The organism is Sphingobacterium sp. WOUb80, assembly GCF_050058145.1.
Taxonomy (GTDB): domain Bacteria; phylum Bacteroidota; class Bacteroidia; order Sphingobacteriales; family Sphingobacteriaceae; genus Sphingobacterium.
In genome coordinates this window covers 4,729,063-4,959,748 of record NZ_CP165617.1, presented here as the reverse complement: position 1 = coordinate 4,959,748, position 230,686 = coordinate 4,729,063, and the positions used below count along the sequence as shown (strand labels likewise).

Annotated in this window: 189 protein-coding genes, 7 tRNA genes and 3 rRNA genes (2 of these 199 running past the window's edge); 121 read left to right on the top strand and 78 right to left on the bottom strand. The window is 39.8% G+C overall.

The window, feature by feature from the left end:
* Positions 1–408: the 5' portion of an ABC-F family ATP-binding cassette domain-containing protein gene (locus tag AB1Z56_RS20595; RefSeq protein WP_309367227.1), read on the bottom strand. 1,458 nt of this gene lie to the left of the window's left edge; the window shows 408 of its 1,866 coding nt (coding positions 1–408); the start codon lies at positions 406–408; the stop codon falls past the left edge of the window.
* Positions 409–762: 354 nt separating this feature from the next.
* A complete protein-coding gene (apaG, locus tag AB1Z56_RS20590) occupies positions 763–1,149 on the bottom strand; it encodes a Co2+/Mg2+ efflux protein ApaG (RefSeq protein ID WP_293899512.1) in 387 nt (128 codons plus the stop codon).
* Between the two features lie 149 nt (positions 1,150–1,298).
* Between apaG and AB1Z56_RS20585 the strand changes: the two genes are divergently transcribed.
* From AB1Z56_RS20585 to AB1Z56_RS20540, 10 genes are all read left to right on the top strand, one after another.
* A complete protein-coding gene (locus AB1Z56_RS20585) occupies positions 1,299–2,009 on the top strand; it encodes an SAM-dependent methyltransferase (protein ID WP_426789991.1) in 711 nt (236 codons plus the stop codon).
* A 214-nt stretch (positions 2,010–2,223) separates the two neighbouring features.
* Positions 2,224–2,985, top strand: a complete 762-nt coding sequence (locus AB1Z56_RS20580; protein ID WP_426789990.1) for an alpha/beta fold hydrolase — start codon at positions 2,224–2,226, stop codon at positions 2,983–2,985.
* Between the two features lie 15 nt (positions 2,986–3,000).
* Positions 3,001–3,486 carry a hypothetical protein gene (locus AB1Z56_RS20575; RefSeq protein WP_309367224.1) on the top strand — a complete coding sequence of 162 codons (486 nt, stop codon included), beginning with the start codon at positions 3,001–3,003 and terminating at the stop codon, positions 3,484–3,486.
* Positions 3,476–4,576: a Nif3-like dinuclear metal center hexameric protein gene (locus AB1Z56_RS20570; protein ID WP_426789989.1), complete on the top strand. Its 1,101-nt coding sequence runs from the start codon at positions 3,476–3,478 to the stop codon at positions 4,574–4,576. The genes AB1Z56_RS20575 and AB1Z56_RS20570 overlap by 11 nt, the downstream gene beginning before the upstream one ends.
* Positions 4,576–5,328: a zinc ribbon domain-containing protein gene (locus AB1Z56_RS20565; RefSeq protein WP_309367222.1), complete on the top strand. Its 753-nt coding sequence runs from the start codon at positions 4,576–4,578 to the stop codon at positions 5,326–5,328. Before AB1Z56_RS20570 ends, AB1Z56_RS20565 begins: the two co-directional genes overlap by 1 nt.
* Before the next feature lie 142 nt (positions 5,329–5,470).
* Complete coding sequence (locus tag AB1Z56_RS20560) at positions 5,471–8,788, top strand: S41 family peptidase (RefSeq protein ID WP_426789988.1); 3,318 nt, start codon at positions 5,471–5,473, stop codon at positions 8,786–8,788.
* A gap of 238 nt (positions 8,789–9,026) precedes the next feature.
* Positions 9,027–9,950 carry a CPBP family intramembrane glutamic endopeptidase gene (locus tag AB1Z56_RS20555; RefSeq protein WP_426789987.1) on the top strand — a complete coding sequence of 308 codons (924 nt, stop codon included), beginning with the start codon at positions 9,027–9,029 and terminating at the stop codon, positions 9,948–9,950.
* Positions 9,925–10,134 (top strand): DUF2007 domain-containing protein, encoded by a 210-nt coding sequence (locus tag AB1Z56_RS20550; RefSeq protein WP_426789986.1) that lies wholly within the window; start codon positions 9,925–9,927, stop codon positions 10,132–10,134. The genes AB1Z56_RS20555 and AB1Z56_RS20550 overlap by 26 nt, the downstream gene beginning before the upstream one ends.
* A 3-nt stretch (positions 10,135–10,137) precedes the next feature.
* Positions 10,138–10,938, top strand: coding sequence for a phosphatidate cytidylyltransferase (locus AB1Z56_RS20545; protein ID WP_426789985.1), 801 nt, complete (start codon positions 10,138–10,140; stop codon positions 10,936–10,938).
* Between the two features lie 7 nt (positions 10,939–10,945).
* Positions 10,946–11,617 carry a DUF2461 domain-containing protein gene (locus AB1Z56_RS20540; RefSeq protein ID WP_426789984.1) on the top strand — a complete coding sequence of 224 codons (672 nt, stop codon included), beginning with the start codon at positions 10,946–10,948 and terminating at the stop codon, positions 11,615–11,617.
* Here the strand turns inward: AB1Z56_RS20540 and AB1Z56_RS20535 are convergent, their stop codons facing one another.
* Positions 11,618–12,814, bottom strand: coding sequence for an anhydro-N-acetylmuramic acid kinase (locus AB1Z56_RS20535; protein WP_426789983.1), 1,197 nt, complete (start codon positions 12,812–12,814; stop codon positions 11,618–11,620).
* A gap of 100 nt (positions 12,815–12,914) precedes the next feature.
* Here AB1Z56_RS20535 and gcvH point away from each other — a divergent pair, with 100 nt between their 5' ends.
* Complete coding sequence (gene gcvH / locus AB1Z56_RS20530) at positions 12,915–13,295, top strand: glycine cleavage system protein GcvH (RefSeq protein WP_046673188.1); 381 nt, start codon at positions 12,915–12,917, stop codon at positions 13,293–13,295.
* Between the two features lie 65 nt (positions 13,296–13,360).
* On the opposite strand, the gene AB1Z56_RS20525 is transcribed toward gcvH, so the two are convergent.
* The 3 genes from AB1Z56_RS20525 to mqnB all read right to left on the bottom strand — a co-directional run bounded on the left by AB1Z56_RS20525 (position 13,361) and on the right by mqnB (position 15,977).
* Positions 13,361–14,116, bottom strand: coding sequence for a DUF6263 family protein (locus AB1Z56_RS20525; protein ID WP_313264923.1), 756 nt, complete (start codon positions 14,114–14,116; stop codon positions 13,361–13,363).
* 109 nt (positions 14,117–14,225) lie between these two features.
* The gene (locus AB1Z56_RS20520; protein WP_046673190.1) at positions 14,226–15,212 is read right to left on the bottom strand and encodes a pyruvate dehydrogenase complex E1 component subunit beta; all 987 of its coding nucleotides are present in this window, start codon (positions 15,210–15,212) and stop codon (positions 14,226–14,228) included.
* Positions 15,213–15,335: 123 nt separating this feature from the next.
* The gene (mqnB, locus tag AB1Z56_RS20515; RefSeq protein ID WP_426789982.1) at positions 15,336–15,977 is read right to left on the bottom strand and encodes a futalosine hydrolase; all 642 of its coding nucleotides are present in this window, start codon (positions 15,975–15,977) and stop codon (positions 15,336–15,338) included.
* A gap of 585 nt (positions 15,978–16,562) precedes the next feature.
* On the opposite strand from mqnB, the gene AB1Z56_RS20510 reads away from it, so the two are divergent.
* The 8 genes from AB1Z56_RS20510 (at position 16,563) to AB1Z56_RS20475 (ending at position 22,681) form a co-directional block, all read left to right on the top strand.
* Complete coding sequence (locus AB1Z56_RS20510; protein ID WP_313264928.1) at positions 16,563–16,976, top strand: 6-pyruvoyl trahydropterin synthase family protein; 414 nt, start codon at positions 16,563–16,565, stop codon at positions 16,974–16,976.
* A 28-nt stretch (positions 16,977–17,004) separates the two neighbouring features.
* Positions 17,005–17,634 carry a GTP cyclohydrolase I FolE gene (gene folE / locus AB1Z56_RS20505; protein ID WP_312340055.1) on the top strand — a complete coding sequence of 210 codons (630 nt, stop codon included), beginning with the start codon at positions 17,005–17,007 and terminating at the stop codon, positions 17,632–17,634.
* 241 nt (positions 17,635–17,875) lie between these two features.
* Entirely contained in the window at positions 17,876–18,511 is a 636-nt protein-coding gene (locus AB1Z56_RS20500; RefSeq protein ID WP_201668886.1) for an O-methyltransferase, read from the top strand.
* Positions 18,512–18,533: 22 nt separating this feature from the next.
* A complete protein-coding gene (locus AB1Z56_RS20495) occupies positions 18,534–19,058 on the top strand; it encodes a glucosaminidase domain-containing protein (RefSeq protein ID WP_046673195.1) in 525 nt (174 codons plus the stop codon).
* Between the two features lie 15 nt (positions 19,059–19,073).
* On the top strand, positions 19,074–19,907 hold the full coding sequence (locus AB1Z56_RS20490; RefSeq protein ID WP_309367211.1) for a glucosaminidase domain-containing protein: 834 nt from the start codon (positions 19,074–19,076) through the stop codon (positions 19,905–19,907).
* A gap of 100 nt (positions 19,908–20,007) precedes the next feature.
* Positions 20,008–20,730 carry a hypothetical protein gene (locus AB1Z56_RS20485; protein WP_309367210.1) on the top strand — a complete coding sequence of 241 codons (723 nt, stop codon included), beginning with the start codon at positions 20,008–20,010 and terminating at the stop codon, positions 20,728–20,730.
* Positions 20,731–20,753: 23 nt separating this feature from the next.
* Positions 20,754–21,815 (top strand): DUF3078 domain-containing protein, encoded by a 1,062-nt coding sequence (locus tag AB1Z56_RS20480; RefSeq protein ID WP_313264934.1) that lies wholly within the window; start codon positions 20,754–20,756, stop codon positions 21,813–21,815.
* Complete coding sequence (locus tag AB1Z56_RS20475) at positions 21,815–22,681, top strand: N-acetylmuramoyl-L-alanine amidase (RefSeq protein WP_426789981.1); 867 nt, start codon at positions 21,815–21,817, stop codon at positions 22,679–22,681. The genes AB1Z56_RS20480 and AB1Z56_RS20475 overlap by 1 nt, the downstream gene beginning before the upstream one ends.
* 35 nt (positions 22,682–22,716) lie before the next feature.
* Here AB1Z56_RS20475 and AB1Z56_RS20470 read toward each other — a convergent pair whose 3' ends face one another.
* The 6 genes from AB1Z56_RS20470 to AB1Z56_RS20445 all read right to left on the bottom strand — a co-directional run bounded on the left by AB1Z56_RS20470 (position 22,717) and on the right by AB1Z56_RS20445 (position 29,148).
* Complete coding sequence (locus AB1Z56_RS20470) at positions 22,717–24,423, bottom strand: sodium:solute symporter (protein WP_426789980.1); 1,707 nt, start codon at positions 24,421–24,423, stop codon at positions 22,717–22,719.
* 94 nt (positions 24,424–24,517) lie between these two features.
* Positions 24,518–24,727: a hypothetical protein gene (locus AB1Z56_RS20465; RefSeq protein WP_293899581.1), complete on the bottom strand. Its 210-nt coding sequence runs from the start codon at positions 24,725–24,727 to the stop codon at positions 24,518–24,520.
* Positions 24,728–24,734: 7 nt separating this feature from the next.
* Positions 24,735–27,188 carry a PIG-L family deacetylase gene (locus AB1Z56_RS20460; protein WP_426789979.1) on the bottom strand — a complete coding sequence of 818 codons (2,454 nt, stop codon included), beginning with the start codon at positions 27,186–27,188 and terminating at the stop codon, positions 24,735–24,737.
* Between the two features lie 645 nt (positions 27,189–27,833).
* Positions 27,834–28,088, bottom strand: a complete 255-nt coding sequence (locus AB1Z56_RS20455) for a DUF6952 family protein (RefSeq protein WP_046673203.1) — start codon at positions 28,086–28,088, stop codon at positions 27,834–27,836.
* A complete protein-coding gene (locus AB1Z56_RS20450; RefSeq protein WP_309367205.1) occupies positions 28,069–28,383 on the bottom strand; it encodes a thioredoxin family protein in 315 nt (104 codons plus the stop codon). Before AB1Z56_RS20450 ends, AB1Z56_RS20455 begins: the two co-directional genes overlap by 20 nt.
* Positions 28,384–28,464: 81 nt before the next feature.
* A complete protein-coding gene (locus AB1Z56_RS20445) occupies positions 28,465–29,148 on the bottom strand; it encodes a peroxiredoxin (protein ID WP_309367204.1) in 684 nt (227 codons plus the stop codon).
* Positions 29,149–29,384: 236 nt separating this feature from the next.
* Between AB1Z56_RS20445 and AB1Z56_RS20440 the strand changes: the two genes are divergently transcribed.
* From AB1Z56_RS20440 to AB1Z56_RS20430, 3 genes are all read left to right on the top strand, one after another.
* A tRNA-Tyr gene (locus AB1Z56_RS20440) sits at positions 29,385–29,465 on the top strand.
* Between the two features lie 215 nt (positions 29,466–29,680).
* Positions 29,681–29,752, top strand: a tRNA-Arg gene (locus AB1Z56_RS20435).
* A 176-nt stretch (positions 29,753–29,928) separates the two neighbouring features.
* Positions 29,929–30,603: a phosphatase PAP2 family protein gene (locus AB1Z56_RS20430; protein WP_426789978.1), complete on the top strand. Its 675-nt coding sequence runs from the start codon at positions 29,929–29,931 to the stop codon at positions 30,601–30,603.
* 31 nt (positions 30,604–30,634) lie between these two features.
* On the opposite strand, the gene AB1Z56_RS20425 is transcribed toward AB1Z56_RS20430, so the two are convergent.
* Positions 30,635–31,822 (bottom strand): MFS transporter, encoded by a 1,188-nt coding sequence (locus AB1Z56_RS20425; RefSeq protein WP_426789977.1) that lies wholly within the window; start codon positions 31,820–31,822, stop codon positions 30,635–30,637.
* A gap of 556 nt (positions 31,823–32,378) precedes the next feature.
* Between AB1Z56_RS20425 and AB1Z56_RS20420 the strand changes: the two genes are divergently transcribed.
* The 4 genes from AB1Z56_RS20420 to AB1Z56_RS20405 all read left to right on the top strand — a co-directional run bounded on the left by AB1Z56_RS20420 (position 32,379) and on the right by AB1Z56_RS20405 (position 37,753).
* On the top strand, positions 32,379–35,582 hold the full coding sequence (locus tag AB1Z56_RS20420) for a S41 family peptidase (protein ID WP_426789976.1): 3,204 nt from the start codon (positions 32,379–32,381) through the stop codon (positions 35,580–35,582).
* A 295-nt stretch (positions 35,583–35,877) separates the two neighbouring features.
* On the top strand, positions 35,878–36,633 hold the full coding sequence (locus AB1Z56_RS20415) for a hypothetical protein (protein WP_426789975.1): 756 nt from the start codon (positions 35,878–35,880) through the stop codon (positions 36,631–36,633).
* A 139-nt stretch (positions 36,634–36,772) separates the two neighbouring features.
* Positions 36,773–36,845: transfer RNA gene (locus tag AB1Z56_RS20410), tRNA-Lys, on the top strand.
* Positions 36,846–37,288: 443 nt separating this feature from the next.
* Positions 37,289–37,753 carry a response regulator gene (locus AB1Z56_RS20405; protein ID WP_046673283.1) on the top strand — a complete coding sequence of 155 codons (465 nt, stop codon included), beginning with the start codon at positions 37,289–37,291 and terminating at the stop codon, positions 37,751–37,753.
* Between the two features lie 101 nt (positions 37,754–37,854).
* Here AB1Z56_RS20405 and AB1Z56_RS20400 read toward each other — a convergent pair whose 3' ends face one another.
* The 5 genes from AB1Z56_RS20400 to AB1Z56_RS20380 form a co-directional block, all read right to left on the bottom strand.
* On the bottom strand, positions 37,855–38,940 hold the full coding sequence (locus AB1Z56_RS20400; protein WP_309367199.1) for a hybrid sensor histidine kinase/response regulator: 1,086 nt from the start codon (positions 38,938–38,940) through the stop codon (positions 37,855–37,857).
* A gap of 82 nt (positions 38,941–39,022) precedes the next feature.
* On the bottom strand, positions 39,023–41,173 hold the full coding sequence (locus AB1Z56_RS20395) for a sensor histidine kinase (protein WP_309367198.1): 2,151 nt from the start codon (positions 41,171–41,173) through the stop codon (positions 39,023–39,025).
* Positions 41,174–41,182: 9 nt separating this feature from the next.
* Entirely contained in the window at positions 41,183–41,947 is a 765-nt protein-coding gene (locus tag AB1Z56_RS20390; RefSeq protein WP_309367197.1) for a methyltransferase domain-containing protein, read from the bottom strand.
* Positions 41,947–42,756, bottom strand: coding sequence for a hypothetical protein (locus tag AB1Z56_RS20385; protein WP_070562848.1), 810 nt, complete (start codon positions 42,754–42,756; stop codon positions 41,947–41,949). Before AB1Z56_RS20385 ends, AB1Z56_RS20390 begins: the two co-directional genes overlap by 1 nt.
* 239 nt (positions 42,757–42,995) lie before the next feature.
* Positions 42,996–44,330: an amidohydrolase family protein gene (locus AB1Z56_RS20380; protein WP_426789974.1), complete on the bottom strand. Its 1,335-nt coding sequence runs from the start codon at positions 44,328–44,330 to the stop codon at positions 42,996–42,998.
* A 486-nt stretch (positions 44,331–44,816) separates the two neighbouring features.
* Between AB1Z56_RS20380 and AB1Z56_RS20375 the strand changes: the two genes are divergently transcribed.
* The 3 genes from AB1Z56_RS20375 to AB1Z56_RS20365 all read left to right on the top strand — a co-directional run bounded on the left by AB1Z56_RS20375 (position 44,817) and on the right by AB1Z56_RS20365 (position 47,145).
* Entirely contained in the window at positions 44,817–46,061 is a 1,245-nt protein-coding gene (locus tag AB1Z56_RS20375; RefSeq protein ID WP_313264956.1) for an SH3 domain-containing protein, read from the top strand.
* Between the two features lie 140 nt (positions 46,062–46,201).
* Entirely contained in the window at positions 46,202–46,678 is a 477-nt protein-coding gene (locus AB1Z56_RS20370; protein WP_309367192.1) for a hypothetical protein, read from the top strand.
* Positions 46,679–46,683: 5 nt separating this feature from the next.
* A complete protein-coding gene (locus AB1Z56_RS20365) occupies positions 46,684–47,145 on the top strand; it encodes a hypothetical protein (protein ID WP_309367191.1) in 462 nt (153 codons plus the stop codon).
* Between the two features lie 128 nt (positions 47,146–47,273).
* Here the strand turns inward: AB1Z56_RS20365 and AB1Z56_RS20360 are convergent, their stop codons facing one another.
* From AB1Z56_RS20360 to AB1Z56_RS20345, 4 genes are all read right to left on the bottom strand, one after another.
* Positions 47,274–48,023 carry a LytR/AlgR family response regulator transcription factor gene (locus tag AB1Z56_RS20360; protein WP_309367190.1) on the bottom strand — a complete coding sequence of 250 codons (750 nt, stop codon included), beginning with the start codon at positions 48,021–48,023 and terminating at the stop codon, positions 47,274–47,276.
* Positions 48,024–48,135: 112 nt separating this feature from the next.
* Positions 48,136–49,203 (bottom strand): sensor histidine kinase, encoded by a 1,068-nt coding sequence (locus AB1Z56_RS20355; protein WP_426789973.1) that lies wholly within the window; start codon positions 49,201–49,203, stop codon positions 48,136–48,138.
* A gap of 6 nt (positions 49,204–49,209) precedes the next feature.
* Positions 49,210–49,824: a tetratricopeptide repeat protein gene (locus AB1Z56_RS20350; RefSeq protein WP_309367188.1), complete on the bottom strand. Its 615-nt coding sequence runs from the start codon at positions 49,822–49,824 to the stop codon at positions 49,210–49,212.
* A gap of 145 nt (positions 49,825–49,969) precedes the next feature.
* Positions 49,970–52,117 carry a TonB-dependent receptor gene (locus AB1Z56_RS20345; protein ID WP_313264961.1) on the bottom strand — a complete coding sequence of 716 codons (2,148 nt, stop codon included), beginning with the start codon at positions 52,115–52,117 and terminating at the stop codon, positions 49,970–49,972.
* Positions 52,118–52,383: 266 nt separating this feature from the next.
* Between AB1Z56_RS20345 and AB1Z56_RS20340 the strand changes: the two genes are divergently transcribed.
* From AB1Z56_RS20340 to AB1Z56_RS20320, 5 genes are all read left to right on the top strand, one after another.
* Entirely contained in the window at positions 52,384–53,352 is a 969-nt protein-coding gene (locus AB1Z56_RS20340; protein ID WP_309367186.1) for a D-2-hydroxyacid dehydrogenase family protein, read from the top strand.
* Positions 53,353–53,375: 23 nt separating this feature from the next.
* Complete coding sequence (locus AB1Z56_RS20335) at positions 53,376–54,422, top strand: aminotransferase class I/II-fold pyridoxal phosphate-dependent enzyme (RefSeq protein WP_426789972.1); 1,047 nt, start codon at positions 53,376–53,378, stop codon at positions 54,420–54,422.
* 247 nt (positions 54,423–54,669) lie between these two features.
* Positions 54,670–54,954: an HU family DNA-binding protein gene (locus AB1Z56_RS20330; RefSeq protein WP_046673299.1), complete on the top strand. Its 285-nt coding sequence runs from the start codon at positions 54,670–54,672 to the stop codon at positions 54,952–54,954.
* Positions 54,955–54,972: 18 nt separating this feature from the next.
* Positions 54,973–55,809 carry a tetratricopeptide repeat protein gene (locus tag AB1Z56_RS20325; RefSeq protein WP_293899654.1) on the top strand — a complete coding sequence of 279 codons (837 nt, stop codon included), beginning with the start codon at positions 54,973–54,975 and terminating at the stop codon, positions 55,807–55,809.
* Between the two features lie 304 nt (positions 55,810–56,113).
* A complete protein-coding gene (locus AB1Z56_RS20320) occupies positions 56,114–57,667 on the top strand; it encodes an Rne/Rng family ribonuclease (RefSeq protein ID WP_077436961.1) in 1,554 nt (517 codons plus the stop codon).
* A 76-nt stretch (positions 57,668–57,743) separates the two neighbouring features.
* Here the strand turns inward: AB1Z56_RS20320 and miaA are convergent, their stop codons facing one another.
* The 3 genes from miaA to AB1Z56_RS20305 form a co-directional block, all read right to left on the bottom strand.
* A complete protein-coding gene (miaA, locus tag AB1Z56_RS20315) occupies positions 57,744–58,643 on the bottom strand; it encodes a tRNA (adenosine(37)-N6)-dimethylallyltransferase MiaA (RefSeq protein ID WP_426789971.1) in 900 nt (299 codons plus the stop codon).
* Positions 58,640–59,812 (bottom strand): Gfo/Idh/MocA family protein, encoded by a 1,173-nt coding sequence (locus AB1Z56_RS20310; protein ID WP_309367183.1) that lies wholly within the window; start codon positions 59,810–59,812, stop codon positions 58,640–58,642. Before AB1Z56_RS20310 ends, miaA begins: the two co-directional genes overlap by 4 nt.
* 64 nt (positions 59,813–59,876) lie before the next feature.
* Complete coding sequence (locus tag AB1Z56_RS20305) at positions 59,877–60,656, bottom strand: hypothetical protein (protein WP_426789970.1); 780 nt, start codon at positions 60,654–60,656, stop codon at positions 59,877–59,879.
* 263 nt (positions 60,657–60,919) lie between these two features.
* On the opposite strand from AB1Z56_RS20305, the gene def reads away from it, so the two are divergent.
* On the top strand, positions 60,920–61,501 hold the full coding sequence (gene def, locus AB1Z56_RS20300) for a peptide deformylase (RefSeq protein ID WP_426789969.1): 582 nt from the start codon (positions 60,920–60,922) through the stop codon (positions 61,499–61,501).
* 124 nt (positions 61,502–61,625) lie between these two features.
* Here def and AB1Z56_RS20295 read toward each other — a convergent pair whose 3' ends face one another.
* From AB1Z56_RS20295 to AB1Z56_RS20270, 6 genes are all read right to left on the bottom strand, one after another.
* The gene (locus AB1Z56_RS20295; RefSeq protein ID WP_070562817.1) at positions 61,626–62,237 is read right to left on the bottom strand and encodes a trimeric intracellular cation channel family protein; all 612 of its coding nucleotides are present in this window, start codon (positions 62,235–62,237) and stop codon (positions 61,626–61,628) included.
* A gap of 96 nt (positions 62,238–62,333) precedes the next feature.
* Positions 62,334–64,697: a GAF domain-containing protein gene (locus AB1Z56_RS20290; protein ID WP_426789968.1), complete on the bottom strand. Its 2,364-nt coding sequence runs from the start codon at positions 64,695–64,697 to the stop codon at positions 62,334–62,336.
* Between the two features lie 11 nt (positions 64,698–64,708).
* Positions 64,709–67,309, bottom strand: a complete 2,601-nt coding sequence (locus AB1Z56_RS20285) for a BamA/TamA family outer membrane protein (protein ID WP_426789967.1) — start codon at positions 67,307–67,309, stop codon at positions 64,709–64,711.
* Between the two features lie 2 nt (positions 67,310–67,311).
* On the bottom strand, positions 67,312–68,208 hold the full coding sequence (locus AB1Z56_RS20280; RefSeq protein WP_426789966.1) for an SdiA-regulated domain-containing protein: 897 nt from the start codon (positions 68,206–68,208) through the stop codon (positions 67,312–67,314).
* 117 nt (positions 68,209–68,325) lie between these two features.
* Positions 68,326–70,347 carry a polyphosphate kinase 1 gene (ppk1, locus tag AB1Z56_RS20275; protein WP_426789965.1) on the bottom strand — a complete coding sequence of 674 codons (2,022 nt, stop codon included), beginning with the start codon at positions 70,345–70,347 and terminating at the stop codon, positions 68,326–68,328.
* Between the two features lie 161 nt (positions 70,348–70,508).
* On the bottom strand, positions 70,509–71,693 hold the full coding sequence (locus tag AB1Z56_RS20270; RefSeq protein WP_309367176.1) for a Pycsar system effector family protein: 1,185 nt from the start codon (positions 71,691–71,693) through the stop codon (positions 70,509–70,511).
* A 1,478-nt stretch (positions 71,694–73,171) separates the two neighbouring features.
* Here AB1Z56_RS20270 and AB1Z56_RS20265 point away from each other — a divergent pair.
* The 5 genes from AB1Z56_RS20265 (at position 73,172) to rrf (ending at position 78,304) form a co-directional block, all read left to right on the top strand.
* Positions 73,172–74,701, top strand: a 16S ribosomal RNA gene (locus tag AB1Z56_RS20265).
* Positions 74,702–74,822: 121 nt separating this feature from the next.
* Positions 74,823–74,896, top strand: a tRNA-Ile gene (locus AB1Z56_RS20260).
* Positions 74,897–74,907: 11 nt separating this feature from the next.
* Positions 74,908–74,981 (top strand) — tRNA-Ala (locus AB1Z56_RS20255).
* 228 nt (positions 74,982–75,209) lie between these two features.
* A 23S ribosomal RNA gene (locus AB1Z56_RS20250) occupies positions 75,210–78,089 on the top strand.
* Between the two features lie 103 nt (positions 78,090–78,192).
* Positions 78,193–78,304: ribosomal RNA gene (rrf, locus tag AB1Z56_RS20245) — 5S ribosomal RNA — on the top strand.
* The 16S, 23S and 5S rRNA genes sit together here with 2 tRNA genes alongside, the layout of an rRNA operon.
* 787 nt (positions 78,305–79,091) lie before the next feature.
* Here rrf and AB1Z56_RS20240 read toward each other — a convergent pair.
* Positions 79,092–79,478, bottom strand: coding sequence for an SRPBCC family protein (locus AB1Z56_RS20240; protein WP_309365141.1), 387 nt, complete (start codon positions 79,476–79,478; stop codon positions 79,092–79,094).
* Between the two features lie 88 nt (positions 79,479–79,566).
* Between AB1Z56_RS20240 and AB1Z56_RS20235 the strand changes: the two genes are divergently transcribed.
* Entirely contained in the window at positions 79,567–80,934 is a 1,368-nt protein-coding gene (locus tag AB1Z56_RS20235) for a methyltransferase RsmF C-terminal domain-like protein (RefSeq protein WP_309365143.1), read from the top strand.
* 40 nt (positions 80,935–80,974) lie between these two features.
* Here the strand turns inward: AB1Z56_RS20235 and coaBC are convergent, their stop codons facing one another.
* The 3 genes from coaBC to AB1Z56_RS20220 are packed head-to-tail and all read right to left on the bottom strand — an operon-like array spanning position 80,975 to position 83,424.
* A complete protein-coding gene (gene coaBC / locus AB1Z56_RS20230) occupies positions 80,975–82,171 on the bottom strand; it encodes a bifunctional phosphopantothenoylcysteine decarboxylase/phosphopantothenate--cysteine ligase CoaBC (RefSeq protein WP_426789964.1) in 1,197 nt (398 codons plus the stop codon).
* Positions 82,172–82,181: 10 nt separating this feature from the next.
* Positions 82,182–82,511: a DNA-directed RNA polymerase subunit omega gene (locus tag AB1Z56_RS20225; protein WP_075990346.1), complete on the bottom strand. Its 330-nt coding sequence runs from the start codon at positions 82,509–82,511 to the stop codon at positions 82,182–82,184.
* A complete protein-coding gene (locus AB1Z56_RS20220) occupies positions 82,495–83,424 on the bottom strand; it encodes an outer membrane protein assembly factor BamD (RefSeq protein ID WP_309365149.1) in 930 nt (309 codons plus the stop codon). The genes AB1Z56_RS20225 and AB1Z56_RS20220 overlap by 17 nt, the downstream gene beginning before the upstream one ends.
* 242 nt (positions 83,425–83,666) lie before the next feature.
* On the opposite strand from AB1Z56_RS20220, the gene AB1Z56_RS20215 reads away from it, so the two are divergent.
* Together AB1Z56_RS20215 and AB1Z56_RS20210 are read left to right on the top strand one after the other, a co-directional pair.
* Positions 83,667–83,942, top strand: a complete 276-nt coding sequence (locus AB1Z56_RS20215) for a NifU family protein (protein ID WP_293901582.1) — start codon at positions 83,667–83,669, stop codon at positions 83,940–83,942.
* Positions 83,943–83,999: 57 nt separating this feature from the next.
* Positions 84,000–84,647, top strand: coding sequence for a hypothetical protein (locus AB1Z56_RS20210; protein WP_426789963.1), 648 nt, complete (start codon positions 84,000–84,002; stop codon positions 84,645–84,647).
* Here the strand turns inward: AB1Z56_RS20210 and AB1Z56_RS20205 are convergent.
* From AB1Z56_RS20205 to polA, 11 genes are all read right to left on the bottom strand, one after another.
* Positions 84,644–85,873, bottom strand: coding sequence for an FtsX-like permease family protein (locus AB1Z56_RS20205; RefSeq protein WP_309365154.1), 1,230 nt, complete (start codon positions 85,871–85,873; stop codon positions 84,644–84,646). The genes AB1Z56_RS20210 and AB1Z56_RS20205 overlap by 4 nt on opposite strands.
* A gap of 5 nt (positions 85,874–85,878) precedes the next feature.
* Positions 85,879–86,520, bottom strand: a complete 642-nt coding sequence (locus AB1Z56_RS20200) for an MBL fold metallo-hydrolase (RefSeq protein WP_309365156.1) — start codon at positions 86,518–86,520, stop codon at positions 85,879–85,881.
* Between the two features lie 44 nt (positions 86,521–86,564).
* Positions 86,565–87,311 carry a shikimate dehydrogenase family protein gene (locus tag AB1Z56_RS20195; RefSeq protein WP_309365158.1) on the bottom strand — a complete coding sequence of 249 codons (747 nt, stop codon included), beginning with the start codon at positions 87,309–87,311 and terminating at the stop codon, positions 86,565–86,567.
* 97 nt (positions 87,312–87,408) lie between these two features.
* Entirely contained in the window at positions 87,409–88,821 is a 1,413-nt protein-coding gene (locus tag AB1Z56_RS20190; RefSeq protein WP_309365160.1) for a tetratricopeptide repeat protein, read from the bottom strand.
* 179 nt (positions 88,822–89,000) lie between these two features.
* On the bottom strand, positions 89,001–90,374 hold the full coding sequence (locus AB1Z56_RS20185; RefSeq protein ID WP_309365161.1) for an OmpA family protein: 1,374 nt from the start codon (positions 90,372–90,374) through the stop codon (positions 89,001–89,003).
* 240 nt (positions 90,375–90,614) lie between these two features.
* Positions 90,615–91,625 carry an inorganic phosphate transporter gene (locus tag AB1Z56_RS20180; RefSeq protein WP_309365163.1) on the bottom strand — a complete coding sequence of 337 codons (1,011 nt, stop codon included), beginning with the start codon at positions 91,623–91,625 and terminating at the stop codon, positions 90,615–90,617.
* A gap of 36 nt (positions 91,626–91,661) precedes the next feature.
* Positions 91,662–92,309 (bottom strand): DUF47 domain-containing protein, encoded by a 648-nt coding sequence (locus AB1Z56_RS20175; protein WP_309365165.1) that lies wholly within the window; start codon positions 92,307–92,309, stop codon positions 91,662–91,664.
* A 90-nt stretch (positions 92,310–92,399) separates the two neighbouring features.
* Positions 92,400–93,437 (bottom strand): sensor histidine kinase, encoded by a 1,038-nt coding sequence (locus AB1Z56_RS20170; RefSeq protein ID WP_120335232.1) that lies wholly within the window; start codon positions 93,435–93,437, stop codon positions 92,400–92,402.
* Between the two features lie 63 nt (positions 93,438–93,500).
* Positions 93,501–94,154, bottom strand: coding sequence for a phosphatidylserine decarboxylase family protein (locus AB1Z56_RS20165; protein WP_309365168.1), 654 nt, complete (start codon positions 94,152–94,154; stop codon positions 93,501–93,503).
* 24 nt (positions 94,155–94,178) lie between these two features.
* Complete coding sequence (locus tag AB1Z56_RS20160; protein WP_313269896.1) at positions 94,179–95,309, bottom strand: toxin-antitoxin system YwqK family antitoxin; 1,131 nt, start codon at positions 95,307–95,309, stop codon at positions 94,179–94,181.
* 4 nt (positions 95,310–95,313) lie between these two features.
* Positions 95,314–98,118 carry a DNA polymerase I gene (polA, locus tag AB1Z56_RS20155; RefSeq protein ID WP_309365172.1) on the bottom strand — a complete coding sequence of 935 codons (2,805 nt, stop codon included), beginning with the start codon at positions 98,116–98,118 and terminating at the stop codon, positions 95,314–95,316.
* 106 nt (positions 98,119–98,224) lie between these two features.
* On the opposite strand from polA, the gene rsgA reads away from it, so the two are divergent.
* Positions 98,225–99,145, top strand: a complete 921-nt coding sequence (rsgA, locus tag AB1Z56_RS20150) for a ribosome small subunit-dependent GTPase A (protein ID WP_153844524.1) — start codon at positions 98,225–98,227, stop codon at positions 99,143–99,145.
* An 89-nt stretch (positions 99,146–99,234) separates the two neighbouring features.
* Here the strand turns inward: rsgA and AB1Z56_RS20145 are convergent, their stop codons facing one another.
* Together AB1Z56_RS20145 and AB1Z56_RS20140 are read right to left on the bottom strand one after the other, a co-directional pair.
* Positions 99,235–101,688, bottom strand: coding sequence for a hypothetical protein (locus AB1Z56_RS20145; RefSeq protein ID WP_426789962.1), 2,454 nt, complete (start codon positions 101,686–101,688; stop codon positions 99,235–99,237).
* Positions 101,648–102,685, bottom strand: a complete 1,038-nt coding sequence (locus tag AB1Z56_RS20140) for a hypothetical protein (protein ID WP_426789961.1) — start codon at positions 102,683–102,685, stop codon at positions 101,648–101,650. Before AB1Z56_RS20140 ends, AB1Z56_RS20145 begins: the two co-directional genes overlap by 41 nt.
* Before the next feature lie 95 nt (positions 102,686–102,780).
* Between AB1Z56_RS20140 and AB1Z56_RS20135 the strand changes: the two genes are divergently transcribed.
* The 5 genes from AB1Z56_RS20135 to AB1Z56_RS20115 all read left to right on the top strand — a co-directional run bounded on the left by AB1Z56_RS20135 (position 102,781) and on the right by AB1Z56_RS20115 (position 110,561).
* Positions 102,781–104,676 carry a hypothetical protein gene (locus tag AB1Z56_RS20135; RefSeq protein WP_426789960.1) on the top strand — a complete coding sequence of 632 codons (1,896 nt, stop codon included), beginning with the start codon at positions 102,781–102,783 and terminating at the stop codon, positions 104,674–104,676.
* 170 nt (positions 104,677–104,846) lie between these two features.
* Positions 104,847–106,637: a TrkH family potassium uptake protein gene (locus AB1Z56_RS20130; protein WP_426789959.1), complete on the top strand. Its 1,791-nt coding sequence runs from the start codon at positions 104,847–104,849 to the stop codon at positions 106,635–106,637.
* Positions 106,638–106,746: 109 nt separating this feature from the next.
* Positions 106,747–107,433: a potassium channel family protein gene (locus tag AB1Z56_RS20125; protein ID WP_309365183.1), complete on the top strand. Its 687-nt coding sequence runs from the start codon at positions 106,747–106,749 to the stop codon at positions 107,431–107,433.
* A 3-nt stretch (positions 107,434–107,436) separates the two neighbouring features.
* On the top strand, positions 107,437–107,757 hold the full coding sequence (locus tag AB1Z56_RS20120; protein WP_046673052.1) for a YbjQ family protein: 321 nt from the start codon (positions 107,437–107,439) through the stop codon (positions 107,755–107,757).
* A gap of 323 nt (positions 107,758–108,080) precedes the next feature.
* On the top strand, positions 108,081–110,561 hold the full coding sequence (locus AB1Z56_RS20115) for a YfhO family protein (protein ID WP_426789958.1): 2,481 nt from the start codon (positions 108,081–108,083) through the stop codon (positions 110,559–110,561).
* Between the two features lie 30 nt (positions 110,562–110,591).
* On the opposite strand, the gene AB1Z56_RS20110 is transcribed toward AB1Z56_RS20115, so the two are convergent.
* Positions 110,592–111,188: a ribonuclease HII gene (locus tag AB1Z56_RS20110; RefSeq protein ID WP_309365189.1), complete on the bottom strand. Its 597-nt coding sequence runs from the start codon at positions 111,186–111,188 to the stop codon at positions 110,592–110,594.
* Positions 111,189–111,457: 269 nt separating this feature from the next.
* Between AB1Z56_RS20110 and AB1Z56_RS20105 the strand changes: the two genes are divergently transcribed.
* The 3 genes from AB1Z56_RS20105 to fabD all read left to right on the top strand — a co-directional run bounded on the left by AB1Z56_RS20105 (position 111,458) and on the right by fabD (position 116,810).
* Positions 111,458–114,295: an outer membrane beta-barrel protein gene (locus AB1Z56_RS20105; RefSeq protein WP_426789957.1), complete on the top strand. Its 2,838-nt coding sequence runs from the start codon at positions 111,458–111,460 to the stop codon at positions 114,293–114,295.
* 177 nt (positions 114,296–114,472) lie between these two features.
* On the top strand, positions 114,473–115,702 hold the full coding sequence (locus AB1Z56_RS20100; protein ID WP_309365193.1) for a M16 family metallopeptidase: 1,230 nt from the start codon (positions 114,473–114,475) through the stop codon (positions 115,700–115,702).
* A gap of 217 nt (positions 115,703–115,919) precedes the next feature.
* Positions 115,920–116,810, top strand: a complete 891-nt coding sequence (gene fabD / locus AB1Z56_RS20095; protein WP_309365195.1) for an ACP S-malonyltransferase — start codon at positions 115,920–115,922, stop codon at positions 116,808–116,810.
* Positions 116,811–117,099: 289 nt separating this feature from the next.
* Here the strand turns inward: fabD and AB1Z56_RS20090 are convergent, their stop codons facing one another.
* The gene (locus tag AB1Z56_RS20090; protein WP_309365197.1) at positions 117,100–117,831 is read right to left on the bottom strand and encodes an RDD family protein; all 732 of its coding nucleotides are present in this window, start codon (positions 117,829–117,831) and stop codon (positions 117,100–117,102) included.
* A gap of 115 nt (positions 117,832–117,946) precedes the next feature.
* Between AB1Z56_RS20090 and AB1Z56_RS20085 the strand changes: the two genes are divergently transcribed.
* The 6 genes from AB1Z56_RS20085 to AB1Z56_RS20060 are packed head-to-tail and all read left to right on the top strand — an operon-like array spanning position 117,947 to position 124,186.
* Positions 117,947–118,909 carry a stage II sporulation protein M gene (locus tag AB1Z56_RS20085; protein ID WP_309365199.1) on the top strand — a complete coding sequence of 321 codons (963 nt, stop codon included), beginning with the start codon at positions 117,947–117,949 and terminating at the stop codon, positions 118,907–118,909.
* Positions 118,900–119,811, top strand: coding sequence for an ABC transporter permease (locus AB1Z56_RS20080; RefSeq protein WP_309365201.1), 912 nt, complete (start codon positions 118,900–118,902; stop codon positions 119,809–119,811). The genes AB1Z56_RS20085 and AB1Z56_RS20080 overlap by 10 nt, the downstream gene beginning before the upstream one ends.
* Positions 119,804–120,682: a DUF4129 domain-containing protein gene (locus AB1Z56_RS20075; protein WP_309365203.1), complete on the top strand. Its 879-nt coding sequence runs from the start codon at positions 119,804–119,806 to the stop codon at positions 120,680–120,682. Before AB1Z56_RS20080 ends, AB1Z56_RS20075 begins: the two co-directional genes overlap by 8 nt.
* A complete protein-coding gene (locus AB1Z56_RS20070; protein WP_426789956.1) occupies positions 120,679–121,872 on the top strand; it encodes a DUF4350 domain-containing protein in 1,194 nt (397 codons plus the stop codon). Before AB1Z56_RS20075 ends, AB1Z56_RS20070 begins: the two co-directional genes overlap by 4 nt.
* The gene (locus AB1Z56_RS20065; RefSeq protein ID WP_309365206.1) at positions 121,869–122,858 is read left to right on the top strand and encodes an AAA family ATPase; all 990 of its coding nucleotides are present in this window, start codon (positions 121,869–121,871) and stop codon (positions 122,856–122,858) included. The genes AB1Z56_RS20070 and AB1Z56_RS20065 overlap by 4 nt, the downstream gene beginning before the upstream one ends.
* Positions 122,858–124,186 carry a DUF58 domain-containing protein gene (locus tag AB1Z56_RS20060; RefSeq protein ID WP_426789955.1) on the top strand — a complete coding sequence of 443 codons (1,329 nt, stop codon included), beginning with the start codon at positions 122,858–122,860 and terminating at the stop codon, positions 124,184–124,186. The genes AB1Z56_RS20065 and AB1Z56_RS20060 overlap by 1 nt, the downstream gene beginning before the upstream one ends.
* On the opposite strand, the gene AB1Z56_RS20055 is transcribed toward AB1Z56_RS20060, so the two are convergent.
* Both AB1Z56_RS20055 and metK read right to left on the bottom strand, forming a co-directional pair.
* Positions 124,179–124,583 carry a Dabb family protein gene (locus tag AB1Z56_RS20055; protein WP_309365210.1) on the bottom strand — a complete coding sequence of 135 codons (405 nt, stop codon included), beginning with the start codon at positions 124,581–124,583 and terminating at the stop codon, positions 124,179–124,181. The genes AB1Z56_RS20060 and AB1Z56_RS20055 overlap by 8 nt on opposite strands.
* Positions 124,584–124,724: 141 nt before the next feature.
* Entirely contained in the window at positions 124,725–125,978 is a 1,254-nt protein-coding gene (metK, locus tag AB1Z56_RS20050) for a methionine adenosyltransferase (RefSeq protein ID WP_309365212.1), read from the bottom strand.
* Positions 125,979–126,282: 304 nt separating this feature from the next.
* Here metK and AB1Z56_RS20045 point away from each other — a divergent pair, with 304 nt between their 5' ends.
* The 24 genes from AB1Z56_RS20045 to AB1Z56_RS19930 all read left to right on the top strand — a co-directional run bounded on the left by AB1Z56_RS20045 (position 126,283) and on the right by AB1Z56_RS19930 (position 150,655).
* Positions 126,283–127,161, top strand: a complete 879-nt coding sequence (locus AB1Z56_RS20045; protein ID WP_309365214.1) for a diacylglycerol/lipid kinase family protein — start codon at positions 126,283–126,285, stop codon at positions 127,159–127,161.
* A 4-nt stretch (positions 127,162–127,165) separates the two neighbouring features.
* A complete protein-coding gene (locus AB1Z56_RS20040) occupies positions 127,166–127,516 on the top strand; it encodes a translation initiation factor (protein ID WP_426789954.1) in 351 nt (116 codons plus the stop codon).
* A 433-nt stretch (positions 127,517–127,949) separates the two neighbouring features.
* Positions 127,950–128,774 carry a MotA/TolQ/ExbB proton channel family protein gene (locus AB1Z56_RS20035; protein WP_309365218.1) on the top strand — a complete coding sequence of 275 codons (825 nt, stop codon included), beginning with the start codon at positions 127,950–127,952 and terminating at the stop codon, positions 128,772–128,774.
* 101 nt (positions 128,775–128,875) lie between these two features.
* Complete coding sequence (locus AB1Z56_RS20030) at positions 128,876–129,538, top strand: ExbD/TolR family protein (RefSeq protein ID WP_309365220.1); 663 nt, start codon at positions 128,876–128,878, stop codon at positions 129,536–129,538.
* Positions 129,539–129,562: 24 nt separating this feature from the next.
* Positions 129,563–130,120 carry an ExbD/TolR family protein gene (locus AB1Z56_RS20025; RefSeq protein ID WP_309365222.1) on the top strand — a complete coding sequence of 186 codons (558 nt, stop codon included), beginning with the start codon at positions 129,563–129,565 and terminating at the stop codon, positions 130,118–130,120.
* Positions 130,121–130,151: 31 nt separating this feature from the next.
* A complete protein-coding gene (locus AB1Z56_RS20020; protein ID WP_313269482.1) occupies positions 130,152–131,039 on the top strand; it encodes an energy transducer TonB in 888 nt (295 codons plus the stop codon).
* A 327-nt stretch (positions 131,040–131,366) separates the two neighbouring features.
* The gene (locus AB1Z56_RS20015; protein ID WP_426789953.1) at positions 131,367–132,293 is read left to right on the top strand and encodes a PstS family phosphate ABC transporter substrate-binding protein; all 927 of its coding nucleotides are present in this window, start codon (positions 131,367–131,369) and stop codon (positions 132,291–132,293) included.
* Between the two features lie 25 nt (positions 132,294–132,318).
* Positions 132,319–134,118 (top strand): tetratricopeptide repeat protein, encoded by a 1,800-nt coding sequence (locus tag AB1Z56_RS20010; protein ID WP_313269486.1) that lies wholly within the window; start codon positions 132,319–132,321, stop codon positions 134,116–134,118.
* Between the two features lie 119 nt (positions 134,119–134,237).
* Positions 134,238–134,612 carry an NADH-quinone oxidoreductase subunit A gene (locus AB1Z56_RS20005; RefSeq protein ID WP_046673074.1) on the top strand — a complete coding sequence of 125 codons (375 nt, stop codon included), beginning with the start codon at positions 134,238–134,240 and terminating at the stop codon, positions 134,610–134,612.
* Positions 134,613–134,675: 63 nt separating this feature from the next.
* Complete coding sequence (locus AB1Z56_RS20000; protein WP_309365229.1) at positions 134,676–135,227, top strand: NADH-quinone oxidoreductase subunit B; 552 nt, start codon at positions 134,676–134,678, stop codon at positions 135,225–135,227.
* Positions 135,228–135,725 carry an NADH-quinone oxidoreductase subunit C gene (locus tag AB1Z56_RS19995; RefSeq protein WP_309365231.1) on the top strand — a complete coding sequence of 166 codons (498 nt, stop codon included), beginning with the start codon at positions 135,228–135,230 and terminating at the stop codon, positions 135,723–135,725.
* 11 nt (positions 135,726–135,736) lie between these two features.
* The gene (locus AB1Z56_RS19990) at positions 135,737–136,972 is read left to right on the top strand and encodes an NADH-quinone oxidoreductase subunit D (RefSeq protein WP_309365233.1); all 1,236 of its coding nucleotides are present in this window, start codon (positions 135,737–135,739) and stop codon (positions 136,970–136,972) included.
* Positions 136,965–137,486, top strand: a complete 522-nt coding sequence (locus AB1Z56_RS19985; RefSeq protein ID WP_309365234.1) for an NAD(P)H-dependent oxidoreductase subunit E — start codon at positions 136,965–136,967, stop codon at positions 137,484–137,486. The genes AB1Z56_RS19990 and AB1Z56_RS19985 overlap by 8 nt, the downstream gene beginning before the upstream one ends.
* A 2-nt stretch (positions 137,487–137,488) precedes the next feature.
* A complete protein-coding gene (gene nuoF, locus AB1Z56_RS19980; protein ID WP_075990304.1) occupies positions 137,489–138,844 on the top strand; it encodes an NADH-quinone oxidoreductase subunit NuoF in 1,356 nt (451 codons plus the stop codon).
* A 30-nt stretch (positions 138,845–138,874) separates the two neighbouring features.
* Positions 138,875–139,894, top strand: a complete 1,020-nt coding sequence (locus tag AB1Z56_RS19975) for a 2Fe-2S iron-sulfur cluster-binding protein (protein ID WP_309365238.1) — start codon at positions 138,875–138,877, stop codon at positions 139,892–139,894.
* A gap of 8 nt (positions 139,895–139,902) precedes the next feature.
* The gene (gene nuoH / locus AB1Z56_RS19970; RefSeq protein ID WP_309365240.1) at positions 139,903–140,946 is read left to right on the top strand and encodes an NADH-quinone oxidoreductase subunit NuoH; all 1,044 of its coding nucleotides are present in this window, start codon (positions 139,903–139,905) and stop codon (positions 140,944–140,946) included.
* Positions 140,947–141,068: 122 nt separating this feature from the next.
* On the top strand, positions 141,069–141,578 hold the full coding sequence (locus AB1Z56_RS19965; RefSeq protein ID WP_046673082.1) for a NuoI/complex I 23 kDa subunit family protein: 510 nt from the start codon (positions 141,069–141,071) through the stop codon (positions 141,576–141,578).
* 11 nt (positions 141,579–141,589) lie between these two features.
* Positions 141,590–142,087, top strand: coding sequence for an NADH-quinone oxidoreductase subunit J family protein (locus tag AB1Z56_RS19960; RefSeq protein ID WP_309365243.1), 498 nt, complete (start codon positions 141,590–141,592; stop codon positions 142,085–142,087).
* The gene (gene nuoK, locus AB1Z56_RS19955; protein ID WP_077437306.1) at positions 142,087–142,416 is read left to right on the top strand and encodes an NADH-quinone oxidoreductase subunit NuoK; all 330 of its coding nucleotides are present in this window, start codon (positions 142,087–142,089) and stop codon (positions 142,414–142,416) included. Before AB1Z56_RS19960 ends, nuoK begins: the two co-directional genes overlap by 1 nt.
* A gap of 19 nt (positions 142,417–142,435) precedes the next feature.
* Positions 142,436–144,352: an NADH-quinone oxidoreductase subunit L gene (gene nuoL, locus AB1Z56_RS19950; RefSeq protein WP_426789952.1), complete on the top strand. Its 1,917-nt coding sequence runs from the start codon at positions 142,436–142,438 to the stop codon at positions 144,350–144,352.
* Between the two features lie 14 nt (positions 144,353–144,366).
* A complete protein-coding gene (locus tag AB1Z56_RS19945) occupies positions 144,367–145,809 on the top strand; it encodes a complex I subunit 4 family protein (RefSeq protein ID WP_309365249.1) in 1,443 nt (480 codons plus the stop codon).
* Between the two features lie 17 nt (positions 145,810–145,826).
* Positions 145,827–147,203: an NADH-quinone oxidoreductase subunit N gene (locus AB1Z56_RS19940; RefSeq protein WP_309365251.1), complete on the top strand. Its 1,377-nt coding sequence runs from the start codon at positions 145,827–145,829 to the stop codon at positions 147,201–147,203.
* Positions 147,204–147,329: 126 nt separating this feature from the next.
* Complete coding sequence (locus AB1Z56_RS19935) at positions 147,330–149,870, top strand: DUF5686 family protein (RefSeq protein WP_309365253.1); 2,541 nt, start codon at positions 147,330–147,332, stop codon at positions 149,868–149,870.
* A 5-nt stretch (positions 149,871–149,875) separates the two neighbouring features.
* The gene (locus AB1Z56_RS19930; protein WP_309365255.1) at positions 149,876–150,655 is read left to right on the top strand and encodes an enoyl-CoA hydratase/isomerase family protein; all 780 of its coding nucleotides are present in this window, start codon (positions 149,876–149,878) and stop codon (positions 150,653–150,655) included.
* A gap of 164 nt (positions 150,656–150,819) precedes the next feature.
* Here the strand turns inward: AB1Z56_RS19930 and AB1Z56_RS19925 are convergent, their stop codons facing one another.
* Complete coding sequence (locus AB1Z56_RS19925; protein WP_309365257.1) at positions 150,820–151,713, bottom strand: AraC family transcriptional regulator; 894 nt, start codon at positions 151,711–151,713, stop codon at positions 150,820–150,822.
* Positions 151,714–151,842: 129 nt separating this feature from the next.
* Between AB1Z56_RS19925 and AB1Z56_RS19920 the strand changes: the two genes are divergently transcribed.
* The 9 genes from AB1Z56_RS19920 (at position 151,843) to AB1Z56_RS19880 (ending at position 169,120) form a co-directional block, all read left to right on the top strand.
* A complete protein-coding gene (locus AB1Z56_RS19920) occupies positions 151,843–153,219 on the top strand; it encodes a sugar porter family MFS transporter (RefSeq protein WP_309365259.1) in 1,377 nt (458 codons plus the stop codon).
* Between the two features lie 69 nt (positions 153,220–153,288).
* On the top strand, positions 153,289–156,657 hold the full coding sequence (locus tag AB1Z56_RS19915; protein ID WP_426789951.1) for a DUF5107 domain-containing protein: 3,369 nt from the start codon (positions 153,289–153,291) through the stop codon (positions 156,655–156,657).
* Between the two features lie 7 nt (positions 156,658–156,664).
* A complete protein-coding gene (locus AB1Z56_RS19910; protein ID WP_426789950.1) occupies positions 156,665–159,448 on the top strand; it encodes a sugar-binding domain-containing protein in 2,784 nt (927 codons plus the stop codon).
* Between the two features lie 142 nt (positions 159,449–159,590).
* Positions 159,591–160,169 (top strand): RNA polymerase sigma factor, encoded by a 579-nt coding sequence (locus tag AB1Z56_RS19905; protein WP_309365265.1) that lies wholly within the window; start codon positions 159,591–159,593, stop codon positions 160,167–160,169.
* Positions 160,170–160,380: 211 nt separating this feature from the next.
* Complete coding sequence (locus AB1Z56_RS19900) at positions 160,381–161,553, top strand: FecR family protein (RefSeq protein ID WP_426789949.1); 1,173 nt, start codon at positions 160,381–160,383, stop codon at positions 161,551–161,553.
* A gap of 180 nt (positions 161,554–161,733) precedes the next feature.
* On the top strand, positions 161,734–165,036 hold the full coding sequence (locus AB1Z56_RS19895; protein ID WP_426789948.1) for a TonB-dependent receptor: 3,303 nt from the start codon (positions 161,734–161,736) through the stop codon (positions 165,034–165,036).
* An 11-nt stretch (positions 165,037–165,047) separates the two neighbouring features.
* Positions 165,048–166,886 carry a RagB/SusD family nutrient uptake outer membrane protein gene (locus AB1Z56_RS19890; protein ID WP_426789947.1) on the top strand — a complete coding sequence of 613 codons (1,839 nt, stop codon included), beginning with the start codon at positions 165,048–165,050 and terminating at the stop codon, positions 166,884–166,886.
* 22 nt (positions 166,887–166,908) lie between these two features.
* On the top strand, positions 166,909–168,255 hold the full coding sequence (locus AB1Z56_RS19885; protein WP_426789946.1) for a BT_3987 domain-containing protein: 1,347 nt from the start codon (positions 166,909–166,911) through the stop codon (positions 168,253–168,255).
* Between the two features lie 241 nt (positions 168,256–168,496).
* Positions 168,497–169,120 (top strand): hypothetical protein, encoded by a 624-nt coding sequence (locus AB1Z56_RS19880; RefSeq protein WP_426789945.1) that lies wholly within the window; start codon positions 168,497–168,499, stop codon positions 169,118–169,120.
* Between the two features lie 138 nt (positions 169,121–169,258).
* Here the strand turns inward: AB1Z56_RS19880 and AB1Z56_RS19875 are convergent.
* Positions 169,259–169,330, bottom strand: a tRNA-Glu gene (locus AB1Z56_RS19875).
* Between the two features lie 110 nt (positions 169,331–169,440).
* Positions 169,441–170,082 carry a 4'-phosphopantetheinyl transferase family protein gene (locus tag AB1Z56_RS19870; protein WP_309365277.1) on the bottom strand — a complete coding sequence of 214 codons (642 nt, stop codon included), beginning with the start codon at positions 170,080–170,082 and terminating at the stop codon, positions 169,441–169,443.
* A gap of 119 nt (positions 170,083–170,201) precedes the next feature.
* On the opposite strand from AB1Z56_RS19870, the gene dcd reads away from it, so the two are divergent.
* Positions 170,202–170,738 (top strand): dCTP deaminase, encoded by a 537-nt coding sequence (dcd, locus tag AB1Z56_RS19865; RefSeq protein ID WP_046673098.1) that lies wholly within the window; start codon positions 170,202–170,204, stop codon positions 170,736–170,738.
* Positions 170,738–171,847, top strand: a complete 1,110-nt coding sequence (locus AB1Z56_RS19860) for an MBL fold metallo-hydrolase (protein WP_426789944.1) — start codon at positions 170,738–170,740, stop codon at positions 171,845–171,847. Before dcd ends, AB1Z56_RS19860 begins: the two co-directional genes overlap by 1 nt.
* Positions 171,848–171,850: 3 nt before the next feature.
* Here the strand turns inward: AB1Z56_RS19860 and AB1Z56_RS19855 are convergent, their stop codons facing one another.
* Positions 171,851–173,086: a glycosyltransferase gene (locus AB1Z56_RS19855; protein ID WP_309365283.1), complete on the bottom strand. Its 1,236-nt coding sequence runs from the start codon at positions 173,084–173,086 to the stop codon at positions 171,851–171,853.
* Between the two features lie 125 nt (positions 173,087–173,211).
* Between AB1Z56_RS19855 and AB1Z56_RS19850 the strand changes: the two genes are divergently transcribed.
* The 6 genes from AB1Z56_RS19850 to AB1Z56_RS19825 all read left to right on the top strand — a co-directional run bounded on the left by AB1Z56_RS19850 (position 173,212) and on the right by AB1Z56_RS19825 (position 180,279).
* Entirely contained in the window at positions 173,212–175,806 is a 2,595-nt protein-coding gene (locus AB1Z56_RS19850; protein WP_426789943.1) for a phosphatidylglycerol lysyltransferase domain-containing protein, read from the top strand.
* 21 nt (positions 175,807–175,827) lie between these two features.
* Positions 175,828–176,496, top strand: coding sequence for an AcvB/VirJ family lysyl-phosphatidylglycerol hydrolase (locus AB1Z56_RS19845; protein ID WP_426789942.1), 669 nt, complete (start codon positions 175,828–175,830; stop codon positions 176,494–176,496).
* 174 nt (positions 176,497–176,670) lie between these two features.
* Positions 176,671–177,711: an Atu2307/SP_0267 family LLM class monooxygenase gene (locus AB1Z56_RS19840; protein WP_201639991.1), complete on the top strand. Its 1,041-nt coding sequence runs from the start codon at positions 176,671–176,673 to the stop codon at positions 177,709–177,711.
* A gap of 71 nt (positions 177,712–177,782) precedes the next feature.
* Positions 177,783–178,364: a tRNA-(ms[2]io[6]A)-hydroxylase gene (locus tag AB1Z56_RS19835; RefSeq protein WP_070561487.1), complete on the top strand. Its 582-nt coding sequence runs from the start codon at positions 177,783–177,785 to the stop codon at positions 178,362–178,364.
* Positions 178,365–178,468: 104 nt separating this feature from the next.
* A complete protein-coding gene (gene rlmN, locus AB1Z56_RS19830; protein WP_408733551.1) occupies positions 178,469–179,539 on the top strand; it encodes a 23S rRNA (adenine(2503)-C(2))-methyltransferase RlmN in 1,071 nt (356 codons plus the stop codon).
* A 41-nt stretch (positions 179,540–179,580) separates the two neighbouring features.
* A complete protein-coding gene (locus AB1Z56_RS19825) occupies positions 179,581–180,279 on the top strand; it encodes a ComF family protein (RefSeq protein WP_309365292.1) in 699 nt (232 codons plus the stop codon).
* A gap of 165 nt (positions 180,280–180,444) precedes the next feature.
* Here AB1Z56_RS19825 and AB1Z56_RS19820 read toward each other — a convergent pair whose 3' ends face one another.
* On the bottom strand, positions 180,445–180,828 hold the full coding sequence (locus tag AB1Z56_RS19820; protein WP_309365293.1) for a VanZ family protein: 384 nt from the start codon (positions 180,826–180,828) through the stop codon (positions 180,445–180,447).
* Between the two features lie 154 nt (positions 180,829–180,982).
* Here AB1Z56_RS19820 and AB1Z56_RS19815 point away from each other — a divergent pair, with 154 nt between their 5' ends.
* Together AB1Z56_RS19815 and AB1Z56_RS19810 are read left to right on the top strand one after the other, a co-directional pair.
* Entirely contained in the window at positions 180,983–181,354 is a 372-nt protein-coding gene (locus tag AB1Z56_RS19815; protein WP_046673104.1) for a PadR family transcriptional regulator, read from the top strand.
* Positions 181,347–183,011: a PspC domain-containing protein gene (locus AB1Z56_RS19810; RefSeq protein WP_426789941.1), complete on the top strand. Its 1,665-nt coding sequence runs from the start codon at positions 181,347–181,349 to the stop codon at positions 183,009–183,011. Before AB1Z56_RS19815 ends, AB1Z56_RS19810 begins: the two co-directional genes overlap by 8 nt.
* A 118-nt stretch (positions 183,012–183,129) precedes the next feature.
* Here AB1Z56_RS19810 and AB1Z56_RS19805 read toward each other — a convergent pair whose 3' ends face one another.
* Positions 183,130–184,140 carry a LacI family DNA-binding transcriptional regulator gene (locus tag AB1Z56_RS19805; protein WP_309365300.1) on the bottom strand — a complete coding sequence of 337 codons (1,011 nt, stop codon included), beginning with the start codon at positions 184,138–184,140 and terminating at the stop codon, positions 183,130–183,132.
* A 218-nt stretch (positions 184,141–184,358) separates the two neighbouring features.
* Between AB1Z56_RS19805 and AB1Z56_RS19800 the strand changes: the two genes are divergently transcribed.
* The 4 genes from AB1Z56_RS19800 to AB1Z56_RS19785 all read left to right on the top strand — a co-directional run bounded on the left by AB1Z56_RS19800 (position 184,359) and on the right by AB1Z56_RS19785 (position 191,746).
* Positions 184,359–187,553, top strand: coding sequence for a SusC/RagA family TonB-linked outer membrane protein (locus tag AB1Z56_RS19800; protein ID WP_426789940.1), 3,195 nt, complete (start codon positions 184,359–184,361; stop codon positions 187,551–187,553).
* Between the two features lie 4 nt (positions 187,554–187,557).
* Positions 187,558–189,339: a RagB/SusD family nutrient uptake outer membrane protein gene (locus AB1Z56_RS19795; RefSeq protein WP_426789939.1), complete on the top strand. Its 1,782-nt coding sequence runs from the start codon at positions 187,558–187,560 to the stop codon at positions 189,337–189,339.
* Between the two features lie 15 nt (positions 189,340–189,354).
* Positions 189,355–190,911 (top strand): DUF4957 domain-containing protein, encoded by a 1,557-nt coding sequence (locus AB1Z56_RS19790; protein WP_426789938.1) that lies wholly within the window; start codon positions 189,355–189,357, stop codon positions 190,909–190,911.
* Between the two features lie 67 nt (positions 190,912–190,978).
* Entirely contained in the window at positions 190,979–191,746 is a 768-nt protein-coding gene (locus AB1Z56_RS19785; RefSeq protein WP_426789937.1) for a rhamnogalacturonan acetylesterase, read from the top strand.
* Positions 191,747–191,937: 191 nt separating this feature from the next.
* Here AB1Z56_RS19785 and AB1Z56_RS19780 read toward each other — a convergent pair whose 3' ends face one another.
* The 11 genes from AB1Z56_RS19780 to AB1Z56_RS19730 all read right to left on the bottom strand — a co-directional run bounded on the left by AB1Z56_RS19780 (position 191,938) and on the right by AB1Z56_RS19730 (position 206,482).
* Positions 191,938–193,557, bottom strand: a complete 1,620-nt coding sequence (locus AB1Z56_RS19780; RefSeq protein WP_426789936.1) for an NADP-dependent glyceraldehyde-3-phosphate dehydrogenase — start codon at positions 193,555–193,557, stop codon at positions 191,938–191,940.
* A gap of 71 nt (positions 193,558–193,628) precedes the next feature.
* Positions 193,629–195,065 (bottom strand): MFS transporter, encoded by a 1,437-nt coding sequence (locus AB1Z56_RS19775; protein ID WP_408733552.1) that lies wholly within the window; start codon positions 195,063–195,065, stop codon positions 193,629–193,631.
* A 99-nt stretch (positions 195,066–195,164) separates the two neighbouring features.
* Complete coding sequence (locus tag AB1Z56_RS19770; RefSeq protein ID WP_309365312.1) at positions 195,165–195,809, bottom strand: bifunctional 4-hydroxy-2-oxoglutarate aldolase/2-dehydro-3-deoxy-phosphogluconate aldolase; 645 nt, start codon at positions 195,807–195,809, stop codon at positions 195,165–195,167.
* Positions 195,806–196,831 carry a sugar kinase gene (locus AB1Z56_RS19765; RefSeq protein ID WP_293900478.1) on the bottom strand — a complete coding sequence of 342 codons (1,026 nt, stop codon included), beginning with the start codon at positions 196,829–196,831 and terminating at the stop codon, positions 195,806–195,808. The genes AB1Z56_RS19770 and AB1Z56_RS19765 overlap by 4 nt, the downstream gene beginning before the upstream one ends.
* 5 nt (positions 196,832–196,836) lie before the next feature.
* Positions 196,837–198,237, bottom strand: coding sequence for a glucuronate isomerase (uxaC, locus tag AB1Z56_RS19760; protein ID WP_309365316.1), 1,401 nt, complete (start codon positions 198,235–198,237; stop codon positions 196,837–196,839).
* A gap of 14 nt (positions 198,238–198,251) precedes the next feature.
* Complete coding sequence (locus AB1Z56_RS19755) at positions 198,252–199,898, bottom strand: UxaA family hydrolase (RefSeq protein ID WP_426789935.1); 1,647 nt, start codon at positions 199,896–199,898, stop codon at positions 198,252–198,254.
* 12 nt (positions 199,899–199,910) lie between these two features.
* A complete protein-coding gene (locus tag AB1Z56_RS19750; protein ID WP_309365320.1) occupies positions 199,911–201,428 on the bottom strand; it encodes a tagaturonate reductase in 1,518 nt (505 codons plus the stop codon).
* 12 nt (positions 201,429–201,440) lie between these two features.
* Positions 201,441–202,478, bottom strand: coding sequence for a pectate lyase (gene pelA, locus AB1Z56_RS19745; protein ID WP_426789934.1), 1,038 nt, complete (start codon positions 202,476–202,478; stop codon positions 201,441–201,443).
* 5 nt (positions 202,479–202,483) lie between these two features.
* Positions 202,484–204,400 (bottom strand): glycoside hydrolase family 88 protein, encoded by a 1,917-nt coding sequence (locus AB1Z56_RS19740; protein ID WP_426789933.1) that lies wholly within the window; start codon positions 204,398–204,400, stop codon positions 202,484–202,486.
* 7 nt (positions 204,401–204,407) lie between these two features.
* Positions 204,408–206,078: a glycoside hydrolase family 28 protein gene (locus AB1Z56_RS19735; protein WP_309365325.1), complete on the bottom strand. Its 1,671-nt coding sequence runs from the start codon at positions 206,076–206,078 to the stop codon at positions 204,408–204,410.
* A 101-nt stretch (positions 206,079–206,179) separates the two neighbouring features.
* Entirely contained in the window at positions 206,180–206,482 is a 303-nt protein-coding gene (locus AB1Z56_RS19730; protein ID WP_426789932.1) for a pectinesterase family protein, read from the bottom strand.
* A gap of 446 nt (positions 206,483–206,928) precedes the next feature.
* Between AB1Z56_RS19730 and AB1Z56_RS19725 the strand changes: the two genes are divergently transcribed.
* The 4 genes from AB1Z56_RS19725 to AB1Z56_RS19710 all read left to right on the top strand — a co-directional run bounded on the left by AB1Z56_RS19725 (position 206,929) and on the right by AB1Z56_RS19710 (position 211,089).
* A complete protein-coding gene (locus tag AB1Z56_RS19725; RefSeq protein ID WP_426789931.1) occupies positions 206,929–208,230 on the top strand; it encodes a UDP-N-acetylmuramoyl-tripeptide--D-alanyl-D-alanine ligase in 1,302 nt (433 codons plus the stop codon).
* A gap of 136 nt (positions 208,231–208,366) precedes the next feature.
* Complete coding sequence (locus AB1Z56_RS19720) at positions 208,367–208,489, top strand: hypothetical protein (protein ID WP_293957265.1); 123 nt, start codon at positions 208,367–208,369, stop codon at positions 208,487–208,489.
* Between the two features lie 72 nt (positions 208,490–208,561).
* A complete protein-coding gene (truA, locus tag AB1Z56_RS19715; protein ID WP_309365333.1) occupies positions 208,562–209,317 on the top strand; it encodes a tRNA pseudouridine(38-40) synthase TruA in 756 nt (251 codons plus the stop codon).
* An 8-nt stretch (positions 209,318–209,325) separates the two neighbouring features.
* Positions 209,326–211,089: an ABC transporter ATP-binding protein gene (locus tag AB1Z56_RS19710; RefSeq protein WP_309365335.1), complete on the top strand. Its 1,764-nt coding sequence runs from the start codon at positions 209,326–209,328 to the stop codon at positions 211,087–211,089.
* Here AB1Z56_RS19710 and AB1Z56_RS19705 read toward each other — a convergent pair whose 3' ends face one another.
* Entirely contained in the window at positions 211,090–211,746 is a 657-nt protein-coding gene (locus tag AB1Z56_RS19705; protein ID WP_309365336.1) for a hypothetical protein, read from the bottom strand.
* Positions 211,747–211,803: 57 nt separating this feature from the next.
* On the opposite strand from AB1Z56_RS19705, the gene AB1Z56_RS19700 reads away from it, so the two are divergent.
* Together AB1Z56_RS19700 and AB1Z56_RS19695 are read left to right on the top strand one after the other, a co-directional pair.
* Positions 211,804–212,286, top strand: coding sequence for a DUF4293 domain-containing protein (locus AB1Z56_RS19700; protein ID WP_309365338.1), 483 nt, complete (start codon positions 211,804–211,806; stop codon positions 212,284–212,286).
* Between the two features lie 67 nt (positions 212,287–212,353).
* Positions 212,354–212,818, top strand: a complete 465-nt coding sequence (locus AB1Z56_RS19695) for a hypothetical protein (RefSeq protein ID WP_309365340.1) — start codon at positions 212,354–212,356, stop codon at positions 212,816–212,818.
* 70 nt (positions 212,819–212,888) lie between these two features.
* Here the strand turns inward: AB1Z56_RS19695 and AB1Z56_RS19690 are convergent, their stop codons facing one another.
* On the bottom strand, positions 212,889–213,428 hold the full coding sequence (locus AB1Z56_RS19690) for a DUF2892 domain-containing protein (protein WP_293900520.1): 540 nt from the start codon (positions 213,426–213,428) through the stop codon (positions 212,889–212,891).
* Between the two features lie 198 nt (positions 213,429–213,626).
* On the opposite strand from AB1Z56_RS19690, the gene ung reads away from it, so the two are divergent.
* Positions 213,627–214,301: a uracil-DNA glycosylase gene (gene ung / locus AB1Z56_RS19685; RefSeq protein WP_309365341.1), complete on the top strand. Its 675-nt coding sequence runs from the start codon at positions 213,627–213,629 to the stop codon at positions 214,299–214,301.
* A 117-nt stretch (positions 214,302–214,418) separates the two neighbouring features.
* Here ung and AB1Z56_RS19680 read toward each other — a convergent pair whose 3' ends face one another.
* A complete protein-coding gene (locus AB1Z56_RS19680) occupies positions 214,419–214,889 on the bottom strand; it encodes an Lrp/AsnC family transcriptional regulator (protein ID WP_028071042.1) in 471 nt (156 codons plus the stop codon).
* Positions 214,890–215,221: 332 nt separating this feature from the next.
* Here AB1Z56_RS19680 and sufB point away from each other — a divergent pair, with 332 nt between their 5' ends.
* From sufB to AB1Z56_RS19660, 4 genes are all read left to right on the top strand, one after another.
* Complete coding sequence (sufB, locus tag AB1Z56_RS19675) at positions 215,222–216,673, top strand: Fe-S cluster assembly protein SufB (RefSeq protein WP_309365344.1); 1,452 nt, start codon at positions 215,222–215,224, stop codon at positions 216,671–216,673.
* 62 nt (positions 216,674–216,735) lie between these two features.
* Positions 216,736–217,494, top strand: coding sequence for a Fe-S cluster assembly ATPase SufC (sufC, locus tag AB1Z56_RS19670; RefSeq protein ID WP_104383566.1), 759 nt, complete (start codon positions 216,736–216,738; stop codon positions 217,492–217,494).
* Between the two features lie 59 nt (positions 217,495–217,553).
* Complete coding sequence (sufD, locus tag AB1Z56_RS19665) at positions 217,554–218,861, top strand: Fe-S cluster assembly protein SufD (protein ID WP_313269346.1); 1,308 nt, start codon at positions 217,554–217,556, stop codon at positions 218,859–218,861.
* Positions 218,862–219,219: 358 nt separating this feature from the next.
* Positions 219,220–220,443 carry an MFS transporter gene (locus tag AB1Z56_RS19660; protein ID WP_426789930.1) on the top strand — a complete coding sequence of 408 codons (1,224 nt, stop codon included), beginning with the start codon at positions 219,220–219,222 and terminating at the stop codon, positions 220,441–220,443.
* Positions 220,444–220,490: 47 nt separating this feature from the next.
* Here the strand turns inward: AB1Z56_RS19660 and AB1Z56_RS19655 are convergent.
* Together AB1Z56_RS19655 and AB1Z56_RS19650 are read right to left on the bottom strand one after the other, a co-directional pair.
* A tRNA-Gly gene (locus AB1Z56_RS19655) sits at positions 220,491–220,563 on the bottom strand.
* A 59-nt stretch (positions 220,564–220,622) separates the two neighbouring features.
* Positions 220,623–222,167, bottom strand: coding sequence for an FAD-dependent protein (locus tag AB1Z56_RS19650; protein WP_426789929.1), 1,545 nt, complete (start codon positions 222,165–222,167; stop codon positions 220,623–220,625).
* 165 nt (positions 222,168–222,332) lie between these two features.
* On the opposite strand from AB1Z56_RS19650, the gene AB1Z56_RS19645 reads away from it, so the two are divergent.
* From AB1Z56_RS19645 to AB1Z56_RS19625, 5 genes are all read left to right on the top strand, one after another.
* Entirely contained in the window at positions 222,333–222,911 is a 579-nt protein-coding gene (locus AB1Z56_RS19645) for a LemA family protein (RefSeq protein ID WP_046673163.1), read from the top strand.
* Between the two features lie 152 nt (positions 222,912–223,063).
* Positions 223,064–223,492 (top strand): TPM domain-containing protein, encoded by a 429-nt coding sequence (locus AB1Z56_RS19640; RefSeq protein ID WP_313269353.1) that lies wholly within the window; start codon positions 223,064–223,066, stop codon positions 223,490–223,492.
* A gap of 212 nt (positions 223,493–223,704) precedes the next feature.
* Entirely contained in the window at positions 223,705–224,457 is a 753-nt protein-coding gene (locus tag AB1Z56_RS19635) for a TPM domain-containing protein (RefSeq protein WP_408733553.1), read from the top strand.
* Between the two features lie 74 nt (positions 224,458–224,531).
* Complete coding sequence (locus AB1Z56_RS19630; protein WP_309365355.1) at positions 224,532–225,671, top strand: TlpA disulfide reductase family protein; 1,140 nt, start codon at positions 224,532–224,534, stop codon at positions 225,669–225,671.
* A 308-nt stretch (positions 225,672–225,979) separates the two neighbouring features.
* Positions 225,980–226,426 carry a hypothetical protein gene (locus AB1Z56_RS19625; RefSeq protein WP_309365357.1) on the top strand — a complete coding sequence of 149 codons (447 nt, stop codon included), beginning with the start codon at positions 225,980–225,982 and terminating at the stop codon, positions 226,424–226,426.
* Positions 226,427–226,594: 168 nt separating this feature from the next.
* Here AB1Z56_RS19625 and pfkA read toward each other — a convergent pair whose 3' ends face one another.
* The 4 genes from pfkA to AB1Z56_RS19605 form a co-directional block, all read right to left on the bottom strand.
* Entirely contained in the window at positions 226,595–227,569 is a 975-nt protein-coding gene (pfkA, locus tag AB1Z56_RS19620) for a 6-phosphofructokinase (protein WP_075990255.1), read from the bottom strand.
* A 198-nt stretch (positions 227,570–227,767) separates the two neighbouring features.
* Positions 227,768–229,474, bottom strand: coding sequence for a protein-disulfide reductase DsbD family protein (locus AB1Z56_RS19615; RefSeq protein WP_313269360.1), 1,707 nt, complete (start codon positions 229,472–229,474; stop codon positions 227,768–227,770).
* 86 nt (positions 229,475–229,560) lie between these two features.
* Positions 229,561–230,010 carry a protein-disulfide reductase DsbD domain-containing protein gene (locus AB1Z56_RS19610; RefSeq protein WP_075990253.1) on the bottom strand — a complete coding sequence of 150 codons (450 nt, stop codon included), beginning with the start codon at positions 230,008–230,010 and terminating at the stop codon, positions 229,561–229,563.
* A gap of 156 nt (positions 230,011–230,166) precedes the next feature.
* Positions 230,167–230,686, bottom strand: partial view of a biotin--[acetyl-CoA-carboxylase] ligase gene (locus tag AB1Z56_RS19605; protein ID WP_426789928.1) — the 3' portion only. It continues 251 nt past the right edge of the window; 520 of the gene's 771 nt are visible here — the last part of the coding sequence; its start codon lies beyond the right edge, outside the window; the stop codon is at positions 230,167–230,169.

Genomic DNA, 230,686 nt, shown 5'->3' with positions numbered 1-230,686 from the left:
CGTCTTTATATTATGTTCATATTCCCAGGCATTCAAAGAGCTTATTCTCTCCGTCAGATCTTCCAGTTTATTTTGATCGATGTCACTTTCCGAAAGAAGTTCTTCGTATTCGCGGATAAGACGCTGCTGGTCGTTGTCTGCACTGTAGATAAAATCATTGATAGATTTTAATCCCGTGAAATCAGGATCCTGTTCTAAGAAACCAATTTTAATGCCTTTTTCTTTTACAACTTTTCCTGAAGTCGGTAGGATCCGTTCTGCTAAAATGGCCAGTAAGGTTGATTTACCTGTGCCGTTGATACCGACTAAGGCTATTCGATCTCCTTTTTGGAGGCCGAAATGTAAATCTTTAAAAAGCCATCTATCGTGGAAAGAATGGCTTACTTGTTCTGTAGCTAAAATACTCACGTTATATCACCCTAAATTATATCTAGTCAATTTACACAACAAGATACTTCCAGGAGATTTCTGCTCTTGGTAGTATGTATTGTGTTGATAATCAGTTTTTTTGTTATATTGCTGATTGTCAGTTATTTATATATTGAATCAATAATCTTTTTTGATTGCTGACTAATTTAATCTGTTGGGTGGCGTTCTGTACGATATTTAGCTCCTACCATTAAATGAATGACTAATTCAAATGGCCTGGGTATAACCCGTTAATTTGGAACGCTCGCAAAAATAAAGAAATAGTTTCTTATTCGATGCGAAAAAAGCTTCGTTGTATGATTAATTGGCAATAATGATACTGCCTTGATAAAATTAATTCAACGCGTAATCTGCGATCAGATTGAAACGAGGTATTTCAACTTGAAAGCTGCTGTTGTCTAGTGTTCGGATCATATTATAATATCCTTCCATGAATCCGAATTCGCTATTAAGATTGCAACCTGAAGTATATTGATGGGTCTGTCCAGGTTCAATAATGGGTTGTTCGCCCACTACGCCATCTCCTGATACTTCTCTATAGTCTCCTTTTGCATCAAAAATTTTCCAATAGCGGCTTATGAGTTGAACCGTGTAATCGCTGAGATTTTCTATGCTGATATGATAAGCAAACATAAAATGTTCACGGTCCGGATTCGAATACTCAGATTGATAGATGGTTTCAACCGAGATTTTTACGCCTTCTGTAATTTGTGTGATCATTTGAATGATGTTTATTGTTGCAATAAATATTTATGCTAAAATACTAATAATGAGTTTAAAATTCGAAATTATAATCATTTTAAAAAGTTAAATAATGCTAAGTTTAAAATTAGTATAGCCAAATGGAGCTTAATTAGTACGTTTGTATTATGGCAAATGGTATATTATATTTAATTCCTGTTCCATTGAGTGATGATGCAGCCTTTCAGTCGTTTACTCCTTATTTGGTGGAAACGATAAATTCATTGGACGAGTATATTGTGGAAAATGAAAAGACAGCACGTAAATTTCTAAAACTTGCGGGTTTAAAGATTCCGCAGAGCGAACTCAAAATTCATGATTATGGAAAACATGCGCGGGATAAAGGAGATATTAATGTTTTTTTTGATGGCCTGACGCATGGTAAGAATGTTGGTTTGATGTCGGAAGCAGGATGCCCTGGTGTCGCTGATCCTGGAGCTTCAATTGTTGCGCGTGCACATCAGCTCGGAATTAAAGTTGTTCCGCTTGTTGGCCCTAGTTCTATTCTACTGGCTCTGATGGCTTCGGGTTTCAGTGGTCAGAAATTTGCTTTTCATGGTTATCTGCCGATTGATAAAATAGAACGAGCCAGAGAAATTAAGAATCTCGAGCTGCAGTCCGGGCGTGAAAAACAAACTCAGATTTTTATTGAAACTCCCTTTAGGAATAATCAGCTTTTGGCAGATCTGCTGAAAACCTGTAAACCTTCGACTTTACTTTGCGTAGCATCCAATGTAACAGCTCCAGATGAATCCATCCAAAGTTTCACTATTGCTGAATGGCGAAAACGAAAGGATGATTTTCATAAAAGGCCTACTATATTTCTTTTATTTGTTTGATTTTTTTGAAGGTTCTCCCCTACCCTATTTAATTTATAATGAGCAATAACTTCTGAAAAGTGGCTACAAGTTGATTTTAATCCATGTAAACAAAGTGAGTAAGTGGTTACATTTTGTTTTTTTTACTTCAATTGGATGTGAGATGACGAATGATAAAAAAAATAGCTGTGCTGCAAAGATAAATTGTAATAAATTTAATCAGAAATATAACTATATGAATTACTGTAGATTATTGTATTTAATGTTTTGTTTTTCATTATCTATTTTAGGTAAAAGTGTTTATGCACAGTCTTCTACTTATGTAATAGTTCATGGAGCATGGGGCGGTGCCTGGCAATTTAAAAATACGGCTAGCGAATTAGAGAAGAAAGGAAACAAAATTTACCGTCCCACACTAACTGGTTTGGGGGAGCGTTATCATTTAGCAGATACTTCTATTGGATTGCAGACTCATGTAAATGATGTTGTGAATACAATTTTGTTTGAGGATCTTCATGATATTATATTGGTTGGACATAGTTATGGCGGTATGGTTATAACGGCTGTCGCAGACAGTCTTCCAGATCGCATCAGAAAATTGGTTTATTTGGATGCCATTCTTCCTGAAGATCAGCAATCAGTAATGAATTTGATGCGGAAACCGGATACGGATAATGGACTCTTGAAATTTGAAAAGGATGGCTACATTCTTCCATTTTGGGTAAAGGATGGTACGAAGTTTCCTAGAGATGTCCCCCACCCTTTAAAAACAATGACGGACAAGATCCATTTGATAAATCCGAAGCGAAATAAAATTCCAACTACCTACATCTTGACTTATGAAGATGGTACCGCGTTGGAGAAGGATGATTTTTATCCTTTTTATAAAAAGGCAAAAAATCTTGGTTTTAAAACAATCGAATTTACTGGAGATCATAATCCGCAAATAAAAAAGCTGAAAGAATTAGTAGATTTGTTAGAACGGGAAAATAAATAAGCAATAGATATTTCAATGACGCAAGAGGAACTAGTAAAAGAATTGAGTAAGCCTGAGGTAATTTATACAGCCTTGGCTATTGTAGCTATCCGTATTATCGTATGGCTTTTGTTTGCAAATACGATCCGGAAAACTTTAAAATTGGTTGCCAGTGAAAATAGATTAATGACTCCTAACCAGTCCTGGTTGGTCGCGATCCCTTTGGTGAATATTTATTGGAATTTTCAGGTCGCTACACGTTTGCGGGATTCTTTGATCAACGAATTCTTTGACCGAAAAATTGCTGTTGAGGAGAATCCTACCTTTAGAAAGGGATCATTATATGCTTGGATTTATTTAGCAACAAATATTCCATTACCATTATCTATTTCAGGCGTGTTAATCGTTATGCATTTTGTGACATTAGCTAATTATTGGTTTGAAATTAATGCGAACAAAAGAATTTTAGAAGAACATAATAAATTTAGAGAAAAGGAGGTAATTGTAGACCATGAGAATTAAGGATGTCATTGACTATTTGGAGCTGCTTGCTCCTTTAGATTTACAAGAATCTTATGATAATGCTGGACTTATTGTGGGAGATGCAAATAAGGAGGTTACAAAGGTGCTCATTTCATTGGATTGTACGGAGGCTGTCGTACAAGAAGCCATTGATAAAGGCTGTAATTTAATTATTTCACATCATCCTATTGTATTTAAAGGATTGAAGAAATTCAATGGAAAGAATTATGTGGAGCGTACGGTTATTAAGGCAATTGAACATAAAATAGCATTGTATGCGATTCATACGAACTTGGATAATGTCACAGGTGGCGTGAATACAAAGATTGCGGATAAGTTAGGTCTGGAGAATCAGGCAATATTGGAGTCGAAAACAAATATTTTACGGAAAATGGTTGTTTTCGTTCCGAGAAGCCACGTTGAAGATGTTCGACAGGCCCTATTCGATGCCGGAGCCGGAAAAGTTGGAAATCATTATGATCAATGTAGCTTTAATACGGCGGGTTATGGTAGTTTTAGACCGTTGGTTGGTGCTGATCCTGCAATTGGAGAGATTGGCATTCAAGAACGTGTTGAAGAAACTCGAATAGAAGTGATTTATCCGAAAACCATCGAACGGAAGTTGCTTTTAGCACTCTATGAAGCTCACCCGTATGAGGAAGTAGCTTATGATTTGTTTGATATCGCGAATACAGCGAGCGAAATTGGAGCTGGAATGATCGGAAATTTAGTGGAACCTATGGATGAACTGGATTTTTTAGCTTATCTTAAAGAAAAACTTGGACTGAATGTCATCCGTCACACAGCACTATTAGGTAAAAAAGTTGGTCGAGTAGCTGTTTGTGGTGGCTCTGGTGGATTTTTACTGGGGGCAGCCAAACGTTCAGGTGCTGATTTTTTTGTGACAGCTGATTACAAATACCATGAATTTTTTGACGCAGAAGGAGAAATCGTTATCGCTGATACGGGACATTTTGAGAGCGAACAATTTACGCAAGAATTATTGTACGACATTATTACGAAAAAATTTCCTAACTTTGCAACCTTAACAACAGAAATAGATACAAATCCTATAAAATACTACAGTTGATGGAACAAACCGTAGAACAAAAATTGAAAGCATTATGGCTTTTGCAAGCCATACATACTAAAATAGACAAGATTCGCCAGGTTCGTGGTGAATTGCCTATGGAAGTTGCAGATCTTGAAGATGAGATTGCGGGTTTAGAAACTCGTATTGAGAAGATCAGAATAGACTTAGACGATTTAGAAGATTCGATCGTTAAGCGTAAAAACATGATTAAGGATGCCCAAGCTGCTATCAAGAAATATGAGTCGCAGTTAAATGAGGTAAAAAATAATCGTGAATACGACGCTATTTCGAAAGAAATCGAAATCCAAGGTCTTGAAATTCAGGTTTGTGAAAAAAGAATCAAAGAAGCAGAATTCGAGATTCGCAACAAAACCGAAAACTACGAAGCTACTGTAGGAAATCTTGATTATAGCAAAAGCGAACTGGAGGGTAAAAAGAAGGAATTAGAAACAATTACTTCTGAAACACAAAAGGAAGAAGATGCGTTATTGGCAAAGGCTGCTGAAGCTGAAGCGAATATCGAAGAACGTTTGGTAAAGGTATATTACCGTCTGCGTAACTCGTTCAAAAATGGTCTTGCTGTTGTTTCGATTGATCGCGATAGTTGTTCAGGATGTCACAATAAAATTCCTGCGCAAATGCAATCGGAGATCCGTCAGCGTAAGAAAATCATTATTTGTGAACATTGTGGACGTGTTTTAGTCGACGAAGGCATTGTATTGGAAATCGAACAAGAATACGGTTTCTAATAATCAATAGATAAATGAAAGCCCCGCTCGAAAGCGGGGCTTTTTTTTGTGATTTTTTTTATGCAACTTTGTTGATATACTAACTAGGTCCAGTTCACAAATCTGTAGTTTTGTGAGTGGTAATTTTAACCTTTAAACGTTTATGAATAAAATTCATTTCAAGTTAATTGCAGCCTTTTTGCTCGGAACAACCTTTCTGCAGACAAAAGCGCAAGAAACCCTATTACTTCGAAATCCAAGTATAAGCGCTGCTAATATCGCTTTTGTTTATGGTGGAGATATCTGGATTGCCGACAAAAACGGAGCGAATCCAAGACGTCTTACGACAAATCCAGGAGTAGAGCAAAACCCGATGTTTTCTCCGGATGGTAAGAACGTTGCATTTACGGGAAATTATGACGGAAATACGGATGTCTATGTAATTCCTGTAGCAGGAGGTGAACCAAAACGTATAACTTATCATCCATCTTCGGATGTGTTACGTGGATGGCTTAACAATGATGAAGTATATTATACGACATCCCGTGATTTTACCTATGCTTTAAGTCCGCGATTATATAGTTCCAATATACAAATGTCGGGAATGGACAAGGCACTGATGATGCCTGAAGCCACGCAGGGCAGTCCTTCTGCAGATGGTCGTTATTGGGCCTATATCAAGAATACTGACCCTACCGAAAGAGACCGTGTAGCCTTTAAACGTTATCGTGGTGGCGGTATGCCGACTATTTGGATCTTCGATACGAAAACAAAAGAAATCGAGACTATTCCGAATGTTAAAAGTAATGATGTTAAGCCATTATGGTTGGGAACGAAGGTTTATTTCCTATCTGACCGCGATAAAATTGTCAATATTTTTAGCTACGATACCAAAACTAAAAAGGTTGAAAAACTAACAGATTTCAAAGATTATGATGTGCGTTCGCTGAATGGGAATGGGACTGATTTGATTTTTGAATATGCTGGAGTATTGAATACACTGAATCTAAACGGAAATAAAATTACTCCTTTGCACATCACTGTGCATACAGATGTCATGTATAAAAGACCTTATTATAAAGATATCAAGGACGATATACGTTATGCTACATTGTCTCCTACAGGTCAGCGAGCGTTATTTGAAGCACGTGGGGAGATCTTTACCGTACCAAAGGAAAAAGGAGAAGCCCGAAATCTGTCAAATTCACCAGGCTCTCATGAGCGTTTTCCAGATTGGTCTCCTAATGGTAAATGGGTTTCATATATCTCAGATAAAAATGGATCCTATCAGTTGGTACTGATGGATCAATTCGGAAAAGATCAGCCCTTATACTTTAATTTGGGGGAAACTAATTTCTATTTTGAACCGACTTGGTCGCCAGATTCAAAGAAGCTTTTTTACAATGATGCGCATCTTAATCTGTACTATATTGATATTGCTTCCAAGACTGTTGTTAAAGTCGCCGATGACAAATTAAGTGGTCAGACCGGCCGTGTATCCAATCATTTCCAACCAAGTTGGTCTCCAGATTCAAAATGGATATCCTTTATACGTACATTGGAAAACGGTGCACCTGCTGTGTTCATGTATAACTTAGATACAAAGAAAACTCAGCAAATTACGGATGGTATGAGCTCTGCCCGCAGTACTGCATTTTCGCAAGATGGTAAATATTTATTTTTCACGGCGAGTACAAATACAGGGCTGACAAATTCTGGTTTACATATGTCTGCTGTACAGCGGAACGTAGATTATGCCGTTTATGCTTTTATTCTGTCGAGCAAAACACCATCATTCTTTAAAAACGATAGTGATGATGAGCAAATCCGCGAAGATAAAGTTGATAAAAAAGAAGAGGGAGAAAATAGTAAAAAGGAACGTGTAAAAGAGAATGATAAAAAGGCTCCTAAAAAGGATAAGAAGGAAGAGTCAGTTGCAAGCAAGCCGGTTGATAAATCTATTCAGGTAGACTTTGATCGTATAGAGAATCGAATTGTTGCTCTCCCTTTGCCAGCCGGTCCTTACTGGAATTTAAATGGTTTGGTCCCGAATCAATTGACTTATCAACGTGGTGGAACAATCGGTGCATATGATTTTAAGGATCTTGAAAATAAGACCTTAGTGGAGAATGCACGTAGTTTTGTTATTAGTGCCGATGGTAAAAAAATGTTATATCAAACGGGAAATGGGTTCAATATTGTAACAGCTGGGCAAAAAGTAGCCTCTCCTACTGCTGGCGAAGTTAAGCTAGGTGGAATTCAGCAATTGGTGGATCCCGCAGCCGAATGGAAACAGGTATTCAACGAAGTTTGGTCAATGCAAAAAGACTATTTCTATGTAGAAAATATGCATGGTGCAGACTGGAAAGCAATGAAAACCAAATATGAAAAATTCTTACCTTTTGTAAACCATCGTTCTGATCTTGGTTATTTATTGAACGAAATGATGGGCGAAATGGTCGTGGGACACAATTATATCTATCCAGGAGATCAACCTTCTACGCCATCAGTTTCAGTTGGTGTGTTGGGAGCAGATTATACGCTAAAGAATGGTTATTATCAGATCGCGAAATTGTTTACGCGTCTTGAATGGAATCCATCGTTCAAAGCCCCATTGGCTGAACCGGGATTAAACATAAAAGAAGGAGACTATATTGTTGCAGTTAATGGTACAGAATTGACAGAGGCTAAAGATATTTATAGCTTATTTGACAATACAGTTGGCAAACAAGTGACTTTAAAGATCAATTCAAAACCTTCGTTGGTCGGAGCGCGTGAAGTGATCGTTAAACCTATTTCATTTAGTGATGAAATGAGTTTGCGGAGCATGGAGTGGGTCGAACGTAACCGTAAAAAAGTAAACGAATTGAGTAATGGTCAAATAGCCTACGTGTACATGCCGAATACAGGTCCTGAAGGATACACCTATTTCAATCGTTATTATTTCGCTCAGATGGATAAAAAGGCCCTTCTAATGGATGAAAGAAATAATGGTGGTGGTTGGGTTGCTGATTATGTAATTGATCTCCTATCCCGCGAATTGATTTCTGGTTGGGGAATTCGTGATGGTAAAGGATTTACGACACCTGGCAATGGCATTTATGGGCCGAAAGCTATGATTATTAATGAAAATGCTGGATCCGGTGGAGATATGATGCCTTATATGTTCCGTTTTAAAGGACTAGGCAAATTGGTAGGTCGTACAACAATGGGAATCTTAGTTGGTATCAGTGGCTATCCTCCATTGTTGGATGGAGGTCGTATTACTTCACCAAACTTCGGTGTCTATGACCTAAAAGGAAATTGGATTATCGAAAATGAAGGGGTCGCTCCTGATGTATTTATCGAACAATTGCCTAAAGATCTTTTGGAAGGCCGAGATCCACAGCTTGAAAGAACGGTGAAAATATTGTTAGAAGAAATGAAAACATATCCGTATAAAAATCTACAAAAACCGGCCGATCCTATTCGGGTGAATTAGGAAAGCCTACATATAAAAGGGCTTTGGATTTTTCCCAAGCCCTTTTTTTGATCATATTCTGTAGTAAACGTATCCATATCCGAGATGATCGAGCACATCCAGTGGAGTTTTTACGGTAATTGGATCATATCGCTAGTTGTCACTATGCTGGTAAAAACGAAGCGATAAAATTTGATTGCGTGCTACGACTCCAATAAATCTTGCTTTTATTGTTATCTTTAACTGATATTTAATAACTATGCTTCCCGAACAGACTACTTCCCCCTTTCAATCTTTGTTACGTTTGATCTTAATGATCATTGGTTTTACGTTTGTATCACAAGTTTTCTATATTATCCTGCTGTTCTTTTATTATAAGATGACTGGACAGGTGTTTTCTATAGGGGTCATTATGAATGGTTCTGCCAATGAGATGCGGTTATTGTTGTTAATGAGTAGTTTAGGTTCTTTTGTAATTCCAGCCTATTTGATGAATATGTATGAAGGCTATGGAATTAAATATTTCCAATGCAGCTATAGACCTAACATGGCGCAGTTTGCCTATGTTTTTTTTGCTATGCTCGCTTTTATGCCTTTGATGAGTCTGATCGGCCACTGGAATGAATCATTACAGTTACCCGATAATATGCAATCTGTACAACGTTGGATGGAGCAAAGTGAGAAAGATTCGGGGGATCTGGTTCGCGGTATTATCATGGAATCAAATATTGTTGGTTTTCTGTTCAACATAATTGTACTGGCATTGATTCCTGCTATAGGAGAAGAGTTACTGTTTCGTGGTGTTTTGCAGAATATCGTTGGGAGATGGCTGGGAAACCCACATCTTATTATATGGATTGTCGCGATAATTTTTAGCGCAATACATTTGCAATTTTTTGGATTTATCCCCCGTATGCTGTTAGGGGCATTTTTTGGCTACCTTTATTTATGGAGTAAAAATATCCTGCTACCCATCTTTGGGCATTTTGTGAATAATGCTGGAGCTACAGTGATGTCATTCTATTATGCAAGACAAGGAAAAAATTACGATGAACTCAATTCGTTTGAGTTACAATCTTGGTGGATATATCTTGTAGGCTTCATTTTTACTGTTATTTTTGTATTCTTATTTTATCGATCAACGCAAAAAGAAAACAATGGAGAACGATTGGAAAAAAATTAAAACATATACGAATGCTATTCAGGCCGAGATAGTCAAACAAATGCTGGAGGAGAATGGTGTTCCGGCTGTCGCGTTAAATAAACAAGATTCTTCCTATTTATTTGGGAAAATTGAACTCTACGTCAGTGAAGGATCTACTGACCTAGCCGAAAGATTGATTGAGGAAGCGGAAAGGGGACTTTAAGACATGAAAACTAGAGCAATAACCGGAGTTATCTTTGTCGCTGTTATGATCGCTTCCACTCTTTTGGGCGCTTATGTATATTCCGTATTTTTTACATTACTAAGTACCTGGTGTCTTTATGAATTCTATGGAATAGTTTCATCCGAAGAACGCGCTCCAAATAAAGTGATTGGTATCGCCCTGGCCTTGGTACTGTTTGTTTTGGGATCCTTAATTTCGATGGATCTGCTTGCGGTAAAATTTTTAGCACTGATTATTCCGTTTATAAGTGCGACTTATATTATTTCACTTTTTCAGAAGAGAGCTTTTCCTTTTAATGATATTGCCTATACTTTTTTGGGAATAGCCTATGTTACCCTACCTTTTTTCCTATTTTCCAAATTAGGTTTTATCCAAGGAAATTTTAATTATGTCCTGCCTTTGGGCTTCTTGATTTTATTGTGGACAAATGATACTGGGGCATATCTGGCTGGACGAAGCTTCGGAAAGCGTAAACTATTCGAACGAATATCGCCAAAGAAAACATGGGAAGGTTTTTTTGGTGGCTTGATTTTGGCTATTGTTGCAGCTATAAATCTGGAAAAATATTTCGGTTATCTTCCGCTTTGGCAATGGATCAGTATTGCAGCAATTATCAGTATTGTAGGAACATTGGGGGATTTGGTAGAGTCTATGTTGAAACGGAGCTTACATGTCAAGGATTCCGGAAATATATTGCCTGGACATGGTGGTTTTTTAGATAGATTTGATGGGTTGTTATTAGCGGCACCAATGGTCTATGTTTTCTTAATTTTAATCAATTGATTGTATTATGAGTCACATTCAAAAATCTACATTTGATTTTTTAACGGAATTGAAAGCTAATAATTCTAGGGAATGGTTTGCCGATAACAGAGGGAAATATGAAGCTGCATTGGCTGATGTGAGAAGTTTTTTAACGGATTTAATTGCGGCATTGAGTGAGTTTGACCCTAAAATTAATACCTCCATACAGGCTAGTAAATGTTTGTTTCGTATTTATCGTGATACACGCTTTTCAAATGATAAAACACCTTATAAAAGTTGGTTTGGGGCAGGAATTTCAGTTGATGGAAGAAAGTTGCAGGGACCAGAGTACTATATTCATATTGGAGCAGAAAATTCATTTATTGCCTGTGGATATTGGCGTCCAGAAAAGCAACATTTAGAGGCAATAAGACAAGAAATTGATTACAGTGGTAATAAATTGGATGAAATTTTAAAAACGGTATTGACAGGCAGTAATATTGCACTTTTCAAAGAAGATTTACTGAAGCGTGCGCCTGCAGGTTATAGTGAGGATAATCCGTTTATTGACTTGATCAAATTGAAGAGTTTTGTGTTGGATAGGGCTTTAACAATAAAGGAGTTATCGGCGAAAAATGCACTGGATAATATCGTGACTTCCTATAAAACTATGCTTCCTTTTAAGGAATTTTTACAAGAAGCCATCGATACAGAATAATTATTCGGGTAAGCTGATTTTGCCCATACAGATAGCGGGCGAATCTTTAATTTGCGCTACATTGGATTTGTTGCCTACCAAAGTTTCATTTGCTAACAAAGCAAAGAGGACGGCCTCTTTGGCGTCTGGATCTATACCTAATGTTGCAAAACTTTGTACCTTAATTGTCGGTAAACTTGTTTTGATGTAATCAAACAGCAAAGGGTTGTGTAGACCTCCGCCGCTGATATATACGGCGACATCGGTTAGACCTTCAGTCTGTCTGCGAATTCCATTAACCATTGCTTGAGCAGCAAAGCGATTCAGGGTTGCCATGACATCTTTATGGGATAGATCGGTTGTATTCGTATTATCTTGCGCCTTTTCAAGATAGGTCAAATTAAATAGTTCTGGCCCGGTGGTTTTTGGAAAGGGCAGTGTTAGAAATTCTTCTGTTAATAATTGATTCAATAGCGCATCATTTACTTGTCCCTTTTTGGCCATATAGGCATCTCTATCCATCTCCTGATTAAAATTAGCCTTCATGTATTGGTTCATCATTGTATTGCCTGGACCGAGATCTGTTGCATATGCCTTTAATTTTGTTTGATGGCTTGGGATAAATGTGAAATTGGAAATACCACCAATATTCAGCAAGAAGCGATTTTCTGTGGGGTGTGAGAAAAGCAGGAAGTCTCCGTAAGCAGCCAAAGGTGCCCCTTCTCCTCCTGCGGCAATATGTTTCTGCCTAAAGTCAGATAGGGTTATGATACCTGTATCTACCGCGGTATGATCTCCATCTCCAATTTGTAAAGTGCTGTTGGGCCAGTTGAGATCTTTGGTCAACGATTGAGGAGCATGGTAGACGGTTTGTCCATGGCTGGCTATACAATCAATCTCGTTGCTTGATATATTCCATTGTTGTAATGCTTTATTGATTAATTTGGCATGCGTGACTCCAATATAAGCATTCAGTCCCGAAAATAATTGTTGGTCGATATTTCGTTTTGCAAAAACTTCACGGACTCGTGCTCTGAAATCATCCTCATAATCCATTGTAGTGAAATGCTCTAACTGTATTTTTGTTGTCTTACCTGCATTTTCTATGCGGCATATTGCGATATCGAGACCATCTAGAGAAGTTCCGGACATAAGGCCAATGATGCGACGTTCTTTCTTTTGTGAAATTTGGTAAAGTCTTTCGATTTGAGGATTCATAGCTTAAAAATAAACACAAAAATGTTATGATGAATATCATTTTTGACAATTAAAGATATTTTGTAACTTCACGGCATTAAAAATCAAAAAATTAAATACAATGAATTTTCCAGCAGAATTGAAATACACCAAAGATCACGAATGGATTCGTGTTGAAGGTGATGAAGCAGTTGTAGGGATTACCGATTTCGCTCAACGTGAATTGGGTGACATCGTTTTTGTTGACATAAACACTGTAGGTGAGGAAGTAGCCGCTAATGAAGTTTTCGGTACAATTGAAGCCGTAAAAACAGTTTCTGATTTGTTTTTACCTGTATCAGCTACAATTTTATCGGTTAATGAAGCGATTGATGCATCTCCTGAATTGGTCAATTCTGATCCTTACGGTGAAGGTTGGATTGTTCGTATTAAATTGAACAATGCTGCTGATGTAGATGCTCTGTTATCTGCTGATCAATACAAAGAAGAGATCAACGCATAATTTAATGCATATAAAAAACAAAATAGGGGCTAAAAAGCCCCTATTTTGTTTTTATTTCTATTGGTTTATTGGCTTTTTAATGTAGTTTTTATTTTTGCTTCAGGCATATCTACATCACTGGTCATTTCTGTCATTTTGGTAAGACAGGTCTTTTTATCCAAAATATAGAAACCTTGCACGTTGCCTACCTGATTTGTATCTGGGCCGAACATTTTTCCTTCAACATTTACTTTATAGCCGAGCTCATTTGCTTCTACTAAAGTCATTTTGCTTTCCACCGAAATGCCTGAGTCATCTGATTCAGTTTTGGATGTCCAAGAATCACCTATTTTAATTGGCTGTTCAGGTAATACGGTACTTATATTTTCGAACATACTTTTATCAAACGGCATGTTAATACCCTCAGGTAACTTGATATCCGAAGATTTGCCAAGTTGATCAACATTAAAGCTAATGCTATTTTCGAGTAGCTTGCCTAAAGTAGCGTGCATCTGTTTGGAAAATTCATTAGCCTCGGGGTTTTTAGAGTCGTATGTCATATCCATTCCTGCCATATTCATTTTCATGTTGATTCCGGTATATTTAAGGTCAAACGCGAAAATGTTGTCTTTTTTCGTTGTATTGGTGATATCAAATCCCATATTAAGGTCTGTAACCATTTTTTGGCCAGCAGCGTCAATATCCATGGTCATCACAAGGTTTTGCGATATTTTTTTCCCTGAATCAGGATTTACACGTAGTGTGTATTTCTTTTGTGCGGAAGCAGATATCACTAGAAATGCAAATACAGCCATCAAAGAGGCAATTCTTAATTTTTTCATATATGGAATTTTAATTTTTTTAATAAGCAACAATCGGCCAGCTTAAATATAAAAAAAATCCCTTTTACTCAGTAAAAGGGATTTTAATTTTTTAAGAATGTAATTTATATTACTTCTTGATATAAGATACTTCTTTCACGGCTTTAACAACTTTCTCAACGCTAGGTAAAGCGGCTTCGATTAATGTTGGAGCATAAGGAAGTGGTACATCTGCACAATTTACGCGGATTACAGGGGCATCTAAATAATCAAATGCGTTACGTTGTACATTGAATGCTAAATCCGTAGAAATAGACGCCAATGGCCATGCCTCTTCCACGATTACCAAACGGTTTGTTTTCTTAACAGACGCGATGATTGTAGGGTAATCGATAGGACGTACCGAACGCAAGTCAATTAATTCAACGCTGATACCTTCTTTTTTCAATTCTTCAACTGCAGGAATGACAACGCGAGGAAGCATTTTACCAAAAGATACAACAGTTACATCTGTACCTTCTTGGATAATATTAGCTTTTCCGATTTCCAAGTAATATTCTTCTTCAGGAACTTGCCCTTTATCACCATACATTACCTCAGATTCCATGAAGATAACAGGATCTGGATCGATAATAGCTGATTTCAATAAACCTTTAGCTTCATATGGGTTTGAAGGAACCACAACTTTTAAACCTGGTGTATTTGCAAACCAGTTCTCAAAGTTTTGAGAGTGTTGTGCTGCAAGCTGACCCGCATTTCCTGTAGGACCACGGAAGACCATTGGAATTGAGAACTGTCCACCACTCATGGAGTGAATTTTAGCTGCCGCATTGATTACTTGGTCAATTGCAACAAGTGAGAAGTTGAATGTCATGAATTCAACAATTGGCTTCAAACCATTCATTGCAGCACCAACAGCAATACCAGCAAAACCAAGTTCAGCAATAGGTGTATCAATGATACGCTTTGCACCGAATTCATCAAGCATACCCTGGCTTACTTTGTAAGCTCCGTTATACTCCGCAACTTCTTCTCCTAATAAAAATATTTTGTCGTCTTTACGCATTTCTTCGTTCATTGCTTCACGAAGTGCTTCTCTGAATTGTATTTCTCTCATCAGTTGTAAAATAGTGTCAATTTTTAGATTACAAATCTACTATTTAAAATTGATATTTTGAAGATTTGAACTCGCTAATTCTATAGTTTTATGTCATTTTTTAATAAGTAAATGACTTTTGTATTAAATTTTTGAATATAAGTTGTTCAGATATTCCAATGTTTTTATAAGTGCCTTATTACTATTCATTATCGCTAATGGAATGTTCCACGTGGCACGGTTCCTTTTCTCCACGTAATTCGAAATACCACGAATCTCGATCACTGGAACTGTCATTTTGTCGGCAGCATAGAAAACAGCAGCTCCCTCCATACTTTCAACAAGGCTATCGGGATGCAGTTTTTGAATTTTTTCGATACTTTCTGTGCTACCATGGACTTTGTTTACGGTAATTCCTTCCCCCTGTTTTAGAAAAGGAAGCCTAAGCTCCTTGTCATTCAGTAAACACGAGGTAAATTTAGATTTTCCGTAGCCCAATTGATCTATTGGAATAAAATTATGACCGTCTTCCGCGCCTAGTTCAACAAATGATTCCGAAACGACCTGAACAACCGAGCCTATTTCAAAATGACGATCCAAACATCCCCCGATCCCTATATTAATGAGGAGATCGTATTTTTTTTCGTGCAGCACTCTTCCTAGTTCAAAGGCTGTGGCGACCATGCCTACACCCGTGACTAAGGTATCGCATTGACCGTAATTTGACGCCACTTCCAGAAAAGGCTGCAATTCAAATGAAGTAGCCGCAATAACTAATATTTGCATGACGAGCTCGTTTTTGAAGGAAAATTACAAATTATCTTGCACGCAAACCTCTTTTTAGAATAAAAATATACTGCCTGCAATTAGTCCTGCTTAAAAATCTGAGCTTGATTATAATAATAAAGTTAACTGATTTTTTGCTAACGATACCCTCTTCAATCATAGCGTCCGAACTGTACCTTTTTTGTCCTCTTAGACGTCATAAATAGCTATCACCTTCTTAAATATTAGCTTAGCTTTTATATACTCTTAGTTTAGAGTTTAGTTAGGTATAATTTAGGTTTAACCTAAACAAACCCTAACTAAACCCTAAACTAACCCTAAGTAAACCCTATCTAAAAGTTAAAGAAAATAATACTAAGATGACTGCATTATCTGGTACGGATTTCTCAACAAGGTGCATCCAATCTTTCGCTACAAAATCTTATAGCAAATTCATTCTCTAAATCTCGTTGCGGCTAAGAATAAGGAAATTCTATCCTAGTTTAATAACAAAAGGCCGTCGCATTAATTATATTACTATATTCTGACGGCATTCGTTAAAAGGAAATGTTAAAATTGCAGCTAAAGCCTTATCTTTGTATCATTATGGTATTTATAACTCGTCGTGAACGTTTTTGTGCCGCGCACAAACTCTATCGTGAAGATTGGAGTAAAGAGCAGAATGAGCAGGTATTTGGTCTCTGTTCCAACCCAAATTGGCATGGACACAATTATGATCTTTATGTAACAGTTAAAGGAAAGGTCAATCCGGAGACTGGCTTTTTGATCGATTTAAAGATCATGAAAGAAATAATCAATCGTAGTATCATTGACAAAGTCGATCACCGTAATTTCAATTTAGATGTTGATTTTATGAAAGGCGTCATGGCTTCTACGGAAAATATCGCAATCGAAATATTCAAGATCTTAAAACCGCTGTTTGATGAACAAGGAGTGGTCTTGCATAGTGTTCGTTTGCATGAAACAGAAAATAATTACGTCGAATATTTTGGCGATTAATCTTTAATACATTTAAATAGTAGAAACTATGAGTCAAAACTCATTTGACAACGAAGAGTTGGATGGATATATTAAGATCGACAAATACAATACTGAAAAGGTAGATCGCATCGCTGCTCATTATACAGATATATTGGAGTGTCTGGGGGAAGACCCAAAACGGGAAGGTTTGGTGAAAACGCCAGAACGTGTTGCAAAGGCATTGCAATTTTTGACACATGGGTATGATATCGATGCTGCTGAGGTATTGCGAGGGGCTATGTTTGAGGAGGACTATAGTCAAATGGTCGTCGTTAAGGATATTGAAGTATATTCTCTTTGTGAGCACCATATGTTACCTTTCTTTGGTAAAGCACATATCGCATATATTCCCAATGGTCATATTGTAGGTTTAAGCAAAATACCACGTGTCGTTGATATTTTTGCGCGTCGTCTGCAGGTTCAGGAACGTCTTACCAATGAGATCAGAGATTGTATTCAAGAAACTTTGGGTGCTCGTGGAGTAGCTGTGGTCATGGAATGTAAACACATGTGCATGGCGATGCGTGGTGTGCAGAAACAGAATTCTGTAACCACTACCTCTGCATTTACTGGAGCATTTCAAAATGATGTCACAAGATCCGAATTTTTACGCTTGATCACTGCTGATCTTGCTTAATATATTTGTTGTTTAATAATAAATAACAGCCCACTAAAATATCATCTTTTAGTGGGCTATTTTTTTAATAAAATTTGGAAACAAAATAAAAAATCAAAAAATGGCAATATCGCTTTTTTACGCATCTGACGCGATTTCCAAAAAATGCTCTTTACAAAAGGTTAATTGTATTTAATTGGTATTCAGGTTTTTGTAAAAAAAAGTTTTTATCATAAAAAAGTTTTTTGGTACCTTTGTGGTTATGGAAATTGTTGCCGACGATTTAGAGTCCTATTTGGAACATACTACAGACGAGGAAAATTCGTTACTGAAAAGGGTAAATCGGGAGACATATTTGAAGGAAACAATGCCCCATATGTTATCTGGACACTACCAGGGAAGAGTTCTTTCTTTATTGAGTAAATTGGTTGCTCCGAAACGTATCTTGGAGATAGGAACGTTTACGGGATATGCAACATTATGTCTGGCAGAAGGGCTGCAAGAAGATGGGATATTACATACTATCGATATCAATGCAGAGCAACAGGAACGCGTCCAGGGGTATTTTGATGAATCGGCATTTGCAGATAAAATTAGATATCATATTGGAGATGCAGCGGTAATATTACCTACATTAGATGAAACATTTGATTTGGTATTTATCGATGCGGACAAAAAGAGAAATTTATATTATTTCGAAACGATAATAAATCAAGTTCCGTCTGGGGGACTTATTTTGATTGACAATGTCTTATGGAAAGGTAAGGTGTTAGATTCAAAACCAGACAACCAAACAAAGCAGATCATTGATTTGAATGCACGTTTAGCTCAGGACAAGCGCGTAGAAAAGGTAATATTACCGATTCGAGACGGACTTTTTGCCTTGCGCAAGAAGTAATTTGTGAACTAAAACATTCTTCATGAATTTAAAACAATTAAAAAGCTTTGTACTGTTACTAGCTTTGGGAACTTTTGGATTAACAAAAGTTTCAGCTCAAAGTAATGCGGCATATGTCGATAAGTACAGTCCAATAGCAAAAGAAATGATGGAGGAACACGGTGTTCCAGCATCGGTTATCTTAGCGATCGCCATGCATGAAAGCGGAAATGGTGGTAGCAGGGTAGCAAAAAATTTGAATAACCATTTTGGTGTCAAAGGAAAAAACAACAGTACCGTTATTCGGTCAGCTTACAAAGGTTATCGGTCTGTAATGGACTCGTATGACGATTTTGTAGGAATAGTAAAAAGAAAAAAGACTACCCAAAGCCTTTTTGAAAAACATCCTGGTGAAAAATACGAAGCTTGGGTAAAAGCGATTGCTCGTTCCGGTTACTCGACGAGTAAAGGTTGGACAGCAAAAGTACTCGCTACTATTAGACAATATCATTTGGATATGTTTGATAATGATGCTAAGCAAAATAGATTCTCGTCAACAAAAAAATAAGCGCGACATTATTGCATGAAGAAGTTTTTTTATGGCATGTTTGTATTCATGATGTTGATTACATCATGCTCAAGCCGGAGAGGTACAATATCCGCCTCTAAACCTGGCTCCAATTCAAAAACTTCTTCATCATCTTCTGTAGGACGGCCGACCATGGCTGGTAATGACTATATTGCTCATTACAAAGATGTTGCTGTTGCAGAGATGAATAAATATGGCATTCCTGCTAGTATTAAACTTGCTCAGGCTTTACTGGAATCAGGTAATGGTAATAGCTATTTAGCTCGTGAGGCTAATAATCATTTCGGTATTAAATGCGGTGGCGTTTGGAAGGGAAAATCCGTGACTCGTCCCGATGATAATATTAATGATTGCTTTCGTGTTTATGAGAATCCCGAGCAATCTTTTCGAGATCACTCGGAGTTTCTTTTACGACCGCGATATGCGGCACTCTTTAAGTTGGATAAGAATGACTATAAGGGGTGGGCTAAAGGCTTGAAAGCGGCGGGGTATGCTACCAATCCACGTTACCCTGAATTGTTGATCGAAATGATTGAAAGATACCATCTTGATCAATATGATCGCGGTGAGTCTCCGCGTGAAAAAGTTGTAAGAGAAGAGACCGTTCAGGTCGAGATCGTACAAAATGTCCAAGAAACACCTCCTGCAGTCGTAAAAACAGAAGAAATTAAGAGCCCTGTGGCTATGCGTATCCATGAGGTTAAAGCTCAGGATACGTTATATTCGCTCAGTAAGCTGTACAATGTATCCGTTGATCAGATCAAATCTTTGAACGGTCTGAGCGATGATGCGCTATCTTTAGGCCAGCTATTGGTTATATCTAAATAGTTACGCTTTAAAAGATGTTAAATATTTCGCTTTTGTACGGCGATATAGTAGTTTTACGAAAGTGATACTATTGCGATATATTTTTCTACTTATTGCCCTCATGGGCGTTACTTCTCAACTTTTTTGCCAAGATAAAAAAGTCGAGGGTATCGTTTTTGATAAAAATACCAAACAACGTATTGGAAATGTAAAACTGGCCAACTTACGTACCGGGGAGGTCAATTATAATACTATTAAGGGAGAATTTGTCTTTAATGCACAGCTAGGAGATCATATTGTTGCGATATGTAAAGGCTATTTTTCAGATACTCTTCAGGTGGATAACCGTGGTTTGTTGCTATTTCATTTGGTACGTGAATCTTTTTATATAGATGAGGTTCAGGTTTTTGCGCGTAAGAGCCCCGAAGAAATTTTGAAAAAGGCAAAAGAGGATTATGAGAAAGCGTATCGCCTTTCAGGTTACGGCGATGTGTTTTCTGTCGGTCCAACTGGCGCGGGATTAAGCATCAATTCAATCTATAGCTTATTTAGCAAGGAGGCCAAAAGAGCACGACGACTGACCAAAACTATTGAAAACGATTATAAAGAAAATGTGATCGATTATAAATTTACGAAAGAGCTTATTGGCAAGGTTACAGGACTCAACAGTGAAGAAGCAGAACGATTTAGAAGGATATTCAGACCCTCCTATTTCTTTATTCTGGCAGCGAGTGATTATGAGCTGACGAATTATATCAAGGATTGTTATTCGCGGTATCAATTGCGCCCTTCGGAATATTTTATTGAGCCTTTTCCAACAATTAATTATAAATTAGTACCGTAAACAAAAAAATAGACGTTTTCAGAATGAAGTTATTCAATTTTGTCGGCATAGCTATGCTTTGCCTTTCTATGACCAGCTTAAAGGCACAGGATCTGAAAGATCTTCGGGCGAAACCAGATACCGTAATTTCCGTACAGAGAGAACAACCTCTAAATATTAAAACGATTCGTCCTGTAGTCCCAAAACTAAATCTAGAGGTAGATTATTGGAAACATTGGACGAAATTTGGGATCAATTTAAACCAGGCTTCATTTAATGATAATTGGAAAGGTGGTGGTGTTGGTTCTATTGCTGTTGGATTGAATGCTAATCATAAATCGGATTATACCAGAGACAATTTCAACTTTGTCACTGAAGTTGATTTACGTTATGGAAAGATTAAGAACACCAATAATATTGCGAAGAAAAATAATGACCGCATATTTTGGGATAATAAGCTCTCTTATAAATTGTCAACCAATTGGGCTTTGTTTACGTCAGTGACATTTGAGTCACAATTTGACGCAGGCTACAAGTATAAGCCTGTTAATGGAAAAGATACAATCGATTATATCGAAAATGCTTTTATGGCTCCAGCTTATTTAACGGAGTCTTTCGGTCTTGAGTATAAGCCGAGTAATGAGTTTTCTCTACGTTTCGGTACCGGTACAGCACGCCAGACTTTTATCTTAGATGACCGCGTTAAACCTCGCTCGGTAGAAGGTTTTTATCAGAAATATGGTTATTATCTTTTGCCCGATATGAGTAAGCCGGAATCTGATAGTAATCAGCGAAAAGGTACAGGCGAACGATTTGGTGTAAAAGAGGACCGGTCTTTTGCAAATGCATTGGCATTCCAGTTAACGGGTAACTTAGACAAAAATTTCACAGATAAGTTGAACGTAAAAGCACGTTATAATCTTTTTGCAGATTACGAGAAACTTTCCAATCCGACACATCGTTTAGATGTAACCGTAACAGCGAAAGTTACCCGAGTAATCAATGTGAACCTAAATGGCATCATGATTTATGATCCCGATGTTATTTCAAGAGTGCAATTAAGCCAGTCTTTAGCGATGGGGATTGTCTATAGTTTACCAAAATAATGTTTAGATCAGTGTCAGTGGGGATATTACTTTGTTCATTGCTGTCTTTTGCGAGCTGCAAGTCAAAAGTTCAGCCAGTGGCTTCAAAACCGCTTGTGGCAGCTTTTGCCCCGGCAGTAGCGTTGGAGGAGAAGGTTGTGGCAAAGCCAGATACCAATTTACTGACACCGGAGGAAAGAAAAATTCTTTTCCTTCAGAAATCCGGCACCCACGCTTATTGGCGTCAGGAGGAAGCGATCCATTATGATGTTCGTAAACCAAATTTTGTTATCATTCATCACACAGCGCAGGATAGCATTGGGCAGACGATCAAAACATTTCAGATCCAACGGACCAAGGTAAGTTCACATTATGTTATTGGCCGGAACGGTGAGATTATACAAATGCTGAACGATTATGTTCGTTCCTGGCATGCAGGTGTGGCAAAGTGGGGTTCTATCGTGGATATGAATTCCTGTTCTATTGGTATCGAATTGGACAATAATGGCAGGGAACCTTTTCCCGAGGCACAAATTACTTCATTGATGACTGTGCTTGATACCTTGAAATCACGTTATTTAATTCCCACAAATAATTTTATTGGACATGCCGATATTGCACCATCACGGAAGAATGATCCAAGTGTTTTTTTCCCTTGGAAAAAGCTTGCAGAACGAGGTTTTGGTATATGGTATGATGAAGGACAGCTTGTGGCCCCTCCGGATGGTTTTAATGCGATAGATGCACTTAAAATCATTGGCTACGACACATCCAATTTAAAGGCGGCTATCGTTGCCTTTAAACGAAAATTTGTTGTGCGCGATACGACACCTGAATTGACCATATACGATAAAAGTGTCTTGTACAATATCTATAAAAAATACTGAGCCTGAACCCAATCAGGCTTTTTCTTTTACGCACACTATTTTTTGTCCTTTATAAAATGAGATTCTTTAATTCCTATCTGTAGGAAATAGGCGATCAGCATAACAGCGACACAGCCAATAAGATTGAGCCAGAGAAAAGGAATTTTGTTCATCATCCAAATGGAGATCACTATAATTTCGGAAAGTACTGCCGCAAAGAAAACAGCTTTGCCTTGAATTTTCTTCATGTAGAAGGCGACGATGAAAATCCCTAGGATAGTACCATAGAATAATGAACCCAAGATATTGACCGCCTCGAGGAGATTGCCCAGTCTGTTGGCGTACAAAGCTACAGCTACGGTAAATGTACCCCAGATCAATGTAAATAAGCGAGACCATAATAGGTCCTGCTTTTCGGATGAGTCACGGTTAATGAATCTTTTATAGATATCAATGGTCGTTGTTGAAGCCAATGAGTTAATGGCACTTGCTGTCGAACCCATAGATGCGAGAAAAATGACGGCTATGAGAAGCCCAATTAGGCCCTTTGGAAAGACGCTTGTCACAAAAGAAAGAAATACATAATTATTGTCATTGGTTTCCGCTGCTGGGTTATTCTTTTTGATTAAGTCTAAAGTTCCTTCTTTTACCTGCTGCATTTGGGCATTAAGTTGCCCCAGCGAGGTTCGATAATTGGCAATATCTTTTTTATCGTTGTGATCTAATGCTGTATTGAGCTGCTGAACAACAGATTCACGTGTTTTAAATAGTTCGCTATGCCTTTCTTCCAGCATCTGATAATCAGGGGCATATTTACTTTCTTTAAGCTTCTTGATTTCGACTTGATTGAAAAAAATAGGCGGCTGATGGAATTGATAATAGGCAAATACCAGGACTCCAATGAGTAGAATAGCAAATTGCATCGGAATTTTCAGGAGTCCATTCATGATTAATCCCATGCGGCTTTCTTTGACTGAAGCTCCCGTCAAATAACGACCTACCTGACTTTGGTCAGTTCCAAAGTAGGAAAGCTGGAGGAAAAAACCACCGATCAGTCCTGTCCAGAGTGTATAGTTATTGTTGAGGTCAAAAGTAAAATCCAACGCATTGGTTTTCCCAGATTTTCCTGCAATATGAAGCGCTTTTGATAGACCAATATTCTCTGGGAGCAGATGAATGACCAGTATGCCTGCAACGAGTAAAGAACCAAAGATAATGCTCATTTGAAGCAGTTGCGTATGAGATACGGCTTTGGTTCCTCCATAGGTTGTATAGATAACAACAAAACTTCCGATCGCCAATGTGGTCCAGGTAAGATCAATATGGAGTATAGTTGATATAATTAGCGCAGGAGCAAAGATTGTAATACCTGTAGATATGCCTCGTTGTATCAGAAACAGAATAGCAGTCAGCCCTCTGGTTTTTATGTCAAAACGTTTTTCCAAAAACTCGTAGGCAGTAAAAACTTTTAGCTTATGGAAAATAGGGATAAATGTAATACAGAGGACAATCATGGCTAAGGGAAGGCCAAAATAGAATTGGACAAAACTCATTCCGGAGGAATAGGCAAGTCCGGGTGCAGATAAGAAAGTAATGGCGCTTGCTTGCGTTGCCATTACCGATAAACCTACATGATACCAAGGCAAAGAGCGGTTGCCTAGAAGATACCCATCAATATTTTTGATGCCTCTGCTTTTATACATGCCATAAACGACAATGCATAAAAGCGTCAGGAATAAAACGATCCAATCTGCTGTACTCATGAATAGTGTTTAGTGAAAAAGTACAGAAAAAGGATAAATACAAATAGCCAGATAACGACCAACCAGTAGAAGCGCTTCCAGCTATTCATATTTTTTATCTATCAGAAGGCTTCTGAGGATAAATGACGCTATTAAAAATTGCTGCAATAATCAATCCGACAGCGGCACCGCCAAAGATGCTTAAAAATGTCTCGTTTGCAGTGAATCCAATTAATGCACCAAACACTACAGCAACTAAAAGAATAATTCCTTTTGCTTTACCAGCATCTATCGAAGTGCAGTTGTTGTCAATCTGATTTTCCATTATTATATTACTTTGATTTTGATAACAAATTTACAAATAATCTGTAAGCTCCGGGAATTCCGGCGGGCAATTGTCTAAAAAAAGATAGTGATGTATAAACAAATTTACCTTTTCCATATTGGGCGATCAATAAAGAACCGTTGTGCAGCGGTTCTCCGGGGTCTTGGATTGTAATTGGGGTGCGGTATCTTTTGTCAATATCTTCCGCAAAGTATAATCCACGTTCCTGTATCCAATGTTCGAAGTCTGCGTCGCTGATCTTGTTTGGGTAGTTGAAAATTGGATCGTTCTTATCGAAGTGTACTTTCGCCATTTCGTCGGTCACGCGGTTTCTGCCGATGCTAAAAGGGAAAGGTCCAAAATGTTTTGAGATTAATCCGTTGTTTACATTGTATTGCTCTAGGACTGTCCCGCCCATGTTGACATAAGAAAGAAGTCTATTTTGTAATTGTGCAATTTCTCTGTTGACATTGAATATTCGTACACCCAAAATCACGGCATCATAGCTATTGAGATCTGCTTTTAAGGCCTGTTCGCTAGTTAAAACATCGACTTTAATACCAATGGAAGCCAGCGACTCAGGAATTAGATCCCCTGCCCCATGAACGTATGCCACTCTTTTTACTTCGTTGATCAGATTGATATTGCTCATTTTTATTGCTACATCCGGGAAATAAACAATATTCGGAATATGTGGGTAATCGATGGTTTTTATCTCTTTCAGGTGTTCTTTTTTTGCTAATTGAAAGCTTAGTGTATCAATAGAAGATTTCGATTTGTCTATTGGTTTTATCGTAATTTCTTTAGTAAGTGTACTTCCTCCTTTGTCGAAAGATAGGTCAAATGATGGAGGCGAAACTTCCCAGCCTTTAGGGATATTAGATATGATATTAAATGTTCCCGTTTGTTGCAGCCCATTTTTGTGAAAAGTTAGATTTACCTTGACTGCGGCTGCGTTTTGGGTAAGTGCTAAAGGGCTAGAACTTTTAGCTGATAGCTGTGGGAGAATTACAATGGGGTTATAGATTTCACCCCGTACAGGATCTGTGTATTTATATTGTATAGGTTGATGGAAAATGATGTTTTCGCCGTTGATCCGAAGTCCAAATGATAGCTGTGGAGCATTTGGGTTTTCGGGGTAGCCGGTAAGATTAAAGTCGCTTACGTTAAATTTACCTTTACTATGTGCTTCAATCAGCCAGTAGGGTTGTGTTGTACTGTTAGCATATATAAGAACGGAGTCTTTTTGCAATCTATTTGTTTCTAAGGTTTCGTGCATGTCATGACCGTTTATTTGGGTGAGTTCAACGGACACATTTGGGCGTCGAACAATGACGGAATGGTCTACTTTAATCTGATCTCCCAAAGCATAAGATGGGCTTTTGGCAATACTTTCAAACCAGATTCCTCCGCAGGCCAGAATCAGTTGCTCAACTTCTCTTTTCTTCTCATTTCTCCAGTAATCGTCAGTAATTTGTTCCAATGCTTTATGGAGTTGGATAAGGTCGGCAATGACAAGTTCAGGTTTGTCTATTTGATAAGTCTGATTAATATGATCAATCAAAGATTGAATTTCTGCACTATTTTGTATTCTTTTCCATGAAGTATCAACGCCATCCAATAATGTCTTCTCTGCAGGAGAACCATCTACATAGGCAAAATATTCGATTGACGAGCCGCGTTGGGCAGCAGAACCAAATCCCTGGCTTTTGTGTGAAGATCTGCTTTGTGCCGCAATTTCCCCGTAGGATGTCCCTAATAAAGAATTATAATCGCCGATATCTATTTTTAACTGATCTTCGCGCGTGTTGTTTTGACCGCCGAAATTAGCTGTATTCCAAAGTAAGCGTTTAGCTTTCCAAGGGTGTACAAATTGAAGTTGTTCGGGAAATTGTGTCGGGTCGGCTGCTGCCTTAAAGGCTTCGTGAGCCAAAATAGCGGAAGCTTGATGATGGCCATGTCCACCTCTGGGGTCGGGAGGAAAACGTGTGATAATGACATCAGGCCTAAATTTGCGAATAACCCATACGGCTTCGCTAAGTACCCTTTGTTTATCCCAGAATTCGAAAGTCTCTTCGGGAGTTTTTGAAAAACCAAAGTCGTAGGCTGAAGAAAAGAATTGCTCGCCTTTATCTATTTTTCGCGCAGCCAATAGTTCCTGTGTTCGGATCAACCCTAGTTCGATACCTTGTTCCGTTCCAATAAGGTTCTGTCCCCCATCGCCGCGGGTTAGTGATAGGTAGCCTGTTTTGTATTTTTTTTCCTGTGCAAGCCAAGCAATCAGTCGCGTATTTTCATCATCTGGGTGTGCAGCAAAATAAAGAACCGAACCAAGTACATTCAGTTTTTCTAGATTCAGTTTGATTTCAGCAGCGTTCCATTGTGGATGCTGTGCCTTAACAATGGAAGTGGATAGGATACCCGCCAATATGATGATAGCAGAGAGAAAAGGTTTTCGCATGTTTAAAGATAAAGATTTTGATCAACAACAGATTATAGGCTATTGTAATTTTATTGACAGTGTTTGTTTGTCCTTTGATGTTGCAATAGGCTGTTATCGTTTATCAAGCTTATAAATATCCAAGGTAAATGAGCGGAATAGCTTAGTTAAAGGGGTGGGCAGTGACTGAAGTTGAAAAAGAGATTTTGTCGTAAATATCCACAGAAAATAAAAAACGGAAATTCCAATCATGTTGGAATTTCCGTTTAACAATTAAAATATTTTTTCCTGAAACGAATTTTTAGAGAATAGTTATTTTGTCGCTTCGCTCCAAGTGGCAACCTTTAACATAGTAAATATATGTAGAAAATATTTAGTTCTGTTAGATTACTTTAATTAGTTTTCCACATTGCTAAATTTTGTTAACATTTTAGCGTTTGAAAAATTAATCATATACGGGTGTTATTCGTTTAAGATGCTGAAATACAGCGATTTTTTTTTCGGATATATCCTCTTCTATCTTCAAAAAAAATGATCGACCAAATTCGGACATAGCCAATTCGTTAGGAATTTTAGTCGGCATAAGCCTCTTTGCTTCGTATACTCAAAAACGGATAAGGACACCTTGAAAAGAAAGTTTCACGATTAGGCTGTTTGCAGTAAAGACTATTTGTCAATCGCGCCTAGAACACGCTTCATAAACATGTTTAAAGCATCTTTTTTGGAGTTACCTTCTTTTATCAATTTATCGACCTCCACAGCCCCATATAGATTGGAGATCAATTCACCAAGAACATCGAGTTCTTCATCTTTCAAAGGAGCTTCTGTCAGCGCTTCTAATGTTTCGATGGTTTCCAAGACATAATCCACATCATTTTGCTCGATGAATTCTGTCAAATGTTTAATTACCGGAAGTTTCATTGAATAATTCTACTAATGCGTCCAACTTATTTGTTTGTACTTGATTGACCAATTTACCGTTTTTAAATGCAGCAAAAGTTGGTAGATTATTGACATTCGCCAATTTACGAGATTCAGGGAATTTCTCTGCATCAGCAATTACAAAAGGCACGCTGTCATTTTCTCCCGCCAATTTTTTGAATTTTGGTTTCATGATTTTGCAGTTTCCGCACCAAGTCGCGGAGTACTGAACCATAACAATATCGTTATTGTTTACAATTTCTTGTAAATTATCGTTTTCTAATTCTTGTAACATGATTTTATTATTAAGGTGATTGTTGGAGAGATCAACAGGAACCGAAAAGCTCCTGTTGATGAGACCTATGGTCTTGTATTTTTAGTGATTAGCTAAATAATCAGCTACACCTTTTCTGTCTGCGTTCATGGCGTCTTTACCTTCTTCCCAGTTTGCAGGACATACTTCACCGAATTTCTGTACGTGCGCGTAAGCATCGATCAAGCGTAAATATTCTTTAACGTTACGGCCTAAAGGCATATCGTTTACAGATTCGTGGAATACGCGGCCAGTTTCGTCGATTAAATAAGTAGCTCTGTAAGTTACAGCAGAACCTTGTGCTAAAGTGCCATATTCTGGGTGTTCAACCTCTTGAACGTCCAAAATTCCTAATACACTTGATAAATTACGGTTAGTATCTGCTAAGATAGGATATTCAACACCTTCAATACCACCGTTATCTTTTGCCGTGTTTAACCACGCAAAGTGAACTTCATTTGTATCACATGAAGCACCGATTAAGATCGTATTGCGTTTTTCAAACTCGGCAGCAGCTTCTTGGAAAGCATGTAACTCAGTAGGACATACGAAAGTGAAATCTTTTGGGTACCAAAATAAAAGCACTTTTTTACCTTCTTTAACCGCTTTTTCAAAAATGTTGATTTGTAAATTATCGCCTAAATAATCAATTGCATCTACTGTAATGCTTGGAAAACTTTTACCTGTGAAACTCATAATATATCTTTCTTTTTTTTGTTGACACAAAGATACAGCAACTCTTTCCAAAAAGCGAATTGATTTTAGCAATACACTATTGTCAAAATCTATTATGACTGGATTATAACAATAAGTTTTTATTATAATAATGATAAATCGATACGGTCTCTGGGATGTTGAGTAGGTAATAAGTAAAAATAAATGGATTAATACAGCGATAGTTACAAATTTACGGCATAAAATAATTGCAGTTATGCAAATCAAAACCTACTTTTGCGACGTTCAATTCAGAACAGCATAATGCTGGAGGGGTTCCAGAGCGGTCAAATGGGACGGACTGTAAATCCGTTGCTTCGGCTTCGAAGGTTCGAATCCTTCTCCCTCCACATTTTTTTCTTCCTTCTCTATTCTCATTTATTTTTCCGGTTTGACTTTTTATTGAATCAGTTTTTTGCAGCGGATTTTTTGGTGATGGCAGTCGCTCACAATGCACATAAACATTAATTCTTCGTCTAGGAAATCTATTTTGAAAAAAAATGACAGGATTTTAGGCTTGCTATTGACTTATTTGTAAAATAAGCCTAAGTTTGGCTTCTGAAAAGGCCCCGTAGTTCAACGGATAGAATAGATGTTTCCTAAACATTTGATAGCAGTTCGATTCTGCTCGGGGCTACTGGTAAAAAGCGATGGATTCCCATCGCTTTTTTTGTTTAAATTGACTAATGCATTTTGCGATCTTATCAAAATATTTCCGTAATATAATTGTAAATTTTTAAAAATATTTTTATTTTCGGTTAATCATTTACTAATACATCCATTTTACTTTTGGGCTTTAAGTTATATAATTGAATGGGAAGAATTTTATTATGCCAATTAAGGAAGGTCTGTGCTGCTAATCCGGCTTTTTTTATTTGTTTCGCAATTTGGACCTTATTGGTGACAGCAGTTGTATTTTTTGTCCCAAAGAGCGATTCATTCCATTTTATTAATACACGACATGCCTTCTGGGCTGATATTTTTTTTACAATACAGACCTATTTTGGAGACGGTCTTTTTGTTATTGGCGTTGTAATCGCTTACTGCTGTACACAGCAATGGAACTTCGCTCGCGCGGTACTCGGGACGTATGCTTTCTCGGGGTTGATCTGTTGCGTATTGAAGAATCTTTTTGATGTTGACAGGCCAGCGACTGTTTTCCGGGGTGATTCCACGTTCCATGTCGTTTCCTGGCTGCCGGTCGCGCACTTTAATTCTTTTCCCTCTGGGCATACCACTTCAGCCTTTGCTATGGCTGCTACAGTAGCTATTATCTCAAAGAATAGAACTTTTGGTGTACTTGCCTTTGGTCTTGCGGTATTGACAGCCTACTCTAGGGTATACTTAGGACAGCATTTTGTTGAAGATATATGGTTCGGATCTATTTTGGGTACCGGAACTGCTTGTTTTTATCTGCTGGCAATGCCTTATGTATTGAGAAGTAAACGCATGTCATTTAGCCTGAAATTCCTTCAGGTTAAAATCTAAACTTTGTTTTTAGTAAAGGATATGTATTGTCTTAAGCAAGGGATGTATCCTTAAATAAGGATAGTCGCCCCACCATAGCAAACATTAGCAAACCAAAGCAGGCGAAAACACCATAGGAGTAACGTAGGCTAAAGGCTTCTGCAATATATCCAATTAAGGGAGGTCCCATGAGAAAGCCCAGGTAGCTAATACTAGAAACCATCGCCAGAGCTACCCCAGATGACACATTTTTATTCTGTCCAGCAATGCTGTAGATTGAAGGAACGTTGCAGGCAACACCTATCCCAACTAACATAAAGGCTAAAGTACAGATGGTAAATTCCGGAAAGACAACAGATGTCATCATGCCGACGAACATCAATAGGCCGCTGTACTGAAGGGTTCTTTTCCGTCCTAATTTGCGGATGACTGCATCTCCAACAAAACGGCCTGTGGCCATCATGATCATAAAAGAAGCATAACCGACAACAACAAGATTTTCGGGCGCTTGCACGATCTCTTTGAAATATACTCCACTCCAGTCAAACATTGCTCCCTCTGTGGCCATACTGAAAAATCCGATAATGCCGAGTTGAAGTAAGCTCCCTTCGGGTCTGGAGAAAAAACTTCGCTTTTCTTTTTGAGGAGATTTTCCCGGTACTAAATATCTTTGATTGATTAGTGTATTGCCTATGACAAAGCATAAGATAATTAAGAAATGTGACAAAGTGTTCAGTCCGAGGTTCATCGTTAATAGACCAACCAATGCTCCTGTAAATCCTGCAATACTCCAGGCACCATGGAAAGAGGTCATAATAGACTTTTTGAAAATCTGTTCCGTTGCCACTCCCTGTGTATTGACGGAAATATTGCACATATTGCCCGTTACGCCAAATAGAAATAAAATACAGCCCAATTGCCATGCGTTCTGTGCGAAGGAAATGGAACATAATACTAAGGCATATGCGATGGGGACAATACGTAATACTTTCGCACTGCCATATTTTGTGACTAGTTTTCCCGATAAGGCCATGGTGGCAAGCTGTCCAACAGGAAGCATCAATAAGATGGTGCCCAATTGGCCTTCACTTAGGTTGAGATGTGCTTTAATCACAGGGATCCGGCTTGCCCAGGAGGCGAACGCAATGCCTTGGCAAAAAAAGAAAAGGGATACCGCAATTCTTATGCGATTTCGTTTGTTATAAAGATCTTCTTCTGAGTGAGTTAACGTTGCGTCCATAGTTTCTGATTTGAGGGTGCAAAGTTAAGGATAAGTATCTCATTTAAAAATAGAATGATTTAAAAAAATACCTGAACTTTTGTATTGTGGCTTGTGTGTGCTAATGTGTTTATATTCAGTGTGTTGGTTTGTTTGGTGATAATTATGTGTAATTGCATTGATAATTATCTTCTCTTTTAAGTGTTCCAAGAAGAAAATAATGTTATGATTTTTTTGAGTTCGGTTAAAATAATCTTAGCCAATAGCCATACTATTTGTAATAACCAATCTTGGTATAAAAACGTTAAATGAGGTGAATTTGTTTCAGTTTATTTTATGTGTGTCACACTTTAAGTGAGTAAATGCTGTAAATACTTAGGGATGAAATAGTAGCGTCTCCTAATCCTTTAACGAATGTATACCTGTAGGCTGACTAGAAGGAGGGCTGTGATTCCCTGAAACAAGACTGGAAAAGCATAAAATATAAAATTTCAAATTCTTCTGCATTTCATAGTGGATTTGTTCAATCCCTATTCTACCTTTGTATTGGCAAACAATTATTAGCCTCCTAGATAACATGATAAAAAAACTAATTTTAAGTACAGTTCTAGCTTATGCTGGAACAGCCTGTGTTATTGCCCAGCAGCCTACATTTTTATCCCACCCGACGTTGAGTCCAGATGGCAAAGAAATGGTTTTTAGCTACGAAGGTGACCTTTGGAAAGTAGGGAGTCAGGGTGGCGTTGCAGTGCGGCTTACAGGAATGGAAGGAAATGAGATCAATCCACGAATTTCCCCGGATGGAAAATGGATCGCCTTTTCGGCCAATCAAAATGGTAATATGGATGTCTATGTGATGCCTCTTGCAGGAGGAGACATCCGTCAGCTCACTTCCCATGATGCTTCCGACGAGGTAGACAGCTGGAGCTGGGATAGTAAATCTCTTTATTTTACCTCATCGCGTTACAATAGAATGAGCGCCTATCAGGTTGCTTTGGATGGCGGCACGGCAACGCGGTTGTTTCCACATGTATTCAACTATATTAGTAATGTTGTACCGACCCCTTCGGGCGAACTTTTATTCAATGACAGCTGGGAAGGCTATAGTTCGGCGAATCGTAAACGCTATAAAGGTGCTTTCAATCCGGACATCAAGTCTTATAATCCCAAAACAAAAGCTTTTCAACAATATACGGATTATATAGGTAAGGACTTTTGGTCGACAGTAGACCAAAAAGGCAACATATTCTATGTGTCCGACGAAAGTAATGGTGAGTACAATCTCTATCAAATCGCGGGAAAATCGAAAATCCAATTAACGTCTTTCCCAGAATCTATCAAGCGTCCCTTTGTTGCTGCGGACGGTAGTAAAGTGGCATTTGAAAAGGGCTATCAGCTTTATATTTACGATGTCAATGGGAAGAAAACGATACAACCCAGCATCGCCCTTAACCGTAACCAGGTACTCGGAAAACTGAAAGAGTTTAACATTTCAGGTAACATTAGTAATTTCGACGTTTCTCCAGACGGAAAGAAAATGGCATTTGTATCCCGTGGCGAGTTGTTTGTCTCGGATATCGAAGGGAAGTTTGTTCGCCAGATGCCTAGTCAAGGAGAGCGTATTATGGAAGTTAAATGGCTTAAAGACAGTAAAACGCTACTCTACAGCCAAACTTATCAAGGGTATCAGAACTGGTTTTCTCGCAGTGCAGATGGTAAAGGTGAGGTCAAACAATTGACGGAAGATCTGCGCAACAATCGTGATATTGCATTAAATGGAGATAAAACAAAAGCTGTATACCTCAGTGGTCGTGATGAAGTTCGTACATTGGATTTGACAAGTTTGAAAAGCCAGACGGTGGTTAAAGATGAAATCTGGGCCTTTCAAAATTCTTCACCTTCATTTTCTCCGGACGGAAATTATCTTTTGTTCACAGCGATACGCAATTTTGAACAAGATATCTTTGTGCATAACCTGAAAAGTGGGCAAACGACAAATTTGACAAATACAGGTGTTACGGAGGCTGCGCCATATTGGTCTCCTGATGGCAAATACATTTATTTTGCGAGCAATAGAACCAAACCGTCCTACCCTACCGGTATGCAAAACTCAAGTATTTTCCGGATGGCATTGACCAACTTTGATCAGCCGTATCGTAGCGCAAAGTTTGATGAGTTATTTTTAACACCTGAAAAGAAAGATACGACTGTAAATAAAACTGGTGCAGTTAAGAAGGAAGCTGGTGCTAAGGATAAAAAGAATAGTGATACCGAAAAAGATAAGCCAGGGACAAGTCCATCGACCGAACCAAAGAAGGCTGTTTTGGTTCAATTGGATTTAGAAGGATTGCGCGACCGGATTGAGCAAGTCAGCCCAGCATTTGGAACACAATTCGACCCATTAGTGATACAAAAGGGAGATAAATCTTATTTGTTCTATTCATCCAATCACGAAGGGAAATATAGTGCATATCGTACCGTGTATGAATTGTTTGCTCCAGCGAAAACTGAAAAGGTCACGGACGGGGGAATGGGCCAATTTTTAGAAGCTGGGGGCAAGTATTTTGTATTGAACCGAGGAACAATTCAGAAATATAATCTCGATTTGAATAAGCTTGATGCAATTACAATGAGTTTTAAATTCAATCGGGATCTTGAGAAAGAGTTTAATCAAATGTTTTACGAAACATGGGCCAATCTGGAGGAAAATTTTTACGATAGTAACTTCCATGGTGTCGATTGGGTTGCGGTCAAAAAGAAATATGAAAAATATCTTCCGGGGATCAATGATCGAACAGATTTGCGCATCCTTTTAAATGATATGTTGGGCGAACTCAATTCGTCACATTTGGGTTTCAGTTCAATGGGGCAGGAAGAACGTAAACCTTTTGGTTTCGTAACGAACGAAATCGGTGTGGTGTATGATGCTACCGACCCATTTAAGATCAGTTATATTGTTCCGAATGGACCTGCAGCGAAAAAGGAAGTGGATATTCATGAAGGCGATATTCTTGTAGCCATTAATGGTACAAAATTGAATACACAGGTCGATCGCGATAGTTATTTCACCTGGCCATCTCTTGAGGAAGAGATTCAACTGACCTTGAATCGTCATGGCAAGGAAATCCAGACAAATATTCGTCCAGTATCAAGTGCCGCTTTTAGGGATTTGCTTTATGACCAATGGATTAGAGACAATCGAAGCCGAGTGGATCAGTTGAGTAGCAATAAGATCGCTTATTCGCATATGAAAAATATGTCGGATACTGAGTTGCAGCGCTTTCTGATCGATATGGCTGAACATGAGAATAACAAACAAGGCATTATCTTAGACCTCAGGTATAATACTGGCGGGAATGTTCACGATGAAGTTTTGCGATTCTTGTCGCAGCGCCCTTACTTACAATGGCAATATCGGGGCGGGAAACGTGCTCCACAAAGTAATTTTGCACCAGCAGCCAAACCGATTGTTCTGTTAATTAATGAGCAATCTCTAAGTGATGCCGAGATGACCGCAGCAGGTTTTAAAGCATTGAAGTTGGGTAAAATCATCGGCAATGAGACCTACCGCTGGATCATTTTTACATCAGCCAAAGGCTTAGTAGATGGCTCTAACTATCGTCTGCCATCTTGGGGATGTTATACGCTTGATGGTCAGGATCTCGAACAAACCGGTGTCGCCCCAGATATACTTGTGAAAAATACGGTCCGAGATCGGATGGAAAATAAAGATCCGCAATTGGAAAGAGCAATAAAGGAAATTCTTGACAATATAAAATAAGGAAGTAAGCATTAGAATTACTTACTTTAAATAGGCTGTCCAAAAGAGTTGGACAGCCTATTTTTTGAAGCCTCATTTTTTTTGAACACGATCTTCCGATTTTTTTGCTATTTATAGTCCTTCAGCGTATGATTTACTCCATTCGGTCTCGCCCTTTACCCTGTGGAAAGCAATAGACGATTTTAAGTTTTTTTTTTAAGTGTCTGTTTGTTAGTGCTTAATGACTTTGTTCGCTGTTTCATTATGAAATTCACGATTTTCCTGCATCCCTTCTCAAAATATAAACAGGAGTAACATGGAAAATATTATATTACAAGTAAAAGAGTCTTGTTCTGCAGATTGGAACAAGATGACCCCACAAGAGCAAGGTCGTTTCTGCGGCCAATGTGAAAAGATCGTTGTTGATTTTTCAGAGATGGATGATCAGGAAATTGTGGATCAAATAAAAAAAGCCAGTAAAGGGTTATGCGGTCGATTTTATGAAGATCAGTTGATGCGCGAATTGGATGCCACGATCTCTTTTTCTAAGAATCCGATTTGGCGAGGAGGGTGGACAGGTATTGCCGCAGGTCTAATGTTGGTCGGATCATTGAGTTTTCATGTCGCTCAAGCACAAAACAAACTGACAGGAGAGGTTGTTGTTGTGCAAACTAAAAATGATGAGCTAAGACAGCAAGGCCGAAGCAATTTATCCGTAAACGATAAGCCTGTATTAAAAGGAAGTCGGGATAGTAGTAAAGTAAGTATAAAGGGTAAAGTTGTTTGCGCTGGAAGTGATGTGAGTATGATAGGAACAGAAGTTTCCTTAGGAAGTTATCGTACAGAAGTAGATGAAAAAGGATATTTTCAACTATGGGTACCACAAGCTTTGTTTCGGGTAGATCAAGAGCTTCGTGCGCAGATGATCGGCTATAAAACAGTCGTTATTCCGTTCAAGAAAGGGGCCAAAATCCAATTGGATAGGCCTATAGAGATGGAATTTAGACCGATGATTATGGGAAAGATCGCTGTTCCAAGGACAAAGGAAAATATACAGCGGAAGAATAAATAGTTTAAAGGTCTCTTTTTTTACAGTTCGCTAGTTTATTACAAAAGGATCAAAAATCTCGCTTGAATGTCATAAAAGTCAAAAAAATATTCTTTTCCACTTGACTTTTTCTGCGGTGAACCTTACATTTGGTTTATCGAATGACTTCGTAGCTCAGTTGGTAGAGCAACAGACTCTTAATCTGTGGGTCCTGAGTTCGAGCCTCAGCGGGGTCACTTTCAAAAAAGCCATTTTACGTGAGTAGAATGGCTTTTTTTGTGTGTTTAGAGTGCCTTTAAAGCAGCTTTTTCATTTTTGTCATACCGAGAGGTTATAAAATCTGTTACTTAATGTTATATGCTAAAATATGATATTTAGGTTATTTCAGTATAAGATATTATTGATCGAAGAGCAATCAATAGACAGGCGATAGAGAAACATAAGAGGATTTCCGAAACCGGGGCGAGCAAAAGTCGAGGCTGTCCCTATGAATTCAGGAATGTAACCAAACTCAGGAAAAAGATGTGTTCTAGTGTTGACGCTTCGGTTTTGGATTACTGATCCCTTTAGTTTTTATTGAGTTTCGCGTATTATTTCTGCTAGGAAAACATAAAACTCTTTAATCTGTTATTAATTCAGCAAATTTATTACGTAAATTTGTATTTCAGACGATAAGCTTATGGAAGACAAGAAGATTTCGATATTGTACGTTGATGACGAAGAAAACAATTTGTTTTCTTTTAAAGCGACATTTCGACTAAAGTATAAAGTGTTTACGGCAATAAGCGGTGCCGATGCAATCGATATTGTCAAAAACAACCAAATACATATTATCATTACTGATCAACGAATGCCGGAAATGACTGGTGTGGAGTTTTTGGAGGAGATTATCAAAATTAATGCAGCTCCAATGCGTATCCTTTTGACAGGATATACAGATATGGCAGCTGTTGTTGATGCTGTCAATAAAGGGAAAATCTTTCATTATCTCAATAAGCCTTGGAGTGAAGAGGAACTTGATCAAACAATTCAACGCGCTTATGATGTCTACGCTGAGCGTCAAAAGATTGTGGAAACCAATTCTCAGCTCGAAACTTCTAATGATCAGTTGGAGTTTTTGCTTCGTCAGAAGCTACTTTCCTAAAATATTCTAATTTTAGGAAAGTCAACTTTTATTTAAATGCTTGTTTGGGTTGCGATAGTCCTCCCAGCCTTCCATCGGATATGAAGGCAATCATAAAGGGCTTATTTGCTTGGTATGACGACTGTAAACGTGGTGCCTTGATTTGGTTGTGATTGCACTTCAATTTTTCCTTGTAGCTTCAAGAGTGCATTTTGAACGTTATAAAGTCCAAATCCCATTCCTTTAGCCTGATCACTGGCTCTAAAGAATAGTTTGAAGATATCCTCAACATACTCTGGCGATATACCTATTCCATTGTCACTTACAATAATTTTAGCTTTACGTTCTGACACCAAGACAGATAGTTTTACGTATTGGTTTTCCTGTCCTTTACGTTGGTATTTAAAAGCGTTAGAAAGTAGATTATGCAAAATTAGTTCTAGAAGTGCTTTATCTCCGCTAAAGATCTCTTTTTGATCCACTGAAATTTCAAAAGCAACATCTTTATTTTGCGTGTACATGCTGTAAAACTGGCGGATGTTGTCAAAGAGCTCTTCGAAACTTATCTCGGACAGCATGAGTTCTCCTCTTCTTAAGAGATAATAGTCTCGCAGACTGTCAATATAGGCATCTAAACTGACCAATGAACTATCCATTAGAGATAACAGCTCATGAATACGGTCTATGCTATCAAACTCTAATCCGAGTTTCACTGCCGAAAGAACCCCTGTCAATGGGTCCCGCAGGTCATGACTAACACTATAAGCAAACTTATCTAATTCATCATAAGCTTTTTGTAGCTCTTGATTCTTAACTTCCAACATGGAGTTTGCAACATAAAATTTGTTTGCTTCCTCAATAGCTGAAACGATTTCTTCATTCATCCAGGGTTTACGGACAAACCTAAATATATGGCCCTTATTAACAGCATCGATTACAGTTTCCATATTAGCATAGGCCGTTAAAAGAATACGGATCGGTTTTGGGAAATCTTTTTTGATGCGGTGTAAAAAGTCGATGCCCATCTCGTCAGGCATACGCTGGTCACAGAAGATAATACGGATATCAGGATGAGCATGAAGTATCGTTTCGGCCTCACTCGTATTGGACGCTGTATAGATAGCATAATCGTATCTAAAGTTTGCCTTAAAGCTAACCAAATTGTTTACTTCGTCATCGATATATAATATTTCAAGCTCCCTCTGCATAATTTTATTATATGGTTTATTCCCTTACAAAAGATATGAAAAAATAATAGTTAATTGAACTATTTTAAGTTTAATCTTGGTACTAATTATTTTGTTGAATAGGAATGATTAGTGTAAAACTTGTACCTTTTCCCACTTCTGAATCTACGATAATCTTACCATGATGTTTCGCAATGGTATTGTAGGCAATGGACATTCCCAAACCTGTACCCTCACCCACGTCTTTCGTGGTAAAAAATGGTTCAAATATCCTTTCATGGATTTCTTTTGGAATACCTATGCCATTGTCTGCGATTTTGATAAACACAGATGTATTGTCGCCGGAGACCCCTGTCTCAATCCATATTTTACCACCAACATCGTGATTAAACTTCTTATTGACAGCGTAAATGGCATTTGTCACAATATTTAGGAAGACCTGATTAAGTTTTCCCGCATGGCATTCGACCTTTGGCATATCGCCGTAGATCTTATCAACTTCAATCGTGTTATTTAATAAACTATTGAGGATAACCATTGTTGATTCTAGCCCCTCATTTAGGTCTGCAAATTTTAGCGTATCTTCGTCAACGCGAGAAAAGATACGTAAGCTCTTTACTATTTCGGCGGTCCGGTGCGCCCCATCGTGCATGCCTTTTAATAGAAAATCGACCTCTGTTTTCAAATAATCAATATCCAGATCGTCTTTGAACTTCTTGATTTGAGATTGCTTTTCAGCATCGGATACACCTTCCTTAAAGGCTATACGTTCTACTTCCTCGAGAGTTTCCCAGATCATCTTGATATCGCGTTTTAACGGTGCGACGTTCGACGTCACAAAGTTGATAGGGTTGTTAATCTCATGAGCGACCCCTGCTGTCAATTGACCAAGGGAGGCCATCTTCTCGGCTTCGACAAGTTGAGACTGTGTTTCCTTCAAGTGAGTAAGTGTGGTTTGCAGTGATTCATTAGACTCTGTTAACTCACGTGTCCGCTCATCTACTTTTTGCTCCAATACAATATTTTGTTCGCGTATCAGTCTTTCGTTTTCTAATGAAATTGCTAATTCTCTGACTTGTGATGCTTCTTTCTCTTCTTTTAAAATATTGATACTATAGGCTAGACCGAAGGACAATAAGGCCATCTCCACAACAGATGCAATTTGTACAGCATTGCTGGTAAAATCGCTATACTTTAAAATGCCATAGTCTTTTAAAAGAAATATGACGGAACCCAACAGCAAAATTGTCCAGCCATAAACAAAATATTTAGCCGGTTTATAGCCATTTATCATCACACGATAGGATAAGTAAAGGACGAATAAAGAACCAGCTCCTGTTGTTAGCTGCATAACCATGAACGCTGGTTGTGTCAGGTTGAGCAGTGTAAGAAGGCTACCAATGACAAAAAGGATGATAAAAACAGTAATCACACGTCTTGACCGAGGAGCATTTTTCGATAATTGAAGAAATGAATCTGCAAAAAGCAGGGCGCATAAACCGGATAAACATCCAAAGATAATAGGACCCTTTGTTGCAAAATAAGTCCAATTTGGCCACAAATATTGAAAACTGTAACCTTTAATACCCATTTGTGTTATTCCTGCACAAAGAACATATAGGACATAATACAGATAGCCTCTTTCACGAACAGAGAAAAATAGGAATAAATTGTATATCGCCATAATGCCGACAATACCAATATAGATGCCGCTTAACAAGCTGTCGTCATTCATCTCTTTTAGAAAACTGCGCTCGTTGCTTAAATAGATCGGGAGAATAATCTGTTCCGTACTTTTTACGCGAATAAAAAAGACGGTCTTTTCATTTCCAGGTAATTGGATGTCAAATGCGTAATTAGGAACCTTATATTTTCTAGCTGAAAAAGATTGATGTTCACCCAGCTTGATCGATTTATAACTCCCATTTGATGAGGGTACAAAAAGTTCGACCTCATCCAGGAGAGGGTAAGCAATTTCGAGCAAGAGTTCCAATTTCTCTTTACCCTTATTTGTGACAGGCAATCGAAACCAGATATCAGATGGAGAGATACCGAGATTGGGTACCTTGCTTTCCAAAGGGTGAAAGGAAGAAGTCGAAGTGTCTGCAAAGTTAGGTTCGCCCTTGCCGGTATAGCGCTCCAAACCATATCCGATCAATACACGCTGTGTCGGGTGATCGATAATAACCTCTCCAAAACAAGTTGAACTGCACGTAAAAATAAATAAGAAGATCAAGTTAAGCCAGCATTTCATCACTATATGCTATTTTTTTGCTTCGGCAATAACTAAATTCATAGAAACAAGGAAACAACCCGCTTCATCGGCTTGGTCCAATGTGTTTTGAAATTCCTCCATTTCAGCTGTGCTTAACTTTCCTTTTTCGACCATCTCTAAAAGAATTTTATCTAAGAAAAGATAGCGGTTGGCCTCTTCTTTCGAACGTGCTACCATACAGAATGTTTGCAATTGGACTTGTTTAAAGCCTTGAGTCAATAGGTCTGAAGTTAATTTATTTCCAGCCCAGCCATTGTTGACTTTTTCTTCGGTCAAATAATGGCATATCTTAGCCTCAATACCAACATGCTTGCTGTAAAACGTCAGGCTATTCCAAATCGTCTCCACGATCACTAAGGGTTGACCTTCACGCAAAACACGGTGAACCTCAGCAAACATTTTTGGTGCTTCCGGAAGATGTTGTACAACGCGTTCCATTCTGATGCCAGAAATGGAATTATCTGTAAAGCTAAGTTGATAAACTTCACCTTGAACAAAGTCTACGTTCTTTACCTCTACACTGCTTGTTTTGGCATGCTCGATTAAGGCCTTGTCATGATCCAATCCGACGACAAGCACATTATGGCCCAGCATATTAGCCAAATTAATAGCATCCATTCCAGTTCCACAACCAAGATCGACGACAACCCCCTCTTTAATCGTATTAAAAGGAGTATATGAATGTATTTTTAATTGTTTAAGAAAATCACCGGTATCCATTAAATAGCCGGCACCATAATGTTTAGTGTCCATTACAAGATATTTAAATTACGATCATCTGGTTTATGATCTAATGATGTATGTTTCAGGTTTTTAATAATTTCATTTAAATCCCATTGATTGAGATTCGGAATATCGATTTGATAATGAATTTCAATCTCCTTATTCCGCAAAGTTTCTATGCGGACAATATTGGAATTATTACGAAGCGACAAAATCGCGTCTTTATTCTCTTGATCGGCTTCTGTCAGGGTGTCCAGGTTTCGCATAATCATCACCGTGGCCAATAAATCCAATTTAGGATAATAGAAAGTACCGTTATTTCCAACGCTTGTATCAATCCGGTAGCCGACGCTTTCTGCAAGTTTTACGGTGTAAGGCGCACATAAAGCAAAGAGCGATTTAATGCCGACCTGTGTGCTGATAGCAGCGCCAGCCCGCGTCAAAAATATGCTGCCAATGCCATATCCAGCAATCTCCCTAGAGTTCCAAAGGCCACAGCCTTCACCGGTCCCCTGTTGCGCATAATCATAAACAAGGTCCAAGATTTTGGCATCCATCGCTCCCGTGGCTTGTTCAATCGGAAGCGGTTCGCTCCCTCCAGATACGTGTATACGTACGCCACCATAGACTTTGTCGCCATCCAGGGATTCGACGATCAGTACGAATGATGCAGGATTGTACATCCAGTCATTTTTGGAAGAAGTTACTTTCTTTACGCCTATAGCAGTTAACACATGCGCGTGTCCTTCTATGAAACGTTCACAGGTTTGGGGATCGTCGATAGCCCGAAATGCTCTTAGTCTTACTACTGGACGCCCGTCGTTGAATAATAATGCCACCGAATGCTTTGATTTATCGTTTAAACGCAAAACTAATCAATTAAATGCAAAGGTGTTTACTCTTCAAATAAATTATACTTTAATGCAACCGCCTGCATCTAGTGATGGTAAAAATTGTTTGATTCCTTTTTCACCTTGAAGAGCCCAAATAGCCCGTTTTAACTGATGTCATCGAAAATACATTTTATCATTGTGATCCAAAATATTTTCGACATACAATAAATTCAGCGTTGGATATGTTAACGTTTTTGAAGGTTATTTTTATAAATCTGACCGTCTTTAATAATCAACAGAAAGCTTTTATCTGGATCTGCTAATAGTTTTAAATTCTTAAGCGGATCTCCGTCCACGAGAAGTAGGTCTGCCAATGCCCCCTCTTCGATCGTTCCAAGCTTGCCAGGATAAGGGCTTCTTAGTCCCGAAAGTTGTAGGAGTTCGCCATTATCTTGCGTAACCATTTTAATGATTTCGGCATTTGTAAACCATTTTTGAAGGCGTAATATAAATGCGTTCTGTAATTTATTCAGATCAGGTTCGAAAAGAAAATCCGTACCCCAAGCTAGTTTCACACCGATTTTTTTAGCCATAGGCCATACTTTCTCCTGACCTTCGATGACAGGTTTTCGCTTGATTCTCCGTTGTGGATCCATATCGGGAGTGTCTTCCACAAGATTTTGTAGACTGAGCCAGATGTTTTTTTGTGCAATTAGTTGTAGGGTTTCTTCGTCGAGTAGCTGTCCATGTTCTATGCATTTTACTCCTGCTTCGATAGCCCTTCGGATTGCTCTAGGTGTATAGGCATGCACAGTGACATAGGTTCCCCAGTCTTCTGCTGCTTCCACCGCCGCTTTCATCTCGTCTAGTGTATATTGGGTGACGTCTACAGGATCGTATGCTGAAGAAGTGCCGCCCCCTGCCATGAGTTTGATCTGGCTAGCTCCGAACCTCAGATTCTCTCTTACTGCGGTCAGCACCTCGTCCCGTCCATCTGCAATAAATGTTGCACCATACCGCTCTGCACGAGAGACAATCCTGAAAAATCGACGTGATTTCTCTTCTGGAGTACGAAAATCACCGTGTCCCGCGGTTTGGCTTATTGTAGCGCCTGAAGGCCATATTCTCGGTCCCATAAGTTTCCCCTTGTCAATAGCAGCTTTTAGTGGGAATATTGGACCACCGACATCCCGTACACTGGTGAAGCCTCGCATTAACATCTGCTGTGCTGATTGACCCACAGTATTGATAAGAAACTCTTCAGATAGATCATTTTTCATCATTTGTGGCATTGTCAAAGCACCGAATACCAGATGGACATGGGCATCAATTAAACCGGGTATTAGGGTTTTACCTTTGCCGTCAATCTTGATGAGATCATTACCCATCGCTTTAATTGGCAAGTCGCTGATTGTTTGGATGGTGTTCCCATTGATTAAAACATGTTTGGACGATGTCAACATCTGGCTATTATAGTCGATCAGTTTAACATTTTCTATTAAAACCTGCTTTTGTTGGCCATAAATGGCTTGCACAGAAACTGTGCAGAAAAATAAAGTAAGAAGTTGACTTAAGCGCATAGCAAGAAAAATTACATAGTTTAAATAATATGACAATCGCTTGTAGTCCTGAAGAACTACATAATGTTTGAAAAAATATCTTCTAAGTTAAATCATAAATTCAATATATTTCAATTTTATTCTTAAAAATTTCAAATGGCCCCTGGTCCTTCGAATAATCTGACGCTTGTATGCTGACATTGATTCCACGGGGCTGTACGTGGAATGGAAATTCAATCTTTGTGTGCCCATAGCATTACATATTTTTATGAACTCCGGATGGATGATATTTGATGTTGCAGATATGGCCGCAGGAAATAGATGGAGTAACTTTTTTCGTTTCTTTACGAATGCTTGTGTAATTACCTGGACCGTCCTGAAACAGCGAAAGACTGGTTTGCAAATAAAAGGAAAAAATCTGTGGTTAAAAGATTAGTATTTCTCCTTGTTTTAATAGGGACTTGAGGCAAGGGATATGCCATATAAGCTGCTTTCTAATCTTATAAAATGAGTGTCGGAACCTTTATTGTTATGATCTGGCGATCTAGCGGGATGATTGTCTCTCAAGAATACCTGAATACCGGTATTTTTTTTGGCATGGGAATGGCTAAATTGACCTTTATGAAAAGACTTATATTTTTATCATTTTACACGGTTATTGGAGCGGCAATTTGCTTCGGTACGCTGAGCTGCAGTAATCGTACGAAAACAACAGAGAAGATTGCCACCGATTCTTCTAAGCATGAGGCAACTTCTTTAAAGGATACGATAGGCTCTGCTAAATTCCCACCTTTGCCAATTGATTATGATAAGACCAAAGTTTTGAAAAATATGTACGTGGTTGACCGTGCAGGAGTAGAATTCAGACAAGGGGCAGCTAAGGATGCGCCTGTATTGGGGAAATATCCATATGGTACCAAGTTGGATATTATAGGAGAAGAAGGTGAATGGTTTGCGATTATGGATCGTATTCAACGCGATTACAACGGAGCCAACGGTGAAACAGGTGATGTCACACAATGGGAAAAGGTCTATGTTGCCAAGTCTAAGCTGGGCAAACAGGACAAAATCACAATTTCACCCAAGGAGCTGAATTCGATTGTTTCCATAAATGTAAATGGCAAGGAAACATATTACGAGAAAGGCCACGCGTTGGACCAATACCTCCATCTGGAATTGATTGATGAACAGACATTTTTGGCTGCTCAAAAGACAGCAAAAGATTATTTGATAAAGGACACTTTGACTTATACAAAAAATGGGAAAATTTTGGAATTACCTTTAACAAATGGGAGAAAGCTGACGTTCACAGATAAGGACATTGATAATGAGCTTGAATCTCGTTTCTTTTATAAAGGGCATTATGATTTTCTAAATGCTTTTGCTATTGAAGGGAACTATTGGGAAAGTGCTGATGTACGGCTTTTTGATCGACAAGATGGTCATCTTATTGTGGAATGTGGAGATTACCCCCTCTTTTCTCCTGATCTCAAGTACTTGGTTACGTTGCATGCTGATCCCTATGAATCGACTGGTGACTTACAGCTCTTCCACGTGAAACAAGGGAAAGTAACGTCGCTGTTTTTTATCAGTTTTAAAGAATGGATGCCCACCTGGAAGCCTGAATTGATGTTCTGGGGCAAAGATGGATCTATCTATACTGCTGCCAATCATATCAATGGTTATTGGGGGGAGGATGGTTCTTTGAGTGATAGAGCCCAATTTATCAGAATTAAGATCCTGGAACATTAGAAATAGCCATATCAGCCTTTTTTTCGATTTTATGCGACGCGGTTAGTTATGTGAATGGGATTTTTCTGTTTTAGGTAAAACTATTCTACTGGGTACCTGTTGTATTCCATAAAATAGATTATAGTTTGTAATTTAGCTGGATGAAACTAAAAACATTATCATTATTTATTATCCTTTCTTTATTTGTTTCGTTTTCCATGGCGCAAGAGCAACCTTGGAAACAGCATAATAAATGGATCTGGGGTCCTTCAGTGGGTTATCAGTATCAAAGTGGTAATTTTCTGAAAGTTTCAGGCTGGGGCTTGTTCGCTCCTAACGATTTTCAATATATGAAAATTGATGCCGGTGCCAATTTCAGCTGGATGGAAGGTAAAACGACCGTCATTCCCGAACTGGGATTTACATATTATTTAAATGATTTTGTCCTTTTCCCTTTTGTAAAAGCGGAGCTTACCCCCTATACAATTACCCCCAAGATAGGTGCGAGTCTTTTCTCTATCGTTGACCTGGGGGTTGGGTATGGATTTGATTATAACACGAAGAAAAATTTTAAGCCTATCGATGGAATTACAGTATCAGTAGGCGTGAATATTCCGTTAAATTTTCATATTTACTAAACAAGATGCGAAATAGGGCTATATATTTTCTCGGTACACTTATTTTACTGATACTTGGCAGCAGCATTAAAGCGCAAGACCATTTAATCGGCCCTACCTTGAGTTACCAATTCCAGAAAGGCAGTATAATAAAAACAGGAGCTTATTTTGCTTTTCCCTTTATCGGAGATCATATTCTGCGGGCGGATGCAACAGCTAACTTTACTTGGACGCAAAAGAAGTTTGCCGTGATTCCCGAGGCAGCAATAACCTATTATCCTCAGACCTATGTATTAACACCCTTTGTGCGTGCGGAGGTCACTCCTTACACCGTTACTCCAAAATTGGGGGTCAGTTTAGCAACTTTACTGGATCTTGACTTTGGCTATGGATTCTCCATCAATGATAAAAAGGACTATAGACCGATGAAAGGCTTTGCAGTTTCTCTCCGCTTTAGTATTCCGCTAAACTACAGAATCAATATGTAGCACGCTTCGCTTTCCTCTTTGAGCTCGTATTTGCATTGAGCGTTTTTTGACATAAAAACCACTTTTTACACCCTCTGTTTGATGGGACGTCCATTTTGTGACGAATAACTTTTGGCAATCCACTTCGATTATTTGTCCAGCCAATTTTTGAAAGCAGCGACTTTCTCTCGAGAGACAATGAGCTCATCCGATTCATAATGTTTAAGGTATATTTTCAACCGTGCATTGGAGTGTATCGCAATATTTTTGATGGCGTCAAATTGAACAATCGTGCTGCGATTGATTCTAAAAAAATCTTTTGGCGACAGCTGCGGTGTTAAGGCGTCCAATGTCTGATCCAACAGATAGTTGTTATTTTCATTGCTGTAGAGGTAAGTGCCTTTGTTTTCACTGTAAATGCATTCAATCTGCTGGGTTGTGATCACTTTTAGAGTTTGGCCAATTTTGATGGTAAAGCGTTCTTTATATGACTGTACGGTATTTTTAAACAATGTTTCAAGAGACGCTAGGTCAAACTGGGGACTGGGACGTCTATATTGGATAAACTTTTCGATAGCGTTTTCCAATTCTTCATCTTCAATTGGTTTCAGCAGATAATCAATGCTATTCTGTTTAAAAGCCCTTAATAAGTACTCGTCAAATGCTGTGGTGAAAATGATGGCCGAATTGGGTTTTATCTGCTCAAGGATATCGAATGAAATCCCATCGGCGAGCTGAATGTCCATAAATAGCAGATCAGGTTCAGTATTTGACAGAAACCATTCGATGGATTCTTCTACGGTCTGCAGTACAGCAGACACCGTGTAACCGAGTGCCTCCAGTTTTCTTTGTAGAAATCTTGCCGAAGGGAGTTCGTCTTCTATAATTAATATTTTCATTGTTTATTTTTCATGCTTATTGGTCATCTTTTATGGAGATGATCTTGTTATAGCTCCTGAAATGTGATCCTTGATGATCGGTCGTATATGTTTATTTCAGGGTAACTGTTTTTTAGGCAACTATTTCAGTCATAATCGGCAATCCGACAGAAAATGCAGTATCGCTTTCCTGAATGTGTACAGGCAAACTGGATAGTATCCTATAACGATCCTGAATATTTTTTAAACCAATTCCTGAGTTGCCATGGAGTACTTTCTTTTTCTGAAGATTATTTTCCACATATAGATAATCAGCATTCCGATAAATCTTCAGAAAAAGTGGTTTTTTTAGGGAAATAACGTTGTGTTTGATCACATTTTCGATCAGCAATTGAAGAGAAAGCGGTAAAATAAATCCCTTATTTTGCTCTTCGCTAATAGCTAGATCGATCTGAATGCCGTCTTCGAATCGCAGGCTCAGAAGATTTAAATAAGCTTTTGAAAACGCGAGCTCGTCCTGTAGTGAAACAAGGCTTTTATCTTTCTGTTCCAGCACATACCGGTAAATTTTAGAGAGATCAGTCGTAAACATACTCGCCTTTTTGGGGCTTTCCTCGATTAATCCATTAAGTACATTCAGGCTATTGAACAAAAAATGTGGGTCCAATTGATTCTTCAAGGACTCAAATTGCGCTGTTATTTGTTGTTTTTCTTGCTGCGTCTCTTTGATCTGGTAATCTTTAAATCGCTTGTAAAAATAGAATCCAAAGAAAACCATCGAGATAAAAAGAGATGTAATTGCGATTTGAAAGTAATAGGCAATATGTTGCTGACCGACAAAATCATGAAATCTCTTTAGAAAGTCTTCGTTGTTTTTTACCGTAAATAGATCAGAGAAAAAAACGTTAACAGAAAATACAACAAGTATAGATAGTATAATACTTCCAGTATAAAAAAAAGCCATTTTCTTTCCAAAATCCTTTGTGTTAGGATATTTATTAGCGGCCCATTTAGATAGGTATCCATTACCCAAGAAAAGAAAAAAGCCATAGAATAGCCCTCTCAACATGTTCGGATGAAGAACAATTGAAGTCCATGGCGTATTTTTATATTGCAACTTGGCCACAACCACAAAATAGATGCTTACGACCAAGCTTGCGAGTAACGCTTGTATAATGGCTTTAAACGGTGCTTTTTTCACAAAGTGTTATTTGCATTCTTTTACCAGTTGTTCTGCCCGATCCTTGCCCCATGACGGCCCAAATGGGACAGTAACTTTTTCTTCATTGAATAAAGATAGTGCTTTCTTCACATCCTCACATTCTTTGCTGGTATCTTGATTGAAATATTTTTTTGCATTCATCTGAAACTCCGCAAGTCCCAATACAGCCCGGGGATTATTGGGGGCTATTGCTAGCGCCTTTTTATAAAGCCCTATAATGCTAGGTGACAACTCTTTCGCTTTTGTCATAGGATCTGTGATCATCAGTGCTGTTTTGTTCATTGCCCGCAGAACAAGCCATTCTGGATTATTGTCCTGAGCTGTTGTGTTCAGAATGTCTTCTGCCGATTGGATATATTTTGCTTGCGTTTCTTTGTTCTTCTCTCTGAAGGAAGCTGTCGTTAGCACCATTGCTTGGTAATACGCCGGAATCCAATTGTCCTTTTCTACCTGAGCAATGCGCTCTAAAAGAGCTGCCGCTTTCTGTGTCTCTCCTGATTTCCATAAACCCATGGCTTGTCCCATACTTTTTTCAAAATTGCCTTGTGCAAATGTGGCGCTGCTTAGTAAGCAGAGGATTGCAATAATAAATGATTTCATGATTTCTCGTTTAGTATTAAATATATTTTAATGTTGCTGTATCTGATTTATCGCTCTTCCAATAGTAATGAAGTTCGTCATAAGCATTGTTAAGTAGCAATAATGCTGGATGAATCGACATATTTTTACGATGAGTTGTTGAGTTTTAGAGATTGTCCAATTGATTTTCTTTTTCGTTTTTGCTGATCGTCCAGAAATAGCCTAAAAAGACAAAACGCTTGGCTGTTGGAACGATGGGTCTACGGTCATATATTCCCTGTGAATTTGGTTGGTCTGTATACTGATAACCATAAATCGGAGCGGCGCCAAGAACGTTGCTGACGGAGAAATGGATAATTTTTTGCTGGCTGTAGAGAAACGACCAGCTCATGGAAAGATTATTATAACCTTTTGTACGTCCATTCATGAAAACCGTTTGGTTAGGATCATTGTAATTTCTGCCGGATACAAAGGAATTTGTCAGACTGAGCTGTGATCGAAGGTTAGCAAACCAGTACTTTCCAACAAGGTAAATACTGTGTTTATACACATATGGAGGCATGACCGTGGCAGGATAATTAGCTTCATTTCTCTTGCTATCGGTATACGAATATGAAATCCAGTACTGGAGATTTTTGATGCTGCTGGTATTTTTATAAAATAGGTCAAAGCCTTTTACCTTACCGTTTCCGGTATTGTCGTATTGGCTATCGTACCTTGGTGTCATACTATTGTATTTAACCAAGTTGCTGTATTCTTTGTGATACGCTTCTAAGCGAAGTAGATGCCCCGCCCGTTCATAGAAATAATTGGCGATATAGTGATTGGCTTCCAGCCAGTCAAGTTGTGGGGCATATTTTAATACAGGGGTAGCAGCTTGTTGATGAAAAGAGCCATAGGCCATGGAGAGCTGGGTATATTTATTCAATGCGTATCCCAAAGAGGCCCTCGGTTCCAGCGTATTCCTTTTCTGAAGATTGGAGGAAGTTTCCCGTAATCCGATTTTTCCGATTAGGTGTGGTAGGATCCCGAAAGTAGTTTCAGTAAACAAAGAGGTCATCTTACTATGGTATCCATAGTTGTATTCAAGGTTTTGACGCTGGTATTCTTCTTGATAATTATTGTCAAAATATTCTATACCCCCGATACTTTTAATCTTATTATTCCAGATTTTGCTTAGCACACCCTTTATGTGGAGACTCTTTTCTTCGTTGGGTAGGAAAATATCGTCATAATGCAGCTTATCGGTGAGGTAACCTAGGCCAATACCAGAATTGAAAGTCCACCGGTTTCCCAGATTCTGACTGTAGGTAATATTAGCATATGAATTGTTGGATTTCTTTTTCAATAGGACAGGCTGTTCATAATTGATGTCAGCTTGATAAAGCCCCATATCCTCAAAATTGTAGGCACCATAAATATTTAGGAAACCTTCTTTGAACTGATGACGATAGATCATTTCTCCAGAAACATTTTCATAAGGTTTTGTCCATTTAATGTCGGGTGTAATTATTTTTGAATAAGGTTTTAAGTTTGTGTAGCTACTGTTAAATGTCAGCGAATTTTTTCCCCATTGTACTGTCTGTCCCAAGCCCAATCCGACGGAAGATAATGAGAGCTCTGTTTTTGGCTGTTCAATCTTATTTTCGGTGTTTAGTACTAAAATACTGGATAGGGCATTGCCAAATTCTGCTGAATACCCCCCTGTAGAAAAATTTACCCCCTTAAATAACATAGGAGAAAATCGGCCTCGGACAGGCACCTCATTAGGTGTGGCGGTATAGGGTTGTGCAACTCTGATTCCATTGATATAAGTCTGTGTTTCGGATGCATCCCCACCGTGAACCATCAGGCGGCCATTTTCTCCGGCGACCTGCGCACCGGGCAACGTCGCTAACGCACTGATGATATTGCCCATGCTTCCTGCCGTGGTGACGATGTCCAATGGGCTCATTACCGTGTTTTTTCCGGAGCTATTGGCTTGTAGAACACCTGCTTGGATTGTGACTTCCTGTAGTCGATTCTCACTTTCTTGCATGTGAATAATCAGCAATTCTTTTTGGGGAAGCTGGATAGGCTTGCTATATGTTGGAAGGCCCACAACGGACGCTTTTATGATTTTAGCCCCCTGTTCACTGGTTTCAAAAATGAAGTTACCAAGCGAATCTGTGGTGCCGCCATCGTAGGTGCCTTCAATATAAACATTGGCTAAATAAATAGGTTTTCCGTTTTTGCCGAGCACTTTCCCTTTTAGGATAGACTGTGCGGATACGACGGTTATACTTAAACATAGTAAGGTTAATAGCAGCTTCATTTTTCTTTATTTTTTTTCAAAGATCAATTGAAGTAAGAGCTCCTGCGAAAAAGAGTGGATGGAATGTCAAAATATCATGACGAATTGCAGGATTCCAACTTTATGCTGTAAATTGATGTCGGAAAACAAAATTTCCTCTATAATAAGTTCTCCAGTGGATAGCGTGATAGATTGCTTTTATATGCTACGCAGTTATACTGCATATAATGGGCAATTTATTTTAGTTTGATATTGCAAATAAGAGTTTAAAATTAAGTCAGAAAAAAATGCGAGTAACCATTTTAGATGACTATCAAGATGCTGTCCGAAAGTTGGACTGTTTCAAAATTCTTGATGGTCATGATGTCCAAATATTGAAACAGTCCTATTCAGATCCGGCTTTACTGGCTGAAAAATTAAGCGATACGGATGCACTGGTACTCATTAGAGAGCGGACAAAAATTACGGAAGACCTGTTGTCTCAGCTTCCGAAGCTAAAGCTAATTAGCCAGACGGGCAAAATTTCAAACCATTTAGATTTGGCAGTCTGTAGTCGCTTCCACGTGGCTGTAGCCGAAAGTATGGGCTCTCCTGTTGCTCCAGCTGAATTGACCTGGCTTTTGATCATGAATGCCCTTCGTGGTTTGCCTCAGGCGCGCTGCGATATGAAGAAAGGTTTGTGGCAAACAAACATAGGAGACTGCGTCTCTGGCAAAACAATAGGGATATGGAGCTATGGAAAAATAGGGAAGCGAATAGCGCAGTATGCTAAGGCTTTCGGTGCTCAAGTAATTGTTTGGGGGAGTGAAAATTCACGCGAGGAAGCTGTAAAAGATGGCTTTTTGGCTGCTGCCAGTAAATCCGATTTTTTTCATTTTTCAGATGTGGTTACTTTACACCTCAGGTTGGTACCTGCGACGCGAGGTATCGTAAAGCTCGAAGATCTCCGGTCTATGAAGCCGACAGCACTTTTTGTCAACACTTCTCGTGCTGAATTAGTTGAAGAAGGTGCACTATTGACCGCACTCGAAACAGGTGTCCCAGGGATGGCTGCGGTAGATGTCTATGAGTCCGAACCAATTTTTGACCCTAACTATCCATTATTGCAGCTGCCAAATGTGCTTTGTACGCCACACATTGGCTATGTAGAGAAAAATGGTTACGAACAATTATTTAGACTTGCTTTTGAGAATATTGTAGCCTTTTCCGAAGGTGATCCACAGCATATCGCTAACCCCGAAGTATTGACCCGCTAATTGAATGAATCGGCTATACATAGATGAATAATTTTACGCATTTAGAACAACCAACAGGTCGCGTTATTGTGGTCGGCGGTAAGGAATATCTTTTTTTCGGTGGAACTTCCTATCTAGGGCTGGCAACAGATAAAGCATATGCTTCTATTTTCATAGAAGGTATACAGCGATATGGTATTAACAATGGCACCTCTCGAAATAATAATGTGCAACAGGCCATATTTGATCAAGCGGAAGAATATGCAGCGAAGCGTTTTGGTTTTGAAGCAAGCCTATTGCTTTCCAGCGGATATTTGGCGGCTCAATTTCTTGTCAGGACATTGGCTACCGAAGGTGAAGTCCTGCATGCTCCTTCCTGTCACCCGTCGTTGTGGTTAGATGAAAAACCCACAGCAGTGGGAAGTTTTGTTGACTGGGCTGCTGCTGCTGTCGCTTATATCAATCAATCGCCGCAGACTTCATTTATCATTGTCAGCAACAGCCTGGATAATATGAAGCCGGAGATTTATGACTTTACAGTATTTAAGCATATTGATCCAAACAAGAAAGTTGTATTGCTTCTAGACGATTCGCACGGAATTGGTGTTACCCGTGAGAATGGCATTTCATTCGATAGCAGCAATTTTCAATTGCCTAATATTGAATTAATTGTTGTTGCCTCATTGGCGAAAGGTCTCGCGACAGATGCGGGTTTGATCTTGGCGGATGGGCCGCGGATCAAGTCACTTAAGCGATCCAACTTTTATACTGGCGCTTCGCCAAGCTCACCGGCCAGCTTATATGCATTTATTTATGGAGAGCAGATTTATCTGGAGCAATTCCAAAAGTTGCAACATAATATACGTTACTTTCGGGCACGTATAGCGTTGCAATTAAATGCAGTTTCTAATTTTCCTGTCTTTTCTTCAACGGATCCGAGCCTTTATGCTAGACTGATGGATGCTGGAATATTGGTGTCGAGTTTTCCTTATCCGCTTGCTACAGATCCCTTATTGAATCGGATTGTGGTGAATGCGCACCATACAGAAGCAGATTTGGATCGACTAAGTCATGCAATTGGCATATATTGATTTTTATATGACATCTAATGAGTCAACATGTTGTAAATTAGATAATTGTTTTTATTTTTGAGGTTAATTTAAGGATTGGTCGGATGTAATGTCTCATTAATTGATTGTAAATGTTTGGCTTTTGGAAGCTTATTTATCAAAAAAGTATTTAAATAATTTCCATTACTCATTTTAAAACAATACTTTTGCATCCCCAAACATTAGTTGGCTTAAGGGTTGAAAAATAAATAATTACAGTAAAATAGATATGACTAAAGCAGAAATTATTGCAGAGATCTCTACCAAAACTGGCTTAGAGAAGGTAGATGTTCAAGAAACCGTAGAGGCGTTCTTTAAAGTTGTCAAAAACGCAATGATCGGAGGAGAAAATGTATATGTAAGAGGTTTTGGTAGCTTCGTAGTCAAAAAAAGAGCTGAGAAGACTGCAAGAAACATTTCAAAAAATACAGCAATCATTATCCCTGAACACTTTGTTCCTAGTTTCAAGCCAGCTAAAATTTTCGTAGAGAAAGTAAAGAATGGCAATAAATAATCTTTAAAATAGATTAACATGGCAAAAACCAAACAGATAATAGTAATAGGATCAGTAGTAGCCTTGGTTGCTGTGCTCTTGGCGCAGCCTATTAAAGGTTTGGTGAACAAAGAAAAACAAACTGCTGCAGCATCTGAGTCGAAGCCTTCCAATGAAGTAAATTTGGAAAATATATCTTCGATGACAAAACAAGGTTTAGATGCTAGTTTAGTCAAAGAAATTTCCGATATTGAGGGCCAAGTTGCAAAAGCTTCTGGAGAGGATAAGATAAAGCTGTTGCAACAGTTGGCAGATAAGTGGGACGATGTCGCAAAACCAGCCCCTCAGGCTTTTGTCTATGAGGAAATGGCAAAGGTTTCTCCAAAATTTGAATATTGGTTGAAAGCAGGTAATGCTTATCGTGCTGCTTATACAAATTTGCAGGACTCTACTTTAGCCCAAGCGTTAAATCAAAATGCAATTCATGCATACGAAGCCGCGTTGAAGGCGAATACAGGTAGCTTGGATGCAAAAACAGGATTAGGTGCCGCAATGGTATCAGGAACGAACAATCCCATGGCAGGTATTGCCTTGTTGCGAGAAGTCGTTGCCGCTGATCCTAAAAACTTAGAAGCAAACAAAACTTTGGGATTGTTTTCATTGCAATCCCGTCAGTTTGACAAGGCGATCGAGCGTTTTAAGACCGTTATCGATCAAAAACCCGATGCTGAGTCATACTTTTACTTAGCCACAGGCTATGAAAATATTGGGATGAAAAAAGAGGCCGTGACTGCTTTTCAAAAAAGTAAGGAACTGGCAGCTGACCCTTCCCTATCACAATTCATCGATCGAAAGATTGCGGAATTGAGCAAGTAATTAATTTATTATTTTATAATCATTAAAAAATTTAGCTATGCCAAGCGGAAAAAAAAGAAAAAGACACAAGATGGCTACTCACAAACGTAAAAAACGTTTAAGAAAAAATAGACACAAGAAAAAATAGTCTTGTGATGAGCTTTTAAACATCTTGGCCCATTTTGCTGAGATAGCTTTACGAAACGATCTACATGTCTGTGAAGGGGATGTAGATTGTTTTTTTCGTAACAACGTTCTTTAAATGTTTAATCGGATACCCAAGATTGCGATAGGATATTGCATAGGTATCAAAAATGAGTAGCTTTTGGTAAAGGAATTAATTATCGATTCAACTCCTGATAAAGGGGTAACTATTGCTTTACTACAAGATAAGCAGCTTGTTGAACTTAACCGCGAGCCCGCAAATAATAACTTCGCCGTTGGGGATATCTATCTCGGACGTATTAAGCGAATTATGCCAGGGCTTAATGCAGCTTTCGTAGATGTAGGCTACGAAAAGGATGCTTTTCTACATTATTTAGATTTGGGTCCTCAAGTTCAATCTTTGCTAAAGCTTACGCGTATAGTGAAGAATGGCAGTTATCAAGAGAAACTGCTCAATAGTTTAAAACTTGAAAAGGATATCGATAAAGCTGGTAAGATCTCTGATGTCTTGAGCAAAAATATGCTCGTGCCAGTACAAATCGCCAAAGAACCCATTTCAACAAAAGGACCGCGTCTGAGTTCAGACCTTTCAATAGCAGGTCGTTTTGTCGTTTTGGTACCTTTCTCAAGTACTGTTTCCATTTCCAAGCGTATCAAAGGTAGTAATGAACGCAACCGCCTAAAAAAGATTGTCGAAGGAATTAAGCCAGCTAATTTTGGCGTTATCATTCGTACAGTTTCCGAGGGTAAGGGTGTTGAAGAACTACAACGTGACTTATTGGACCTGATCTCAAAATGGGAGCTATTTACCAAACGTCTTCGTAATGCTGAACCGCCTCAAAAGGTTCTTGGCGAAATGGATCGTGCATCCACTATTCTACGGGATATTTTGACGGACGAGTTTTCGCATATTTATGTTAATGATCCTTCGATCTTCGAAGAAACAAAATCATATATACACGATATATCTCCAGATTTGGAGAAAATTGTCAAGCTTTATAAACATAAAGAGCCAATTTTCGATCATTTTGGAGTTGAAAAGCAAATCAAGGCAGCTTTTGGCAAAACTGTAACATTGCCGGGTGGCGCATATCTCGTTATTGAGCATACGGAAGCCCTGCATGTCATTGATGTCAATAGTGGTAACCGTTCTGCCAATAAGGAGAATCAGGAAGACAATGCATTGCTGGTCAATATGGAAGCAGCAAAAGAAATTGCGCGACAGCTGCGTTTGCGTGATATGGGCGGAATTGTAGTCATCGACTTTATCGATATGCATAAACCCAATCATCGAAAAGAGTTGTATACGTTCTTAAAAGAATGTATGGTGTCGGACAGAGCAAGACATACGATTTTGCCGCCAAGTAAATTTGGATTGGTTCAAATTACACGTCAGCGCGTTAGGCCTGAAATGAATATTGTCACAAACGAAAAATGTCCGGCTTGTGATGGTACAGGTGAAATCCGATCAAGTATTGTCCTGATGGATGATATTGAAAATAATTTGAGCTTTATTCTTCAAGAACAAAACGAAAAAAAGGTGACCTTATGTGTTCACCCTTATATAGACGCCTACATTAAGTCTGGTTTGATTTCTAAAAGAATGAAATGGTTCATGAAATACGGAAAGTGGATTAAAGTAAATCCAATGACGTCATATTACCTAACTGAATTCCATTTCTTCAATGCGAAGGATGAAGAAATCAAGTTATAATAGAAAGAGATTAACGAAAAGGGTTAGTAGTGATACTAACCCTTTTTTGTTTTTATACGGTTTCTATTAGCCTGTTTTAAATCCAATGGATAATTATGCCATCTTTTTCCATTTTACGGAAATAAGTCATTTGCCGTTTAGCATAGCGGTGTATTTCTGTCTCCAGTTTTGTGATGAAAGCGGTGTAATCCAGCTGTCCTAGCAGATGCAGTGAGGCATATTTGTATTCCAGACCATAATATTGTAGCTGCTCGTGAGTGAGTCCTTCGGCCAGTAGTTTTTCTACTTCTTCTAAAAAACCTTCTTTCAATCGTTGTTTTAGTCTTCGGCTAATGTGCGCGCGTCTAGTTTCCACAGGTGGATTTAGTCCGATAACGATACTGTCGATCGCCCGTTGCGTACTGAGGTGATGGGGGTGAGCCTTTAAAAATGCTAATATTTCTATTGCACGGACTATACGTTTTTTGGTCGAAAGGTCTATTTGGAAATCTGCGGGTAGTGTATATTCCTGAAGACGTTTTAATAGCTCAGCTTCTGAATACTCTAGTAATAACTCTTTTAGTCCTTCGATCGAGGGGATCAAAGCGTATGGACTTTGTTGGATAACACTCTGAATATATAGGCCTGTGCCACCGCAAAGGATAGTATGTTTTCCCTTGGCTGAAATTGACTGTTGGGCCTGGTGAAAATCCGCTATAAAGTTTCCGAGATGATAGCGTTTTCCGGGCTCGTGGATGTCGATAAGATGATAGGGAATATCTTGATATTCCGATAGGTCTTTTCCCGTACCGATGTCCATTCTTCGATAGATCTGACGGGAATCTGCACTGATGATTTCAGCATCGATGCGTTGGGCCAGTTGGACGGCCAGTTTGGTTTTTCCTGAAGCTGTAGGTCCTAAGATAACGATAACTTTCTCTTTCGGAACGGTTTGTTGTTCCAAAAGAGAAAGTGTATATTTTAATCTGTCTATCACAGAACAAATTTAGTCCATTTTTCTGTTCCTTCGTTATTTTTTACGACAGTATCGATAAAAGCCATGCCTCTTACACCATCATAAACTGTTGGAAAATCTTGTTGTTCAGCTGTCGGAGTTTGTCCTTCACGTTTAGCTGTAACTGTTGCTGCAAAATTACGGTAGATATTCGCAAATGATTCTAATAGACCCTCAGGGTGACCTGCTGGTACACGGGTATTATGTGTTGCGAAAGAACTTAACGTGTAAGGCGCTGCGTAAGCATTTCCTGTGCGATAAAGCTGACGAGGCTGATCAAGCATCTTGATGATTAAATTGTTCGGATCCTCATTCGCCCATTCCAATCCACCTTTTTCGCCGTAGATACGGATGCGAACAGCATTTTCTTCTCCCGCTGAAATCTGTGAAGCCATCAATACGCCTTTAGCACCGTTTTCGAAACGTAAAAGCACCGAACCATCGTCATCCAATAGACGGCCTTCAACAAATGTTGTTAAGTCTGCGCATAGTTCTTGGATTTTTAACCCCGATACATATTCTGCTAAATGAGCCGCATGTGTACCAATATCACCCATAACCAAAGATTTGCCTGAGCGTTTTGGATCTGCACGCCAAGCTGCTCCAGCATTGCCTTCGCGCTCTGTCAAACGGCTCAACCAACCTTGTGGGTACTCAACAACAATCTTTCTGATCTTACCGAAATGACCTTCTTTGACCATTGCTTTGGCTTGTTTGACCATTGGATAGCCTGAATAAGTATGTGTAAGGCACAGTGTGCGGCCTGTGCGTTCTACAGTTTCTTGCAATTCTTTTGCTTCTTCAACAGATACGGTCATTGGCTTTTCAACAACAACATCGAAACCTTTTTCCATCGCCAACTTAGCTGGGGCAAAATGTAAAAAGTTAGGGGTTACGATCGTCACAAAATCCATGCGCTCTCCTTCAGGAAGCAAAGATTCTTTTTCGATCATCTCTTCATAGTTTAGATAGACACGCTCAGGAGCTACAAATAGGTCTTCTCCAGATTGTTTTGAAATCTGTGGATCAATACTAAATGCACCACAAACCAGTTCAATCTTGCCATCCATAAAAGCGGCAATACGGTGTACAGCTCCGATAAAGGCATCATTTCCGCCTCCGACCATACCCATGCGAAGTTTTCTCTTCATAACGTTATTATTTTTGATTATTTATTTTTCAAACTCTTACAGTGTACAATATACACAATTTACCTTATTTTATATATAAAATCATCTTGATGCTGCCCATATTTTCCTTGGGAAAGCCACTAGGGAACTGCTCCCTGAGGGTATTTAATTCCGCTGTGTTTCGATAGGCATATCTTGTTGTTCCTGCAATCCAAAATTTGATCGGTGCTGTTATTTCTTTCGCAACAAACCCAATTTTTTCTAAAGAAGAGTGCTGGCTCCAATCGCGATCGGTGAAGGTCATGATATCTCCGGGGGAGAAATCATGACGGAAAGCTTTAATTAACTTACTTAATCCGCCGATAACGTTAAGGCCTGATTTGTTACAAAATCTCAATAATTCAAATGAGCGATAGTCTTCTTCTCTATCCAGCATACGGCGCCCCCCGGAGAATATAGCGACAGCAACGAGCTCGCCCCGCTCATAGAGTCCATAGCGATATTTGCCTGGCAGGGCTGTCTGTAGATGATGTTCCACGAGGAACTGGAGACTAGTTTTTTTGTCTATTCGGGCAACCACAGTGTTGCGTGCGTAGACACGTTTGTCATTTTTTGTTTTGGAAACAATACGCCTGATAATTAAGTCAAACTTCGATATTAATTGGTCTTCATCGATATGAATGCAAGGCTTGGTTGTCTGATATCTAACAGGTTTATTGTGAGGGTACAATAAAATTTCGCTTGTTAATTTCGCTGAGGTTATTTGTAAAAATCCATCAAGTTGGCAAAGTGTTAATGAGACTTCAAGAGCTTTCTCTAGCCGAAGCTTGAACTGTGTTGCCAAATTTAGAAACGATGGATCCATAAAGCAAAAGTAACTTTTATCGAAGTTTTGACGAAATATTCACTTTTAATAATTATCCGTACCTTTGTACCCAATAATATGGTGCAACTACGTATCCTTGTTAAAAAAGTACAATAGCTCAGGGTGAGTAATTAACCTGACATGAGCTGAAATAAAAAACGTGCTAAAATTACAACAGGTGCCAAGTGACCTTTAAAAGCAAACAGCGTGTAACGAACTCACGTAGCAATGAGTATCGGCACTTATAAATAATTATAATACATATGAAACTTCCGATAGTGGCTTATGGCGATCCTGTATTAAGAAAGGTCGCTGAAGAAATAGATGAAGACTATCCAGATTTAAAGAAATTGATTGACGATATGTTCGATACCATGTATGCAGCGCATGGTGTTGGATTGGCGGCACCACAGGTAGGTTTGCCTATACGTATGTTCGTCATCGATGCGACACCATTTGCAGAAGATGATGAAGAAAATAAAGAGATGCTCAAGTCTTTTAAAAAGGTATTCATTAATCCGATCATGGTTGAAGAGTCTGGTGAAAAATGGGCTTTCGGTGAAGGATGTCTGAGTATCCCCGATATTAATGAGGACGTATTGCGTCACAAGAATATTCGCATCAATTACTTAGATGAGAACTTTGAAGAACATGAAGTAGACTTAACGGGTTTGGCTGCCCGTGTGGTACAACACGAATATGATCATATTGAAGGTAAGCTATTTACCGACAAATTGAGTGCTTTGAAGAAAACAATGCTGAAGGGCCGATTGGATGCTATCGCGAAGGGAAATATTCGCGTTGGTTATAAAATGAAATTCCCACTGCAAAAGAAAAAGCGTTAGTATGAACTAACGCTTTTTCTTTTGTTGATTCCTTCTAATCCATCCTTTTAATCCATTTTTGAGATCGAATCGTTAATCCAGTAAAGCGTGTTCCAGAAGGTTCACAGATTAAGAGGGACTTTCCTCAATCCAAGCGGGGTAAATACAAACGATATTTCACGGCTGTCATCCGAATCAAAAATACAACTGCGGCTCCAATAAAAGCTGCCCAAGAAAGATCGAGATCAAGGTGTACCAGCAAGATATAAGTGAGACCTCCACCTAGACAGGCCGTAGCATATACTTCTTTTTTAAAGATTAATGGGGTTTCGTTGAGTAGGACATCGCGGGTCATTCCCCCACATACCGCGGTAAACATGCCAAAGATAATGGCAGCATAGGTATTGCTTTCGTAGTTGAGTGATTTTTGTACCCCTAGGATAGTAAAAAAGCTAATTCCGATGGCATCGAAAAGTGTCAATGTACGATAATAACCATACAACTGCTTATTGAAGATAATGGCAATTAAAATTCCGAGGAAAATAGCAATGAGATAATTGCTATCATTGACCCATACTGGGCGTAGATTCAAAAATACATCGCGCATCGATCCACCACCAATGGCTGTCACAAAGCCTAAAAAGGCTGCCCCAAAAATATCAATATCTTTACGTTTTGCCGACAGGGTGCCTGATATGGCAAAAAATAAAGTGCCAAGCAAATCGCTTAGATAAAAATAGTTGGCATCAGTAATCATGGTAATCCTTTTTAAATCATTCTATTAAAATCGCCATTCGACGGTACTCCGTATAACCTGCACCAATGGTGATAAACTTCCCTTTATTGGACAAATTTAGGAGAAATCTTGATAGTTTAAATTCACCGAAAGACGAATAGCTTTCAAACCCGCAATTCCCTGTACATCCTCCAGTTTTAAATGTTCAATGGTTTGCTCAATGATACCCATGTCATAGATTGCCTGTATACTCAGCATGAGATCCTCCAGGATTTCATCCGATAAATAGACAATAGCAATTTTATTGACCTGAGTAAGCCGTTCTTTGGTTCGCTTTATCCGAATTTTGTCTATCCTCTTTTTGATTATTTCATAACGGATATTTAGCGATCCCTCAACATCAAACCTCCGTTCATCTTCCCGGAAGCTGATATCAATGCTATGTGGATTGATAAAAATCAATTGTGTTGTTTCTAAAGCCAGAGGCAGAATATCTTTCGCGTGGTAAGCTTTCAGGGCAATTCTAGCCATTGAAATAATCTGCTGACGCCTAAATACATTGATAAATTCGTAGCTGAATGGCTGTTGTGGTGTAATGGATTCGCCGATATAAATGTCATATTCAATACCGTCTGTCCTGAATTTTTGAAAATAAGACGGATAATTCCCCTGAATGAAGCTATTGAAATGATCCAGTTCTTTACTGATCAATTGATTGATCTGGCGTAAAGACGTTTCAAATTCATTCCGATAAAATTCACCGGTGTCCCGATTGGTGAAAAAATGCTTCGCATAATGTTCAATCACCTCTATTTTTGACGGGAATTGTTTTCTGGCTTCTTCTAAAAATGGTTGAACATCTTTTCTAAAGAACTCAATGATCTTGACCATCGATTCATCAAAAGAGATATGGTCAAGAGATTCTGTAATTTGATCGACACGCACTGAAAAAGTCATAATCAACTTGTGCTTTCCATCTAAAGAGAGCTCATCAATAAGCATTGCGAGCTGTTTGACCTTAAAGCTAAAGTCTTTCAAAATGGAGGCGTTTCGTATGATCGTAGAGTCTTTGACATCGACAGCACCATAAAGCGGATAGACTTCTTCAAATACAACCGCTTTGATATGGGCATCTCGACTGTCGTTTTCAAGTTCCTGAATGTACTGGGCCGCGATATGGTTAAATTTCCACTGAACCGAAGGCTGTATGGTCGTAAACCGGTTAATGATGATATCGTCGATACGTTTTTTGAATTCCAGGGTGATATCCTGAGATAGTTGTGATAAAAGCGGGACCAAAGAGCCTAAGGCTTGCATGGTATCATTGTCGAGTTGATCTTGCTCACGGCTGTATATTTCCAATATGCCCGAGAGGGAATGATTATGAATGAGTGGAATACACAGATAGGTCGTTACCCCCGAGCGGCTAATCCGCTCGTCGAAAATGGATTTGGTATTCCGGATACCGTTCGTCGCATTACTTGTGTAAAATATCACATGCGGATGCTTTAGATAGCCCGCGAGTTCAGGATTGATCTTGAAGGGTTTATTTGCGGTATACGCTTCAGCAATCAAGATGCTCTTATTGGTGATCGAATAATCGAAAAATGGGACCCCATTTAATTGGAACAGCGGAAATAAACTAAATACAGTATCAGACCCTTTTAATAACGGTGTGATGATTTTTTCTAAATCAGCAAAAAAGAGGTGATAATTGTATGTCGGCAGATCCAAGAGAATGGACTGGATTCTCCGTAAAGTATGTTCCGTACTGGTCTTCCTAAAAGTTACGATGCTAAAGCCTGATAGCTCAAAATCTTCGAGTTTAACGGTGTTGATAACAGTATTCCAATCAAAAAGCGAATCACTGGGATTTTCCGATAAACGACCTATATCAAGTGCAGGCAGTGTTTTTTTTGCCCTGATCTCAACAAATTTGAAATCGATGTCTAAATCGTAATAATCGACGATCTCCCCCTGATCATTGAGTTGATGGTAAACAATACTGCTGTTTTCATTGGAAGAAAAGCCATAGAGTCGCTCGAAGATCAGGGTATAAAAGAGTTTTTCTTGATTAGTAAGAAGGCTTCCTGCACGCATCTTCCCTTGAATTTCTTGCTCTACAAGTTGATGGCTAGCTAGGTCGAAAAAGGCTTCCGTTCCATAGAAGGCTTCTTCTGCTAGGGCTGTTGTGAGTGCCCAGTACCTTTTTGGAGCGGTGTCGATCAACGATACGGATAGGCTATAAATCAATTGCAGAATATCTTTATAGGCATTGAGGTTATGCTTGCAGAGTTTACCGTTGAGATGTTCTATTTCTTTGATGCGTTCCAATGCAAACAAAGAAATCATGTCATCCGATGAAGTGCCATTTTCAATAAAAGATTCCAGGTATTTGAAAAATGGTTCAAAGTCTAGCCTGCCGTTTGCATACGTATTGGCGGTTTTTTCCGTTGTGAGTTGTACTTTCTTTATTTCCATGGATCGAAATTTTAAAAGCGGAAACCTGTGCTAAAATAGGGATACCAGCCTTCATTGGATTTCGTCATGACAAAATGCAAAGGCAGTGCATTGGCGACGATGTAATAAATGCCTCCGCCCACACCTTGATGAAACTTATCGCTGTTATAGCCCTCTGCCCACACTTTTCCAATATCATACATGCCCATTAGTCCGAATTCACCTGGAAGAACATAGCTTTTGACATCAAGGACTTTAACACGAGCCTCCAGGTTGTTATAAAGCATCTGTTGACCAGCAAATCGATACTGGCGAAATCCTCTGAGATTTTCATGGCCGCCTAGAAATAAATATTGATAAAATGTAGGGTTCCCGACAACGGTGCCCCCTCCTGTTCTATTGGCGAATATAATACCTTCATTAAATGCACTAAAATAGCCTGTCATTGCAGCACTTAACTGCGCTGAATTTTTTGAATACGGATTGAGCCCAAAATAGGAATTCAAAGCGGCTTCAATATATAGCCCTTTGCTTGGGTTAATCTTTCGATTACGGGAGTCTTGTGTTAAAAAGGCATTAATACCCGCAAAAGCTTTGTCTTTGGTAATCGATAAACTATCGTAAGAATGTAAAGCTTGGGGATTTAAAATAAATCGATCTTCATTTTCAACAGGATCTAAGTGGTAAAATTGGATATGCGGACCTACGGCAAAGTTTAACGTAGAGGAAGGTTTCCACCTTAACTGCGGATTGATATTGAAAATATTGAATCTACTTCTGTAATATTTTGCACCATACTGTTCCTTTAAGAAGAGCGAGTTATTGCCTACACCAAAGAAGTTCTGCGTGTTGTCAGGAGCTTTTGCTAGCGCATCGACAACAAGATCTGCATCTCCGACAACAGCGATCCATTCGCCTCTATAGTGAATTTTATAAGCTCCGGTCCGGAAAGCTGTTGCTACAGTAAGTTGTTGTTTATACGTGAAAGGACTTTTTCTAAATCCACGCTGATGTGTGTAAGCAGCGCCCAGCCCGAGCGAAAAACCATCATCAGCGTTATAACCCGCGGTCACCAGGGGAAGCCAGGTGTTGTACAGGTTTACAGGTACAAATTGCGTATTGGTACTATCTTGTGCATAATGAAGCTTTATTTTGTTCTTCTCACCCAGTAAAGTGGATTTTTTGGTGTTTTCGTAAAGCTGTATCTTCGATTTGCTTTGGTTGATAACATAAGTCTTTGGCGTGCTATCTCCAATAATTCGGAGTTTAATCGGAGAATTTGCGTTATCGATGACAACAGAATCTTTTCCCTCCCCTAAATAGAGACGAATTTCTTTTGTCAGGTGGTCTTTATAGGTTTTGTCCATCAAAGCTTTGGTGACTTTACCATCTTTATTGATCTTCAGAACTTTGACTTTTAAGTTTTTATTTTCCGTGCTGTATATTTCTACTTTTTCGTTTTTGTCGCTGAGATGAATATCGACAATGTTATTGATGAAATTGTAATACTCTTCCATCGCCAGGGGTAGTGCATCACGACGGCTTTGAAGTGTTTTAAAAATTTGTTCTCCCCGAATAGCAATGGACGACTGCGGAAGGCTACGTACCGACTCCCATAATACCGAATCTGTAAGACGTGCTACAAATTGCTTGACCTCTTTAGCCCATTCCTTATGAGAAAGCTGGTTGCTCGGATGGGCATTTAAAAAACGCGATTTAAATAAAGAATAGCGAATATTGGGAATACCGGTTGTGAAACCTTGCATGACTGGGTTGACAAATTGCTGATAGATATCTTTCATCAGAAAACCTTGTGTGACACGCAGCGCCTGATCCCGGTCGCGGGGAATAGGAATGTAGTCTTTATCGTGATCTGTGCTATCCTGATTTTCATTGTACCAACGCCATTGATCTTCGTGTCTATCCCAATCGCTTACCAGTACATCCAGCATTCTTGCGCGGAGATATGCCTTAGCCTTAAAGTTATCGTCGTTATCTTCCTGTAGTTTTCGTACAGCTTTTGGGCTGTTGTCTGAATCACCAAGTGGTTCGCGTTCTTCTAGTAAAGCCACCGTATGCTCAAAAAGAGGCGCGTATTCCCCCAATATGCTGTCTTGTGCAACAACGCCGATGATGGGATGAGCATGTGGGACGTTCACGGCATTTGCCAAAGCGGGGATCATAAGCGCCGAATAGGGATGCTGTGCGCTCGTGGCATCGTCTAAGACATCCTGTACAAAAGTCCCATGTAGCTCTTCTGGTATGAGGGATTCAGTCCTTTTATTGACTGATCGTAGTGCCCATTCCCGGCCGATTGAATCCGTCAGTCGTAGGGAAACCGACTGCATACCGCCTCCCTGTTTGACAGGATGCAGTCCCCCGTACAAGGTTGAAAGCTGGAGCAAAGGCAAGGTGGTTTCTGCGGCCCATTCTTTGCGGTAATTTTCGCCAAGGAAGAACTTCTTGAATTTACTGGCTTTACCATATTTTGCATTTGCAACGATACTTACACTATCCTTGATGACGGTTTTAGCAAAGGACTTGCCCTGATGTGCAGGTGACTGTGTATGCTTTTGTTGTGAATAAGCATGACTAGCAAGAAAAATAAGAAAGAATGGTACAACCTTTTTCATGCCTATTGTTTTTCAAATTTATAAATGATCCCTTTATCCTGATTACCGGCTTCGCTGCTGATATAAAGATTAAATTTTGAATCAAAGTTAATACCTTCAGGTTGAGGGAAGATCTTCGGATCTAATGGAGAGAGCGATTTCACATGAAAATTCTCATCGGTCACAACAAGGGCTTTGTCTACAGAAGATAAGATATACCATTCCTTACTGTCTGCCTTTTTAGCTAACGCCGAGGGTTTGAACGTTTTCTTAATTTTAGCATCAAATGCATGAAGTTCATCCAGCTGGATGGAAAATTTTCCTTTCGGCTGGAATTGACCATGCTCGTCAATTGAAAAGACATAACCCGAGGTTTGCGGTTGTTTTCTGTCGACCTTACATTCTTTACATAATACGTATGCCTGATTACTTTCGCGGTCAACAAAAAGCCCCTCGTACTCTCCTTTTGGGAGTAAATTTTTCTGTTCGACCACGTTTTTTATATCGTCCTTTTCGGCAATGGGAAAGGAATAAATGCTGCCATTGCTCTTTAAGATAAAGAAATGTGTATTGCTTATCGAGATATCCTCATAGTCGCCATCTTTTCCAAAAGGGGTGAACGTAACTTTTTGTGTCGGTTGGTTAAATTTATAAAGAAAGCCCTGCTCATCTTGAATGGCATAAATATCGTCATCCTGTCCCGCGAGAAAAGCTATCCCGGATATTTCTAACAATTCGTCAGGCAAACTCATCTTTATACCCGAAGATAATGTATAAGGTATTTGTTGCGCTTTTTCAGCTTGAACATGAACGGGCTTGTTGCTGTTTTCTTTGGTTGTATTATTCGGGTTGCAGGCGAGAAAAATAGCAGAAGCTAAACCTAATGCCATAGTTGTCAATATCGTGGGATTTTTCATCATTATATGATTAAATTTTAAATTGAGGAAGTCATCCGGTTTCTGAATGAGCTTACGTTCAATGATTATATTGTTGGGCTTTCAGGCTACCCTTGTTATGAGCTGCCTTGCTGAATAGCCCTATTGTTTCATGTTGCCTTTCAAATAATGAAAGATTTGCTGCTGAGAAACATTTTTCTGCTGCGTTTCTATTGCCTGATTTTGCCCATGTTCATCCAACAAAGTTGCTTCGGTGTCGTCTGCAAACTGAATATCAAATAGCTCCTGTATTTGATGTGCTAATGTCAGATTCAGCAATGGAAAGCAAGTTTCTATACGTCGGTGGATGTTGCGGTTCATCCAGTCTGCGGAACCTAGATACACGCTCGTTTGTGCTTGATATTGAAAAATAAATATTCTGCCATGTTCTAAATAACGTCCTACAATCCGTTTCACGATAATGTTGTCGCTCAATCCGGGTACTTGTGGTTTTAGTCTACAGATTCCTCTGACCAATAACTGCAGTTTTACCCCTGCCTGGCTCGCCTCATACAATTTATTGATTAACGATTCTTCTTCCAGATTGTTTAATTTAATTTTTATTGTAGCGATGTCTCCGGCTTTAGCCGCTTGGATGGTCTGGTCGATCAGGGATAGAAATGTATGTTTGAGGTTGAACTGTGCAATCAGTAGATGGTTAAAAGACAGTTCATTTGGACTATGGGGTTTTCTCCGGGCTGGTAAAAACTCGAATAGCATGTTTAATTCGTCGGTCAACAGCTTATTTGAGGTGATGAGAAAGTAATCCGTGTAGACCTTCGCCGTTTTTTCATTTAGATTTCCTGTGCCTAATAAAGCACTCTCTCGGCCCTCCTTGCGTTTGACGAGCGCTATTTTGGCATGTACTTTTAAATTGGGGATGCTATACGTGATTTTGACACCCTGTTCTTTCATCAATCGAGCCCAATGTATGTTATTAGCTTCATCAAAGCGGGCTTTCAATTCGACAAATACATTGACTCTTTTTCCATTTTTTGCTGCGGTAGCGAGTGCCTGTGCAATATGCGAATCACCGGCGATACGGTATAAGGTCGTGTAAATCTCGTCTACGGTTGGATCTATCGCAGCCTCATTAAAAAAACGCAGTATGGGGTCGAACGATTCATAGGGAGTACAGATCAACAGATCTTCTCGGTCTATTTGATCAAAGATAGATTCCCTGAAATTCTGATTTTTATTGATTTGCAGCTGTTTTGGATAAGAAAGTTCCGCTATTTTAATCGGGAATGAAAATAGATCTTTCAGATTGTGATAGTTTCCGCCTTCGACAATGCTACTTTTCCGCAGGTCAAATAGCGTTGCCAATGTTTCAATCAGCTGTTTTGGCAGATCTGGCTGAAATAGAAAGCGTGTCGCATAGCCAAGGTCACGTTTATTGACTTCCGCCTCAATTTTTTGGGCAATATCACCCTCAAATTCATCTTGGAGATTTAATTCCGCATCCCTTGTGATTTTAAAGGAATAGAAATTTAATGATGTATTTCTTATGGCTTCAGGAAAAAATGCTTTGATAATATCATCGATGAGCACGACATATTTATTCCCATTGATCTCACAGGTAAAAAAGCGCCCAATATGATTTGAAGGGACATTTAGAAAGAATACCACGCTGTTATTATCGTCTGTAACGACGAAGTAGAGCTGATTGTTGATCGGGAAAAAAGAAGTATCATCAATCGGTATAATTTGGAGGTAAGAGGCAATTGTAGTATAGAAATACTGGGCTGTGAGGTCTTTTATTTCCGTTGGAATAGCTTGATTGTAAATAAAGAATATATTTTCTTTTGCTAATTCTTGGATAATGTCAGCTAGTATTAGGCCAAATTTTTCCTGTTGTTTATTGATGGTTTTTGACGCTTTTTTATACGTACCAATATCTATGTTCGGAATGAGCTGCTCGGGATTTTGCTTCATTATTTTTTTCCAGGCCATCAGTACAGGCATTCTAACCCGATAAAATTCATCCAGATTGGATGAGAAAATAGCGAGAAACTGTAGTTTTTCCAGTAAAGGTACTTCCTGGCGACCAGCTTGGTCAAGTACCCTATCATTGAACGACAGCCAGCTGATGTCTCTGTTGATATAAAGATCTTTCTTCTTCATCCGTGTAAATTTATGGTTATGGCAACATGCTTACAACAACATCAATAGTGATGCTATCTATTGGTCGCTAATGATTGATTTAAAGGCGGCATCTTTTTAAATAAAAAAGAAAGTTTGAACAACATGATCCTGGCATATTTCACTGTGTTTATAGGATCGTATTAAAATATAGTTGCGACGACAAAAGAAACAACCGATATAACAAGTCCAAACATAAAAATTCCATAGGCGTATCGTAGAAGTTTGTATTTTCGACCTAATACCACACCTTGCGAATAAACATCCTTGGTGAGCATGCCATATAGAAATTCCGAATCGACCATTACCTTCTGCATTCCTTCGTTGTAGTCGTCGAGTTTCATCTTGTAAAAGTTCCCAAAAAAGAGAAGATTGACTGATTTCTGCTCGATTTCCTCCTTTGAGAATTTACCAGAAGGAATTTTGGGTATTGTTGACAATATTGCCATGACCATGGTTGCTACAACTGCCGTTGTTAAGATAATTGTTGGGATAATAAGGTGCTCGTTGGCATCTAGTTTCCGAAATAAGACAGCAATCACGACAGAAAGGATAATAGAATTGACCGTTAACAGGATGTTGGCCTTATTGTCTGCCATGTCGCTTAATCGCTGATTGTTTGAGGATGTAATCCGGAACATTGTTTCTATGCCACGTTCTGGCTTACCGCCTTTCTCCTTTTCCTTCTTATCTTCTTTTTTGCTTTCTTTATTTTTTGAGATAGATTTCTCCTGTTTTTTCTCCAGTTCTTTTAGATTCATCTCCTTTTTGGCATTAAGCTTTTGTTGCGCATATTCAGTATGGTAATGATGACTCATTAATAGTTTGATTGTGCCGGCCCGCCATACGTCTTTATCAATCTCCTTCCCTAGTACTGCTTCAGCTTCGGCTTTCATCAGTTTGTTTCTGTTAACGAAATCCTCATTCCCAAAATGAAATAGGTCCGCGTCGCAGAGAATTTGCTCCAGCAGGTTTGTAGGATCCTGAGGCATTCTCGTTGCTAAAATACAACCTTTGATTTTTTCCTGTATGGCTTCCGGTATGCCTTTGTCCTGAAGGAAATCGAAAGCAATTTCGACACTTCTCTTCTCATGACCGATAGCATTGTCAGATTTTACGTAGCCGAGGTCATGAAAGTAGGCGGCACTAATAACAATAAAGTGATCCTCCTCTCCTAGTTTATAGTGCGATGAAATCTCCTCCGCAGCACGTACAACAGAACGTGTATGTATCGTATTGTGAAAACAATGGCAAACTGAAATATTTTCTGTAATATAAGTTTCAGCATATTCTTCTACCTGTTTTAAAAGCTGAGCATAATCTATCATGGACCAATAGGGTTTTATTTGCAATAAAAGTATTTAATATCTTTAATTTCTTAAAAATAAGGTCTTCTTTTTTGTTATTTATTAACCTAGATCAAATTTACTGAAAAAAGAGTTATTCCACTAGACATGAAATTACCTTGGCTAATCTTGTCATATGGGCTGTGTCTTTTTGATTAGATAGAGTAGTTCTTACGATCAATCATAGGTTATCGACTAAATCTCTGTTATTGTCCAATGTAGTGGTCCAAATTTGACTTTGGCAGTGAGGAGATACCGCTAGATATAGTATAGTTGTAATCAAATCCCCTATTTATTTAGCTTTTGTCTATAGTTAGCATAGTATTAAGTTAGGTTTAGTTTAGGTCTTACCTATACTATACCTAAACTAACCCTAAACAAACCCTAACTAAACCCTAACTAAAAGGGTAAGAAAGTATGGTTATTTAATTGTGTATTCTGTACCCCGTGTGCTGTCATCCTTTTATGTGCTGCGCTTCGGTATTTTTCCTGTGCCATCTTTTCAGCGATACCATTTTCAGGACTTTCCGGCACATATATTACCCACGCGTATACTACCCGAAGGTCTGCGGAGGCTTTAGCAGCAGATTCCGGACCGGATTATGCGGCCTGATGTTCGCGGTCCTTTTGGCTTCCCTTTTTCCGACCTTATCCATATCTGCCTGTCCGTGCATGGGATGTGCCCGGTGCGGCGTTCCCGTCCCTCGACTGTATATGTTAAGCTCTTTCTGTTGTCCTGAACGCAAGCCACCCTTTTTCTGATGCCCGCTTCGCAGGCTGGCTCCTGACGCAGAAGCTGAAGTCCTTCGGCAAACCTCGGGGAAACCTCGAGGGAGCTCCTTTCCCGGCGCCTGGAGCTTCCCTATTTCCATTTGTGGTGCCGGATCAACCGTTATTTGCCAGCTGCTGCACCTGCCGCTACCAAAAACCAAAAAGAATCTCGCACCTTTACAGGCAGTTAAGGATAAAATGAAAATAATAAGAACAAAAGGCTTGGAAGTTTGTATTTAAACTCCCTATCTTTGCACCACTCCGCAAGGGAGGGACGGTTACTTCGAAAGAAGAAATCATGAAAAAAAGAAGGGTTTAAGAGAGTTTGGCAGGATTTAAAATCCCGCTGCGTTTATTTTAAACGCGGAAATCGAAAAAAGAGAAAAGAAAAAAAACTTGAAAAAGTTTTTGGAAGTTCAAAAAAGATTTCTACCTTTGCAGTCCCAACGGAAACGGAGGGGAAACAAAAAAAGATAAAGACGGCGCAATGCCATCGGAATATAGCGGATACGGAAGTTGAAGCGACAAAAGTTCTTTAAGAAAACACAATCATGTAAGCGTGACGAGTAGACAGACGAAAGTCGAAAGTCATGAACAAATTCAAGAATTAGTTCAATTCGATCCAAGATCAGAGATATAAAAAAAAGAATTCTGATTATGTAAATAGTTGGAATCAAAAACTTCATTTTACAATGGAGAGTTTGATCCTGGCTCAGGATGAACGCTAGCGGCAGGCCTAATACATGCAAGTCGGACGGGATCCGTCGGAGAGCTTGCTCGAAGACGGTGAGAGTGGCGCACGGGTGCGTAACGCGTGAGCAACCTACCTCTATCAGGGGGATAGCCTCTCGAAAGAGAGATTAACACCGCATAACATCAACAGTTCGCATGTTCAGTTGATTAAATATTTATAGGATAGAGATGGGCTCGCGTGACATTAGCTAGTTGGTAGGGTAACGGCTTACCAAGGCGACGATGTCTAGGGGCTCTGAGAGGAGAATCCCCCACACTGGTACTGAGACACGGACCAGACTCCTACGGGAGGCAGCAGTAAGGAATATTGGTCAATGGGCGGAAGCCTGAACCAGCCATGCCGCGTGCAGGATGACTGCCCTATGGGTTGTAAACTGCTTTTGTCCAGGAATAAACCTATCTACGTGTAGATAGCTGAATGTACTGGAAGAATAAGGATCGGCTAACTCCGTGCCAGCAGCCGCGGTAATACGGAGGATCCGAGCGTTATCCGGATTTATTGGGTTTAAAGGGTGCGTAGGCGGCCTATTAAGTCAGGGGTGAAATACGGTGGCTCAACCATCGCAGTGCCTTTGATACTGATGGGCTTGAATCCATTTGAAGTGGGCGGAATAAGACAAGTAGCGGTGAAATGCATAGATATGTCTTAGAACTCCGATTGCGAAGGCAGCTCACTAAGCTGGTATTGACGCTGATGCACGAAAGCGTGGGGATCGAACAGGATTAGATACCCTGGTAGTCCACGCCCTAAACGATGATAACTCGATGTTGGCGATAGACAGCCAGCGTCCCAGCGAAAGCGTTAAGTTATCCACCTGGGGAGTACGCCCGCAAGGGTGAAACTCAAAGGAATTGACGGGGGCCCGCACAAGCGGAGGAGCATGTGGTTTAATTCGATGATACGCGAGGAACCTTACCCGGGCTTGAAAGTTAGTGAAGAGTGCAGAGACGCACTCGTCCTTCGGGACACGAAACTAGGTGCTGCATGGCTGTCGTCAGCTCGTGCCGTGAGGTGTTGGGTTAAGTCCCGCAACGAGCGCAACCCCTATGTTTAGTTGCCAGCATGTAATGGTGGGGACTCTAAACAGACTGCCTGTGCAAACAGAGAGGAAGGTGGGGACGACGTCAAGTCATCATGGCCCTTACGTCCGGGGCTACACACGTGCTACAATGGATGGTACAGCGGGCAGCTACATAGCAATATGATGCTAATCTCTAAAAGCCATTCACAGTTCGGATTGGGGTCTGCAACTCGACCCCATGAAGTTGGATTCGCTAGTAATCGCGTATCAGCAATGACGCGGTGAATACGTTCCCGGGCCTTGTACACACCGCCCGTCAAGCCATGAAAGTTGGGGGTACCTAAAGCATGTTACCGCGAGGAGCGTGTTAGGGTAAAACCGATAATTGGGGCTAAGTCGTAACAAGGTAGCCGTACCGGAAGGTGCGGCTGGAATACCTCCTTTCTAGAGTATCGAAGATCGGTGCTCGTCACGTTACATATGATTGCAAGAAGAAAAAACATCAGAAGAAAGTGCCCGCCCCGCAAGGAGCAGGACCGAGAGAAAGAGATGAACAAGATAAGCTAGTCCCGTAGCTCAGTTGGTTAGAGCACTACACTGATAATGTAGGGGTCAGCAGTTCAAATCTGCTCGGGACTACGAAAAAGTACGGGGAATTAGCTCAGCTGGCTAGAGCACCTGCCTTGCACGCAGGGGGTCAACGGTTCGAATCCGTTATTCTCCACATCTCCGGAAGGAACATCGACAGATGCTCCAGAATAAAAACCGGAAAAAGAGTTCTTTGACATATTGAAAGAGAAAAAAAATTACAAGAGAAGACAACAGTAGAGACAATACGTGTATGTGCTTGATGTAAAGAGGAGACCCTCGGTCAAGGCCGAACGAATCTTTGCGTAGCATACGGGTATATATATCAAAAGCAGCCGCATAGTAGCAAAAGGCTATGCCGGTGAAGAAAGTAAATAAGGGCACACGGGGGATGCCTAGGCTCTCAGAGGCGAAGAAGGACGTGATAAGCTGCGATAAGCTTTGGGGATTGGCAAATGCGACTTGATCCAGAGATTTCCGAATGGGGCAACCTGACTATTTGAAGAATAGTCGTATAAAACGCGAACGCGCTGAACTGAAACATCTAAGTAGGCGTAGGAGAAGAAAATAACAATGATTTCCCAAGTAGTGGCGAGCGAACGGGAAAGAGCCCAAACCGATCATGTTACGGCATGGCCGGGGTTGTAGGACCACGAGATTGTACAGCGCTATGAACTGGAAGCAGGTGGGAAACTGCGCGATAAGGGTGAGAGCCCCGTACAGGTAAAGAATGTTGACATAGTGGTATCCTGAGTACCGCGGGACCGGAGAAATCCTGTGGGAATCCACCAGCACCATCTGGTAAGGCTAAATACTCCTGAGAGACCGATAGTGAACCAGTACCGTGAGGGAAAGGTGAAAAGAACCCCGAACAGGGGAGTGAAAAGAACCTGAAACCGTGTGCTTACAAGCGGTTGGAGCAGAGAGATTCTGTGACAGCGTGCCTTTTGCATAATGAGCCTACGAGTTACTCTTGTCTGGCAAGGTTAAGTCCTTCAGGGACGCAGCCGAAGCGAAAGCGAGTCTTAATAGGGCGCATAGTCAGATGAGGTAGACGCGAAACCTTGTGATCTACCCTTGGGCAGGTTGAAGTTGCAGTAACATGTAATGGAGGACCGAACCGATAAACGTTGAAAAGTTTCCGGATGACCTGAGGGTAGGGGTGAAAGGCCAATCAAACTGGGAAATAGCTCGTACTCCCCGAAATGTTTTTAGGAACAGCGTCGGCGTAGAGTTTGATAGAGGTAGAGCTACCGATTGGGTGCGGGGGAGTCAAATCCTACCAAATCCAGACGAACTCCGAATGCTATCAAATATAGCCGGCAGTGAGGCTTTGGGTGCTAAGGTCCAAGGCCGAGAGGGAAAGAACCCAGACCATCAGCTAAGGTCCCCAAATTCGTTCTAAGTTGAACTAACGAGGTCCGGTTGCCCAGACAGCTAGGATGTTGGCTTGGAAGCAGCCATTCATTTAAAGAGTGCGTAACAGCTCACTAGTCGAGCGGCCGGGCGTGGATAATAAACGGGCATCAAGAACGGTACCGAAGCTATGGATTTGTACTTAGGTACATCTGGTAGGGGAGCATTCCATCGCCGGGGAAGCAGTTTGGCAATGAACTGTGGAGGTTATGGAAAAGCAAATGTAGGCATAAGTAACGATAAGGCGGGTGAGAAACCCGCCCACCGAAAGACCAAGGTTTCCTGATCAACGTTAATCGGATCAGGGTCAGTCGGGACCTAAGGCGCACCCGAAGGGGGCAAGCCGATGGACAACTGGTTAATATTCCAGTACTCTTCATAACTGCGATGTGGTGACGGAGTAGTGACACTGCCGCGAACTGACGGAATAGTTCGTTGAAAGGCGTAGGTATTGGAGTTGTAGGCAAATCCGCAACTCTAGCTGAACCCCAATAGTACAGCAAAGCTTCGGTGGCGCTGATAGAGCAGGTAAACAGACTTCCAAGAAAACCCGCTAAGCTTCAGGTTATGAAGACCCGTACCGCAAACCGACACAGGTGGTCGAGGAGAGAATCCTAAGGTGCTCGAGTGAGTCATGGCTAAGGAACTCGGCAAAATGGCCCTGTAACTTCGGGAGAAGGGGCGCTGTCTCTGAGAAGAGCAGCCGCAGTGAAAAGGCCCAGGCGACTGTTTAACAAAAACATATGGCTTTGCAAAATCGCAAGATGAAGTATAAGGCCTGACACCTGCCCGGTGCTGGAAGGTTAAGAGGGGATGTCATCGCAAGAGAAGCATTGAATCGAAGCCCCAGTAAACGGCGGCCGTAACTATAACGGTCCTAAGGTAGCGAAATTCCTTGTCGGGTAAGTTCCGACCTGCACGAATGGTGTAACGATCTGGGCGCTGTCTCAGCCATGAGCTCGGTGAAATTGTGGTATCGGTGAAGACGCCGATTACCCGCAACGGGACGGAAAGACCCCATGCACCTTCACTATAGCTTAACATTGAGATTGGGTACAGGATGTGTAGGATAGGCGGGAGATGTTGAAGTGGCTTCGCCAGGAGTCATGGAATCAACCTTGAAATACCGCCCTTTCTGTATTCGGTTTCTAACTCCCTTATGGGGAGGACATTGTTTGGTGGGTAGTTTGACTGGGGTGGTCGCCTCCAAAAAGGTAACGGAGGCTTTCAAAGGTAAGCTCAGTACGCTTGGTAACCGTACGCGGAGTGCAATGGCATAAGCTTGCTTGACTGTGAGACCGACAAGTCGAACAGGGTCGAAAGACGGACATAGTGATCCGGTGGTTCTGTATGGAAGGGCCATCGCTCAAAGGATAAAAGGTACGCTGGGGATAACAGGCTGATCTCCCCCAAGAGCTCATATCGACGGGGAGGTTTGGCACCTCGATGTCGGCTCGTCACATCCTGGGGCTGGAGAAGGTCCCAAGGGTTGGGCTGTTCGCCCATTAAAGTGGCACGCGAGCTGGGTTCAGAACGTCGCGAGACAGTTCGGTCCCTATCTGTTGTGGGCGTTGGAAGTTTGAGTGGATCTGACCTTAGTACGAGAGGACCGGGTTGGACAGACCTCTGGTGAACCTGTTATGCCGCCAGGTGTACGGCAGGGTAGCTACGTCTGGAATAGATAAGCGCTGAAAGCATCTAAGTGCGAAACTAGCCACGAGATGAGACTTCCTTATAGGGTCGTAGAAGATGACTACGTTGATAGGCCATAGGTGTAAAGGTTGAGAGACCAAAGCCAAGTGGTACTAATAGCCCGAAGCTTTCTCAAGCAGACAGACACTGTTGTCTTCCTCTTTAATTTTTAAAATGATCTTTCAATATATATGTCAGTTGGTCTGATGTTCCGATAAGGAATCAGCCAATAAAGATTTTTAGGTGCCTATATCGGCGGTGTCTACCTCTTCCCATTCCGAACAGAGCAGTCAAGCCCGCCAGAGCCGATGGTATTGCCGTAACAGGTGGGAGAGTAGGTCGGTGCCTTTTTTTACACGGAAGCCCTTGCTGGAAACAGTCAAGGGCTTCTTTCGTTTAAGTACTTCCGTAATTCCATGTACAAGCTATTGTATATCCTCCGCCTATTGGTTATCACAGCACATGGCCTCCGGTGAGCCCGGTCCATCGGCAGCTGTTCCGCAACCGCCGCTACCCTGCAGCTGTCACTGTCCCACAGTGGTATGGTGCATCACCATTAGCCCCTTAACCCAAATGCTCCCTTATTTATAGCCGCAAGCTGCAGGATGAGTCCTGGATAAAAGGATCGCGCGCTGACCCGTGGAGAGTGTTGACCGGCTCTTTCCGGCTAGTCCCTTCTGGGGTTGGCGCTTTTGGAGAACCGTATTATACGCTTTAGTGCCCCTGAGGGGAGCTTCCCGGTCTGTCAGATCTTCATACAGAAGAACTGACAAACCCTATTCGGAATGCTCATTTTTGCTGATTTTAAGAAAGGATCATCGAACATTTCGCTAATGTGGGATAAAGTGTTGGATGGAATTTGGAGTTTAATGACTAAGCAGATTGCCTAGTATTAATCTGTATGAGAAGTAGGATTAAACGAGAATAACGAAGTTCTGTTCCGTCTTATCTGGTTTATTAAAAGAAAGCTGCAGGTGATTTAATAGTGCATTATAAATTGCTATCGCGTATATCGGAATGCAAAAACAAGGGAGAGTGCGAAGGGAGGAGGTATTTGTATTTCCAAGGGCTATATGGAACACAAATACCTTAATTTTTAAGTTATTATACTATTCTTTGCAAGAATACGTGGATTGTTTTAATCTTCTTCCGTATAAAAGTCGATCAGCGAGGCGATATATGGATCTTCCCATCCATCTGAGATATTTTCAAAATCTTCATCAGGTATATTTGTCTGCCTAATTTCTAGGGAGGTTCCTTTTTTATGTTCATGCAGCTTTAGGGTTACAATAGAAGGAGCATCTGTCTCTCCGAAATACCATTCTTGTACAATTTTCGTAGAAGGCTCTAGTTCCAAGAATCGGCCACTAATGGCTCCATCCCATAAAGAGAATTCTCCATTGACAGTAGCGTCGATGGACACAAGGTCGCCTGTCCAAAGACGAGCAGTAATTTCGGTCGTTAATGCAAGATACAGCTCCTCTGGAGTTGCAGGAATGATTGCATATTTCTTGAATTCTTTCATGGTGTAAAGTTACTCTTTCTTGTAATTTACCACTTATTTTGACTTCATTTTTATTTATCTTAATTTTATCGCAAACTATTAGGACAACATGAGTAATTTTCTGCCGAATTCTTTAGTGAAAAAATTAGGAACCAATCCATTATTTGATACTGATGCATTTATTAAGATACATGAAGAAGGTATTCGGGCTACAGCAATACGCTTGAATCCCAATAAATTGGAGGATTGCCCGTTTCCTACTACGGGGCAAGTCCCCTGGTGTAATGGTGCTTATTATCTTCAGGATCGACCAGTATTTACATTAGATCCTTTATTTCACGCTGGAGCATACTATCCACAAGATGCTTCTTCTATGTTCATAGACCATATCATTCAAAGTTTAAATTTGCATGTAGACAGTATCCGGGCCTTGGACTTATGTGCTGCCCCTGGCGGAAAGTCTACTTTATTAAACAGCAGTTTACATCCGGAATCGCTCTTGGTTGCAAATGAAATTATTAAAGCTAGGGTTACAATCCTACAAGACAACTTAATGAAATGGGGAAATGCCAACACAGTAACAACAAACAACGATCCAGCTGCGTTTAATCGTCTTCCTGGATATTTCGATTTGATGGTTGTTGATGCCCCGTGTTCCGGTTCTGGAATGTTTAGGAAAGATGCCGATGCAATAGATGAATGGTCTGAAGCGAATGTTAAGCTTTGCAGTGAAAGACAACAGCGAATTCTAGGTGAAAGTTTGTCCGCTTTAAAGAAGGGCGGATATTTATGCTATTCGACTTGTTCCTATTCAGTAGAGGAAAATGAAGATATCGTTGATTGGCTATTGGAAAGTGGTGATTTTGAATCCATTGAAATACCTATTGATAAAAATTGGGGTATTGATCATACAGCTTCTGATAAACATCATGCACATGGTTATCGTTTTTATCCGCATAAATTAGGTGGAGAGGGTTTTTTTATTGCTGTTTTGAAAAAGATTGGTGAACAGGAAACTTTCAATAGAAAACGAATTAAACCGGAGAAATCAGATGTACCTAAAGGGATTTTGGATAATTGGTTTTCGGATAGCGAAAATTTCCATACCTTTCTTCATCATGAAGATGTCTATGTTTTCCCAAAAATGTATGAAAGTGATCTGAAGTATCTCCAAAATGTACTTTACCTTAAGAATGCGGGTACGAATGTCGGTAAGCTTAATAGAAAAGAGCTGATACCAAGTCATGCATTGGCCTTAAGTAATCATTTGAAGAGAGACTTCCAATCTGTAGAGTTGTCGCTTGAGGATGCTCGAAACTACCTTAGAAAAGAGAACGTGGCAGTTGATACAATTCCTGCAAATATTCAAGGCTGGGCTATCGCCAGTTTTCAAGGGAGATCATTGGGTTGGATGAAAGTATTAGCCAATCGTATTAATAATTATTACCCAAAGGAATTGAGGATTGTAAATTTATAAGACTGGGGGGAGTTCTTAAAAAGCGGTGTAAGAATTAAGTTTAGGAAAGCTTTACGATAATTGAACAGATGTCTTTGGCGACTTCTTCTTTTGATTTTAGACTAAACTCATTGGTATTTCCAGATCGATCGATGATGGTGACCTTATTCGTATCTGTGGCGAAGCCAGCTCCTTTATCCTGCATGGAATTGAGCACAATAAAATCCAGGTTTTTTCGGATCAATTTGTCTTTTGCATTTTCGAGCTCATTATTGGTTTCCAATGCAAATCCAATGAGTAACTGCTTTTCTCTCTTTTTAGCCCCTAAAGTAGCCAGAATATCCGCTGTTTTCTTTAGTTCGATAGAGAACTCATTTTCTTTCTTTTTTATTTTTTGAGTAGCAACTTCAACTGGCGTGTAGTCTGCAACTGCAGCGCTCATTACAACAATATCTGCATTTTCGAAATATGTTTCACAAGCGTTTAACATCTCAGCAGCTGATGTTACCGAAATTGTATGAACACGATCTGGTGCTTTTAGGGAACTAGGACCTGATACCAATGTGACGTCTGCGCCAAGTATTTCAAGTTGTCTGGCGATAGCATAGCCCATCTTTCCGCTTGAATGATTGCCAATGAAACGAACAGGGTCTATAGCTTCATAAGTGGGGCCTGCAGATACTAAGGCTTTCTTTCCAGATAAAGGCAGTTCCTGCGCTGAAAATTTAACCAAAAAATTCATTATTTCTTCGGGTTCAGCTAGACGTCCTTCGCCTACTAATCCACTAGCTAGTTCTCCATTCCCCGGGGGAATCAAGATATTACCATAAGAACAGAGTTTACTGATATTGGCCTGTGTGGATGGATGTTTCCACATATCTAAATCCATTGCTGGCGCAAATAGTACTGGACATTTCGCTGATAGATATACGGCTGTAAGGAGGTTGTCGCAAAGTCCATTGGCCATCTTGGCAAGTGTATTTGCAGTTGCGGGAGCGACTAAAATGTAATCTGCATTTAGCGCAATTTCGACATGATTATTCCATTCCCCAGTAGTCGGCTGATAATAATCTATTAAAACAGGGTTTTTGGAGAGTGTGGAAAGCGTAAGTGGGGTGATAAACGCTGTAGCTTCTTTTGACATGACAACGCTAACACGGGCATCTGCTTTTGCCAAAAGACGGATGAGGGATGCAATCTTGTATGCGGCAATACTGCCGCATACAGCAATTACAATATTTTTCCCAGCTAAAGCCATTTTCTAAGGATTAGTCCTGCTCTTTTGAAGGATTTCTATAGTACACTTTATCGTGTAAAAATTCATCAATAGCAACCAAAGTAGGCTTTGGCATACGTTCATAATGTTTTGAAATCTCTATTTGCTCGCGGTTTTCGAATACCTCTTCCAAGTTATCGTTGTTACTTGCAAATTCAGCAAGTTTTCCGTTCAATTCTTCTTTAATATCTACTGCAATTTGGTTCGCGCGTTTAGAAATAACTACAATAGATTCATAGAGATTGTCAGTTCCTTTGTCCAATTGTCTCAAGTCACGTGTAACTGTAGAGTTTGGAATTGAATTGTTATTTTTTTGACTCATCTTTTTGGGTATTTTCTTTTTCTTTTTTCGCCTTTTGTTCTTTGATATAAGTTTCCTGTTCTGCAAGGGCCTTATTATAATCTTTTACTTGAGAGAGGGCAGTTTTAATCCCTTTTTCAGAATCTTCACGAATGGATTCTGCCTCTTTCATGTGTTTGCTATTCGGAAAATTACTTGCGAAGTTACGGTAATAATCCAAGGCTTCATCAAATCTGCTTTCTTGTTTCAGGAAGATACTTTTGGATGCGTAGATATATTGTGCTTTTAATGTTAAAAACTCAATCTCTTCTGCGTATTTTGTATCAGGATATTCTTTTAGTACGTTCTGTAATGCAATAACGGCTGCTCTATAATCATCATTAAGCCCCATATCGTAATAAAGCCTTGCATTGGCAAAAGCTTTAAGTTCAAGCTTATCTCTCAATTTCTGAATAAGATCTGATGCTTCTTTTGATCGTTCCGATTCTGGATAAAGATTAACAAATAGCTGTAAAGCATCAATTGCTTTCTTCGTATTTGCTTGGTCTAGAGTCGATCTCGGAGAATCCAAATAATAGCAGTAGGCATGCATGAATCTACATTCCTCTGCTCTTGGGCTGTTTGGATAAACATCCGAAAAATCTTTAAAGTGATATGCCGCTGAAGTATAATCTTTCAGACGGTAGTTGGCAAATGCCAAATAATAGTAAATATTTTCTGCTTCAGCTTGTCCACGGAACTTGGTCCGCAAGTCATCAAACAAAACTAATGCCTTTGTATATTTCTTTTTCTCATAAAGTTTTACGGCCTCTTCGTACTTTTGAGCGATATTATTGCTTGCGCGCAATTTCTCAAATTTACTCTTACAACCAGTAAACACCAATAGAAACATCATGCCGGCACAGATAGCCGCTATACGCCTATTTAAAAACATTTTACAAAGATAAGTGAATTTGTTATACTAATCAATTAAATTTTACTGCGCAATATAGTTTAATAATTATTTGATCGCAAAAACAACATTTCTTATTAACATTCTTTAACTCGATTGAACCAACTGTACAGGTATATTGTCATATACTTGTTGTTTTTCTACTGGTAGTGAGGCTTAAAAATATACATTTTAAAATATTTGATTATCTTTACATATTACAATCATTGAATAGCATTAAGAGTATGACTTTAAAAGAAAAAGTTGAGCAAGCATTAGATACCTTGAGACCATATTTGGAAACTGATGGCGGAAATGTGAGTGTTGAAGAGATTACAGCGGATAATGTCGTGCGTTTAAAATTATTAGGAGCTTGCGCTTCATGTTCAATGAGCATTATGACCTTTAAGGCTGGTTTGGAGCAAGCAATTCGGAAGGCTGTTCCTGAAATTACAGCAGTGGAGGCTATCAATTTAACAGATCCCGATTCCCCAGACGCAACCTTACCCTCTGCTAATTAGTTTTTCTATTAACACAATTTAACGGCTAGCTCAGCTACTTTTGCTTAAATTTGTTCTATGAAGTTGCTGATTTCTATATTATTCACTGTGTTTGCGCTTTTTGGTTCCTCTGCATTATGTGCTCAGGAAAGAAAGATTATACAATATTCCGGTATCGTAACGACGGTTGGGTCCGGTCTTCCGGTGTGTTATGTGACTGTTACCAATTTGTCCTTTAGGAATGAGGCTTTTGCCGCAAATAACGAAGGTTATTTCTCTTTTGTAGCACACGTAGGAGATACAATTCGTTTTACTTCTGTTGGTTTTGACCCTTTAGTTGTCACTATTCCTGAGGTCTCAGGAGATAAATATACCGCAAATATCATTATGCAAAACTTGGTTACGGAGCTCCCGATGGTAACACCTTATCCATGGGCTAGTATCGAAGAGTTCAATATTGCATTTATGAATCTAGACGTTTCTGAAGATAATATCGTGAGGGTAAGAAGATCATTGTCTTATGAGTCATTGGCCGCGATGGCTGCAGTCATACCGCGTGATGGTAACGAAATGCGCTCCATTAACAACGCGCAGAGCTTTAATACAATGAATAATAAAGTTATTAACCAGCGTTATGCCAATCCGTTGTTGAATCCCTTTGCATGGGGTAGTTTAATCCAGCAGATTACAAAAGGAAGTCAGAGCCGAAAAAGTTCAAATTATTAGTCGGTAGCCTTTAATTTATTTAGTTCCCGAACACTTAGTTTAGCGGAGAAATAAGAAACTAGACCGGAGATGCCCGTGACCGTAAGGAATACCAAAACGTAGTCAGTCCAATTACTTACCATAGGATAACTGTCAATAATTGTATTTGCTCCATCTTCTACGCGAATAATTCCATAAGTTGATTGAATGTAATTAAATATTCCGCCAATCAATAAACCGAGCACACAGCCAATAATAGCTATCATAAGACCTTCATAAAAGAAAATACGCTGAATTAGATCATCAGCTCCCCCTAAGCCTTTGAGGATCGTCATATCCTTTTGTTTGTCCAGTACAAGCATGGTTAAGGAGCCTACAATATTAAATATTGCAATCACACTGATCAAAGTCAAGATAAAAAAGACAACCCAGCGTTCAACACGTACATTTTTATATAGGGTAGGGTTTTGTTTTTCCCTATTCTTCACAATGTAATCCGCTCCTATTTTCTTTTGTAATGCTTGTCCAAATGAATTAACATCTATACCATCTTTTAGGTAAAACTCAATCGATGAAACGCGGTCATATTCTCCAAGAACCTCTTTAGCAAATGAAATTGGTGTAATAATTAAATTGTCAAAATCTTGTTGGTAGCGTAATACCCCTCCGGGAGCAATGGAGCGGATATTGAACTCCTCGGCGGGATTAGATGAATTTTTAACCCCTTTTCTTGGGGAATACACTTGAATCTGCTCGGAAGAGTTTTGCATAGGAATTGCCAGATTTGCCTGTACGCTTGCTCCAAGAATAGCCAGGTTGCTAGAGTCATGGGTAAGTTTGTATTGACCATCCACAATGATACTGTCGCCGGTTTTTGTACTTAGCGATTGAGGTTCGATTCCTTTTATATTTGCTATAAATTGCCGATTTGAATATTGTAATAATACTTTCTCTTGTAGAACATCGGTGTAGTGAATCACATTAGAATCTCTTCGTAATTCGTTGAAGACAGCCTGTTTGCTATCAAAAAGTTTACCTTTCCTAGGTTCAATTTTGAGCTCTGGTGCAAACTTACTGTACATAGACAGTATAAGCTGTTCCATTCCATTAAATGAAGACAACAAAATAATCAATGCAGCACTACTTACCATGACGCCAATAACACTAATGGATGAGATAATATTAATGGCATTAACTGATTTCTTAGAAAACAGATATCTTTTAGCAAATAGAAACGGCAGATTCATGGCTCTTATTCTCGAATAAATGGGTTGGAATTTTTTTCAAAGCCAATCGTTGTTGATGGTCCATGTCCAGGATAGACAACTGTGTCATCGGGTAAAGTATAAAGTTTGGCTTTTATGCTATCTAAGAGCTGCTGATGGTTTCCTCCAGGAAGATCAGTTCTGCCTATGCTGTTGCGAAATAGTACATCTCCTCCTATCAAAAATTTCTGATCGGCTGAATAAAAGCAAATATGCGCAGGTGAATGACCCGGTGCTAGTATAACTTTTAGTTCATCATTATCTAAGGAAACGGTATCACCATCATTTAGAAATGTTTCTCCAATTGGAGAAATGTCATATCGGAAGCCCATCTGGGGAGCATAATTCTGAACGGCTACTAAAATCGGTACCTCATCTTCATGGAATTGCGGTAACAGGCCAAATTTTTCGTGGACAAAGCTATTCCCTAAAACATGGTCTATATGGCAATGTGTATTTAATAGAATTGTCGGCTTGAGTCCATTGTCTGTAATGAAGGTCGTTAATTCTTCTTGATCTTGCTCACCATACATTCCGGGATCGATAATAATTGCATTTCCTGACTCGTTATACAGTAGGTAAGTATTTTCCTGATAAGGGTTGAACGTGAATGTTTTTATCGTAAGCATAATGGTAAAATTACAGTTTTTATTGATTTCTTACTATTGAAAGGTCAACTATTCCAAATTTCCCAGTTCTTTTCTGCCTGTAGAACCAACATTTCATATCCATTTTTGATTCTAGCTCCTTTTTCTTTGCTTTTTCGTAAAAATGCAGTCTCCTCTGGGTTGTAAATGAGATCATAGCAGAGGTGCGTCTCATTTATAAATTCGTATGGAATTTTAGGAGATTCTGCTATATTGGGGAATGTACCTACTGGAGAACAGTTGACAATTATGGTATGGTCAGCTAAGATAGAAGCATCGAGTTCATCATAAGACAACTGGCCCGCATGTTTGGTTCTGCTGACCAGTTTGTGTGTTATTCTTAGCTGATTCAGCGCATAGATTACGGCTTTTGCAGCCCCCCCATTTCCTAGAATCAAAGCCTTTTTGTCAAGATGAGGATTTAATAGAGGTCTTATCGAAGCCTCAAAACCATAGGCATCTGTATTATATCCTTTTAGATGCGTCGAGCCATCTGCAGTGTGGCTGATCCGGATACAGTTTACAGCTTGTATTGCTGCAGCTTCTTCCGAAAGCTCATCCAAATAATCCATAACCTCTATTTTATAAGGAATGGTCACATTGACTCCATAGAAATCTTTATTGGAAGCAATAGCTGTAAAATCAGCTATTTGAGGAAGTGCATATAGATCATAGTCTACATCCGTAATATGTTCTTGCTGAAATTTCTTTAAATAATATTTTTTTGAAAAGGAGTGTCCTAATGGATACCCTATTAAACCTAGTTTTTTCATTGGAATTTTGACAATATCTTGAGGAATCAGGAATGTATCTTGAGATTTAAATCTCCGGTCATTGCGTCGCAATAACCGGAGATCGGCCTAGTATATGTTAATTTTTCGGCTTTGTATATTTTTTTACGATTTCAGTAATGATCTGATTTCCTTGCAACTGTGGGAGGTAATCAAAAAGAATAGGATGCTTTTCAGGGTCAGTAGCTAGGCCAAGCTCCAAAAAGTTTAATGCTTCATTGTATTGTCCATTGGCAAATAGATAAGCAACCACACGGTAATATAGCTCTGCCGCATTTGGATTTTGTGTAATAGCATCAGAGATTACATTAATCGCTTCATCCATCTTACTTTGTTCAAATAGAATTGAGGAATAATCAAGCCAAGCATCTATATCTGTTGGATTCAAGGCAACGACCTTCTTATAGGCTTCTTCTGCAAGATCTATTTGTTGAAGTTTATAACGGGCATCGGCAATTGCAAACCAGTAATCTGGGTTTGTATCCTCCAGTTCTAAAGCTTTTTTATAGAAATGAAGTGATTCAAAATAACGTTCTTCAAAATCTAGGGTAACCCCGATACCGAACCAGGCATCAGCAAGTTCCGCATCTAATTTTACCGCTTTTTTATAATAATTGCGGGCTTCCTCCATCTGCTCAAGTTTTTCATAACATTCGCCTATCGCGCAATAGGTATCAGCACTTGGTTGTTCATATTCAAATGTTTGTTTGTAAACATCCAATGCTTCTTGATAGCGATCTAGATTGACAAGAGCATTCCCCTTATTGAAATAAGCTGAAGAAAAGTCTTCCTTAATTAATATAGCATAGTCGTATGCGTCCAACGCTTCCTCAAACTGACCGATTTTATGGTAAGAATTTCCCAAATTGTACCAAGCGTAGTAGGAGTATGGGTCTGAATCAATGTACTTTTTATAAAAGGAGATACTTTCCTCTTGTTTATCCAATACATCATAACAATAGGCCAACTCATAGAGTGCTTCTTGGTAATCCATGTTGAGTTCAAGTGCTTTCTTTAGATAAATTATTGCCTTGTCATAATTCATTTGCGCTTGAAAGATCATCGCAATATGGAAATAGACCTCATCTTTATTATCTAATAGTGGAAGTGCTTTGAAGAGCTGTTCCAAAGCATCATCAAACTGGCCGATACTGCCTAATATGCCGCCACGGATCAAGAAAATGTCTCCTTCTGAAGCTTCCAATAATTCCGCTTTATCCAACGCTGCAAGCGCATTCTGATATTGTTGAATCGTTGAAAACAATTGTGCTTGTTTCAATAAGAAGGTAATATCAAAAGGGTGTTGGCTGATGGCAAATTCGGTGACCTGTAAGGCCTTAACAGGGTCATTTTTTTCAGCGTAGTAATCAATAATTCCTTCAAAAGCTTTGGAGTCAAAAAAATACTGATCCTCGTTTCGAAGCATTTCCTCATATCTGTCTACCGAGATTTTTCTTTCCTCGGGGTTTTCAAATTCAAAATCCTCTTCCATTCTCAAAAGTTTAAAACCAGTATTCTGTTCCTTAATTCAAAATACTAATTTCTTATCTAATTTGTTCGAACTAATTTTCCACAAATTGGATATCCTCCACAAAGTTAAGGATAAATACGTGTAAAATAAAAAAGCCGGCTTTAAAGCCGGCTTTTATTATAATGGTATGTTATATACGATTATTTTTTGATCTCAACACGACGGTTTTGAACACGACCCTCTTCAGTAGCATTAGATGCAACTGGGTTTTTCTCTCCGTAACCTTTAGCAGTGATGCTTGATGAAGAAACACCAGCGTTTACTAAATATTGTTTTACAGAGTTAGCACGGTCTTTAGATAAAGTTAAGTTATAAGCTTCAGAACCTTCTGCAGATGCATAACCATCTAATGCTACAGCTGAATTGTTATCACGTAACTCTTTAGCCAATTTGTCTAATGTAGAGTAAGATGAAGTTTTCAATACTGAGCTATCAAATTCGAATTGAATTGGAGCATAGTAACCGTTAGAAGCTACAGTTTCAACAACTGGCTCTGGGAATTTGATTGGACATCCTGAACCATCTACTGGAGTACCCGCTGGAGTACCAGGACATTTGTCAAATTTATCAGATACACCGTCACCATCAGCGTCAGCGCTTAATGTGTTAACAGTACCTTCTAAAGTGCTTACACGTTGTTTCAATGCTTCAACTTCGTTTCTCAATGAAGGATCTTTCAACTCATCGTACAATGTAGCAACTGGGTTAGCAAAAGTCAAGTTTTGTTTGTCTTTCGAACCTAAAGTGAATTCTAGACCAGCCATAACTGAAGAGAATTTACCTTTGTAAGAAGATTGACGAGCTGGACCATAGATTTGATCATCAGCAAAGTTCATTGTATAACCTAAGTTCAATGCTACTACTTCAGATAATTTGAATTTAGCACCAACACCTACAGGAACGAATGCTGTTAATTTGTTATCACGGTCACGTTTTGGATCACGGTCACCGATTACACCATCACCCCAGTTTCCTTTGTTGTCATAAACAACTTTACCATTGAAGTCATTTCCATCGTATTGAACAGGGTTGTAAGCCATCGCTCCTAAACCTACTTTAGCGTAGAAGTTAACCGCATTTTCTCTTCTCAAGAAATCGATAGTACCCAATTGGAATACACCGTTTAAGCTAGCAGCCCAGTTAACACTAGTTTCTACTGAACGAGCACCTCTTGAGTTTTCGATAGCAGGACCAGAAAGATCATGGTTGTAAGTTTTGATCTTACCACGGTTTGCTTCAACTTCTAAACCGAATAAGTGAGAGAATTGTTTACGTACTGTCAAACCATAGTACTCACCTACTTTATTTTGGAAGTAACCTACTTTTTGACCAAAAGCGTTACCGCCACCGATTACGTTGTTCGGTGTAGTGATACCACCTTGAACTCCGATAGACCAAGTTCTGTATTGTGATCTACCACCGAATACTTGTTGAGCTTGTGCTGTACCAGCGAAACCTAAAGCGGCAACTAATGTAGCAGCAACAGCTGTTTTTTTAATTGTAGAATAGTTCATACTCTTGTTTTTAAGGTTATTATTAATTTTAATTGTTTTCAAATTTAATTATCATATTAACACATGGAACAGTACAATTGCCGTGCCAAAGTCTTAAAGTTATGTTAAAATTTTGTTTTTGCGATATTTTGTACTAAATTAAGTATTTAATGTGAAACAACAAAACAAAAATTCGGTACGAAAGTACCAAATTTTTGTTTTGTTTCAATAGGTTTAAGAAAAAAATTAAGGTTTTTTTTTCTAAAGCAAATAATGTACGACCAATAACGACAATCCACCCAGCAAAGCTGAAACTGGAATTGTCAATATCCAAGCCCATAACAGGCTGATTGTAACCCCCCAGCGTACTGCCGATACACGTTTTACAACGCCAACACCGATAATAGCACCTGTAATGGTATGCGTTGTTGAAGCCGGGATTCCAAAATGTTCTGTGATGCCCAATGTTACAGCTCCCGCAGATTCAGCACAAACACCTTCCAATGGAGTTACTTTTGTGATCTTGGTTCCCATTGTTTTGACAATTTTCCATCCACCGCTCATTGTTCCTGCCGAAATAGCGGCATAACAAGTCAATGGAATCCATTCGGGCATGTGTTCAGTCGTTGGGACATAACCTCCAGCAACCATAGCTACAAGGATGATACCCATGACCTTTTGCGCATCATTACCCCCATGAGCGAAACTCAAAGCAGCAGAAGAGATCAATTGTAAGATCTTGAACCATTTTTCGGCAACACTTGGTCGTGATTTTTTAGCTAAATTAATAACAATAAGTGTGATGATGACTGATATCGTCATACCTATAATAGGAGCGAGTACGATAAAAGCAATGATCTTTAAAGTAGCATCAATATTGATTGCGTGAATAGGGTCTGCGCCAAGAATAAATGCGTACGCCATACCTGATCCTGCAAAACCTCCAATAAGTGTATGGGATGAACTTGATGGTACACCATAGTACCATGTAAATAGATTCCAGCCAATTGCTGCAAGCAATCCAGCAAAAATAACCTCTAAGGTAATGTATTCTTCCAATACTGTTTTTGCAATGGTATTGGCTACTTTATGATCCGTAAAGTAGAAGTAAGCTGCAAAGTTGAATATCGCAGCCCATAAAACGGCCATTGCTGGCGTTAAGACTTTTGTTGATACAACTGTCGCAATGGAATTGGCTGCATCATGGAATCCATTGATGTAGTCAAAAGCAATCGCAAGGACAATCACAACAACGAGTAATGTTGACATCATAATCTCGTAGAATTTTTGTGCACTTAAATCGAATGATTATGCGTTTTTAACTAGAATGCTTTCTAATACGTTAGCAACATCCTCACATTTATCGGTTGCATCTTCCATTGCAGATAACACTTCTTTGTGTTTAATTAATGAAATTGCATCTTTTTCAAATTCAAAAAGGTCGGCTACAGCTTTATCAAAAATATAATCCGCTTTGTTTTCTACACTATTGATACGAACACATGAGTCCGTAATATTGCGGATATTTTTTAAGTCTCTAAGCTCATGAATAGCTTTTGATACATGTTCGGTAGCTTCAACCAGTAAGTCAGCAATTTCAATCATTGGTTCAGTGGCCTTTTCAACCTTGTAAAGGTCCATTCTATTGGCGGCACCGTGTATAAAATCTGCGACATCGTCCAATGAGCTTGCTAAAGAGTGTATATCTTCGCGGTCAAAAGGAGTGATAAAGTTCTTTCCCAGCTCCAAATGAATTTGATGCGTGATGTTGTCGCCTTTATGTTCCAAATCTTCTACTTTGCGTGTTAATTCCTTTTTCTTTTCAGGGTTGCTTGAGTTAACAATATCTTTTAACAACTTTGACATCTCGATCAAGTTGTTGCCGGCTTGTTCAAACAAAGGGAAGAATTTTTTGTCCTTTGGAACGAAGTATTGAAAAATGCTATTTAAAGACATATCTTAAATTTATTTTTGCAAAAATAATACCTTAATGTTAAGTTAATGTTAACATTGGTTTTGTTTAAACACAAAAGTGTCATCAATTGTTTAATTTCCCGACTGAACTTTTTGTAAAGTAAAGCCAAATGTTGTTCCAATGCCTTCTGTACTACGGACATTGACGTTTTGCTGATGTGCTTCGACAATATGCTTTACGATAGCTAATCCTAATCCTGATCCTCCGATATCGCGTGATCGACTCTTATCAGTTCGGAAAAAGCGCTCGAATACACGGCTGAGATTTTTTTCTTCAATACCATAACCATCATCGGTAATTTCGATGAGAACCTGTTCAAATAGTGGGAAAATCTTAATTTTCGTCGTTCCACCTTCTTTTCCATATTTAAGGGAATTGTCGATCAGATTGTATAATACCTGGTGGATTTTATTGCGGTCTGCTTTAACCCAATGTGGTGTACCCGCTTTGGGTTTGAATTCTATTTTGATATTGTGCTGTTTAGCTTTGTCTTCAAGAGAGTAGGTGGTATCTTTGATGAGGTCAACGATATCAAATTTCTCTATATTCAGGACCATTTTTCCAGATTCCAGTTTGGATATTTCATCAAGATCCTGGATCAGGTAGTTTAGTCGGTCTAGATTTCGGGCAGCCTTATCTAAGAAGTTTTTGGCCATTTCCATGTCTTCTTCCATAAGGCCATCCTGCAAGGTCTCTATATAACCTTGGGTAGCAAATAGCGGCGTTTTGAATTCATGAGAAATGTTGGATAAAAACTCTCTGCGGAATTTTTCTTGTGATTTTAATTGCTCTATCTCATTTTTTTTGTCTTTTGCCCAGGCCTTGACTTCGTTTTCTGCATCTGTTATGGGATCTTCACTGACATGTTCTCCAATAGCATCTTTGAGATCCTTGCCAAGTTTGAGATTATGAATTAGTTTATACATCGTATTGAGTCTGCGATATATATATTTTTCAAATAGATAGTTAAATAGGAGGAAACTCGTTACCACAGCAACAAAGAAAATGATCAGCGCTGTCTGTAGGTCATGTTTATAATAAAAGCTGATCGTAGATATTGCAATGCCGACAGCTGCGGAGTTTGCCAGTAGTAATTGTCTAAAATTCATTTGCAGAATAAAAAAGGCCCCTGATTTGGAGCCTAAGTTACTTATAATGATATTAATAAATTGTTAAAATTTTCCGATAATCGTTTTTGCTCCAGTAACCTTATCACCAATGTTAACATTGATTTCAGTTCCTAAAGGAAGAAATAAATCTACGCGTGAACCGAATTTGATAAAACCAAACTCATTGCCTTGTACGACTTCGTCTTTTTCTTTGACATACCATACGATTCGGCGTGCTAGCGCTCCTGCAATCTGGCGGAAAAGAACCTCTCGTCCTGCCTTATCTTTGACAACGACTGTTGTTCTTTCGTTATCGGTAGATGATTTGGGGTGCCAGGCCACTAGAAATTTGCCAGGATGGTATTTAAAGAATGTGACTAAACCACTGATTGGGTTTCTGTTGACATGCACATTGACAGGAGACATAAATATAGACACCTGTATCCGCTTATCGTGGAAATACTCATTTTCCTCTGTTTCTTCGATAACAACAACTTTTCCATCTGCTGGACAAAGAATCAGGCCATCCTGCGGGTTGACCACTTTTTTGGGGCTTCTGAAAAATTGAACAACTGTAATGAATAGGAATGCGGATAGCGCATAAATAAACCATTTGGCGTATTGCGGAGCATCATAATAATCCGCAACGGCATTGATAATGAAGATAAAAAGTACAGCGATTGCTAATGTGGTGTATCCTTCTTTATGAAATTTCATATCTATTTATTTCTGCAAAGATAATTATTTACTCGAATTGTCTATTTGTCTTTCGATTTTAATTGAATGGGTATAGATTTTTCCGTCACTACCCTGTGTGATTCCGCCAGATACTCTGATGAGGTCGTCTTGAGGCTGATTGTCTTTATACGTCGGGAAATAGAAGTCAATACTTTTCGCAATACGGCTCAAAATGCCATCGAAAGGTTCGTTTTCCGAATCTGATATTAACTTGAAGTTCTTTAGACCAGCCATTCCGCTTTTTTTTACTTCCACGAGGTAAGAAAAATTAACCTGTTTGGTGATGTCTAGCCCTGTTTTATTCAGCCTGTCATTAAAGCGTTTTGCGACGAAAGCATAAAAATTGGAATAGTCATCAAAACTGCAAGACTTGCCGTTAAACAGCTCTGCTCGGGTAAAATAATCATATGGTAGGATGCTTAGTGACATGAAATCTTCATTATTCAGGTCTCCATTGTCATCATAGGTTGTTGTGAGAACACCATTTGCAAAGCGTTGTGTCATGGCGTAAATTGGTTGCTGACCTACATTATAAAAATAGGTGTTCCAGTTTCCCTGAGGCCGGCCATTTTTTACTTTTCCTTTACGTAAATAGAAATCAAAACCGAACTCCGTAAAGCCTTCAAATGGAATCGAAAATTCATAGTTACCTTCGCCATTCATGACCTCCTGTTTCCCTCTGTTGTCCCAATAGTCTTTGATAAAATAACCTTGCTCATTATATGTAATCGTTAATAGGGGCTTTCCATCTGGGTAGTAATATTTCCAGTCGCCAGCCGGATAGTTGTTTTGGAAATTTACTTCCCATTTCAACACTCCATTCGGGTGGAAGGCCTGAAATAAGCCTTCTTTTTTACCATCTTTATAGGAACCAACGAGTATTCTCGCTCCATTTGGTGCAAAATCACGAAACTCACCATCAAAAACTTGCTTTGCAAAATCAAACTTGCTTACGCGCTCGATCGTTTTGAACTCACAATCTTTAGCAGCTAAATAATAATATTTGTCAAAGTAAAAGCGAATCAGTCCCTGGTCTAATTTTTCATAGAATACGGGTTTTTCATCCTGTGCATATAGATTTGTAAAACTACACACAGAAAATAATAACAGGATATGAATGAGTTTTCTAATCATAATATTAGTGTGCTTCTAACCAATTTTTGCCTTCTCCAATTTCTACAACCAATGGGACATTTGTTTTAATCGCATTGGTCATTTTAGCTAGAATAATTTCTTTGAATGCTTCGACCTCCTGTTTAGGCACGTCAAAAACCAATTCATCATGTACTTGCATGATCATTTTGCCAGATAATCCCTGTTGCTCAATTTCTTTTTGAATAGCGATCATAGCCAGTTTGATTAAATCTGCAGCTGAACCTTGAATCGGCGCATTGATGGCGTTTCGTTCAGCAAATCCACGAACAGTCATGTTTGCTGAATTGATATCTCTGAGATAACGTCTGCGTTTTAGAATTGTTTCAACATAACCATTCTCTTTTGCAAATTCGATGGCATCACTCATGTATTTTTTGATCCCAGTATACTGGTTAAAATATTCATTAATGATATCGGACGCTTCTTTACGTGAAATACCCAGATTTTGAGAAAGGCCAAATGCCGATTGACCATAAATAATGCCGAAGTTGACAGCTTTCGCGTTTCGACGTTGTTCAGAAGTAACAGCATCAAAATCCATATGATATACTTTCGCGGCTGTTGCGCGGTGGATATCATGACCTTGGCTAAATGCGTCCATCATATTTTGGTCTTTACTCAGCTCGGCAATCAAGCGAAGTTCAATTTGCGAATAATCGGCCGAGAGGATCACGTTGCCTTCAGACCGTGGGATAAAAGCTTTTCTGACTTCTCTACCCCGCTCAGTACGGATCGGGATATTTTGCAGGTTCGGATTGGTTGAGCTTAGTCGGCCTGTTGCGGCAACCGCTTGATTGTAGGAAGTATGGATAAGCCCTGTTTCGGGGTTTATCAACTCAGGTAGCGCATCAACATAGGTTGATTTGAGTTTTTGCATTTGCCTAAAGTTCAAGATATCTTGGACGATATCTGATTTATGAGCCAACGCTAATAACACATCTTCACCTGTTTTATATTGTCCCGTTTTTGTTTTTTTAGCTTTAGGATCCAGTTGTAGCTTATCGAATAAGACTTCTCCCAATTGTTTAGGGGATGCAATATTGAAATTTACGCCTGCTTTCTCAAAGATGGATTCCTCGAGATTTTTAATGTCCTGCTCCAATGTTTTTGAAAACTCTTCAAGTGCCGGAACATCTATTTTTACACCGTTTCGTTCAATTTCAGCAAGTATATATACTAATGGGAATTCCACATCCTGCGCGAGCTGTATGGTGTTAGTCTCGACAAGAAGAGGTTGAAATACATTTTTTAGCTGCAGGGTAATGTCTGCATCTTCGGCAGCATATTCTTTTATTTTTTCAATTTCAACGTCACGCATATTCCCTTGTTTCTTTCCCTTTTCACCGATAAGTTCGGTGATTGATACCGGGCTGTAATTCAGGTAATTTTCTGCGAGTACATCCATTCCGTGACGGGTATCTGGATCAATCAGATAATGTGCAAGCATGGTGTCAAATAGCGTGCCTTGTACTTTTACTCCATAACGCGCCAACAACAAAATATCATATTTAATATTTTGTCCCACTTTTTCGATGTCTGGGTTTTCAAGCGCAGCCTTGAAAATATCGACTACAGCCTGTGCTCCATCGCGGTCGGCTGGTGTCGGAATATAATAGGCCTTAGTATTTTCGAAGGAAAATGAAAGCCCAACAATATCTGCAAGGTTGGCATCTAGACCTGTTGTTTCTGTGTCGAAGCAGAAGCTGTCTAAAGAAGCAAGTTGCTGGGCAAGCTCTACTTGCTTTTCTCGGGTATCGACCAAAGCATACTCATGTGCTGTATTATGGATGTTATTTATTGCAGTATTTTCGACGATTACTTCTTCAGTAATAACTTCTGTTGTTGTCACCGTAGTTACTGTTGTAGAAAATAAATCCATTTGTCCACTTGTGGGGGCGCTTTTGTCAAGAACGGAGAAATCTTCACCGAAAACCCGCTTTCCAAGTGTTCTGAATTCTAGTTCTGCAAATAGCGGTTCAAGAATTTCTTTGTTTGGATCTTCCAGTTCTAGCGATTTTTCATCGAGGTCAATTGGCACATCCAATAAAATGGTGGCTAATTTTTTGGAGATAAGCCCTTGTTCAGCAAAATTCTCTACGTTTTCGCGCATTTTTCCTTTGAGTTGGTCCGCGTTAGCTATAATGCCTTCGACAGATCCGTATTCCTGAACAAGTTTTTTCGCTGTTTTTTCTCCTATACCAGGGATACCAGGGATATTGTCTACAGCGTCCCCCCAAAGTCCGAGGATATCGATGACCTGGCAAACATCAGAAACTTCCCATTTTTCAAGAATCTCTTTGACACCTTGTACTTCTGCTCCATTGCCCATGCGGGCAGGTTTGTAGATAAAGATATTTTCAGACACAAGTTGCCCAAAATCTTTATCGGGTGTCATGCAATAGACCTGGAAATCTTGCTTTTCAGCTTTTTTTGCCAACGTGCCAATAATATCATCGGCTTCGTACCCATCCATTGTGATAACCGGGATATTGAAACCTTCTATTAAACGATTTATATAGGGGATAGAGGCTGCAAGGTCCTCAGGCATTTTCTCACGATGTGCTTTATAAGCTTCAAATTCAATATGCCGAGCGGTAGGTGCCGCTGTGTCGAACACTACTGCTATGTGGGAAGGTTGCTGATTTTTCAATACGTCCAATAGGGTATTGGTAAATCCCATGATTGCTCCTGTATTTAACCCTGTTGAGGTAATTCGGGGAGTTTTGCTCAATGCAAAATAAGCTCTATATATGAGAGCCATTCCATCTAGAAGAAATAGTTTTTTCACAAAATTGAATTTTAGTCTCCTTACAAAGGTAAGAAATTCATCAAAGGGTAAGTTTAATAAATTTTTCCGATTTTTGTGCTATGACACATTTAATGCAACAGGATTTATGAGAGGACTGGTAACTAAATCGACAGGTAGTTGGTATCAAGTTTTGGGTGAAGATGAAAAAAGGTACGATTGTCGTATCAAAGGAAAGTTTCGTACCAAAGGAATAAAAACGACTAATCCTGTTGCTGTGGGTGATTGGGTACATTTTGATGTGGAACCTGATCAGGAAAGTGCGGTCATTCACGAACTGGAACCTCGTCGAAATTATATCATTCGAAAATCCGTCAATCTGTCCAAGCAAACACAAATTATCGGAGCAAACCTGGATCAGGCTTTTTTAGTGGTGACACTTGCCTCGCCGCCAACATCATTAGGTTTTATCGATCGCTTTCTAGTAACAACAGAGGCTTATGGAATTCCTGCCGTAATTATTTTCAATAAATTGGATCTTTTTAGTGATGAAGGATTGGAGATATTGGCAGATTATAAAGCTATTTATGAACATATTGGTTACCCCTGTTTCGAGGTTTCCGCGTTAACTGGTACCAATATCGATGTTGTCAAGCAGCTGCTTAAAGATAAAATAACCTTGGTATCAGGCCATTCCGGAGTTGGTAAATCAACGTTGATCAATGCAATCGTTCCTGAATATGGGTTGAAAACTGGTGAAATCTCCGACTGGTCCGACAAAGGAAAGCATACAACTACTTTTGCTGAAATGTTTGATCTTCCTTTTGGAGGCAAGTTAATTGATACGCCTGGTATTCGTGAGTTGGGAATTGTCGATATAGAAAAACAGGAGCTATCTCATTTTTTTCCAGAGATGCGCGCGTTGATGAATCAATGTCGATTTCATAATTGCAGGCATATCAATGAACCCGGTTGTGTCATTATGGAGGCTGTGGAAGAAGGCTCTATTGAGAGTTCGCGCTACGATAGCTACCTCAGTATATATCATAATGAGGATAGTAGATCTTAACTTATATAAATCTTAATCTATATAAAAAAATAGCGCCTTCTTACATCAAGAAGGCGCTATTTTTTGTAAAGCGAGATAGGATGAAGCCCTTAATGTATCGCTTGTGTTAAATTTAAAAAATCACGGAGATAGGTACACTCCCGCGAAGCGATTGTAAAGAAAGGCGTATCCTTATATTGTGTGCTCAATTCTTTGAAGTATTTATTTTGCATCGAAAAACGATAGAAAGGATTCTTTAATGGCGAGTCATAGTATTGCCAACGCGATTCATTGGTATAGACAAAATCTTTCTGCTCGCATTTGGCAAGCATAAAGGTACATTTCGCTTTGAACTCTTTGTCTGTGCTCAGCGTACGCGCTTTGCTGTACCATTCTTTTGCAGATTTGGTCTGTAGATAATTTCGTTGCCAATGGAGTGTCGAAGCTGCGTGGTTGTCTGTGGACGACCAATCATAGGACACCAGGGACCAAGCATTTCCATAGGTACTTGTCTGATAGATACCTGTGGCCATTTGGAAATAATACTCGGCTTTTTTCTGGTTGTTCTTTTCCGTTTTTATGGCATTTTCCAAGCGTGCCATGCGTTCGGCATATTTTAGCTTAGTGGTGGACTCTTTACCATATTTTTTGGGATAATCATTTATCGTAACAATAAATGGATTCGGTGTAATATCGCTTTCATCCGCATCGTACCAGTTTTTAATTTCTTTTATTTTATGGTCTTTAGGAAGTCCCGCTAAAGTTTTTGCGGCTTTTTGGAAATCCAGTTCGCGTAGGTAGGTTGTACCCAGTAATTCTGTAAGATAATCTTTATTGAAATGTTTGATATCCTTCAATAAGAATTTAGATAGGGTATTCTGTTGGGAATTGTCCGACAGTAAATTTCTTATTTTTAACAGCGTTTTAGGTGTAAGGCTATTTTCCCAGAAGTGCATTGTTGTCCACTGCATATTATCTTCCAAAGAGTCTTTCACAAAGCCATAGTTGTAAAAGGCATCCGCCTTTACAGCAGCTAAACTAGCCATAGCGGTATCTTGTGTACTTAAATAGTGTTTTACGACAAGATTTTGTAGAATATTCCGGCAGATTAAACTATAGTTGCTATATTCAAAAGCACTATATCCCCAATTTTGTTTGCGGATATCTTCTTTACCATCAAGTTTTGCTTTTTCTTCTAACCAAGATAGCGTTTTGGTCAATTGAACTTCATCTAGCTGTTTACTGCTTTGCCAGTCAGTTAATTGTGTGAGCAGTCGGGTAATTTGCAGCTGATCAATCAATTTTGGACTGAGGTCAGTCTCTTTTATTTCGGAAAGGTATTCTTTTGCTAACGTATTTTCCTTATTCATCCAGCTTAGGTAGGCAGCAGTAATAAGGCCCAATTGGGGTTGAACATATTTTTTGTCGCGATAAAGTTTTAGGGCAAAATTGCGGAGAGAATCCAGATGTAGTTTAACCTTTCCTTTATCGTCATTTTTACTGTAGTAATTATAATTATCGCTACTGAGGTAAAAAGACTCGTTCATTTCTGTTTCTATCTTATTGACTTCGCGTCCCAATAGTACGGCATTTACGGTATTGGCAGGATCGAGCTGATAGCAGTCGCTCAAATATTTCAGGGCATAGTCACTTGTGCCAAAGCCTATGATAGCATTGATATTGAATCGATCTGCATCATTTTTTGCATATTGAAATATCTCAGCATCACTGGCTGTGATATAATGGAAATTAGAATACGCGAGGATGCGCCTTTCCGGACTGGCTGTGAATAATCTGGAAAATAGATAAGCAGCCCTTGCTGGATCACCATTTTTGCGGACAGCGCCAGCGTAGTTGGATAATGCCCAATTGAGGATGGCTTCATCTCCCTTAGCGGATTGCAGGTACTTTTCATAGATCGTCATGCTCTTGGCGTATTCCTGTCCAAATAGATATAAACGGGCGGCTTGATAAGCATAACGGATATAGAGAAAGCTATTTTTGGGGTACTTGGAGATCTGCTGTTCAGCGAGTTCAGCAAATTGAGTAATTTCTTTGAAATTTCGGGTATCCGGATCCCAATAGTTATGTTGAATATTCGTGATGGGTTCTTGCTTTTTGGTGAACATAAAATAAGCGCGTTCAGCTTCATGTTTTCCATCAATCAATGTGCTTAAGAACGTATTTCCTCGAATGGAATCGGGGAGGTTGGTCCAAGCTGACTTTTGTTGATTGCTCGCTAAATTAGCGGTTGCATCGTTGCTATTGTACATCAATTGTTCGACATCCTTAGCCTTGACCTGTGAACCGAGGTGCTTAGCCCAGGTTTCGGCATTGATTAAACTTTCTTTGACTGGTGCTTCCTCCGAATAGAGAAATTGGTAGGGGATGAATTGAAAGGCAGAAAATCCATTGTCCTCCAGATTGGGGAGATAATATGTCGTTTGATTGTCGTAAGGATCCACTTCGGGACCACAAGCGATATTCGTTGCAATCTCCCCAAAGAAGAAAGCTAATGTAGTGCTAGAAAGCAGCAATAATTTTTTGTAATTCGGCATTGCCATGGTTTGCTAGTGTAGCTTGATCTAAATGATAAAAAATAATCCGGTGTTCTTTTCCTTTCAGCTCTCCCTTCAAAAATTTTGCCGTTTGTAGGAGTTCTTCCTGATTGATGGATTCAAAACGTATAACATCTCCTTTTTTAAGATTTGCTTTTGGGAGATCATTTGTTAGAAAATAGAGGTTCGTATTGGGATTATGGGTAAACAATGACGAGTTTTTAATATCCTCTTCGTTGATATGTTTTGAAATACCGATGTAACTATTATTTCTGAAAACGACAAACCATTGAAATAGCGGTAATGCAATATCCATTTCCATGGGATAGTTGCGTAATGTTCCGCTTAGGTAGGTCTTAAGGTCCTGTTGATTTAAAATGGAGTTCTGATTGCCAAATTGTCTGAGATTTCCCATGTTGTAACACATCAACATTACTTTTTTCACAGGCGGAATTCCGCTCGTGACCGTATTTTTGATTTGGTGCAGCCGCAGCGTAGAACTCACGACCACATCTTTTAATGCTGGTAATTGCTGTAAATAGGTGAGCAAGTAGAAAAATTTATCACGGGATGTCTTTGTCCAATCGCAGTCCAGTTGGAGTTCTGTAAATTTTTCTTTGCCGGCTTGTTGGATTTTAGCAGTCACAAAAGGAACAATTTTATTGGCCAGTCCTCTGATCTGCAGGCTATCCATTTCTGCAAAAATACGTTGGTTGACAAATACGACAGGAATCAACTGCTGTTCTTTGGGGACAGGTTGCGTAAATGTAATTGGGCTAATAGGGACGGCTTGTACACCGGATGGATCGAAATCAATATCCATGATGCGGACATAAATAGATTTTGCGTCAATTTCTTTTAAAGAGCGGCTTTCTACGGTATCTAACTGGAATACTGTCTTCCAGAAATAGAAGCCTGTTTCATGCTTTGTTTTGGTGCAAGAACCTAAAAAAAGTAGAGATAGCGGTACAAGAAATAAAAATAGTTGTGTTTTACGGAGCATATTCACTTTATTTAGTCGTAAATCAAACAAAATGGGCTTAATTTTGTTTGTTATTCAATAAAATAAAGACGAAATTACAAAGAGATTGTGACTTTATGAAGCCTATTTTCAAATGGATTCTTGGTATTGTAGCGTTTATCCTACTGGCATTGGCTGGGGGTATTTGGTATTTTAGTAATAAGTGGAAACCACTTTTAGATACAAAAATCAAGCAGCTGGTGTCTCAAGCAACGGACAATTTGTATGCTATTAAATACGACGATATCCACGTCAACCTATTATTAGGTAATATCACAATAGACAATCTGCATCTCGTGTCAGACAGCTCCGTATATAAAAAGTTGGAGCTGGTCAGAAAAGCACCCGACAATCGCTTTGAAATCACTGTAAATAGGTTAAAAATAAAAAGTTTTGGTATCCGAAGAGTATTGATGGATAAAGAGCTTTTTTTGCATGATATCACCGTTGAAAAACCAACAATTCATGTTATTAATGAGGTGCACCGTTATAATGATACGGTGAGTAGAGGGCCTAAAAAACCACTGTATGAAAAGATAAAAGATAATCTGAAAAAAATTCAGGTGCGAGCCGTCAATTTGAATGACATCGATTTTAAATATACGCAAGTCCAAAAAGGGGTTTATCAAGATTTCGAAGTCAAGAAGGTCAAGGTCCGGATAGATGATGTTTTGATCGATTCGACTTCTGAGCATGACAAACAGCGCTTTTATCATACGAAAATGATCGATATTGAGGTGCCAGGGTTTACCTATACAACTCCGGATGGGTTTTATAAAGTAAACTTTGATCAGTTGAAAATCAACAGTAAAAATCGCAATGTCCTCTTGACCAAAGTTGCTTATCAGCCGACGCTGAATAAAGCGGCTTATTACCGGAAGAAAGGAGAAGGTGGGAGCTATATGGTGCTGAAAATGGACACACTTCTTTTGACGGGATTCAATTTCGCCGAGCTTTCCCGGGATAAGAAAATATATGCGCAAAATGCACGCTTAAAAAATGGCTCACTTTCAATTTACAGTGATAAGCATTATAAGAGCCCTCCAACCAGTCAGATTGGAAATTCTCCGCATATGAAACTAATGCAAATGTCGACACGATTGGGAATTGATTCATTGATTTTAGATAATATAGGAATTGCGTATTCTGAAATGAGTGATGAGTATAGTCAGATTGGGACCATTACTTTTGATCACACCTATGGTACAATATTGAATGTTACAAATGATTCGACAAAATTGCTTAAGCAGAAGCTGATGCGTGCGAATTTGAGTAGCAATTTTATGAATGCAGGAAAGCTTTCTACCAACTTTGTTTTTGATATGACCTCTAAAGTTGGAGCCTACACTTATAAGGGCACACTTGGGAAAATGGATCTAACAGTCGTTAATAAAATGATTCGTCCATTGTTAAATGTTGAAGTTAAGTCAGGCAATCTTAGTCAGATTACATTTGACATTTGGGCTAACGATTACCGTAGTAAAGGAACCTTTAAAATGGATTATGACGACCTCAAAGTTAATATCCTGTCAGAGGCAGGTGATGATGGTCGTCGGGAGAAGAAGGGCTTGCTGTCTTTTATGATTAATCAGGTGTTGTTCAACCCTGGCAATCCGGATTTATATGGTAAATATACGATAGGACATATTAACAGGCGCCGGGATCCTAATCATCCGTTTTTTAAAGCAATGTGGCAGACTTTATTGGTTGGAATTAAGCAATGTGTCGGCCTTGGTCCAGAGCGGGAAGCTAAACTGATGAATACGGCTGGAAAAGTTGAAAAAGTGGTTAGTGGAGTCAGCAAGGCCAAGAAAATGATTTCAAGTATATTTAAGAAGCATAAAACTCCCGAGGAATTGCTGAAGGAAGAAAAAGAAGATGAGGCCAAAGAGGCTGCAAAGATTGAAGAGAAACGGAAGCGTGATCGCGAAAAAGCTGAAAAGGAACTTGAGAAAGAAGGAACGGGAAATTGAGGGGCCGTTTCACGTGGAAAGGTTACCGGTTGATGCTGTTGCCCCTATTTTTGAGAACCTGCTGAGGAAGTGTATTTATAAATCCTCCTTGTAGGTTTAGTCAGCGCGCAAAAAAATACAACGAAGATAGATTTGCATTTATTGACAGATTTATCTTAGTTTGAGACATTATGATAGATTCGATTTTAAGTTTTATCCGATTTGTTTTCAAATATAAAAATGGACTTGTAGACAAGATCATGTTCTATGTGAGCATGATTTGCGCTGCAATCGTTATTTTTAATGTGGGCTATGTCACTGATCCCGCATTGGGTAAATTGCTGGGTAAAACGATTCATTATCTTTTCTTTGTGCTCTTTTTCATGATTGCTCTTCGCGAGTCATCGTCCATTTACGCTCTCAAAAAAATTGCTGTAGAGCATTACGCGGGCTTGGTTATCCTCATTTACTTTGTATTTATTCTTATTGCGCGTTTTGCAGGATTTGGAGCGCTCTCTGTTTTTTCAAGAGAACAGTGGGTTTATCTTGGAATCTATCTTATTTTTATCGCGGAGCTATCAAAGAGCACGCTTTTCTTTGACAATTTTTATTTTAATCCGACGATATTATTTGTCATTAGTTTTCTGGTTCTTATCCTGCTCGGCACAGTATTGCTGATGCTGCCGCGCACCACCGTAGAAGCTCCGTTAAGTTTTGTAGATGCCTTATTTATGGCAACAAGTGCTGTTTGTATCACGGGCTTGTCGGTCGCCGACATTTCAACCAATTTTAGCATGTTCGGACAGACTGTGGTCATTGTCTTGATACAGGTTGGAGGATTGGGTATTATGACATTTACAGGTTTTTTTGGCTATTTTTTCTCGGGTGGATTCTCTTTTAAAAATCAATTGATGTTTGGTGAAATTTTAGGTGAGAATAAGGTTGCCTCCGTCATTAAAACCTTATTGACCATGATTTTTATTACGCTGCTGTTTGAATTTCTTGGAGCGATACTGATCTTTAGTACTTTGGAGAGCGCTAATTTTCCAAATCTGGGGAGTATGGTTTTCTTTTCGATCTTTCATTCTATTTCCTCATTCTGTAATGCCGGATTTTCGATTTTATCTGGAGGAATTACCAATGAAGCTTATAAATTCAATTACCCCTTCCAACTGGCGCTATCCTCGCTTTTTATACTAGGAGGTTTGGGTTTTGGAATTGTATTGAATTTTTACACGTATATTAAAGAATCCATATTGCTTTATTATCACCGATGGATCACAAAGAAAAACTATAAGCACAAAGCATGGAGCTTTAGCTTTAATTCCAAGTTGGTGTTGGCCTGTAATGCAATCATTATTGTAAGTGCAACTTTATTTTTCTATTTTTTGGAGCGAGGGAACACACTTTCTCTTGAAAAGGGAATCAATGGTGAATGGGCGACTTCCTTTTTTATGGCTAATGCGGCACGCTCGGCAGGCTACAATAGTGTTGATTTGAGTTTTATCGGGGCACCGACTGTTTTTTTGGTTATGCTTCTGATGTGGGTCGGGGCCTCTCCCGGATCTACTGGCGGAGGGGTCAAGGTAACTACTGTTGCTGTTTCACTATTGAACATTATTTCTCTGGCTAAGGGAAAAGAATATATCGAAATTTTTAAAAGGAGAATAGCCGGCGAGTCTGTTAACAAGGCTTTTGCTATTATTTTGTTATCACTATTCGTCGTTGGATTCAGCTTTTTTGTGCTCATTTTTACAGATCCGGATAAGAGTATGAAAGCATTGCTCTTTGAATCGTTATCTGCTTATACAACTTGTGGGTTGAGTTTAGGGATTACGCCCTCACTCAGTATGGGTGGGAAATTAATTATTGCCTTAACCATGCTGGTTGGACGTGTGGGTATGTTGACCCTGCTGGTTGCTTTTATTAAAAATACAACACGGAGAAATATTGTATTTCCGGAAGAAAAGATCTTATTTTAGGTAGACATGAAAAATGTCTTCATTTCTTTAAGATAGGATGATCAGAAATATGAATCTGTAAGTCGGAAACACGCTTGGAAATAACAGTAAATTTATTTTAGTTTGAGATATGAAGTATATTGTTTTAGGATTGGGGCATTTTGGACGTTCATTGGGTGTGCATCTTACTGAGCTCGGACATGAGGTGATTGGCGCTGACCGAAATCTCAGCATCGTTGAGCAATTAAAAGATAAGATAACGCATACGGTATGCCTGGATACAACCGATCGAGAAGCAGTTTCGTCATTACCTCTTAAGGATGCACATGCTGTCATTGTTGCGATTGGAGAAGATGAAGGAGCTTCGCTTATGACCGTTGCCCTCTTAAAGCAACTGAAAGTAAAGCGGATTATTGGGCGTATCGTTTCAGATCTACAAAAAACTGTTTTGGAGGCAATGGAAATCAATGAGTATATTATGCCTGAAGAAGAGGCTGCTGAGCGATTGGCGATGCGCTTGGACAATATTGATATTGTCGATTCGTTTAAGGTTTCGGATAAATATTCCATTGTGGAGACTAAAGTTCCAACTCGTTATGTGGGAATGACATTACGTGAAGCGAACCTCACCAATTTATACAAGGTTATCGTGTTGACCACCGTGAAGATTACAGAAATGAAAAAGGATGGTGTAACCAAAGAACAAAAGGAAGCTTCGGGAATTGCTGCATCGGAAACGATCATGGAAGAAGGTGATATTTTGGTTGTTTTTGGGGAGCTATCCAATATTAATAAGTTAATTCAAAAAGGAGAATAAAATATGTTATTGACAACAACAGGTACTATTGAGGGACACCAAATTGAACGTTATTTGGGGATAGTCTCTTCCGAAGTGGTTCTGGGAGCGAATGCAATCAAGGATATGATGGCTGGTTTTCGTGATTTTTTTGGCGGAAGATCCAATTCCTATGAACGTGCATTCCAGGAAACACGTGAAGCTGCCTTGCGTGAGCTTGAAGACCGTGCACGCGCATTGGGCGCTGATGCTGTCGTTGGGGTCCGACTAGACTTTCAAACAGTAGGAACGGGCGGGATGATGATGGTGGGCGCTACAGGAACGGCCGTAAAAATGAGATCTTAAATTATACAAGAAAAGCCCTAAATAATATTGGGGCTTTTTTTGTGTGTAAAAGAGATGATAGGGCTCGACCAGATTTAGAATCTATTGTGAACTTTCTGTTAATAGGAATTTGAGCGATAATTATAATTGTATATAAAAACAAATTTATCTAAGTTTGGCTTTTAAGACTTTTAAACAACCTAAGAGGGTAAATGAGACTGTCGTAATTAAACAAAGCGCGTGCAAAGGGTTCATTAAGACTGAAAAATAAGTTGTAAATGGACATTCACATAGCAGGATAAAAATAGATAGCATCATCACCTTTAAATGACAAATTTATACGGATGAAAAATTGGTTTAAGGCGAATTCGGCGCATTTGATCGTTATTGCGATATTTATTACGCTCGTATTTTTTTATTTTACTCCTGTTTGGCAAGGTAAAACACTTGCTCAGTCGGATGTGGTACAGGCGCAGGCGGCACAAAAGGAGTTATTTGATTTTAAAGCAAAGGATGGAAAAGCTCCCTTGTGGACAAATTCCATGTTCGGGGGAATGCCGACCTATCAAATTTGGCAAGAAAATGAAAATAACATTGGTACTTATTTCCTGAAAGCGGTTAAGTTTGCCTTTCCAAGCCCAATGGACACGGTTCTTTTCTATTTGTTGGGTGCTTATTTCCTCTTTAGTGTATTACGAATCAAACCCTGGCTGGCTGCGGTCGGCGCAATAGCCATTGCATTTACATCCTATAATTTTATTTATATTGAAGCTGGACATATAACAAGGGCTAATGCAATCGCATTTATTCCACCCGTGATTGCTGCGGTTATTATGTGTTATCGGGGAAGCAAATTATGGGGACCTGTCTTATTGGCTTTGTTTCTTTCGCTGGAAATTCGGGTCAATCACTTACAGACAACCTATTATCTGTTAATAGTCCTCATGGTATACGTGATTTTCACGTTCATAGATGCGCTTAAACAAAAGCAATTAAAAGGGTTTTTTATCGCTTCGGGTAGGCAGATTATCGCAGTGGTCATCGCTTTGATGGTAAATGCATCTATTTTATTGCCTACTTGGGAATATAGTAAATTAAGTACGCGTGGGCATGCCAATATCACAAAGGTTGATAACAATAATGCTAAAGAGAAAGGGCTTGATAAAGAATATGCATATGAGTGGAGCCAAGGGATTGGTGAAACCATTACCTTTTTGATTCCCAATGCCTATGGTGGTTCAACTGGAGGACAATTGGACGAGAAATCACATGTCGCTAAGTTCCTAATGGAACGAGGCGGGGCGTCGGAGATTCAAGCTGGTCAGTTTGCACAAGGCATGCCAACCTATTGGGGCGACAAGCGTTTTACTTCGGGGCCATGGTATTTTGGTGCTGGAGTTTTCTTCCTATTTGTTTTGGGTCTTGTTATTGTCAAGGATCGCTTCAAGTGGTGGATTTTGGCAACAACTATTTTAGCGTTGCTTTTGTCATTCGGGAAAAACTTTACACTCGTATCGGATCTGTTCTTTGACTATTTCCCTATGTACAATAAGTTTAGGGCTGTTGAATCTATTCTTGTTGTGGTTTCCATTACAGTGCCAATGATGGCTATTCTGGCTGTCAATGAGCTTTTGACACGCGCCAAGGAAATTCCAAATTTGGATAAAAAAATCTTATATACATTTATTGGAGTCGGTGGAGTCTGTCTGTTGATTGCTGTAATGCCGGATCTATTTTTGAATTTTGGAAATGCGCGGCATAGCAATTTGGTAGAAATGTTAGAGCATAATATAGGCGATAAAGCCTTTGCGACCGAATTGGCAAATCAATTGGTCTTAGATCGCAAAGATATTGCAAGCAAAGATGCCTATCGTTCGTTTTTCATTGTCCTCTTAACGTTCGGATTCGTTTGGATCTTTTTAAAGAAAAAGTTAAACGAAGGCATACTGTTGGGTAGCCTACTCGTTTTATTCTTGTTTGATTTATGGAGCGTAGATAAACGTTTTTTGAATGATAAGTCATTTATGGAGAAAGGAGCTACTGCACAACAGGTATTCCAACAACGGGAGGTAGATCAATTGATTTTAATGGATAAAGATCCAAGTTACAGGGTGCTTGATCTGACTTCGGATCCATTCTCGGATGCTCGACCATCTTATTTTCATAAGTCACTGGGTGGATATCATGCTGCAAAATTAATGCGTTTCCAGGAAATTCTGGAAAATCAATTTAATGGTGCTCTTAATGAAGATGTGTTGGATATGTTCAACGTACGTTATTTGATTACGACAGATCCTCAAAACCAGTCGCAACGTATTGTAAGGAGAAGTACAGCGGCAGGAAATGCTTGGTTTGTGGATAAGATAAATTTTGTGAAGGGAAATGCTGAAGAAATGCAAGCAATCAGCTCTTTTGATCCGCATAAAGAAGCTTTTGTAAATCAACAATATCAAAATGAGATTAAAGCTAAAACTTCGAATGCTTCAACATCAGGGGAGATTAAGCTGACTTCTTACCATCCAGATAAAATGCAATACGAATATACAGCGGCTAATGATGCGTTTGCCGTATTTTCTGAAGTATTTTATGATAAAGGCTGGAAAGCATATGTCGATGGAAAGGAAACACCAATTATTCGTGCTGATTATATTTTAAGAGCACTGCAATTGCCTGCGGGCACGCATAAGGTGGAATTTGTGTTTGATCCTGAGTCACACAAATTTGGTAATCTATTGACTTTGATCTCGTCTATTATTCTTGTATTGGGAATAGGAACTGCGATATACCTTTCCTTTAGAGGAAATAAAAAAGAAACAGCGGCTTAGTTGCTGTTTCTTTTTTGAATTGTTTGAGCTTTAGAATAATTTGAGCTGCGGATCTGTTATTCTAAAGCTCTTTCTATGATGTGGTGTGGAGCCATATTCCAATACAGCAGTTCGGTGTTTAACCGTTGGATACCCTTTGTTGTTGAGCCAGTCGTAATCTGGATAATCCAAGGCGATGTTGTCCATGTATTCATCCCGATAGGTTTTAGCCAGAATTGAAGCTGCCGCAATCGACAGATATTTCCCATCTCCCTTGATGATACATGTATGTGGGATTTGCTGATAGGGAATAAACTTATTTCCATCCACAATAATATACTCCGCTTTGATCTTTAAGAGATCAAGTGCTTTGTGCATCGCTAAGTAGCTTGCATTATGAATATTTATACGATCTATTTCTTCTGCTGAGACACTCGCAACGGCATAGGCAAGAGCCTCGCGCTCAATAATGGGGCGTAGTGCCATCCTTTTTTTCTCACTAAGTTGTTTGGAGTCATTTAGCAGTTCGTGGTGATAGTCTGTGGGGAAAATAACGGCTGCTGCGAACACCGGTCCGGCCAAACAGCCTCTTCCCGCTTCGTCACAACCGGCCTCTATCCACTGTTCCTGATAGTATGATAATAGCATGTTGAGTTCTTTAAAATAGCCGAAAATACGAATAAATTTAGAGTTATCTATTGTAACTTCTGTGTGAATATCGCCCGTTTACATTAATTAACACTAATAATGTCTTCTTTTGTAAAGATTTAGAGCGCTAGACTATTAAAACGTTAGAATAATTTTCGTTAACAAAATAAAAGTTTGTTCTTGTCTAGGCCATGTTGTTTCAAATTAAACTTGAGCAATAGTTTTAGAGTCAAAGATTTATCAATTATAGAAATATAAAAATACGTATTATGAGAGGCTTTATGCTTTTTTTGTTTAGTATGCTGATGGGATGGACCGTTTATGGCCAGACGAAGAGTGTACAGGGAATCCTGAAAGACGATAAGAATCGAATTGTTGCCGGGGCAACAGTTAAACTGACGTCAAAGTCGGATTCTATGACTACAGGATCCAATATGGCTGGGATTTTCATCTTTGATAAGATCAAAGCCGATACCTTTAAAATTACCGTTTCAAACTTAGGCTTCGAGCGTTTTGAGAAAGAATTTAGTATTCCCAAAGGCGAGTCAAAGTATATAATTCCAAGTTTAACCTTACAGCAGAACTCACAGATGCTGCAAGAAGTTGTTGTCGATGGCGTACCTACGGTTGTTGTGAAAAGTGATACCCTGGAATATACAATGAAAGATCTAAAACTACGTGATGGGGCAGTTGCCGAGGATGCTTTGAAGAAGCTGCAAGGGGTAGAAGTTGATAAAGACGGTAATGTGACGGCACAAGGGGAATCCGTAAAGCGGGTTCGTATTAATGGTAAGGACTTCTTTGGCGGGGATGTAAAGACAGCTACACAGAATTTGCCTGCAAATATTATCCAAAAGATGCAGGTAATTGATGATTACGGTGATATGGCCAATGTTACCGGTAATAAAACGGGCGATTCGGAAAAAGTGCTCAATATTCAAATTGACCCCAAATACAATACGGGACATATGACTACCTTACGGGCAGGGGTGGGAACAGAAGATCGCTATCAGGCTACGGGTATGTGGATGGGAATGCGTGAAGGGGAGCAAATTTCTGTTTTGGGAAATTTGAATAATACCAATGCGCCATTATTTGATTTTAGTACTGTAGGTGGTGGTGCGCGTCGTGGCCAGGGTGGCGGTGGCCGTCGCGGTGGCGGCATGTTTGGTGGGTCTGACGGTTTAACTAAAATTGGTTCTATTGGGCTGAATTACCGGAAAGACTTTAGTGATAAATTGACGGTTTACGGTAGTTACAGTTATAGCCATAGCAACAATACAACACTTTCGCAACGGTTTCAGGAAAATACACTACCTAATATCATGCAGACGGATAGTGTCCAATCTAATTCCAATACGGTGGGAGCAAGTCATCGTTTTGAAGCAAATGTGGAATGGAAGCCTACAACGAAAGATTATATCAAAATTTCGCCGCAGTTTGGTTACGACAATAGCGATGTAACGACGGGTACTAATTCCCTCACTTACCGTAGTGGCGTATTTAATAATTCACAGGCACAAGATATTGTTGCGAATTCTACTGCACCCCGATTTGGGATTAGCGGGTTGTATAATCATAAATTTAATGATAAGGGAAGAAATGTTTTTGTAAACATGAACTTCAACAACGCAAAAACCACAAAAGATCAGAACGCAATTTTAGATAGGTTATTGGCTGATCCCAACAATGCAAATGCTCCCTTAGATTCAATTTATGAAAAGACGATTCTTGAAGCAAATAATAAAAGTTGGAATGGTGGTGCTTCGGTGAATTATACGGAACCGGTTTCTGAAAAGGGAAAAGTGGAATTTACCTATGACTTTAACAAAAATAAGTATGACAATTCGAACAAACAACAAGGGTTTGATCGGGATGGAAACTTAATTGCTGAGGATCCCAAATTGAATTTCGATTACAATTATGATTACTCCTTCACAACACATAAAATAGGGGCAAACTATTTGTATAGTGGTGATAAAATAACTTATTCTATTGGAGCAGCAGCTCAACCTTCTCAATTAAGAGGTGATGCGATCAGTTCGGGTTTGGTTGTGCCAATTCATCGTAATAATATGAACTGGATGCCTATTGCCCGCTTTGAATATAAATTTTCAAGACAGTCCAATATCTCTGTCAATTATTCGGGAACACCGAATGAACCTTCTGTTACGCAGATTTTACCATTTGATATGAGTACAAACCGCACGAGTATTGTAATCGGTAACGCCAATCTGAATCCGGAATTTAGCCATCAATTGAATGTACGATTCCGTAAGAATGATTTTCAAAAGGGAAACAACTTCTTTGCGTTCGTTAATGCCGGTTTGACTAACAACAAGATTGTGAGCTTGAGCAAAAGCTATTTTGATGATTTAATGGATTATCAAACTGGCCAAACAAATTCAACGTTAGTTTCTGAAACCCGCTATTTGAATGAAACAAGCGATAAGCCATTTAATGTGAGTTCTTTCTATCATTATGGTAAATCACTGAAAGAAAAAACATATAATATTATGTTAATGGGTGGTGTGTCTTACAATAAAAATATTGGATATGTTTCCACAGAGAAAGATGATAACGTAGGTCAAAAGAACATCGCCCGGAATATTGTATTAAATCAAGGTTTAATGTTTAGATATAATCCTTCCGAGAACCTAGAAATCAATCCAGGGGTACGCTACCAATTTAATCATACAGAGAATTCATTGACAAATCGTACGACGAATGTCTCATCCTGGACACCAACATTGATTGGCTCTGTTAACATAACAAAAACAACCATTTTCGGAGCGGATCTATCCAAGCAATTCAACAGTGGTTATGGAGCCGGCATTAATGCAAATCCTTTCGTCATAAATACCTACTTGGAGCAGAAGTTCTTGAGTCAACAACGTGGTACTGTACGTCTACAGGCATTTGACTTGTTAAATCAGCAAACGAATGTTTCAAGAACGGTGAGTGAGTCTATGATTACAGATAGCCGTACCAACCGTTTGGGTCGATATTTTATGATTTTATTTACCTATAAATTCCAAAAATTTGCGATGGGAAACCCTGAAGGAGAGAATAGATTTCCGGGCGGAATGAGACCTCCGCGCATGTAATTTGAATAATCTTATTGCTATAGGATATAAAAACGGTCATAGTGATTTCGCTATGACCGTTTTGCGTTTAAAAATGCCTAGTTTTGTGATGACTTCATGTGCCCCTATGATTCGAAGATTGAGCAAAGTGGCAAAAAATGTAAGATTTTAAAAGAAGCTACAGCAAGTTTGTACTGCATGGAATACGAAATTATTAGACTTTCAAACGGAATACGCGTAGTATTTCAATATCAAAATTTACCGGTTACACATGTCTGCATGGTCATCAACGCGGGGTCTCGGGACGAGTCTGCTGGAAAGTATGGTGTAGCCCATTTTATTGAGCACCTTTTATTTAAGCGTACTGAAAGGCGCTCTACGCAACAGATTATAAATCATTTGGAATCCGTTGGCGGAGATTTAAATGCCTATACGACGAAAGAGTATACCTGTGTACATGCCTCTATTCTTCAGCCTTATTTAAATCGTGCGTTAGATCTTTTTGAAGATATCTTTTTTCATTCCACTTTCCCCGAAATAGAAATGGATAAGGAGAAATCCGTGATTGTGGATGAAATGGCTTCTTACCTGGATAGTCCAGAAGAGTCAATCGTTGACGATTTCGAAGATCTTATATTTCAGGGTTCCGGATTGGGACATAATATCCTCGGATTGGAAGATCAGCTTCTCGCACTACAAAAGGGCGATATCGTCGATTTTATGCGGACAAATTATGATACAAATGAAATGGTCATTGGTATCACGGGCAATTATACCCTTAAAGAAGTTGAGCGATTATTGCACAAAGTGTTCGGGACGGTGCCTTCAAATACGATAGAACGTCTTCGCAATGATGTTAGACCACTTATTGAACAGCATGTTGCTGTCAGTAAGCCAATCAACCAGGTGCATTATATGCTCGGTTCCTTAGCCTACAGTTATCGTGATGACAGAAAGACAGGGCTACTGCTTTTAAATAATATGCTGGGTGGAATGGGAATGGGATCTATCCTTAATCTTTCCATACGGGAGAAATATGGAATAGCGTATACCATTGAATCTAATTATACTATTTTTTCAGATACAGGGTTATTTAGTGTTTACCTCGGTACTGATGAGGAAAAAGTTGAAAAAGCTAAAAAACTCGTCTTTAAAGAACTTGCGAAATTGAGCGATCAACCACTATCCGAAACCGCTGTAAAAAAGGCGAAGCAGAAATTTATAGGGCAGATTGCTTTGACCGAAGAGAACCGTATGAGTATGATTATCTCTGCTGCTAAAAACGTGATGGACTATGATCGTGTCATCTTATTGGACGAAGTAATTGAAAAAATTCAGGGATTAACTAGTACAGAGCTGCTGGAAATAGCACAAGATGTATTTGATCCTAAGAAAATGTTGTCGCTTAGTTTTGTTCCCGAAGATTGAATTTGAAACACCGTGTTTTCCTTCATAAGAAATAAATAGTATTGGATCGACCGGCTGACGATGGGAATAATAACTGGCTGAAATGAATTTGTATTGCATATAAAAAGCAATTTATCTAAGTTTGCGCTTAGGGGAATTCGTTCTTCTCAACCATTGACTGCCTGAGGTGGTATGAATACCTATGATAATAAACAAATGATGAATAAACAATAATAGGATGAAGACAGCATATGTATTTCCCGGTCAAGGAGCCCAATTTGTTGGAATGGGACAAGACCTGTATAATTTAAATGATGAGACAAAAGCGTTGTTTGAACAAGCCAACGATATTTTGGGATTCCGCATTACAGATATTATGTTTTCCGGAACAGACGAGGAATTGAAGCAAACGAAGGTAACCCAACCCGCTATTTTCTTGCATTCGGTCATTTTGGCCAAAGCCCTAGGGGCGTCTTTTCAGCCAGATATGGTTGCAGGACACTCACTGGGTGAGTTTTCAGCTTTGGTGTCGGCCGGCGCATTGAGCTTTGAAGATGGCCTGAAATTGGTTGCACAACGTGCCAATGCGATGCAGAAGGCATGCGAGCTTCAACCCTCAACGATGGCCGCAATATTAGGGCTGGAAGATGCTGTTGTAGAAGACATCTGTGCTCAAGTTGATGAAGTCGTGGTGGCAGCGAATTATAACTGCCCTGGGCAATTGGTTATTTCGGGATCTATTGAAGGTGTGGACAAGGCCTGTGCTTTGTTGACCGAAGCTGGTGCTAAGAGAGCATTAAAATTAAATGTAGGTGGTGCATTTCACTCTCCATTGATGGAGTCTGCGAAAGTGGAATTGCAAGCGGCTATTGAAGCTGTAGATATCCTTTCGCCGAGATGCCCAATTTACCAAAATATAGATGCAAAACCGCAAACAGATCCAGCAGTTATTAAAGAGAATCTTATTGCGCAATTGACTGGTGCTGTACGATGGACCCAAACCGTACAAAATATGTTGGCCGATGGCGCAACAGCTTTTGTAGAAGTTGGCCCTGGCAATGTATTGCAAGGATTGGTAAAGAAAGTCGATCGTCAGGTACAGACTTCTGCGGCTTCAGTAACGGCCTAAGGATAGGATTCGGTATAAAAAAAGGATCGTATGATCCATTCGTGGTCGGAAGATTTTTCTTCCGACTTTTTTTTATGCTGAAAACAAAATAACTGAAGGGTTTTTCTGGTAACAAGGAGCGTATCAAGTAGCGACTTCTTTCACCCTTTGTTCGGTGCTTGCTCGGTGCTTGTTCGGTGCTTGTTCGGTGCTTCTTCGGTTGTGACCGAACAAACACCGTTTAATCTCCGAACAATATACGTTCAAGATCCGTGTGAATAGCGAAGTTGGTAAGTGAGATGTTTTAAGGCTATTTGTCCTTAAACATACTATAATGGTCTTTCATGACCTGCAAAACAAAATCATTTGGGGTCATTTTTTCAGGATGTTTGACTTCCATAACCGCTTCAAGACGTTGTACCAAAGCGGTTAAAATACCTACATCTCTTCTGTCAAAAGCTGTTTGATAGATCTCTTTGACCGAATTTGCATCCTTGTCGCTCAATTTGATAACTTGAGGAAATAGAATTGGATGATTGTCGAAAGTCTCTTCGTAGATTGTGTCGCTCAATTTCAAGGTAGGCTTGAGACTGATAACAGAAGTTTCTCCTGCAATATCTCCGATGCGTTGACCATTTTTGGATAAAACGATAGAAGTAATGGCAACACCACCCATCGTCATCCAAATATCTACAATAGATAGACTCCATCTGGATAAGTATTGATAAAAGTTGGCACGTGAGCCGTCGAGTTTGACAACCTTTATTTTCATGATTTTCTTGCCTACTGTCTGCCCACCAAAAGCAGTTTCGGTAATCAATGTATAAAAAAAAGCAGGTAAGGTTAATGCCATCATAATCCCATAAAACAGATAGGGATCACCACTTTTGATATTTATGCTGTCCAACAGAAAAAAGCAAAAGAAATAATAACAGACTATAATGAAATAGTCTATTGCAAATGCGATCATTCTTGAGCCAAGACTGGCAAGATTATATTCAATTTTCACATTTTGTGCTGTATTTATCTCAAGCTTATTCATATGTAAATTATTTGAATTCAATGGCAATATAGGATATCTAGGTCATTTTAGCTCCGATTTGTGCTTTTCAATCGTGGATATTTCATATATTTGATTCAGCCAGTTAAAAAAATTAATGAGAGAAGCATCATTTGTAGAACGAAATAAAGAAAAATGGACGTTAATTGAAAATAATTTGTCAATTAATATGCAGGTTGATCCAGATGAGCTGGCCTCAAATTATATTGAGCTCACAAATGATCTGGCTTATGCGCAAACTTTTTACCCCGAAAGTAAGGTAAAAGCGTATTTGAATGAATTGGCGGTGACTGCACATCAGAAGATTTATAAGGATCAGAAAGCTTCCAATAATAAGTTCAAATCATTTATCAATGAAGAGATACCACAGGCGATTTGGTCGATTCGTCGGCCTTTGTTGTATTCCTTCTTAATCTTTGTGTTGGCTTCTGTTATTGGCTTTTTGTCGTCCGTGTACGATATCGACTTTATTCGTCTCATTTTAGGTGACTACTATGTAGATTCGACTATAGAAAGTATAAAAGCGGGAGATCCTGCTGCGGTATATGGAAAGGGTAGCAACTTTGGATCGGCAATCTGGATTACGATTAATAATGTACGTGTTGCTTTTATGGCCTTTGCTGCTGGGTTATTTCTCAGCGTGGGGACAGGTTACGTTCTGTTTAGCAATGGCATTATGCTCGGTGCCTTTCATCAGATGTTCTTTCAGTACGGCGTCATGGGGAAAGCTATGTCCGCAATTTGGATTCATGGTACCATTGAGATCTCCGTCATCATTGTGGCAGGGGGATGTGGATTGGCAATCGGTAATAGCATTTTGTTCCCAAAATCATTTACACGTTTGACGTCTTTTGTCCGTACGGCAAAGATTGCGATGAAAGTTCTAGTCAGTACAATTCCTTTTTTTATTATTGCCGGTACATTGGAAGGTTTTGTAACAAGGTATTATAATGTATCAATTTGGTTATGCTTATTGATTATTGTTTTATCCTTACTGGCTATCCTTTATTTTTATGTTATTAATCCTTATCGACTAGCAAAAAGATTTCAATGGAAATAGACTTTGAATTTCAAAAAGAACGGAAGGTAGGGGACTTTATTCAAAGTTTCATAGATCTTTTTAAATTGATCTATAAACACTTTGTTTCTACTATTTTTGGGTTATCTGCGGTACCACTAGCGGGGATTGCCTTAGTTTACTATTTTCTTTCTACAAAAATCACTTTTTCTGCCAATAGCGACTCTTTTGAAGACATAGACGCTTTTACCTGGGCTGGATTGCTCATTTTGGCGTTGATTGCCTTGGGTTTGTACGTTTATGGTATTTCTATCGAGTATTTTATGTTGCTAAAAGAGCGTAAAAGTACCGCATTTTCAGGCACGGAAGTCTTCAAAAATTTCAGATCGAACCTCGGTAAATACTTTATGTTTTTGATTGCGATGATATTAGCTTTAATCGTTGTCTTTATTCCACTGGCAATCGTTGCTGCGATTTGTGCTTTTATCCCTTTCATTGGAAGTTTTGCCATCGGCATATTGGGCTCAATGGTCGGCATATGGTTGTTTTGCTCTTTTCTATTTTATCGGGAAGGGTATTCGGATTTGGGGAGCTGTTTTACAGATGCCTATGTCATGCTAAGTAAAAAGTTGATCCAATACGGTATTGCTACCTACATTGTGAATTTTATCTTCCAAATGGCTGTCATGATGATTTCTATCGTGCCGTTGATTATCATGGGGCTTCTGTCATTCAATTTCTTGGGTATAGATGCTGCCTTTTTTGATTCATCCTGGGGGAAATTGCTGATGACACTGGGCGGCTTATTTATTACCTTATTTACCCTATTTCTGTACATGTCTGGCGTTTTGGCCAACGGTATTATTTATGAAACAGCAAAGGATCTCAAATTTGGTGAGCGTATTTATGGTATGATCGAGAAGATTGGAGGAAAAGGTGAATAAACTCTTATCTTTTTTCTGCATTGTTTGTTTATCGGTTTTTTATGCCTGTGATCCCAAGCCAAGAAACACGGATTCCAATAGCGATAGGATCGATTCGCTCAATGTACGGATAGATTCAACCTTAGTGGGAGCAGATTCTGTCCACATTGACTCTATTACAGTAAAGTCGCCTATTGGACAGCAGGAGAAGGACGAAATTGATTTATGGGACCCTACATTATTTGACTCGATTCCAAAATATACCGAAGAACGTTCATTTAAGATGGATCCCTATCAGGATATTATCAAACGCTACGAGACCGACGATTTTGTCTATTCCGAAAATATTAAAGATCGGGTCGGGGCATTGCAGCGAATCCTTGCCCGGCTCGCCGATTGGCTAGGCAGTATTATGCCAGATAATCCTTATAAATTTCGGGAAGAGTTTGGGTATGTATTTGCATTTTTGGCTGTCATAGCACTGGCATTTATCCTGTATAAAGTGCTCTATAATAGAAAACAATACTTTATCAAGCATAATGAGGAGGAGAATGAACTTGACGTTTTAGCCTATGTAGAGCGAAATTTGATGAACAGCAATCTTGACCCTTATATTCAGGAGGCTGTTGCACAAAAGAATTATGCTTTGGGAATCCGCTATCTACAGTTGTTGAATATTCAGAAATTGGCGCGAACAGATCATATAAAGTGGAAGCAGAGCAAAACAAATGCTGAATTTGCACAAGAGATTCAAAACGAGGAACTTCGTCGTGGATTTTTGGAATGTACGAGAATATTTGATTATGTCTGGTTTGGTCAATTTGAATTAACAGAGGTTAATTTTAACCAATATCAGGAATTGTTTCACCAATATCAAAATCAAATTAAATGAAGGGATCGGTAAAATTTGGATTGATATTATTGGGGGTTGTTTTAGTGCTAATTGGTCTTATCGATGCAACCAGTAAGAAACCTATTATCTGGAATCGGACTTTTGATGCAAAGGACAAAAATCCCTTTGGAGCTTATGTCCTGCGTCAAGAATTGAAGCATATCATTGATCAAAAGAATACAACCATTGAGCGTCCATTATATGAATATCTAGACAGCGTAAAGAAAACAGACGCTAACTTATTTTTTTACACATCCTATTTTTCGATGGGCGAAGCGGCAGAAGATAAGTTGCTGGATTATGTAAATCGAGGTGGGAAAGCCATGATTGTAGCCGAGGACATTGATCATTATCTGTTGGATTCTCTGGATTTGGAAGTCGACAATTTCTATGGTTATAAAAAAGGTGTAGATATAAAAGCCCAGCTGCGTGTGCGGTTGATGAACGATAACAATAAAATTCATTACAGTAAATCAGATCTTGGTGAAGTATTCAGTAAACTTCCCAAAAATGCGACTATTCTGGGTGCAATCACCTATAAGGAATTTGCGCTGCCTAACTTTGTGGCGGTTCAATTCGGTAAAGGAACTTTCTATCTGCACCTGACTCCAGATTTATTTGGAAATTATTATTTGCTGAATTCCGCGTCGCAATATGCTTATGTTGCTAAGTCTTTATCCCACCTAAATGATAAGCCACTTGCGTGGTATGATTTTAAGGCGAATATAGACCAATATAGGACACCTCTGCGGGTATTGCTGACCAATGATGGTCTTCGACAAGCTTGGTATGTTTTGTTAGGCGGACTGATCCTTTTGCTCGTCTTTCGAAGTAAGCGCGAGCAGCGAGCAGTGGCGGTTGTGACCCCGGAACCTAATCTTTCGAAGGAGTTTTGCGGAACTATCGCTACCTTATATTATGAAAATGGTGTGCCAGGAAATATGGTCGCAAAAAAAATAGATTATTTTCTTCACGATCTTCGGATCCGGTTTCATTTGGATACGCTAACATTGCGGGAAGATGAATTCAGCGAAGAACTGGCTGAGCGGTCTGGAGTTTCCCTTGTGGAGACACAGTCTTTAATTAAGCTAATTGCCCGTATGCAAGATGCTAAACAACATGACTTGGCTGATCTTAAATTGATTAATGATACGATAGAAGAGTTTAAACATAAAGCAAAAATGATATGAGTGACTTCGATAAATATATATCTTTTGAAAACCGAATAGATGTCTCGGTTTTATTCGATAAAATGGCTCAGGTAAAGTCGGAGGTGAAAAAAGTAATCGTTGGACAGGATCAGTTGATTGACATGCTCCTGATCTCCATCTTGGCCTCAGGCCATTCTTTGATCGAAGGGCTGCCGGGAGTAGCAAAAACATTATCGGCAAAATTGATTGCCAAAACGATTCAAAGTGAATTCAAACGGATCCAATTTACACCGGATTTAATGCCTTCGGACGTAACGGGATCGTCTATACTCGATTTGAAAAGCAACGAATTTGAATTTCGTAAAGGGCCGATTTTTGCAAATATTGTTTTAATCGATGAGATCAATCGTGCTCCAGCAAAGACCCAAGCTGCACTTTTTGAAAGTATGGCAGAGCAACAAGTTTCGGTAGATGGAACAACCTACCGATTGCCTGCCCCCTTTGTTGTTTTTGCAACGCAGAATCCTATCGAACACGAAGGGACCTATCGGTTGCCGGAAGCTCAGCTCGATCGCTTCTTGTTTAAGATCAATGTGGACTATCCTGAACTTGAACAGGAACTGGAAATATTAAAGGAGCATCATGCGCAAAAGGCGCTGAATAAAGAGGATCAGGTTCAAGCTGTTGTGTCGGCAGCAGAAGTTTTAGAATTTCAGAAATTGATCAAATCTATTTTTGTGCATGAGGAGCTGCTGACTTACATTGCACAGGTTATTATCAAGACACGAACAAATCCAAGTTTGACGTTGGGTGCATCGCCTCGAGCTTCTATTGCTTTGTTGGAATCGGCGAAGGCCTCGGCAGCGGTGAGCGGAAGAGACTTTGTTACTCCTGAAGATATCCGGAGAGTGGCAGCTGCAGTGCTTGGTCATCGAGTCATGTTGACTCCAGAAAGAGAAATGGAAGGCTTTACAACTGCTTACGTTATTGATCAAATCATTAATTCTGTAGAAATTCCAAGATAATGAAGAAACTAAGGCAGCTCTTTCTAACGAATCAATTCTTCTACTCGCTATTGGGTATAGCGACACTCTTCACATTTTCTTTTTTTATTAAAGGATTGTTGATTGTGGCTTGGATTGTTTTTTGGATATGGCTGGCTGTGTTGGCTTTTGATTTTATAGTCTTGTTTTCAGGAAAGGGACGAATTGAAATCGCAAGGGTGTATCCAGAGAAATTGTCGAATGGAGATGAAAATCCAATGAAGCTAATTGTGAGCTCTTTTTATCCATTTGCAACGAAAGTGGATATTTTGGAGGAGTTTCCAGTGCAGCTCCAAATTCGGGATAAGGATTTTGAGTCCCGTTTACTTGCCTTTCAGCATTCGGAAATCTCTTTTTCATTGCGGCCGACACAGCGGGGGATCTATCAGTTTGGTCGTTGTATGGCTTTGGTTAGGCGTTTTGGGTTTTTCAAAAGAAGGTTTGTTACCAATCAGGAACAGGAGATACCTTGTTACCCATCCTATATTCAGCTGAGAAAATATCAGCTTTTAGCAACGAGCAATCGGTTAAATGAGCTAGGGATAAAACGCATTCGACGTATTGGTTCAGCCATGGAATTTGATCACGTGCGGGAGTATGTTCAGGGCGATGATTATAGGCACATGAACTGGAAGGCATCAGCGAAAGTAAAAAAACTAATGGTCAATCAGTATGAAGAGGAGAAATCTCAGCCGATCTATTCCTTTATTGATTTAGGTCGGGCAATGCGGATGCCATTCAACGGTCTAACCTTATTGGATTATTCTATTAATGCTGCACTTGTCCTTTCCAATGCGACCATCTTGAAGCAGGATCGTGCGGGATTATTGACCTTTTCAAAAGATATCAATGCATTTATAGCCGCGGAAAAAAGGAATAACCAAATGCACAAAATTTCGGAGGCGCTATACCAGGTGTCGACCAAATTTGAAGAGTCTGAATTTGGAAGATTATATAGTTATGCCAATGCTCATATTAACAAGCGTTCGCTGATTTTTGTCTATACAAATTTTGAAACCTTAGATTCCTTAAGACGGCAGATCAATTATCTGTCAATGTTGAATAAGAGCCATATTATTGTCGTTGTGGTCTTTAAAAATGTGGAAATAGAGGATTTAGCGAAGAGTACGCCCAAAAAAACAATAGACATCTATAATCAGGTCATTGCTGAAAAGTTTATCTATGAGAAGCAGCTTATCGTACAAGAACTGATTCGCAACGGGTTTCAGACAATTTATACCGCACCTGAAAATCTGACTATCAACTCCATCAATAAATATCTGGAAATTAAGGCACGCGGCCTTATTTAATGATGGAGGTATCTTTGACCATTACTTTTGTCCAAAGATGCTGATATTTTTCGATAGCCTTTAAATGAATTGGATGTGTCTCATAGATAGTAATATCTTTAAGGTCTTTGAAAGTGACGATCAATGTGTAGTCAAAGCTATTGTCGACGACCGGACGCGGATTGGTTTTTGCAGGAATCCCATAGTTCAATGTTTTGATTACTTCAATTTTTCGAAGTTCTTCAAAAAATCCGATGAAATTCTTTTTGTCTTTTTCACTGAGATCTTTTTTTAGCCAGAAATTAACAACGTGAACAATAGTGCTGGGCTGGATTTCCTCATCTGATTGAACTGTATTTGCCCATGTTGGGGCAGTGATGAGCACCATAGGTGCTAGAAGAAAATTGCGTCTTTTCATGATTAGAACGGTTTAGGACCATTAAGATACAAAACCTTCGTGATTTTACAAATACCAATGGCTATGAATGTCGTATAAAATAACATAGCAAAAGGGCTGTCCAAAGACAGCCCTTTTTATATTTTGATGGAAATAGGCTTCTTATAAGCCAAACTCTTCTTTCACCTTTTCGATATAATCCAGTTTTTCCCAAGTAAAAAGTTCAACCTCGACTTGCTTTTTCTCGCCCGTTGAGCTTTCAAATTCTTTAGTTACTTTTCTTGGTGTTCTTCCCATGTGTCCATAGGCTGCAGTTTCTGAATAAATTGGATTTCTAAGTCCTAGACGCGTTTCAATTCCATATGGAGTCATGTCAAATAAATGTGCGATTTTTTCAGCAATCTGGCCATCTGTCAAATTTACTTTGCTTGTTCCATAGGTATTTACATAGATTCCCATTGGATCTTTTACACCAATTGCATAGGAGATCTGTACGAGAATTTCATCTGCAACACCTGCTGCCACTAAATTTTTGGCAATATGACGGGTTGCATATGCTGCGGAACGGTCAACCTTAGAGGGGTCTTTTCCGGAGAAAGCACCACCACCATGTGCACCTCTGCCACCGTAGGTATCCACAATGATCTTACGGCCTGTAAGTCCTGTATCTCCGTGAGGCCCACCGATAACAAATTTTCCAGTTGGATTGATATGAAACTTAATTTCATCGTTAAATAACAACTGTAGTTCCGGTTTCAATTGTGCTTTAACACGTGGAATTAAGACCGTTTTGATGTCATGTGTAATTTTATCCAACATGGCTTGTTCGGTATCGAAGTCGTCATGTTGTGTCGAGATGACGATTGCGTCAATTCTTTTTGGTTTGTGATCGTCGCTATACTCAAGTGTAACTTGAGATTTTGCGTCGGGGCGCAAATACTTGATTTCGTTATTTTCGCGACGCAATTCTGCCAATTCGTAAAGCAGGCGATGAGAAAGGTCCAATGCCAAAGGCATAAAGTTGTCGGTTTCGTTGTTTGCATAACCGAACATGATCCCTTGGTCTCCCGCACCTTGTTCTTGTCGCGTTTTGCGGTCCACACCTTGGTTTATATCAGCGGATTGCTCGTGAATCGCCGATAGTACACCGCAAGAGTTTGCCTCAAACATGTATTCAGATTTGGTGTATCCAATCTTTTGGATAACCGAACGGGCTATTTTCTGAACATCGAGGTATATGTTTGATTTAACTTCCCCCGCAAGGACAACCTGTCCTGTTGTTACTAGCGTTTCAATAGCGACGCGTGAATCCTCGTCCCATGCTAAAAAATTGTCTATTAATGCATCTGAAATTTGATCCGCAATTTTGTCTGGATGCCCTTCAGAAACAGATTCCGACGTAAATAAATAAGCCATGCTTTACGTAATTTTTAATATTGGATTTGCGCTAGAATGAAATAACAGCAAAGTGATAAGAGCCGTGACAGCGAAGGGTTTTTAGCACTTTTTTACTGTGGTTGCAATCTCCTTGTCGTTGCCTTGTAATGCAACAGCACGCAAATCAGTCCACATTCTATTTTTTGTGCGACAAAGCTACAATACTTTAAGGAGTATTTAAAATCAAATTTATATTTTAACTTTTAAAAGTTCCCATAACCGCTTCAATAAGTATAAAGATTACATTATTTTAAGAAATTGGTAATTTCCGTTATCTTTGGATATGTCAGAACGTAAACAAATATTGTTTGTTATTAATCCTATTTCAGGGGGGAAAAATAAAACTTCCTTTAAAAAACAGGTGCTGGATGTGCTTGATCTGCAAAAGTTTGATCCTACCTTCCAACAGACAGCCAGACCGAATCATGCTTATGAAATTGGACTGAAAGCGATCAAGGAAGGCTATGATGCCGTCATAGCTGTTGGTGGTGATGGGACGATCAATGAATTGGGCTCCGCTTTGGTAGGGTCTGGAATTCCATTGGGGATTATTCCGGAGGGCTCTGGCAACGGCTTGGCGCTCTACTTGGGGGTTCCTATGAATGAAGCTGCTGCTATACGCCGGATTAATCGTTTTGAATCGATCGAAGTGGATTGTGGCTTAATTAATGATAGACGCTTTTTTAATATTGCCGGTTTAGGTTTTGATGCATCCGTTAGTGAAAATTTTGCTAATGAAAATATCCGCGGGCCTTTGGGCTATATGAAATCGGTGTTTAATGTGCTCAGTAAATACCAACCTGCACATTACAAATTGACGATTGATGGAAAGGTCTACGAAAGACAAGCCTTTATGATCAGCGTAGCAAACTCCCCTCAATATGGGAATAATGCCTACATCGCACCACAGGCCTCGGTTAACGATGGTATCTTAGATGTATGTATTGTGCATAAATTTCCTCTTTATATTCTGCCGAAGATGATTTTTCATCTTTTTAATAAATCGGCAGATCAATCCAGTTATGTCGAGATCATTCCGGGGAAAAATATACAGATTGAGGTCGATAAAATTTCGCCGGTTCATGTGGACGGAGAGCCCATTGAACTTGGGGATAAATTGAATATTTCCATTATGCCAAAAGCTTTAAAGATAATTTGTTAAGATCATGAGTAAAAATAAAAAACAGTCCTACGAAGGCGTTGTATATTCGACAGATGATAGCTTCAATTATCAGCTTGCTGATTTTTTTCAGGAAGAGGATACTTTACCTATCAGCCAGCAAAATTTGAAAGTACAGCTTGATCGGAAAATGCGGAAAGGGAAAGTTGTTACGTTGGTTACAGGTTTTGTTGGAAAAGTGGAAGATTTGGAGAGCTTAGGTAAATTGTTGAAACAGAAGTGTGGAGTTGGTGGAACAGTGAAGGATGGGGAGGTCGTCATTCAGGGAGAGTTTAAACAAAAGATCTATGATTTGTTACTTAAAGAGGGGTATCGTGTAAAATTGGTTGGTGGTTAAACAAGTATATCGAGGATAATCGTGGTAAATCTAATGAATTGTTTATTAGGCAAGTATGCTTTGAGTGAGGCTTGTCGAATTCTTTCAAAACATGAGTAATCACTTACTTTTTGTCGTTTAAAATCCTTGATTTTCTTGCATATCAAAAAAAAAATGGCTTTCATTGTAAAATAATTATTGCGAATAAGCGATTTAGCATAGAGCAGTAATGATTATATAACGGGAACTGCTGAGAAAAATAACACGAATTAATGGTGTGTTCAGTTTGAAAAAACAAATTTGATTTTTTTTATATATTTAAGATGAATATTTTAAATTTGACATTAAATATTAAATTTGCTTTGCAAAATTGATTTCAAAAGCGAATAAGAGTGCATATAATTTAAACAACATTATATATTTAAACAACAGTAAAAAACTAAAAATTAGAAAAATGGCAAACGCACCTAAAACTGCTGCAAAACAAGAGAGCAACAACGGAGGATCTTTCTTTGCTCAAGCTGCAATCATCATCTGTTTCATCGTGGGTTTCTGTGTATGGAAATTTGTGATGGGTAATCCAACTAACTTCGTTGACAACAATCCTGAAAATGCTCCAAATCCAGGTAACTACTTAGGAATGGTTTACCATGCTGGGGCTATCGTACCTGTTTTGCTTGGTTTATTCTTAATGGTATGGGTTTTCTCAGTAGAACGTCTAATCGTTATCAACAAAGCATCTGGAACTGGAAACGTTGGAAACTTTGTTCGTAAAATCCAAACGTTGATTAATGGTGGAAACATCGATTCAGCTATCGCTGAGTGTGACAAACAAAAAGGTTCAGTAGCAAACGTAGTAAAAGCTGGTTTATTGAAATACAAATCAGTATCTGCAGATCCTGAAGTAAACACTGAAAAAGCTACTATTGCAATTCAAAAAGAAATCGAAGAGACTACAGCATTAGAAATGCCTATGTTGGAGAAAAACTTAAACGTTATCGCAACATTAGTTTCTATCGGTACATTATGTGGTCTATTAGGTACAGTAACGGGTATGATCAAAGCGTTCTCGGCATTGGCAACAGGTGGTGCACCAGATTCATCTAAATTGGCAAACGGTATCTCTGAGGCCTTGATCAATACAGCAACTGGTATCGCGACTTCAACTTTCGCTATCGTATTGTATAACATCTTTACTGCAAAAATCGATAAATTAACTTACTCTATCGACGAAGCTGGTTTCTCAATCGTACAAACATACGCTGCAAACCACAAATAAGAACTATGGTGAGAATTTTTGATTTTATTTTATGGAAATCAAAAATCAAAAGCATCATAGGATAGAAGATTGAGTTTTTAATTTAAAAAGAAGAATTTAAAATGGGTAAAGCAAAAGTAAAAAGAGCCAGTACGTCGATCGACATGACAGCGATGTGTGACGTATCGTTCTTGCTGCTTACGTTCTTCGTCTTAACGGCAACTGCGCGCCAACCGGAGGCTTTGCAAGTAGATACCCCAGCATCGACTACGAAAGATAAGTTACCTGATTCAAATGTAGGTATGATCACAATAGGCGATCAAGGTAAAGTTTTCTTCGGTACGACTGATCAACAGGTTCGCGTAAAAGCACTAGAAAGAATGTCAGCAAAATATGGCGTTGGCTTTTCACAAGAAGATTATGATCATTTCAAATTGATGGAAAACTTCGGTGTACCAATGTCTAAGTTAAAAGCATTGTTGGCCTTGGATGGAGCTAAGCGTACAGAAAAAGGTGTGCAAACTGGTATCCCAATTGATAGTACAGAAAATACGTCAAATGAGTTGTATTACTGGGTGCAAAATACCCGTCTTGCAGCTGAGGAGGTAAATAAGGAAAAAGAGGCAGCGGATAAAAATTTCGTGCATCCTGGACCTTTAAAAATGGCTATCAAAGCAGATGCGAATGAAAAATATCCTTCGGTTAATTTAGTTATTGAAACATTGCGTAATCAAAAGCAAAACAAGTTTAGTTTCATAACAGGCATGCGTGCTGAGGAGAAATAATTGACGATTTAATAAGAACAAACAATGGCAGAATTAAATCAGGATAGTGGTAAAAAAGGCAAAGGCGGGAAAGTAAGATCCAAGAAAAATGGTGGTAAGGTCGATCTTACAGCCATGGTGGATTTGGCATTCTTGTTGATTACCTTCTTCATGTTGACCACGTCCTTAAATAAACCGCAGGCAATGGATGTGGCTATGCCAGACAAAAATAAAATTAAGGAGCAACAAAGCGATGAACTGCTTACGGCAGATAATCGTTCCCTGACAATTTTATTGGGTTCTGACAATAAAGTCTCTTGGGTATATGGTCAAGTAGCTCATCCGATCGAAGGTCCTACTGTTGCTGGTTATGGTGCAGATGGGATTCGTAAGGTCTTGATGGAAAAAAAGGCTTATGTACCTCGCGTTTCAGGCGGTAAAGACATGATTGTAATCATACGTCCTAGTGAGAAATGTACACAACGTAATCTGGTTGATATTCTTGATGAGATGAAAATTGTAGACGTGAAACGCTATATGATCGGTAAGATTACACCAGAGGAAGTCGAAGTGTTAAAACGTGACAATATCTATAATGATTAGTTATTAGATTGACACAAAAAACTAAAATAAAATGATAGGGTCAAAATTAGATATTTTTAAGAAAGAATGGCTTGATGTCGTTTTTCAAGGCCGAAACAAGGAGTATGGAGCTTACGAGCTTCGTAAGCTTGCGCCTAAAGCGACTAATAGAGGGCTACTTGTCGTTATCGGCTTCGTAGTGCTAGCAAGTCTTCTTCGTCTTTTCGGAGATAAAATTTTTCCGAAAAAGCCGGTTGAAGCACCTCCGGCGGTAACTGAGGTTACGTTGGAAGACCTTGAAGAAATCAAACCACCAGAACCACCAGAAGAGGAGCCTCTTCCGCAAGAACCGGAAGAAAAACCTCAGCAAGTGGCAATGGATGTACCAAAAGAGGATTTGGTTCGCTTCCCTGAGCCTAAAGTAGCTCCTGCAAATAAAGTTGTGGAAGAAGTTGCTTCTCAGGAAGAGTTGAAAGATCCAAACAAAACTCCAGCGCGTATTACATTGAAAGGTAGTCCGACAGGTACTTCTGTTGCACGTGGTGAATTTGGTTCGAAGAAACAAGATGGAGCTATCACTGGAGCTGCAAAAGGAGATCCAAATGGTAATGGAGATGAAATTCTTCCATTTAATGCCATCGAGGTTCAGCCAACACCAATTGGTGGTATGCCTGCCTTCATGTCTTGGATTGCTTCAAACTATGAGTATCCAGCTGCCGCAACAGAAAATGGTGTAAATGGTGTTGTAGAAGTTTCCTTCGTTGTAGAAAAGGATGGTAGCTTGACAGACATCAATATCAAACGCGATTTGAAATATGGTACTGGTGATGCAGCTGTAAGGTTGCTTAAAAAAGCGAAGAAATGGAAACCAGGTATTCAAAATGGTCGCCCAGTTCGTGTAGCTTACACTTTACCAATTCGATTGAACCTTCAAAATTAGAATGACAAATTTTAATTCGAATAATAGTTCAAATTATAGACAGAAATCGCCTCTGAAGCGGTTTCTGTCTATTTTGGGACTTTTTATGTTTGGCTTTTATTTTGTTTTGGGCCTATTGATTATTTTTTGGGATAATTTTCCCATCGAGATTAATCCAACTTACAAAACAATTTTTGGTGTCGTATTGATTCTGTATTCTTTTATGCGGTTTGTACGGCTTTGGCAAAATAATTTTAATTAATCGCCTCTTTCTTTTAGCTGCAACCAAACTCTCTTCAAAAGTTAAACTATTCTTTATTTAAACTGTCTTATTTTATGATGTATCGTATGAGAAAATATAAAATGGTTCTTATGATGCTTGGCATCTGTATGGGAGTATTTGTTTCCTGCAAAAATAAAACGAAGAGTGCAAAGGGAGGCGAGGATATTCTGACGGGAAAGCTTCCAGTTATTGTCGATCAGACTTTATTGCCCATTATTCAAGAGTCTGCGGATGTTTTTGAAAGTTCTTATCCAAATTCGAGTTTCGAACTGATGGCTAGACCGGAGGTTAGAGCGGTAAATGCATTGCTTTCTGATTCGGCCTATGTGGTTGTGTTGACTAGAAAGTTGACGAACGAGGAAGATAGCTACTTTAAAAAGCGTGGTATTCAGCCCAAGATATTCCAAATGGCTTCGGATGCCGTTGTGCTGATTAATAATCGTAACAGTGCAGATACTATAATGCCGCAAAAAGACGTTAAGTCTTTGTTGGAGGGTAACATAGCTGGGAAACGATTGATCTTTGACAACGCCAATTCAAGCACATTGCGGTATTTGAAGGACTATTTCAAATTGGATAAAATTGATCCCAAAGCTGTTTCTGCAATGAAGGACAGTGAAGATGTTATGAAATATGTCAGTGAGAATGCAAATACTGTGGGGGTTATCGGTTACAATTGGTATTTAAAGGCTATAGAAAAAAATTCGAATTTATTGGATAAAATTCGTACATTGAGCATCGAAAGTGCTGGTAAGGGTGGTGAAAAGCCAAGTTTTTATAGACCATCCCAATCGACTATCGCTGATGGCTTATATCCTTTTGTAAGACCTGTCTACATTATGAACTATCAGCCGAATATGGGCTTAGGTTTGGGATTTAGTGCTTTTTTGACAGGAGATCGCGGACAACGTATTGTATTGAAAGCTGGATTGGTTCCTGCTACAATGCCTGGACGGGAGATTATTATTAGAGATGAAAGTTATATTAAATAGATAATAAATAGTACAAAAATAGATTATGACAAACAGTAAATTATTATTTAGTCTTTTATTGGCCGGATCTGTGGGTACAGTAAGTGCTCAAAGTTTGAAAGATGCTAGAGCAGCCATCGAGGCTGAAAATTATGGTAAAGCGAAAACTATCCTTCAACAGTTAGTGACTAAGCAACCTAAGAATGGAGATAATTATTTCTATTTGGGTCAAATTTATTTGGTAAACGACAGAGCGGATTCTGCCGCTGCGATTTTCAACCAAGGTTTGGCTGCTGATCCAAAGGCTACAATCAATAATGTAGGTTTGGGTTATGTTGACTTAATGAAAAAAGATAAAGCAAGTGCTGAATCTAAATTCGCTTTGGCAACAGCAAAATTAGGTAAAAAAGATTATGAGCCATTGTTGGAAATCGGTCGTGCATATATTAATGCTCCAGAGCCTGATTATGCAAAAGCACTGGAATACCTGACACAGGCGAAGGAGAAGAATAAAAAAGATGTTGCCGTCCCTATTGCTTTAGGTGATGCGTACCGTGGTCTAAAAGAAGGTTCATTGGCGTATACAAGCTATGGCGATGCGACAGATATCGATCCGAATTCTGTGCAAGCTAAAGTTGGACAGGCTGTGATCGTACGTGGTGCACAAGCTTTTGATGAAGCGATTTCACAATTGGAAGCTATTGCAACAGAGACGCCAACGTATGCACCTACTTACCGTGAATTAGCGGAAACATATAACCAATGGTCAAGACTGCCAGGTACTTCTGACGAGAAATATGTAGAGTTAAATAAAAAAGGAGTTGAGCAATACAAAAAATATCTAGAAGTTGCGGGCGATAACTCATTGGAAGCTAAAATCCGTTATGCCGATTTCTTGGTATACGCACGTCAATATGATGATTTGAAGGTAGTTTCTGAGGAATTAGCTAAAAACCCTTCTGTAGATCCAAAAATCTACCGTTATTTGGGTTATATTGCTTTCCAAAAAGCAAAGGATTATCCAAAGGCGTTGGAATACTTGAACCAAATGTTCAGCAAAATGGAAAAAGATCGTGTAATTCCATTGGATTATATGTATCTAGGGATGTCTGAAATTGCGGCGAATAGTCCAAAACCAGCAGCGGCAGGTGCAGACAGCACAGCTACTGCAGCTCCGGTATTGACTGCTGAAAATACAGCAAATATTCAAAAGGGTATTGCTGATATTAAGAAAGCAATTGATTTGGACAAGGAATTGTTGGGAGAAACAGCAGAGCTTGCTTTTGCCAAATATCAGGAACAAGAATTGCAGACAGCGGCCTCTTTATTCGAGCTAGTTGCTTCTTACAAGGACAACAAAACGTATTTGTTTGATGCAAACTACTATGCTGGCGAAGCCTATTACCAAATCGGTGCTAAAGAAGATGCTGGTAGTAAGAATGAAGAACAAGTCGTAGTTAATCAAGAATTGAGAGACAAAGCAATTGCTGATTTGCAAAAAGCACAGACTTTCTTATCCGTTATTGAAACAACAGACAATAAAGAAGCACAAGATAAATATTTGATTAATGCGCTTTATTACAAAGCTTTTGCTGCTTTAACTGCGGACAACTTGGAGCAACCTAAAGGTGATTTCGTTGCACCATTCCAAAAATTGATCGAAACAATCAATCAACGTGGTGCACAAGAGAAGAATAAAAACTATTTGATCGATGCAAATACATATATCGGTCTTTACTATTACGTGAAGCAAGATCTTCCTAAAGCGAAGGAAAGCTTCCAAAAAGTATTAGCTATAGATCCGGCAAATGAAGCTGTTAAAGGTTACTTAGAAGGCTTGAAATAAGCTTAAGTAAAATCATTCTAAATTAGGCGTAGATAGTAATATCTACGCCTTTTTTGTTTTGTTTTTTACCTTGGAATCTCTATATTTAAAGACAGTTACCAATATAAATTTTAATTGAGATGGAGCAAGCCAATAGTATGCCGATAGACTACTTGCCGATATTTATACAGCTTTTAGTTGCTGTAGGATTTGGAGTAGGTACCATAATTATTACACATCTTATCGGACCAAAGGTCCGCACAGAAAACAAGCTTGGGGCTTTTGAGTCGGGAATTGAAGTTGTCGGAAACGCTAGGCAGCCGTTTTCAATAAAATATTTCTTGGTTGCTATCCTATTTGTCATATTTGATGTTGAGGTCATATTCATGTACCCATGGGCTGTCAACTTTCGGGAAATGGGGCTGCAAGGCTTGATCGAGATGTTTATTTTCATGGGACTGCTCCTGTTGGGCTTTATCTATGTCATTAAGAAGAAAGCATTGAATTGGGACTAATTGTTCCACTAGTGGTTGATCCTTTGGGTCAATGATACTTAAACCTTTATAAATCGACTTTTCATGAGTGATATAAAATTGGCAGAAGCTCCTCCGGGAGTAGAAGGCGCAGGTTTTTTTGCGACGAGTTTAGATAAAGCGATCGGGTTGGCCCGCGCCAATTCATTATGGCCTCTACCTTTTGCGACATCTTGTTGTGGTATTGAATTTATGGCAACGATGGGGTCTACCTACGATTTGGCAAGATTTGGTGCCGAACGTCCTAGTTTTTCACCGCGTCAGGCAGATATGCTCTTGGTGATGGGGACCATTGCCAAGAAAATGGCTCCGGTGCTAAAGCAAGTGTATGTGCAAATGGCTGAGCCCCGTTGGGTGATTGCCGTCGGTGCCTGTGCTTCCAGTGGAGGTATTTTTGATACTTATTCTGTCTTGCAGGGAATTGATGAAATTATACCGGTAGATGTCTATGTGCCAGGCTGTCCTCCTCGTCCAGAAGCAATTTTAGACGGTGTATTACGCCTGCAGGATATCGTGAAGAATGAGTCGTTAAGTCGAAGAAATACACCTGAATATAAGGCTTTGCTTGAAAAGTACGGTATACACACAAATAAATAGATGATGGAAAACAGTTTTTTATTGGATAAGCTCCAAGGAAATTTTCCGGCGAAGATCAACGAAATTCAGGATGCGCATAATTTGTTGACCATTGTTGTGGATGCAGAAGACGTCGTCGATGTGCTTCGTTTCTTGAAATCGAATAACGAATTGCAGTTTATTCATTTGACGGATATCACGGCGGTACATTATCCCCATTTAGAAAAGGAGTTTGCTGTAGTTTATCATATTCACAGTCTCGTTCATAATATACGGATCCGCGTGAAGGTCTTTCTGCATGGTCCAAACCCTGAAATTCCGACAGCAACGGTTGTTTGGAAAGGTGCGAACTGGATGGAACGTGAAACCTTTGATTTTTTTGGTGTTAATTTTATTGGACATCCCGATTTGAGGCGCATCTTAAATGTAGATGACATGGAAGTATTTCCAATGCGAAAGGAATATCCTTTAGAGGATCCGAACCGCGTAGATAAGAAAGATTTATATTTCGGCCGTTAATTTTATACGATATGAGCGAATTTATAAGCAAGATAACATCTAATCAGCCTGTCTTCGAAGATAATGATCCTCAAGACGAGCTGATTACCCTAAATATTGGCCCCACGCATCCGGCTACGCATGGCGTATTTCAGAACGTGGTGCAAATCGATGGCGAGCGTATTGTGAGTGGTGTGTCCACGATTGGGTATATTCATCGGGCGTTTGAGAAAATTGCCGAACATAGACCATTTTACCAAATTACGCCATTAACGGATCGTCTAAATTATTGCTCGTCTCCGATCAATAATATGGGTTGGCACATGACGGTTGAAAAACTGCTCAAGATTGAGATTCCTAAACGGGTACAGTATATGCGCGTTATTGTTATGGAACTCGCCCGAATAGCAGATCATATTATTTGTAATGGAATTTTAGGTGTAGACACGGGAGCCTTTTCGGGCTTTTTGTACGTCATGCAGGAACGTGAATTTATCTATGAGATCTTTGAGGAAATCTGTGGAGCTCGTTTAACAACTAATATTGGTCGTATTGGTGGATTTGAGCGGGATTTCAATGCAATTGCCTTTGAAAAAATACGTGAATTCCTGAAACGTTATCCTCCCGTATTGAAAGAGTTTGAAGAGTTGTTTACTCGTAACCGCATTTTTATAGAACGAACCTCGGGTGTGGCCGCTGTCACAGCAGAGGATGCCCTGGATTATAGCTGGTCGGGGCCTATTTTACGAGCGACAGGTGTAGATTACGATGTGCGTGTACAGAATCCTTATTGCTCGTATGAGGAATTTGATTTCGATGTGCCTGTCGGTACGACAGGCGATGTCTATGATCGTTTTATGGTTCGGAATGCTGAAATGTGGCAATCGCTTCGGATTATCGAACAGGCCTTGGATAAAATTGAGAAAGAACCTAAAGGAGTATTCCATGCGGAGGTCCCCGATTTCTATTTGCCTCCAAAAGAACAGGTTTACACGAATATGGAAGCTTTGATCTATCACTTTAAAATTGTCATGGGTGAAGTAGATACACCAAAGGCCGAGGTCTATCATGCCGTTGAAGGCGCCAATGGTGAACTCGGTTTTTATTTGATCCATGATGGCGGGCGTTCGCCTTATCGTCTGCATTTTAGGAGGCCTTCGTTTGTCAATTATCAGATGTTTGCACCGATGAGTGCAGGAATGCTGATTTCTGATGCCATTATAAATATGAGTAGTCTTAATGTTATAGCCGGAGAATTAGATGCTTAGTGTAAAACAACATAATGAAAATGTAACGTTCTCTCCAGAGTTGCTGACCAAGTTTGGAGAAGTGGTAAGCCGTTATCCCGAAGGGAAGCAGAAATCTGGGTTATTGCCCATTTTACATTTGGTTCAAGCAGAATATGGCTGGGTAAGTGCAGATGCGATGGACAAAGTTGCTGTTTACCTGAATATATTGCCGATTGAAGTATATGAAGTTGCGACATTCTATACAATGTTCCTACTTCAGCCGAAAGGAAAATACGTGTTAGAGATTTGTCGTACAGGTCCTTGTTGCCTAGTTGGTGCAGAACGTATTATGGGGCATTTACAACAAAAGTTGGGTGTGAAAGAAGGCGAAGTCACAGCAGACGGACTTTTTTCATGGCGTGGTGTGGAGTGTTTGGCGGCCTGCGGCTTTGGACCCGTCCTACAGATTGGGCCTGAATATACCTTTTATGAGAATCTGACAGAAGATAAAGTCGACGAATTGATTGATAATTTAAAAGCTAAAACAGAATAAATATGGCACGTAAACTTTTGTTGACTCATATCGATGTTCCAGGCATCAATACCTTTGAGGTCTATCGGCAAAAAGGTGGTTATGTTGCTGTTGAGAAAGTCTTGAAGACAATGTCTCCTGAGGATGTCGTCGAAGAAGTTAAAAAATCTGGATTGCGTGGCCGTGGAGGAGCGGGTTTTCCAACTGGGATGAAATGGTCCTTTCTGGCCAAACCGGAAGGTGTGCCTCGTTATTTGGTTTGTAATGCTGACGAGTCTGAACCAGGTACATTTAAAGACCGTTATTTGATGACGCATATTCCCCATGCACTTATTGAAGGGATGATTGTATCCAGTTTTGCTTTGGGGGCACATACTTCCTATATCTATGTGCGGGGAGAGATGATGCCACAGATCAGAATTCTAGAGCGTGCTATTGCTGAAGCGAAGGAGAAGGGCTTTTTAGGGAAAAATATCTTAGGATCGGGGTATGATCTGGAGATCTACGTTCAACCGGGGGGGGGAGCTTATATCTGCGGAGAGGAAACGGCCTTATTGGAATCCTTAGAGGGGAAACGTGGCAATCCTCGTATTAAGCCTCCATTTCCGGCTATAGCGGGTTTATATAACTGTCCTACGGTGGTGAATAATGTGGAGTCTATTGCGACGACCGTTCCTATTATTAATTTGGGTGGAGAAGAGTATGCCAAGATCGGGGTGGAACGTAGTACCGGAACAAAATTGATTTCCGCTAGTGGAAATATTGTAAAACCGGGGGTGTATGAAATCGAACTCGGTCTACCTGTCGAAGAGTTTATCTACTCGGACGAATATTGTGGTGGTATAGCCAATGGCAAGCGTATGAAAGCCGTCGTAGCTGGTGGCTCTTCGGTACCTATTCTGCCTGCTAATCTGATTTTGAAAACAGCGGCAGGAAATAGTCGTTTGATGACCTATGAGTCATTGGCTGATGGAGGCTTCCAGACCGGTACGATGCTTGGATCCGGTGGTTTTATTGTTTTCGATGAAGACCAATGTGTGGTTCGTAATACATGGAATTTTGCACGGTTCTACCATCATGAAAGTTGTGGACAATGTTCACCTTGTCGTGAAGGAACGGGTTGGATGGAGAAGGTACTGCATAAGATCGAGAGCGGTCACGGCTCGATGTCGGACATTGATTTACTGTGGGACGTTCAACGAAAAATAGAAGGGAATACAATTTGCCCATTGGGTGATGCTGCGGCATGGCCTGTGGCAGCTGCAATAAGACACTTTAGGGATGAATTTGAATGGCATATCCTGCATCCGGAAGAGTCACAAACAAGAAATTATGGACTGGCACATTATGCTGATCCTTTACAACCAATAGTATCATAATAGAAGCTGTAACGATAAATTAATCATATCATGGCAGAAGCGGAAGATGTAAAGTTTAAGGTCACCATCGATGGTATACCGGTAGAGGTTGCTCCTGGGACAAGCATATTAAATGCAGCGAGACAGATCGGCGGCGATATAGTCCCTCCGGCAATGTGTTACTACTCCAAACTGGAGGGAAGTGGCGGTAAATGTCGTACCTGTTTGGTAAAAGTCTCCAAGGGATCTGAAAAGGACCCAAGACCGATGCCGAAATTGGTGGCATCTTGTCGTACAACGGTGATGGACGGTATGGAAGTACAAAATATTACTTCGCCAGAGGTGGTGGAAGCAAGAAAAGGTGTTGTTGAAATTTTATTGATCAATCATCCCTTAGATTGTCCAATCTGCGATCAGGCTGGTGAATGTAAATTGCAGGATCTTGGATATGAACACGGCAGTGCTAATACACGCTACGAATTCGATCGCCGTACTTTCGAACGTATTGATTTGGGCGATAAGATCCAATTGCATATGAACCGTTGTATCTTATGTTACCGTTGTGTTTATGTCGCCAATCAACTGACCGATCAACGTGTACATGGTATCTTAGGTCGTGGCGATCATGCCGAGATATCTACCTATATCGAAAATGTAATCGATAATGATTTCTCCGGCAATGTGATCGATGTATGTCCTGTTGGTGCCTTGACAGATAAAACTTTCCGTTTTAAAAATCGGGTGTGGTTTACAAAACCTGTGGATGCACATCGGGATTGTCCGACATGTTCAGGGAAGGTAACCTTATGGTATAAGGGTGAAGAGGTCATTCGGGTGACTGCCCGGAAAGATGAGTTTGGTGAAGTGGAAGAATTTATCTGTAATACCTGTCGCTTTGACCAGAAAAAAACAAGTGATTGGATTTTAGAGGAACCGACAGAAATAGACCGGCATTCCGTCATTTCTGCCAATCACTATGAGTTATTTAATCCGCCGAAAGTTGTTAAGGAGAATCCGATACTACAGGAACAAAATCGCGAACAGTTGGCTAGAACAGAAAAATTGAAATAATCACAAACATGGAGTGGTCTTTTGTCATAGAAAAATTAATACTGGTGTCTATTGTATTCGTTATCACCTTGGTGATCGCGATGTATTCGACACTTGCGGAACGTAAAATTGCAGGCTTTATGCAAGATCGATATGGTCCTGACCGGGCTGGTATCTTCGGGATCTTGCAACCCTTATGCGACGGTGGAAAGTTCTTCTTTAAGGAGGAAATCATTCCCGCAGGTGCACATAAGGTCCTGTTTATTTTGGGACCTACAATTGCAATTATAACGGCATGTATCAGTTCTGCTGTTATTCCCTGGGGGCAGGAATTGCAAATTGGAGATCGTACGATTTCTTTGCAAGTTGCACAAGGCATCAATGTTGGTGTATTGTATATGTTTGGTGTGATTGCATTGGGTGTATATGGTATTATGCTGGGCGGTTGGGCTTCCAATAACAAGTTTTCGCTTATGGGCGCAATTCGAGCGGCATCACAGAGTATCAGCTATGAGATCGCCATGGGGTTGTCCCTAATTGCTTTACTGATGGTCACGCGTACATTGACGCTAGAAGAAATTGTTGCACAGCAGTCTGGCTTTGTCAATTGGAATATCTGGGCGCAACCATTGGGTTTCATCATCTTTATGGTCTGTGCTTTTGCAGAATGTAATCGGGTACCTTTTGATTTACCGGAGTGTGAGACGGAACTGGTGGGCGGTTACCATACGGAATATTCTTCGATGAAATTGGGGCTTTATATGTTTTCCGAATACATCAATATGTTCGTCTCTTCTGCATTGATGGCATCACTTTATTTTGGCGGCTATAATTTTCCTTTTATGAATGATCTGGGATGGTCGGCCAATATAATCACTATTGTTGGTGTGATCGTATTCTTCGTGAAGATATTGTTGTTTATCTTTTTCTTTATGTGGGTACGCTGGACTTTACCACGTTTCCGATATGATCAATTGATGAATTTGGGCTGGAAGATGTTGATCCCATTAGCGATAGCGAATATTGTACTGACGGGAATATTTACATTGATTAAAGATACATATTTCTCATAAGGAATATCCTTCCTGAGAAGCAAATATATAATGGACACCGATTGGATACTCCATAGGGCCATTGAAGACAAAACGAGCATAGCGAGCTCATGAAATAATTATTTACAGATGAACGAGTTTTTATGCAACTGACCAATCGTAAAAAAGTAATTGAACAAAAGCCGATGACATTCTCGGAAAGAATTTATTTCCCTGCTATTATCAAAGGCTTACGCATTACATTAAGGCATTTTTTTAAGAAAATCCCGACTATTAAATATCCTGAAGAAATAAGACCATATTCGAAAAATTTCAGGGGGCAGCATTCACTTAAGCGTGATGAAGAGGGACGCGAGCGTTGTACAGCTTGTGGGCTATGTGCTTTGTCCTGTCCAGCGGAGGCGATCACGATGACTGCTGCTGAACGGAAAAAAGGCGAAGAACATCTTTATCGTGAGGAAAAATATGCGTCTGTGTATGAAATCAATATGTTGCGTTGTATTTTCTGTGGCCTTTGTGAAGAGGCCTGTCCTAAAGAAGCCATCTATTTGGATGGTCCGCATGTGACAGCAGACTATCTCCGTAAGGACTTTATCTATGGAAAAGATAAATTGGTCGAACCAACTTTTGATATTACCAAATTAAAGAGCTAAACCAGGAAATTATGACAGTATTTTATTTTGTAGCCTTCTTGTCTATTTTCTTTGCGCTGATGACCATTTTTACAAAAAATCCTGTGCATAGTGTATTGTATTTAGTCATCACATTTTTTACGTTTACGGTGCATTATATACTCTTAAATGCGCAGTTTTTGGCTGTGGTAAATTTCATCGTCTATATGGGAGCAATCATGGTCTTATTTTTATTCGTGTTGATGTTGCTCAACCTGAATAAAGATACCGAACCTATGAAATCCAATTTGGTCAAGTTTATGGGCGTTATTGCGGGCTGTTGCTTACTGGTGACTTTTTTCGGCGTATACCGTGTCTTTGATATTTCGAATCCACTTACCGTTGTTAATCCGGAAATCGGACTGGTTAAGAACCTAGGTAAAGTGTTGTTTAACGAATTTTTGCTTCCTTTTGAACTATCATCACTCTTGTTGTTGACGGCCATGATCGGAGCGATATTATTAGCTAAGAAAGAACCTAAACAAATCTAATGGAAACAGTTGTTCAACAGTTGCAGGGGGTGCCAATAAATCACTATTTGATTTTTTGTACGATTATTTTTGCTATTGGTGTTATTGGTGTTCTTATTCGCCGTAACGTCATCATTATCATGATGTCCATTGAGTTGATGCTTAACGCAGTCAATCTTCTTTTGGCTGCATTTTCCGTGCAGCATGGCGATTCGTCAGGACAGGTGTTTGTCTTCTTTATTATGGCATTGGCGGCAGCGGAGGTTGCTGTAGGGCTTGCGATTATTATTATGGTATATCGGAATACGAAGTCTGTGGATATCGATTCCTTAAATAAACTTCGTTGGTAGAACTTAAGAAATAAATACGATGAGTGAATTAGTTTGGTTGATTCCCCTTTTGCCCTTAATTGGGTTTATAGTGAATGGATTGGGTAGGAATACGTTGTCCAAAGGTATGGTAGGCACCATAGGCAGTGCTGTAGTTCTTATTTCTTTTGTGTGCAGCTGCATTCTTTTCTCTGAAGTGTATCAAGCGAGACAGGCTGGACAGGCAGGCATTATTGAACAACACGTATTTGATTGGATTACAGTAGGGAATTTGAAGATAGGACTTTCCTTTTTGGTAGATCCTTTGAGCGCAATCATGCTTTTGATTGTTACAGGAATTGGTTTCCTGATTCATGTTTATTCGGTCGGTTACATGCATCATGATAAAGGCTTTGGTAAGTTTTTCTCTTATCTAAATCTCTTCATCTTTTTTATGTTGCTATTGGTATTGGGATCCAATTACCTGGTCATGTTCATAGGTTGGGAAGGTGTAGGACTATGTTCTTATTTATTGATCGGATTTTGGTATAAGAATAGTTCGTATGCAAATGCAGCAAAAAAAGCATTTGTGATGAATAGAATAGGTGATTTAGGTTTTCTACTTGCGGTATTTTTAATACTTGGAACTTTTGGGTCCTTAGAATTTTCGACTGTATTTTCATCGGCCAAGAATTTTGCTGTTGGTGATATCACAGTCGTTAGCATTACCATTTTGTTATTTATTGCTGCAACAGGTAAATCGGCGCAGATACCTTTGTTTACCTGGTTGCCAGATGCCATGGCTGGCCCGACACCAGTGTCGGCTCTGATCCATGCGGCGACGATGGTTACGGCCGGTATTTATATGATTGCACGTTCCAATGTCTTGTTTATCCTTTCACCGTTTACCTTGCAGCTCATTTCTGTCATCGCTATTTGTACAGCCCTATTGGCTGCTGCGATTGCGTTGACACAAAATGATATTAAGAAAGTATTGGCTTATTCTACAGTTTCACAATTAGGCTATATGTTTCTTGGCCTTGGTGTCGGAGCATTTACAGGAGCGTTTTTCCATGTATTGACGCATGCCTTTTTTAAAGCGTTACTATTCCTAGGGGCGGGATCTGTTATACATGGTATGAGTGAAGAACAGGATATGCGTAACATGGGAGGTTTAAAAAAGGCGATGCCGGTTACCTATCTGACGATGTTGATGGGAACCATCGCGATTGCTGGGATTCCACCTTTTTCTGGCTTTTTCTCCAAAGATGAAATATTGGCCGGTGCATTTATAGCGAGTCCAGTTTTATGGGGTTTAGGTTTTATTGGTGCTTTAATGACCGCATTCTATATGTTTAGAATGCTATTTATGACATTTTCCGGTACATTTCGGGGGACAGATGAACAAAAGCATCACTTGCATGAATCTCCAAAAAGTATGACAATGCCGTTGATTGTATTAGCTATACTTTCTGTCCTTGGCGGTGTCATCAATTTGCCGGCCGTTTTGGGTGGCAACCATTGGCTTGAGAATTTCCTATCCCCTGTTTTTTCAGAAGGAAAAGCTCTAATGCCTGAGACACATCATTTGGAGCACAACACGGAGTATCTATTAATGGCCGTTTCTGTGGTTGGTGTATTGATTATGGTAGCTTTGGCTTTCAATATGTATGTCAAACGTCAATACAAAGCAAATGAGGATGCCAGAGGTTTCTTGGGCAATCTTTCTTACCATAAGTTTTACGTGGATGAGCTCTACGATAGCATCATTGTACGTCCAATCAATTGGCTCTCGTCTTTCTTCGGGAATGTCGTGGATCAACGTGGTATTGACGGTGTTGTTAATGGTGCCGGTAAGGCAACATTCGACACCGGAAAGGTATTGCGTTTGCTCCAGAATGGTAATGTTGGTTTTTATTTATTGATGATGGTAATTGGGGTGATTGCCATTTTCATCTATGGATTGTTGAGTCTTTAATTTTGGTATAATCGATGGATAACTTGTTTTTACTTATTTTATTGCCGTTAATCAGCGCGTTGATTCTAGCTTTCTTAAAGACTAATGCTGCAAAGTCAATAGCCTTAATTTTATCGGTAGTTTCTTTGGCGTTGACTATTCCGTTTCTTTGTACTTTTGACGCAAATGGTGGAATGCAATTTGAACAAAATTGGCTATGGATTTCTTCGTTGCATATTCATTTTCATATCGGTGTTGATGGAATTAGCCTGCCTCTTGTTTTATTGACCAATGGGTTGATGCCTTTAATTATTGCAACGACCTTTAAGAAAGGATATAAGGGAAACTTTTATTCCCTAATGGCTTTTATGCAATCGGGTTTATTGCTTGTATTTACGGCCTTGGATGCATTTACCTTTTATGTCGGATGGGAGGTTGCCTTAATTCCAATCTATTTTATTTGTGCACTATGGGGAGAAGGAGATCGTATTCGTGTAAATTTAAAATTCTTTATCTATACTTTTTTGGGCAGTCTTTTGATGTTGATCGGGATTCTCTATCTCTACCAGCAAGTGCCCAACCGTGATTTTGAATGGACATCTTTTATCGCATTGGATTTAGGGGAAAATACACAGCGTTGGTTGTTTTGGGCTTTCTTTGTGGCTTTCGCCATCAAAATACCAATTTTTCCTTTTCATACTTGGCAACCGAACACGTATACCAATGCGCCTGCGGCAGGTACCATGCTGTTGGCTGGTATTATGCTGAAAATGGGAGTTTATGGTTTGATGCGGTGGTTATTGCCAATAGCGCCAGCCGGTGTCGCGCTGTATGGGCATTTCGCGATGATCTTATGTGTGATCGGGATCGTTTATGCCTCTATCATTGCAATTAAACAAGACGATGTGAAACGATTGATCGCCTATTCATCTATCGCGCACGTCGGCTTAATCAGTGCTGGTGTCTTTACATGGAATACAAATGGTCTAAGCGGAGCAACTATCCAAATGCTGAATCACGGTATTTCGGTGATCGGGTTATTCTATGTGTTGGACATTGTGCAGCAGCGTACACAGACACGTAGTCTGTCGGAGCTGGGCGGGATAGCCAGCAAGGCACCACGGTTGGCCATATTCTTTATGATTATTTGTATGGGCGCAGTGGGGCTACCCTTGACCAATGGATTTATTGGCGAGTTTTTGTTATTGAAAGGTGTGTTTCAATACGGGTTTTGGTTTGCTGTCTTCGCTGGTTTAACTTTGATTTTGGGGGCAGTTTATATCCTTAGGCTTTATCAGGGAACGATGTTGGGAGAGACTACTGAGAGAACGGTACAATTTGAGGATGTAAGCGGTACGGAATTGGTGGTATTGACCTTAGTTTCGGTCTTGATCCTTTATATTGGTATATTTCCTAATTTCCTATTGAATCTTTCTGCAGGTTCGGTGGAAGTTTTAAGTACATTTTTAGGCAGATAATAGATATATTTTTTTGTATGGGTGCAATAATTACACTTTCAATATTAGCATTAGTCGTCCTTTATCTCGGCTTATTCAAGATGAAATCTATGCTATTGCCTGTTTCTATTCTTGGATTCTTGGTGGCTATTGGTTTCTTATGGAATGACTGGACCTCTACCAGTGGCCCCCTTTATAGTGGGATGGTTCATTTTGACCACTATGCTATCGCTTTTTCGATCCTATGTATCGCGGTTACCTTGTGCATCTTTGTTATCTCAAAAGGATATTTTGATGAAGAGGGACAAATTGCGGAATATTATTCGCTGTTAATTTTCTCGCTTACTGGTGCTGTTCTTGTGAATAGTTATCATAATTTTTCAATGCTTTTTTTAGGTATTGAAATTATGTCTGTGGCGCTTTATATTTTGGTCGGTATACGTAAAAGAGACAAGGTATCAAATGAAGCTGCATTAAAGTACTTTTTGATGGGGGCTTTCTCTACGGGCTTTCTTCTGTTTGGTATTGCCCTGTTGTACGGTGCCACAGGATCATTTGATTTAAGTGAAATCAAAGACTATGTTGTGAATAACCCACAGGCGATTTCGCCTTTGTTTTATGGGGGTATATTGCTTCTCATTGTGGGACTGACCTTCAAGGTGGGGGCTGTTCCTTTTCATTTCTGGACGCCAGATGTTTATGATGGGGCTCCGATATTGATTACAAGTTATATGAGCACGGTCGTTAAAGTTGCTTCTTTCGCTGGATTATTGCGTTTATTCAGTTATAGTCTATTGCCTTTACAAGATTTTTGGACGCCGGTATTCTTAGTGATTGCTATTCTCACCTTATTTGTCGGAAATATTTCTGCATTAATGCAGTCTTCGTTCAAACGTATGCTTGCTTATTCAAGTGTTTCGCATGCCGGGTATATGTTATTTGCGATTGTAGCAGTAGGGGCCACTTCGGCTAATAGTATCTTTGCTTATGGCCTTGCCTATTCGCTAGCAACCATTGTTGCCTTTACGGGATTGATCCTTGTCAAGAAAACAACTGGCTCCGAGCATTTTGAAGCTTTTAATGGCTTGGGCAAACGAAATCCTTTGCTCGCATTTGCCATCACGATAGCCATGCTTTCTCTTGCGGGGATACCTTTGACGGCTGGATTTATTGGTAAGTTTATGATGTTTTCTTCTGTTATGGAAAATTATCATATTGTTTTGCTCGTATTGGCAGTAATCAATGCAGGCATTGCCGTGTATTACTACTTGAAAGTTGTCGTTGCGATGTACTTTAGAGACAGTGACGAATCTTGTGTTAATGTACAGTGGAATTATTCATTTGTATTATTCCTTGCCGTAATGCTTACAATCTTAATTGGGGTATATCCAGACTGCCTTTTAAAATTAATATAAAGTTTCTGTTAAAATACTTGTTGTTTATTAGAGCATGGCGATTTCGCTGTGCTTTTTTTATTTTTATTGGTATAACTCTTGAATACAAATTGTATATTGTAAAAAAGAAATCCTATCAATTGGAAGATGGTGTTTAAAGTGTGTGTTAAATCTTTTTCGATTCGTGTTTTATGTGTGTTACTTTTCTTCGTTATCTGCGGAGAAGTAATTGCACAGGACTTTATTCGTGGAAAGGTTGTCGATGCACAAACAGGAAAAGGTATTTCACGGGTTTCAATCAACTGGCTGGGGGAAGATAGTGGTGGTAGTAGCGATACCCTTGGGTATTTTAAGATTCAAGATATCAAGAAATACAGACAGCTTGTATTTGGAGCAGTGGGGTATGAGCGGCGGACGGTGGATGTTCGTCGTTTACAGGATTCCATGCTGACCGTGCATTTAATTGCTTCGAATAATACATTAGAGGAGGTCGTGGTCAATAGAAAAAACAAAAAGCCTAAAGATCCAGCTATTGCACTGATTGAACAGGTTATTGCACATCGACCACAAAATCATTATACCCGCATACCTGAAATTCGTTTTGATGAATACGAGAAGACGCAATTTGGTTTTGTCAATCCTGAAGATAAAGCGAAGAAGTTCCCGAAGCCATTTCGCTTTCTCTTTGAAAATATAGATTCTACCGCTTTCCGGGGGCAGACGATTGCACCCTTCTATTTGGAGGAAAACTATTCCAATGTCTATTCATCCCATAATCCAGATCGCAGTAAGAAGATTGTCGTCAGCCACAATCAGACCGAATTGAATCCACGTTTTTTTAACAATGACAATTGGCAAACTCGGTTTCAGACGATACTCCGTGATGTTGATCTCTATGATAATACCATTCAGATCACAAATAAAGGAGTCTTGAGTCCAATTGCTGCGGGTGCTACAGCGTTCTATAGGTACAAAATTCAAGATACGATCAAGATTGAAGGCAAGGATTATATTGAGCTCCATTTTGAAGGTAAATCGGCCATTGATCTGCTCTTCTATGGTGATCTCTTGATTTCAGATGATACAAGGTATGCTGTTCATCGCGCGACATTGAATATCGGACGTACGGCAAATATCAATTGGATAAATGACGTGCAGATAGATCTCAGCTATAGCGAATTTAAAAACGGTAGCATGCTACCGGTTCATGCAGATCTGAAAATGTTATTTGGTGGGAGCAAGGAGGATGTATTGTATGGGCGCAGGGAAACCCAATACCTGGGACATCGCACGGATTCTATTTCGAATGAGAATTTTGCTGGTGTACCTGTTGAAAAAAGGTATCTCCTCCAGTCCGCGCCGCAGGTACCCATAGTAGGGGTTAGACCTAGCCCGTTAAGTCATGCTGAATTAGGGGCATATCAAAAAGTTGATTCGGTGCAGAATATGCGTTCCTTTAATCAGTTGGTAGCATTGGGTTATTTATTGGCAAAGGGGTATTATAATGCTGGGAAAGTTGAGTTTGGTCCACTGGAATATCTTTATAGCCGTAATAATTATGAGGGGAATCGCTTCAGGATGAGTGGTCGAACGACACGCTTATTCTCGGAAAAGGCCTACATTGAAGGATACACAGCCTATGGCGATAAGGACAAAGAGCTAAAGTATTACCTGAGTACGGCATTTACGTTAAATGGAGAACGTATTGTTCAGTTTCCGGCAAATTATTTACGCTTTACCGTACAGCATGATGTGATGGAACCAGGGCGAGGTTTGGGGTTTTTAAAAGGAGATGGTTTCTTCCGTTCTTTTGGAAAAAACAGGCCTAATAAATGGCAGTTTAATGATATCTATCGCATCGATCATCTGATCGAATTTGGGAACCATGTTAGCGTAGGAACGGCATTTACACATACCCGCAGACAACCACGCGGTGATTTGTTTTATATCAATAGCCTACCTTTACCTGATACAATCCGCCAAGTCAATACAAATGATCTACAGCTGATTTTGCGTTGGGCTCCGAATGAAGAATTTACGTATCATAATCTCGACAGAGGAACAGTAGAAAATAAATATCCCATTTTTACTCTGCAATATAATAAAGGGCTGAAAGGTTTTTGGGGCGCAGATTATAGTTATGATGCGTTACGCTTTAGCATCTTCAAACGATTATTCTTATCTCCGGCGGGACAGGCCGATTTTGAGTTTTCAGGAGGAAGAATTTGGGGGAAACACCTGCCTTATACCTTACTGGAACTTCCGGAGGTCACTAAAGATAAACAAGGGCCGTTGGTGAATTTTGACTTGATGGCTACCTCGGAATTTGTTTCAGATCAGTTTTTGAAATTGACTTATTACCACAATTGGAATGGTTTCTTTTTCAATAGAATTCCGTTGTTCAGACGGTTAAAGTGGCGTGAAGTGACGGGATTCAAGGCTTTTTATGGAAAGTTAAGCGATGCCAACAATCCTTTTGTTACGCCCGAAAATATTCAGTTTGAGGCGGACAAAGATGGTATTATTCAAACAAAAGCCGTGCGTAACAAACCTTATGTAGAAGGACTTGTGGGGGTGGATAATATCTTTAAATTGATTAGATTAGAGTATAAAAAGAGATTAAGCTATAAAGGCGGTGAAGGTGTACCTTCTGATACTTTTACGGCATCCTTACATTTTAATTTTTAGCAATTATGGTTCAATATTCAAATTTAAAGTATGCCATTAAAGATCATATTGGCTATGTCATCATTAACCGCGAACCGCAACTGAATGCCTTAAATCAGGAAACGCTTGATGAATTGCAAGATATCTTCAAACATTTTAATTCCGATGATCATGTAAGGGGTATTATCCTGACTGGCGCTGGACATAAAGCATTTGCCGCAGGCGCAGATATCAAGGAATTTATGGATTTGTCTGTGATTCAGGCGCGATGGCTTAGTGAAAGAGGACATATTATTTTTACGGATCTTATCGAAGCTTCTCCGAAGCCAGTTATTGCTGCTATAAATGGATATGCGTTAGGCGGAGGACTCGAGATGGCTTTGGCTTGTCATATTCGTATCGCTTCTGAAAATGCCAAAATGGGACTTCCGGAGGTTTCTTTGGGCCTTATTCCAGGTTACGGTGGTACGCAGCGTTTGCCCAAATTGATCGGAAAAGGACAAGCTATGCAAATGATTTTAACGGGTGATATGATTGATGCGCAGCGAGCTTATGAACTAGGACTGGTCAATGAGGTGATCGCGCAGGATAAATTAATTGCCCGAGCGGAGGAAATACTCCAAAAGATATTTACACGCTCGCGTGTTGCGGTGGCAAATGCTATTGCTGCCATTAACGCCGCTGAAGATAAAGAACAAAACGGGAATAAGGTGGAAATGGATGCCTTCGGACATCTTTTCGGAACAGAAGATTTCAAAGAAGGTGTTTCAGCATTTTTAGCGAAAAGGACACCCAATTTTGAATAATGCCGCAGTACTTCGTTAACGCTATACGTCGTGTATTGGTAGGTTTGAGTGTCGATGAAGAGATGAGATAAGGCCAAGAAAAGATGTTCGGATTGAGCGCAAATAGTTTAGAGGCAATTGGTTAAGATCGCTCATAAATCTGGATCTGAAAGGTTTAACCGATATTATTTTTGATATTTTCTGCGATATTCTTGTGGCGACATTTTCATTTCTCTTGTAAACGCTTTTGAAAAATGAAAGGGGTCATAGAAGTGGAGTTTGAATGCGATTTCTTTAATCTTAAGTAGTGTGAATTGCAGGTAAGAGCATGCTCTTTGCATACGGAGTTGATTGTAATACACCATGGGTGGGTAAGAGGTTTTCTGCTTGAACAAGTTAATAAGATGTGATTTGGAATAGTTGAAATGTGCTGAAATATCATCCAAATTAATATTGTTTTCTAGATTGTCTTTCATAAATATGATGATGTCCTGTATGATATTGTCTACTTGAATTCGGTTACTTTCTCTAAACTGCGCCTGATATTGAATGGAAGCTAAAAAATATTGAAAGCAAAAACTTGTATACGCCAAATTTTCTGGACTGTACCCCATTTCCAGGTTTTTGTAGATGCTTTCGAAGAGCTGGATGCGATTGGCATGTTTGTTTGAATCTGTGTCATCTATATGAATCACTTCGCCCATGATATGTTTGAAAAGTGCTGCATCTGTTCCGGCGAAATGAATCCAATAGATGCTCCAGGGATCATTAGATTTTGCGCCATAACAATGTGCACTATCTCTCGGGATGATATATACATCGTTTCTTTTCAGGTTGTGCATTGTTTCATCCTGTTTTATCCAACCACTTCCTTCTTCGCAATAAATCAGAATATATTCCTTACATCCTTCTTGACGGTCACGGTAGTGTTTTTTTGCATTGGGATAATAGCCGATATGTGTGATGTATAACTTTGATGTGATGTTATTGCCTGCCTGGTAATTGCATACGGCATAGGGAAGGACAATCGCCTTTTCTCCTTTGAATCCTTCAGCGATGACATCTGGGTTTTGTTTCATAAATCGAGCTTGTTTTTGGTTATCCTTATAAAAATAGTAATATTTTACATGTTTATCGTGTTCACTTACATGATTCTCCCCAAGTATTCCATTAATTTTACCTAAGTAAATCTAAATATGTAAACTCTTATGCAAAAGACTACGACGACCTATCTGCTATTGATCACTTTTGTGGCTGCTATTGGTGGATTTCTATTTGGGTATGATTGGGTAGTTATTGGAGGTGCGAAGCCATTTTACGAGGCTTATTTTCATTTGGAGTCTGATCCTGCATTGCAGGGATGGGCCATGTCTTCGGCGATTGTGGGAAGCTTTGTTGGTGTACTACTCTCGGGGGGATTGGCAGATCGCTATGGCAGAAAGCCACTGATTTATACCGCTGCAATTTTATTTATAATTTCTGCATTGGGAACTGGTATGGCGTCCGAACTTGACACCTTTATTATCTATCGGATTTTGGGTGGAATAGGTATAGGTGTAGCCTCCAATCTGGCTCCGATGTATATAGCGGAAATCGCCCCCGCAGAAAGTCGGGGAAAATTTGTATCGGTCAATCAATTGACTATTGTACTGGGCATACTTGCAGCACAAGTGGTCAATTGGCTCATTGCAAAGCCAGTTTTAGCCGGAGAATCTATTCTAGAAACCTGGAATGGGCAAGAGGGGTGGAGATGGATGTTCTGGGCAGGAGCGATCCCCGCGGTCATTTTTTTGCTGCTACTTTTCCTGATTCCCGAAAGTCCCCGTTGGTTGTATACGAAAGGGAAGCACGAACAGGCAAAGCGCGTGTTTTTACGCATGGGTGGAGATGAGTACGCAGCAGAAAATATACGTTCTATTGCCGAGGCGGCTGAACTAAGTCAGGGTAAAACCCGAAAGAGAAATTTATTTCAGGGCAAGCTGCTGCGGTTGTTGTTGCTAGGGAGTTTTATTGCGGTTTTTCAGCAGTGGTGTGGGATTAATGTTATTTTTAATTATGCCCAAGAAATCTTTACGGCTGCTGGATATACAGTTTCGGGGATGCTTTTCAATATTATTATCACTGGAGTGATCAATGTAATTTTTACATTCATTGGTATGTATCTGGTTGATCGAATTGGTCGTCGTGCATTGATGCTCTTCGGATCGGCAGGTCTTTTTGTGATCTATATTGCCTTAGGAGCGTGTTATTATTTCAATTGCAGTGGCATTTTTGTGCTTCTCCTTGTGCTAGCCGGAATTGCGGTGTATGCGATGACCTTGGCTCCTGTAACTTGGGTAATTATCGCCGAAATATTCCCTACCGCTGTAAGGGCACAGGCCATGGCGATTGCGACATCGTTATTATGGATTGCATGTTTTGTGCTCACGTATACTTTTCCTTTATTGAATCAAAATCTGGGCGCAGCTGGTACATTCTGGTTGTATGGTGGAGTCTGTTTTATCGGTTATCTGTTTCTGTGGAGCCGATTGAAAGAGACCAAAGGAAAAAGCTTAGAAGAAATTGAACAAGAACTGGAAAGATAATTGGCACTTGAATAATCAACACTGGAATAATCAACCCGACCTATATAAACCTATTAGCGTATTAAGAAAATGACAGAATTGACTCGTTACCTCATAAAATCAACAGTTGACCAGAAAGGGATCGTAAAAGCATGGGAGGAGCAGATTGCTATTCCAACATACGAGATTGGGACGATGGAGAAGAATCCCATATTTGCCGAAAAACGCGTATACCAAGGTAGCTCAGGGGTAGTATATCCCTATCCAATCATAGAGAGAATTAGCGATCAGAAGCAAAACAAGATCTATCAGGCGCTATTTCTCGAAAATGAATATATCAAGGTGATGATTCTTCCAGCCTTAGGTGGGCGGGTTCATATGGCTTATGATAAAGTTAGAGAACGACATTTCGTTTACTATAATGAAGTTATTAAGCCCGCTTTGGTTGGGCTCACTGGTCCTTGGATTTCTGGTGGAATTGAATTTAATTGGCCTCAGCATCATCGGCCGACTACTTTTATGCCCACAGCGCATTTAATCGAACACAACAGCGATGGAAGCATTACGGTTTGGTGCAACGAAATCGAGCGTATGTTTCGAATGAAGGCCATGCAGGGATTTACTTTGCATCCCGACAAAGCATATCTAGAAATTAAGGTTCAAGTGTATAATCGGACAGCATTGCCACAAACCTTTCTGTGGTGGGCCAATCCGGCTGTTGTTGTGAATGACGACTATTATTCCGTCTTCCCGCCCGATGTCAATGCCGTATTTGATCATGGAAAGCGAGAGGTTTCTTCTTTCCCCATTGCTACTGGGACCTACTATAAGTACGATTACTCAGCTGGTGTTGATATAGCACAATACAAGAATATTCCTGTTCCGACATCCTATATGGCCATTCAATCGAAATACAATTTCGTTGGCGGCTATGAGGCCGGTGCTACCAATGCGGGGATGTTACATGTGGCCGATCATCACATTTCTCCGGGGAAAAAACAGTGGACTTGGGGAAATGGTGATTTTGGTGTCGCTTGGGATAGAAACTTGACAGATGAAAATGGGCCATACATTGAATTGATGGCTGGTGTATATACAGATAATCAGCCTGATTTTGCTTGGTTACAACCCTATGAAGTGAAATCCTGGTCTCAGTATTTTATGCCCTACGCAGAAGTCGGACAGGTGAAAAATGCAACAAAAGATGTGGTGCTCAATATGGAGATTAGGGAGCAGGCCGCTCATATTGTCTTATATACAACGGGGACGTATGAAAGCATACGCATTTTGTTACGCAATACGGTAGGTAAAATCTATTTGGACGAACAAGTGGACTGTTCTCCTCGAAATATTTATACCACAAGTGTTGCTGGATTGGACAGTGTACCAACCGAACTCATATTGACTGTGTATGATAAAAATAACCATGAAATATTGGTCTATCAGCAAGAGCAGGCAAAGGATGCTAAAGATATACCCAAACCAGCACAGGCAGCGTTGCTGCCCGAAGATATTCGTTCTATCGAAGAATTGTTTTTGACGGGACAGCATTTGGAGCAGTACCGACATGCAACTTATAATCCATTGGATTATTATAAGGAAGCGCTGCGACGTGAACCGAACGATCTCAGATGTAATAATGCAATGGGTGCTTTATTGTTGCGAAATGGTAAGATAGAGGAGTCTATTCCTTATTTTGAGACCGCTATCGCACGCGCTACTGAGCGTAATCCCAATCCCTATGATGGAGAACCTTATTACAATCTAGGTGTAGCTCTGCAACTATCTGGGGATTTGAATGGAGCTTATGCATCTTTCTACAAAGCCACATGGAATGCCGCCTGGAAGGATTCTGGCTATTTTGGTTTGGCACAAATTGATGCGAAGAGAGGCGACTGGAAAGCTGCTTTGGAAAAAATAGATCACTCATTGAGCCGAAATTGGTGTCACCATAAAGGAAGACAGCTGAAGGCCTCTATTTTAAGAAAACTTGAGGCAAAAGATGCCGCTTTAGCATGTATTCAAGAATCAATGGAATTGGATCCGTTTAATATGGGCTGTCGATTCGAATGGTACCTGTTAACACAAGAAGAATCGATATTCTCTCCTATTCTCGATTTAGCGCGTGTAAATATTCATAGCGTGATAGAGTACGCATTGGATTTTGCGCATGCTGGTCTGTATGAAGAAGCATCTTTACTCCTGGAAAAAACCATTGAAGACGCAACCTTAGTTTACCCGATGGTATATTATACACTAGGTTATTTTGCGACTCATTTGGGTTTGCATGACAAGGCAAAAACTTATTGTGATCAAGCTGTCATTATGGATCCTACCTACTGTTTTCCAAATCGTTTGGAAGAGATCGCAATTCTCCGACATGCCATCGTTTTAAATAGTGCTGACGCAAAGGCCTCTTATTATCTGGGCAATCTTTGGTATGGAAAGAGACAGCATCAGGATGCGGTAGAATGTTGGGAGCATGCGATCCAATTGGATAGACAGTTTCCTACCGTTTTTCGCAATTTGGCCTTAGCTTATTATAATCGGATAGGCAAGAAGAAAGAAGCCGTTACCTTATTGGAGCGGGCATTTTCATTGGATGAAACTGATGCACGTTTACTCATGGAGCTTCATCAGCTCTATAAGAAGGAGGGCCGCTCTTACAAAGAGAGGTTGGCGTTACTTGATCGATATCCGGATTTGGTGACGCTTAGAGATGATCTATTCTTGGAGCGGATCACCCTATTTAATCTCTTGGGCGAATATGAGCGCGCGAAAACGTTACTTGCTTCCCGTCAGTTTAAGCCTTGGGAAGGGGGAGAAGGCAAGGTCTCTCGTCAATACACAATATGTCAGCTCGAATTGGCTAAAGAATCGATACTGCAAAATGAGCTGCTGCAGGCGCTTTCCTTGCTAGAGGCAATTGATTATTATCCACATAACCTTGGTGAAGGTAAGCTGATTACAATGGAAGAAAACGACATTCACTATTATAAGGGGCTTGTTTATCGTTTATTGGGTCGGGAAGAAGAAGCTAAAGTTTATTTCTATAAAGCAACAGAAGGTGCTGATGAACCCCAGCAAGCCCTTTTCTATAATGATCCACAACCAGATAAGATATTTTATCAGGGTTTAGCCTGGCGTGAGCTTGGTGATCCAAGGCGAGCTGAGCAACGTTTTCAATGTTTAATAGATCATGGAAAGTTATTGATTGATAAGCCTTTTAAAATAGATTATTTTGCAGTTTCCTTACCTGATATGGATATTTGGGAGGAAAATCTGGATGATAAGAATAAAATACATTGTCTTTATGTCATGGGATTGGGGTATTTGGGGAATGGGGATCGTGCTTTGGCAATGGATTATTTCGCACAAGTCCAACAGTTGGATCCCAATCACCAAGGGAGCCAAGTTATCATGCATTCTTTCTTAGGTGAAACTTCTTTAAAGAATTAATTTCAGTATGTATCGCTATATCATTGTATTCGTCATTCTATTTCAAAGTTACACGGTCTGGGCAGATGGGGTAAATCGTCTTGACCTTGCAGGTGTATGGAAATTACGGCTTGATCCCGAAGATGTCGGTATCCAGCAGGGCTGGGCTGGTAAATCGTTCGAAACATCGATCAAATTACCAGGAACAACAGATGATGCGGGTTTAGGAACCGTAAATACGTTGACACCTGCTCTTGCCAAACCTCAGCTTTCGCATTTAACGCGAGCACATCGCTATGTGGGGGCAGCATGGTATACACGGGAACTTTCAATTCCGGCAGGTTGGGCTGGTAAGGAGATGATCTTAACCCTCGAACGTGTCCTTTGGGAGTCTATGGTTTGGATCGACGGGGTAGCAGTGGTACAAAAACAACGGAGCCTTGTCAGTCCGCATGAGTTTGACTTAAGTTCACTTCTGAACAATGGAAAGAAACATCGGTTGACAATCCGCGTAGATAACAGAAAGAAGCTCCCAATCAGCGTTGATGATATGGCGCATGCCTATACCGATCATACCCAAATTATTTGGAATGGTATTCTTGGAAAGATTGCTATTCAGGCCTATGATGCGGTGCGTCTGAAGTCGGTGTCTGCTAGCCCTAATCTAGCGAAAAAGGAAATCAATCTGCAGATCAATCTCCGTAATAAACTAGCAAAGGGCGTTGTCGGTAAACTGAAAATAGAGGTAAAAGACAAAATGGGTTCCCTGCCACCGGTTGAAAAAACCATTCAGCTCTCGCCGGGGGATTCAGCGATCAACTTAAGCTACTTTCTTGGTGACAAACTGAAACTTTGGAGCGAATTTTCACCGCATTTGTACGACATCGATCTGGAGTTGAAAGCCACAGATGCCGTATCAACGTTGCGGACCTCAATAGGTATGCGTGAGCTTTCTACAGATGGGACTATCCTAAAAGTCAATGGTGAGCCTTTATTTTTAAGAGGAACATTGGAATGCAGTATTTTCCCATTAACGGGACATCCGCCGATGGATAAAGCCGGTTGGAGAAAAGTCTTTCTGACAGCGCGCGAATGGGGGCTAAATCATCTGAGGTTTCATTCATGGTGTCCTCCTGAGGCGGCCTTTGCTGTTGCCGACGAATTGGGATTCTATCTTCAAATTGAGTTGCCAATTTGGGAGAATAATATTGGTAAAGATGAAGGAGTGATGAATTTTCTCTATGAAGAGGCTGATCGAATAATGCAGACTTATGGAAATCATCCGTCCTTTTGTTTTTGGAGTATGGGTAATGAGCTGAGTGGTGATTTCAATGCACTGAATGCTTTGGTAAAACACATAAAGGAGAAAGACAGACGGCATCTTTATACGGCAACTTCTTTTACATTCCAGCAAGGGCATGGTGTGAAAGAAGAACCCTATGATGATTATCTGATTACCCAGTGGACAGCTAAAGGCTGGGTACGGGGACAAGGTGTATTTAATAGCGAAGCACCCACATTCAATAAAAATTACAGCACTTCTTTGGAAGGAATTTCGATTCCGGTCGTGACGCACGAAATAGGACAATATGCTGTCTATCCCAATCTCGCCGAAATCAAAAAATATAAAGGTGTTTTAAAACCGCTAAACTTCATTTCTGTAGCAGAAGATCTGAAACAAAAGGGATTATTACATAAGGCCAAAGCATATACGATGTCCTCGGGAAAATTGGCTGCTATTCTGTATAAGGAGGAGATAGAAAGAGCATTGAAGACACCTGGTATCAGCGGTTATCAGCTTCTTGATCTTCATGATTTCCCGGGTCAGGGAACGGCGCTGGTAGGCTTATTAGATGCTTTTTGGGACAGTAAAAATATACTTTCTGCGGCCGAATTTCGACAATTTAGTGCTCCCGTAGTGCCTTTGCTTCAGTTTGCGAAAGCTGTATATACCAACGATGAAACGTTCGAAGCTTCTATAGATGTGAGTAATTATGGACAGGAGGTTTTGACGAATCAGGGGATTAACTGGTTCCTGAAGGATGGGGGGGAAATAGTCGCACAAGGACATTTTCAGTCAACCATTGGAAAGGGACATCAAGGCAACGTGGGGCATTTAGAAATACCATTACAAGCAATTGGACAGGCGAAGAAATTGACGATTCAACTTAAACTGGAAGGTACATCCTATGAAAACCATTGGAATATTTGGGTGTACCCTCAACAGGTCGCTGTTGATTTTGGGGAAGTGAGTTATACGCGCGAATTGGCAGAAGCGATGCACTTGCTGAAAGAAGGGAAAAAGGTGCTTTTAAATCCCGATTGGAAGAAAATAGACGGTATTGAAGGGAAGTTCGTTCCTGTTTTTTGGAGCCCCGTACATTTTCCAAAACAGGCCGGTACAATGGGCTTGCTTTGTGACCCTAAGCATCCTGTATTTGCCGACTTCCCGACAGATAATCATACTGATTGGCAATGGTGGGATCTTCAAATTAAATCAACTACGCTAATTACGGATCAGATCAAAGGCGGAAATGCAGTTATAGAGCTCATTGATAACTTTGCCAATAATAGAAGATTAGCATCTCTTTTTGAAGGGACAGTCGGAGCGGGCAAGCTGATGATCGCTTCGTTTGATCTGGAGGCGGATCTAGCCAACAGACCCGTTGCAAGACAGCTGTTGGGCTCTATCTTAACATATATGAACAGTACAAAGTTTAGGCCTAAAGTGATCGAAAATCCAGCAATTCTATCGCAGGTTTTGCGTTATAAAGAAGCGCAAGAAAAAGCCGAACCCAAAGCGATCTATTAGTTATAAGATCGCTTTGGGAAAATTTAATATGCTTGAATTTTTTAAAATAAATATGTAGAAATAATTGTTAACTTGGCCTTGTAATCTAATTGTTACCTGAAAAGCACAAAGACCAATAAACTGAAGATTGGGAGCTTTAGTTATGAGAAAAGAAAATGATGAAGCCAATTTGATCCAAGCGCTCTCTATAGGAAAGCAGGCTGTTTTACCAAAACTTTACGAACGATATGCAGACCGTATTTTCGATGTATCTTTCCATTTGTTGAAAGATACAGGCTGGAGCGAGGATGTCGTGCAGGAAGTTTTCGTGAAATTGTGGACCAATAGAGAACGCATAAAACAGGATGTGGATCTCTGGCCGTTCCTCTATGTATTGACTAAAAGAGAGTGTTTCAATAAACTAAGAAGCATCAAACGTTCTCATTCGGCCTTTGAGCTTCTATATGACCATATTGAACATCATTCGGATAGGGCCGACGGTTTAATAGAACGAAAGGAACTTGCCGATGAAATAGAAAATTACCTTGCTCAACTTCCTGAACAACAAAAACTCGTTTTTACATTAAGCCGAATTGAAGGAATACCTCACAATCAAATCGCAGAGGAACTAAATCTTTCTAAGAACACCGTAAAAAACCATCTTGCCAGAGCATCGAAACATTTAAAACAAGTCCGTTCTGGCCGAAATCCACTATTATCCCTATTTTTTTATTTTTTCTGAAAAAGGATCTCATTTATTGATGTATCTATATTAAGCGCCTGTTTACATTTTTTCTGGCAAGGCTTAAGATCTATTTAGAAATTCTTATGGCCATAGGTGATTTCGGAGCGATCTAAAAATTTTTAAAAAAATATTTTTCAGTGTAGTCCTTTTCTGTTTTTGCGGTGTACTGTCTAAAATAAATACTTAGAAAGTACGAACCAATTTGACCATGCAAGAAGAAAGATTACGCTATTTGCTAACCCATTATTTTAGAAATACGATATCTCGTTCAGAATTGAAAGAGATGCTCGATCAATTAGATCAGTTGGAAGAAGCTGAATTCTCCGATCTTTTTGAGCGTATGGGCGAAAGAGTTCCTGAACGCTCAGAGTTGTTTAACAGGGATCAGGTTTTAAATCAGATCTCAAGTCGAATAGGTGGACATCATGAAGAGATCGGAGATGAGAGAAAATCAAAGCTGCGCTATATCAGATGGGGTGGGATTGCGGCCGCAATTGTTGTCTTTTGTTTTTCAATTTTGTTTCTGGTCCAACAAAGTGCGAAGGAAACAACGTCTCAACAAGCCGTCTCACCAAGGGAAATCGCCTTGCCGGAAAACGGTGCGCCTATACTTAAACTTTCCAATGGTGATCAATATTCAATTTCAGAAGATCATCCTGAAACCTTAGATAAAAACGATCTGAGCATCGTTAAAGCAATAGACGGTACAATAGTATATCAAATTAGAGATAATAACAAAGGCAAGTCTGAGATGAGAACTTTCCTTAGTCCAAAAGGTAGTGCATTGACCATGAAGTTGGTTGATGGAACACAAGTTCAACTAAACTCGGGCGCTAGTTTGACTTATCCTACACATTTTGATGAACATACCCGAACGGTATTCTTGGATGGTGAAGCCTATTTTGATGTCACTCATGACCGTAGAAAACCTTTTATCGTTCAGACTAAACAAACCCAGGTCAAAGTGTTGGGAACACAATTCAATATCGCCTCCGATCTCAGTAAAACTAAAATCCTGACGACTTTAATCAAAGGTAAAGTTGCTGTAAGTGCGGGGCATAATCAGCAGATTTTAAGCCCTGGAATGCAGGCACAAACGAATCTGCATACAAAACAAATTGCCGTACAGGAAGCCGACCTAAAAGAGGTTCTCGCATGGCGGGATGGCTTCTTTCGCTTTACAGAAGATAATATAGAGACTGTCTTGCAAAAAGTGGGCGAATGGTATGATATAAAAGAAGTTAAGGTGAATTCATCGTCCAGCGATAAATTTACAGGGATGATAAAGAGGACCAAAAAGCTCTCGGATTTATTTCGGCAGCTGGAAAAAATATCCAATTATAAATTTAAAATTCAGGATGGGAGGGTCCTTGTTATGTAATAATGAGACTTTGAGCTAAAAGTAATCGGAAGTGCTCGCAACACTCCCGATCGTAGTTTAGCAATTAAATAAACCTAATTGAGTTATAAACCATTTAACACCAAACCTATACAAATGTATAAAAGGAATAGCAAAAGTTGCTTTTTTACACAAAAATTCTTTGTAAAAGCATTTATCAGGATGAAAGTATGCATACTAATCCTCATCATCTCCATGGTGCATGTTCATGCATCTAGCTTTGGTCAACAAGTGACATTGGATATAAAAAATGGACGTTTGGTGGACGTCCTAGATGAGATTCAAAAACAAACGGGGTACGAGTTTTTGTACAATAACAGTTTGATTAATAAACAGAAAAGAGTGACCATTAAAGCAAATCACAAAAACTTTAAAGAGGTGCTGCAAGAGTTTCTATCGGAAAGAAATCTGACCTACGAATTAAATCTGAACACGGTATTGATTATGGCCAAAGCGGCTTCTCTACCAGTTGCTCCTGGCACTGCGGTGATTTTGCAGCGACGCAAAATAACAGGGGTTGTGTCGGATGTTAAGGGAGCGCCATTGGAAAGTGTCACGGTTTCGGTTAAGGGGACAACTATTGGAACGAAGACTGATGCGAAGGGGCAATTTGTCTTGGAAATCGAAGATCAGCATAAAGTGCTGCAGTTTTCGCTGGTAGGATTTCAGTCGTCTGAACGTAATATTAGCACCTCAAATCAGCTGAATGTTACTTTGGAGCCTGCGGTAAGCGATTTGGAGGAAGCCGTTGTTGTTGCTTATGGAAAACAACGTAAAATCAGTGTGGTAGGCGCAATTAGCAGTGTTTCTCCGCAGCAATTGAAAACCCCGGTCGCAAAATTGAGTAGCTCATTAGCGGGACAGATGGCGGGGGTTGTCACGGTGCAAGGTTCGGGAGAGCCGGGCTCCGCAACTTCGTTCTGGATACGGGGGGTCAGTAGTTTTGCTGGAAGTAATAGCCCATTGATTTTAGTCGATGGTATCGAACGTCCGATGGATTTAGTTGATCCTGAGGATGTGGAATCTTTTTCAGTTTTGAAAGATGCGACAGCCACAGCCGTGTACGGTGTAAGGGGAGCGAATGGAATTGTGATCATTACCACAAAAAGAGGAAAGAAAAGTGCCAAACCAACAATTAACGCTCGTGTCGAACGGGGGATGTTGGAGCCTACACGACTGCCGAAACTGGCCAATGCTACGCAATGGTTAGATTATTATAATGACATCAACTTTGAAGCCTCTGGTAAAGTACCATTAACGCAGGAAGAAATAAATAGATATGTGAATAGAGTGGACCCGGACGTGTATCCTAATGTGGATTGGATGCAAGAAATATTCAAGAAAAGAACGTCGAATGAACGTTTGAATGTGAATGTGACCGGAGGTGGAGATTTTATCAAATATTATGTGTCAGGTTCTTACATGAAAGAGAATGGCATCTTTCAGCCTCGTAAAACATCAAACTATGACCCTTCGGTGAACTTTGACAGGATCAACTTCCGATCTAATGTAGATATCAAGCTTTCTCCTTCAACTGAGGTAAACCTAAATCTCTCCAATCAATTCGAAACAAAGAACCGTCTGGGACTAGATTTAGGAACGATGTACGAGACTATCTTGCATACGACACCAGTGGCAATTCCAACGCAATTTTCTAATGGTGCCTATACCATGAGTCCCTATTATTTTCTGAATACAACAGGATACTCAAAGGATTTTTGGAATAATGCGCAATCGCTGGTTGGCGTAACGCAGGATTTCTCAGAGTTGATCACACCTGGATTAAGAGCAAATGTCAAATTCTCTTGGGATGCTAAAAATTCGACTTCTTTGGACAGACGTAAGAATCCTATCACCTATTATGTGGATAAGACGAATGCCCGGGATAGTGATGGAAATTTGATTTTGAAAGATAATGGCGCTGGAAGCGATTATTTCACATTAAAGGATTGGCATTCTGGCGAGCGGGCAATCAACTTTGAAAGTTCACTAATGTACGACAGATTGTTTGCGGAGAAGCATCGTTTCGGAGGGCTATTTTTATTCTCTATGCGTGAGCGCACGAATAATTTTCCGGAGAACAATTATATCGCTGCGTTGCCTTATCGAAATACCGGAATTGCTTCCCGTCTGACTTATTCGTATCAGGACCGCTATTTTATCGAAGGCAACTTTGGTTATAACGGTTCAGAAAACTTTGCCCCTAAGAAGCGTTTTGGATTCTTTCCGTCCTTGGCGATGGGTTATGTGCTAAGTAACGAGCCATTCTTTGAGTCCTTATTACCCGTGATTAGCTTCTTGAAGATCCGCGGATCCATCGGTAAGATTGGTAGCGATAAAATTGATGGAAAACGTCGGTTTGCTTATAACTCGGAGATGGAAGACCGTGGAGGATATTCATTTGGTATAGGGGGGCAAAAACCATTGATTGGAATTGCCACTGGTTATCCCGGAAATCCATTGGTAGCCTGGGAGAGCGCATTGAAACGAAATATTGGTTTAGAATTGACGCTATTTAATAAATTGACTATTCAGACTGATTATTTTGCTGAGAAGCGCGATGGGATTTATATACCGCAGGAGAGCGTGCCCTCTATTGTTGGGGTAAATGTGAAACCTTTAGTCAATATTGGTCAAATGGAGAATAGAGGTATAGAAGGATCATTAGAATTTAATCACCATCAGGGAGATTTCGGACTTCAGATTCGTGGGAATATCACCTATAATCGTAATAAAAAGTTATTTGATGACAAACCTATTCCCGTGTGGGCCTACCAATCGGATATCGGACAACGTTGGGGGCAGCAGCGTGGCTTAATAGCGCTTGGCTTATTCCAATCAGAAGAGGAAATAGCACATAGTCCTGTACAGAAATATGGAGATGGACCCCATCCGGGTGATTTAAAGTACCGAGATATTAATGGCGATGGCCAAATAACGGAACAAGATAAGGTGGCTATAGGAAATACCGATATGCCACAGCTGACTTATGGATTTGGAACGAGTGTATCCTGGAGAGGATTTGATATTGCCGCATTTTTTCATGGAGTGGGCGAGATTACGCGAATTATTGCCGGAGGTCCTTTGTATGGGCAGACAGGCAATATCTGGAATGCAGGACAAATTTATTCCGATGTCGCAGATCATCGTTGGAGTGCTGATAATCCAAACCCGGATGCTATTTATCCGCGTATGTCTCTCAATATTGCTAATAATTCCCAGGCATCTACTTGGTGGCAACGGGATATGAGCTTTATCCGCTTAAAAAACCTGGAGTTTGGTTATACGCTACCGAAACGTTGGATAGAAAAATGGAAAATGTCAACAATGCGTTTTTATGCCCAAGGAGTCAATGTTTTTACGTTTAGTAAATTCAAATTATGGGATCCAGAATTGGAAACAGTCTCAGGGAGTGGTTACCCGCAAATGCGCGTATTTAATATTGGTCTAAGTGTGATATTCTAAACGAAAAAACGATGAAAAAATATATTTACCTCTTGATTTGTCTTTTAGTACCGGTTTTATTTGGGGCATGCAGTAAGTATTTGGATGTGGATTTGGCAAACCAAAAGACCCTTGATGAAACCTTTCAGAAGCGTACAACAACGGAAAGGTATCTCGCGCAAGTATATGGTTACTTACCCATTGAGCATGATCTATTTAATAGTGAAGGGGGGAATGTGCCGCTTAGCGATGAAGCACTGTTCTCCTGGGTGGCATGGGTGCCTTGGCTCAACTTCACAAATGGAGGTTGGGGGGTGACAACAGATGATTATGCGACATGGGTGCATAATTATCAAGGCATTAATCAGGCAACCATTTTTATTAATAATGTAGATAAAAACGTAGAACTCAATGAATCTACTAAAAGTACGATGAAGGCAGAAGCCAGGTTTTTACGCGCTTATTTTTATTACCTATTGTTAAAACGCTACGGGCCTGTATTTGTTTGGGGAGATCGTGCTGCAGACGATAAGATCGATGCTAAGACAGTGGATCGCATGCCGCTGGAAGCCAACGTTAATTTTATACTCTCGGAATTTGATAAAGCAGCTACTGTATTGCCTAAGGAAATCACCGATCAGGCCTGGTATGGTCGTTTGACCAAAGGTGCGGTAATGGCGGCTAAATCAGAGCTATTGTTGTATATGGCTCGGCCATTATTTAATGGGGCAAAATTATATGTGGGTTTGAAGAATAGAAATGGTGAATTCCTGTTTCCTCAAACTGTTGATCCTAATAAATGGGAGCTGGCTGCCCAAGCGGCTAAAGATCTCATTGATCTAAATTTATATACGCTGTATCAGGATAATAAAGAGACGAATTCCTTTCGTCGAGCGATAAAATCATATATGGGTATTTATTTTGAGAAGTGGAATTCGGAAATTATTTGGGGCCGCTGGTCAGACGATGGCTTTAATTATAATGTTCGTACCGCGCCTCCTCGCGTAGTCACCATGGGGTGGGGCGGGTATGCTCCTTCATTGAAATTGGTCGATTCTTATCCAATGGCGAGCTCTGGACGCTACCCAATTACGGGTTATAGTAGCAATGGCCAGCCGATTATCGATGAAAAATCGGGGTACCAAGAAACTGGATTTACAGATAACTATGTGCACCCATTGGACAATTTTGCTGCCTTTAAAGCGCATAACAGTTGCGTGGGACGTGATGCACGTTTTTATGCTTCTATTCTGGCGAATGGAATGTACTGGATTAATAGGTTGCATGGCGACAAAAAGGTGACGTTTTTCGATGGAGGAACATCGACCTATACCAAAACGGGCGACTGTGTAAAATCGGGATATCTCTGGCGGAGGATGAGTGATCCAACAAATGATATTGAATCTGGAAACTGGGGACAGTTTGCCTGGCCTTTTTATCGCTTGGCAGAGATATACCTCAACTACGCTGAAGCATGTAATGAAAAGCCAAACCGAAATGAAACTGAGGCCTTGAAATATGTTAATTTCGTTCGGCAACGCAGCGGATTGAATAAATTGGAGGAGGCTTATCCTGAAGTCTTAGGAAATAAGGAATTGCTTCGAGGACTTCTTCGTAAAGAGCGCATGGTAGAAATGGCTTTTGAAGGACATCGCTATCCGGATTTAAGAACATGGATGATTGCAGAACAGGAAATGAATGAACCTTATTACACACGCAATGTTGCAGCGACAACCTATGAGGCTTCATGGGAACGCACAAAAGATGTCTTCCCTGGCAAACGGGTATTTCAAGCAAAACACTATTTCTTTCCGATACATCAGCAGCAACTGAGTGAGATGGTCAACATGACGCAAAACTATGGATGGTAGTACTTATTTACTAATACTGAAAATGATGAGAAATTGTATTTCCTATTGTATTTTCCTACTGACATTGGTTTTGATGAATGGATGTCAAAAGGATGATCGAATGAATAATATGGTCGATGACACCATTTATTTCAGAGACTTTAAAGAGAATAAAATAACGGTATTTGACTGGGGAAAGTTTGATTATAATGTAACTGTTGTGAAGGCTGGAATTGGACAGCAGGAAGCAAAGGTCAACTTTAAGATTGACGAAGCCTATTTAGCGGCATATAATGCACAAGAGGGTACAAACTATAAGTTGCTCCCCGCAGATTGCTATAAAATCGGCAATACCGCTTTAGAATTTTCAAAAAAAGACTATTTACATGATATCGCAATTGTGTTTGACAGCGAACGGATAAGCGCGTTACAAGGCAAATATAAAGAGCTATATGTACTTCCCTGTCGTATTGATGCTGAAGGCGGGGTATTGCATGCGCTGAAACCTGAGATGGCTACAACATTACTGATCCCCAACGTTAAAGATCCTTTTTTGGAGTTTACATCACCGGGACTGCAGCTGGACCAGATCAAATTAAGCCCCACTGGTGCTGAACAAGTTATAGGCGAAGCTACATTGGTGACAAATTATCCTAATCAATGGAATCTTGACTATGAAATTGAAGTTGATCCCATAATTTTGGATGATTACAATGGGACGGTATCAGACGATAAAAAGTTGAAATTACTGCCGAAAGCTGCTTATCAGCTTCTGCCTGCACCGTATAAAATTGCTGCGAAGGAGAATAAAGCGAGTTTCTCATATACCATTCTGAAAAAGGGCCTTATTGATGGAGCAACCAATTTATTTGGAGAATATGCTTTGCCTTTACGGATTAAATCCGTTTCAAAAAATGGTATTAACCCTGTTGCTTCGACAATATTAGTTCCTGTTTCATTTCAACCACCAGATATCCCACGTGGTGGCTGGAAGGTCATCGCGGCTTCTTCCGAATGGATTGGCGGTGGTGAAAAGGAAAATATATTGGACGGAAACCCCGATACCTTCTGGCATAACATATGGATGGGCGGAGAGCCGCCATTACCGCATTATGTCATTATAGATTTTGGAAAGGAATATAATGTGATGATGGTTGAATTAACAAGAAGGCTATGGAATAATGACTTAAAAGTCGTTGAGTTTTCGACTAGTAATGACAATAAAACATATGTTCCAGTAGGAAAGATTGATTTTGGAACAAATAGTCCCAAATCAACGTTGGCCGTGAATGTTCCGACGACAAAAGCTCGTTATTTAAAATGTACGGTAACAGCAAGTAATCGCCCTCCTTCATCCGCTATAGCAGAAGTATATGTCAAAGGATTATAAAATACATCCGAGTTTAGACATGATACAACTTCAAGTATAGTCTAGCTTGCAATCTGGTAGAGCTGAAAGTCACTCCATTTTCCGGAGTGACTTTTTTATTTTTTTAATATTTGTTCTTATTTGATACTTTTGCGCTGAATGAGGTATGGCTGAATGGCGTACACCGAAAGTTTCGACTATCCCTAGTATATTTATTTGTCAAGCAGCCATCCTTTATACCGAGCTATATTACTACATAATAATGAATAACTTTTTAGAACTCAATAAGCATAAATTTTCCTTTGGACTCAAGCTATTATCGTTAAGTTTTACTGTATTGTTTGTCGTCATTCCTATAGGTGTTTCTATTGCAAATGGAACTTATCCTACCTGGACTCTTTTCATCTGTGTTTTGCTATTCGGGTCCGTTATTTTCCCTCTTTTCTTAACTGGAATTGTTTACTTGACCTGGCTGAATAAAATATGGGTTAAGAAGAAAGCACTTAATCGACGGCCATTCGATGAATTGGATCGGATCGGATTTGCCACAGCCTATATTAATGAAAAATCGAAGTGGAATTATACTGAAGAAATCAAAGAGATCGTAATTGATGGTTATCGAATACAGTTCAATGTAATCATGGGATTTCCGAGTAATATTGAATTTAGGGCATTAGTTAAGTATCCAACAGTAGAAAGAGAGCGATTTACGGCTTTCGAGGCAAGTTTCAAGCAGGATAGAATATATTTAGACATTGATTCATTAGTTAAAGTTTACTCGCCTAAAAAGGAAGACAATCTGACGATTGAACAATTGAAAGCTGAACTGATACAATTTGCACAGATGATGCGGCTTGAAAATTTTGAACCTTTGGATAGGAAGTAAAACAACTAGGCTGTACGCTGTTGAATGTACTGGCAATAAATCCCTATTGATTTTTTTGTCAGCAATACACTTATTAAGAGGACTAAAATGGTGAAGGCTTTAAATAAAAAAAAGCGACTCTTTTGAAGTCGCTTTTTGTAGCCCGTAGGGGAATCGAACCCCTGTTTCAAGAATGAAAATCTTGCGTCCTAACCCCTAGACGAACGGGCCATATCGTTTTCGATGATGCAAATATAGAAGCTTTTTCAAAAAGCACAAAAAAAAAGTGCTGTCTATGTGCTAATTCATTGAAATTGAGAAAAATTATTTTTTTAAAGGACCTATTCTACAGCGTAAGCGAGCATATATTCATTGAACTTCTCGTAATGTACATCATAAATATGCTTGTTTTGATCGCTGTCGAGTTCAAGTTTTAATATGCCTTGCGTTTGGTATTCGAATGGTTGTATGGTCATGTTGTTCAAGAAGGAGACACCAGCATTGCCTTGAAGTTTATAAATCGCTTCTTTGGCGCACCAGCAAGCATAAAGCTGCTCATAGCGGCTATCATCCTGCGCGATGAATGCAAGTTCCGTAGGTTTTAGAAACTTATGTTGGATGCGCTCTACTTTTGTTTTGATGATTTCCATGTCGATGCCAACCTCTCCTTTTGTACTGATCATCGCCGCGGCATAATCAAATGAGTGTGAAAGTGATATTTTTTGGGGGAAATTAGCGAGATAAGGCTTGCCATTTGCATCTGAAGGACATTCTATATAACGGGATGTGTTTAATAAGGTACGCAAGAGCACACGGGTGGCAAGCCAATGTAACCGTCTTTTCCCTTTATTGAAAGACCCTAATTTCGCTTTTTCACGTTCATCCAATTGAAGTTTCGACAGTAAATCGTCGTCCGATTCCTCAATTCGCCAAATTGCAAATTTGGTTTGGCTATCAATTTCACGTAGATACACTAGACTCATACCCAAATTTAAAAAACAAATCGCAGATTTTTGTTTTGAAAAATGAAGTAAAATTAGTGGGAGAACTGTATTTTTGAATTTGTATAGCATTGCCTGACGCTCTTGCTATTTTGATACACATGATTTTATCTGATAAAAGAATTCTCGAAGAGATTGAAAATGGCAGTATTGTCATTCAACCATTTGATCGTAAATGTTTGGGAACAAACTCCTACGATGTGCATTTGGGGAAATATTTGGCAACGTATGCGGACCGTGTACTTGATGCCAAGAAGCACAATGAAATTCAGCATTTTGAAATCCCGGAAGAGGGTTTCGTCTTGGAACCCAACACCCTTTATTTAGGCGTTACTCAAGAGTATACCGAAACGCATAAACATGTTCCTTTTTTAGAGGGAAAATCGAGTACTGGTCGTTTAGGGATAGATATCCATGCAACAGCAGGAAAGGGAGACGTCGGTTTCTGTAATACCTGGACCTTGGAAATTTCGGTTGCTCAGCCTGTTCGGGTTTATGCCGGAATGCCAATTGGACAATTGATCTATTTTGCTGTAGAAGGCGATATCGAGACATTTTATAATACCAAAGGTAACGCAAAATACAATGGTAAGACGATCCGTCCGGTGGAATCCATGATGTGGAAGAATAATTTCTGATGCGGAATATTGGATGGATTATTTTAGGGGCTCTATTGATCGTTCTTATCAGTGGAGTGCTCTATTATTTTGTTCATCCAATGTTTGGTGGAAGTTTCAAAGGAGCTCGACTGGAGCGGATGAAACAGTCTCCCAATTTTAAAAATGGTATTTTTCATAATCTCGAAGTAACGCCATCGTTGAAAGGCGATGTGAATATGGTCGCTTTGTTGTGGGATTTCCTTTTCAACAAAAATCCTCACTTGAAACCTATCAGCGTATTGCCTGCTATGGAATGCGATTTAACACATCTTCCCGCAGATGACGTTTTGATTTGGTTTGGTCACTCCTCCTATCTGTTGAAGTTAGATGGGAAATTAATATTGGTTGATCCGGTGTTCAGCCAAAATGCTTCTCCTATCCCAGGTAGTAATAAAGCATTTAAGATGTCTGTCGACTATGCGACGATGGTTTTCCCTAAAATTGACTATTTGTTTATCTCTCATGATCATTACGATCATCTGGACTATGAGACTGTTGTGAAATTGAGGGATAAAGTCGGTCAGGTGATTTGTGGTCTCGGAGTAGGGGCACATTTTGAATCTTGGGGATATAAGGCCGAGCAGATCATCGAGGGAGATTGGTACGATCAGGTAAAACTTGCGCCAGATTTTCAGGTAACCTTCACACCCGCAAGGCACTTTTCGGGGCGAAGATTTACACGGAATAATACCTTATGGACATCCTTTGTGTTAAAAACTTCTAAGTACAGTATTTTCTTCGGGGGAGATAGTGGGTATGGTAAGCACTTCAAAAAAATAGGTGACCAATTCGGTCCATTTGATTTAGCTATCTTGGAAAATGGCCAGTATAACGATGCCTGGCATTATATCCATTCTTTACCTGACGAATGGGCTGCTGAAACGAAGGATCTGAAAGCTCAAGCTATTTTGCCCGTTCATTCTTCTAAGTTCGCGTTGGCTATGCACGACTGGAAAGAGCCAATGGAGAAATTTTACGAGACAGCGAACAAAGAACAGATCACTCTTCTTACGCCAAAAATAGGAGAAATGATCCATTTTAATAGATTAGATACAGTATACGCGCCTTGGTGGCGTGAAGTCAACTAAAATCTATTTATTTTTTTCCTCAATCCATAAAGACATATATTTTGTGCTTTGCATCGTGTGGTGCAACAATATCTGACTAATAAAGTTTTGTTGGCGGTGTCTGTCAATCTGCACTTTTAGCAAAGATAGATTCGTCATAAAGTCGGCCTGATACTTTCGTTTTTCATAACGCTCGTTGATAATACGGATACCATGTTCTTGGGCCGTTTTCCAAAGATCTTCGTTTTCGTAAAGCTCGACAGTCTTTCGGCAGAAAGTTTCGGGATCGTCTTCGATAAAGCCATTCCAGTCCAAATTGCCCTTCATGGCTTCGGCACCAACTGTCGTGGTGACAGATGGTGTACCTGTCTGCATGGCGTCGATAAACTTTCCTTTTACGCCCGCACCAAACTGAATTGGAGCGACTAGTACACGGTAGTTTTCCATAGTGAGACGAGCCGATTCTGCTCGCCCCTTAATCAGGAAATTCTCTTTTGGATTGTTTAATTGAAGGACCTTTTGGGTTGCATAGGCACCGTAAATGTGCAATTCTACTTTAGGGAGCATCTTCCGTAATTGCGGCCAGATTTGTGTTTTTAGATATTGTACCGTATGCCAGTTGGGCTCATGAATAAAATTTCCGATAAATAGTAAGTTTTTACGCTCTTCAAAGGACTTCCATTGATTAATTTCAGTAGAACTGATCTCATTTTCAAGGAAAGGGAGGTAATAGAGGATGTCGGGTGAAATTCGAAATTCTTCGATAAGAATCTTCATTTCGGATTCAGAGATAATCAAAGAAAGGTCACTTCGCAGAATTGAGGCAATTTCCCGTTTGGCGGTGTCTGTAAATAGCTCTTGAAAGGAGAAGTCACCTTTATTTTTGACGGATGTCTGTCTCGCCTGGCGTAAAAAATGCAAGTCTTCCGTGTCAAGTACGCGAAGTGCGTTAGGGCATTGCTGGGCAACACGCCAGCCGTATTGTTCTTCTACCATAAAGCGGTCAAAAACAACAATATCGGGCTGTAGTTTAGCAATGAACTCGTCAAAGCTGTTGCTATTGAGTACAATTGCCTGTTCATGTATTCCGAGAGACTGCAAAGCGGCGCTATAGGGCGATTTGGCGGCAGCTGAAGCAAATGTAATATGATAAGAGCGATTGATGAACGTGTCAATTAATTGCATCATGCGAAAGCCCGCAGCAGAAGATGTTGGCTCTGGCCACACAAGTCCAATGAACAAAACCTTTTTCTCTTTCATGCTGGAAAATTACTGATTAATGTGAAAAGAATTGACGAAAAATTAACAATTAGTCATTTTCAAACGATTAGCTTTATTTTAGTGTTTATAATATATTTCAAGGTTATTCATCATTAAACGATCATATGGCCAAAACTATTGCTCAACGGATTCGACATTTTTCGCCAAAGACCTATTGGAAGGAATTAATAGCTGTTTTGGTTATCTTATTGGCCTTCGTATTTTTTAGAAATGAGCGGAAAGAGCTTGCCGCAATTATTCCGCAGTTGCGCGCAGCCAACCTAACCTGGGTTTCCGTTGGAGTTGGAATTACCATCGTCTATATCATGCTTCAGGGATTGATGTATGTGCAGAGTTTTAAGGCGATCGGACTTTCTATTAATCTGAGAATCGCCATTGATCTTTTCCTGAAGCGAAATTTACTCAGTGTGTTTCTCCCTGCGGGTGGGATTAGTTCTTTGGCATATACAACAACGGAGTTGCGGAAAAGAAATTTGAATACGACCCAAATTCACCAAGCTGGGGCGCTGTATGGCTATGTCGGACTACTGACGGTCTTTCTGATTGGTGTACCTGTTATATTGTATACGATCTGGCATAATAAAAATTTTGGTGATGCCTGGATCTCATTGCTGGTTTTGGGACTGCTTCTGGGGGTCGTATTTTGGCTCGTATGGTCTTTTCGAACGCACAAAGGTATCTACCGTTGGGTAGAAGCAAATTTCCCAGCTGTAGCTTCTAATATCGATGAAATATTCTCAGGGGAGGTCAAGCTAAAATATTTGTTAGGTACCATGTTAGCATCCATGGTCGTCGAATGCTGCGGTATCGCGCACGCATTTGTGAGCATGTATGCCCTTGGTCTGGATCACTCTTTTGAGGCAGCGGCAATTGCCTACACGGTTTCGGTTGTTCTAATGATCGTTTCTCCTTTTCTGCGTGGGCTTGGGGCGGTTGAGCTGACTATGCTGTATATTTTTAAAGCATATGGTTATTCACAGGCAGAAGGACTGGGCATTACTATTCTATACCGCGCGTTTGAGTTTTGGCTCCCGTTAATCTTGGGACTTCTGGCATTCGCATGGCGTGGAAAACAGCTGCTGGCCCGTATTGGACCTGCACTGCTGATCTTTTTCTTAGGAATGGTGAATCTCATCTCTGTATTGACACCGCCTTTGGCGGACCGGATGAAACTTGATCGTTTTTATTTGCCTTTAGAAGCCATTCATGCTTCTAAGTTCATGGTTTTGGTGTTGGGACTGGGTTTGTTGGTTACTTCAGCCTATTTAATTAAAGGTTTTCGGATCGCATTTTGGATTGCTGTGGTTTTTAGTGCGCTGTCCCTTTTTGGGCATGTGTTTAAAGCTTTGGACTATGAAGAGGCCTCAGTAGCGTTACTGACCTTGGTTTTATTGGCGATAAGCTATAAGCAATACCGGATCAAAAGTAATATTCGTTGGGTGAGAATTGGATTTATTACCTTTTTCGTTGCCTTAGTAGCGATTTGCTTGTTTGATGCGCTGAGTTTTTATTTTATTGATAAACAGCATTTTGGTTTAGACTTTACCTGGCGACAATCGATCTATCACACTGCGCGAAGTTTCTTGCTATTTGCAGATGATGAATTGATGCCCCAAACGGCTTTTGGACAGGAGTTTCTGCGGATCACACAAGTTCTGGGACTTTTCTGCTGGTTTCTGTTGATCTACGCACTCGCGCGTCCTCGTCTGATTGATGATGAAGATTCTAGTAAGTCCGAGATCGAAAGGGCAGAACAATTATTACTTGAGTTTGGGCAGTCTCCGATGGACTTCTTTAAATTGGGAAAAGATAAGAACCTGTTCTTTTCAGAAATATCGGAAGGCTTCACAGCTTATCGCCTGGCTAATGAGTTTGCAATCGTTTTAGATGAGCCTGTCTGTGAACAAGGGGATAAGGAAGAGCTTGTTCAGGAGTTTGATGAATACTGTTATGCCAATGGATTAAAAGCCATTTACTATCGTGTTGATGAAAATAGTTTGGTTCATTTTTCATCACTTCGTAAGCAGAAGATCACCATCGGACAGGAGGCCGTATTAGAATTAGATGCATTTACGCTGGAGGGGAAAGACCGTAAATCATTACGTAATGGGCTTAACGCAATTCAAAAAAAAGGGTTTACGACAGAAGTCTTGAAAGCTCCTCAAACAAGGGAAATTATCGATCAGCTGAAAGCTATCTCCAACGAATGGCTGAAAGAATTTGATAAAAAGGAAATGGTTTTTTCGCAAGGCATGTTTGATGAAAGCGAGCTGATCTCGCAGGATATTATTGTGCTGAAAAATGAAACAAATCAAATCGTAGCCTTTTTGAATATTGTTCCCGACTACGCGAAAGATGAGTGTACTTATGATATGATCAGAAAGTCTCTTGAGGCCCCAGGTGGAAGTATGGACGCGTTGATTGTTGAGCTTATCACCTACGCGAAACAAAAACAGTATGTCTACCTGAATTTGGGAATGGTACCAATGACAGGTCTGGGGGCAACGGACAGTCCGGCCGAAAAAATAATGAAGTTTGCGTCAACGCGATTGGGAAATTTCAAACATTACCATAGCCTGCGCGACTTCAAAGAGAAGTATGCAACATTTTGGGAAAATAAATACCTTATATTTGATAATGACTTTGATCTTATACAGCTTCCTGTAGCATTGGTCAAAGTGATGAAACCGAATGAATAGGTTGATAGAGCTCTCGTACAGATGAAAAAATTAACTACGCTATTTATAATTGGGAGCATAGCATTTCATGCTTTTGCACAACAACGTTTGATAGACATGAAATATTGGAATAATAAAGCCGTACTGCCTTTGGTGCTCTATTTGAGTGGCGATGGTGGATTTAATTCATTCTCTAACAAGCTTTGTGAGCTGATTGCTGGTGCCGGATATACTGTTGCAGCTCTTGATTCTAAGAATTATTTCTGGAAGAAGAAAAGCCCGAATGAGATCGCAGCGGATATTTCTAATACCTTGAAGACTTTGTTATCCTCCCGCCAGAATATGCGTCTTTTCGTTGTTGGGTATTCATTTGGTGCAGATGCAGTCCCTTTTATTATTAACCGATTGGATCCAGCAGTTAAAAAGAATGTAAAGAGCATTGTGCTTCTGGAACCATCCGTGTCAACAGATTTAGAGATTCATATCGCTGATATTCTGGGAAGAAGTAACACAAAACGGAGTCTTGATGTCATTGCGGAAATCAATCGTATGGAAGGGCTGAAAACAAGTGTAATTCTTGGTGATGACGAGGCTGATTTTCCAATACAAAAGATAACGCTTAAGAATTTTACCAAAAAATACCTGGCGGGAGGGCATCATTTTAGTGGCAATGCAGATCAAGTTGCTAAGACGACGGTGGCGCTCTTTTAACTGAGCGGTGTTGTTGTCTGCTAGCTTTCCTTTAAGGTGGTTGTACAGCAGCGATAGGCCTTTTACCTTGTCAAAATCGGTGAATGCTCTGAGGCTATTTGGATTTCTTGTCCTACATCAATTTAATTAAATGAAGAAGGTCTTAATTTTGATTTAGAATTTAAATAGACAATTATGGAATTAGGAATAGGAATGTTTGGTGACTCGAGGATAGATCCAGTTACAGGTCAAATCCAGGCAGCACAAGATAGAATGAAAGAAATTATTGAAGAGATCAAGCTTATGGATCAAGTAGGATTGGATTTCTTTGGAATCGGGGAGCATCATCGGGCAGATTATGCCGTTGCAGCACCCGAAATTATCTTAGCTGCGGCTTCTACAGTTACCAAAAATATTAAATTGGGTAGTGCAGTTTCTGTATTGAGTTCTGCAGATCCTGTTAAATTATTTCAGGATTTTGCGGCTGTCGATCTTCTATCCGATGGACGTGCTGAGCTTATGGCTGGAAGAGGATCTTTCATTGAATCCTTCCCTTTATTTGGTTATGATCTGAAAGATTATTCCGAGTTGTTTGAGGAGAAACTTGAGCTTTTGCTTCGCCTGAATAAGCAAAATCCAATTACTTGGCGCGGAAATTTTAGAGCGCCATTAATCAATCAAGAAGTTTTCCCTCGGCCAAAAAATGGATCACTACCGATTTGGGTTGCAGTAGGCGGTACAACATCTTCTGTGATCCGTGCAGGAAAACTGGGCTTACCGGTTATGTTTGCCATTATAGGTGGGATGTACGAGAGTTTTGATCACTTATTTGACATGTACCGTCAAGCGTATGAGGATAATGGGCATGATATGGCTAATTTTCAGGTGGGAGTGCACATGCATGCGTTCTTTGGCGACAACAATGCTCAGGTAGCAGACTATTACTATCCAATTTATTCAGCACAGATGGATCGTATTGGAGCAAGCCGTGGATGGCCTCCATATCAGCGTACACAATATGACTTTGGCAGATCTTCAAGAGGACACCTAATTGTGGGAGATGCTGCCTATGCCGTTGATAAAATTTTGCAAATACAGGAGAAGTTCGGATTGACACGTTTCTCTGCCCATATGGATGTGGGCGCCCCTGGGCACAAAGAAATGTTGCGATCTATAGAGATTTTTGGCGAGAAAATAGCCCCCGAAATTCGAAAGGCTCTTCATAAAGATGCCTAAAGAGCTATTATCATTTTTTTAACGCTGAGATATTCGCTACCTTTGTGGCGTAAATCATTGTAGAGAGTAAGATGCTTGGATTAAAGTTGTTGACAGATCCGCGATGGGCAAACATCGCAGAAGGAAATTTAGAAGAGATTTTGACTGATCATGCCTGGTGTGAACAAAAAGCTGCTTCGAATGCAATATCATTAATCACAAACAACTCAGAATACGAAGATTTAGTGCATGAACTGACAGCAATAGCGATCGAAGAAATGGAACATTTTAAGATGGTTATTGATATCATCAAAGAACGTGGCTATACATTGGGTCGTGAACGAAAAGATGATTATGTTGGTCAATTGATGAAATTCTCTAAAAAAGATGGCAGTAGAAATATGGCTTTTATTGACCGCTTATTATTCGCGGCGATGATTGAAGCCCGAAGCTGCGAACGTTTTAGAGTGCTGTCGCAAAATATTCAAGATAAAGATCTTGCGAAGTTTTACCATGATTTAATGGTGTCTGAGGCAAATCATTATACAACATTTTTAAATTTTGCACGCAAATATACCGTAGACGTTGATGTAGAGAAGCGTTGGAAAGAATGGTTGGAATTTGAAGGGAAGCTGATTCAGTCGTACGGAAATAAAGAAGCCATTCATGGCTAATCGGACCTCGCTCCTACCTATTTTAAAACACATACATAACAGTTGTCCCGTTCTATTTCTTAGAACGGGATTTTTTGTCACTTATTTATTCTTATCTTTGTACCGTGATTGAAAAAAGTAAAATAATAGATATCAGGAGTTTGTCTTTGGATCAAATCAAAGATCAACTTACAGCGTTGGGGGAGCAAGGCTTTCGTGCGAAGCAGATTTATGAATGGATCTGGGTAAAATCTTGTGTGGATTTTGATCAGATGAGTAATTTGAGTAAGCCCCTTCGTGAGAAGCTGAAAGCAAATTTTACGATCAATGCAGTTACAGTTAAAGAATCTCAGATCAGCTCAGATAAAACAATTAAAAGCAGTTTTTGGCTGTATGACAACAATATCATTGAAGGGGTTTTAATACCTGCTCCCGAACGAATGACCGCTTGTGTCAGCTCACAGGTGGGCTGTAGCTTGACCTGTAAGTTTTGTGCAACAGGTTATATGGATCGTAAACGTAACCTCAATGCCGATGAGATCTATGATCAAGTCGTTCTTATCAGTAAACAAGCCGAAGAGCACTATGGGCAGCCACTGACCAATATCGTTTATATGGGGATGGGCGAGCCTTTGTTGAACTATGCCAATATGATGAAGTCGGTTGAACGCATTACAGCACCTGATGGATTGAATATGGCTGCCAAGCGGATTACCGTGTCTACAGCTGGTATCGCAAAAATGATTAAGAAATTGGGTGACGATCAGGTACGTTTTAACCTAGCGCTTTCTTTGCATGCCGCAAATGATAAAAAGCGGAATGAAATTATGCCAATCAATGAGCAGAACTCGCTAAAAGCATTGGCAGAAGCTCTCAAATATTTTTATGCGAAAACAAAGAGCCCAATTACATTTGAATATATTGTCTTTAACAATTTCAATGACGAGTTAGAGGATGCAAAAGAACTTGCCAAGTTCTGTAAACACGTTCCTTGTAAGGTCAACCTGATTGAATATAATCCGATTGCACTGGCCGATTTCTTGAATGCTGAGGCGGATAAGATCGAGGTATTTGCAAATTATCTGAAAAGTCAAGGCATCATCACGAATGTGAGACGTAGCCGTGGTAAAGATATAGATGCAGCCTGCGGACAATTAGCAATAAAGGATAAGAAAGAAGCGGAATCCGAAGCATAATCTGAAGGATAGTTCCTATCTTTAATAGGGGAATTAACCAGATGAAATCCGAATTAAATAAGGCGTTTAGTGATTTTGTATCCATATTTTTTCCAAGAGAATGTGGCTGTTGCGGCTGCGTGCTTAAATATCAGGAAAAGTTTATTTGTATAGCCTGCGATTTCCATTTGCCTTATACCAATTTTCACGAGTATTCAGATAATGATACGGCTAGGCAACTCTGGGGAAAAGCTCCTGTGGAAGAGGCCTGTTCTTTCTTGTTATTGCAAAAAGATAGCCGTGTGGAGCACCTTATTTATCAGATCAAATACAATAACCAACCTTTTCTTGCGGAATATTTTGGTTATCAATACGGCTTAAAATTATTAAAAGTGGAGGCGTACCAAGGCATCGACTTTATTGTTCCCGTCCCGCTGCACAGTAGCAAACTCCGAAAAAGAGGGTACAATCAATCCACTTACTTCGGCAGGGGATTGTCCAGGGCGATGGAAATCCCATTACGGGAAGATATTTTGATCAGAAAGAAAGCGACAATTAGCCAAACAGGTAAGGGGCGGCTCGACCGGTACGAAAATGTAAACGATATTTTCGATTGTCAGCCCACTGTGCTAATGGCCAATGTGCACATTTTGCTGGTGGACGATGTGTTGACAACAGGCGCAACAATTGTTTCAGCAGCATTAACGCTTCTGGCTTCTTTTGACTGTCGGGTATCTATTGTTACTTTGGCAAGAGCCTAGTTCGGTCATGCTATCCCATAGGGCATGAATTCATTTAAATATCATGTGAAATAGAATCCATAATCCGTCTGGATAAAGTGAGTCCTAATAATTTGAGGAACTTATATATTCGGGGCGTTTACCTTCAATAGAAATGACGATGTCAAAAGGACTTCAATAGAACGTTTAGTACCGTCTGTTGACATAGTTTAAGAGATAGGCGAATCCTGCCATACCTATTCCGATCGTGTCTGCAAATAAATCCCACCAGTCCCCGCTGCGATAAGTAAAGATATAAAGCTGAAGTAATTCTGTCAGCCCTGCAAATAGAAATCCGAGGATAGAAACAATAAAGACTGGAAGCCAGCGGGTTGGTTTACCGCTAAATTGTTGGATCACCCCATTGTACAACAGCGTGCAGAAGACAAAGAACATACCGCAATGAACTAATTTATCCATACCTGGATAGGCGGGGACTGCATCAAAATTGTTGCCTGGGAGTGTGCATAAGATAATAACTATGATGGCCCAAATAAAACACCATTTATAGTCTAGCAAGATTTTAATCATGGCGATAAATATCCAAAAATTTCCTGATAGAAATAAAAATATTATTTATTTAAAAATTATAACGCTGTAAATCAACTGTTTAGTTGAATTGTTTTGTTTTGTATGGTACTATGTATTGCATGGTACCATAAAATACATATATCTTTGTATTGTTATGATAGCTGAAAATACACAAATCCAAATGAGGAAGGGGATACTTGAATATTGTATCCTATCCATAATTTCTCGAGGAGAAATTTATGCCTCCGATATTATCAGCGAACTGAAGAAAGCTCAATTATTGGTTGTGGAAGGAACCTTATATCCGCTTTTAACACGTCTAAAGAATAATGGACTGTTAAGCTATATATGGAAGGAGTCGACTTCAGGTCCGCCTAGAAAATATTATGAAATCACCCAAGAAGGGTTAGAAGTCCTTTCGCGGCTAGATGTTACCTGGAATGAGCTCGTGTTTGCTGTAAACACGTCATTAGTGGGTAGAAACAATGATTCAACTAAACCAGTTAAAGACAATAACGATGAATAAGACAATAATTATCAACATAAATAGTATCGTCTTCCATATTGAAGAGGATGCTTATGAGGTGCTTCGCTCCTACATGATTGATATAAAGAAGCACTTTGGACAATCGGAAGACAGCCGGGAAATTTTAGAGGACATCGAAAATCGTATTTCTGAAATGTTTACCGAAAAGATTCAGGCGGGCAGCAAAGAAGTTCTGAATATGGACGATGTGAATGCTGTTATAGAGCAAATGGGGAGCGTCAGCGATTTCGAATCTGAGGATCAGGATGGTTATGCGTCTTTTCAGCGCCAGCCGAATGCAGATGGCTTTAAAGTAGGAAAGAAGCTGATGCGCGATCCCGATGATAAAGTTTTCAGTGGGGTATGTAGTGGACTGGGGCATTTTTTTGGCATTGAGGCTAAATGGGTACGCTTACTCTTTGCTTTATTTGTCGTGATCGGTGGATCGGGCGTATTGGTCTATGTTATCCTATGGATCGTCATGCCGCTCGCTGTAACCCGTGCAGATAAGATGGAAATGCGTGGGGAAGCACCGAACATTCAGAACTTCAAACGTTCTTTTGATGAAGAAATGAGTGGGGTAAGGGATTCCTTTTCGAGGGGAATGGATCGTACCGGTGATGGTGTTGCTAAATTATTGCAGGTATTTGTGAAAGTCATCGGTGTATTCTTTGTTATTATCGTCGGGTTGACGCTTATCGGATTGATCATTGGGCTTATCTTCTTTGCCTTGGCTATTGTGAACGTAATTCCTGACGTTATGGACGATTCTGGTCCTTTCTACCTCATGAATCCGAGTGATGTACCTTTCGCTTTGATCGCGGGTTTCTTGGCCATTTTTATCCCTTTTGCTGGATTGTTCTATTTGCTTCTCCGTGTTCTCTTCGAGAAAAAACCGATGAACAATTATTTGACCACGACTTTATTCCTGGTATGGTTGGCATCGATTGGAGCGATTATTTATTATTCGACATCTGTAGCGAAAGAATTCAAGGAATCAAGTACGATTGTTGAAGAGAAGCCCTTGCAAAAACAAAATATTTATTATTTGAATGAAAATGACGTCAGGGTAATTCGATTAAAAAATGGTGTAAGAAGTGGTATCGGTATTAAAAATGAAAACCTTTCAACCTATTTGAGGCGTAATATTCGTATTCGAATTGAGCGTATAGACTCCTTACAAGAACCCTATGTGCGCTATGAGTATTCGGCAAAGGGAAATACCTATAAAGCAGCCACCGATAGAGCTGGTAAAATTAATTATGCTTTGAGACAGGATAGTACTTCATTGACCTTCGATAATGCTTTCCAATTGAATGAAGGCGAACTTTATAGGGATCAAGAAGTTAATATTACCTTATTCTTGCCTGTGGGTACGAAATTGGTCATTAATGATCGTCTGGAAGATAAATTAAGAGATATATCGTTCTACGAGTGCAGAGATCGCTATAAGGAAGATTTAAAAGATGTAAAGGACGTTGAATTTGTGGTTACTTCCCTTGGACTGAAATGCGCTTTGGCTCCAAAAGAATCCGATGAAAGTGAAGACCATGACGCAAATGAAGTAGTTGCAAATGATACTTCTATTGTCATCCGCAGGGATACAATTATCAATGTCAAAAAGGATGGGGTGACCATACAGACAAAAAAGAAATAATATCTACCAAGTCTTCCGTCTTCAAGACGGAAGACAAATTTTTGCGGAAGAAAGATACGAACGATAACCTTTTTCGGCTTTTAAGCTGTTTCTGCATAAGAAATGCACAAAGTTTTATTTAGTCATTGTTGATTAATTCGGTAGGTAATACACGTGTCTCAAATTCTGCAATTGGATATTTGGCTTCTATTAAGTTAATAAGCAATTCTGTGGCAATTTTCCCCATTTCGAATGCCGGTTGTCTAATTGCTGTTACTTTGGCGGAAAACAGGTCCACAACGTTTGAATTGGTGAACCCGGCAATGGCGATACCTTGTGCGGCCCCAAAATGGCTTTTTTTTATTACATGAAGATATCCTGTGGTTAATTTGTCTCCGGAAATAAAGATAGCATCAAAACCAATGCGCAGAAGTTCCTCGACAGCCTTCTCAACTTCCTCTAAATGTAGTCCGCCATGTTGACAATACTTGACCAGATTTGGATCGAAATCGATATGATTTGCCATTAGGGCTTTTTTATAGCCAACTAATCGGTCCTTTGTTATGGACAATGATTTAGAGTTTGTAAGGTGTGCAATTTTCTTCTTTCCAAGTTTTATGAGGTGCTGGGTCGCATCATAGGCTCCTTGTTGATTGTTTACGATGACTTTGTATGTGTCAAACTGCTGCGGGATCCGATCAAAAAAGACAATTGGAAATCCCCTTTCTTTCAATTGATGTAGATAGGAGATGTCCTCAGTTTCTGAAGACAATGCAATCAGTAGTCCGTCTATAGACCTAGAAGTTAAATACTCGACATTAAGTCGTTCCCTTTCCGAAGATTCATGTGTTTGTGAAATAATGATCTGAAAGTTCTTATCATAGGCGATGGATTCTACACCGCTTATGACTTGCGAGAAGAAGTTATTCGCTATTTCGCTAACAATAACACCAATCGAGTGACTTCGGCGCTCCTTCAAACTCCTAGCGATAGGGTTGGCACGATAGTTTATTTTCTTTGCGTATTCTAATACAATCTTTTTTGTTTCAGGACTTATTTCATAGCTATCTCTCAAAGCTCTTGAGATCGTAGAAGTAGATAAATTAAGCGCTTTAGCAATGTCTTTGATTGTATAGTTTTCGAATTTCATAATTGGCAAAATAGACTATAATATTACTTAAAAAAAATTACAAAACCTAATTTATTGGCAGGTGCAAACGTTGCCGGCAACGTTTGCATAACTTTTTAATGTTACTTGCATGAACAAGTGAAATATAACTTGTAAACTTGATTATATGATAACCAATTAAATTTCCCTGCAGTTCGTGTAAGAGGGATTTAATCTTTGTAATTAAAATACCTAAAAATATGAGTAAAGCCTTAGTAATATCTACTGCTATTTGTGCTTCGTTATTCACATTAAGTGCTCACGCTCAAATCCGGAAAATCCAAGGAACGGTCGTTGGTACAGATCAAAAAGGATTGGTTGGTGTGAGTGTAACGGTGTCAGGAACAAGAGTTGTTGTTGTGACGGACAAAAGTGGAAAGTTTAGTATCGAAATACCTGGTAATAATCAAGAACTTCAATTCACCTATGTTGGATTTCAGACAAAAAAAGTAACAATTCCTGCTAATCAGAAGACGCTTAACATTGTTTTGGAAGAACAATCTAATGCTTTGGAGGAGGTAACCGTTAATATTGGATACGGAACTGTTAAGAAAAAAGATTTGACAGGAGCTGTAACTTCAGTAGGCGCAGAAACCATTTCTAAAGCTCCAGTATCCTCTGCTCTTGAGGCAATTGCAGGAAGAATGGCTGGGATTCAAATTTCTTCTACAGAAGGATCCCCAGATGCAGAAATGAAAGTCCGCGTCCGTGGCGGAGGCTCCGTCACGGGAGATAACGCACCTTTATATATTGTGGATGGCTTTCCGATGTCTTCAATATCAGATATTGCGCCTGCAGATATTGAATCCATCGATGTGTTAAAAGATGCATCTTCGGCAGCTATATACGGCTCTCGGGGTGCAAATGGGGTTGTTATAGTAACCACAAAGAGTGCTAAATCGGGCAGAACATCGATTAGTTATAGCGCTTTTGGCGGAATTCGAAATTTAGCCAAAAAGCTCGATGTATTGTCTCCCTACGATTATGTAACCTGGCAGTACGAACAAGCATTGTTGCAAAATAAGGTGGATACCTATGTCAAATACTTTGGTGATTTTCAAGATATTGACCTCTATAAAGATGTGCAACAGAATGATTGGCAGGAACTTGTATTTGGAAGGACGGGCAATACCTTCAATCAAAATTTCAACTTGTCTGGAGGTAATGATAAGACTAAATATTCCATTTCGCATTCTTTTGTGAAGGATAAGGCGATTATGGAAATGTCCGGTTTTCGAAGACAAAATATTAATTTTAAGCTGAGCCATAAACCGACAAAAAATACTTCGCTAGACCTAGGTGCGAGATTTTCTGATGTTCGTGTATCTGGTGGCGGAATGAACGAGCAAAACGAAGCTTCATCAGCAGACTCACGATTAAAATTCGCTATGATTTATCCTCCCTTTCCTGTTGGAGGCCTAACAAATAGTGATGAAACCGATGATGAATTCAATTTATACAATCCATTAGAATCCTTGATCGATAACGATCAGTTGCAACGAAGGAGAACGTATAACCTAAATGCCGCATTTAGCTGGGATATTGTTAAAAACCTACGGTTCAGGACAGAATTTGGTTTTGATGATTATCACAACTATAATGATCGGTTTTATGGGCCAACGACCTATTATGTGCGTAATATTCCTGCTGCTTTAGATCAAAATAAGCCTGCTCTTATCTCATTGAATACTTCGACTCAGGGGATACGCTCCACAAATACATTAAACTATAATTTTCAAGATTTCCTTCCTAAAGGACATAGTTTAAGTGTGTTGGTTGGCCAGGAATATTTGTTTACACAAAAAACGTTAAATACTAATACCACACACGGCTTTCCGAACAGCTTTAAACTGGATGATACCCGCAAATTAACGCCGCAAGGTGCGTCGAGTACGATAAACAATTACATGTTTGCCGACGAAAAATTACTTTCATTTTTTGGCCGGGTAAGTTATGACTTTGATTCGAAGTATTTATTTAATGCAACTTTTCGGGCAGATGGTTCCTCCAAGTTCTCGGCAGACAATTATTGGGGATATTTCCCATCCATGGCGGCAGCCTGGAGGATCTCATCAGAGCGATTTATGCAAAATACCCAATCTTGGCTTGACGACTTAAAACTGAGGGTAAGCTTGGGCACCTCGGGAAATAATAATATTCCATTAGAGCAGATATATCCAATATTTTCTGTCAAGAATACAGAATGGGTCAATGGATATAAAAATTATTGGGCTACGTCAAAAACGATGTCTAATCCGGATTTGAAATGGGAAACGACCATTTCAAAGAATATAGGTTTGGACTTTACTTTATTTAAGAAAAGGCTATCTGGAACGATCGATGTGTATAAAAATAAAACAAAAGATCTCTTGATTCTTTTCCCGATCGCCGGATCCGGTTATGATGATCAATATCGCAATTTAGGTGAAACCCAAAATAAAGGAATAGAGCTTACCCTAAACTGGTCTGCAATAAATAAGAAGAACTTTGATCTCAATTTTAGCGGCAATATTAGTTTCAATCAAACGAAAGTTAATTCTTTGGGGGGCCTAGCTTCGATTCCCATGGCCTCAGGTTGGGCTTCAACAGAAATTGGTCCGGATTATATCGTTGAAGCTGGTGGACGAGTTGGAAAAATGTATGGTTACGTGAGTGATGGTCGATATGAAGTTTCTGATTTTACAGGCTACGATGCAGCATCAAAAAAATGGATTTTAAAGGAGGGCGTAGCGGATGCCTCTGCTGTCGTTGGAACCATAAGACCGGGAACAATGAAGTTAAAAGATCTAGTTGGTGATGATCATAAAATCAATGCAAGTGATCAAACGATTATCGGAGATGCAAACCCCTTACATACCGGTGGATTTTCAATTAATACGCGTATCTATAACTTTGATATGACGGCATTATTTAATTGGAGCTATGGAAATGATATTTACAATGCGAATAAGATTGAATATACATCCACAAGCAAATATAACAATCGAAACATGCTTACGGTAATGGAAGAAGGACAGCGTTGGACGAACTTACTGCCCGACGGAACTATCAGTAATGACCCTAGCCAGCTGTCGGATATGAACAAAAATACGAGTCTTTGGTCGCCACTTACAAATAAATTCGTCTTCAGCGATTGGGCTGTGGAGGATGGTTCGTTCTTGCGCTTAGGTACTGTTACAGTAGGTTATACGCTTCCTAAAGCATTTACTGACCGGTTGAAAATCCGGAACTTTAGAGTATATATTTCCGGATATAATCTCGCAGTTTGGACAAATTATAGTGGCTTTGATCCGGAGGTGTCTACACGAAGGAAGACAAACCTCACGCCGGGTGTGGATTATTCGGCTTATCCAAAAAGTAGAACTTTCGTAGCAGGTCTTAATTTAAACTTCTAGTCTTATGAAAAAAACACTATGGCATATAAGCCTGGCTCTATTATTCGCAGGAACGGTATCATCATGTAATAAAATATTGGAAACACCGTCTAAATCGGCATTGGATGAGTCGGTTATTTTTTCTAACCAAGATCTCGCGGAAGGGGCTGTTGCAGGAATTATTCAATCATTTGGTGAAACAAACTCCTATCGGGGTAGATATCTGGTATTCTATGGCATTAACACGGATGCAGAGGTCAATAATAGTCTGAAGAATATTGGCGATGAAAAATCGCGATTGTCAAACTATAATACTAATGTGAATAATACCCAAATGAATACGGATAACAATGCTTGGGCTAAGTTTTATGAAGGAATAGAGCGGGCGAATCTGGCGATTAGAGGGTTACGTAGTTACGGAAATATTGAGCAGCGTCCTGAGATGGCTTATATTTTAGGTGAGATCTTAACTTTGAGGGCTGTGGTGTATAACGACCTCGTCAAAGCATGGGGTGATGTGCCTGCTCGCTTTGAACCAGTGAGTACAGCGACAATCTATATCGAGCGTAGCGATCGTGATGTAATTTACAAGCAGTTGTTGGCCGATCTGGAGGAAGCTCAAAACTATCTGCCTTGGCCGAACCAAAGTGCAAAGACATCCAATGTTGAACATATCAATAAAGCATTCGCTAAAGGTTTGCGTGCTCGTTTGGCCTTGGCTGCCGGAGGTTATTCACAACGTGCAGATGGAATCCGTAAAAGTAACGATCCTGAATTGGGTTCGAAAAAGATGTATGAGCTGGCAAAAAAGGAATGTTTGGATATCATTAATAGCGGCGCTGCAAAGCTTCTCGGTTTTGAAGAGGTTTTTAAAACACTATGCCAAGAGAAAGGACAGGCCGGACTGGAATCATTGTGGGAAATCCCTTTTAGTGAAGGCCGTGGCCGTGTCATATTTGACCTCGGTGTCAAACATACGACAACAGATAAGTATACTGGCCAAAATAAGGGTGGGACAAATGGCCCGAATCCTATTATGTTCTACGAATACGAAAAAGAAGATGTGCGTCGTGACGTAAGCTGTGTTCCGTATGAATGGACGGGAGGTGTGCAAGTACCAACAAATCTCGGTAAGTGGTATTTTGGGAAATATCGTTATGAGTGGATGTCAAGAATTGTTACTTCTACAAATGATGATGGTCTGAACTGGATGTATATGCGTTATGCTGATGTGCTGCTAATGGCCGCAGAGTCAATTAATGAATTGGACGGTCCGAGTGCTGCTGCCCCTTATTTTAAAATGATTCGCGATCGTGCATATCCAAATAATCCGGAGAAAGTAACGGCTTATATGCAACAAATAACCACAAGTAAGGACGTATTCTTTGATGCTATTGTCAATGAGCGCGCATTGGAGTTTACGGGAGAAATGTTGCGTAAAGGAGATTTGATACGATGGAATCTTCTGGGAACCAAGTTGGCTGAAGCTAAACAAAAGTTACAACAGCTGGAGAATAGACAAGGTAAATATGCGACTTTACCTACCAACATCTACTACAAGACAGCTGCTGATGGTGAAAAAGTGGAAATATATGGTTTAAATTATGGCGATACAGATGCTTTAGGTGCTGCAGCAGGATATACTTCCTTAAAAAAATGGACGATGGTAGCGAGCAGTGACCAATCAACCTTTTGGGATGCTTTATATCTTCGTGATCCCAATGCACAGCAATTTTGGCCTATTTGGCAGTATTTTTTGGATAATAGCAACGGTAAGTTGACTAATAATGGTTTTAATTTTCAATAGAAAATAAGCATACGAATGAAAAGAATCAATATATTGCTATATCTCGGTCTTGGACTTATATTCGCTAATATAAGCTGTTCTGACGACCCTATAAAGGAACTAACAGAACTGACAACAGATCGTTATTTTTCTCCTACAGGAGTGAGCGCTCGAATAATTAATCAAACAGGAGTTCAGTTGACCTGGAAGAAAAATACTGCAGCGACAGGTTATACACTAGAACTGTTTGCCAATGGAGAACTCAATTTTGAGGGTAACCCTGTCAAGAAAATTGAAGGTATTACAAATGATCAGATTCCCTATACTATTATTGGGTTGGATGGAGCAACCAACTATTCTGCCCGCATCAAGGCTATAGGAGCTGAAGTGGCTGATTCCAAATGGAGTACCATTACCTTTAAGACCAACGAAGAACAGATTATGAAACCTGTCAGTCCGGAGGGAATTCAAGCAACTTCTGTTCGTCTGAATTGGACCGCAGGTGAAGAGGCAACGACGATAACCGTTAACCCAGGGAATATAATCCATACTTTGACACCGCAAGAGGTTGCTGCAGGGGAAGCAACAGTCACAGGTCTAGTGGGAGAAACAGCCTACACCGCAACACTATTGAAAGGAAACAAGATCCGGGGAACAGCAACATTCACAACAGCGATAGACTTGGGTGATGCAGTTGTTGTGCAGCCGACAGACGATCTCGCTGCTGTGATCGGAACTGCCAAAGCGGGGGATGTGCTTGCTTTAATGCCGGGAACCTATTCGCTTGCTGCTGATGTACTGATCGATAAAGCGATATCCATCAAAGGTGCAAAACCGGCCGATCGCCCGTTGGTAAAATCTGCTTATTTTAATTTGGATAAGGGCGCATCACTGTCATTAAAAGATCTTATGCTTGATGGAGAAAATAAGTCGGGCGGCAACTGTTTCATTACATTGCAGACAGGCGCTTTCGGAAATATTCGCCTGGAAGATAGTAAATTGATAAATTATCCGAAAGGACTCGTGTATGGTAATTTTAATGCATCGATAGAAACAGTTATCGTTAACAATAATATCTTCGATAACTTTGTTGGTAATGGAAATGAGTTTGTCGATTTTAGAAATGCGATTGCAAAAAACTTTGAATTTACAAATAATACCGTTTCTAATGCTGTCTTGAACCGGGAATTTATCAGAATGGACGCAGGCGGATCTACCGCTTATCCGGCTATTACAAGTATAATTAAAGTGAATAACAATACCTTTTATAATGTTATACAAGATGCTGCTAAACGTTTCTTCTATGTGCGTTTAGCGAAGAATGAAATCACTTTCTCCAAAAATTTAATTATGAAGTCACTGGCAATGACTGCTAATCAGTCTGCAACTAATCTTGTCGAGCGCAAAAGTAATAATTACTTTGATGCGGTAAACTTCTATAACAGCTCTGCCTCTGGAGTGAAAAATGATGTTGTTGCTAACGGCTATACATTATTGGATCCTGGATTCAAGGACGCCCTTAAAGGAGACTTTACACTAACAAACCAAACATTAAAGGATAATGGTATTGGTGATCCAAGATGGGGTCAATAGTATTTTTTATGTTATTACCGCACGCCTTCTGCTTCATTAAGAAGGCGTGTGTCTTTTTATACGTTCAATGAAAAAAATTAGTATACTTATTTCGGGTTTTGTGATGGTAATTTTCCTCCTTGCTTTACAGCAAGAACAAACTCTCACAATTTATATAATTGGCGATTCAACAGCTGCAAATAAGGACAAACACACCTTTCCAGAAACTGGTTGGGGAATGGCTTTTGCAAAGATGTTTAACCAACAAGTGAAGGTCGATAATCGCGCATTAAATGGCCGCAGTTCTAAATCCTTTAAACAAGATATGGGCAAGGACGGGAGCATTATTAATCATTGGGAACCTATTTTTGAAAACCTCCGTCGCGGAGATTATGTTTTTATCCAGTTTGGACATAATGACGAAAAAGTCAATAAACCCAATGTGGGAACTTCATTGGAGGAGTTTGAGCAGAATTTGATTTTCTATATCAATCAAACAAAGGAGAAAGGGGGAATCCCAGTTCTTTTGACACCAATAGCACGACGCAAATTTGAAAATGGCGTTCTCATCAAGACCCATGGACAATATCCAGCTGTTATCAGCAAAATTGCCCGAGATATGCAAATACCTTGTATTGACATGGAGGATCAGACAACATTACTTGTCAGGTCCTACGGAGAAGAAGGAAGTAAGAAATTATTTTTGCATGTGGACAGTGGTGATATGAATTATCCACAGGGAAAGAAAGATGATACACATTTGAATACCTTTGGCGCCAATGAAGTGGCGAAGCTAGTTGCTAAGGGGATTCGCGAATTGCAGTTACCTATTCAGACAAATTTGATTGTGAAGTAACTTTATAGGGTGCTATAAAATCAGAAAGAATCGTAAACTCAAATTAATTTGATCGACAGAGGGGAAGGCTTGTCCTAACACAATGCAGGTGATATGAAAAAATGCTTGGAAAATTTCTGAAAAAATGGATTTTCGGAAAAAAAAGCGACATCGATTATTTCGATGTCGCTTTTTTTGATATCAGCCGTATACTAGAAAATGTATTTCGTACTTAAGAAATTTGATTCATTTTCACTTACGATTTCATTTAACAATTTCTTGTTTTCTTCGGTGAACTTTGTGGCCACTAGAGAACGTATAGAGAATGAACGCAGAGCATCAACTACTGACAAGGTTCCTTCAGCACTGTCTTTTCTACCTGTGAAAGGGAAAGTATCTGGACCGCGTTGGCATTGACAATTGATGTTTACACGGCTCACTTGATTGACCAGTGGATCAATAAGCGATGAAACAACAGCTGCATTATTACTAAAAATACTTACTTGTTGTCCGTGCGAGGACCCGATTAGGTACTCGATAGGTTCTTCAAGGTCATCAAAAGGAACGACTGGTATAACTGGACCGAATTGTTCCTCTCTGTAAAGTTTCATCTGTGAATTGACAGGATAAACAATTGCAGGGTAGAAGAACGATTCTGCAACTTGACCGCCATTCTCATTGACTACTTTTGCACCATATGCTTTTGCATCTTCAATGCATTCAGTCAAATAAGCCGGTTTATTGACTTCTGGAAGTGGAGTCAAAGACACACCCTTTTCCCAAGGCATTCCATATTTCAATTTTGCGACTTCAGCAGAGAGACGTTTTAGGAACTCTTGTGCCAAGCTGCGATGTACATAGATAATTTTTAGTGCTGTACAACGTTGGCCATTGAAAGAGAGTGATCCCAATACAGTTTCAGAAACCGCGAGGTTCAAATCTGCGTCTTTTGTAATAATTGCTGCGTTTTTTGCGTCCAAGCCAAGAATAGCACGAAGGCGATTCACTTTTGGATGCAATTTTTTAAGTTCATCAGCAACACGGCTTGAACCGATTAACGTCAAGACATTGATCTTTCCTGATTGCATTAAACTAGGAACAATCTTATTGCCCCGACCATAGATTGTATTGACCACACCTTTAGGGAAACTGGTTCTAAAAGCATCTAATAAAGGATAATGTAATAAAGTACCATGTTTAGGTGGTTTGAATAACATGGTATTTCCCATGATCAATGCAGGAATCAATGTCGTGAATGTCTCATTCAACGGATAGTTGAATGGGCCCATACAAAGGACGACGCCTAATGGAGATCTTCTGATTTGGGCGACAATACCTTGTTCGATTTGAAAACGCGAAGAATCACGGTCTATATCTTTCAATGCATCGATCGTTGCATAGATGTATTCCACAGTACGGTCAAACTCTTTTACCGAGTCTGCATAGGATTTGCCAATTTCCCACATAATAAGCTTGACAACAATGTCCTTTTTGGCAATCATCTTCTGTGTGAAATTTTCAACACAAGTAATACGATCGGCAACGCTCATTGTCGGCCATTCTCCACGGCCATTGTCGTATGCTTTTACAGCAGCTTCCAAGGCTTCCATGGACTCTTTTTCAGTACAAACAGGGAAACTACCGATGCGCTTACGTTTCAAGCCATCCTTAGTCTTCACACAGATTGGTGAAAAAACCTCGTTTACTTGACCCGTCCAAGAAATCATTTCTCCATTGGAAAGGAACTCTCTTTGATCGACCTGTTCGTCTAGTGTAAATTCTGCAGGAATGTCTTTCTCCTCATAGAAAATACTTTCTAAGTTTAAGCTCATTGTTTTTAAAAATGGTTTAGATTGATATTTATAAAGATATTGCTAATATAATACAAATTTTGCAATATATGTTAATTTTTTATTAAAATAAGTTTAGGTACTAGTGTTTTCATTACAAGCCATGCAATTAAATATGCTATGGCGCAGAAAGAAAAGATAATGAAGTATCCTGCCTCTTCTCCTTTAAAGCCCATAAAGACTAGCTGAGTTTCTTTTGCATAATCAAATAACCATCCAGACGTTTTGTTGATGATAAAGGCTCCTACACCCCCAGCGAGTCCCCCAATTCCAGTAACAGTCGCAATGGCACGTTTAGGAAAAGAATCACCTATAGTCGAAAAAATATTAGCAGACCATGATTGGTGTGCAGCTCCAGCAAAACCGATCAAAATGACAGGTATCCAATAGGAAATGTGACCCAGTGGCTGGGCGAGAAGTACAACTAAGGGTACAAAAGCAAATAACAACATAGCTTTCATACGGCCCTCATAAGCATTCATTCCTTTCTTGTCAACAAAATAGGTTGGTAGCCACCCGCCATAAATAGACAACATGGTAATGGCATATAAAACGAATATTGCCAATTGTCCTTCGGTATCCGATGATTTGATGTCGTATACAGCTGAAAGATAGGCCGGCATCCAAAATAAGAAGAACCACCATACACCATCAGTCATAAATTTACCAAATACAAAAGCCCAAGTTTGCTTGTATTTTAGACATTCCGATATGGTCGTTCTTGGTTGTTTGGTTGCTCCGCTTTGTTCTGTTTCATGATCATCCTGGTGAATATAAGCCAATTCTGCGGCATTTACTTTCGGGTTTTCGTGTGGCTTTTTATAAAGAAAAATCCAAAAGCCCATCCAGACAAATCCTAGAGCACCAATAATGATAAAAGACATCTCCCAGCCCCAGTGTGCTGCGATGACGGGGATGGTCAGTGGGGCTGCTAATGCTCCTATGGTTGCCCCTGAATTGAAAATACTGGTAGACAGGGCGCGATCTTTCTTTGGGAAATACTCTGCTGTAGCTTTAATCGCGGCGGGGAAGTTACCAGCCTCGCCTACAGCAAGAACAAACCGGGCAAAAATAAATAGATTGACGCTGACACTCATTACTAAACCCACGTTGTTAACCTGAGAAATTGCCTCTTTTGCTCCTTCGAAACCAACAAACCATTCACCGGCGACAATGCCTGAAGTCGCTATACCACAGAATGCATGTAATATCGCGCCAATGGACCAGATTCCGATCGCCCATAAAAAGCCTTTTTTTGTATCCAGCCAATCGACAAAGCGGCCTGCAAAAAGCATACTGATCGCATAAAAGATCGAAAATAATGCTGTAATGTTGCCATAGTCGGTATTTGTCCAATGAAATTCAGGACTGATAAAATCCTTCCAAGTTAAGGACAGCACCTGACGATCCAGATAATTGATTGTAGTAGCAAAAAATAGTAGCGAGCATATCACCCAACGGTAATTACCCTTTTTCTCCGTGTTAATCATAATGGGTTTAATAGTTTATTTTTAGTATACCTGTCTGTTTTTGTGTACCAATAATATCTCCTCCGAACGTTTGCTTTTTAAGGCAGTATTGAGGGATGGTTACCGTGCCTTTGACACAAAGTCAAGAGCCTTTTTAGTGTTTTCGAATAAATTGACGGTGTTTTTAGGGTCAATTAGCTTACTGCCCATGCCTACAGCGCATACACCTGATTTGAACCATGCTTTTAAATTCTCCATTTCGATTTCTACGCCCCCCGTCGGCATAAATTTCTGACCTTTAAAGAGATCTCGTATCGAAGACATAAATGCCGGCCCCAGGATATTTGCAGGAAACAATTTTATAAGCGCTGCCTCTTGCTGCTGCGCGGTATAGATTTCTGTGGGTGTCATACAGCCTGGAATCCATAGCTTATGCTGCTCATGTACAAGGGAACCAACGAGTGGATTTACAATAGGAGAAACAATAAAATCCGCTCCAATTTGCAGAAATTGTTGAGCTTCATCAACTGATTTTATGGTGCCAATACCTAAATAAAGATCAGGCATTTCGAGGTCTCTAGTTGCAATTAAGCGTTCGAAAACAGCCAATGCTTCGGGGCCGCGATTTGTAAATTCAAAGACACGTATACCAGCTCGGTATAGGGTTCGCAGAATCTCGATACTTTCTGCTTTATCGTGATGGAAGAACAAAGGAAGTGTCCCTTGCTCTATAATTTTATCTAATACAATTTCTTTCAAATTCATGCTGTCATTCTATTTTTTATGTCTTCCACAGTACTTGTTGTCGCATCGCTGGCGATGAATAATTTATCGAACGCTGCGAGCGTTGCAAACTCTAGGGTTTCTTTTGGAGAAAGGTTGGAGTATAACCCATAAATCAAACCAGCCATAAAGCAATCTCCACTACCTACTTTATCCAAAATTTCTTCTGCAGTATATTCCGTTGATTTAATCAGGCTGTCTTTGTCAAACAGCGTGGTATAATACTTGATTCCCTTATTTTGATAGTCAAAACGAAAGGTATTGGCCACATATTGACAAATCGGATTCGCGGAAATAATTTCCTTACTTGTACGATCTGCTTGTGCCAGTAGATCTTCTTCCCGATATCCAGAAGAAGAAGTTAAGAATTGTTCGTCTAGCTGGGTTCCGAGCATCTGATGAGCGGCCCATATATTGCCCATAATTAAATTACAATATTGGGCAATTTCGGGCATAATCTCTTTCGGTGCCTTTCCATATTTCCAGAGTTTAGCGCGATAATTAAGGTCCAATGATACAAAGATTGCTTTCTCTTGTGCTTTTTTTACAGCTTCCAGGCATAGGTCCGCTATATCTTGGCTAATTGCAGGACAGATGGCTGAAAAATGAAACCATTTGACATCGGCAAAAATCTCTTCCCAGTCTATGTTACCCACTTTGAGGTTTGCAAACGATGAGTTCGCACGATCATAAATGACCCCCGCATTTTTTAGATCTTTTCCTTTTGGGAGATAGTAAATACCCAATCTCTCGCCAGTCCACTGCATCGCTGATGTGTCTATATTTCTGCGTTGCAGGTAGCTATCAATACCTTCACAGATGGCATTTTGGGGAATAGCAGATAAATAGGATGACGGTACATTCCACAGCGCTAGGGCTGTGGCTACATTCAGCTCCGCTCCGCCGACGTAGAAAGGCAGCTGATGTTGTTCAATCCAATCCCGTTCGATGTCGGGACAGATCCGCAACAACAATTCTCCAAAGCTTAAAACTTTACCCTGCATGTTCATTAAAATTCAAAATATTCTTTCGCGTTATTATAGCTGATATCTGCTATGATTTTCCCTACCCATTCGATATCATTTGGTATCTCCCCCTTTTCAATGTCCTGTCCGAAGATGTCGCACAACAATCTTCTAAAATATTCATGCCTTGGAAATGAAAGGAAGCTTCTAGAATCTGTCAACATACCGACGAGACGGCTCAATAAACCCATATTTGACAGTGTATTGATCTGCTTTGTCATACCATCTTTTTGGTCTAGAAACCACCAAGCTGAGCCAAACTGAATTTTTCCCTTGATTGAACCATCATTGAAATTCCCGATCATAGTTGCAATAAGTTCATTGTCGGCAGGATTGAGATTATACAAGATGGTCTTGGTTAGCTTGTCTTGATCGTCTAATTTATTCAAAAATTTTGACAATGCACGTGCCTGGCTAAAATCTCCGATCGAATCCCAACCTGTATCTGGTCCGATCAAACGATGCATACGGGCATTGTTGTTGCGCAATGCTCCTAAGTGATATTGTTGAACCCAGCCTTTTTCATGATCCCATTCTGCAAAGTAAATCAGCATGGCGGATTTGAATTTTAGATTTTCGGTCGGAGAGATTTCCTTTTTTGTACGGATCTTGTCAAAGATCGTCACGATCTCCTGTTCGGTATAATCTTCTGCATAGATTTGTTCTAATCCGTGATCCGATACTTTGCATCCATTGGCAGCAAAGAAATCATGTCTTGTTTTTAACGCGTTTAAATAATCTCCCAAGCTATTGATCTGCATGTCGCTGACCACTTCCAGTTTGTCGATATATTGATTCAATGCAATGATATCATCCGAGTTCATCGCTTTATCCGGACGAAACGCGGGAAGCATCTTGAACGATTCTTTTTCCTTTGCGAATTGTTGATGAAACTCGAGGCTATCGATAGGATCGTCTGTGGTACAAACGACTTCAACGTTCATCATCTTCAGTAATCCGCGAACCGAATGGCTATCTTGTTGTAATAATGCACCTGTATCGGCATATATCTTGGCTGCTGTCTTTGGGGACAACAAATCTGTGATACCAAAATACCGCTGTAATTCGAGGTGTGTCCAGTGATGTAATGGATTGCGTAGTGTATAAGGAACAGTTTCTGCCCACTTGATAAATTTTTCCTCATCGGAAGCATCACCTGTAATATAACGCTCATTGACACCATTGGCCCGCATCGCCCGCCATTTGTAATGATCGCCATGTAACCAGACCTGACTAATATTGTCAAATTTTACGTTATGAGCGATCTGTTCCGGAATCAAGTGATTATGATAATCAATGATCGGCAAATGCTTTGAATAGTTGTGATACAGCTGTTCTGCTGTTTTTGTGTTTAATAAAAAGTTGTCGTCTAAAAAAGCTTTCATACAATATCCTATTTTTATAAACTCACACCTCTTTTCCAAGGTATGAAATCGTCTTGATTTAATTGGACAGCCTTTGGTGTTATTTCACCACTGGCTGCTTTGATACAATATTCTAAAATGTCTTCTCCCATGGTTTGGATCGATTTCTCACCGTCTATAATAGGACCTGTATTGATATCGATAATGTCGGCCATTTTGGTTGCCAGTATATTATTTGTTGCAACTTTGATGACCGGACATATTGGATTGCCGGTAGGGGTACCCAGTCCAGTCGTAAACAGAATTAGTGTTGCGCCAGCAGCAGCTTTCCCTGTGGTCGCTTCTACATCATTTCCTGGAGTGCATACTAGGTTAAGACCCGGCTTCGTCGCTTCCTCGGTATAATCCAAAACATCCACAACGGGCGAAGTCCCGCCTTTTTTTGCGGCACCATTACTTTTTATCGCATCCGTGATAAGTCCATCACGGATATTTCCTGGAGATGGATTCATATAAAAACCCGAACCAACAGCCTCGGCAGCATTGCTGTAGGCGGTCATGAGATCGATGAATTTATTGGCGGCCTTTGGATCGATGGTACGGTCTATTAGATTCTGCTCGGCACCACATAATTCTGGAAATTCAGCCAACAGTACCTTTCCGCCTAGAGCAACCAAAAGGTCGGCAGTATAACCGACAGCGGGATTGGCTGAAATACCACTGAATCCATCACTGCCGCCGCATTTTACACCCAAGGTTAATTTGCTCAATGGTACGGGGTGTCGGCCTAGTTTATTAATTTCTGTCAGTCCAATAAATGTTTGTAGTATCGCTTCTTTCAGCAGTTGCTCCTCACTTTTTGATTGTTGCTGTTCAAATAAGTATAGTGGTTTGTCAAAACCCGGATTACGTAGCTTGATATCGTTGACTAGATCATTCAGCTGTAAATTTTGGCAGCCCAAACTCAATACTGTGATACCTGCGACATTCGGATGGTCGGCGTAGGCGGCAAGTAACTTACTCAAGATGGCAGCATCTTGTCGGATTCCGCCACAACCACCCTGATGGTTTAAAAATTTGATCCCATCTACGTTTTTGAATACGCGATCCGATTGCTCCGTAATTGTGTTTAGCTGCTCGAGTGAGGATAGGTCCAGTGTTTCCCCCTTTTCATAGGCTTTTAACAGTTGATGTGTGAAGTTCTTGTATTTTCCAGTGACTGAATAACCAAGCTCATTGTATAGTGCCTCTTTGATCACGTCAAGATTTCTGTTTTCGCAGAAAACGGTTGGAATAAATAGCCAATAATTTGCAGTGCCAACACGGCCGTCCGGACGGAGATAACCATTGAAAGTTCTTCCTTCAAACTTTGAAACATCAGGCTTTTCCCAGTGATAATGTGAGGGCCTAAAATGATATGGCTCTGCAGCATGTTTGGTATTCTCAGTATTCATGATGCTTCCTTGAGGGATATCAAATTGAGCTTTACCTACGAGTACGCCGTACATATGTATTTCGTCACCAAAGTGCATGTCTTGCATAAAAAATTTATGCTTGGCCGGAATATCTTCCTGTAGAATATAATGTGTGCCCTCAAACGAAATTGCGTCACCTTTCTTGAGATTTTGTAAGGCGACCAATACATTGTCTTTGGGGTGTATCTTTAATACGTTATTTTTCATCTGTAGCGTTATTTATACCTTTTTATTGTCAAGAACTGATGAAATTTCGAGTGCCTTTAATGCTCCTACTTCAATGATCTGTTGTAATTTCTGGTTGACTGTTTCTTCAAAATGAGGGAACTCCGTTAAATTGATTCCCCATAAATCTGTATCTGAAAGTACGGTATGGACAAGTTTATCTGGATTGATCCAGGCGGCATGTAATCTCGGTGCTGATTCGTCCTGAAGTACGATTGTTCGTCCATTGATCAATTGCTCATATTGATTACCGTTCAGCTTAGATTTTAATAGATAGAGATAAGCCGCAAATCCAAGTGCGAACAGTTGTGGAGCTTCATGGTGTGTTGTATACCACTTTCTTAACAGTGGGATATTGCGCATTGCCATTTTTGAGCTATAATTTAAAGCTATGGATTCCCATTTGTGTTCGAGATGCGGATTAGCAAAGCGGTCGATGACTTTGGATGAAAAATCGTTGATGTCCGCAACTGAAATATTGTCGCTTAAAATGGCTGGACCAATTTCATCCTGCATTAAAAGACGTATAAATTGATTAAATGCTGTATTTTGCATAGCCTCCTTTACTGTTTCGAAGCCCGCAAGAAGGGCAAGGGCACAACTTAGGGTATGCGTTCCATTGAGCAGTCTCAGTTTGATTTCCTTGTACTTTTCAATTGAAGGAACCAACAATACATTCGGATCTGCCAATGCAAAGGAAAGACGTTGTTGCACACGTTCAGAAATAGCTTCTATCGCCCATAAGCGAAAGGGTTCGGCCATAATCATCAATTGATCTTCATAGCCTAGTAAAGTGCAGGCTTTGGTGTATTCCGCTAGAGGCAATGCTCCGGGAACAATACGATCGACTAAGGTGTTGCAAAAGTCATTGGCGGTATCAAGCCAGTCCATAAACTCTTCTGGGAGCTTATTCAGCTTAGCCAAGGCGGTGACGATTGATTTCAATTTAGTTCCATTGTCGGTAATTAATTCGGCAGGGACGACAGTTAAGCCCTTATTTTTATCCGCATTGAAGTAAACAAATCTCCGGTAGAGAATAGCCAAAAGTTTACCCGGAAAAGAAGCCGGTGGTGCGTCATTGATATTGTCTTCACTCATAACAATGCCGACTTCAGTGGTGTTGGAGAAGACAATTTCAAGATCTGGATTTTCGGCGCTTTTTAATATTTCTGACCAATGTTGGTTGGCCGCTAACACACGAGAAATCGAATTATTGATTTCGTATTGTGAAATCTCTTTACTGTCTTCTATCCCTTTAATGGATAATGTGTATAGGTTGTCCTGTTGTTCGAAGGCATCAGCACCGGCCGAACTTGTTGACTTTATAACCAGGATTCTACCGCAAAACAGTTTTTTCTGATTTGCTTTATGGACAAAATAATCCGGGAGGCCTCTGAGTAACACACCTGTGCCAAATTGAAGAATCTTTTCTGGATAAAGGAAAGAGGACTCTGTCGGTTTGCTGATGTGATCAGAATTGATTGTATGTATAGTATGTTGTGTCAGTAACATCTGCTCGTTTTATTATTGAATTTTATATTGTTTTTTCCACTTTGGATAGTCCTTTTGGATCAGCTTTTCTGGCCAGTTGCCGAACCAAGCATAGCCGTTTCTGCGTTCCTCTGAAACCTCTTCAAAGTTGTATTTGATTGTATTGTCCCGATCTCCAAACAACGGACGGTTGTCTTCCAGATGATAGAACCGAGCCCAAATCGTGGAAGTACGATCAGCGACAAGCTGCCGTTGGTATTTTCCAGTCAGCCTATCTTGTATACGGTCGAAGCGGTAACCTTCAATATCATGCTGCTCAAACCAATGTATTGCATGTTCGATGGCTTGCTTAATTTCATCCGTTGCAGGCTGCAGCATGAGAAAGCGAACGATGGCAACAGATTCACTTGTGCTTAATGAAGCAGGTTCAAATTTTCTTGCCTGAGCAGGTTTTAAAGTATTCTGATCATATTGCGCTGCCCAAATACTCCTTTTTCCGTCTTGCATGACCTGTGTTTTTAGGATACAGACTATGCCTTTTTCTACTGCTGTTTGCGCTTTTGATACAAATATGGGATTGATAGCCTCAAACCCGTCTTGCTTATTAGCGACTTTGTAAAGCACCAGTAATGCATTGATCATTGCATCATCGTTGTAGGTTATCTCAGCTCTATAGAGTAACTTATTGGGGTAGTATTGTGGAAATCCACCATTCTCATATTGAGCCGATAAAATATATGAAATACCTTTTTCTGCTGCAGTCAAATAAGCCTGATTTTTAGTGCCCTTAAAAGCCTTGATCAATCCAGTTATTTCCCGAGTTGTCGCATTGTTGTCGAGCGTGGCATGATCAATATCTGTTTTCTTGACCTTTTGCAAGAGCTCTTTCGTTAATGGAAGTTTATAATCTACAACACTTTTGTCTACCAACTGTTTGGGCCAGGCTCCATTTGACAACTGGTACTGAAGCATCTTTTCGGCCAATGAATCTTTGGTGGGCACGGCCTGTCCAGTACAGTAATTATGAAACACTGAGACCGCGATGAAACTTAGAATAATTATTTTTCTCATGGTCTCTAGTTGTTAATCTGTTTGAATAACCAGTGCACTAAATCATTCGCTGCAGTAAAGTTCTCATATTCCTTAGGTAGCTTTCTTCCATCGGTATATTCATTATATAACCAGGGGTCGCCAATAGCAAATACGGTACCTTTTCCATATTTTGCGGTAGCAATGATGGTATCTCCATGGTCTTGAATCAATGTTTGGGCCGGTGCGTTTACCTGTAATGTTGAGATTTCCTTGATATATATTTGGCCCGTATTCGGAAATACGGCATTACCCTTTGGAATAGTGATTGCTCCAGTCTGAAAGTCATTTCCTTTCACACGATTGCGGCTATCCTCATTGAATGTGATGCCAAATTTTTGTGTGAGGGTATTGAATTTGGTGATTTCGCAGTTGCCACTATCATTTAAGAAAAGAACGAGTACCCCTCCTTGTTTAACCCATTGCGCAATCTGTTGGGCGTCGGTTTCATTCATAAAATGGGGATGCTCAGTTTCTTTCTCTGTATCGGGGTCTACGATGATGTAGACATTGGATTTTGAGAGATTCTGTATAGTAGGTGCTGTTCTTAATGTGTTTAATTGACCACCATTTTTTTCAAATACCCTACCCAGCAGGGAAAACCCGTTGTTGTCGTCACCATCCCAAAGATAATGGTAAGGTTGAAGTTGCCCCGATGCAGCCTTTTTATATTCGTTGTTGAAATAATTGTCCAATGTGACAGTGCGTCTTTTTTTGCCCTTTTGTTCCTTCGCAAATTCAACTTCGGAAGCTGCAAGGATAAAAGCACCGACTCCTTTGGGATCATTGGTGATAACTGGTTCGCTCATATAATACGCAAAGCTGCCATCACGATAATTTTTTCCACCCAAACCCGAAACTTGAACAGTCTTTGTGAGATTAACACGGTTTTCTCCAGCAGGGGTGATGAATTCCTTTACAAGCCCTTGGTAGCCCCGATCCAGATTTTTCTGAAATGTCGCTGGGATATAACCTTTGCGTAATGATTTTGCCAATGCAAATACAAACATACTTGAGGCCGAAGATTCTAGGTAATTTCCTTTTCTTGTCCCCAGATCCACAATGTCATACCAAACACCGGTTTTGACATCTTGATACTTGACGATTGCCGATAGCGTTCTGTTTAAGATTGCAAGGAGTTCTTGTCTGCGTGGGTGCTCTTCTGGGAAATAGTCCAACACATCGACAAGCGCCATTACATACCAGCCCATACCTCTGGCCCAAAAGTGTGGAGATAAACCTGTTTTGGGGTTTGACCAGCGTTCCTTTCTTGATTCATCCCAACCATGATACAGCAGGCCTGTTTTCGTGTCACGGGCGTTTTTTTCCATGTAGCTAAACTGGTTGGCGATATCGTCAAAAGCGGCAGGAATATCCATTAAGCTAGCATATTCTGCATAGAAAGGCTGTCCCATGTACAAGCCATCTAGCCACATTTGGTAAGGATAAATTTTCTTATGCCAAAATCCACCTTCATGTGTGCGAGGATGTTGTTGAAGCTGTGCATATAATTGGTGGCAAGCCTTTAGATATTTTTCTTTACCGGTTACTTTGTAAAGCGTTAATAGTGCCGTACCATTTTTGATATTGTCTATATTGAAATCGTGTGCATCATAGTTTTTAATCGAATCCGGAATGCTGAGATAAGCATCCATGCGTGACTGCATATAATTAAAATAGGTGGCGTCAGCCGTATTGCGCCATACATCTGTTAGGCCTTCAAAAATAACCCCCATATCGTATGACCATTTCGGAAATTTGTCGGTTCTGTTGAATAGCGAATCTGGATAGAGCTGTTCAAGCACAGTGTTTGCCATCTGCTCAGAAAAAGGCTTTTGCTGGCCAAACCCTGAAAATGGAACAAGTGCTGTAAGGTTTAAAAGAATTAAAAATAACTTTTTCATCACGTTCCTAATTTTTGATCGTTAAGGATTTGTCTGTACTTCCCCCTATAAATTGACTGACCGTCTTTGCAGTCCTTGTGTTGGATTTCGATAGATGGATATGACTGCTTTTCTCACCCGCGACCTCGATATATAGTTCAGGGGCTTCTAATGCTTGGATATTATCTAGATTTATCGCAGTGCTATTGTTGATGGCGATCAGTGGATTATTTTCTGTTGTTTTTAATGTTATATTTTTCAGATTAACCTGAGAAGCTTCAATGATTTCTATACCCTTATTTGCTTCCAATGTTGCATTTTCTATCCAGATATGCTGAATATGCATTTCAGGGAGACCACGTAAGAAAATTCCTTTTGAAGCTCCTTTCGCTACGATATTTTTGATATAGAAGTTTTTGAATTGCGGTGTTTCTTCCGTAACTGGAAGTGTAACTGTTTTTACAGCAGGCCTCTTTTCTCCCGCTAAAGCGACTGGATCTACAGCCGCATAATACATGTCAAATAGAATCGCTTCGCCTGGGATATCAACCATATTGATATTATTGATGAAGATGTTTTCTACCACTCCTCCACGACCTCTTGTCGTTTTAAAACGAAGTCCGATATCAGTCCCGATAAACGAGCAGTCTTCCACCCAAATATTACGGGCACCACCGCTCATTTCGCTCCCAATTACAAACCCACCATGTGCGTGATAAACAACATTATTGCGAACAATGACATTTTCGGTTGGTTTGCCACGCTCACGACCAGCTTTATCACGACCAGACTTTATGCATATGCCATCATCGCCAACATCAAATGTACAATCTTCAATCAGCACATTCTTGCAAGACTCGACATCGACGCCATCGCCATTTTGGCCATACCAGGGGTTACGAACCGAGAGCTTACGTAAGGTCAGATCTTCACATAGTAAAGGGTGTATATTCCATGCCGGAGAGTTTTGTATAGTTATACCTTCCAACAATACTTTTTTACAGTTCGTAAATACCAAAAGATTGGGCCTTAAGAAATCTTTGACATCTTTGAAATCATCGACTTTTGTTCCCGGGCGGATGACCCCCGCTTTCTTTTCTTTTGAACCTTTCAGCGAACTTGCGGAGGGATACCAGACTTCGCTATCCATGTCGACCGTGCCGCCAGATGCAACAAGATTTTTCCATTGCGATGCTGTTAGTTTACTCTTTTTAACCATCCTCCAGGCATCTCCATTACCATCGATAATGCCATTGCCTGTAATTGCTATATTATAAAGGTTCTTGCCTGATATTGGATTTTGATTGCGCCAAGCCGGCTCGCCTTCCCAATTAGATTCAACAAGTTTGTATTGATCAAAGTCCTTTGTGAAAAGCAGGACAGCGTCTCGTTTGAGGTGCAGGTTTACATTGCTTTGCATTTCGATAGGCCCTGTCAACCAAATTCCGGCGGGGATCAGTACTACACCGCCGCCGTGTTCGCTACACTTACGGATGGTTTGGTTGATTGACACCGTATTAAGAAATTGACCGTCACCTTTAGCGCCATAATTGCCGATATTTAATGTATCTTTCTTAAAATCGACTTGTTGTACGATAGGACGAGCAGGCTCTTGGGCCATACACAGCTGTGGTAGCACGAGAAGCAATCCAAGAGCAGATTTCAATGTACGTGAATAGTGCTTTTTAAACGAATTCATTTTTTACATTTTGGTTTAAAAATGGTTATTTGTAAAAGCAATTGTACATTCTTTGCCCCTAACTTGGATGAAAAACTTATGCAATCGTTACCGGTCATTATTTATCGATCAAATGTAAGGTTTGGTACCCAATCCTTGAATACACGTTGAAAATTAAGGCTATCGGTCTCTCGATCTGCCAATAGGCGACTCCATTTGACACGATTTTGTGACACTGAGCCTGCGCCTTTGTTTTTATATTCTGCGAAATAAGCTGTTTTCCCATTAGAATCTTTGTCCCAGTTGTGCCAGCCTTTGTTTTCAATAAGTTTTGGAAAATTGGCCACGACAAAATCATAACTCTTTACTTCTGCAGCAAAAAGAAAGAAAGGAATTAAAAAAAAGGAAAGTATGATCGTCCGCATTCCAAATTGTTTAATTGGTCAATGAAATTACCAATATTAAAGCCTTCCTTAAAGGAAATCCGTCAAAATAAATGCGCAAACGTTATCGGTAACGTTTGCTTCTGATTCGTACCTTGTTCGTACCACGTTCGGGCGTGAAGAGGATCAGTGCCATCTTTGATCAATATATGACCAGACAATTCCTGGTCAGGGTCTGGTCCAGATCTGGTCAGGGTTTGGTCAAGATCTATTGATGAGCCGAAGCTGGTCCGAAGCTGGTCCGAATAACATCCGAAAAAAGCGTCCCTGCACAATGAATATACTTCAGAATGAAATGCATTCTGCTAAGTTAAATTGATTTTAAAAGATGATTATAACACAGAAGAATCATATATTTTTTATACGAGGATTAATTGTATTGCATATAAAAGGCAATTTATCTAAGTTTGTTCAACAAATTTCTCAACATGGATATCCAATCACTCTATCAGATTTATAAACAGTACCCTAATATTACAACGGATACACGTAAAATAGAAAAGGATAGTATATTTTTTGCGCTAAAAGGAGCCAATTTCAATGGCAATGCTTTCGCTGAGAAAGCACTCGAAATGGGGGCTAAATATGTTGTTATTGATGAAGAGGCTTATCAAAAAGGAGAAGCATATATTCTTGTTGATGATGTGCTAAAAACATTGCAGCAACTGGCAAATTACCATAGGCATCAGCTGCATATTCCAATTGTAGGGGTAACAGGGACCAATGGCAAAACGACGACGAAGGAACTCTTGTACGCCGTTGTGTCACAGAAGTACAAGGCATATGCAACAAAAGGAAATCTCAATAATCATATCGGTGTTCCCTTAACATTATTGGCAATCGATGATTCCATTGAGCTGGCAATAATCGAAATGGGGGCGAATCATTTGGAGGAAATTGCTTTTTTATGTGCGATTGCTGAACCGACACATGGCTTGATTTCTAACGTTGGTAAAGCACATCTAGAAGGTTTTGGATCTTTTGAGGGAGTGAAGAAAACCAAAGGCGAACTGTACGATTGGCTGCAAGATCATCAAGGTGTATTATTTTTGCAGGCTGATAATCCACACCTTAAAGAGATGGCTTCTGTTCGCCGGATAACTGATATTGTCACTTATGGTTTTTCGGAAAGTAATGATGTGATTGGAAAGCTTCTTCGGGCAAATCCTCTTTTACAAATTGAATGGCAAAAGAAAGGTGCGGACGAATCTTATGTTGTCGATACCCAGTTAACAGGATCTTATAATACCGAAAACTTTCTTGCAGCAATTGCAGTAGGTCTGCATTTTGGCGTTTCTTCCGCGGCGATCAATCGGGGTATTGAAGGATACACGCCTACCAACAATCGCTCGCAGGTTATGAAAACGGCCCACAATACGCTAATTTGTGATTATTATAATGCCAATGCAACAAGTATGGCCGCTGCACTGGATAATATCCGGATTATTGAAGCGGATAAGAAGGCTATTGTATTGGGGGATATGTTTGAATTGGGAGCCGAATCCTTTGAAGAGCATAAAAAAATTGTTGAAAACGTAAGAGCTATTCCGGCAGATCGTAAGATTTTTGTAGGGAAAGAATTTTTCGCGCATAGGTATGAAGGCGGGGAGTTTTATGAGACAACAGCCGAAGCAAAGGAAAAACTTCAAGAAAAACCGATTACGGATGCGACAGTCTTATTGAAAGCGTCGCGGGGCATGGCTTTTGAAAATCTGGTCGATTTACTATAGTCTTTTTAGCTTTGTGTTATGCACAACTAGGGAATATGTTCGGGGTGCGACCATATTGCGGTCATGGTGCTCCCGCATTGAATGTACTTAAAAAGGTGGACTCAATGTCGACTCACTGTGGACTTACCGTGGTCGCATGGCGAAGATAGTAGGTGTTTACTGTGGCTTTGGTGCCGCTGAATACCAAATTACCCATCAGGCAGATTTGAGTAAAAAGGAAGTGCAAAACAAACAGTTTTGTCATGTAAGGATTAAATAATGAAGAAAATGAGCAAATTCGTTCTGCGGAGAAATGATGCTCATTTGGAAAAACGTACCTTTGTTGCATATAATGGATAAAAGACGTTTTTTTTTAGAAATAGCCTATTTTGGACAGGCATATCATGGTTGGCAAATTCAGAATAATGCAATTTCCGTGCAGGAAGTGCTGAATAAAGCGCTTGAAACCCTGTTGCGGGAGCCCATTGAAACAACTGGAGCTGGCCGTACAGATACGGGTGTTCATGCCAAGCAATTGTATGCGCATTTCGATGCAGCTCCTGTAGGTATTCTACAAAAGGCAGATCGTTTTATTCATTCTCTTAATGCTTTGTTACCCTTTGATGTGGCCGTTAAACGCTTGATTGAAGTTGAGGCTGAGGCGCATGCACGTTTTGATGCTATACAAAGATCGTACGAATATCATCTTCATTTTCATAAAGATCCTTTCATATATCCCTATTCATGTTTTATGCGCGATCGTCCAGATGTAGAAAAGATGAACGAAGCAGCAAAATTTTTATTAGGGAAACAGGATTTTGAATGCTTTAGTAAGTCTCATACGCAGGTGTTTACAAATATTTGCGATATTCGTAGAGCTGAGTGGGTCTGGAATACCGAACAGCACTTGGTCTTTCACATCACAGCGGATCGCTTCTTGCGCAACATGGTTCGTGCCATCGTGGGCACATCGCTGGAAATAGGGTTGAAGGGCAAGCCTGTTTCGTTTATGCAAGAGGTTATTCAAAGCAAAAACCGTGGCAAAGCGGGTGTTTCCGTGCCAGCACATGGATTATATTTAACAGAGGTGGCGTATCCATATATATAGAATTTACCGTGAGTCAAGATAAAATAACAGGCAAAACCTACGATATCAATTTAGTGAAACGCATGAGCCGCTATATGCGTCCGTATCATGTGGCATTTTGGATATCGGTCGTTCTAACGATATTGTTGGCTGCAGTAGCCCCCGCTTTACCTATGCTAATCCAGCATACATTAGATAACTATATCTTAAACTTCGATACCAATGGATTGTCTCTCATGCTGATAGCGATGTTGGCATTGGTCATCCTGCAGACTTTGATCCGTTATTACCACACCTTAATGACAAATACCTTGGGGCAGTCCGTCATCCGTGATATTCGGATCCAGGTATTTAATCACATTGTTCAACTCAGGCTGAAGTATTTTGATCGTACGGCACTGGGAAAATTGATTACACGTACCATCTCTGATTTGGAGACTCTTTCCAATATTTTTTCTGAAGGTTTGATTCAGATTATCGGTGATTTATTGCAATTGGTGGTTATTTTAGTCGTCATGTTTTACTCCGATTGGAAGCTGACATTGATTGTTTTGATCCCTATGCCTTTGATGGTGGCGGCGACCTATGTGTTTAAAGAGGCGATGAAATCTGCTTTTATCGATGTCAGGAAATGGGTTTCCAACTTAAATACCTTTTTACAGGAACATATTACCGGTGTCGGTATTATCCAATATTTTGCGCGCGAAAAGCAGGAAATGGATAAGTTTAAGGAAATTAATGCGCAACATCGAAATGCCCATATTCGGACCAATTGGTACTTTTCTATCTTTTTCCCTGTTTTGGAAATTATCATGGCTATTGCTCTCGGATTATTGGTGTGGTTTGGTTCCAAACAAATTATGGGCGATGTGATATCTCCAGGTGTAGTTGTAGCCTTCATCATGTATATCAATATGATCTTTAGGCCGATTCGGGAACTCATTGACAAATTCAATACACTTCAAATGGGGATGGTTAGTGCCGAACGTATTTTTGAAGTCTTAGATACGGATGAAAAAACGCCTAATTTAGGGACTCTGAAGCCTGCACATATCAAAGGGGAAATTACATTTCGGGATGTTTGGTTTGCTTATAACGAGGAAAACTGGGTTTTAAAAGATGTTAATTTTAAGGTTAACCCAGGGGAGACCTTGGCTTTAGTTGGGGCTACTGGTGCCGGAAAGTCTTCTACGATCAATATTCTAAGCCGTTTTTATGAAATCAATAAAGGTGAGATTTTATTGGATGGCGTTAATATTCGGGAATATGATCTTGATTATTTAAGAAATACAATCGCGACGGTATTGCAGGATGTATTTCTCTTTTCGGATAGTGTCATCAATAATATTACCTTAGGTGATCCTGCAATATCTAGGGAACAGGTCATCGAAGCGGCAAAAGAAGTGGGTGCGCATGACTTTATTATGCGACTACCTGGGGGGTATGATTATGATGTGAAAGAGCGGGGTGCAACCTTATCCGCGGGGCAGGCCCAATTGATTTCTTTTATTCGTGCTTTGGTACACGATCCCCGGATTCTAATTTTGGACGAAGCGACTTCCTCGGTAGATACCGAAACGGAAGAAATGATCCAGCATGCTATTGATAACCTCATGAAAGGAAGAACATCGATTGTTATTGCCCACCGCTTGTCCACCATTCAGAAGGCGGACAAGATTATTGTGTTGGATAAAGGCGAAATTAAGGAAATTGGAACGCATCAGGAATTACTATCTTTTGATGGCTATTATAAGAAACTATACGATTTGCAATTTCATTCCGCGGGGATTTAATTAAGCGATTATACTCTCTTTGGGGATAGTTTCTTCGTCTTCGATACGAGTATTTGCTTTAATTTCTGAACCTCTGCCTACTAGAACGTTTGCTCCGATTGAGACATTTGGTCCGATGTTTACAAAATCTTCAATTATGGTATTGCTTTCGATCACTGCCGAACCTGCAATAATACAGTGGTTGCCAATCTGCACATCAGGAGCGATGGAAGCACCAGGGAGAATAATGGTGCCTTCACCAATCTCGGCTCTTTTTGATACGTAGGCTTTGGGATGGATCAGGGTCTGGTAATTCCAGTCTGTGTTTTCCGAAACAATTCTTTGGCGAAGACCTGGGTTCTTGACTGCGATAAAGAAATCTTCCTCCGTGTCTTTAACCTGATGGTGAAGTTGAACTTCATAATCGAATACATCTTCAATGAGCAGCGATTTGTCAATAAGACCGCCAATTTCAATCGCTAAATCTTCTGCTACATCTACCGCAGTTTTAGCGTGAGCGGTTGCGCCGTATATATATAACATGGTGTTTTTTTTGGCAAAGATAAAGCTTTCTAAAAAGAAGCTGTTTGGTAGGATGTAAAAAAATACAACAAAATGTAAGGTTTGATTGTTTTGCTGTTTAATGAGCTGTAAGGTTGATTGTTTTTTCGGTCGCAATTATATTGCATATAAAAATCAATTTATCTAAGTTTGTTGGTATACAAAAATTAAACTATGATTCAACGTATCCAAACTGTTTATTTGCTGATAGCAGGATTAGTCATATTTGGCTTGTTTCTATTTCCCTATGTTAATTATAGCGATTTAGTTGGTTTAGGGAAGAATGTGAAGGTGACCGGTGTGTATAGTGTTGCTGCAGGCCAGCCGGTACACGAGGGTGGATTTGGTTATATTCTTCAGACTGTAGCCACCGTATTATTAGGAGGACTTCCCCTATTCACGATATTTAAATTTAAAAAACGTAAAGTTCAGCTTTTGCTTATTTGGGTAGAGGTTGTTGCAATTATCTTATTTGCAATATGGCTATACTCTTCTGCAAGTACTCATCTCGCTACGGTGAGCCAATTTTTGGGTGCTGGGAATATCGGTGTCGGATTCTTTTTGTTGCCTATCTCGATTATTTTCTGTGCGCTAGCCATGGGAGGAGTGCGTAAAGATGAAAAGTTGATCCGGTCTGCCGATCGATTGCGGGCATAATTTTGAAATAATAATACAATAATAGTTAAAGCCACGAAGACCGTGGCTTTTTTAAATATAATATGATATGAACGTTTTTTTTAGATATGTTGTTGTCTTGATGTTCTTCCTTGGTGGTGGGTTTGTAAAGGCTCAGTCGGCAGATTCATTGCTGGTGGTTGACGATATTCAATTCGATGTAAAGGAATTTCACGTAGATGAGCCTAAGAATGAATTGGTGATCAATTTGTTTGCTATATCTTATAGTACCGATCCTCGGGAATATAAAATGAATACCTTCTCTACACAAGTGTTGGATCAGAAGAAACAGTCCCATTTTTTTTCAACGATTCAGATGGGAAATGTTTTGGTTAAATTTGCAGATAAACAGAATTATCTGCACTATTTGCTAGAAGAAGATAAGCCTGTGGATATACAGGTTGTAGTAAAGGATTGGAAGCAAGCGGATAAGCCGGCAATGATTAAACTTGTATTCGAGAGTAGTACGGAAGAGGGCGAATTTCTGGAAGTGTCAATTCCATTAAAGAAATAAATAATTTGTGGTTAAGACAAAAAAGGTCGTTGGAATTATTGCTCCAACGACCTTTTTTGATTTATAGCTATTATCGATTATATCGGATCTGTTGTTTGTCCATCATTCCCATCTGATCTTTCATCATTTTGATCTGATCAGCTAATAATTTATTCTTATCTGCTTTTTTTGCTTCTTGAAGAAGTTTCTCCGCTTCACGTTTATTGCGCTTTGCCATTGCTACGCCTGCTAGGCTTAATTTTGCCAGAGCGATGTTGTGGTCCATGTGTAAACCCAATGCCAATGCTTTCTTGAAATATTTTTCAGATTGCATAGGAGCACGTTGCGATTCGATCAGTCCGATCAGCATGTTGTAGTAACCGTGTTGCTGTGGGATCAATTGTTTTTCGTAGTTCGTGATTTTGCCCAGCCATTTTTCAGCTGCGGCCATATTTTGTTTGCGCATATACCATTGCGCAATCAGCATATATTCATGAAAAAATACAGTGACAAAACCTAAGATCGTGATCAAGATACCTAAGATTCCCCATCCCCAATTTCCAGTCCAGAATAAGGCAACTGTTCCGATAAGCAATGCACTGCAAATAATGATTCTAACGAGATTTGACATAAATCTTTGTTTAAAATATTTGTATTCAATTTAATTCTGCAAATATCCGTTAATTTCACCGTTTAAGCAAAGGTTCAAGTGGTTATTTTGTAAAAATGTGTTTTTCCGAAAGTAGAACGCGTTCGTACAAGGGACTGTTCTCCTGATTTTCTTTTTGTACACTTTGTCTTTATACCCAACTTTATCTATGTTTGAATTATGGAAAAACAATACGATGATTCTTGGGCTCCTGTGTTAAAGCCTTTGTTCGGTCAGCCTTATATGAAACAGCTGTCTACTTTTGTACAGGAAGAGCGACAACAGACGAAAGTGTTTCCGCCGGCAGATCTGGTGATGAACGCTTTTAAGCTGACACCGTTGGATCAGGTCAAAGTAGTCATCCTAGGGCAGGATCCTTACCACAATGATGGGCAGGCACACGGTCTGTCATTCTCTGTGCCGGAAGGGATTGCACTGCCACCATCTTTGAAAAATATTTTTAAGGAGTTACAAGACGATATCCCCGGGTTTGTCGAGCCGCGTTCTGGTGATTTGACCTTCTGGGCCAAACAGGGGGTGTTGTTGCTAAACGCAACATTGACTGTACGGGCGCATTTGGCAGGTTCGCATCAGAAAAGAGGTTGGGAGATTTTTACGGACAGCATTATTCATGCGATTTCGGAGCGTTGCGAGCACGTGGTGTTTCTATTGTGGGGAAGTTATGCTCAAAAGAAAAGTGTGCTCATTAATGCAAATAAACATCTTATTCTAACGGCAGTTCATCCTTCGCCGCTGTCTGTCTATCGTGGTTTCTTTGGTAGTAAGCATTTTTCACGGACAAACCAATATTTAATAGCTCATGGTAAAACGCCAATTGATTGGCGCTTGGTTTAAATTTTGTGTGGAGTTTTTCTGTTCAGAATCTGAATGGGTAAATATCATTGCCGGTGATCGTCACATGGAGTAAAACGTCCAAGAGCGAGATTCCGGTAATGATATTTTTGATTGGGCTTAATATTCTAAAGGAATAATTGGCTCTTTTTTGCTGGTTGACATAATCATCATCGTTTGGAATGTCTTTACAAAGGGGATCTTGGCGATTTTTTCCATGATGACACCTTCATAAGCTTTGATATCTTTTACGTAAACCTTGAGGATGAAATCACAATTACCTGTGACGTGGTGGCATTCTGTTACCTCAGGTATCATTTTGACAGCGGCAACAAACTCAGGGATAGCGTTATGTGTATGAAAGTCAAGTGAGATCTGGATGAATGATTTGATTCCAAGTCCCAGTTTTTCCTCGTCAACAAAAGCATGGTAACTTTTGATAAAGCCTGAGTTTTCCAGTTTTCGTACGCGTTCTAAAGTCGGTGCGGGAGATAGTCCTATACTAGATGCAAGCTGCAAATTAGTTATACGACCATTCTCTTGTAATAGTTTAAGAATTTTTAAATCTGTTTTATCCGGTGCAAAGGGCATATCTTAAGTCTTAATAATCAATAGTATTTGTAAATATACAAAATTATATTTGGAAATTTAAAAATATACAAAATTATTGATGATTAATAGATTTTAACTATATTTAAATTTCATTATTATAGTTTTAATCGATGTAAAATCATTTGACTGTCATAATCGATTGAAATGTGCTCATTTTAATGAAATGGAGTGATAAATGTCATTTTTTTATTAAAAATGCCTTCGTAAGGTGCTATTAAATGCTGTTTTATTGGCTTTGAAATTGTAACTTTGCAGTTCGATAGGTGCGGAGGTGAAGCCCTCCCAAATTAGTTAAACCGTGAGAGCGCAATATGAGTACTAAAGACGACGATTTGTTAAAAGAGCTGGAGCTCGAAGAATATAAATACGGGTTCACGACAGATATCGAAATGGAAATTGCAGCCAAAGGCCTTACTGAGGATACGGTTCGTTTTATTTCGGCAAAAAAGAATGAACCTGAATGGCTATTGGAATGGAGATTGAAAGCTTTTCGTCATTTCTTGACGTTAAAAATGCCTACTTGGCAGAATTTTAAGGCTCCTGAAATTGATTTTCAAGAGATTTCTTACTACGCGGCCCCAAAAGCAAAACCACAGCTTAATTCGATGGATGAGGTTGACCCTGAGTTGATCGCTACCTTTGAAAAATTGGGTATTCCATTGGATGAGCAAAAAGTATTGGCGGGAGTTGTAGCGGTAGATGCTGTCTTTGACTCGGTCTCTGTCAAAACAACGTTTCGCGAGAAGTTAAAAGAACAAGGAGTTATTTTCTGTTCATTTGGTGAGGCCGTGCAAGAGCATCCTGACTTGGTGAAGAAATATTTGGGTACAGTGGTTCCACAGACAGATAACATTTATGCAGCATTAAATTCTGCAGTGTTTTCGGATGGATCCTTTGTTTACGTTCCAAAAGGCGTTAGATGTCCAATGGAATTGTCGACCTATTTCCGTATTAATGCGCAGAATACCGGGCAATTCGAACGCACGTTGATCATTGCTGATGAGGGGGCTTATGTTTCTTATTTGGAGGGATGTACTGCGCCTATGCGTGATGAAAACCAGTTACATGCTGCAGTGGTTGAATTGATTGCTGAACGCGATGCTGATATTAAATATTCTACCGTTCAAAACTGGTACCCTGGTGATAAAGATGGGAAAGGTGGGATATATAACTTTGTAACGAAGCGTGGAATCTGTAAGGGCGATAACAGTAAAATCTCCTGGACACAGGTAGAAACGGGCTCTGCAATTACATGGAAATACCCGGGTGTGATTTTAAAGGGTGATAACTCTATTGGCGAGTTTTACTCTGTAGCCATGACGCGTAATCATCAGGTAGCTGATACAGGAACGAAGATGGTTCATTTGGGTAAAAACACGAAATCTAAAATTATTTCTAAAGGTATCTCTGCCGGTAAGAGCCATAACAGTTATAGAGGTTTAGTGAAAATCGGTCCAAATGCCGACAACTCACGTAACTTTACGCAATGTGACTCCTTATTGATCGGTGATAAATGTGGGGCACATACATTCCCTTATATCGAAAATAGAAATAAGACAGCCAAATTAGAACATGAGGCGACTACTTCCAAAATCGGTGAGGACCAAGTGTTCTATTTGAATCAACGTGGTATAGATTCTGAGAAAGCTGTTGGTTTAATTGTCAACGGTTATGCAAAAGAAGTATTAAATCAATTGCCAATGGAGTTTGCTGTAGAAGCTCAAAAATTATTGGCAATTTCATTAGAAGGTTCAGTAGGATAGATAAAAAATCATTGGGAATGTAGTTTAAGACGCTACATTACACCATACTCAATACGAATAAAATGTTAAGCATTAAAAATTTACATGCGTCTGTAGAAGACAAACAAATATTAAAAGGGTTAAACCTAGAAGTAAAAGCTGGAGAAGTTCATGCGATTATGGGACCGAATGGTGCTGGTAAAAGTACATTGGGTAATGTATTGGCAGGACGTGAATCATATGAAGTAAGCGAAGGTTCTGCATTATTGGACGGTGTAGATTTATTGGATCTTTCCCCTGAGGACCGCGCACGTGAAGGGCTGTTTTTGGCTTTTCAATATCCTGTGGAGATTCCGGGCGTATCGAATATCAATTTCTTGAAAACTGCTGTAAATGATATTCGTGAGTATAAAGGCCTTCCGCCAATGGAAGCGAAGGAATTTTTACAAATGGTAAAAGACAAGCAAAAACTGGTTGAGTTTTCAGCTAATTTGGCTAACCGTTCTTTAAATGAAGGATTCTCCGGTGGTGAGAAAAAGCGTAACGAAATTTTTCAACTGGCGATGTTGAACCCGAAATTATCTATTTTGGATGAGACAGATTCTGGTTTGGATATCGATGCACTTCGTATCGTTGCCAATGGTGTGAATGAATTACGTTCTAAAGACAATGCTTTTATTGTTATTACACACTACCAACGTTTGTTGGATTATATCGTTCCAGATTTTGTTCACGTATTGTACAATGGCCGTATCGTGAAATCGGGACCTAAAGAATTAGCTTTGGAGCTTGAAGAAAAAGGATACGATTGGTTAAAAGAATATGATACACAAAACGCCTAATCTTTTATCTGAGTAAATAGGATTGGAAGAGAATTTTGGCGATTTGATTAAAAAATAACATGAGTACATTAGTTTCAGAATCATTACTTCAACAAGTGTTGGGAGCTTTCAAAGAGCAAGGCGTTTCAGACGAACCTTCGTTTTTCGTGGAAGCCCGCCAACTTGCATTCGAGCGTTTCGAAGCAGCAGGCTTTCCCACCGTTAAGAATGAAGAATGGAAATATACAAACATCCACAGTATTATCAATAAGCCTTATGCGCTTGATGTCGATGTGGATATCGAAGGCTTAGACTTTAGTGCAGGTGAGATTCCTCAGTTGGATGCCTACCGCATTATCTTGGTGAATGGTCAGTATGTATTAGCAGTAAGTGAATTAGAAAATGTGAAGGGACTGTCGGTTATTCCAATGGATGAAGCTGCTTCAGAGCCGGCATTTGAGGCCCATTTTGCTAAATATGCGGATAAGTCAGACAATATTATGGTCGCATTGAATACGGCTGCTTTTACCAATGGTGTTTTTATCCATTTGAAAAAGGGAGTTGTACTTGATAAACCAATACAGATTATTCATGTCGCTACAGGGAAAGAGGATTTCTTTGCACAAACACGTAATTTGATTGTTGTCGAGCCAAATGCAGAGCTTGAATTGATCGAAAGTTTTATCACTGCAGAAGGTACCGCAAATAATGTACACAATAAGGTTTCTGAGATTATCGTCAAAGAGAACGCTAAAGTACAACATTATTATTTGCAGCTCGCAGAATCTGTAAGCCGTTACTTTAATCATACAGAGGTATACCAAGAAAAATATAGCCTTTACAATAATTACAACTGTAATTTTCCTGGCGCTTCGTTTATCCGTAACAATATCAATGTTCGCCTGGATGCAGAGCATGTGGAAAGCCATTTATATGGAATCAACTTAACGGCTGCTGATCAATTGGTTGATAATCATACCATCGTAGACCACCTTAAGCCACATTGTGAGTCTTACGAATGGTATAAAAATATTACACAGGACAAGTCCGTAGCGGTTTTCAATGGAAAAATCTTTGTGCGCGAGGATGCTCAAAAAACGAATGCTTTTCAACAGAACAATAATATGTTGATGTCTGACAATTCGGCGGTCTATACCAAACCGCAATTGGAGATTTTTGCGGATGACGTAAAATGTTCCCACGGATGTACCATCGGTCAGTTTGATAATGAAGCCCTATTTTATTTGAGAGCAAGAGGAATTGGTGAAGAATCTGCCCGTATCCTGTTGGTACACGCATTTGCATTTGACGTAACTACACGTTTCTCTAATGAAGTTGTTCGCAAATATGTTGAAGAGCTTGTAGAAGAAAGCCTAAGAACAAATTAAATCCATATTGGATTATATAGCTTTTTAAATATGGCGTTTATCGATGAGGTAAACGCCATATTTTTTACATCAACAATAGGGATTCACCGGATATTTTGTAGGTTTGTAATACGATGTACAAATCTCTATATACAACTTACGCTTATAAACCTTGGGTTTTATAGCGTGCTCGCTTTTTTCTAGTCAAGTTTGTCTATTTAAATAACTGGAGTTTTTCCTGATATCGGGTATTTATTTTTCTATATTACCTTCGGTTTCATGTTTATATTCTTTTTATTGAATAGCGCTGTTTTGCGAACTTTATAATAATGTGCTGGTTGTTCATAGCCAGTTGCAGGTTGTATTTAATTAAAATTTCATGGAAAAGAATAACTGGTTTCGTACCTATAGTTATATATGGATAGGACAATTTATTTCCCTGTTGTCCAGTTCTGCTGTCAATTTTTCAATTATGATATGGTTGAGTTTGACACATAAATCTGCGGAGGTATTGGCTTTTGCCGCTATTGCAGGTTTACTGCCCCAAGCAATTATTGGCCCTTTTGCGGGAGTATTTATTGATCGCTGGAATAGAAAGAAAGTGATGATCTTTGCAGACGGTTTTATTGCACTTTGTACACTGGGAATGACATTTGTATTGAAAAGTGACGGTACCAATATGTTTCTCATCTATTTATTGATGGCCTGCCGATCCATTGGATCAGCATTCCATACACCAGCAATGCAAGCTATCGCACCGCTTTTGGTGCCTGAGGACAAGCTGTTGCGGGTATCGGGGATAAACCAGATGCTCCAGTCGGTAAGCAGCATCGCCGGACCGGCCTTGGGTACCTTGGCAATTACTTATTTTCCCATTGCACGTGTTTTGTACCTAGACGTTGTGGGGGCTGTTGTGGCCATTGCTTCTTTGTTTTTTGTGACGATTCCGCATCTGCCAAAATCTGGTAACAAGCCTTCCATCCCTGTGGTCTTAAAGGAACTTAAAGAAGGGATGAACGCTATTTATCAAAATAAAGGCCTGGGGATTCTCTTTTTATATGCTATGGTAGCAACATTTTGTATTATGCCAGTTGCCATTATGTTTCCTTTGCTGACTATCGGTCATTACGGAGGAGGGAAATGGGAAATGAGTGTGATTGAAATTATCTGGGGCGTCGGGATGCTGGTTGGCGGAAGCTTTTTGGGGCTGGCAAAGGTATCAGTTTCGAAAGTCGTACTGGTCAATAGCATGCATATTGCCTTGGGAGTTACCTTTGCGATATCCGGCTGGTTTCCCTCAAGTTGGTTTATTCCATTTGTTATTATGACGGGAATCGGTGGAGTCTCAATGTCTATTTTCTCGGCATCTTTTATGGCGATTATCCAGGAGCAAGTGTCTGCAGAGATGTTGGGACGGGTATTTTCGCTCTATTTTAGCCTAGCAATTTTACCAAGTATGATAGGTCTTCTTTTTACAGGGTTTATTGCAGATGCTATCGGTGTTGCTACAGCTTTTATTATAGCAGGATTTATTGTGGTACTCGTCGGATTGCTGTCTTTTTTCAATGGGTCCATTATGGCACTGGAAAGAAAGAAAACATGATCTTGATTTAAAAAGAAAAAGCTTCCAAATTTTGGAAGCTTTTTTTGAGCGAAAGACGAGATTCGAACTCGCGACCCCAACCTTGGCAAGGTTGTGCTCTACCAACTGAGCTACTTTCGCGTTGATGCTACAAAAGTAAGGCATTTATTCGTATTCTGCAAGAGAAAAAGCAAAAAATGTTAACTTAAATTGATCGCATCAACACAATTAATACCGTCTATAGCCGCTGAAATGATACCTCCAGCATACCCTGCACCTTCACCACAAGGGTAAAGTCCTTTGACCTGAGGGTGTTGTAAATCTTCTTTATTTCTAGGGATCCGAATCGGTGAAGATGTACGTGACTCTACACCAACTAAAATGGCTTCATTGGTATAGTAGCCTTTCATCTTTTTGCCAAAGATGGGCAATGCACCGCGTAATGCATCGTGAACAAAAGCAGGTAGTACTTCAGTGAGATCTGCAGAGGCCGTTCCCGGTTTGTACGAGTTTTCTGGCAGATCCATAGACACACGTCCTTCGACAAAGTCGACCATGCGTTGCGCCGGAGCAACGAGTTTTCCGCCACCTACGGCAAAGGCCGTTCGCTCGATCTCTTTCTGAAAATTAAGCAATGCAAATGGATCCTTATGTGCGTTGGCAACGTCCTCGAGGTTAATCTGAATAACGGTGCCTGAATTGGCGTGCGGATTGTTTCGTTTGGATGGAGACCATCCGTTGACAACGATTTCATCTAAATCAGTTGCACAGGGAGCAATGACGCCGCCTGGGCACATGCAGAATGAAAATACCCCACGGTCATTCACCTGTTCAACCAAACTATAATATGCAGGCGGCAAATGCTCGCTTCTAATCTGGCAGTGGTATTGAGCCTGATCAATAATTGCCTGTGGGTGCTCAATACGCACGCCCAAAGCAAATGCCTTGGCTTCGATCAGCCAATTATTGCGATGAAAAAGCTCGAAAATATCCCGCGCAGAATGTCCTGTCGCTACAATGACATGATTTGCCTTAATCTCTTCGCCATTGGCTAATTTGACACCGCGCACTTGACCGAAGGATTCTAAAATGTCATCGACACGTTGGTCAAAATGAAACTCACCTCCAAATTCAAGAACGCTTTCGCGCATGGCTTCAATAATATGCGGCAACTTATTTGTACCAATATGTGGGCGCGCATTGACCAGGATATCTGTCGTAGCACCGTGGGAGACAAAAAGTTTGAGTACTTTATCGACATCACCTCTTTTGTTGGAACGTGTATATAGTTTCCCGTCGGAGTACGTTCCGGCCCCACCTTCACCAAAACAGTAGTTTGACTCAGGGTTTACGATGCCTTCCCGGTTCAGCTTAGCTAGATCGCGTCTACGGTCTTGGACCTTTTTACCGCGTTCGATTACAATTGGTTTGAGCCCACGTTCAATACAGCGTATTGCTGCAAACAGGCCGGCAGGGCCCGCGCCAATAATAATAACAGGTTTTCCGTCTTTAACGGACTTAAAATTATTTTCGTAAATTTCTGGAACAGGAAGTTCGTCAATGTAGTAAATAACCCGAGCTCGATAGACAACCTGTTTACTACGCGCATCAATGGAACGTTTACGGATTTTATAACCTTTGACTTGTCGAGGTTGGACTTTCAGGGCTTTGATCCCTTGCTGTAGAATATACTGATCGTCCTCAATTCTTTCTGGAAGTATTGCAATTTCAATTTCTTTTTGCATAGTATGAGGGCTGGGTTTTTATCCCAAAACCGAGACAAAGTTAATGAATATTGGTTATTTGGAGATTTGGAAATAAAAATATTCTTATCTTAGTAAGAGCTTGGTATATGCTTTGATAGTGTAACCGTATAATTTGAATAGTATTTAATTCTTTGAACAATGAAAATTAAAAGATTTTTGGTCGCCCTATGTGGTTTGTTTGCATTAGTATCATTAAACTCATGTGGCTACAATACAATGGTCTCACAGGATGAGAACGTTAAAGGAAAATGGGCACAAGTTGAAAATGCTTATCAACGTCGTGCAGATCTAGTTCCAAATTTGGTCAATACTGTAAAAGGAGCGGCAAAACATGAAGAAAGCACGTTAACGGCAGTCGTAGAGGCGAGAGCAAAAGCAACGTCGGTAACGATCAATGCGGATGATTTGTCTGAAGAGAATATTGCTAAATTTCAGAAAGTTCAGGATGAATTCAGCGGTTCATTGAGCCGGCTTTTGGCATCGGTAGAGGCTTATCCGGATTTGAAAGCAAATCAGAATTTTTTGGAGTTACAAGCTCAATTGGAGGGTACTGAAAACCGTATTTCAACGGAGCGTAGATCTTATAATGAAGCCGTGCAACAATATAATACTACCGTGCGGAGTTTTCCAAATAATTTAATGGCTGGGATGTTTGGATTTAAGGCGAAAGGTACTTTTACAGCAGCGCCTGGTTCGGACAAAGCACCTACGGTATCATTCTAATAGCAGTTTGTTAGCAATGAATGGGATGATGGATGATGCGGCTTGCGTATAAGCTCATCATCCATTTTTTTATCGGGTTTTAATTCATTAGGTATTTTGGATGCCGAGTAAATTTTGCTGATCCGATCTTTGAGTGTAAACGTATATCAACTATGGCTTTAAATTCTGAAGAACAAGAGAAAATAGTTCATGCCATTAATGTGGCTGAAAATGAGACGTCTGGTGAAATTCGTGTGGTCATAGAAAACCACTGTCCCGACGAGGTACACGATCGTGCAACCTATTATTTCGCTAAGTTAGGAATGCACAAGACAGCATTAAAAAATGGCGTTCTTATCTATATCGCGCTGGAAGATCATAAATTCTCCATTATTGGCGATAAAGGTATTCATCAGCGTGTAGAAAGTGATTTTTGGAATAGTACCAAAGATCTTATGGTGGCCGAATTTAGGATAGACCATATTGTTGAGGGCTTGGTCAAAGGGATCGAACATGCCGGCAAACAGCTGGCCAAATTCTTTCCACGGGAACATGATGATATTAATGAGCTTCCCAATGATATTGTTTTTGGAGACCGTTAATGCGAAAGCCTAACTAGAAACAGCTTGGATTGCTTTTGACTGTTTCACAGATTAATTGATAAAATACTGATGAAAACACGAGCTCGGGTAATCATCGGTCGCCGGAAACAGCGTTTAGACTGCTAAAGGCGCGTAAAAAATGAATAAAAGAAAATAATAGGATGAAATTTATATTGAAATTATTTTCTCGGATTCGAATCCCTGCTATGGCTATGTTGCTTTGTATACTGTCCGTAGCCACAGTATTAGGACAAGATTTCCCAGAAACGTCAAATAAGCTTGTCAATGACTATACAAATACCTTGACAGCAAGCCAAAAGCAATTGTTGGAACAGAAGCTAGTTGCATTTGAGGATTCTGCGTCGACGCAAATTGCCGTGGTCATGATGAATTCTACCGGGGGCTATGATATTTCCGACTATGCGGTCCGTTTAGCGAAGAAGTGGGGTATTGGTAATAAAAAATATAATAACGGTATTTTATTGTTAGTAGCCCTGGGAGATCGTGCAGTGACTATTCAAACAGGGTATGGTATTGAAGGCGCTGTCCCGGACGCCATAGCCTATCGCATTATTGAGAATGATATTAAACCGGCCTTCCGTCAGGGAGATTATTATAAAGGCGTAGACGATGCTACTAGTTCTTTAATTTCTTATACAAAGGGTGAATACAAAGCCGATCCAAAACAACCGAATGGAAAAGGATCAGGCTCTGTCATGTTTGTCATTATTATAGTGATTGTCTTGATTGTTATTTTCTCGAATCGTGGCGGTGGAGGTAAAGGTGGTGGCCGCGTGATGAATGGACGTGGGGCTTCAGATATTTTCTGGTGGACATTGCTGAATGGTCTTGGCGGCGGTGGCGGCCGAGGTAGCGGCGGCGGTTTCGGTGGTGGTTCAGGCGGTGGATTTGGTGGCTTCGGCGGTGGTGATTTTGGTGGTGGCGGTGCTTCCGGACGTTGGTAACATCTTTGCTAAATAATGTTAAATAGGACGACAGTGAAACGGAAATGTTTTACATTTATGGGAAGTATATAATTATGAAAAAGGGAATATTAATGGGTTTAAGCTTTTTACCAGCCTTGTTAATGGCACAAGAAAGCTACACGGTTACAGGAAAGGTAAACACAACGTCCGACAAAGCGAAAGTGTTTATGCAATATGCTGCGAATGGTACTCGTCAGACTGATTCGGCAACGGTCGTAAAAGGTGAATTTAAATTCAACGGACAGGTGGCTTCGCCAACGAAGGGTATGATGATCTATTCACCGGAGGGCTTATCTTTTGCAGAACTTAGAAATAGTCAAACACAACCTGAAACTGCGCAGTTATATCTTTCTAAAGGTGTTATCAAAGTTGACGCAACCAAAGGGTTCAAAAATGCAACTATATCGGGCACGGCACTAAATGATGATTTGACACAGTATAAGGCATTTGTAAAACCATATTCGGATGCATTCGAAGCTTTGAACCAGCAATATTATGCTGCTTCGGAGACTCAAAAACAGGATCCTAAATTCATTGAAGGTTTACAAAAACAGGCTGGTGAGATTTCCGAAAAAATGGAAAAAGCAGATGCTGAATTTATTAACAAAAACCCAAAGAGCTGGTATACCTTGGATTTATTATCTGAAAATGTCAGTGGTGAGAATGTAAATGACTATGTGACTTCTTTTGAAAAGTTGTCTCCTGAGCTAAAAAATTCTGAAAAAGGGAAAGAGCTGGCGGAGCGTATTCAGAAACTCAAAGCGGTTGCTGTTGGTTCTGTAGCGCCGGACTTTACGTTGCCAGATACAACGGGAAAAAATATTTCCTTATCTTCTTTAAGAGGTAAATATGTCCTGTTGGATTTTTGGGCAAGTTGGTGTGGTCCTTGTCGCCATGAGAACCCAAATGTCGTTGCGGCTTTCAATAAATTCAAAGATAAAGGATTTACCGTGTTTGGTGTTTCTTTGGATAATCCAGGTAAAAAGGATGCCTGGATGAAAGCTATCCATGATGATAATTTGCAGCAGTGGCCTCACGTATCGGATTTACAGGGCTGGAAATCCGCTCCAGTAAAGCTATACGAGGTACGTGGTATTCCTCAAAACTTCCTCATTGATCCTTCCGGTAAAATTGTAGCGTCGAATTTAAGAGGTGAGGCTTTGGAAGCTAAATTAGCTGAATTGTTAAAATAAACTGATATCTAGTTGCCATTAGGCATTTGAATAACCCCGAATTGTTATACTCATGTGAACTGAGTCTGCAATTAGGGGTTTCTTTTTAATCATGTTTGTCCTGATCCAATTGCCCTTTTATCGTTACGGCCCTAGCTGTTGTGTTAAAATAGGGGGAATTTGCTAACTTCGTCTGCTGCTATAGCGAATGATTGCATGAAACCGCTATATCCTCGTAATAGTTGGTTTAGGGGATGATGAATCTTAGGTGTTTAAACAGGGTGATCAATAGGGTTTCTAGCGCTATTGTGGTTATAAAAATTATAAAGATGAAGAAAATAGTAATTTTGGGTATATTCTTGGGGACGGTGATTGCTTCCTGCAGTGGGGATCAAGATAAGGGAATTCCCGTTGTCAACCTAGAGGCATTGCATGCCATACCTTTGGATCACCCTATTGATCAATTGGCTAAAGACACGACATTTATCGATGTTACGTTGCCGCCTAATGCTAGAATCGATCAGTTGTCGCAACAGGAGCTGGGTCAACTAAAAGCTGCGGCATATCGTTTTTACCAGCATGTTAGATTGGAAAATAATCAATATCGTGTTGATCTTAAGGATCCTAAAGTGCTGCATATATCTGAACCAGTAATCAAAGCCTATGAGCAGGCTATCAGTAGCACGAATCATTTTGCTGATTCAATGGCAAAAACGGGACAGGCAATTCAATTGCCACCTGTATCTGAAGAATACCTCAATAATTTACTCAAATAACAACTGTGCAGGATATGGCGCTATAGGGGCTTTATGCAGCATGATAGTTCAAGTGGCAGGTCTTAGCCAAAGAATTTGGACAATTCTAGCAGCGCAAGGCATAAAAAAAGAGTATACATCACAATGTATACTCTTTTTTTATTGTTAGTTAAGAATAACTTATATCACTTACAAAGAAAGGATTTCAATGATACGAAGCAGATCCTCATTCATTTTTACGTTATGCTTGATAGCGCTCTTAAAAGGAGTGAATCTTACTTCGCTGCAGATCAGTCCGGCCATTTCACCTCTGCGACCTTGCAATAAAGCTTCTACGGATGCAACTCCAAGTCTGCTGGCCAATACGCGGTCCATACAAGTAGGGCTTCCGCCGCGCTGAATATGTCCTAAAATAGATAATCTAACATCGTAGTGCGGGAAATTTTCCTTGATTTTTTCCGAAACCACCATGCCACCTTCTTTGTCACCTTCAGCAACAATAATAATGCGGGATGATTTATTTTTACGGCTTTTGTCAAGTCTTTTCATAATCGCATCATAGTCTACCTCGAACTCAGGAACCAGAACTGCTTCAGCACCGGTGCTGATACCAGAACGAACGGCAATAAGACCCGAGTCACGGCCCATCACTTCGATCACAAAAAGTCTATCGTGAGACTCGGCGGTGTCGCGAATTTTGTCTACGGCTTGGATAACAGTATTAATGGCCGTATCATAGCCAATCGTGAAGTCTGTGCCGGCCAAATCGTTGTCGATTGTGCCGGGAAGACCGATGATAGGAAAATCGAATTCTTCGATAAATTTGGATGCACCGGTAAATGTACCATCGCCACCGATGACAACCATGGCATCAATACCGTGGCTGCGTAAATTTTCATAAGCCTGCTTACGTCCTTCAATAGTTTTGAAAGCCTCGCTACGGGCTGTTTTTAGGATAGTACCACCACGTTGTATGATATTGGCTACAGATTTAGCATCCATAGGGATAATCTCACCATTAACTAGACCATCATAACCTCTGCGTACGCCAAATACTTCAAGATTATTGTAGATTCCCGCTCTAACAACAGCGCGGATACCAGCATTCATTCCTGGAGCATCTCCTCCAGATGTCAAAACAGCAATTTTTTTAATGTTACTCATACGTACTCAAACTTAGCTATTTTTAAGCTTATATCCAATTATATTTCCGTTGTTAGAAGTCGCCAATAACGCTATTAAGAACAAGCAATAGCTTTTTTAACTGCAATTTATCTAAGCGTGAGCTAAAGATAATGCAAATTTAATAATTGCTTGTTCTCCGCTTTCATTCTCGACGGAGTACCTTCCGCTGTATACGGTCTATTTTTTTGCTTTAAAGGCATCAATTCCACTTTGTAAAAATGCGGTATACTCTCCAATATTATAATTTGCACCGGTTTTTGGAACTAATACTTTTCCTGATGCGTCCACGATGACATAGAGTGGTTGCGAATTGCTGTCGAAAGCTGAGGCTTGGAAATCACTGTTTTTATTACCTATAGTTTTGATTTTTTTGCCACTATATGTTGAAACGAATTGTTCGTTTGCCGGTAATTCTGTTTTATCATCGACAAACAATTCGGCCATAATAAATTCTTCCTTCAATAGCTTGGCAACAGCGGGATCAGTCCAGACATTTGCCTCCATTTTTCGGCAATTGACACAATTCCAGCCCGTAAAATCTATCAATACAGGTTTATTCTGTTCTTTTGAAGCCGCAAGCGCCTCATCATAATCGTAATAAGGATCAAATCCTTTTGGTGTACCGCGTTCGTGAAAAATCTCCGCGTATTTTTTGACTTTACCATCGGTATGTGCAGGAGCGGCTGCTATTCCTGCCGACAGGTCAAAGTCCTGTGTTGCCGAAGGTGGCAAGAACGCTGAAATAGATTTTAGGGGAGCTCCCCACAATCCCGGTACCATATAGACAACGAAGGAAAATACAATGATGGCGAGAATAGTTCTCGGTACGGAGAGGAATTTTAATTCGCTGTCATGTGAAAACTTAATCTTTCCAATGAGATATAAGCCCATCATACTAAAGATGGCAATCCATAGCGATAAGAACACTTCCCGATCCAGCCAATTCCAATGATAAGCCAAATCTACATTTGATAAGAATTTCAGCGCCAGTGCAAGCTCTAAGAAGCCAAGTACAACCTTCACCGAATTTAACCACCCGCCAGATTTTGGTAGGGATTTTAACATCGAAGGGAACATCGCAAATAAGCCAAAAGGAATTGCAAGTGCTATAGAAAAACCGAGCATACCGATTGCGGGACCTAAGCGTTCTCCTTTTGAGGCCGCTTCGACCAATAAGGTGCCAATAATGGGGCCAGTACAAGAGAACGAGACTAGTGAAAGGCTGAAGGCCATAAAGAAAAGTCCTACAAGACCGCCTTTGTCGGATTTGGCATCCATTTTATTGACGAAAGAACTCGGTAACGTGATTTCAAAAGCACCAAAGAAGGATGCGGCAAAAACAACCAATAAAAGGAAGAACAAGAAATTAAATATCCCATTTGTCGATAAAGCATTCAAAGCATCCGAACCAAACGAAATGGTAATAATCATCCCTAAAGCGACATAGATCACAATAATGAAGAGACCATATAGGAGTGCCTTGCTGATACCGCTTGCGCGGCTTCCAGCTTGTTTTGTAAAATAACTTACGGTAAGTGGGAGCATTGGAAATATACAAGGCATGAGTAGCGCTGCGAAGCCGCCTACTAGTCCAGCGATAAAGATACTCCAAAGTGATTTTTTCCCTGATTCTTGATTTCCGGAGGAAGCATTTGCCTTAGCTGGAGCTATTTTACTGCTATCCTGACTAACCATTGTGTCAGGTGAAGCTGTAAAGTTTAGATCCTCAGGTACCGCTTCAACTGCAGTCGCCGTATCCGGTGATGATTCAAATTGGAGTCCTTCTGTACTTGTTAAGCTATCTTGTGCGGAGGCAAAAGTTGCTGTGGTTAAAGAAAGACTGAAAAAAGCAATTAAAAGTAGAATGAATGTGTTTTTTAACATGCGTATGAATTTCTGATGTTATGGTCAAAAATAAAAAAAGGCGATGAGAATCGCCTTATTAATTTATCCGTGTAGAATCATTTTTACTATTTGATTGTCACAGCAAAAGCATATTCGTCTGGAGGAAGACATTGCGATGCATCACATGCTTGCCATTCGACAGTACCTTTAACTGTGGCAGTTCCTTTATTTAAAGTCACCTTTTGTTGGAAAATTACCTCGTTTGTAAAATAACCAACATCCATCTTAAATACATCCTCGTGTTTTACTTTTGGTTTTGGCTCTGCAGTTTTACCTACCAGTGCATAATCGGCAGCTTTAGCGAATGTGAAAGAAGTTGGAATTGGCCCGCCATCTTTCACATTTTGTGAATAAATGTGCCAACCATTTTGGATTGTAGCTTTTACATAAACTACAGCTTCTTTGTTATTTAACTTTTTGCTGGCCACCGTCCATTTTACAGGTTTGTGAATCTGAGCGAATGCTCCCGTAACTGCGAAAATTACTGCAGTCATTAACAATATTAACTTTTTCATCCGAATTTAATTTATTCTTTCCTTTTTCCGCTACAATGATTGCAGTGTGTTATTGTTCTTTGATTCTTCGCGTAAATAAAGGTTTAATCACGCTGTTGACAAATTTAGAACAAAGGTTTGACAATTCTAAAATGGGCTATCCTTTTTTTGTAAAGATTAGGTAATAAGATGTGTAATTTCTTTGATATCAAATTCGAGAAGGGCGTCTTCAAGAAGAACGCATAGTTTCCCCTCACTAGATACCTGTTGAATGATTCCGATTTTCCGGATACCATCGATGAGAAATGGTTTTTCTTCCCCTTTCCAAAACAAAAGTTCGTTGTAGCGGTTTAACTGATGTTGAGCGCCCTCTTTATAAAGGGTCAGGTACTCCTGTTGGATGAATTGGAACAATTCCTGTGCGAGCTCCTTGATGTTGTAATCTTGTCGATCGGTCAGACAGGCAAGGGAGGTTATTGTTGTTGCTGTGTCAAAATTAATTTGATTAATATTTACACCAATGCCGATAATAGCATGGTCTATTTTACTGCCTTTTAATTTATTTTCTATTAAAATGCCTGTGATTTTCTTTGAATTGACGTAAATATCATTGGGCCATTTCACAGTTACAGGTTGTTCGGTTTTGCTTTTCAGCCAATTGACGGTTGCAATGGCGATTGTGGCGGAAAGCGCAAAT

What these genes read in the sequence shown, in the direction of transcription:
- AB1Z56_RS19810 (WP_426789941.1), top strand. Translation starts at nt 181,347, where the DNA reads ATGAATAAGACAATAATTATCAACATAAATAGTATCGTCTTCCATATT.
- AB1Z56_RS19625 (WP_309365357.1), top strand. Translation starts at nt 225,980, where the DNA reads ATGAAGAAAATAGTAATTTTGGGTATATTCTTGGGGACGGTGATTGCT.
- AB1Z56_RS19615 (WP_313269360.1), bottom strand. Translation starts at nt 229,474, where the DNA reads ATGTTAAAAAACACATTCATTCTACTTTTAATTGCTTTTTTCAGTCTT.
- AB1Z56_RS20115 (WP_426789958.1), top strand. Translation starts at nt 108,081, where the DNA reads ATGAAAAATTGGTTTAAGGCGAATTCGGCGCATTTGATCGTTATTGCG.
- AB1Z56_RS20105 (WP_426789957.1), top strand. Translation starts at nt 111,458, where the DNA reads ATGAGAGGCTTTATGCTTTTTTTGTTTAGTATGCTGATGGGATGGACC.
- AB1Z56_RS20190 (WP_309365160.1), bottom strand. Translation starts at nt 88,821, where the DNA reads ATGGAAGAGGATTTTGAATTTGAAAACCCCGAGGAAAGAAAAATCTCG.
- fabD (WP_309365195.1), top strand. Translation starts at nt 115,920, where the DNA reads ATGAAGACAGCATATGTATTTCCCGGTCAAGGAGCCCAATTTGTTGGA.
- AB1Z56_RS19800 (WP_426789940.1), top strand. Translation starts at nt 184,359, where the DNA reads ATGAGTAAAGCCTTAGTAATATCTACTGCTATTTGTGCTTCGTTATTC.
- AB1Z56_RS19790 (WP_426789938.1), top strand. Translation starts at nt 189,355, where the DNA reads ATGAAAAGAATCAATATATTGCTATATCTCGGTCTTGGACTTATATTC.
- gcvH (WP_046673188.1), top strand. Translation starts at nt 12,915, where the DNA reads ATGAATTTTCCAGCAGAATTGAAATACACCAAAGATCACGAATGGATT.
- AB1Z56_RS20460 (WP_426789979.1), bottom strand. Translation starts at nt 27,188, where the DNA reads ATGCGAAAACCTTTTCTCTCTGCTATCATCATATTGGCGGGTATCCTA.
- AB1Z56_RS20450 (WP_309367205.1), bottom strand. Translation starts at nt 28,383, where the DNA reads ATGTTACAAGAATTAGAAAACGATAATTTACAAGAAATTGTAAACAAT.
- AB1Z56_RS20010 (WP_313269486.1), top strand. Translation starts at nt 132,319, where the DNA reads ATGACAAACAGTAAATTATTATTTAGTCTTTTATTGGCCGGATCTGTG.
- AB1Z56_RS20040 (WP_426789954.1), top strand. Translation starts at nt 127,166, where the DNA reads ATGAGTAAAAATAAAAAACAGTCCTACGAAGGCGTTGTATATTCGACA.
- AB1Z56_RS20375 (WP_313264956.1), top strand. Translation starts at nt 44,817, where the DNA reads ATGAGTGTCGGAACCTTTATTGTTATGATCTGGCGATCTAGCGGGATG.
- AB1Z56_RS19755 (WP_426789935.1), bottom strand. Translation starts at nt 199,898, where the DNA reads ATGAAAAATAACGTATTAAAGATACACCCCAAAGACAATGTATTGGTC.
- AB1Z56_RS20330 (WP_046673299.1), top strand. Translation starts at nt 54,670, where the DNA reads ATGACTAAAGCAGAAATTATTGCAGAGATCTCTACCAAAACTGGCTTA.
- AB1Z56_RS20145 (WP_426789962.1), bottom strand. Translation starts at nt 101,688, where the DNA reads ATGGCAATGCCGAATTACAAAAAATTATTGCTGCTTTCTAGCACTACA.
- AB1Z56_RS20525 (WP_313264923.1), bottom strand. Translation starts at nt 14,116, where the DNA reads ATGAAAAAATTAAGAATTGCCTCTTTGATGGCTGTATTTGCATTTCTA.
- AB1Z56_RS20165 (WP_309365168.1), bottom strand. Translation starts at nt 94,154, where the DNA reads ATGAAATTTCATAAAGAAGGATACACCACATTAGCAATCGCTGTACTT.
- AB1Z56_RS19990 (WP_309365233.1), top strand. Translation starts at nt 135,737, where the DNA reads ATGAGCGAATTTATAAGCAAGATAACATCTAATCAGCCTGTCTTCGAA.
- ppk1 (WP_426789965.1), bottom strand. Translation starts at nt 70,347, where the DNA reads ATGAAGAAGAAAGATCTTTATATCAACAGAGACATCAGCTGGCTGTCG.
- AB1Z56_RS20200 (WP_309365156.1), bottom strand. Translation starts at nt 86,520, where the DNA reads ATGCTTACGATAAAAACATTCACGTTCAACCCTTATCAGGAAAATACT.
- AB1Z56_RS20455 (WP_046673203.1), bottom strand. Translation starts at nt 28,088, where the DNA reads ATGAAACTTCCGGTAATTAAACATTTGACAGAATTCATCGAGCAAAAT.
- AB1Z56_RS20295 (WP_070562817.1), bottom strand. Translation starts at nt 62,237, where the DNA reads ATGATTACTGATGCCAACTATTTTTATCTAAGCGATTTGCTTGGCACT.
- AB1Z56_RS20140 (WP_426789961.1), bottom strand. Translation starts at nt 102,685, where the DNA reads ATGCTCCGTAAAACACAACTATTTTTATTTCTTGTACCGCTATCTCTA.
- AB1Z56_RS20365 (WP_309367191.1), top strand. Translation starts at nt 46,684, where the DNA reads ATGCGAAATAGGGCTATATATTTTCTCGGTACACTTATTTTACTGATA.
- pelA (WP_426789934.1), bottom strand. Translation starts at nt 202,478, where the DNA reads ATGAGAAAAATAATTATTCTAAGTTTCATCGCGGTCTCAGTGTTTCAT.
- AB1Z56_RS20125 (WP_309365183.1), top strand. Translation starts at nt 106,747, where the DNA reads ATGAAGTATATTGTTTTAGGATTGGGGCATTTTGGACGTTCATTGGGT.
- AB1Z56_RS20110 (WP_309365189.1), bottom strand. Translation starts at nt 111,188, where the DNA reads ATGCTATTATCATACTATCAGGAACAGTGGATAGAGGCCGGTTGTGAC.
- AB1Z56_RS20220 (WP_309365149.1), bottom strand. Translation starts at nt 83,424, where the DNA reads ATGTTTTTAAATAGGCGTATAGCGGCTATCTGTGCCGGCATGATGTTT.
- AB1Z56_RS19945 (WP_309365249.1), top strand. Translation starts at nt 144,367, where the DNA reads ATGGATAACTTGTTTTTACTTATTTTATTGCCGTTAATCAGCGCGTTG.
- mqnB (WP_426789982.1), bottom strand. Translation starts at nt 15,977, where the DNA reads ATGCAAATATTAGTTATTGCGGCTACTTCATTTGAATTGCAGCCTTTT.
- AB1Z56_RS20340 (WP_309367186.1), top strand. Translation starts at nt 52,384, where the DNA reads ATGCGAGTAACCATTTTAGATGACTATCAAGATGCTGTCCGAAAGTTG.
- sufC (WP_104383566.1), top strand. Translation starts at nt 216,736, where the DNA reads ATGTTAAGCATTAAAAATTTACATGCGTCTGTAGAAGACAAACAAATA.
- folE (WP_312340055.1), top strand. Translation starts at nt 17,005, where the DNA reads ATGAGTCAAAACTCATTTGACAACGAAGAGTTGGATGGATATATTAAG.
- AB1Z56_RS20305 (WP_426789970.1), bottom strand. Translation starts at nt 60,656, where the DNA reads ATGGATCCATCGTTTCTAAATTTGGCAACACAGTTCAAGCTTCGGCTA.
- AB1Z56_RS20325 (WP_293899654.1), top strand. Translation starts at nt 54,973, where the DNA reads ATGGCAAAAACCAAACAGATAATAGTAATAGGATCAGTAGTAGCCTTG.
- sufB (WP_309365344.1), top strand. Translation starts at nt 215,222, where the DNA reads ATGAGTACTAAAGACGACGATTTGTTAAAAGAGCTGGAGCTCGAAGAA.
- truA (WP_309365333.1), top strand. Translation starts at nt 208,562, where the DNA reads ATGGATAAAAGACGTTTTTTTTTAGAAATAGCCTATTTTGGACAGGCA.
- AB1Z56_RS19895 (WP_426789948.1), top strand. Translation starts at nt 161,734, where the DNA reads ATGAAAGTATGCATACTAATCCTCATCATCTCCATGGTGCATGTTCAT.
- sufD (WP_313269346.1), top strand. Translation starts at nt 217,554, where the DNA reads ATGAGTACATTAGTTTCAGAATCATTACTTCAACAAGTGTTGGGAGCT.
- AB1Z56_RS19775 (WP_408733552.1), bottom strand. Translation starts at nt 195,065, where the DNA reads ATGATTAACACGGAGAAAAAGGGTAATTACCGTTGGGTGATATGCTCG.
- AB1Z56_RS20030 (WP_309365220.1), top strand. Translation starts at nt 128,876, where the DNA reads ATGGGTAAAGCAAAAGTAAAAAGAGCCAGTACGTCGATCGACATGACA.
- AB1Z56_RS20540 (WP_426789984.1), top strand. Translation starts at nt 10,946, where the DNA reads ATGAGTCACATTCAAAAATCTACATTTGATTTTTTAACGGAATTGAAA.
- AB1Z56_RS20215 (WP_293901582.1), top strand. Translation starts at nt 83,667, where the DNA reads ATGACTTTAAAAGAAAAAGTTGAGCAAGCATTAGATACCTTGAGACCA.
- AB1Z56_RS19695 (WP_309365340.1), top strand. Translation starts at nt 212,354, where the DNA reads ATGAACGTTTTTTTTAGATATGTTGTTGTCTTGATGTTCTTCCTTGGT.
- AB1Z56_RS19765 (WP_293900478.1), bottom strand. Translation starts at nt 196,831, where the DNA reads ATGCAGGGTAAAGTTTTAAGCTTTGGAGAATTGTTGTTGCGGATCTGT.
- AB1Z56_RS20570 (WP_426789989.1), top strand. Translation starts at nt 3,476, where the DNA reads ATGAGAATTAAGGATGTCATTGACTATTTGGAGCTGCTTGCTCCTTTA.
- AB1Z56_RS19650 (WP_426789929.1), bottom strand. Translation starts at nt 222,167, where the DNA reads ATGCAAAAAGAAATTGAAATTGCAATACTTCCAGAAAGAATTGAGGAC.
- AB1Z56_RS20470 (WP_426789980.1), bottom strand. Translation starts at nt 24,423, where the DNA reads ATGAGTACAGCAGATTGGATCGTTTTATTCCTGACGCTTTTATGCATT.
- AB1Z56_RS19785 (WP_426789937.1), top strand. Translation starts at nt 190,979, where the DNA reads ATGAAAAAAATTAGTATACTTATTTCGGGTTTTGTGATGGTAATTTTC.
- AB1Z56_RS19900 (WP_426789949.1), top strand. Translation starts at nt 160,381, where the DNA reads ATGCAAGAAGAAAGATTACGCTATTTGCTAACCCATTATTTTAGAAAT.
- AB1Z56_RS19700 (WP_309365338.1), top strand. Translation starts at nt 211,804, where the DNA reads ATGATTCAACGTATCCAAACTGTTTATTTGCTGATAGCAGGATTAGTC.
- AB1Z56_RS20350 (WP_309367188.1), bottom strand. Translation starts at nt 49,824, where the DNA reads ATGAAATCATTTATTATTGCAATCCTCTGCTTACTAAGCAGCGCCACA.
- AB1Z56_RS20080 (WP_309365201.1), top strand. Translation starts at nt 118,900, where the DNA reads ATGGAAATAGACTTTGAATTTCAAAAAGAACGGAAGGTAGGGGACTTT.
- AB1Z56_RS19740 (WP_426789933.1), bottom strand. Translation starts at nt 204,400, where the DNA reads ATGAAAAAGTTATTTTTAATTCTTTTAAACCTTACAGCACTTGTTCCA.
- AB1Z56_RS20370 (WP_309367192.1), top strand. Translation starts at nt 46,202, where the DNA reads ATGAAACTAAAAACATTATCATTATTTATTATCCTTTCTTTATTTGTT.
- AB1Z56_RS19805 (WP_309365300.1), bottom strand. Translation starts at nt 184,140, where the DNA reads ATGAAATTCGAAAACTATACAATCAAAGACATTGCTAAAGCGCTTAAT.
- AB1Z56_RS19825 (WP_309365292.1), top strand. Translation starts at nt 179,581, where the DNA reads ATGAAATCCGAATTAAATAAGGCGTTTAGTGATTTTGTATCCATATTT.
- AB1Z56_RS19690 (WP_293900520.1), bottom strand. Translation starts at nt 213,428, where the DNA reads ATGTCAAATCTCGTTAGAATCATTATTTGCAGTGCATTGCTTATCGGA.
- AB1Z56_RS20070 (WP_426789956.1), top strand. Translation starts at nt 120,679, where the DNA reads ATGAAGGGATCGGTAAAATTTGGATTGATATTATTGGGGGTTGTTTTA.
- AB1Z56_RS19635 (WP_408733553.1), top strand. Translation starts at nt 223,705, where the DNA reads ATGTTGCTTTGTATACTGTCCGTAGCCACAGTATTAGGACAAGATTTC.
- AB1Z56_RS20360 (WP_309367190.1), bottom strand. Translation starts at nt 48,023, where the DNA reads ATGAAAATATTAATTATAGAAGACGAACTCCCTTCGGCAAGATTTCTA.
- AB1Z56_RS19965 (WP_046673082.1), top strand. Translation starts at nt 141,069, where the DNA reads ATGCAACTGACCAATCGTAAAAAAGTAATTGAACAAAAGCCGATGACA.
- AB1Z56_RS20160 (WP_313269896.1), bottom strand. Translation starts at nt 95,309, where the DNA reads ATGATTAGAAAACTCATTCATATCCTGTTATTATTTTCTGTGTGTAGT.
- AB1Z56_RS20000 (WP_309365229.1), top strand. Translation starts at nt 134,676, where the DNA reads ATGAGTGATATAAAATTGGCAGAAGCTCCTCCGGGAGTAGAAGGCGCA.
- AB1Z56_RS20510 (WP_313264928.1), top strand. Translation starts at nt 16,563, where the DNA reads ATGGTATTTATAACTCGTCGTGAACGTTTTTGTGCCGCGCACAAACTC.
- AB1Z56_RS19995 (WP_309365231.1), top strand. Translation starts at nt 135,228, where the DNA reads ATGATGGAAAACAGTTTTTTATTGGATAAGCTCCAAGGAAATTTTCCG.
- AB1Z56_RS20430 (WP_426789978.1), top strand. Translation starts at nt 29,929, where the DNA reads ATGGGAAGAATTTTATTATGCCAATTAAGGAAGGTCTGTGCTGCTAAT.
- AB1Z56_RS20310 (WP_309367183.1), bottom strand. Translation starts at nt 59,812, where the DNA reads ATGAAGAGAAAACTTCGCATGGGTATGGTCGGAGGCGGAAATGATGCC.
- AB1Z56_RS20180 (WP_309365163.1), bottom strand. Translation starts at nt 91,625, where the DNA reads ATGATGTCAACATTACTCGTTGTTGTGATTGTCCTTGCGATTGCTTTT.
- uxaC (WP_309365316.1), bottom strand. Translation starts at nt 198,237, where the DNA reads ATGAAAGCTTTTTTAGACGACAACTTTTTATTAAACACAAAAACAGCA.
- AB1Z56_RS20425 (WP_426789977.1), bottom strand. Translation starts at nt 31,822, where the DNA reads ATGGACGCAACGTTAACTCACTCAGAAGAAGATCTTTATAACAAACGA.
- AB1Z56_RS20465 (WP_293899581.1), bottom strand. Translation starts at nt 24,727, where the DNA reads ATGGAAAATCAGATTGACAACAACTGCACTTCGATAGATGCTGGTAAA.
- AB1Z56_RS19880 (WP_426789945.1), top strand. Translation starts at nt 168,497, where the DNA reads ATGAATAACTTTTTAGAACTCAATAAGCATAAATTTTCCTTTGGACTC.
- AB1Z56_RS20380 (WP_426789974.1), bottom strand. Translation starts at nt 44,330, where the DNA reads ATGCGCTTAAGTCAACTTCTTACTTTATTTTTCTGCACAGTTTCTGTG.
- AB1Z56_RS20390 (WP_309367197.1), bottom strand. Translation starts at nt 41,947, where the DNA reads ATGGACACTAAACATTATGGTGCCGGCTATTTAATGGATACCGGTGAT.
- AB1Z56_RS20535 (WP_426789983.1), bottom strand. Translation starts at nt 12,814, where the DNA reads ATGAATCCTCAAATCGAAAGACTTTACCAAATTTCACAAAAGAAAGAA.
- AB1Z56_RS19640 (WP_313269353.1), top strand. Translation starts at nt 223,064, where the DNA reads ATGGCTTTAAATTCTGAAGAACAAGAGAAAATAGTTCATGCCATTAAT.
- AB1Z56_RS19750 (WP_309365320.1), bottom strand. Translation starts at nt 201,428, where the DNA reads ATGTTACTGACACAACATACTATACATACAATCAATTCTGATCACATC.
- nuoH (WP_309365240.1), top strand. Translation starts at nt 139,903, where the DNA reads ATGGAGTGGTCTTTTGTCATAGAAAAATTAATACTGGTGTCTATTGTA.
- AB1Z56_RS19930 (WP_309365255.1), top strand. Translation starts at nt 149,876, where the DNA reads ATGGTTCAATATTCAAATTTAAAGTATGCCATTAAAGATCATATTGGC.
- AB1Z56_RS20090 (WP_309365197.1), bottom strand. Translation starts at nt 117,831, where the DNA reads ATGAATAAGCTTGAGATAAATACAGCACAAAATGTGAAAATTGAATAT.
- AB1Z56_RS19915 (WP_426789951.1), top strand. Translation starts at nt 153,289, where the DNA reads ATGACAGAATTGACTCGTTACCTCATAAAATCAACAGTTGACCAGAAA.
- AB1Z56_RS19660 (WP_426789930.1), top strand. Translation starts at nt 219,220, where the DNA reads ATGGAAAAGAATAACTGGTTTCGTACCTATAGTTATATATGGATAGGA.
- AB1Z56_RS20555 (WP_426789987.1), top strand. Translation starts at nt 9,027, where the DNA reads ATGCTTCCCGAACAGACTACTTCCCCCTTTCAATCTTTGTTACGTTTG.
- AB1Z56_RS20345 (WP_313264961.1), bottom strand. Translation starts at nt 52,117, where the DNA reads ATGAAGCTGCTATTAACCTTACTATGTTTAAGTATAACCGTCGTATCC.
- AB1Z56_RS19835 (WP_070561487.1), top strand. Translation starts at nt 177,783, where the DNA reads ATGCTTGGATTAAAGTTGTTGACAGATCCGCGATGGGCAAACATCGCA.
- nuoF (WP_075990304.1), top strand. Translation starts at nt 137,489, where the DNA reads ATGGCACGTAAACTTTTGTTGACTCATATCGATGTTCCAGGCATCAAT.
- AB1Z56_RS20100 (WP_309365193.1), top strand. Translation starts at nt 114,473, where the DNA reads ATGGAATACGAAATTATTAGACTTTCAAACGGAATACGCGTAGTATTT.
- AB1Z56_RS20210 (WP_426789963.1), top strand. Translation starts at nt 84,000, where the DNA reads ATGAAGTTGCTGATTTCTATATTATTCACTGTGTTTGCGCTTTTTGGT.
- AB1Z56_RS20405 (WP_046673283.1), top strand. Translation starts at nt 37,289, where the DNA reads ATGGAAGACAAGAAGATTTCGATATTGTACGTTGATGACGAAGAAAAC.
- ung (WP_309365341.1), top strand. Translation starts at nt 213,627, where the DNA reads ATGGAAAAACAATACGATGATTCTTGGGCTCCTGTGTTAAAGCCTTTG.
- AB1Z56_RS19840 (WP_201639991.1), top strand. Translation starts at nt 176,671, where the DNA reads ATGGAATTAGGAATAGGAATGTTTGGTGACTCGAGGATAGATCCAGTT.
- AB1Z56_RS20025 (WP_309365222.1), top strand. Translation starts at nt 129,563, where the DNA reads ATGGCAGAATTAAATCAGGATAGTGGTAAAAAAGGCAAAGGCGGGAAA.
- AB1Z56_RS20170 (WP_120335232.1), bottom strand. Translation starts at nt 93,437, where the DNA reads ATGAATTTTAGACAATTACTACTGGCAAACTCCGCAGCTGTCGGCATT.
- AB1Z56_RS20240 (WP_309365141.1), bottom strand. Translation starts at nt 79,478, where the DNA reads ATGAAAGAATTCAAGAAATATGCAATCATTCCTGCAACTCCAGAGGAG.
- AB1Z56_RS19770 (WP_309365312.1), bottom strand. Translation starts at nt 195,809, where the DNA reads ATGAATTTGAAAGAAATTGTATTAGATAAAATTATAGAGCAAGGGACA.
- coaBC (WP_426789964.1), bottom strand. Translation starts at nt 82,171, where the DNA reads ATGGCTTTAGCTGGGAAAAATATTGTAATTGCTGTATGCGGCAGTATT.
- AB1Z56_RS20060 (WP_426789955.1), top strand. Translation starts at nt 122,858, where the DNA reads ATGAAGAAACTAAGGCAGCTCTTTCTAACGAATCAATTCTTCTACTCG.
- AB1Z56_RS20500 (WP_201668886.1), top strand. Translation starts at nt 17,876, where the DNA reads ATGGAAATTGTTGCCGACGATTTAGAGTCCTATTTGGAACATACTACA.
- AB1Z56_RS20560 (WP_426789988.1), top strand. Translation starts at nt 5,471, where the DNA reads ATGAATAAAATTCATTTCAAGTTAATTGCAGCCTTTTTGCTCGGAACA.
- metK (WP_309365212.1), bottom strand. Translation starts at nt 125,978, where the DNA reads ATGGCTTATTTATTTACGTCGGAATCTGTTTCTGAAGGGCATCCAGAC.
- AB1Z56_RS19845 (WP_426789942.1), top strand. Translation starts at nt 175,828, where the DNA reads ATGAAAAAATTAACTACGCTATTTATAATTGGGAGCATAGCATTTCAT.
- AB1Z56_RS19860 (WP_426789944.1), top strand. Translation starts at nt 170,738, where the DNA reads ATGCGGAATATTGGATGGATTATTTTAGGGGCTCTATTGATCGTTCTT.
- AB1Z56_RS19890 (WP_426789947.1), top strand. Translation starts at nt 165,048, where the DNA reads ATGAAAAAATATATTTACCTCTTGATTTGTCTTTTAGTACCGGTTTTA.
- AB1Z56_RS19720 (WP_293957265.1), top strand. Translation starts at nt 208,367, where the DNA reads ATGGCGAAGATAGTAGGTGTTTACTGTGGCTTTGGTGCCGCTGAATAC.
- AB1Z56_RS19610 (WP_075990253.1), bottom strand. Translation starts at nt 230,010, where the DNA reads ATGAAAAAGTTAATATTGTTAATGACTGCAGTAATTTTCGCAGTTACG.
- AB1Z56_RS20035 (WP_309365218.1), top strand. Translation starts at nt 127,950, where the DNA reads ATGGCAAACGCACCTAAAACTGCTGCAAAACAAGAGAGCAACAACGGA.
- AB1Z56_RS20545 (WP_426789985.1), top strand. Translation starts at nt 10,138, where the DNA reads ATGAAAACTAGAGCAATAACCGGAGTTATCTTTGTCGCTGTTATGATC.
- AB1Z56_RS19910 (WP_426789950.1), top strand. Translation starts at nt 156,665, where the DNA reads ATGTATCGCTATATCATTGTATTCGTCATTCTATTTCAAAGTTACACG.
- AB1Z56_RS19885 (WP_426789946.1), top strand. Translation starts at nt 166,909, where the DNA reads ATGATGAGAAATTGTATTTCCTATTGTATTTTCCTACTGACATTGGTT.
- AB1Z56_RS20285 (WP_426789967.1), bottom strand. Translation starts at nt 67,309, where the DNA reads ATGAAAAAGGTTGTACCATTCTTTCTTATTTTTCTTGCTAGTCATGCT.
- AB1Z56_RS20585 (WP_426789991.1), top strand. Translation starts at nt 1,299, where the DNA reads ATGGCAAATGGTATATTATATTTAATTCCTGTTCCATTGAGTGATGAT.
- AB1Z56_RS19985 (WP_309365234.1), top strand. Translation starts at nt 136,965, where the DNA reads ATGCTTAGTGTAAAACAACATAATGAAAATGTAACGTTCTCTCCAGAG.
- AB1Z56_RS19935 (WP_309365253.1), top strand. Translation starts at nt 147,330, where the DNA reads ATGGTGTTTAAAGTGTGTGTTAAATCTTTTTCGATTCGTGTTTTATGT.
- AB1Z56_RS20235 (WP_309365143.1), top strand. Translation starts at nt 79,567, where the DNA reads ATGAGTAATTTTCTGCCGAATTCTTTAGTGAAAAAATTAGGAACCAAT.
- AB1Z56_RS20135 (WP_426789960.1), top strand. Translation starts at nt 102,781, where the DNA reads ATGAAGCCTATTTTCAAATGGATTCTTGGTATTGTAGCGTTTATCCTA.
- AB1Z56_RS20195 (WP_309365158.1), bottom strand. Translation starts at nt 87,311, where the DNA reads ATGAAAAAACTAGGTTTAATAGGGTATCCATTAGGACACTCCTTTTCA.
- AB1Z56_RS20005 (WP_046673074.1), top strand. Translation starts at nt 134,238, where the DNA reads ATGGAGCAAGCCAATAGTATGCCGATAGACTACTTGCCGATATTTATA.
- AB1Z56_RS20395 (WP_309367198.1), bottom strand. Translation starts at nt 41,173, where the DNA reads ATGAAATGCTGGCTTAACTTGATCTTCTTATTTATTTTTACGTGCAGT.
- AB1Z56_RS19925 (WP_309365257.1), bottom strand. Translation starts at nt 151,713, where the DNA reads ATGAAACAAAACCCAGATGTCATCGCTGAAGGATTCAAAGGAGAAAAG.
- AB1Z56_RS20120 (WP_046673052.1), top strand. Translation starts at nt 107,437, where the DNA reads ATGTTATTGACAACAACAGGTACTATTGAGGGACACCAAATTGAACGT.
- def (WP_426789969.1), top strand. Translation starts at nt 60,920, where the DNA reads ATGAAACTTCCGATAGTGGCTTATGGCGATCCTGTATTAAGAAAGGTC.
- AB1Z56_RS20580 (WP_426789990.1), top strand. Translation starts at nt 2,224, where the DNA reads ATGAATTACTGTAGATTATTGTATTTAATGTTTTGTTTTTCATTATCT.
- AB1Z56_RS20565 (WP_309367222.1), top strand. Translation starts at nt 4,576, where the DNA reads ATGGAACAAACCGTAGAACAAAAATTGAAAGCATTATGGCTTTTGCAA.
- nuoK (WP_077437306.1), top strand. Translation starts at nt 142,087, where the DNA reads ATGGAAACAGTTGTTCAACAGTTGCAGGGGGTGCCAATAAATCACTAT.
- AB1Z56_RS20175 (WP_309365165.1), bottom strand. Translation starts at nt 92,309, where the DNA reads ATGTCTTTAAATAGCATTTTTCAATACTTCGTTCCAAAGGACAAAAAA.
- AB1Z56_RS19870 (WP_309365277.1), bottom strand. Translation starts at nt 170,082, where the DNA reads ATGAGTCTAGTGTATCTACGTGAAATTGATAGCCAAACCAAATTTGCA.
- AB1Z56_RS20015 (WP_426789953.1), top strand. Translation starts at nt 131,367, where the DNA reads ATGAGAAAATATAAAATGGTTCTTATGATGCTTGGCATCTGTATGGGA.
- AB1Z56_RS19920 (WP_309365259.1), top strand. Translation starts at nt 151,843, where the DNA reads ATGCAAAAGACTACGACGACCTATCTGCTATTGATCACTTTTGTGGCT.
- AB1Z56_RS20335 (WP_426789972.1), top strand. Translation starts at nt 53,376, where the DNA reads ATGAATAATTTTACGCATTTAGAACAACCAACAGGTCGCGTTATTGTG.
- AB1Z56_RS19730 (WP_426789932.1), bottom strand. Translation starts at nt 206,482, where the DNA reads ATGCGGACGATCATACTTTCCTTTTTTTTAATTCCTTTCTTTCTTTTT.
- nuoL (WP_426789952.1), top strand. Translation starts at nt 142,436, where the DNA reads ATGAGTGAATTAGTTTGGTTGATTCCCCTTTTGCCCTTAATTGGGTTT.
- AB1Z56_RS20520 (WP_046673190.1), bottom strand. Translation starts at nt 15,212, where the DNA reads ATGAGAGAAATACAATTCAGAGAAGCACTTCGTGAAGCAATGAACGAA.
- AB1Z56_RS20055 (WP_309365210.1), bottom strand. Translation starts at nt 124,583, where the DNA reads ATGAAAAGACGCAATTTTCTTCTAGCACCTATGGTGCTCATCACTGCC.
- AB1Z56_RS20575 (WP_309367224.1), top strand. Translation starts at nt 3,001, where the DNA reads ATGACGCAAGAGGAACTAGTAAAAGAATTGAGTAAGCCTGAGGTAATT.
- AB1Z56_RS20270 (WP_309367176.1), bottom strand. Translation starts at nt 71,693, where the DNA reads ATGATAGATTATGCTCAGCTTTTAAAACAGGTAGAAGAATATGCTGAA.
- AB1Z56_RS20400 (WP_309367199.1), bottom strand. Translation starts at nt 38,940, where the DNA reads ATGCAGAGGGAGCTTGAAATATTATATATCGATGACGAAGTAAACAAT.
- AB1Z56_RS19820 (WP_309365293.1), bottom strand. Translation starts at nt 180,828, where the DNA reads ATGATTAAAATCTTGCTAGACTATAAATGGTGTTTTATTTGGGCCATC.
- AB1Z56_RS20495 (WP_046673195.1), top strand. Translation starts at nt 18,534, where the DNA reads ATGAATTTAAAACAATTAAAAAGCTTTGTACTGTTACTAGCTTTGGGA.
- pfkA (WP_075990255.1), bottom strand. Translation starts at nt 227,569, where the DNA reads ATGAGTAACATTAAAAAAATTGCTGTTTTGACATCTGGAGGAGATGCT.
- rsgA (WP_153844524.1), top strand. Translation starts at nt 98,225, where the DNA reads ATGAGAGGACTGGTAACTAAATCGACAGGTAGTTGGTATCAAGTTTTG.
- apaG (WP_293899512.1), bottom strand. Translation starts at nt 1,149, where the DNA reads ATGATCACACAAATTACAGAAGGCGTAAAAATCTCGGTTGAAACCATC.
- AB1Z56_RS20420 (WP_426789976.1), top strand. Translation starts at nt 32,379, where the DNA reads ATGATAAAAAAACTAATTTTAAGTACAGTTCTAGCTTATGCTGGAACA.
- AB1Z56_RS20475 (WP_426789981.1), top strand. Translation starts at nt 21,815, where the DNA reads ATGTTTAGATCAGTGTCAGTGGGGATATTACTTTGTTCATTGCTGTCT.
- AB1Z56_RS20415 (WP_426789975.1), top strand. Translation starts at nt 35,878, where the DNA reads ATGGAAAATATTATATTACAAGTAAAAGAGTCTTGTTCTGCAGATTGG.
- AB1Z56_RS19850 (WP_426789943.1), top strand. Translation starts at nt 173,212, where the DNA reads ATGGCCAAAACTATTGCTCAACGGATTCGACATTTTTCGCCAAAGACC.
- AB1Z56_RS19975 (WP_309365238.1), top strand. Translation starts at nt 138,875, where the DNA reads ATGGCAGAAGCGGAAGATGTAAAGTTTAAGGTCACCATCGATGGTATA.
- AB1Z56_RS20045 (WP_309365214.1), top strand. Translation starts at nt 126,283, where the DNA reads ATGTCAGAACGTAAACAAATATTGTTTGTTATTAATCCTATTTCAGGG.
- AB1Z56_RS19725 (WP_426789931.1), top strand. Translation starts at nt 206,929, where the DNA reads ATGGATATCCAATCACTCTATCAGATTTATAAACAGTACCCTAATATT.
- AB1Z56_RS19680 (WP_028071042.1), bottom strand. Translation starts at nt 214,889, where the DNA reads ATGCCCTTTGCACCGGATAAAACAGATTTAAAAATTCTTAAACTATTA.
- dcd (WP_046673098.1), top strand. Translation starts at nt 170,202, where the DNA reads ATGATTTTATCTGATAAAAGAATTCTCGAAGAGATTGAAAATGGCAGT.
- AB1Z56_RS19940 (WP_309365251.1), top strand. Translation starts at nt 145,827, where the DNA reads ATGGGTGCAATAATTACACTTTCAATATTAGCATTAGTCGTCCTTTAT.
- AB1Z56_RS20065 (WP_309365206.1), top strand. Translation starts at nt 121,869, where the DNA reads ATGAGTGACTTCGATAAATATATATCTTTTGAAAACCGAATAGATGTC.
- AB1Z56_RS19795 (WP_426789939.1), top strand. Translation starts at nt 187,558, where the DNA reads ATGAAAAAAACACTATGGCATATAAGCCTGGCTCTATTATTCGCAGGA.
- AB1Z56_RS19780 (WP_426789936.1), bottom strand. Translation starts at nt 193,557, where the DNA reads ATGAGCTTAAACTTAGAAAGTATTTTCTATGAGGAGAAAGACATTCCT.
- AB1Z56_RS20480 (WP_313264934.1), top strand. Translation starts at nt 20,754, where the DNA reads ATGAAGTTATTCAATTTTGTCGGCATAGCTATGCTTTGCCTTTCTATG.
- AB1Z56_RS20485 (WP_309367210.1), top strand. Translation starts at nt 20,008, where the DNA reads ATGGGCGTTACTTCTCAACTTTTTTGCCAAGATAAAAAAGTCGAGGGT.
- AB1Z56_RS19735 (WP_309365325.1), bottom strand. Translation starts at nt 206,078, where the DNA reads ATGAATTCGTTTAAAAAGCACTATTCACGTACATTGAAATCTGCTCTT.
- AB1Z56_RS20280 (WP_426789966.1), bottom strand. Translation starts at nt 68,208, where the DNA reads ATGATGAAAAATCCCACGATATTGACAACTATGGCATTAGGTTTAGCT.
- AB1Z56_RS20550 (WP_426789986.1), top strand. Translation starts at nt 9,925, where the DNA reads ATGGAGAACGATTGGAAAAAAATTAAAACATATACGAATGCTATTCAG.
- AB1Z56_RS20130 (WP_426789959.1), top strand. Translation starts at nt 104,847, where the DNA reads ATGATAGATTCGATTTTAAGTTTTATCCGATTTGTTTTCAAATATAAA.
- AB1Z56_RS19905 (WP_309365265.1), top strand. Translation starts at nt 159,591, where the DNA reads ATGAGAAAAGAAAATGATGAAGCCAATTTGATCCAAGCGCTCTCTATA.
- AB1Z56_RS20085 (WP_309365199.1), top strand. Translation starts at nt 117,947, where the DNA reads ATGAGAGAAGCATCATTTGTAGAACGAAATAAAGAAAAATGGACGTTA.
- AB1Z56_RS20225 (WP_075990346.1), bottom strand. Translation starts at nt 82,511, where the DNA reads ATGAGTCAAAAAAATAACAATTCAATTCCAAACTCTACAGTTACACGT.
- AB1Z56_RS19855 (WP_309365283.1), bottom strand. Translation starts at nt 173,086, where the DNA reads ATGAAAGAGAAAAAGGTTTTGTTCATTGGACTTGTGTGGCCAGAGCCA.
- AB1Z56_RS20290 (WP_426789968.1), bottom strand. Translation starts at nt 64,697, where the DNA reads ATGGAAATAAAGAAAGTACAACTCACAACGGAAAAAACCGCCAATACG.
- AB1Z56_RS19960 (WP_309365243.1), top strand. Translation starts at nt 141,590, where the DNA reads ATGACAGTATTTTATTTTGTAGCCTTCTTGTCTATTTTCTTTGCGCTG.
- AB1Z56_RS19630 (WP_309365355.1), top strand. Translation starts at nt 224,532, where the DNA reads ATGAAAAAGGGAATATTAATGGGTTTAAGCTTTTTACCAGCCTTGTTA.
- AB1Z56_RS20205 (WP_309365154.1), bottom strand. Translation starts at nt 85,873, where the DNA reads ATGAATCTGCCGTTTCTATTTGCTAAAAGATATCTGTTTTCTAAGAAA.
- AB1Z56_RS20020 (WP_313269482.1), top strand. Translation starts at nt 130,152, where the DNA reads ATGATAGGGTCAAAATTAGATATTTTTAAGAAAGAATGGCTTGATGTC.
- AB1Z56_RS20490 (WP_309367211.1), top strand. Translation starts at nt 19,074, where the DNA reads ATGAAGAAGTTTTTTTATGGCATGTTTGTATTCATGATGTTGATTACA.
- AB1Z56_RS19815 (WP_046673104.1), top strand. Translation starts at nt 180,983, where the DNA reads ATGATAGCTGAAAATACACAAATCCAAATGAGGAAGGGGATACTTGAA.
- AB1Z56_RS20185 (WP_309365161.1), bottom strand. Translation starts at nt 90,374, where the DNA reads ATGAACTATTCTACAATTAAAAAAACAGCTGTTGCTGCTACATTAGTT.